The organism is Neisseria shayeganii, from assembly GCF_014054965.1.
Taxonomy (GTDB): Bacteria; Pseudomonadota; Gammaproteobacteria; order Burkholderiales; family Neisseriaceae; genus Eikenella; species Eikenella shayeganii.
Genome location: NZ_CP059567.1, coordinates 626,474 through 854,810, shown reverse-complemented (window position 1 = coordinate 854,810; position 228,337 = coordinate 626,474). Strand labels below are relative to the sequence as shown.

200 protein-coding genes, 14 tRNA genes, 1 other RNA gene, 12 pseudogenes and 1 riboswitch (2 of these 228 cut by a window edge) are annotated in these 228,337 nt (G+C 58.7%); of the genes and pseudogenes, 126 read left to right on the top strand and 101 right to left on the bottom strand.

Features of this window, described 5'->3' with window-relative positions:
- Positions 1-411: the 3' portion of a DUF6973 domain-containing protein gene (locus H3L94_RS04070; protein ID WP_182122760.1), read on the top strand. It extends 243 nt beyond the left edge of the window; only the last 411 of its 654 coding nucleotides appear in the window; its start codon lies beyond the left edge, outside the window; the stop codon is at positions 409-411.
- Positions 412-666: 255 nt separating this feature from the next.
- Positions 667-3,069 carry a DNA topoisomerase (ATP-hydrolyzing) subunit B gene (gene gyrB, locus H3L94_RS04065; RefSeq protein ID WP_182122759.1) on the top strand — a complete coding sequence of 801 codons (2,403 nt, stop codon included), beginning with the start codon at positions 667-669 and terminating at the stop codon, positions 3,067-3,069.
- Between the two features lie 49 nt (positions 3,070-3,118).
- Here gyrB and H3L94_RS12370 read toward each other — a convergent pair.
- Positions 3,119-3,336, bottom strand: a pseudogene (locus H3L94_RS12370) (ATP-dependent exonuclease).
- A gap of 16 nt (positions 3,337-3,352) precedes the next feature.
- On the opposite strand from H3L94_RS12370, the gene thiD reads away from it, so the two are divergent.
- Positions 3,353-4,186, top strand: coding sequence for a bifunctional hydroxymethylpyrimidine kinase/phosphomethylpyrimidine kinase (gene thiD, locus H3L94_RS04060; RefSeq protein WP_182122758.1), 834 nt, complete (start codon positions 3,353-3,355; stop codon positions 4,184-4,186).
- Positions 4,187-4,403: 217 nt separating this feature from the next.
- Here thiD and argJ read toward each other — a convergent pair whose 3' ends face one another.
- The 4 genes from argJ to panB form a co-directional block, all read right to left on the bottom strand.
- On the bottom strand, positions 4,404-5,621 hold the full coding sequence (gene argJ, locus H3L94_RS04055) for a bifunctional glutamate N-acetyltransferase/amino-acid acetyltransferase ArgJ (protein ID WP_182122757.1): 1,218 nt from the start codon (positions 5,619-5,621) through the stop codon (positions 4,404-4,406).
- Between the two features lie 59 nt (positions 5,622-5,680).
- Positions 5,681-7,072 (bottom strand): chloride channel protein, encoded by a 1,392-nt coding sequence (locus H3L94_RS04050; RefSeq protein ID WP_182122756.1) that lies wholly within the window; start codon positions 7,070-7,072, stop codon positions 5,681-5,683.
- 176 nt (positions 7,073-7,248) lie between these two features.
- Entirely contained in the window at positions 7,249-8,160 is a 912-nt protein-coding gene (locus H3L94_RS04045) for a LysO family transporter (protein ID WP_009118495.1), read from the bottom strand.
- Positions 8,161-8,291: 131 nt separating this feature from the next.
- On the bottom strand, positions 8,292-9,086 hold the full coding sequence (gene panB, locus H3L94_RS04040; RefSeq protein ID WP_182122755.1) for a 3-methyl-2-oxobutanoate hydroxymethyltransferase: 795 nt from the start codon (positions 9,084-9,086) through the stop codon (positions 8,292-8,294).
- 170 nt (positions 9,087-9,256) lie between these two features.
- Between panB and H3L94_RS04035 the strand changes: the two genes are divergently transcribed.
- Entirely contained in the window at positions 9,257-9,481 is a 225-nt protein-coding gene (locus tag H3L94_RS04035; protein WP_182122754.1) for a hypothetical protein, read from the top strand.
- A 184-nt stretch (positions 9,482-9,665) separates the two neighbouring features.
- On the opposite strand, the gene argH is transcribed toward H3L94_RS04035, so the two are convergent.
- Entirely contained in the window at positions 9,666-11,054 is a 1,389-nt protein-coding gene (gene argH, locus H3L94_RS04030; RefSeq protein ID WP_182122753.1) for an argininosuccinate lyase, read from the bottom strand.
- 177 nt (positions 11,055-11,231) lie between these two features.
- Between argH and H3L94_RS04025 the strand changes: the two genes are divergently transcribed.
- On the top strand, positions 11,232-12,329 hold the full coding sequence (locus tag H3L94_RS04025) for an anhydro-N-acetylmuramic acid kinase (RefSeq protein WP_182122752.1): 1,098 nt from the start codon (positions 11,232-11,234) through the stop codon (positions 12,327-12,329).
- Between the two features lie 58 nt (positions 12,330-12,387).
- Here H3L94_RS04025 and H3L94_RS04020 read toward each other — a convergent pair whose 3' ends face one another.
- Entirely contained in the window at positions 12,388-13,401 is a 1,014-nt protein-coding gene (locus tag H3L94_RS04020; protein WP_182122751.1) for a L,D-transpeptidase, read from the bottom strand.
- A 182-nt stretch (positions 13,402-13,583) separates the two neighbouring features.
- Between H3L94_RS04020 and pncB the strand changes: the two genes are divergently transcribed.
- The 3 genes from pncB to H3L94_RS04005 all read left to right on the top strand — a co-directional run bounded on the left by pncB (position 13,584) and on the right by H3L94_RS04005 (position 18,220).
- On the top strand, positions 13,584-14,795 hold the full coding sequence (gene pncB / locus H3L94_RS04015; RefSeq protein ID WP_182122750.1) for a nicotinate phosphoribosyltransferase: 1,212 nt from the start codon (positions 13,584-13,586) through the stop codon (positions 14,793-14,795).
- 155 nt (positions 14,796-14,950) lie between these two features.
- Positions 14,951-16,741, top strand: coding sequence for an aminopeptidase P family protein (locus H3L94_RS04010; protein WP_182122749.1), 1,791 nt, complete (start codon positions 14,951-14,953; stop codon positions 16,739-16,741).
- A 333-nt stretch (positions 16,742-17,074) separates the two neighbouring features.
- Positions 17,075-18,220, top strand: a complete 1,146-nt coding sequence (locus H3L94_RS04005; RefSeq protein WP_182122748.1) for a methyltransferase — start codon at positions 17,075-17,077, stop codon at positions 18,218-18,220.
- 109 nt (positions 18,221-18,329) lie between these two features.
- On the opposite strand, the gene H3L94_RS04000 is transcribed toward H3L94_RS04005, so the two are convergent.
- From H3L94_RS04000 to H3L94_RS03990, 3 genes are read right to left on the bottom strand one after another with little or no spacing between them, the layout of a single operon-like run.
- Positions 18,330-19,280, bottom strand: a complete 951-nt coding sequence (locus H3L94_RS04000; RefSeq protein ID WP_182122747.1) for a CobW family GTP-binding protein — start codon at positions 19,278-19,280, stop codon at positions 18,330-18,332.
- Positions 19,268-19,747, bottom strand: a complete 480-nt coding sequence (locus H3L94_RS03995; protein WP_009118506.1) for a Fur family transcriptional regulator — start codon at positions 19,745-19,747, stop codon at positions 19,268-19,270. Before H3L94_RS03995 ends, H3L94_RS04000 begins: the two co-directional genes overlap by 13 nt.
- A gap of 4 nt (positions 19,748-19,751) precedes the next feature.
- Positions 19,752-20,582 (bottom strand): SDR family oxidoreductase, encoded by an 831-nt coding sequence (locus H3L94_RS03990; protein ID WP_182122746.1) that lies wholly within the window; start codon positions 20,580-20,582, stop codon positions 19,752-19,754.
- Between the two features lie 243 nt (positions 20,583-20,825).
- Between H3L94_RS03990 and H3L94_RS03985 the strand changes: the two genes are divergently transcribed.
- A complete protein-coding gene (locus H3L94_RS03985) occupies positions 20,826-21,287 on the top strand; it encodes a c-type cytochrome (protein ID WP_182122745.1) in 462 nt (153 codons plus the stop codon).
- A gap of 256 nt (positions 21,288-21,543) precedes the next feature.
- The gene (gene folE2, locus H3L94_RS03980) at positions 21,544-22,326 is read left to right on the top strand and encodes a GTP cyclohydrolase FolE2 (protein WP_009118511.1); all 783 of its coding nucleotides are present in this window, start codon (positions 21,544-21,546) and stop codon (positions 22,324-22,326) included.
- Positions 22,327-22,510: 184 nt separating this feature from the next.
- Here folE2 and H3L94_RS03975 read toward each other — a convergent pair whose 3' ends face one another.
- From H3L94_RS03975 to queA, 5 genes are all read right to left on the bottom strand, one after another.
- Positions 22,511-23,374, bottom strand: coding sequence for a basic amino acid ABC transporter substrate-binding protein (locus tag H3L94_RS03975; RefSeq protein ID WP_182122744.1), 864 nt, complete (start codon positions 23,372-23,374; stop codon positions 22,511-22,513).
- A gap of 120 nt (positions 23,375-23,494) precedes the next feature.
- The gene (locus tag H3L94_RS03970; protein WP_182122743.1) at positions 23,495-24,061 is read right to left on the bottom strand and encodes a hypothetical protein; all 567 of its coding nucleotides are present in this window, start codon (positions 24,059-24,061) and stop codon (positions 23,495-23,497) included.
- Between the two features lie 105 nt (positions 24,062-24,166).
- On the bottom strand, positions 24,167-25,372 hold the full coding sequence (trpB, locus tag H3L94_RS03965) for a tryptophan synthase subunit beta (RefSeq protein ID WP_009118514.1): 1,206 nt from the start codon (positions 25,370-25,372) through the stop codon (positions 24,167-24,169).
- Complete coding sequence (locus H3L94_RS03960; protein ID WP_182122742.1) at positions 25,369-25,986, bottom strand: mechanosensitive ion channel family protein; 618 nt, start codon at positions 25,984-25,986, stop codon at positions 25,369-25,371. The genes trpB and H3L94_RS03960 overlap by 4 nt, the downstream gene beginning before the upstream one ends.
- Positions 25,983-27,056, bottom strand: coding sequence for a tRNA preQ1(34) S-adenosylmethionine ribosyltransferase-isomerase QueA (queA, locus tag H3L94_RS03955; protein ID WP_182123096.1), 1,074 nt, complete (start codon positions 27,054-27,056; stop codon positions 25,983-25,985). Before queA ends, H3L94_RS03960 begins: the two co-directional genes overlap by 4 nt.
- 214 nt (positions 27,057-27,270) lie before the next feature.
- Here queA and H3L94_RS03950 point away from each other — a divergent pair, with 214 nt between their 5' ends.
- On the top strand, positions 27,271-30,417 hold the full coding sequence (locus H3L94_RS03950; RefSeq protein ID WP_182122741.1) for a DNA translocase FtsK: 3,147 nt from the start codon (positions 27,271-27,273) through the stop codon (positions 30,415-30,417).
- 126 nt (positions 30,418-30,543) lie between these two features.
- Complete coding sequence (locus H3L94_RS03945) at positions 30,544-31,602, top strand: DUF1176 domain-containing protein (protein ID WP_182122740.1); 1,059 nt, start codon at positions 30,544-30,546, stop codon at positions 31,600-31,602.
- A gap of 67 nt (positions 31,603-31,669) precedes the next feature.
- On the opposite strand, the pseudogene H3L94_RS12975 reads toward H3L94_RS03945, so the two are convergent.
- Positions 31,670-31,819 (bottom strand): annotated as a pseudogene (locus H3L94_RS12975) (lipoprotein signal peptidase); the annotation flags it as partial.
- 71 nt (positions 31,820-31,890) lie between these two features.
- On the opposite strand from H3L94_RS12975, the gene H3L94_RS03940 reads away from it, so the two are divergent.
- Positions 31,891-33,489: an AMP-binding protein gene (locus tag H3L94_RS03940; RefSeq protein ID WP_182122739.1), complete on the top strand. Its 1,599-nt coding sequence runs from the start codon at positions 31,891-31,893 to the stop codon at positions 33,487-33,489.
- A gap of 273 nt (positions 33,490-33,762) precedes the next feature.
- Entirely contained in the window at positions 33,763-34,731 is a 969-nt protein-coding gene (locus H3L94_RS03935; RefSeq protein WP_182122738.1) for a YheT family hydrolase, read from the top strand.
- A 228-nt stretch (positions 34,732-34,959) separates the two neighbouring features.
- Here the strand turns inward: H3L94_RS03935 and H3L94_RS03930 are convergent, their stop codons facing one another.
- Entirely contained in the window at positions 34,960-35,967 is a 1,008-nt protein-coding gene (locus tag H3L94_RS03930) for an IS5 family transposase (protein ID WP_182122256.1), read from the bottom strand.
- 99 nt (positions 35,968-36,066) lie between these two features.
- The gene (gene aroA, locus H3L94_RS03925; protein ID WP_182122737.1) at positions 36,067-37,359 is read right to left on the bottom strand and encodes a 3-phosphoshikimate 1-carboxyvinyltransferase; all 1,293 of its coding nucleotides are present in this window, start codon (positions 37,357-37,359) and stop codon (positions 36,067-36,069) included.
- Positions 37,360-37,570: 211 nt separating this feature from the next.
- Between aroA and H3L94_RS03920 the strand changes: the two genes are divergently transcribed.
- The 5 genes from H3L94_RS03920 to H3L94_RS03900 all read left to right on the top strand — a co-directional run bounded on the left by H3L94_RS03920 (position 37,571) and on the right by H3L94_RS03900 (position 42,327).
- Positions 37,571-38,536 carry a histone deacetylase family protein gene (locus tag H3L94_RS03920; RefSeq protein ID WP_182122736.1) on the top strand — a complete coding sequence of 322 codons (966 nt, stop codon included), beginning with the start codon at positions 37,571-37,573 and terminating at the stop codon, positions 38,534-38,536.
- An 82-nt stretch (positions 38,537-38,618) separates the two neighbouring features.
- Positions 38,619-39,257 (top strand): SgcJ/EcaC family oxidoreductase, encoded by a 639-nt coding sequence (locus H3L94_RS03915; protein ID WP_182122735.1) that lies wholly within the window; start codon positions 38,619-38,621, stop codon positions 39,255-39,257.
- Entirely contained in the window at positions 39,257-40,321 is a 1,065-nt protein-coding gene (locus H3L94_RS03910; protein WP_244958836.1) for a Rieske 2Fe-2S domain-containing protein, read from the top strand. The genes H3L94_RS03915 and H3L94_RS03910 overlap by 1 nt, the downstream gene beginning before the upstream one ends.
- Positions 40,322-40,427: 106 nt before the next feature.
- Entirely contained in the window at positions 40,428-41,345 is a 918-nt protein-coding gene (locus H3L94_RS03905) for a fatty acid desaturase (protein WP_182122734.1), read from the top strand.
- A 328-nt stretch (positions 41,346-41,673) separates the two neighbouring features.
- On the top strand, positions 41,674-42,327 hold the full coding sequence (locus H3L94_RS03900; protein ID WP_182122733.1) for an IS1595 family transposase: 654 nt from the start codon (positions 41,674-41,676) through the stop codon (positions 42,325-42,327).
- Between the two features lie 18 nt (positions 42,328-42,345).
- Here the strand turns inward: H3L94_RS03900 and H3L94_RS03895 are convergent.
- From H3L94_RS03895 to groES, 3 genes are all read right to left on the bottom strand, one after another.
- A protein-coding gene (locus H3L94_RS03895; RefSeq protein ID WP_182122732.1) for an IS630 family transposase occupies positions 42,346-43,285 on the bottom strand; the annotation gives its coding sequence in 2 pieces (ribosomal slippage) (positions 42,346-42,951 and positions 42,953-43,285; 939 coding nt in all).
- 317 nt (positions 43,286-43,602) lie between these two features.
- Positions 43,603-45,246: a chaperonin GroEL gene (gene groL, locus H3L94_RS03890; protein WP_009117732.1), complete on the bottom strand. Its 1,644-nt coding sequence runs from the start codon at positions 45,244-45,246 to the stop codon at positions 43,603-43,605.
- 71 nt (positions 45,247-45,317) lie between these two features.
- Positions 45,318-45,605 (bottom strand): co-chaperone GroES, encoded by a 288-nt coding sequence (gene groES / locus H3L94_RS03885; RefSeq protein WP_009117731.1) that lies wholly within the window; start codon positions 45,603-45,605, stop codon positions 45,318-45,320.
- A gap of 346 nt (positions 45,606-45,951) precedes the next feature.
- On the opposite strand from groES, the gene H3L94_RS03880 reads away from it, so the two are divergent.
- Positions 45,952-46,398 carry an acyl-CoA thioesterase gene (locus H3L94_RS03880; protein WP_182122731.1) on the top strand — a complete coding sequence of 149 codons (447 nt, stop codon included), beginning with the start codon at positions 45,952-45,954 and terminating at the stop codon, positions 46,396-46,398.
- A gap of 118 nt (positions 46,399-46,516) precedes the next feature.
- Here the strand turns inward: H3L94_RS03880 and H3L94_RS03875 are convergent, their stop codons facing one another.
- The 3 genes from H3L94_RS03875 to pcnB are packed head-to-tail and all read right to left on the bottom strand — an operon-like array spanning position 46,517 to position 49,057.
- Positions 46,517-47,176, bottom strand: a complete 660-nt coding sequence (locus H3L94_RS03875; RefSeq protein ID WP_182122730.1) for a deoxynucleoside kinase — start codon at positions 47,174-47,176, stop codon at positions 46,517-46,519.
- Between the two features lie 19 nt (positions 47,177-47,195).
- Positions 47,196-47,693, bottom strand: a complete 498-nt coding sequence (gene folK / locus H3L94_RS03870) for a 2-amino-4-hydroxy-6-hydroxymethyldihydropteridine diphosphokinase (RefSeq protein WP_182122729.1) — start codon at positions 47,691-47,693, stop codon at positions 47,196-47,198.
- Positions 47,690-49,057, bottom strand: a complete 1,368-nt coding sequence (gene pcnB / locus H3L94_RS03865) for a polynucleotide adenylyltransferase PcnB (protein WP_182123094.1) — start codon at positions 49,055-49,057, stop codon at positions 47,690-47,692. The genes folK and pcnB overlap by 4 nt, the downstream gene beginning before the upstream one ends.
- Before the next feature lie 235 nt (positions 49,058-49,292).
- Between pcnB and H3L94_RS12365 the strand changes: the two genes are divergently transcribed.
- A complete protein-coding gene (locus tag H3L94_RS12365; RefSeq protein ID WP_244958869.1) occupies positions 49,293-49,448 on the top strand; it encodes a lipoprotein signal peptidase in 156 nt (51 codons plus the stop codon).
- A 9-nt stretch (positions 49,449-49,457) separates the two neighbouring features.
- Here the strand turns inward: H3L94_RS12365 and tkt are convergent, their stop codons facing one another.
- Both tkt and metG read right to left on the bottom strand, forming a co-directional pair.
- Positions 49,458-51,437, bottom strand: coding sequence for a transketolase (gene tkt, locus H3L94_RS03860; RefSeq protein ID WP_182122728.1), 1,980 nt, complete (start codon positions 51,435-51,437; stop codon positions 49,458-49,460).
- Positions 51,438-51,653: 216 nt separating this feature from the next.
- Entirely contained in the window at positions 51,654-53,759 is a 2,106-nt protein-coding gene (metG, locus tag H3L94_RS03855) for a methionine--tRNA ligase (protein ID WP_182122727.1), read from the bottom strand.
- 105 nt (positions 53,760-53,864) lie between these two features.
- Between metG and acpS the strand changes: the two genes are divergently transcribed.
- The gene (gene acpS / locus H3L94_RS03850) at positions 53,865-54,248 is read left to right on the top strand and encodes a holo-ACP synthase (protein WP_182122726.1); all 384 of its coding nucleotides are present in this window, start codon (positions 53,865-53,867) and stop codon (positions 54,246-54,248) included.
- Between the two features lie 48 nt (positions 54,249-54,296).
- Positions 54,297-55,640 carry an aldehyde dehydrogenase family protein gene (locus tag H3L94_RS03845; protein WP_182122725.1) on the top strand — a complete coding sequence of 448 codons (1,344 nt, stop codon included), beginning with the start codon at positions 54,297-54,299 and terminating at the stop codon, positions 55,638-55,640.
- Between the two features lie 38 nt (positions 55,641-55,678).
- On the opposite strand, the gene H3L94_RS12360 is transcribed toward H3L94_RS03845, so the two are convergent.
- Positions 55,679-55,825 carry a lipoprotein signal peptidase gene (locus H3L94_RS12360; protein ID WP_425325929.1) on the bottom strand — a complete coding sequence of 49 codons (147 nt, stop codon included), beginning with the start codon at positions 55,823-55,825 and terminating at the stop codon, positions 55,679-55,681.
- A gap of 43 nt (positions 55,826-55,868) precedes the next feature.
- Between H3L94_RS12360 and H3L94_RS03840 the strand changes: the two genes are divergently transcribed.
- Positions 55,869-56,984 carry an aminotransferase class I/II-fold pyridoxal phosphate-dependent enzyme gene (locus tag H3L94_RS03840; RefSeq protein WP_182122724.1) on the top strand — a complete coding sequence of 372 codons (1,116 nt, stop codon included), beginning with the start codon at positions 55,869-55,871 and terminating at the stop codon, positions 56,982-56,984.
- A 79-nt stretch (positions 56,985-57,063) separates the two neighbouring features.
- On the opposite strand, the gene H3L94_RS12355 is transcribed toward H3L94_RS03840, so the two are convergent.
- From H3L94_RS12355 to secA, 3 genes are all read right to left on the bottom strand, one after another.
- Positions 57,064-57,210 (bottom strand): hypothetical protein, encoded by a 147-nt coding sequence (locus tag H3L94_RS12355; RefSeq protein ID WP_009117714.1) that lies wholly within the window; start codon positions 57,208-57,210, stop codon positions 57,064-57,066.
- Positions 57,211-57,277: 67 nt separating this feature from the next.
- On the bottom strand, positions 57,278-58,786 hold the full coding sequence (locus H3L94_RS03835) for a cryptochrome/photolyase family protein (RefSeq protein ID WP_342355422.1): 1,509 nt from the start codon (positions 58,784-58,786) through the stop codon (positions 57,278-57,280).
- A gap of 41 nt (positions 58,787-58,827) precedes the next feature.
- Positions 58,828-61,578: a preprotein translocase subunit SecA gene (secA, locus tag H3L94_RS03830; protein ID WP_182122723.1), complete on the bottom strand. Its 2,751-nt coding sequence runs from the start codon at positions 61,576-61,578 to the stop codon at positions 58,828-58,830.
- Between the two features lie 201 nt (positions 61,579-61,779).
- Here secA and H3L94_RS03825 point away from each other — a divergent pair, with 201 nt between their 5' ends.
- On the top strand, positions 61,780-62,226 hold the full coding sequence (locus tag H3L94_RS03825) for a DciA family protein (protein WP_182122722.1): 447 nt from the start codon (positions 61,780-61,782) through the stop codon (positions 62,224-62,226).
- 112 nt (positions 62,227-62,338) lie between these two features.
- Positions 62,339-64,360, top strand: coding sequence for an oxidoreductase (locus tag H3L94_RS03820; protein WP_182122721.1), 2,022 nt, complete (start codon positions 62,339-62,341; stop codon positions 64,358-64,360).
- Positions 64,361-64,553: 193 nt separating this feature from the next.
- Here H3L94_RS03820 and H3L94_RS12970 read toward each other — a convergent pair.
- Positions 64,554-65,493 (bottom strand): IS630 family transposase gene (locus tag H3L94_RS12970; RefSeq protein WP_425325918.1). Its coding sequence is split into 2 segments (ribosomal slippage): positions 64,554-65,159 and positions 65,161-65,493, totalling 939 coding nucleotides; the frame shifts between segments, so codons are not numbered across the junction.
- Between the two features lie 29 nt (positions 65,494-65,522).
- A pseudogene (locus H3L94_RS12965) lies at positions 65,523-65,804 on the bottom strand (ATP-dependent exonuclease).
- Positions 65,805-65,927: 123 nt separating this feature from the next.
- Between H3L94_RS12965 and zapE the strand changes: the two are divergent.
- Genes zapE through H3L94_RS03800 form a run of 3 tightly spaced genes read left to right on the top strand, consistent with a single transcriptional unit; the run spans position 65,928 to position 68,409 of the window.
- On the top strand, positions 65,928-67,079 hold the full coding sequence (gene zapE, locus H3L94_RS03810) for a cell division protein ZapE (protein ID WP_182122720.1): 1,152 nt from the start codon (positions 65,928-65,930) through the stop codon (positions 67,077-67,079).
- Between the two features lie 8 nt (positions 67,080-67,087).
- Complete coding sequence (gene era, locus H3L94_RS03805) at positions 67,088-68,002, top strand: GTPase Era (protein WP_182122719.1); 915 nt, start codon at positions 67,088-67,090, stop codon at positions 68,000-68,002.
- Between the two features lie 53 nt (positions 68,003-68,055).
- On the top strand, positions 68,056-68,409 hold the full coding sequence (locus H3L94_RS03800; RefSeq protein WP_182122718.1) for a DUF4298 domain-containing protein: 354 nt from the start codon (positions 68,056-68,058) through the stop codon (positions 68,407-68,409).
- 141 nt (positions 68,410-68,550) lie between these two features.
- Here the strand turns inward: H3L94_RS03800 and carA are convergent, their stop codons facing one another.
- A complete protein-coding gene (carA, locus tag H3L94_RS03795; protein WP_182122717.1) occupies positions 68,551-69,684 on the bottom strand; it encodes a glutamine-hydrolyzing carbamoyl-phosphate synthase small subunit in 1,134 nt (377 codons plus the stop codon).
- Between the two features lie 338 nt (positions 69,685-70,022).
- On the opposite strand from carA, the gene H3L94_RS03790 reads away from it, so the two are divergent.
- The 4 genes from H3L94_RS03790 (at position 70,023) to metW (ending at position 72,917) form a co-directional block, all read left to right on the top strand.
- Positions 70,023-70,997 carry a polyprenyl synthetase family protein gene (locus H3L94_RS03790; protein WP_182122716.1) on the top strand — a complete coding sequence of 325 codons (975 nt, stop codon included), beginning with the start codon at positions 70,023-70,025 and terminating at the stop codon, positions 70,995-70,997.
- Between the two features lie 14 nt (positions 70,998-71,011).
- Positions 71,012-71,086 (top strand) — tRNA-Arg (locus tag H3L94_RS03785).
- A 113-nt stretch (positions 71,087-71,199) separates the two neighbouring features.
- A complete protein-coding gene (gene metX, locus H3L94_RS03780; RefSeq protein ID WP_182123092.1) occupies positions 71,200-72,339 on the top strand; it encodes a homoserine O-succinyltransferase MetX in 1,140 nt (379 codons plus the stop codon).
- Positions 72,336-72,917 (top strand): methionine biosynthesis protein MetW, encoded by a 582-nt coding sequence (metW, locus tag H3L94_RS03775; protein ID WP_182122715.1) that lies wholly within the window; start codon positions 72,336-72,338, stop codon positions 72,915-72,917. The genes metX and metW overlap by 4 nt, the downstream gene beginning before the upstream one ends.
- Before the next feature lie 174 nt (positions 72,918-73,091).
- Here metW and H3L94_RS03770 read toward each other — a convergent pair whose 3' ends face one another.
- Positions 73,092-73,982 (bottom strand): NAD(+)/NADH kinase, encoded by an 891-nt coding sequence (locus H3L94_RS03770; protein ID WP_040660765.1) that lies wholly within the window; start codon positions 73,980-73,982, stop codon positions 73,092-73,094.
- 177 nt (positions 73,983-74,159) lie between these two features.
- Between H3L94_RS03770 and miaA the strand changes: the two genes are divergently transcribed.
- The 4 genes from miaA (at position 74,160) to H3L94_RS03750 (ending at position 77,823) form a co-directional block, all read left to right on the top strand.
- A complete protein-coding gene (gene miaA, locus H3L94_RS03765) occupies positions 74,160-75,107 on the top strand; it encodes a tRNA (adenosine(37)-N6)-dimethylallyltransferase MiaA (protein WP_182122714.1) in 948 nt (315 codons plus the stop codon).
- Positions 75,104-75,601, top strand: coding sequence for an RDD family protein (locus tag H3L94_RS03760; protein ID WP_182122713.1), 498 nt, complete (start codon positions 75,104-75,106; stop codon positions 75,599-75,601). Before miaA ends, H3L94_RS03760 begins: the two co-directional genes overlap by 4 nt.
- 188 nt (positions 75,602-75,789) lie before the next feature.
- Positions 75,790-76,479, top strand: coding sequence for a M15 family metallopeptidase (locus tag H3L94_RS03755; RefSeq protein ID WP_182122712.1), 690 nt, complete (start codon positions 75,790-75,792; stop codon positions 76,477-76,479).
- Positions 76,480-76,617: 138 nt separating this feature from the next.
- Complete coding sequence (locus H3L94_RS03750) at positions 76,618-77,823, top strand: DUF819 family protein (protein WP_182122711.1); 1,206 nt, start codon at positions 76,618-76,620, stop codon at positions 77,821-77,823.
- 108 nt (positions 77,824-77,931) lie between these two features.
- Here the strand turns inward: H3L94_RS03750 and H3L94_RS03745 are convergent, their stop codons facing one another.
- The 6 genes and pseudogenes from H3L94_RS03745 to H3L94_RS03720 all read right to left on the bottom strand — a co-directional run.
- Complete coding sequence (locus H3L94_RS03745; protein ID WP_182123091.1) at positions 77,932-78,426, bottom strand: REP-associated tyrosine transposase; 495 nt, start codon at positions 78,424-78,426, stop codon at positions 77,932-77,934.
- A 135-nt stretch (positions 78,427-78,561) separates the two neighbouring features.
- A pseudogene (locus H3L94_RS03740) lies at positions 78,562-79,334 on the bottom strand (IS5 family transposase).
- Positions 79,335-79,383: 49 nt separating this feature from the next.
- Positions 79,384-80,323, bottom strand: a protein-coding gene (locus H3L94_RS12960) for an IS630 family transposase (protein ID WP_182121696.1) whose coding sequence is annotated in 2 segments (ribosomal slippage) — positions 79,384-79,989 and positions 79,991-80,323 — 939 coding nt in all. Because the reading frame shifts where the segments join, the coding sequence is not laid out codon by codon here.
- Between the two features lie 99 nt (positions 80,324-80,422).
- Positions 80,423-81,313, bottom strand: a pseudogene (locus H3L94_RS03730) (IS256 family transposase, variant Zn-binding type); the annotation flags it as partial.
- Between the two features lie 170 nt (positions 81,314-81,483).
- Positions 81,484-81,801, bottom strand: a complete 318-nt coding sequence (locus H3L94_RS03725) for a hypothetical protein (protein ID WP_182122710.1) — start codon at positions 81,799-81,801, stop codon at positions 81,484-81,486.
- A 171-nt stretch (positions 81,802-81,972) separates the two neighbouring features.
- Positions 81,973-82,083, bottom strand: a pseudogene (locus H3L94_RS03720) (REP-associated tyrosine transposase); the annotation flags it as partial.
- 432 nt (positions 82,084-82,515) lie between these two features.
- Here H3L94_RS03720 and H3L94_RS03715 point away from each other — a divergent pair.
- Both H3L94_RS03715 and H3L94_RS03710 read left to right on the top strand, forming a co-directional pair.
- Positions 82,516-82,788: a helix-turn-helix transcriptional regulator gene (locus H3L94_RS03715; RefSeq protein ID WP_182122709.1), complete on the top strand. Its 273-nt coding sequence runs from the start codon at positions 82,516-82,518 to the stop codon at positions 82,786-82,788.
- The gene (locus tag H3L94_RS03710) at positions 82,785-82,988 is read left to right on the top strand and encodes a hypothetical protein (protein WP_182122708.1); all 204 of its coding nucleotides are present in this window, start codon (positions 82,785-82,787) and stop codon (positions 82,986-82,988) included. The genes H3L94_RS03715 and H3L94_RS03710 overlap by 4 nt, the downstream gene beginning before the upstream one ends.
- Before the next feature lie 39 nt (positions 82,989-83,027).
- On the opposite strand, the gene uvrB is transcribed toward H3L94_RS03710, so the two are convergent.
- The gene (gene uvrB, locus H3L94_RS03705) at positions 83,028-85,058 is read right to left on the bottom strand and encodes an excinuclease ABC subunit UvrB (RefSeq protein ID WP_182122707.1); all 2,031 of its coding nucleotides are present in this window, start codon (positions 85,056-85,058) and stop codon (positions 83,028-83,030) included.
- A gap of 181 nt (positions 85,059-85,239) precedes the next feature.
- Between uvrB and H3L94_RS03700 the strand changes: the two genes are divergently transcribed.
- Positions 85,240-85,551: a hypothetical protein gene (locus H3L94_RS03700; protein WP_182122706.1), complete on the top strand. Its 312-nt coding sequence runs from the start codon at positions 85,240-85,242 to the stop codon at positions 85,549-85,551.
- 113 nt (positions 85,552-85,664) lie between these two features.
- Here H3L94_RS03700 and H3L94_RS03695 read toward each other — a convergent pair whose 3' ends face one another.
- Both H3L94_RS03695 and rph read right to left on the bottom strand, forming a co-directional pair.
- On the bottom strand, positions 85,665-86,117 hold the full coding sequence (locus H3L94_RS03695) for a hypothetical protein (RefSeq protein ID WP_182122705.1): 453 nt from the start codon (positions 86,115-86,117) through the stop codon (positions 85,665-85,667).
- A gap of 265 nt (positions 86,118-86,382) precedes the next feature.
- Positions 86,383-87,108: a ribonuclease PH gene (rph, locus tag H3L94_RS03690; RefSeq protein WP_182122704.1), complete on the bottom strand. Its 726-nt coding sequence runs from the start codon at positions 87,106-87,108 to the stop codon at positions 86,383-86,385.
- A gap of 99 nt (positions 87,109-87,207) precedes the next feature.
- Between rph and H3L94_RS03685 the strand changes: the two genes are divergently transcribed.
- From H3L94_RS03685 to H3L94_RS03655, 7 genes are all read left to right on the top strand, one after another.
- Positions 87,208-88,080: a YicC/YloC family endoribonuclease gene (locus H3L94_RS03685; protein ID WP_244958832.1), complete on the top strand. Its 873-nt coding sequence runs from the start codon at positions 87,208-87,210 to the stop codon at positions 88,078-88,080.
- 217 nt (positions 88,081-88,297) lie between these two features.
- Positions 88,298-88,723 carry a nucleoside-diphosphate kinase gene (ndk, locus tag H3L94_RS03680; protein WP_182122703.1) on the top strand — a complete coding sequence of 142 codons (426 nt, stop codon included), beginning with the start codon at positions 88,298-88,300 and terminating at the stop codon, positions 88,721-88,723.
- 124 nt (positions 88,724-88,847) lie between these two features.
- Positions 88,848-89,939, top strand: a complete 1,092-nt coding sequence (gene rlmN / locus H3L94_RS03675; RefSeq protein ID WP_182122702.1) for a dual-specificity RNA methyltransferase RlmN — start codon at positions 88,848-88,850, stop codon at positions 89,937-89,939.
- A 3-nt stretch (positions 89,940-89,942) separates the two neighbouring features.
- Complete coding sequence (gene pilW, locus H3L94_RS03670) at positions 89,943-90,716, top strand: type IV pilus biogenesis/stability protein PilW (RefSeq protein WP_009118632.1); 774 nt, start codon at positions 89,943-89,945, stop codon at positions 90,714-90,716.
- Positions 90,713-91,615, top strand: coding sequence for a helix-turn-helix domain-containing protein (locus tag H3L94_RS03665; protein ID WP_182122701.1), 903 nt, complete (start codon positions 90,713-90,715; stop codon positions 91,613-91,615). The genes pilW and H3L94_RS03665 overlap by 4 nt, the downstream gene beginning before the upstream one ends.
- Before the next feature lie 15 nt (positions 91,616-91,630).
- Positions 91,631-92,899 (top strand): flavodoxin-dependent (E)-4-hydroxy-3-methylbut-2-enyl-diphosphate synthase, encoded by a 1,269-nt coding sequence (gene ispG, locus H3L94_RS03660; protein ID WP_182122700.1) that lies wholly within the window; start codon positions 91,631-91,633, stop codon positions 92,897-92,899.
- Positions 92,900-93,048: 149 nt separating this feature from the next.
- The gene (locus H3L94_RS03655) at positions 93,049-93,615 is read left to right on the top strand and encodes a nitroreductase family protein (protein WP_009118635.1); all 567 of its coding nucleotides are present in this window, start codon (positions 93,049-93,051) and stop codon (positions 93,613-93,615) included.
- A 210-nt stretch (positions 93,616-93,825) separates the two neighbouring features.
- Here H3L94_RS03655 and ssrA read toward each other — a convergent pair.
- Positions 93,826-94,187, bottom strand: a transfer-messenger RNA (tmRNA) gene (gene ssrA / locus H3L94_RS03650).
- 118 nt (positions 94,188-94,305) lie between these two features.
- Here ssrA and H3L94_RS03645 point away from each other — a divergent pair.
- From H3L94_RS03645 to rpsU, 8 genes are all read left to right on the top strand, one after another.
- A complete protein-coding gene (locus tag H3L94_RS03645; RefSeq protein WP_009118643.1) occupies positions 94,306-95,088 on the top strand; it encodes a polyamine aminopropyltransferase in 783 nt (260 codons plus the stop codon).
- A gap of 58 nt (positions 95,089-95,146) precedes the next feature.
- Positions 95,147-96,175 (top strand): tyrosine-type recombinase/integrase, encoded by a 1,029-nt coding sequence (locus H3L94_RS03640; RefSeq protein WP_182122699.1) that lies wholly within the window; start codon positions 95,147-95,149, stop codon positions 96,173-96,175.
- Positions 96,176-96,430: 255 nt separating this feature from the next.
- The gene (locus H3L94_RS03635) at positions 96,431-97,114 is read left to right on the top strand and encodes a tetratricopeptide repeat protein (RefSeq protein ID WP_182122698.1); all 684 of its coding nucleotides are present in this window, start codon (positions 96,431-96,433) and stop codon (positions 97,112-97,114) included.
- 28 nt (positions 97,115-97,142) lie between these two features.
- On the top strand, positions 97,143-97,574 hold the full coding sequence (locus H3L94_RS03630) for a hypothetical protein (protein ID WP_182122697.1): 432 nt from the start codon (positions 97,143-97,145) through the stop codon (positions 97,572-97,574).
- A 175-nt stretch (positions 97,575-97,749) separates the two neighbouring features.
- The gene (locus H3L94_RS03625; RefSeq protein ID WP_425325936.1) at positions 97,750-98,946 is read left to right on the top strand and encodes a PilT/PilU family type 4a pilus ATPase; all 1,197 of its coding nucleotides are present in this window, start codon (positions 97,750-97,752) and stop codon (positions 98,944-98,946) included.
- A 134-nt stretch (positions 98,947-99,080) separates the two neighbouring features.
- A complete protein-coding gene (locus H3L94_RS03620) occupies positions 99,081-99,947 on the top strand; it encodes an ATP-binding protein (RefSeq protein ID WP_182122695.1) in 867 nt (288 codons plus the stop codon).
- A gap of 78 nt (positions 99,948-100,025) precedes the next feature.
- Positions 100,026-101,072, top strand: a complete 1,047-nt coding sequence (locus tag H3L94_RS03615; RefSeq protein WP_182122694.1) for an NAD(P)H-dependent flavin oxidoreductase — start codon at positions 100,026-100,028, stop codon at positions 101,070-101,072.
- Between the two features lie 265 nt (positions 101,073-101,337).
- On the top strand, positions 101,338-101,550 hold the full coding sequence (gene rpsU / locus H3L94_RS03610; RefSeq protein ID WP_009118650.1) for a 30S ribosomal protein S21: 213 nt from the start codon (positions 101,338-101,340) through the stop codon (positions 101,548-101,550).
- Positions 101,551-101,632: 82 nt separating this feature from the next.
- Here rpsU and H3L94_RS03605 read toward each other — a convergent pair whose 3' ends face one another.
- The gene (locus tag H3L94_RS03605; RefSeq protein ID WP_182122693.1) at positions 101,633-101,881 is read right to left on the bottom strand and encodes a hypothetical protein; all 249 of its coding nucleotides are present in this window, start codon (positions 101,879-101,881) and stop codon (positions 101,633-101,635) included.
- Positions 101,882-102,174: 293 nt separating this feature from the next.
- Here H3L94_RS03605 and H3L94_RS12350 point away from each other — a divergent pair.
- A pseudogene (locus H3L94_RS12350) lies at positions 102,175-102,362 on the top strand (ATP-dependent exonuclease).
- A gap of 8 nt (positions 102,363-102,370) precedes the next feature.
- On the opposite strand, the gene glnE reads toward H3L94_RS12350, so the two are convergent.
- From glnE to gpmI, 3 genes are all read right to left on the bottom strand, one after another.
- Entirely contained in the window at positions 102,371-105,052 is a 2,682-nt protein-coding gene (gene glnE / locus H3L94_RS03600) for a bifunctional [glutamate--ammonia ligase]-adenylyl-L-tyrosine phosphorylase/[glutamate--ammonia-ligase] adenylyltransferase (RefSeq protein ID WP_182122692.1), read from the bottom strand.
- A 118-nt stretch (positions 105,053-105,170) separates the two neighbouring features.
- The gene (locus H3L94_RS03595) at positions 105,171-106,472 is read right to left on the bottom strand and encodes a murein hydrolase activator EnvC family protein (RefSeq protein ID WP_182122691.1); all 1,302 of its coding nucleotides are present in this window, start codon (positions 106,470-106,472) and stop codon (positions 105,171-105,173) included.
- An 89-nt stretch (positions 106,473-106,561) separates the two neighbouring features.
- Complete coding sequence (gpmI, locus tag H3L94_RS03590) at positions 106,562-108,082, bottom strand: 2,3-bisphosphoglycerate-independent phosphoglycerate mutase (protein ID WP_182123089.1); 1,521 nt, start codon at positions 108,080-108,082, stop codon at positions 106,562-106,564.
- A 255-nt stretch (positions 108,083-108,337) separates the two neighbouring features.
- On the opposite strand from gpmI, the gene H3L94_RS03585 reads away from it, so the two are divergent.
- The 3 genes from H3L94_RS03585 to H3L94_RS03575 all read left to right on the top strand — a co-directional run bounded on the left by H3L94_RS03585 (position 108,338) and on the right by H3L94_RS03575 (position 111,029).
- The gene (locus H3L94_RS03585; protein ID WP_182122690.1) at positions 108,338-109,423 is read left to right on the top strand and encodes a conjugal transfer protein; all 1,086 of its coding nucleotides are present in this window, start codon (positions 108,338-108,340) and stop codon (positions 109,421-109,423) included.
- A gap of 385 nt (positions 109,424-109,808) precedes the next feature.
- A complete protein-coding gene (locus H3L94_RS03580) occupies positions 109,809-110,231 on the top strand; it encodes a hypothetical protein (protein WP_182122689.1) in 423 nt (140 codons plus the stop codon).
- A gap of 240 nt (positions 110,232-110,471) precedes the next feature.
- Positions 110,472-111,029, top strand: a complete 558-nt coding sequence (locus H3L94_RS03575) for a hypothetical protein (RefSeq protein WP_182122688.1) — start codon at positions 110,472-110,474, stop codon at positions 111,027-111,029.
- A 410-nt stretch (positions 111,030-111,439) separates the two neighbouring features.
- On the opposite strand, the gene H3L94_RS03570 is transcribed toward H3L94_RS03575, so the two are convergent.
- Positions 111,440-112,216, bottom strand: coding sequence for a BUD32 family EKC/KEOPS complex subunit (locus H3L94_RS03570; RefSeq protein WP_425325928.1), 777 nt, complete (start codon positions 112,214-112,216; stop codon positions 111,440-111,442).
- 229 nt (positions 112,217-112,445) lie between these two features.
- Between H3L94_RS03570 and H3L94_RS03565 the strand changes: the two genes are divergently transcribed.
- The 6 genes from H3L94_RS03565 to wrbA all read left to right on the top strand — a co-directional run bounded on the left by H3L94_RS03565 (position 112,446) and on the right by wrbA (position 115,875).
- The gene (locus H3L94_RS03565; RefSeq protein WP_182122686.1) at positions 112,446-112,886 is read left to right on the top strand and encodes a peroxiredoxin; all 441 of its coding nucleotides are present in this window, start codon (positions 112,446-112,448) and stop codon (positions 112,884-112,886) included.
- Between the two features lies 1 nt (position 112,887).
- On the top strand, positions 112,888-113,346 hold the full coding sequence (locus H3L94_RS03560; protein ID WP_182122685.1) for a methylated-DNA--[protein]-cysteine S-methyltransferase: 459 nt from the start codon (positions 112,888-112,890) through the stop codon (positions 113,344-113,346).
- 134 nt (positions 113,347-113,480) lie between these two features.
- Positions 113,481-113,807 carry a hypothetical protein gene (locus H3L94_RS03555; protein ID WP_182122684.1) on the top strand — a complete coding sequence of 109 codons (327 nt, stop codon included), beginning with the start codon at positions 113,481-113,483 and terminating at the stop codon, positions 113,805-113,807.
- Complete coding sequence (locus tag H3L94_RS03550) at positions 113,797-114,582, top strand: SPFH domain-containing protein (protein WP_182122683.1); 786 nt, start codon at positions 113,797-113,799, stop codon at positions 114,580-114,582. Before H3L94_RS03555 ends, H3L94_RS03550 begins: the two co-directional genes overlap by 11 nt.
- Positions 114,583-114,796: 214 nt before the next feature.
- Positions 114,797-114,988, top strand: a complete 192-nt coding sequence (locus H3L94_RS03545) for a hypothetical protein (protein WP_182122682.1) — start codon at positions 114,797-114,799, stop codon at positions 114,986-114,988.
- A gap of 272 nt (positions 114,989-115,260) precedes the next feature.
- Entirely contained in the window at positions 115,261-115,875 is a 615-nt protein-coding gene (gene wrbA, locus H3L94_RS03540; protein WP_182122681.1) for an NAD(P)H:quinone oxidoreductase, read from the top strand.
- 108 nt (positions 115,876-115,983) lie between these two features.
- Here the strand turns inward: wrbA and H3L94_RS03535 are convergent, their stop codons facing one another.
- The 10 genes and pseudogenes from H3L94_RS03535 to H3L94_RS03500 all read right to left on the bottom strand — a co-directional run bounded on the left by H3L94_RS03535 (position 115,984) and on the right by H3L94_RS03500 (position 124,154).
- Entirely contained in the window at positions 115,984-116,388 is a 405-nt protein-coding gene (locus H3L94_RS03535) for a hypothetical protein (protein ID WP_182122680.1), read from the bottom strand.
- Between the two features lie 106 nt (positions 116,389-116,494).
- A tRNA-Glu gene (locus H3L94_RS03530) sits at positions 116,495-116,569 on the bottom strand.
- Between the two features lie 10 nt (positions 116,570-116,579).
- Positions 116,580-116,656 (bottom strand) — tRNA-Arg (locus H3L94_RS03525).
- A 23-nt stretch (positions 116,657-116,679) separates the two neighbouring features.
- On the bottom strand, positions 116,680-117,423 hold the full coding sequence (locus H3L94_RS03520; RefSeq protein ID WP_182122679.1) for a hypothetical protein: 744 nt from the start codon (positions 117,421-117,423) through the stop codon (positions 116,680-116,682).
- Between the two features lie 1,435 nt (positions 117,424-118,858).
- Entirely contained in the window at positions 118,859-119,518 is a 660-nt protein-coding gene (locus tag H3L94_RS03515; RefSeq protein WP_182122678.1) for a hypothetical protein, read from the bottom strand.
- On the bottom strand, positions 119,515-120,900 hold the full coding sequence (locus H3L94_RS03510) for an AAA family ATPase (protein ID WP_182122677.1): 1,386 nt from the start codon (positions 120,898-120,900) through the stop codon (positions 119,515-119,517). The genes H3L94_RS03515 and H3L94_RS03510 overlap by 4 nt, the downstream gene beginning before the upstream one ends.
- 795 nt (positions 120,901-121,695) lie before the next feature.
- Positions 121,696-121,870 (bottom strand): annotated as a pseudogene (locus H3L94_RS12340) (lipoprotein signal peptidase).
- Complete coding sequence (der, locus tag H3L94_RS03505) at positions 121,867-123,330, bottom strand: ribosome biogenesis GTPase Der (protein WP_182122676.1); 1,464 nt, start codon at positions 123,328-123,330, stop codon at positions 121,867-121,869. The pseudogene H3L94_RS12340 and the gene der overlap by 4 nt, the downstream one beginning before the upstream one ends.
- A 58-nt stretch (positions 123,331-123,388) precedes the next feature.
- Positions 123,389-123,532: pseudogene (locus tag H3L94_RS12840) on the bottom strand (signal peptidase); the annotation flags it as partial.
- A gap of 184 nt (positions 123,533-123,716) precedes the next feature.
- A complete protein-coding gene (locus tag H3L94_RS03500; protein WP_182122675.1) occupies positions 123,717-124,154 on the bottom strand; it encodes a hypothetical protein in 438 nt (145 codons plus the stop codon).
- A gap of 290 nt (positions 124,155-124,444) precedes the next feature.
- Here H3L94_RS03500 and uvrA point away from each other — a divergent pair, with 290 nt between their 5' ends.
- Together uvrA and H3L94_RS03490 are read left to right on the top strand one after the other, a co-directional pair.
- Positions 124,445-127,276 (top strand): excinuclease ABC subunit UvrA, encoded by a 2,832-nt coding sequence (gene uvrA, locus H3L94_RS03495; RefSeq protein WP_182122674.1) that lies wholly within the window; start codon positions 124,445-124,447, stop codon positions 127,274-127,276.
- A gap of 24 nt (positions 127,277-127,300) precedes the next feature.
- Positions 127,301-128,695, top strand: coding sequence for an NACHT domain-containing protein (locus H3L94_RS03490; RefSeq protein ID WP_182122673.1), 1,395 nt, complete (start codon positions 127,301-127,303; stop codon positions 128,693-128,695).
- 2 nt (positions 128,696-128,697) lie between these two features.
- Here the strand turns inward: H3L94_RS03490 and H3L94_RS03485 are convergent, their stop codons facing one another.
- The gene (locus H3L94_RS03485) at positions 128,698-129,351 is read right to left on the bottom strand and encodes an IS1595 family transposase (RefSeq protein WP_182122672.1); all 654 of its coding nucleotides are present in this window, start codon (positions 129,349-129,351) and stop codon (positions 128,698-128,700) included.
- 13 nt (positions 129,352-129,364) lie between these two features.
- Between H3L94_RS03485 and H3L94_RS03480 the strand changes: the two genes are divergently transcribed.
- The 6 genes from H3L94_RS03480 (at position 129,365) to H3L94_RS03455 (ending at position 135,263) form a co-directional block, all read left to right on the top strand.
- The gene (locus H3L94_RS03480; protein WP_182122671.1) at positions 129,365-130,306 is read left to right on the top strand and encodes a hypothetical protein; all 942 of its coding nucleotides are present in this window, start codon (positions 129,365-129,367) and stop codon (positions 130,304-130,306) included.
- Positions 130,307-130,581: 275 nt separating this feature from the next.
- The gene (locus H3L94_RS03475; protein WP_182122670.1) at positions 130,582-131,934 is read left to right on the top strand and encodes a deoxyguanosinetriphosphate triphosphohydrolase; all 1,353 of its coding nucleotides are present in this window, start codon (positions 130,582-130,584) and stop codon (positions 131,932-131,934) included.
- Positions 131,935-132,115: 181 nt separating this feature from the next.
- Positions 132,116-132,192, top strand: a tRNA-Arg gene (locus H3L94_RS03470).
- A gap of 10 nt (positions 132,193-132,202) precedes the next feature.
- A tRNA-Glu gene (locus tag H3L94_RS03465) sits at positions 132,203-132,277 on the top strand.
- 182 nt (positions 132,278-132,459) lie between these two features.
- Positions 132,460-133,399 (top strand): IS630 family transposase gene (locus H3L94_RS12955; protein ID WP_425325927.1). Its coding sequence is split into 2 segments (ribosomal slippage): positions 132,460-132,792 and positions 132,794-133,399, totalling 939 coding nucleotides; the frame shifts between segments, so codons are not numbered across the junction.
- 406 nt (positions 133,400-133,805) lie between these two features.
- Positions 133,806-135,263 (top strand): phosphatase PAP2 family protein, encoded by a 1,458-nt coding sequence (locus H3L94_RS03455; protein WP_182122668.1) that lies wholly within the window; start codon positions 133,806-133,808, stop codon positions 135,261-135,263.
- Positions 135,264-135,388: 125 nt separating this feature from the next.
- Here the strand turns inward: H3L94_RS03455 and H3L94_RS12335 are convergent, their stop codons facing one another.
- The 3 genes from H3L94_RS12335 to ettA form a co-directional block, all read right to left on the bottom strand.
- Positions 135,389-135,580, bottom strand: coding sequence for an ATP-dependent exonuclease (locus H3L94_RS12335; protein ID WP_244958830.1), 192 nt, complete (start codon positions 135,578-135,580; stop codon positions 135,389-135,391).
- Between the two features lie 80 nt (positions 135,581-135,660).
- The gene (locus H3L94_RS03450; protein WP_182122667.1) at positions 135,661-136,611 is read right to left on the bottom strand and encodes a tRNA dihydrouridine synthase; all 951 of its coding nucleotides are present in this window, start codon (positions 136,609-136,611) and stop codon (positions 135,661-135,663) included.
- Positions 136,612-136,688: 77 nt separating this feature from the next.
- Entirely contained in the window at positions 136,689-138,362 is a 1,674-nt protein-coding gene (ettA, locus tag H3L94_RS03445; RefSeq protein ID WP_182122666.1) for an energy-dependent translational throttle protein EttA, read from the bottom strand.
- Between the two features lie 184 nt (positions 138,363-138,546).
- Here ettA and H3L94_RS03440 point away from each other — a divergent pair, with 184 nt between their 5' ends.
- From H3L94_RS03440 to H3L94_RS03425, 4 genes are all read left to right on the top strand, one after another.
- Positions 138,547-139,188, top strand: coding sequence for a DedA family protein (locus H3L94_RS03440; RefSeq protein ID WP_182122665.1), 642 nt, complete (start codon positions 138,547-138,549; stop codon positions 139,186-139,188).
- A gap of 17 nt (positions 139,189-139,205) precedes the next feature.
- Entirely contained in the window at positions 139,206-140,204 is a 999-nt protein-coding gene (gene holB, locus H3L94_RS03435) for a DNA polymerase III subunit delta' (protein WP_182122664.1), read from the top strand.
- Positions 140,201-140,557, top strand: coding sequence for a PilZ domain-containing protein (locus tag H3L94_RS03430; protein WP_182122663.1), 357 nt, complete (start codon positions 140,201-140,203; stop codon positions 140,555-140,557). Before holB ends, H3L94_RS03430 begins: the two co-directional genes overlap by 4 nt.
- Before the next feature lie 80 nt (positions 140,558-140,637).
- A complete protein-coding gene (locus tag H3L94_RS03425) occupies positions 140,638-141,405 on the top strand; it encodes a TatD family hydrolase (protein WP_182123088.1) in 768 nt (255 codons plus the stop codon).
- A 43-nt stretch (positions 141,406-141,448) separates the two neighbouring features.
- On the opposite strand, the gene H3L94_RS12330 is transcribed toward H3L94_RS03425, so the two are convergent.
- The gene (locus H3L94_RS12330) at positions 141,449-141,652 is read right to left on the bottom strand and encodes an ATP-dependent exonuclease (protein WP_244958867.1); all 204 of its coding nucleotides are present in this window, start codon (positions 141,650-141,652) and stop codon (positions 141,449-141,451) included.
- A 78-nt stretch (positions 141,653-141,730) separates the two neighbouring features.
- Between H3L94_RS12330 and hslV the strand changes: the two genes are divergently transcribed.
- Together hslV and H3L94_RS12950 are read left to right on the top strand one after the other, a co-directional pair.
- Positions 141,731-142,264 (top strand): ATP-dependent protease subunit HslV, encoded by a 534-nt coding sequence (hslV, locus tag H3L94_RS03420; RefSeq protein WP_040660350.1) that lies wholly within the window; start codon positions 141,731-141,733, stop codon positions 142,262-142,264.
- Positions 142,265-142,409: 145 nt separating this feature from the next.
- A protein-coding gene (locus tag H3L94_RS12950; protein WP_425325926.1) for an IS630 family transposase occupies positions 142,410-143,349 on the top strand; the annotation gives its coding sequence in 2 pieces (ribosomal slippage) (positions 142,410-142,742 and positions 142,744-143,349; 939 coding nt in all).
- A 12-nt stretch (positions 143,350-143,361) separates the two neighbouring features.
- Here the strand turns inward: H3L94_RS12950 and adh are convergent.
- Positions 143,362-144,882 carry an aldehyde dehydrogenase gene (gene adh / locus H3L94_RS03410; RefSeq protein WP_182122661.1) on the bottom strand — a complete coding sequence of 507 codons (1,521 nt, stop codon included), beginning with the start codon at positions 144,880-144,882 and terminating at the stop codon, positions 143,362-143,364.
- A 373-nt stretch (positions 144,883-145,255) separates the two neighbouring features.
- Between adh and ubiB the strand changes: the two genes are divergently transcribed.
- The 8 genes from ubiB to H3L94_RS03370 all read left to right on the top strand — a co-directional run bounded on the left by ubiB (position 145,256) and on the right by H3L94_RS03370 (position 151,756).
- A complete protein-coding gene (gene ubiB, locus H3L94_RS03405) occupies positions 145,256-146,755 on the top strand; it encodes a ubiquinone biosynthesis regulatory protein kinase UbiB (RefSeq protein ID WP_009119417.1) in 1,500 nt (499 codons plus the stop codon).
- Between the two features lie 149 nt (positions 146,756-146,904).
- Positions 146,905-147,510 carry a glutathione S-transferase N-terminal domain-containing protein gene (locus H3L94_RS03400; RefSeq protein ID WP_182122660.1) on the top strand — a complete coding sequence of 202 codons (606 nt, stop codon included), beginning with the start codon at positions 146,905-146,907 and terminating at the stop codon, positions 147,508-147,510.
- Positions 147,511-147,574: 64 nt separating this feature from the next.
- The gene (locus H3L94_RS03395; RefSeq protein WP_182122659.1) at positions 147,575-147,991 is read left to right on the top strand and encodes a ClpXP protease specificity-enhancing factor; all 417 of its coding nucleotides are present in this window, start codon (positions 147,575-147,577) and stop codon (positions 147,989-147,991) included.
- A gap of 18 nt (positions 147,992-148,009) precedes the next feature.
- Positions 148,010-148,459: a membrane protein insertion efficiency factor YidD gene (yidD, locus tag H3L94_RS03390; RefSeq protein WP_182122658.1), complete on the top strand. Its 450-nt coding sequence runs from the start codon at positions 148,010-148,012 to the stop codon at positions 148,457-148,459.
- 127 nt (positions 148,460-148,586) lie between these two features.
- On the top strand, positions 148,587-149,153 hold the full coding sequence (locus H3L94_RS03385) for a DUF1287 domain-containing protein (protein ID WP_009119481.1): 567 nt from the start codon (positions 148,587-148,589) through the stop codon (positions 149,151-149,153).
- Between the two features lie 115 nt (positions 149,154-149,268).
- Positions 149,269-150,282 carry an ornithine carbamoyltransferase gene (gene argF / locus H3L94_RS03380; RefSeq protein WP_009119482.1) on the top strand — a complete coding sequence of 338 codons (1,014 nt, stop codon included), beginning with the start codon at positions 149,269-149,271 and terminating at the stop codon, positions 150,280-150,282.
- Positions 150,283-150,414: 132 nt separating this feature from the next.
- Entirely contained in the window at positions 150,415-151,113 is a 699-nt protein-coding gene (locus H3L94_RS03375) for a CoA transferase subunit A (RefSeq protein ID WP_009119483.1), read from the top strand.
- A gap of 13 nt (positions 151,114-151,126) precedes the next feature.
- Positions 151,127-151,756 (top strand): 3-oxoacid CoA-transferase subunit B, encoded by a 630-nt coding sequence (locus H3L94_RS03370; RefSeq protein ID WP_009119484.1) that lies wholly within the window; start codon positions 151,127-151,129, stop codon positions 151,754-151,756.
- Positions 151,757-151,894: 138 nt separating this feature from the next.
- Here H3L94_RS03370 and H3L94_RS03365 read toward each other — a convergent pair whose 3' ends face one another.
- The 12 genes and pseudogenes from H3L94_RS03365 to ppsA all read right to left on the bottom strand — a co-directional run bounded on the left by H3L94_RS03365 (position 151,895) and on the right by ppsA (position 162,499).
- Positions 151,895-152,392, bottom strand: a complete 498-nt coding sequence (locus H3L94_RS03365) for a hypothetical protein (protein WP_182122657.1) — start codon at positions 152,390-152,392, stop codon at positions 151,895-151,897.
- Between the two features lie 172 nt (positions 152,393-152,564).
- Positions 152,565-153,407 (bottom strand): DUF1853 family protein, encoded by an 843-nt coding sequence (locus H3L94_RS03360; protein ID WP_182122656.1) that lies wholly within the window; start codon positions 153,405-153,407, stop codon positions 152,565-152,567.
- A gap of 263 nt (positions 153,408-153,670) precedes the next feature.
- Positions 153,671-154,462: pseudogene (locus H3L94_RS03355) on the bottom strand (RNA methyltransferase); the annotation flags it as partial.
- Between the two features lie 33 nt (positions 154,463-154,495).
- Positions 154,496-155,098, bottom strand: a complete 603-nt coding sequence (locus tag H3L94_RS03350; protein ID WP_182122654.1) for a lysophospholipid acyltransferase family protein — start codon at positions 155,096-155,098, stop codon at positions 154,496-154,498.
- Complete coding sequence (locus tag H3L94_RS03345) at positions 155,098-155,715, bottom strand: riboflavin synthase subunit alpha (protein ID WP_182122653.1); 618 nt, start codon at positions 155,713-155,715, stop codon at positions 155,098-155,100. The genes H3L94_RS03350 and H3L94_RS03345 overlap by 1 nt, the downstream gene beginning before the upstream one ends.
- A gap of 100 nt (positions 155,716-155,815) precedes the next feature.
- Positions 155,816-156,886 carry an LPS export ABC transporter permease LptG gene (gene lptG, locus H3L94_RS03340; protein ID WP_182122652.1) on the bottom strand — a complete coding sequence of 357 codons (1,071 nt, stop codon included), beginning with the start codon at positions 156,884-156,886 and terminating at the stop codon, positions 155,816-155,818.
- On the bottom strand, positions 156,883-157,995 hold the full coding sequence (gene lptF, locus H3L94_RS03335) for an LPS export ABC transporter permease LptF (RefSeq protein ID WP_182122651.1): 1,113 nt from the start codon (positions 157,993-157,995) through the stop codon (positions 156,883-156,885). Before lptF ends, lptG begins: the two co-directional genes overlap by 4 nt.
- 263 nt (positions 157,996-158,258) lie before the next feature.
- The gene (locus H3L94_RS03330) at positions 158,259-158,768 is read right to left on the bottom strand and encodes a hypothetical protein (RefSeq protein WP_182122650.1); all 510 of its coding nucleotides are present in this window, start codon (positions 158,766-158,768) and stop codon (positions 158,259-158,261) included.
- Positions 158,769-158,819: 51 nt separating this feature from the next.
- A complete protein-coding gene (locus H3L94_RS03325) occupies positions 158,820-159,260 on the bottom strand; it encodes a hypothetical protein (RefSeq protein WP_244958827.1) in 441 nt (146 codons plus the stop codon).
- Positions 159,261-159,493: 233 nt separating this feature from the next.
- Positions 159,494-159,570 (bottom strand) — tRNA-Asp (locus H3L94_RS03320).
- Between the two features lie 12 nt (positions 159,571-159,582).
- Positions 159,583-159,658: transfer RNA gene (locus tag H3L94_RS03315), tRNA-Val, on the bottom strand.
- Between the two features lie 453 nt (positions 159,659-160,111).
- Positions 160,112-162,499 carry a phosphoenolpyruvate synthase gene (ppsA, locus tag H3L94_RS03310; RefSeq protein ID WP_182122648.1) on the bottom strand — a complete coding sequence of 796 codons (2,388 nt, stop codon included), beginning with the start codon at positions 162,497-162,499 and terminating at the stop codon, positions 160,112-160,114.
- Positions 162,500-162,862: 363 nt separating this feature from the next.
- On the opposite strand from ppsA, the gene ppsR reads away from it, so the two are divergent.
- Positions 162,863-163,684, top strand: a complete 822-nt coding sequence (gene ppsR / locus H3L94_RS03305; protein WP_182122647.1) for a posphoenolpyruvate synthetase regulatory kinase/phosphorylase PpsR — start codon at positions 162,863-162,865, stop codon at positions 163,682-163,684.
- Between the two features lie 104 nt (positions 163,685-163,788).
- On the opposite strand, the gene prmB is transcribed toward ppsR, so the two are convergent.
- A complete protein-coding gene (gene prmB / locus H3L94_RS03300) occupies positions 163,789-164,691 on the bottom strand; it encodes a 50S ribosomal protein L3 N(5)-glutamine methyltransferase (RefSeq protein ID WP_182122646.1) in 903 nt (300 codons plus the stop codon).
- Between the two features lie 87 nt (positions 164,692-164,778).
- On the bottom strand, positions 164,779-166,224 hold the full coding sequence (locus H3L94_RS03295) for an aminoacyl-histidine dipeptidase (RefSeq protein WP_182122645.1): 1,446 nt from the start codon (positions 166,222-166,224) through the stop codon (positions 164,779-164,781).
- 231 nt (positions 166,225-166,455) lie between these two features.
- Between H3L94_RS03295 and H3L94_RS03290 the strand changes: the two genes are divergently transcribed.
- On the top strand, positions 166,456-167,637 hold the full coding sequence (locus H3L94_RS03290) for a phosphoglycerate kinase (RefSeq protein ID WP_182122644.1): 1,182 nt from the start codon (positions 166,456-166,458) through the stop codon (positions 167,635-167,637).
- A 104-nt stretch (positions 167,638-167,741) separates the two neighbouring features.
- Here the strand turns inward: H3L94_RS03290 and aroG are convergent, their stop codons facing one another.
- Positions 167,742-168,797 (bottom strand): 3-deoxy-7-phosphoheptulonate synthase AroG, encoded by a 1,056-nt coding sequence (gene aroG, locus H3L94_RS03285; protein ID WP_009119503.1) that lies wholly within the window; start codon positions 168,795-168,797, stop codon positions 167,742-167,744.
- Between the two features lie 237 nt (positions 168,798-169,034).
- Positions 169,035-169,079, top strand: a riboswitch (PreQ1 riboswitch).
- A 1-nt stretch (position 169,080) separates the two neighbouring features.
- Here aroG and queF point away from each other — a divergent pair.
- From queF to H3L94_RS03270, 3 genes are all read left to right on the top strand, one after another.
- Entirely contained in the window at positions 169,081-169,551 is a 471-nt protein-coding gene (queF, locus tag H3L94_RS03280) for a preQ(1) synthase (protein ID WP_182122643.1), read from the top strand.
- A 103-nt stretch (positions 169,552-169,654) separates the two neighbouring features.
- Entirely contained in the window at positions 169,655-170,227 is a 573-nt protein-coding gene (locus H3L94_RS03275; protein ID WP_182122642.1) for an SMI1/KNR4 family protein, read from the top strand.
- A 38-nt stretch (positions 170,228-170,265) separates the two neighbouring features.
- The gene (locus tag H3L94_RS03270; RefSeq protein ID WP_182122641.1) at positions 170,266-170,973 is read left to right on the top strand and encodes a 7-cyano-7-deazaguanine/7-aminomethyl-7-deazaguanine transporter; all 708 of its coding nucleotides are present in this window, start codon (positions 170,266-170,268) and stop codon (positions 170,971-170,973) included.
- 399 nt (positions 170,974-171,372) lie between these two features.
- Here the strand turns inward: H3L94_RS03270 and H3L94_RS03265 are convergent, their stop codons facing one another.
- Positions 171,373-172,605 (bottom strand): D-alanyl-D-alanine carboxypeptidase family protein, encoded by a 1,233-nt coding sequence (locus H3L94_RS03265; RefSeq protein WP_182122640.1) that lies wholly within the window; start codon positions 172,603-172,605, stop codon positions 171,373-171,375.
- Positions 172,606-172,971: 366 nt separating this feature from the next.
- On the opposite strand from H3L94_RS03265, the gene ilvA reads away from it, so the two are divergent.
- The gene (gene ilvA, locus H3L94_RS03260) at positions 172,972-174,516 is read left to right on the top strand and encodes a threonine ammonia-lyase, biosynthetic (protein WP_182122639.1); all 1,545 of its coding nucleotides are present in this window, start codon (positions 172,972-172,974) and stop codon (positions 174,514-174,516) included.
- 18 nt (positions 174,517-174,534) lie between these two features.
- Positions 174,535-174,936 carry a hypothetical protein gene (locus H3L94_RS03255; protein WP_182122638.1) on the top strand — a complete coding sequence of 134 codons (402 nt, stop codon included), beginning with the start codon at positions 174,535-174,537 and terminating at the stop codon, positions 174,934-174,936.
- A 12-nt stretch (positions 174,937-174,948) separates the two neighbouring features.
- Here H3L94_RS03255 and H3L94_RS12325 read toward each other — a convergent pair.
- Positions 174,949-175,097 (bottom strand): annotated as a pseudogene (locus H3L94_RS12325) (lipoprotein signal peptidase); the annotation flags it as partial.
- A gap of 68 nt (positions 175,098-175,165) precedes the next feature.
- On the opposite strand from H3L94_RS12325, the gene H3L94_RS03250 reads away from it, so the two are divergent.
- Complete coding sequence (locus tag H3L94_RS03250; protein WP_182122637.1) at positions 175,166-175,972, top strand: carbon-nitrogen hydrolase family protein; 807 nt, start codon at positions 175,166-175,168, stop codon at positions 175,970-175,972.
- 410 nt (positions 175,973-176,382) lie between these two features.
- Here the strand turns inward: H3L94_RS03250 and H3L94_RS03245 are convergent.
- Together H3L94_RS03245 and clpB are read right to left on the bottom strand one after the other, a co-directional pair.
- A pseudogene (locus tag H3L94_RS03245) lies at positions 176,383-177,155 on the bottom strand (IS5 family transposase).
- A 33-nt stretch (positions 177,156-177,188) separates the two neighbouring features.
- Positions 177,189-179,759: an ATP-dependent chaperone ClpB gene (gene clpB, locus H3L94_RS03240; protein ID WP_182122636.1), complete on the bottom strand. Its 2,571-nt coding sequence runs from the start codon at positions 179,757-179,759 to the stop codon at positions 177,189-177,191.
- 346 nt (positions 179,760-180,105) lie between these two features.
- On the opposite strand from clpB, the gene yaaA reads away from it, so the two are divergent.
- The 11 genes from yaaA to H3L94_RS03185 all read left to right on the top strand — a co-directional run bounded on the left by yaaA (position 180,106) and on the right by H3L94_RS03185 (position 187,608).
- On the top strand, positions 180,106-180,885 hold the full coding sequence (gene yaaA / locus H3L94_RS03235; protein WP_182122635.1) for a peroxide stress protein YaaA: 780 nt from the start codon (positions 180,106-180,108) through the stop codon (positions 180,883-180,885).
- Positions 180,886-180,921: 36 nt separating this feature from the next.
- Positions 180,922-181,533: a 4'-phosphopantetheinyl transferase family protein gene (locus H3L94_RS03230; RefSeq protein ID WP_182122634.1), complete on the top strand. Its 612-nt coding sequence runs from the start codon at positions 180,922-180,924 to the stop codon at positions 181,531-181,533.
- Positions 181,534-181,694: 161 nt separating this feature from the next.
- A complete protein-coding gene (locus H3L94_RS03225) occupies positions 181,695-182,444 on the top strand; it encodes a beta-ketoacyl synthase chain length factor (RefSeq protein WP_182122633.1) in 750 nt (249 codons plus the stop codon).
- Positions 182,441-183,214 (top strand): lysophospholipid acyltransferase family protein, encoded by a 774-nt coding sequence (locus tag H3L94_RS03220; RefSeq protein ID WP_182122632.1) that lies wholly within the window; start codon positions 182,441-182,443, stop codon positions 183,212-183,214. The genes H3L94_RS03225 and H3L94_RS03220 overlap by 4 nt, the downstream gene beginning before the upstream one ends.
- Positions 183,198-183,458 (top strand): phosphopantetheine-binding protein, encoded by a 261-nt coding sequence (locus H3L94_RS03215; protein WP_009119513.1) that lies wholly within the window; start codon positions 183,198-183,200, stop codon positions 183,456-183,458. Before H3L94_RS03220 ends, H3L94_RS03215 begins: the two co-directional genes overlap by 17 nt.
- A gap of 249 nt (positions 183,459-183,707) precedes the next feature.
- Positions 183,708-183,959: an acyl carrier protein gene (locus H3L94_RS03210; RefSeq protein WP_009119514.1), complete on the top strand. Its 252-nt coding sequence runs from the start codon at positions 183,708-183,710 to the stop codon at positions 183,957-183,959.
- Positions 183,956-184,495, top strand: coding sequence for a COG4648 family protein (locus tag H3L94_RS03205; protein WP_182122631.1), 540 nt, complete (start codon positions 183,956-183,958; stop codon positions 184,493-184,495). Before H3L94_RS03210 ends, H3L94_RS03205 begins: the two co-directional genes overlap by 4 nt.
- Before the next feature lie 144 nt (positions 184,496-184,639).
- Positions 184,640-185,353, top strand: a complete 714-nt coding sequence (locus H3L94_RS03200; RefSeq protein WP_182122630.1) for a glycosyltransferase family 2 protein — start codon at positions 184,640-184,642, stop codon at positions 185,351-185,353.
- On the top strand, positions 185,350-186,285 hold the full coding sequence (locus H3L94_RS03195; RefSeq protein WP_182122629.1) for a lysophospholipid acyltransferase family protein: 936 nt from the start codon (positions 185,350-185,352) through the stop codon (positions 186,283-186,285). Before H3L94_RS03200 ends, H3L94_RS03195 begins: the two co-directional genes overlap by 4 nt.
- Complete coding sequence (locus H3L94_RS03190) at positions 186,278-186,718, top strand: acyl-CoA thioesterase (protein WP_182122628.1); 441 nt, start codon at positions 186,278-186,280, stop codon at positions 186,716-186,718. The genes H3L94_RS03195 and H3L94_RS03190 overlap by 8 nt, the downstream gene beginning before the upstream one ends.
- Before the next feature lie 137 nt (positions 186,719-186,855).
- Entirely contained in the window at positions 186,856-187,608 is a 753-nt protein-coding gene (locus tag H3L94_RS03185) for a pseudouridine synthase (RefSeq protein WP_182122627.1), read from the top strand.
- 277 nt (positions 187,609-187,885) lie between these two features.
- Here H3L94_RS03185 and H3L94_RS03180 read toward each other — a convergent pair whose 3' ends face one another.
- The 6 genes from H3L94_RS03180 to H3L94_RS03155 form a co-directional block, all read right to left on the bottom strand.
- Positions 187,886-189,214, bottom strand: coding sequence for a DUF445 domain-containing protein (locus H3L94_RS03180; protein WP_182122626.1), 1,329 nt, complete (start codon positions 189,212-189,214; stop codon positions 187,886-187,888).
- Between the two features lie 168 nt (positions 189,215-189,382).
- Positions 189,383-190,318 carry a ribosome biogenesis GTPase YlqF gene (gene ylqF, locus H3L94_RS03175; protein WP_182122625.1) on the bottom strand — a complete coding sequence of 312 codons (936 nt, stop codon included), beginning with the start codon at positions 190,316-190,318 and terminating at the stop codon, positions 189,383-189,385.
- A gap of 72 nt (positions 190,319-190,390) precedes the next feature.
- A complete protein-coding gene (gene rapZ / locus H3L94_RS03170; protein ID WP_182122624.1) occupies positions 190,391-191,239 on the bottom strand; it encodes an RNase adapter RapZ in 849 nt (282 codons plus the stop codon).
- On the bottom strand, positions 191,220-192,182 hold the full coding sequence (gene hprK / locus H3L94_RS03165; RefSeq protein ID WP_009118591.1) for an HPr(Ser) kinase/phosphatase: 963 nt from the start codon (positions 192,180-192,182) through the stop codon (positions 191,220-191,222). The genes rapZ and hprK overlap by 20 nt, the downstream gene beginning before the upstream one ends.
- Before the next feature lie 3 nt (positions 192,183-192,185).
- The gene (ptsN, locus tag H3L94_RS03160) at positions 192,186-192,635 is read right to left on the bottom strand and encodes a PTS IIA-like nitrogen regulatory protein PtsN (RefSeq protein WP_009118590.1); all 450 of its coding nucleotides are present in this window, start codon (positions 192,633-192,635) and stop codon (positions 192,186-192,188) included.
- A gap of 59 nt (positions 192,636-192,694) precedes the next feature.
- Positions 192,695-192,937, bottom strand: coding sequence for a hypothetical protein (locus tag H3L94_RS03155; protein ID WP_182122623.1), 243 nt, complete (start codon positions 192,935-192,937; stop codon positions 192,695-192,697).
- A gap of 41 nt (positions 192,938-192,978) precedes the next feature.
- Here H3L94_RS03155 and H3L94_RS03150 point away from each other — a divergent pair, with 41 nt between their 5' ends.
- On the top strand, positions 192,979-193,569 hold the full coding sequence (locus H3L94_RS03150) for an outer membrane lipoprotein carrier protein LolA (protein ID WP_182122622.1): 591 nt from the start codon (positions 192,979-192,981) through the stop codon (positions 193,567-193,569).
- Positions 193,570-193,610: 41 nt separating this feature from the next.
- On the top strand, positions 193,611-194,501 hold the full coding sequence (locus H3L94_RS03145; RefSeq protein WP_244958825.1) for an endonuclease/exonuclease/phosphatase family protein: 891 nt from the start codon (positions 193,611-193,613) through the stop codon (positions 194,499-194,501).
- 134 nt (positions 194,502-194,635) lie between these two features.
- Here the strand turns inward: H3L94_RS03145 and H3L94_RS03140 are convergent, their stop codons facing one another.
- Positions 194,636-196,411 carry an ABC transporter ATP-binding protein/permease gene (locus tag H3L94_RS03140; protein ID WP_182122620.1) on the bottom strand — a complete coding sequence of 592 codons (1,776 nt, stop codon included), beginning with the start codon at positions 196,409-196,411 and terminating at the stop codon, positions 194,636-194,638.
- A 121-nt stretch (positions 196,412-196,532) separates the two neighbouring features.
- Entirely contained in the window at positions 196,533-198,629 is a 2,097-nt protein-coding gene (locus H3L94_RS03135) for a TonB-dependent siderophore receptor (RefSeq protein ID WP_244958824.1), read from the bottom strand.
- Between the two features lie 447 nt (positions 198,630-199,076).
- Here H3L94_RS03135 and hslU point away from each other — a divergent pair, with 447 nt between their 5' ends.
- Positions 199,077-200,417, top strand: a complete 1,341-nt coding sequence (gene hslU, locus H3L94_RS03130) for an ATP-dependent protease ATPase subunit HslU (RefSeq protein WP_425325925.1) — start codon at positions 199,077-199,079, stop codon at positions 200,415-200,417.
- Positions 200,418-200,558: 141 nt separating this feature from the next.
- Here hslU and H3L94_RS03125 read toward each other — a convergent pair whose 3' ends face one another.
- Together H3L94_RS03125 and gap are read right to left on the bottom strand one after the other, a co-directional pair.
- Positions 200,559-201,161: an RICIN domain-containing protein gene (locus tag H3L94_RS03125; protein ID WP_182122618.1), complete on the bottom strand. Its 603-nt coding sequence runs from the start codon at positions 201,159-201,161 to the stop codon at positions 200,559-200,561.
- 225 nt (positions 201,162-201,386) lie between these two features.
- Positions 201,387-202,415, bottom strand: a complete 1,029-nt coding sequence (gap, locus tag H3L94_RS03120; protein WP_182122617.1) for a type I glyceraldehyde-3-phosphate dehydrogenase — start codon at positions 202,413-202,415, stop codon at positions 201,387-201,389.
- Between the two features lie 279 nt (positions 202,416-202,694).
- Here gap and H3L94_RS03115 point away from each other — a divergent pair.
- From H3L94_RS03115 to carB, 10 genes are all read left to right on the top strand, one after another.
- A tRNA-Gly gene (locus H3L94_RS03115) sits at positions 202,695-202,770 on the top strand.
- A gap of 33 nt (positions 202,771-202,803) precedes the next feature.
- Positions 202,804-202,879: transfer RNA gene (locus H3L94_RS03110), tRNA-Gly, on the top strand.
- Positions 202,880-202,928: 49 nt separating this feature from the next.
- Positions 202,929-203,004, top strand: a tRNA-Gly gene (locus H3L94_RS03105).
- A gap of 37 nt (positions 203,005-203,041) precedes the next feature.
- A tRNA-Cys gene (locus tag H3L94_RS03100) sits at positions 203,042-203,115 on the top strand.
- Positions 203,116-203,240: 125 nt separating this feature from the next.
- Positions 203,241-203,330: transfer RNA gene (locus H3L94_RS03095), tRNA-Leu, on the top strand.
- Between the two features lie 88 nt (positions 203,331-203,418).
- Positions 203,419-204,069, top strand: a complete 651-nt coding sequence (gene leuE / locus H3L94_RS03090; protein ID WP_182122616.1) for a leucine efflux protein LeuE — start codon at positions 203,419-203,421, stop codon at positions 204,067-204,069.
- A gap of 24 nt (positions 204,070-204,093) precedes the next feature.
- Positions 204,094-204,597 carry an isoprenylcysteine carboxyl methyltransferase family protein gene (locus H3L94_RS03085; RefSeq protein ID WP_182122615.1) on the top strand — a complete coding sequence of 168 codons (504 nt, stop codon included), beginning with the start codon at positions 204,094-204,096 and terminating at the stop codon, positions 204,595-204,597.
- A gap of 425 nt (positions 204,598-205,022) precedes the next feature.
- Positions 205,023-205,550 carry an REP-associated tyrosine transposase gene (locus H3L94_RS03080; protein ID WP_182122614.1) on the top strand — a complete coding sequence of 176 codons (528 nt, stop codon included), beginning with the start codon at positions 205,023-205,025 and terminating at the stop codon, positions 205,548-205,550.
- A 366-nt stretch (positions 205,551-205,916) separates the two neighbouring features.
- Complete coding sequence (locus H3L94_RS03075; protein WP_182122613.1) at positions 205,917-206,810, top strand: hypothetical protein; 894 nt, start codon at positions 205,917-205,919, stop codon at positions 206,808-206,810.
- A 40-nt stretch (positions 206,811-206,850) separates the two neighbouring features.
- The gene (gene carB / locus H3L94_RS03070; RefSeq protein WP_182122612.1) at positions 206,851-210,084 is read left to right on the top strand and encodes a carbamoyl-phosphate synthase large subunit; all 3,234 of its coding nucleotides are present in this window, start codon (positions 206,851-206,853) and stop codon (positions 210,082-210,084) included.
- A 136-nt stretch (positions 210,085-210,220) separates the two neighbouring features.
- Here carB and H3L94_RS03065 read toward each other — a convergent pair whose 3' ends face one another.
- Together H3L94_RS03065 and hemA are read right to left on the bottom strand one after the other, a co-directional pair.
- Positions 210,221-211,267: a ChuX/HutX family heme-like substrate-binding protein gene (locus H3L94_RS03065; protein WP_182122611.1), complete on the bottom strand. Its 1,047-nt coding sequence runs from the start codon at positions 211,265-211,267 to the stop codon at positions 210,221-210,223.
- Between the two features lie 169 nt (positions 211,268-211,436).
- Positions 211,437-212,684: a glutamyl-tRNA reductase gene (hemA, locus tag H3L94_RS03060; RefSeq protein ID WP_182122610.1), complete on the bottom strand. Its 1,248-nt coding sequence runs from the start codon at positions 212,682-212,684 to the stop codon at positions 211,437-211,439.
- Between the two features lie 134 nt (positions 212,685-212,818).
- Between hemA and pdxH the strand changes: the two genes are divergently transcribed.
- Positions 212,819-213,451 carry a pyridoxamine 5'-phosphate oxidase gene (pdxH, locus tag H3L94_RS03055; RefSeq protein ID WP_009119398.1) on the top strand — a complete coding sequence of 211 codons (633 nt, stop codon included), beginning with the start codon at positions 212,819-212,821 and terminating at the stop codon, positions 213,449-213,451.
- A 157-nt stretch (positions 213,452-213,608) separates the two neighbouring features.
- On the opposite strand, the gene H3L94_RS03050 is transcribed toward pdxH, so the two are convergent.
- From H3L94_RS03050 to H3L94_RS03040, 3 genes are all read right to left on the bottom strand, one after another.
- On the bottom strand, positions 213,609-214,205 hold the full coding sequence (locus H3L94_RS03050; protein ID WP_182122609.1) for a biliverdin-producing heme oxygenase: 597 nt from the start codon (positions 214,203-214,205) through the stop codon (positions 213,609-213,611).
- 83 nt (positions 214,206-214,288) lie between these two features.
- Positions 214,289-216,685, bottom strand: a complete 2,397-nt coding sequence (locus tag H3L94_RS03045) for a TonB-dependent hemoglobin/transferrin/lactoferrin family receptor (RefSeq protein WP_182122608.1) — start codon at positions 216,683-216,685, stop codon at positions 214,289-214,291.
- Positions 216,686-216,805: 120 nt separating this feature from the next.
- Positions 216,806-217,771 carry a Slam-dependent surface lipoprotein gene (locus H3L94_RS03040; RefSeq protein WP_182122607.1) on the bottom strand — a complete coding sequence of 322 codons (966 nt, stop codon included), beginning with the start codon at positions 217,769-217,771 and terminating at the stop codon, positions 216,806-216,808.
- Positions 217,772-217,911: 140 nt separating this feature from the next.
- Between H3L94_RS03040 and H3L94_RS03035 the strand changes: the two genes are divergently transcribed.
- Positions 217,912-219,462, top strand: coding sequence for a surface lipoprotein assembly modifier (locus tag H3L94_RS03035; RefSeq protein WP_182122606.1), 1,551 nt, complete (start codon positions 217,912-217,914; stop codon positions 219,460-219,462).
- A 76-nt stretch (positions 219,463-219,538) separates the two neighbouring features.
- Here H3L94_RS03035 and rlmH read toward each other — a convergent pair whose 3' ends face one another.
- Positions 219,539-220,009 carry a 23S rRNA (pseudouridine(1915)-N(3))-methyltransferase RlmH gene (gene rlmH / locus H3L94_RS03030; RefSeq protein WP_182122605.1) on the bottom strand — a complete coding sequence of 157 codons (471 nt, stop codon included), beginning with the start codon at positions 220,007-220,009 and terminating at the stop codon, positions 219,539-219,541.
- A gap of 12 nt (positions 220,010-220,021) precedes the next feature.
- Complete coding sequence (rnr, locus tag H3L94_RS03025; protein WP_182122604.1) at positions 220,022-222,349, bottom strand: ribonuclease R; 2,328 nt, start codon at positions 222,347-222,349, stop codon at positions 220,022-220,024.
- A gap of 98 nt (positions 222,350-222,447) precedes the next feature.
- Between rnr and H3L94_RS03020 the strand changes: the two genes are divergently transcribed.
- From H3L94_RS03020 to H3L94_RS03000, 5 genes are all read left to right on the top strand, one after another.
- Positions 222,448-222,534: transfer RNA gene (locus H3L94_RS03020), tRNA-Leu, on the top strand.
- Positions 222,535-222,594: 60 nt separating this feature from the next.
- Positions 222,595-222,681, top strand: a tRNA-Leu gene (locus tag H3L94_RS03015).
- Between the two features lie 295 nt (positions 222,682-222,976).
- Positions 222,977-224,446 carry a phospholipase D-like domain-containing protein gene (locus tag H3L94_RS03010; RefSeq protein WP_182122603.1) on the top strand — a complete coding sequence of 490 codons (1,470 nt, stop codon included), beginning with the start codon at positions 222,977-222,979 and terminating at the stop codon, positions 224,444-224,446.
- Positions 224,447-224,624: 178 nt separating this feature from the next.
- Complete coding sequence (locus H3L94_RS03005) at positions 224,625-226,133, top strand: catalase (protein WP_182122602.1); 1,509 nt, start codon at positions 224,625-224,627, stop codon at positions 226,131-226,133.
- Between the two features lie 448 nt (positions 226,134-226,581).
- Positions 226,582-228,337, top strand: partial view of a TonB-dependent hemoglobin/transferrin/lactoferrin family receptor gene (locus H3L94_RS03000; RefSeq protein ID WP_182122601.1) — the 5' portion only. Its footprint extends 422 nt past the window's final position; 1,756 of the gene's 2,178 nt are visible here — the first part of the coding sequence; it begins with the start codon at positions 226,582-226,584; its stop codon lies beyond the right edge, outside the window.

The window sequence follows — 228,337 nt, the reverse complement described above, 5'->3', positions numbered from 1 at the left end:
CGCCACTCGCTGTGGCAGGCCGCCATCAGCGCCCGTTTCGGCGCCGACATTGCCGAACAAGTGGGCAACGCCTACGAGCGCGACAGCACCCTGCGCCCGCAAAGCGATTACCCCAACCGCTACCGCGCCGACGAAGCCGCAGACCTGCGCAACAACGCCATCGGCCGGCGCATCGGCCAAGCCCACCGCGGCCGCAATATGAACGAACTGGCCGCCCTGCTGCTGGCCGAATACCGCGAACACGGCCTGTGGACGGCTTCGGCCGTCACCCGCGAAGGCCAAACCGTGTGGCGCATCGCCCAAACCCGCCTCAGCGAAGCCCGCTATCGCCAAGCCCTGCAAAAACTGGCCGCCCTAGACCGCAACGGCATGACCGAAGCCGAACGCCGCCGACTGCGCACCCACCAATAATGCCTTCCTTTTCCCAACGCCTTTTCAGGTAGCCTGCCGCCGCACCGTAACAGCACAACAGGCTACCTGAAAAAGCCTTCTTTATATCGCCGGCCGCCCAAACACACCCCGCTGCGGCAGGCTGAACATCAGCGCCGAATCGGGTATAATGCGCGGGTTTTGCAGCACACCGGCCGGGCTTTTCCCAAATGGGGTTTTCCCCCTTTCAGGTAGCCTCCGCATAGCCGCTGCCCCATCTCCCATCAGAAAAAAATCATGAGTGAACAAACAACCCCGCAAGCCGAATACGGTGCCGAGAGCATTCAGGTACTCGAAGGTCTGGACGCAGTGCGCAAGCGCCCCGGCATGTATATCGGCGACACACAGGACGGCTCCGGCCTGCACCACATGGTATTCGAAGTGTTGGACAATGCCATCGACGAAGCCCTGGCCGGTCACTGCGACAAAATCACCGTCGCCATCAATTCCGACAACTCCATCACCATCGAAGACAACGGCCGCGGCATTCCCACCGGCATCCACCCCAAAGAAGGCCGCTCCGCCGCCGAAGTGATCATGACCGTGCTGCATGCGGGCGGCAAGTTCGACAACAACAGCTACAAAATCTCCGGCGGCCTGCACGGCGTGGGCGTATCGGTGGTGAACGCACTCTCCGACTGGCTGCGCCTCACCATCTGGCGCGACGACAAAGAACATTTCGTCGAATTCCGGCGCGGCGACGCGGTGGCCCCGCTGAAAGTGGTGGGCGACGCGCCCGGCAAACACGGCACCCGCGTGCAGTTTCTCGCCAGCGAAGAAACCTTCGGCAATGTGGAATACCATTTCGACATCCTCGCCAAGCGCATCCGCGAGCTTTCTTTCCTCAATAACGGCGTGGGCATCGAACTGTTCGACAAGCGCGACGGCAAACACGAAAACTTCGCCTTCTCCGGCGGCGTGGCCGGCTTCGTGCAATACATGAACCGCAAGAAAACCCCGCTGCACGAAAAAGTGTTTTACGCCTTCGGTGAAAAAGACGGCATGAGCGTGGAATGCGCCATGCAGTGGAACGACAGCTATCAGGAAAACGTGCAGTGTTTCACCAATAACATCCCGCAGCGCGACGGCGGCACCCACCTCACCGCCCTGCGCCAGGTGATGACGCGCACCATCAACCACTACATCGAAGCCAACGAAATTGCCAAAAAAGCCAAAGTGGAAACCGGCGGCGACGATATGCGCGAAGGCCTCACCTGCATTTTGTCGGTAAAGCTGCCCGACCCCAAATTCTCCTCGCAAACCAAAGACAAACTGGTTTCCAGCGAAATCGGCCCGGTGGTGAACGAAGTGCTCAGCCAGGCACTGCACGAATTTTTGGAAGAAAACCCCAGCGATGCCAAAATCATCACCGGCAAAATCATCGATGCCGCCCGCGCCCGCGAAGCGGCACGCAAAGCCCGCGAAATCACCCGCCGCAAAGGCGTGATGGACGGCTTGGGCCTGCCCGGCAAACTGGCCGACTGTCAGGAAAAAGACCCCGCACTCTCCGAGCTGTATCTGGTGGAGGGCGATTCGGCCGGCGGCTCGGCCAAGCAAGGCCGCGACCGCAAATTCCAAGCCATTTTGCCTTTGAAAGGCAAAATCCTGAACGTGGAAAAAGCCCGCTTCGAGAAAATGCTGGCCAGCCAAGAAGTGGCCACCCTGATCACCGCCTTGGGCACCAGCATCGGCAAAGAAGAATTCAATCTGGAAAAACTGCGCTACCACCGCATCATCATCATGACCGATGCCGACGTGGACGGCGCCCACATCCGCACCCTGCTGCTCACCTTCTTCTACCGCCAAATGCCCGAACTCATCGAGCGCGGCTATGTGTACATCGCCCAGCCGCCGCTCTACAAAGCCAAGCACGGCAAGCAGGAACGCTACCTGAAAGATGAAACGGAAAAAGACGAATTCCTGCTCGGCTTGGCGGTGGACAAAGCCAAAATTGTTTCCGAAGGCCGCACGCTGGAAGGCAGCGAGCTCTACCGCTTAGCCAAACAGTTCCTGCTCGCCCGCAACACCGTTGCCCAAGAAAGCCGCGTCATCGACGCCTTGGTATTGCGCACCCTGATCGACATAGACGACATCCGGCTGGACAGCGCAGATGCCGCCGATGCCGCCGTAGCCGCCCTCAATCAGGCCTTGCAAAACGAAGAAATCGCCCTTGAACGGGTGGACGGCCACGAAGGCGGCCACTTCATCAAAATCACCCGCCGCCTGCACGGCAACGTGGCGGTCAGCTATCTGGACCAGAAATTTATCGACAGCAAAGCCTACCAAACCCTCAGCCGCACCGCCGCCCAAATCAAAGGCTGGGTGGCGCCCGGTGCGCTGCTGTACAAAGGTGATGCCGAGCCGCAGGCGGTGGACAGCTTGGAGGCCGCCATCGATATTCTGCTGGCCGGCGCACAAAAAGGCATGAGCATTCAGCGCTACAAAGGCTTGGGCGAAATGAACCCCGAGCAGCTGTGGGAAACCACCATGGATCCCGAAGTGCGCCGCCTGCTCAAAGTGCGTATTGAAGACGCCATCGCCGCCGACGAAGTATTCGTCACCCTGATGGGCGACGAAGTCGAACCGCGCCGCGCCTTTATCGAAAACAACGCCTTGGTGGCGCAAAACATCGACGCCTAAACCCAGCTTGCCCCCCATCCAGGCTACCTGAAACCACCCTTGCCGCCTTTCAGGTAGCCTGAGACCTTTGCAAAACCCCCAGATGTGGATGCAGTTTAAGGCGTAGCAGCGCAGCGAGCGTGAACGCCAGGAATCCCCGTGGGACAGACCTATCATCTACAAGGCTAAGCGAGCGAGCAGTACCCATAGAGCATAAACGCACAACGCAGAAATACGCCGCAGATGGGGGTTTGCAAAGGTCTCAGCCTGTTTGCCTATCCCACCCATTTCAAGAAAGCCGCCCATGTCCCTACCCGCCCCCTTCCCCCGCGTCCTCACCATCGCCGGCTCCGATTCGGGCGGCGGCGCCGGCATTCAGGCCGACCTCAAAACCTTCGGCGCCCTCGGCACCTACGGCGCCAGCGTCATCACCGCCGTTACCGTGCAAAACACCCAAGGCGTGCAGGGCGTGCACGTGCTGCCGCCCGACATCATCGAAGCGCAGGCCGACTCCGTACTGGGCGACATCCGCATCGACGCCGTCAAAATCGGCATTCTGCCCGATGCCGCCTGCATCCGCGCCGCCGCCGCCGTATTGCGCCGCCATCCCGTGCCCTTTGTGGTGCTCGACCCCGTATTGGTGGCCACTTCCGGCGACAGCCTGGCAGTGGAAGACACCGTCTCCCTGATGCTCACCGAGCTGATGCCGCTGGCCGACCTCATCACCCCCAACCTCAGCGAACTGGCCCGCTTAAGCGGCCAGCCCCAAGCGGCAGACGAAGACGAGATGCTGGCGCAAGGCCGTCTGCTGCTGGCGCAAGGCGCCCGCGCCGTGCTGCTCAAAGGCGGCCATTGGGAGGACAGCAGCCAAGCGCGCGACTGGTTGCTCACCGCCGACGGCCAAACACACCCCTTCAGCAGCCCGCGCATCGACACCCCGCACACCCACGGCACCGGCTGCACCCTCTCTTCCGCCATCGCCGCCCTGCGCCCGCAGCACGACAGCCTGCCCGCAGCCGTGGCCGAAGCCAAACGTTATCTGCACGGGGCGCTGGAAACCGGCAGCCGCTGGCAACTCGGCCGCGGCCGCGGCCCCCTTGCCCATTTCTGGCGCCAACCGCACGGGCAGGAACACTGAACCGCACCGTTTTCAGGTAGCCGGCTGCCGATGAAACCAACCCTCCCGACAATCATGTCGGGAGGGTTGGTTTCATGAGATCAGCCGCTCGTTTGCCCTTTGTTTGCCCGCTCGATAATACATGGCGGCCAAAACCTTTACACCGCCTAGAGCGTGCCGTCAGAGGGTGCAACGGCGGCGTGACATCCGCCGCCGAGCCAGCAAGCCTGTGAGTGCCTCAACTGCGGTAATCCGCATTGATGGCCACATACTCTTTCGACAAATCGCAGGTGTAGATTTTACTGTTTACCTGGCCGCGCTGTAGGTCGATGGTGATGGTGATGTCGCTCTCGTTCATCACCGCCTGTCCGTCTTCCTCGCGATAGCTGGCCGCGCGGCCGCCGTGTTCGGCCACCAATACCTCGCCCAGATACACGCGGATGCGGTCGGTATCCAAATCGGCTATGCCGGCGTAGCCGATGGCGGCCAGGATGCGGCCGAGGTTGGGGTCGGAGGCGTAAAAGGCGGTTTTCACCAGCGGCGACTTGGCCACCGCATAGCCGACGGCACGCGCTTCTTCGCGGCTGCCGGCATTTTGCACATCCACGGTAATGAATTTGTTGGCCCCCTCGCCGTCGCGCACAATCGCCTGCGCCAACTCCAAAGCCACTTCCTTGAGCGCGGTTTGCAGGGCTTGGGCGGCCGGGCTGGCGGCATCGGTGATTTCGGGCAGGCTGCTGCGGCCGGTGGCGGCCACAATAAAGCTGTCGTTGGTACTGGTGTCGCCGTCCACCGTGATGGCGTTGAAGCTGTCGTCGCAGGCGCGTGCAGTCATCGCTTGCAGCAGACCGGCTTCCACCGCGGCATCGGTAAACACAAAGCCGAGCATAGTGGCCATATTGGGATGAATCATGCCCGAGCCTTTGGCGATGCCGGTGACGCTTACCGTGTGGCCGTCCACGCTGAATTGGCGGCTGGCGGCCTTGGGCACGGTATCAGTGGTCATGATGGCGCCGGCGGCACGCGACCAAGCCGCGGGGGCGAGCTCGGGCAGCGCCGCCAAAATTTTATCGGTGGGCAGCGGCTCCAAAATCACGCCGGTGGAAAACGGCAGCACCTGTTCGGTTTGGCAGCCGTTTTGCGCCGCCACGGCACGGCACACCGCCTGCGCGGCATCGCGGCCGCCTTGGCCGGTACCCGCGTTGGCATTGCCGGTGTTCACCACCAAGGCGCGGATTTCGCTGCCCGAAGCCAGATGGCTGCGGGCTACCTGAACCGGCGCGGCACAAAAGCGATTGCGGGTGAACACGGCGCCGATGCGGCAGCCGGGTGCCAGCAGCATCAGGGTCAGATCGTCGCGGCCCGGCTTTTTGATGCCGGCCTGGGCAACAGACAGCTGCACGCCGTCAATCGGGTGCAGATTGCCCTCATCAGGCGGGGTAAGGTTGACAGCCATCGGGAAACTCCTGAATCAAAAAATAAAAACCAAACAGCAAGCTTTCAGGTAGCCTGAGGCTACCTGAAACCGGATTCGGCTTTGCCGGCCTGTACTTCTTCGCGCACTCGCTGGCGGAAACGGGCGGCGGCAAAATGATAAAACGGTTGCGGGCAAAACTGGCGCGAAATCACCGAAGCGGCAATCGAGGCAATCAGCATCCAAAACAATAAAGACTGGCTGCCGGTCATCTCCATCACCACCACGCTGGCGGTGAGCGGCGACTGGGTGGCCGCCGCCAAAAAAGCCGCCATGCACAGCAAAGCCAACACCCCGGCCGGCGCAGCCAAACCGCTTAGCTGCGACACATGCACGCCGATCAGCGCGCCGATGGTGAGCGAGGGCGTGAAAATGCCGCCGGGAATGCCGGCCCAATAAGAAAGCACCGTGGCCGCCCATTTGCTACCGGCCGCGCCCAAAGTGGCATCGGTATTGCCGCGCAACGCCGCCGCCGCGGCTTCGTAGCCGGTGCCGTAGGTTTCGCCCTGCGTCAGCAAACCCAAGGCCGCCAGCAGCAAACCGAACACCCCGGCCAGCCACACCGGATGCCGGCGCATCCAGCTGCGCCAGCCGCGCGGCGCCAGCCAATCCGCCCCTTTGCTCAAAAAGCGGGCAAACAAACCGCCGGCCACCCCGCACACCGCCGCACACACCAACACCCATTCCAGCATATTACTGGCCAGCTCGCGGCCGTGGAAACCTTTGAAATAAGTGTTGTTGCCCTCAATCGCCACCAAAATAAAACCGGCCGCCAGCACACCGATAAAAATCTGCCGCTCCCAGCGCAAAGCCACCGCACGGCCCAGCTCCTCAATGGCAAACACCACCCCGGCCAGCGGCGCATTAAAGGCTGCCGCCAAACCGCCTGCCGCGCCGGCGGCCAGCAAATCGTTTTCGCGCAGGTTTTTAAACGCCAAATCGTGTTTGCGGCACCAGCCGCCCCACGCCGCCATCACCGCCGCACCCACCTGTACCGACGGCCCTTCCCGGCCGATGGACGCGCCGGCCAGCATGCCGAGAAAGGTGAGCGGAATTTTCAACAGCGTCTGCCCAAGCGCCACCAAGTGGTTTTTCTCCGCGCCGTGCGGCAGCGACAAGGCCGCCAACACCTGCGGAATGCCGCTGCCCGCGGTATAGGGCGCATAGCGGTGGGTAAACCACACCAGCAGCATCATCGCCGCCGGCAGCACCACCACGGCCGCCCAAGGGTAGGCCCGCGTCCACTCCTGGTTCAGCTCCAGCGCATAATCGGCCAAACGGGCAAAACCCAACGATACCAAAGCCACCAGCGCCGCTCCCGCCAGCAACAGGGCGAAAGCCGCCGTTTTGCGCGACAGGCGTTTGGTTTGTTTGATTTTGCGGGACAGGGTTTTGCCGATGCGGCTGCTGATCCTGCCGGCCTGCCGGTACATGGCATTCCTTTCTAAGCGTGAGCGGACGGGGCGGAAACAGATGAAGAAGGGCGTGATTGTAAATAAGAAAACGACCGCTGGGTAGGGCAGGCCGGCACAGAAACGGCAAAGCAGCGTGCCAGAGAGCCTGATACACTGCTTTGCCGTTAGCCAAGCTCGGCAACGGCCTCAGCCGCTTAAAAATGCCAAGCCGAAAACACCACCATCAGCACAGGCGGCAACACATTGGCGATAAAACCGAAGCTGATCGCCATCGGCACCACCTCCAAGCCGCCGGACGAACGAATCACCGGCAAGGTAAAATCCAAGCTGGTGGCGCCGCCGCTGCCCACCGCCGCCCCCGGGAAACGCGGCATGATCATCGGAATAAACACCAGCGCAAAAAACTCGCGCGACAAATCGTTGATCAGCGCCACGCTGCCCCACACCGGGCCGTAAGCCTCCGTCATCATGATGCCGGACAGCGAATACCAGCCGAAGCCCGAGGCCAGCGCCAAACCTTTGCTCCACGACACCTCCGGCATCAGGGCGGCAAACAGCAGCCCGCCGGCCAAGCAAGACGCGGTAAACCACAGGGCTACCTGAACGCCGCGCTTATTGAGCAGAATCTGTCGCAAGGTAATGCCGCTGCCGCGCAACTGCAAACCCACCAAAAACACCAGCAGCATCAAGGCATACGTGCCGGTCGATTCCGGCGGCAGCCAAGCGGGCGGCAGCAGCCAGCCCAAAGCGAAACCCGCCGCCACACAGGCAATCTGCTTGATGCTGCCGCCGATGCTGATGCGCTGTTTTTTCTCCTCCGCCGCCAAAGAGCGCTGCCACGGGCGGAAATGGTCGAACGCACACAGCACCAACAGATTCAGGCCCATGGTGCAGGCAAACAGCAGCAGCACCGACACCGCAATGCCGCCCAGCTGCTGCCCCAAATTGCCCACCTGCGACAGCGAAATGCCGATCAGCAACAAAATCAGATACACCAATACCGCCAAAATCCGGTCCACCGCCCGCAACCACGGCTTGGGCAAGCGGATAAAAAAACCGACAAACAGCGGCGTCAAAATGGCCAGCAGCGTCAACAGGCTTTGCATAAAACGTCCTTATCGTCCGGCAGACAATCAATTTGAGCGCACCGCCCGGCATCGGCGGCACGCCCAAAAACAGTTGAATCAACAAGCAGCGAAACCGCGGCTTGGCGCGGCATTCAGGCTTTCAGGTAGCCTCAGCCGGCAAAAGTATGCTCGGCAGCCGGGAAACTTTTGTCTTTTACCGCCGCCACATAAGCCGCCACAGCCGCCTGAATGCTGCTCTGCCCCTGCATAAAATTGCGCACGAATTTGGCGGTTTTGCCCGGGAAAACGCCCAGCATATCGTGCATCACCAGCACCTGCCCGTCGCAATCCACTCCCGCGCCGATGCCGATGGTGGGGCAAGACAGGCGTTCCGTGACCCGTTTGCCCAAAGACGCCGGCACGCACTCCATCAGCACCACATCCGCACCCGCTTCCTCATGCGCCTTGGCATCGGCCAACAGCGCCTCGGCCGCCGCATCGCCTTTACCCTGCACCCGATAACCGCCAAACGCATTCACCGACTGCGGCGTCAGCCCGATGTGGGCGCACACCGGAATCCCGCGTTGTTGCAGAAAGCGCGTGGTTTCGGCCATAAACGCCCCGCCCTCCAGCTTCACCATATGCGCGCCGGCCGCCATCAGTTCGGCGGAAGCGGCAAACGCCTGCTCCTTGCTCTGCTGATACGCGCCAAACGGCAAATCGGCCACAATCATGGCCTCACGGTTGCCGCGCGACACCGCCGCCGTGTGGTAACACATATCGGCCAGCGACACCGGCAGCGTGGAGGCCTGCCCCTGCACGGCCATGCCCAGCGAATCGCCCACCAACAGCATGTCCACGCCCGCTTCGTTCATCAAAGCGGCAAAACTGGCCTCGTAGCAAGTGAGCATCGCGATTTTTTCGCCCTCGGCCTTCATCCGACGCAAGGTATTGACGGTAATCAAGGTTTTTCCTTTTCCAATCCGTAAACAATCAAAAAATGCAAAAAGCGGCACAAGGCTACCTGAAAAGCGGTTTAGATGCAAAGCTTGGCCGGCGGCAAAGCCGGGCTTGATCGCCGGAGCCAATCGGTATAATGCCGTACATGGTCAGCCACACTTCACCCAAGATTATGATGTTGAAATCATTTTGCTCGCGTCTGCGTGCCTGGATAAACCGTGACGACGGACGGCTGTTTCAGGTAGGCAATGAAACCGTGCCGAAGCGCACCGTATTCGGCGTGTTGTCCATGGTAACGGCGGCCGTTCTTGCTTTGTTGTGGCAGCGTGCGGGTTGGCACGGCGCATGGAGCGGGCTGTTTGCCTTACTCGGACTCTACTGTTTGCGGCCGAAAAAATGATGGCTTGACCTGACTGAATCGATGTATCGCGGCATCCACGCCGCTTTCTGCTGGCAGCCCGCAACACTTGGCCGCGCCGACTGCCGTTTATGGAAACCCTTTATTTGAAACAGATCAGCCATACGGTTTTCAGGTAGCCCGAGCAAAACGCAGGGGCTACCTGAAAACCGTGTGGGCTATTGAATCAATCCGCCGCCTGCAAGGCTTTCCGCCAACGCGCCGCTTGGGCGCGCACCTGCTCGGGCGCGGTGCCGCCGAGGTGGTTGCGGGCGTTCAGGCTGCCTTCGGGGGTCAGCACTTGGTACACGTCTTCGCCGATTAAGCCGCTAAAGCCTTGCAAGACGGCCAACGGCAAATCGCTCAAATCCACGCCCTGGCCGTCGGCATGGCGAACCGCCAGCGCCACCACTTCGTGGCTGTCGCGGAAGGGCAGGCCTTTTTTCACCAAGTAGTCGGCCAAATCGGTGGCGGTGGCAAAGCCCTGCAAGACAGCGGCGCGCATATTGTCGGGCTTCACGGTGACGCCGCGCATCATGTCGGCATAGATGCGCAGGGTGTCCACCAAGGTGTCGACGGTATCGAACAGCGGCTCTTTGTCTTCCTGATTGTCTTTGTTGTAGGCCAGGGGCTGCGATTTCATCAGGGTGATCAGGCCCATCAAATGGCCGATCACGCGGCCGGACTTGCCGCGCACCAGTTCGGGCACGTCGGGGTTTTTCTTTTGCGGCATGATGCTGGAGCCGGTGCAGAAGCGGTCGGCAATGTCGATAAAGCCGAAACGCGGGCTCATCCACAGAATCAGCTCTTCGGAGAGGCGGCTCAAGTGGATCATCAGCAGGCTGGCGGCGGCGGTGAATTCGATGGCGAAATCGCGGTCGGACACGGCATCGAGCGAGTTTTGGCAGATGCCTTCGAAGCCGAGCAGGCGGGCGGTGGTTTCTCGCCGAATCGGGAAGGTGGTGCCGGCCAGGGCGGCGGCGCCCAAGGGCATGCGGTTGACGCGGCCTCGACAATCGGCCATGCGTTCGTCGTCGCGGCCCAGCATTTCCACATAGGCGAGCATGTGGTGGCCGAAGCTCACCGGTTGGGCGACCTGAAGATGGGTAAAGCCGGGCATCACCACCTCGGCGTGCGCCTCGGCCAAGTCCAGCAGCGCGCTTTGCAGGGCTTGAATCAGGCTGCGGATGCGGCTGATTTCGTCGCGCAGCCACAGGCGGATATCGGTGGCCACCTGGTCGTTGCGGCTGCGGCCGGTGTGCAGGCGCTTGCCGGCATCGCCGATTTTGTCGGTGAGCCGCCGCTCGATGTTCATGTGTACGTCTTCCAAGTCCAGCGACCATTCGAGACGGCCGGCTTCGATGTCGGCCAGAATCTCGGCCATGCCCTGGCGGATGGCGGCCAAATCGTCGGCAGAGAGCACGCCGGCTTCGCACAGCATCTGCGCGTGCGCCAGCGAGCCTTGAATATCCCACGGCGCCAGGCGGCAGTCGAAATCAATCGAGCCGGTGTATTGTTTCACCAGCTCGGCCACGGGCTCGTTAAAGCGGCCCGACCAGGTTTCTGCTTGAGTCATCAATCTTCCTTCAATTTGTCTTATTTCTTTCTCCGCAAGCCCGTTTTCAGGTAGCCTGCGGCGGCGCGGCATCGTCAGGCCGCATTATAGCGGCGGCACCTTCTTTGCAGAATACGGCAAGCCGAAAATAAGTGCTTCCGCTATAATCGCCCCTCCTCCACACCGCTTCCCCCAGCCATGAGCCAACGCTATATCGGCCTGATGTCGGGCACCAGCATGGACGGCATCGACGCCGTTTTGGCCGACATCGACGGCACCCGCTGGCAGGCCGCCCGCGCCCATTTCTTCGTGCCCTACCCTGATCCGCTCCGCCAACAGCTGCTGGCCCTGCAGGACAGCGGCGGCGACGAACTGCACCGCGCCGCCCTGCTCGCCCAAACCGTCGCCCGTCTGTATGCCCAAGCGGTCAACGGCCTGCTGGCACAGGAAGGGTTGGCCGCCGCCGACATCACCGCACTCGGCGCCCACGGCCAAACCGTGCGCCACGCGCCCGAACACGGCTACACCGTCCAACTCATCGACCTGCCGCTTCTGGCCGAGCTGACCGGCATCGACTGCATCGGAGACTTCCGCAGCCGCGACCTGGCCGGCGGCGGCCAAGGCGCTCCCCTCGTGCCCGCCTTCCATCAAGCCGTGTTCGGCCATCCGCAGCACGAGCGCGTGCTGCTCAACATCGGCGGCATCGCCAACATCAGCATTCTGCCGCCCGACGGCCGCCCCGCCGGCGGCTTCGACACCGGCCCCGGCAATATGCTGGCCGACGCCTATATGCAGCACTACCGCCAACAGCCTTACGACCGCGACGGCGCACTGGCCGCCGGCGGCCGCATCATCGAGCCCTTGCTGGCCGCATGGTTGGCCCACCCCTATTTCCAACGCCCCGCGCCCAAGAGCACCGGCCGCGAGCTGTTTTCTTTTTCTTGGCTGCAAGGCTACCTGAAAGCCGAATACCGGCCGGCCGACATCATGCGCACCCTGAATGCTTTTACCGCCCGCAGCATTGCCCAAGCCGTGCGCCGACACGCGCCGGCGGCACGCGAAATGTTTGTCTGCGGCGGCGGCACCTGCAATCCGGTTGTGATGGCCGAGTTGCGGCAGCAACTTGCCGGCGTTCAGGTGGCCACCACCGACGATCTGCACCTCGCCCCGCAATGGGTGGAAGCCGCCGCCTTCGCCTGGCTGGCGGCCTGCCGCATCCACCGCCGGGCCGCCGGCCCTCACCGCGCCACCGGCGCCGCACGGCCTTATGTGTTGGGCGCTTGGCATTGCGCCTGAAACACAAAATACCGCTGCCCTCGGGCAGCGGTATGTTTTTTGGACGGCGGAGACCGGCCTACATCAGCGCATCGGTCAGCGCCGTTTCGGTTTCTACCGGCGTGGGCGCCAAGGGTTTTTCCTGCGGCAGCAAGGGCGTAATCAGGCGGTTGGTGAGGCCGGTAATCGCCTCCACTTGGCGCACGGTGGCTTCGTCCATTTCAGCCATGGCCTCCACCGCGCTGCCCTCCGGCAACACTTGGTCCGGCTGCGGCGCGGCTTCTTCTTCAAACACCGCACGCGGACGGCTCAAATCGGCCGAACCGCTCTGCCAGGCCACAGACGACAGCTTGCCCTGCACGCGGGCATTGGCTTGGGCGCAGGTAATGCAGACCAAGCGGCCGTTGCGGTTGCGCAAAGTGGTGGTGACGCGGTTGCTCTGCACATTCAAACCCTTAACATCGGCCCAGGCGCGGATGCTTTGGTTCAAGGCATCGGTGTCCAGATTGCGCTGGTTATAAGGGTCTTTGTAGGCCGCCAGCCAAAGGTTGCCCGCTTCGTCGGCATTCAGCGAAGCCATTTGGTAAATCACCGCCGCATCGGCGCCGGTTTGCACCGAACGGGCGAAGCGCAGCGCATCGGGGCTTTGCATGCGCACGCAGCCGTGGCTGCGCACACCGGGCACGCTGGAAGGCACATTGGTGCCGTGGATGCCCAAACCCAAACGCGGATCGCCGAAGCGCACAAACACCGGCCCCAAAGGATTGTTCGGCCCCGGCGGCACGCTGGTCAGCGCGGGTTTGCCGGCCGCGGCCCGTTCGCGGCGGATGCTGGCCGGAATCGTCCACGTCGGGTTGTAGGCTTTGGCGCCGATTTGGTAGTCGCCCAAAGGCGTGCGCGTGCGGGCACGGCCCACCGCCACCGGATAAGAGGCTTTCAGCTCGCCGTTTTCATATAAAAACAGCCGCAGCTGCGGAATATTGATCACCACATGCTGGCCGCTGGCCACCGGCGAATAATCGGGCAGCGGCGTATTGGCGGCAGACATCCCCGCCCAAGCCAGCAGGCCGCAAGCAAACAGAATCTTTTTCATGGCTCTATTTCTCAAATGAAAAACAAACGGCGGCCATCATAACCCCAAAGCGGAAAATCTGTCAGCACAAACCTGATTTGGCTGGCTTTCTGCCCAGTACGCTGTTGCATTCAGGCTACCTGAAAGGGCGAAAACGTGCTTTAATGCCCGCCTTATTCCCCAGCCGTTGCCGAAAGCCCCGCATGCGTTCTCCGATTATCTCCTCCCTGCTCGACACCGACCTGTATAAATTCACCATGCTGCAGGTGGTGCTACACCAATTCCCCCAAGCGCACGGCGTCTATGAATTCCGCTGCCGCAACAACGACGCCACCGCCTATCCGCTGGCCGACATCAAAGACGCGCTCGAACAAGAGCTCGACGCCCTGTGCCAACTCAAACTCAGCCAGGAAGAATTGGACTACCTGCGCCAGATGCGCTTCATCAAAAGCGATTTCGTCGATTATCTGGAGCTGTTCCAACTCAAACGCCGCTTCATCACCGTCTCCACCGACGAGCAAAACCGGCTCAACATCCGCGTTGAAGGCCCCATCATCCAGGCCATGTTCTTCGAGATTTTCGTGCTGGCCATCGTCAACGAACTCTACTTCCGCCGCCTCGAAACCTCCGAGGTGCTGGCCGAAGGCGAACGCCGCCTGCAGGCCAAAGCCACGCTGCTGCGCGATTATGCCGCGCAACAACAGCCGCACGAGCCGCCGTTTCTGATTTCCGATTTCGGCACCCGCCGCCGCTACAACCTGGCCTGGCAGGAGCACGTAGTGCGCACCCTGCACGCCGCCGCCCCCGAATGCCTGCGCGGCACCAGCAATGTTTATCTGGCCAAGAAACTCGGCCTCACCCCCATCGGCACCATGGCCCACGAATTCCTGCAAGCCTTCCAAGCGCTCGACGTGCGCCTGCGCGACTTCCAAAAAGCCGCGCTCGAGGCCTGGGTGCACGAATACCGCGGCGACTTGGGCATCGCGCTCACCGACGTAGTGGGCATGGACGCCTTCCTGCGCGATTTCGACCTCTACTTCGCCAAACTCTTCGACGGCCTGCGCCACGACAGCGGCGACCCCTTCGTTTGGGGCGACAAAGCCTACGCCCACTACCAAAAGCTCAAAATCGACAGCCGCACCAAAATGCTCACCTTCTCCGACGGCCTCAATCTGGAAAAAGCCTGGGAGCTGCACCAATACTTCAAAGACCGCTTCAAAACCAGCTTCGGCATCGGCACCAACCTCACCAACGACATGGGCCACACCCCGCTCAACATCGTCTTGAAACTGGTGGAATGCAACGGCCAGTCGGTGGCCAAGATTTCAGACAGCCCCGGCAAAACCATGACCGACAACAACACCTTCCTCGCCTACCTGCGCCAAGTATTCGACATCCGCGAACAGGCTACCTGAAACCTGCCAGCCGCCGCCCGGGCGGCTTTTTGCCGCCCCGCCCGCACCGCGATTTGCTACAATCCGCCGCGCCCGCGCCAGCCGCCGGGCAAAACCCTTTCAGATAGCCTGAGGCCGCCAACCCTCTCATTATTATCTCCATCAGAAAGTCCGCCATGAACACCGCCGCCCAACGCCTGGCCGCCCTGCGCCAAACCATGCAGCAACAGCAATTCGAGGCCTGGCTGATTCCCTCCGCCGACCCCCATTTGTCCGAATACCTGCCCGAGCACTGGCAGGGCCGCAGCTGGCTTTCCGGCTTCGACGGCTCGGTCGGCACCCTGCTGATTACCGCCGAGCGCGCCGAACTGTGGGCCGACAGCCGCTATTGGGAGCAGGCCGAACGCCAGCTGGCCGGCAGCGGCATCGTGCTGCAAAAACTCGGCTTGGGCCGCAGCCACCTCGATTCCGTGGCCGAACTGCCCGCCGGCGCACTGCTCGGCGTGGCGCCCGATATGCTCTCGCTGGCCGCCAAACGCCAGCTCGAAAGCGCCGGCGCGGCCAAACAGATCCGCCTGCGCCACGACCTCGACCTGCTCGACACCGTCTGGCCCGACCGCCCCGACCTGCCCGCCGCCCCGGTGTACCGCCACGGCGAAGCCTTCGCCGCCGAATCCGCCGCCGCCAAACTCATCCGCGTGCGCCGCTTCATGCAAGAGCAACAGGCCCAACACCACCTGATTTCCAGCCTCGACGACATCGCCTGGCTCACCAATCTGCGCGGCAGCGACGTCTCCTACAACCCCGTCTTCCTCGCCTACTTGCTCATCAGCGCCGAGCAAGCCGTGCTGTTTGCCGACCCCGCCAAATTCGACGGCGACGCCCGCCAAGCCCTTGCCGAAGCCGGCATCACCCTGGCCGATTACGATAGCGTGGCCGATGCCGTGGCCGCGCTTAGCGGCAGCCTGCTCATCGACCCCGCCAAAACCGCCGTCAGCACCCTAAACAGGCTACCTGAAAGCGTGGTGCTGCGCGAAAGCATCAACCCCAGCACCCTATTCAAATCCTGCAAATCCGCCGCCGAAATCGAGCACACCCGCGAAGCCATGAAACAGGACGGCATCGCCCTGTGCGGCTTCTTCGCCGAATTCGAGCAGGCGCTGGCCGAGGGTCGCACGCTCACCGAGCTCGACATCGACCGCATGCTGCTCGAACACCGCCGCCGCCGGCCGCACTTCATCTCCCCCAGCTTCGGCACCATCGCCGGCTTCAACGCCAACGGCGCCCTGCCCCATTACAGCGCCACCCCCGAAGCGCACAGCACCCTCAGCGGCGACGGCCTGCTCCTCATCGACTCCGGCGGCCAATACCGCAACGGCACCACCGACATCACCCGCGTCGTGCCCGTCGGCACGCCCAGTGCCGAACACAAACGCGACTTCACCCTCGTGCTCAAAGCCCACATCGCCCTGGCCGAAACCGAATTTCCCGAAAACATCGCCGCCCCCATGCTCGATGCCGTTTGCCGCAAACCCATGTGGCAAGCGCAATGCGACTACGGCCACGGCACCGGCCACGGCGTAGGATACTTCCTCAACGTGCACGAAGGCCCGCAGGTCTTGTCCTACCACGCCCCCGTTACCCCCCACAGCGCCATGAAAGCCGGCATGATCACCTCCATCGAACCCGGCCTCTACCGCCCCGGCCGCTGGGGCATCCGCATCGAAAACCTGGTGGTCAACCTGCCCGTGACTCAACCAGCCGAAACCCAATTCGGCCGCTTCCTGCGTTTCGACACCCTCACCCTCTGCCCCATCGACACCCGCCTGATGGACACCGCCCTGATGAGCCGCAGCGAAATCGACTGGGTCAATCGCTACCACGCCCAAGTGCGCGAACAGCTCGCCCCGCATACCGAAGGCGCAGCCAAAGCCTGGCTGGAACAACGCACCCGCCCCCTGGCCTAAGCCCCGGCCGCCACCCCTGCTTCAGGCTACCTGAACACCCTTTCAGGTAGCCTGAGACCTTTGCAAAGCCCTCAGCCGTAGCTTGGGTTGAAGCGAAGCGCAAACCCAACACAAGCAAACCGGACACAATTGTTGACATGATTGTTGGGTTACGGCCTACGGCCTAACCCAACCTACGCGCCGTAGGTCGGATACCCGTATCCGACACCTTGCCGAAACCGATTGTCGGATTCAAGCATCCGACCTACCGCTGCCCGACGTTCCAAACCGCAGTCTGCCGCCCGCCGAGTTTGCGCTACAATGCGCGCTTTCCACCGCTTCGGTTTGATCCTTATGCCCACCTTGTCTTGGACGGAAAACGGCCACCCCCGTCAGGCCGAATGGCGCCACCCTTCCCCCGCACAAAAACCGCCCGCCGAACTGGCCGTGGCCGATGCCGGCCTGTCTGCCGCCGCCGCCCTCAAACAGTTCCACCAAGGCCGCGCCTTATTGTGGCGGGGCGACTACCACCAAGCCGTGCAGCTGCTTTCCGCCGTTAAAAAACGGCTGCCGCCGCCCAAAAGCGGTGACTTCCACACCCACCGCATGCAGCAGGCCCAACGCAGCCGCCTGCTCAATCTTTTATTGGTGGAAATCGACGGCGGCTACCGCCTCGGCCTGCGCCGTGCGCCCGATGTAGCCGACGCCCTGGCCGATGCCTTCGGCCCTGCCGACGCCACACCCTTCCTGCTGCCGCTTCAGCTCTTGCTCGGCCTGATCGGCGCCCGCCAATGGCATGAAAAAGGCGTGCCGCTGGCGGTATTGGGCGGAGAAAAAATCCATGTGCCTTTCGGCGTGTTTTCCCCCGTGCGCGGCGAATACCTCGAACTCTTGGCCGCCGAACCGCTGCCGCCGCAGGCACGCAGCGCCTTCGACATCGGCACCGGCAGCGGCGTGATTGCGGTGCTGCTGGCCAAACGCGGCCTCCCCCGCATCACCGCCACCGACAACAACCCGCGCGCGCTGGCCTGCGCCGCAGCCAACTGCCGCCGCCTGGGCGTGGCCGAGGCGGTCAGCGTGTTGGCGGCCGATCTGTTCCCGCCCGGCCGCGCGGATCTGATTGTATGCAATCCGCCCTGGCTGCCGGCCAAGCCGAGCGCCGACATCGAAACCGCGCTGTACGACCCCGATTCGGCCATGTTGCGCGCCTTTCTACAGCGGGCGGCCGACCACCTGAATCCGCAGGGCGAGGTGTGGCTGGTGATGTCTGACCTGGCCGAACACCTCGGCCTGCGCCGGCCGGGGGAGTTGGCCGGCCATATTGCCGCCGCCGGCTGGCAGGTGGTGCGCCGCCGCCACATCCGCCCGCAACACGCCAAAAGCCGCGATGCGCACAATCCGCTGGCATCTGCCCGCAGGCAGGAAACCACCACGCTGTATGTGCTGCAACCTGCCGCCGCAGCGGCGGAAACGGCTGCCGGGGCGCAACAGGCTACCTGAAAAGCTATACGGCTTTCTGCGCGGCTTTATTCAAAAAGGTATCAGCCGCAAACGCCCGTAAAAAAAACGCCGCAAAACGCGGCGGTTTTTTTGCGGGCGCGGCACGCCATCACGGCTGCACCGCCTCGGCTTCCGTCTCCAAAGCTTCCTGCAAGCGGCGCTCGATCGCATCAGCATCAAACGATTTGGCAATCAGCTCGAAACGGCTGTCGCGCCGCCAAGACACTTGGTTCGCGCCCCAATGGCCGTCGCTCCAATTGAGCCACACCCAGGTGCCCAACACCTGAAACACGCCCTTGGCGCGCACCAAGCCTTCGCACAGGGTGGGTAGGTCGTCAAAAAATTGGGTCAGCCGCTCGCCGTCGAAATTCTGCCCGGCGGGGAAAGTATAGCCCTGCGACTGCAAACCCATGCTGTTGTCGGGCAGCGCCTTGATGCGGTAGCGGCTTTTTTCGGTGACCGGCGTTTCCAGCAGCGCAATGTCGAGTGCCGAATTTTGGGTTTCGACCACCGCCGCTTTGGGCGGAAACAGCTTGGCCGAGCGCTCGCGGAATGCAGCCAGCACCGGCGGCGGGCAGACATCCATCTTATTGGCCACCAACACGTCGGCCACGCTGATCTGATCTTTGTATAAAGGCTGCAGGGCGTAATCGTCGTCCACAAACTGGCGCGGATCCACCAAGGTAAAGACGGCGGCAATCTCGAGCATTTCGTTAAAGGGCGGGCTGCGCAATTCGTCGATCACGCTGGCGGCGTGGGCCAGCCCGCTGGCTTCGATGATGATGCGGTCGGGTTTGTTGCCGCTGATCATGCGGTTGATGGTGTTGCCCATTTGGGTGCCGGCCACGCAGCACAGACAGCCGCCGGCAATTTCGGCCACCGGAATGCCGTTGTCGCTCAACACCGCGCCGTCAATGCCGATTTCGCCGAATTCGTTCACGATGATGACCCACTTTTCGGCCGGGTCTTTTTGCGCCATCAAGTGACGCAGGGCGGTGGTTTTGCCGGTGCCGAGAAAACCGGAAAACAGATGGACTTTGGCTTTTTTTATGGCTGACATTTCTGGCAGATTCCTGTTAAAACAACGTGTTCTTCTTTTAGTTTAAAACCGCTGGCCGCCACGCCGGCGCGCAAAGCGGCCCATTCGCGGCTGAGGGTTTGCTCGTCCACCGAGCCGCATTCGGTGCACACCAAAATAAACGCGCTGGCGTGGTGGGCGGTTTCGTCGTGGCTGTGGCAGGCGGCCACGCAGTCGTGGCGGGCGTGGCTGCACAATACATAGCCGTTGACCGCCGCTACTTTGTGCAGCACGCCGTATTCGGCCCAAAAATCCAAGGCGCGGTAGGCCGTGGGCGGGGCCACCACGCCGCTGCTGTTTTGCTGCATATGCGCCAGCACGGTATAGGCTTTGATCACGCCTTCCTGCTGTAGCACGATGTCGAGCACCTGCTCGCGCAAAGCGGTTACCTGGCCGCCCTGCGCTTGGGTTTGGGCTATGATTTTGGCTTTGTTGGCCTGAAAACCCATGGCATTATCCTTTCAGGTAGCCGGTGAGGCGGGCGAGCCAGTTTTTCGGCGGCGCGGCGTCGGGCTGCTCTTGGACAACGGCGGGCGCGGCCTTGCGCTTTACCGGCAGGGCGCCGAAGCTTTGCGCCACCGGCATGATTTCGATGCTGTTCACATTCATGTGCGGCGGGCACTGGTACAACCACAACACGGTATCCGCAATGTCTTCCGCCCGGATGTAGTCCACGTTGTCATACAGGGCGGCGGCCCGCTCATCGTCGCCTTTGAAGCGCACATTGGAAAATTCGGTGCCGCCGCACAAACCGGGTTCGATATTGCTCACCCGCACCCCGGTGCCGGCCAAGTCGGCGCGCAGATTGAGGCTGAACTGGCGCACATAGGCCTTGGTGGCGCCGTACACATTGCCGCCCGGATAGGGATAGGTGCCGGCGATCGAGCCGATGTTGATCACATAGCCGCTTTGGCGCGCCACCATGGCGGGCAGCAGCCGGCGGGTGAGGTAAGTGAGGCCGATGATATTGGTTTGGATCATGGTCTGCCAGTCGGCAAACTCGGCCTGGTGCGCCGGCTCCAAGCCTAAAGCCAGGCCGGCGTTGTTCACCAAACAGTCGATCTCGGCAAAACCTTCCGGCAGCGAAGCCAAGGCGGCGTCGATGGCAGCGGTGTCGGCCATGTCCATCACCAGCGGCAAAAACAGGCCGCCCAACTCCTCGCGCAGGGCTTCCAGTTTGTCGCCGCGCCGCGCCGCCCCCACCACCGGATAACCCGCCCGCACCAAGGCCGCACAAATCGCGCGGCCGAAACCGGCCGAAGCGCCGGTCACCAAAATCGCCATGATGTCCTCCGATCTGAAAAAACAATGCCTGAAACGGGGTGCAGTATATCATCCGTACGCCGCAGCCCGCATCGGCAAAGCCGCTTTCCAAGCGTGCGCGCCAATCCCTTTTCCCGGCCTTTTGCCCACAAAGCGTCCGAATCGTGATAGATTCCCTCCCGTTTGCAGCCCGCCGCTTTCGGGCTACCTGAAAGCGGCGGCGCAAACACACCACCACTAACCATTAAGATAAAGGGATACCCCATGAAAAAAACCACAGCCATGATGCTGCTCTCCGCCCTCGCCCTGGGCTTGGCGGCCTGCGGCGGCCAAAGCGGTTCTGCCGCCAAAGGCCAATATTCGCAAGAGCGCAGCACCGCCTTCAAAACCATGATGCCCAACTTCTCCGCCATGGGCAAAGTAGTGAAAGGCGAAGAGCCCTACCAGCCCGATGCCTTCAAAACCATGGCCGAAACCTTTGTAACCGAAAGCCAGGAACCCTTCAAACACTTCGCCCAAGACCCTGACGGCCAAACCGGCGACGCCCTGCCCAATATATGGAGCGATGCCGCCGGCTTCAAAACCGCCGAAGAAAGCTTCCACGCCGCCGTGGCCAAGCTGAATACCGCCGCCCAAGGCGGCAATTTGGAAGAAATCAAAGCCGCCTACGGCGAAGTGGGCGCCAGCTGCAAATCCTGCCACGACACCTTCCGCAAACCCAAATAATACCGCCGCCGCTGCCCGGCGGCGCCATCAGGCTACCTGAAAGCATCCGCGCCCCGCGGCCGCGCTTTCAGGTAGCTTTTTATTTTGCCAATCCGCCCCAATAAGGTGCCGGCAAGCGGGGACGAAAGGATTTGTTTCCTTTATGCGGCCGATATTTGCCCGCAAACCGGGCTGGCGTTATACTGCCGCCCTTTGCGCCGCAAGCCCCTTGCCGCCTACCAAAACACCACACACATTCACAAGGAAAACCCCAGCAATGAACGCCATTGCCGACGTGCAGAGCAGCCCCGATTCACGCAATATGCCCATCAACCAAGTGGGCATCAAAGACCTGCGTCTGCCCTTGCGCATCCGCAGCCAAGACGGCGAGCAAAACACCGTCGCCCGCCTCACCATGACGGTGGCCCTCCCCGCTTCGCAAAAAGGCACCCATATGTCCCGCTTCGTGGCCTTGATGGAGGAGCAGGCCGGCGTGCTGGATTTCGTGCGCTTACGCGAACTGACGGCCGACATGCTCGCCTTGCTCGACGCCCAAGCCGGCCGCATCAGCATAACCTTTCCGTTTTTCCGCCAAAAAAGTGCCCCCGTCTCCGGCATCACCTCGCTCTTGGATTACGACGTAACCCTGACCGGCGAATCGGAAAACGGCATCTACACCCACACCTTGAAAGTATTGGTGCCGGTTACCAGCCTCTGCCCCTGCTCCAAGGAAATTTCCCAATACGGCGCGCACAACCAGCGCTCCCACGTAACTGTTACCCTGCGCTGCCGCGAGCAGGCGGTGGAAGCGGAAGAAGTGATCGACTTGGTGGAAAACCAAGCTTCCTGCCAGCTTTACGGCCTGCTCAAACGCCCCGATGAAAAATACGTGACCGAACGGGCTTACGAAAACCCGAAATTTGTCGAAGACATGGTGCGCGATATCGCCGTGGCCCTGAAAAACGATCCGCGCATCCTCAGTTTCACGGTAGAAAGCGAAAACTTCGAAAGCATCCACAATCATTCGGCTTATGCCCTGATTCAATCGGACACGCTCTAAACCGGCCTGTTTGCCGCCGCTGAATTCGGCAGCCGACGGCCGGCAGCACCGCAACAACCGCCCGCATGCTTATCTGACGGGCGGTTTGCTTTTGCGAAATTGTCTGTCCATTCCCTGTTGCGCCGCCGCCAAACAAAAACCGCTTCCCGAAACGGGAAGCGGTTTTGAGCAAAATCGGCAATATTTACTGGGCGGAAGCGGCAGAAGCCGGAGCCGCTTCGGCGGGCGCAGGCGCAGCTTCGGCGGCGGCCGGTGCGGTGTTGAACCACTTGGCGTAAATTTGGTCGTAAGTGCCGTTGGCTTTGATGGCGGCCAAACCGGCGTTCAACTTGGCCATCAAATCGTCGTCACGGCCTTTGCGCAAAGCGAAGCCGTAGTATTCTTTTTCGAAGCCGTTATCGACCAAGGTACGCAGCTTGGCATCGGGATTGTTGTTGACGAAGTTCTGTACCACGCCGTTGTCGCCCACTGCGGCTTCCACACCGCCGTTGAGCAACTCTTTCATCGCCAGCGGCATGGTTTCGAAGCGCTTGATCATGGCGCTCTGCTCGCCTTGCAGTTTCTGCATCACCAAATCGCCGGTGGTGCCACTTTGCACGGATACGGTGCGCGATTTCAGGTCGTTAAACGATTGGATGGCGGCCCCTTTTTCGCCGGTCACAATCATTTGGGTGGCCTCAAAATAGGGGTCGGTGAAGTCCATCACGTTTTTGCGCTCATCGGTAATGGTGACGCTGGAGGAAATGATGTCGCGGTCGCCCTTGTCCAGGGTGCCGAAAATGCCTTCCCAAGGCGTATTCACCAATTTCAGGTTCAGGCCCTGATTCTCGGCAATGGCTTTGAGCACATCGGCGGAAAAGCCCACCACTTGGCCGTTTTCTTCATATTCGAACGGGGCGTAAGTGGCATCCAGGCCGACAATGTATTCCTTGCCGCCGGCCGGTGCGCTGTCGGAAGACGCAGCAGAACCGCCGCTGCCGCCGCAGGCGCCCAAAAACATGACCGCAGCCAAAGCCAGCGCCGAAAAGGTATTTTTTTTGTTCAACATCGTGATTTCTCCTAAGTTTGTGATGTGGAGGAGCCGACCGTGTCCGAAAACGGCCGGCCCGCGCAAGGCGCATCATACACATCATTTAATTTCATGCAAATTAATTTTTACATTGAACAATCAACGCGGAGGCAATGTGTCGAGAAAACCCCGGCCGAAGCCTTTCAAAATGCTGTATTCGGCATCGATGCGCACCGCTCTCACGTTCGTCCAACCCAAGTAAGCCGCCGTCAGCAGCCAAGCCAACACCAGCAGGCCCAATGCCCCCAGCCCCCAGCGGGCGTCGCTGCCAAAGAAAACGGCGCCAATCGCCAGCAAAGTCAGCAACACCCAAGCCCACACCAGCGCCATCTGCCGCCGCGGAATGCGGGCGTGTTGCGCACACCAAGACACCGTCACTTCCGTACGCTTGCGCAGCAGGGCGGCCAGCACGCCGAAAGCGATGAGCGCAAACATACCGATGAAAAAAGCGGTCAGCAAAATCAAGGCCAGCGCAGGCGGATACCAATGCAGCTTAACACTTTTTTCACGCACCACCTCAGCCGAACCGCAGCGCACGCAACGGCAAGGCAGATCGCTGTCGGCGGGCAGCCACACCTTATTGCCTTGCCGGAAACAGGCTTCCTCGCGGCCACGGCCGGCCGGAGTGGCCGGCGCTTGGTAGGGACGAAAACCGTCTTTTTCCATGACACCTCCATCAATGACTTAGCGAACACGGCATCAGGCTACCTGAAAGCCCAATCGGCGGCTGTTCAGGTAGCCTGATGCCGGCAATCAGCCGGAAAAACGGCTTCAGATATCCAGTTTTTGCAAAATAAAGTCGATGTCTTTGTCGCCGCGGCCGGAGAGGTTGACCAGCAGACGTTTGCCGCTGTCGAGCAAGGGCGCCCGGCGCAGGGCGTAGGCCAAGGCATGGGCGCTTTCCAGCGCGGGGATGATGCCTTCTTCGCGCGACAGGGTGAGGAAGGCGTCCAAACATTCGGCATCGGTGGCGGTTTCGTAACGGCCGCGGCCGATGTCTTTCAGGTAGCAATGCTGCGGGCCGATGCCGGGGTAATCCAAACCGGAGGCAATCGAATGCACCGCGGCCGGGGTGCCGTCTTCTTCTTGCAGATAATAGCAGTTGAAGCCCTGAATATTGCCGAACTTGCCCAAGGTCAGGGTGGCGGCGTGGCGGCCGGGGCGGTCCAAACCTTCGCCGGCCGGCTCCACGCCCACCAGCGCTACTTCTTCATCGTCGATAAAGGCATTAAACAAACCCATGGAATTGGAGCCGCCGCCCATGCAGGCGATGACTTCGTCAGGCAGGCCGCCGTATTCGTTTTGGAACTGTTCGCGCGCCTCTAAGCCGATGATGCTTTGGAAATAGGCCACCATTTCGGGATACGGCGCCGGGCCCACCACCGAACCGATGGCGAACATGCTGTTTTCCAAGTCTTGCATATAAGCGGCAAAGGCGCTGTCCACCGCTTCTTTCAGCGTGCCCGCACCGGCGGACACCGGCACCAGCTTGGCGCCGAGGATTTTCATGCGCGATACATTGGGGTGCTCTTTGGCGATGTCCACCACGCCCATATGGATTTCGCACTCCAAGCCCAGCAGTGCGGCGGCGGTGGCCAAGGCCACGCCGTGCTGGCCGGCACCGGTTTCGGCCACCACTTTTTTCTTGCCCATTTTCTTCGCCAACAGCACTTCGCCCAAGCAGTGGTTGATTTTGTGGGCGCCGGTGTGGTTGAGGTCTTCGCGCTTCAAATAGATTTGCGCTCCGCGGCGCGACAGGCTGCGGGCGTGGTAAATCGGGCTCGGGCGGCCGACATAAGTGGCCTGCAGGCGTTTCATTTCCGCTTTGAATTCGGCGTCTTCAATAATATTGCGGAAGCCTGCTTCCAATTGGTCCAGGGCTTTGGCCAGTTCGGGATGGTCGATTTTGCCGCCGTGACGGCCGAAATTGCCGTCGGCATCGGGGCGGACCAAGCGGTTTAATTGCTCTTGAATCATAGGGTTTCCTCGGAATGGGAGTCGGTTGTTTGGGAAGCCGACGGCTGTGGCGGCCGGCCGGTGTGTACGGTAATCGGCGCGGTAAACAGCTGGGCGTTGGGAATGACAATCCGGCTGCCGTCTTCGCCGCGCAGGGTGGTGGCCCGAATCTGTACGTCTTCCACCACGCCGGTGAAGCCGTTGGAGGTGATGTTGTCGCCGATGCGGAACGGTTCGTTCACCAGCAGCAGAATGCCGGAGAGCAGGTTTTGCAGAATGTCTTTAAAGGCAAAGCCGACCGCCACCGAGCCGATGCCCAAAGTGCTGATCAGCTGCCCCGGCGTGAAGCCGGGCACGGCCACCACCAAGGCGCACAAAAAACCGATCAGCAAAATGCCGGTGCCGCCGATGCGCTTGAGCAGCAACAGCACATTAGGCCGGGCCGCCAAGCGCTTACCGAGCAGACGGCCGACAAACCATTTGAACAATTGGGCCAGCAGCCAGAAAGCGAAAAACAGCAGCAAGGCCATCATCAGATAAGGCGTGTGCGCCCAAAAGCCGCGCATCAATTCGTTGGCGGCAGACACCATCTGGCCGTAGTGGCCCAGAGAAACGAAAGAACTGCTCAACATCATAAAGGGCTACCTGAAAAGGAAAGCGGTGTTTGGCCGCTGTCTTCATTGCGCTGCAACAGCATGGCGTCGCCGTAGCTGAAAAAGCGGTATTGCTGTTCGATGGCGTGGCGGTAGGTGCGGCGGATGTGCTCCATGCCGGAAAACGCGCTCACCAGCATCAGCAAAGTGGACTTGGGCAAGTGGAAATTGGTGATCAAGCCGTCCACCACGCGGAAGCGGTAGCCCGGCGTAATGAAAATATCGGTGTCGCCTTCGCCCGCCCGCAGGCTGCCTGAAGCGGCGGCCGATTCCAAACAGCGCAAAGAAGTGGTGCCCACCGCCCACACGCGGTTGCCGCGCGCTTGGGCCGCCGCCACCGCCTGCACGGTGTCTTCGCTAATGTGGTACCACTCGCTGTGCATGGTGTGTTCGGCAATGTTTTCCACCCGCACCGGCTGGAAGGTGCCGGCACCCACGTGCAGGGTCACTTCCGCCGTTTCAATGCCGCGCTCGGCCAAACGCGCCAGCAACGCTTCGGTGAAATGCAGGCCGGCGGTCGGCGCAGCCACCGCGCCCTGATGCTTGGCATACACGGTTTGGTAACGCTCGTCGTCATCCGCTCCGGCCGCTCGCTCGATATAGGGCGGCAAAGGCAGATGGCCGTGCCGCTCCAGTATGTCGTACACCGTTTGGCTACCTGAAAGCACAAAACGCAGGCAAAACAACTCCCCCGCACGTTCCTGCATCACCGCCCGCACCCCGCCTTCAAAATGCAACTCTGCGCCCGGCTTGGGCGACTTGGACGAGCGCACGTGCGCCAGCACGGTTTCCGCGTCCACCACCCGTTCCACCAAAGCCTCGATGCGACCGCCACTGGCCTTTTGACCGAACAGGCGCGCCTTCATCACCTTGGTATTGTTGAACACCAGCACATCGCCCGGCGAGAGCCAGTCCGGCAAGTCCGCAAAACGGCTGTCTTTCGGCGGCTGCCCGGGCAGGGCCGCGAGCAGACGGCTGCCGCCGCGTTCGGCGGGCGGATGCTGGGCAATCAGGTGTTCGGGCAAATCAAAATCGAAATCGGCAAGCTGCATGCGGGAAACCGGCAGAAAAAAGGACGCCATTATAGGCTTCCGCGGCCCGTCAGGCTACCTGAAAGACCGTTTTTTGCGCCAACAAGGCGCGCACCATCTGCTGCCTGTTCCATAGGCTCCGCCCGCCGCCCGAACCGGTCTGCCTTCGGTTTGATTCCGCCCCAAAACGCGCTAAAATGCGGCATTTTTTGGGCGAACCGGAGCTGCCTTTTTTATGTTTCTCATCTTGATTTTGATTCTGCTGCTGGCCGGCATCGCCTTCTTATTGTGGTGGCGCGGCAAAGAAGAACGCGAATGGCTGATGGAGCTGGCCTACCTGAGCCGCCACGAAGGCCGCGAAACGCCGGCTGCCCACGGCGCCGACGCCCCCAAGCAGCAGCCCGCCCGCCCGAATGTGCAAGACCAGCGCAGCCAGCAGCAAATCAAGCGGCACTACCAGAAAATCCAAGACGATCTGCGCCGCAAAATCGAGCAGCTCGGCCCCAAACCCAACAAGAAAAAGCCCCGCCGCCGCAAGTCCGACAACCAAGAAGAGCTGCCCATCTTCCAAGACGAAGCCGCCGACGCCTCCGCCGCCGTTGGGTTTCAAACCGGCAAACCCCATTCCGAACAGCCTCTGCCGCCCGACTGGCAGGCGCCCGCCGCAGAAACGACAGACGAGAAGCCAATCGGGCCGAACATCCCCGCCGCAGAGGCAGCGCCCGATTTGTCACATCCCGCGCCCGAGTTATCGGTGATTTCTCTCGAAGAAGCCACCCGCCGCCTGTGGCAGGCCGAGCCGGCCGCAGAAGAAACCGATGCCGCCCCGGCCGAGCCGGAAGAAATTTCGCTGGACGAAGCCACCCGCCTGCTCGCCAAAACCGCGCCCCCACCCGAACCGGTACGGGAAACCGTGGTGCTCAACCTGCCGCCCAAACACGAACCGGCGCCGGCGCACGATTTAGAAGAAATCACGCCTGACGACCCCGCCCTGCGCTATGTGCGCGAAAAAATGCAGCGCGGCTGGGCACAAAGCAACCGCACCACCGTGGTCAGCCCCCAGCTGCCGCCGCGGCAGCCTAACGGCTTTCAGGTAGCCTCTGCCGAACCCGCAGCACCTCTGGCACCGCCGGCCGAGCCGCCCCACACCATCAGCCACGACGACATCCGCAGCAACCTGTTGCGCCAGCGCTTGGCCAGCCGCCGCGCCCAACAGCAGGCTGCCCAAGCGGCCGCCGAAGCCGCCCAGCCGATGCCCGATTTGGCCGTGATCGGCGAAGACGAAGTGTTGGCCAACCTGGCCAAAACCGATTCGCCGGTCAACCGCGAACGCAACCGCTTCAAACGCCTCACCGTGCGCGAAAGCGTGATTCCCGCTGCCGCCCGCCTCGGCCAAAGCTACAGCCTGAAAGTGCCGGCCGAGCAGCCGGCAGCCGCCCCGATTTCCACCCGCTTCACCCCCTTCGAGCAGCGCCCCGAAACTTACAGCCACCTGCCGCAGGAAACCCTGGCCGCCGCAGAAACCGAAGCGCCGGCCTTCACCGATGCGCCGGCTGTGGCCGATGCCCAAGTGCACATCAGCGACAATCCGCCGTGGACGATTACCGACCGTCTGCTCAGCGAATCGCCCGCCGCACCCGAAGAGCAAGTGCACGCGCCCTCTTCCGGCCTGTCTTTCCGCCCCGACCCCTCTCTCGGCGAACTGGCCCCCTCAGCCCAGCCTGCCATCGAATTGGGCGACGACAGCGAGTGGCAGCAGGCGCTGGCCGAAGGTGTGCCGCAACCTGACTGGCCGGCAGCCGCCGAAACCGCCCCGGCTGCGGCTTGGTCGGTATCGGCGCCGGCACCCGCCTACACGCCCAAAACCTCGTTTACCGACTTTGCCGAATACGCCCTGCCGGTAAAAGATTTGCTGCTGCCGCCGCAATACAACAGCCATGCGGCCGTAACAGAAGAACAGTTGATCGAAAACGGCATCACCATCGAAGAAAAACTGGCCGAATTTAGAGTGAAAGTGAAGGTGGTGGATGCCTATGCCGGCCCGGTCATCACCCGCTACGAAATCGAGCCCGATGTGGGCGTGCGCGGCAATTCGGTGATCAACCTCGAAAAAGACCTCGCCCGCTCGCTGGGCGTGGCCGCCATCCGCGTGGTGGAAACCATTCCCGGCAAAACCTGCATGGGCTTGGAATTGCCCAATCCGAAGCGGCAGATGATCCGCCTGAGCGAAGTGTTCGATTCGCCCGCCTTCCAAAACAGCCCTTCCAAGCTCACCCTGGCTTTGGGCCAGGACATCACCGGCCAGCCGGTGGTGACCGACCTGGCCAAAGCGCCACACCTCTTGGTAGCCGGCACCACCGGCTCGGGCAAATCGGTGGGCGTGAACAGCATGATTCTCTCCATGCTGTTCAAAGCCACGCCCGACGAGGTGCGCCTGATCATGATCGACCCCAAAATGCTGGAACTCTCGATCTACGAAGGCATTCCGCACCTGCTGGCACCGGTGGTAACCGACATGAAACTGGCCGCCAACGCGCTCACTTGGTGCGTGAACGAAATGGAAAAACGCTACCGCCTGATGAGCCATGTCGGCGTGCGCAACCTGGCCGGCTACAACCAGAAAATCAAAGAAGCCGCCGAGCAGGACGAAACCCTTGCCAACCCCTTCAGCTTAACGCCCGAGCAGCCCGAGCCGCTGGAGAAACTGCCCTTCATCGTGGTGGTGGTGGACGAATTCGCCGATTTGATGATGACCGCCGGCAAAAAAATCGAAGAGCTGATTGCCCGCCTCGCGCAAAAAGCCCGCGCCGCCGGCATCCACCTGATTCTGGCCACCCAGCGCCCCAGCGTGGACGTGATCACCGGCCTGATCAAAGCCAATATCCCCACCCGCATCGCGTTTCAGGTATCCAGCAAAGTGGACAGCCGCACCATTCTCGACCAAATGGGCGCGGAAAACCTGCTTGGCCAGGGCGACATGTTGTTCCTGCCGCCGGGCACCGGCTATCCGCAGCGCGTGCACGGCGCCTTTGTGGCCGATGAAGAAGTGCACGGCGTAGTGGAATACCTCAAAGGCTTCGGCGAGCCGGACTATGTGGAAGACATCCTCACCGCCGGCGTGGGCAGCGACGATTTGTTCAGCAATGCCAACGGCGGCTACGGCGGCGGCGAAAAAGACCCGCTGTTCGACGAGGCGGTGGCCATCGTGCTGCGCACCCAGAAAGCCACCATTTCCTCCATTCAGCGCCATTTGCGCATCGGCTACAACAAAGCCGCCACTCTGGTGGACCAAATGGAAGCCGAAGGCATCGTGTCCGCCGCCGACACCAACGGCAAGCGCACCATTTTGGCGCGGCAGGACCAACTCGATGGCGACGCTTAACACGTTTGCCCACAGGCTACCTGAAAGCCGTTGCCACACCCGCCGCACGCTTTTCAGGTAGCCTCAATTCTGCTGTAATGTTCTCCCTCAGCCTGCTCCACGGCACCACCAAAAGGAAACCCAGCCATGCGTTGCTTACTGCTGTCCGCCCTGCTTTTCGTTACCCTGCCTGCCGCCGCAAAAACCATCGTCGTGAGCACAGCCGACGCCCAGTGCAGCAGCCCCGCCGACTGCACACACGGCCTACGCTTCGCCCGCGGCGACTGGCTGTTGGTGTGCAGCAATACAGGCGACTGCACCGCCGTCGGCTATCATGCCGGCATCACCGGCCAAACCGAGCGCCTGCCCGTTTCCGTCTTGATTCGCCGCAAAGCGGGCGCCACTAGCCCGGCCACCACCTTGGTGACCGTTGACCCGCCGGTGCGCGAAAACCTGCTGCTCAACGGCCAACCGCTGCAAACCGGCGCGCTGCTCTCGCTGCTGCGCGCCGATCCGCCCCGCCCCATCGTGTACCAACACGGCGACAAACAATGGACGCTCTCCACCCGCGGCGCTGCCGAAGTGCTGGCCAAGATGGATGCCTACCAAGGCCGCAGCGGCACGCCCGGCGCCCTGCTGAATCCCGGCAACGCCGCCTATCAGGGCACGGCCGTGTCCAAACCGGTCATCACCGCCCGGCTACCCGCTTGGCCGTCCCGTACTTCTGAAAGCGAAAGTCTGCGCACCCTGCTGCGCGGTCCCGTCGCTGCCTCCGGCCTGGCGCCAAACGGCTGCCAGCGCTTGGATCACGGCAATCATCCCGGTCAGGAAGTGCCCCTTTTCACCCTGTATCCGTTGGACAAAGACACCGTATTGGCCGAAACCGCCTGCGATTACGGCAATGCCAAACGCCTGTTTGCCTTGGTCAGCCGCGACCTGACGCGCCTGATCGGCTTTGTGCCCGTACCCAATACCGCATTCGCCCGCTACCACAGCAACGGTGCCATCGAAGCACACCAACCGGACGGCAACTTCGGCGAGTGCTACCAACAGTCGATATACATTTGGGACGGCAATCGTTTCGTCTTAAGCCGCCTGAGCACCAGCGGCCTGTGCGGCAAAGGCAGCATGAGCTATGTGTGGGGCGCGCTGCCGCTGTTTGAAACCGATGTACAGCTCGACCTGCCTCCTCAGCCCGGCTACTGATGAACCCGATTTGTTTGGCCGCCACAGCGTACCGCCGCTTGGCTCGCACGGCTTTGAGACTGACAGCGCGCCTTAGAGGCTGAGACCTTTGCAAAACCCTCAGATGTGGATGCAGTTCAAGGCGTAGCAGCGCAGCGAGCGCAGACATATCATCTAGATAGGCAAGTGAGCGAGCAGCGCACAACGCAGAAATGCGCCGCAGATGAGGGTTTTGCAAAGGTCTCAGGCTGTTTACCCGTCACCTTACCCACTTGAGATCATGTGTTCACAACCAGGAAGGAATACCCGATGAATATCTCCGCTTCACAGCGCCCATGGCACACGGCTTATGAAAAATTCAATATCCCCATGACGGTAAGCACACCCGACGGCGTGGGTACGCTGATCGATTACTTTGAATATCTGATTGCCAAGCAGCCCGATGCCATCGCCTTTACTTGCCTGGGACAGTCTTTGGATTATCGCGCGCTCGATGCACACAGCAAACGGCTGGCCGCTTATCTGCAGACGCTGGGGCTCCAGCGTGGCGACAAAATCGCCGTCATGATGCCCAATCTTTTGCATTATCCCGTGGCCATGATGGCGGTGATCCGTGCTGGATTCGTGCTGGTGAACATCAATCCGCTTTACACGCCGCGCGAGCTCGCGCACCAGCTCAACGATTCTGACGCCAAAGTTTTAATCGTCGCCAAAAACTTCCTCGATACCGTAGCCCAAGCCCGGGCAGAGACTGCTCTTCAACACCTCATCACCACCGACATGCAGACATTGGGGTTCGTGTCGCCGGAGGGAAAAGCGATTGATGCGGAAGCCGCCGCTTACCAAAAACCCGATTATGTGATGCCCGATGACGTGGTCTTGCTGCAATATACGGGCGGCACAACGGGCGTAGCCAAAGGAGCCATGCTGACCCACCGCGGCCTGATACACAATGTCTATCAGCTCAATGCCGTGGTCGGACATACGCTCAGCGGCCACAGCGGCTATATCTTAACGGCCCTGCCCCTTTACCACATTTTCGCCTTTAGTGTGTGCGTACTCTTCGGCATGCAGGCAGGACTGGCCAACCTCTTGATCCCCAATCCGAGAGATTTGCCCGGTTTGATTGACGCCATCCAAACATACAAGCCGATACTGATTCCCGCCGTGAATACGCTCTTCAACGCCATGCTGGCCAGCGAAGCGTTTTGCAATATGGATCACGGACATGTGAAATTGTGCGTGGGCGGCGGCATGGCAATACTGTCAGACACCGCCAAGCGCTGGCAGGAAGTGGTGGGACAACCCATTATCGAAGGCTGCGGCCTGTCGGAAACCGGAACGGTCATCAGCGTGAATCCGCCTGCAGCCGGCTTTACCGCCAGCATCGGCATCCCCTTGCCCATGACCGATATCAAACTGTTGGACGATGAAGGCAATATATGCGGCATCGGCCAAGCGGGCATGATATGTGTGCAGGGTGTGCAGATCATGAAGGGCTATTACAAACGCGAGCATTTGCGCCACGAATACATGACGCCTGACGGATACTTTAAAACCGGCGATATCGGCATCATGGATGCCGACGGGTTTATCAAAATCATCGACCGCAAAAAAGACGTGGTCAATGTGTCCGGCTTCAATGTCTATCCCAGCGAAATCGAGAATGTCTATGCCAGCCATCCCGATGTGCTTGAGTGCTGTGCCGTCGGCGTACCCGATCCGCACAGCCACGAGGCCGTGAAACTGTTTGTGGTGAAACGGCGGGAGAATGTGTCCGCCGATGACCTGCGCGAATGGGGACGCGCCTACCTAACCGGCTATAAATTACCCAAACACATTGAGTTTATTGATGAGATTCCGAAATCCACGGTAGGTAAACTGCTGAGAAAGAATCTGCGCTCATAAGCCCACAACAGGCTTGGCCGATACCGCTCTGCCCCACCCTTAGGGCGTGGCGTCATCATGTTTGAGCAGCGGTTTTTTGGCTACGCCAGCCGAACCAGCCGGTGCAGCCAGATGGAACATCTTACGAGCCTGTTTAACGCCGCAGATAGGGGCAAAGGTCGCAGCCCCGCTCATCTGCCCCAGCCCGCCCGAGGCCTTTGCCCCCCAATATGGATGCCGCAGATGGGGCGGTTGCCACGGTCTCAGGCTACCTGAAACCCAACCCTAGCCACCATGCCCAACGACATCCTCCGCCAACTGCCCACCTACCGCGCCCCCTTCTGGCTGCGCGGCGGCCATGCGCAAAGCATCTGGCCCAAACTGATCCAGCCGCCGCTGCCGGCCTACCGCCGCGAACTGCTGCCCGACAGCACCGGCGAAACCGAAGTGGCTTACGACTTCATCGACGGCCGCGAGGCCGACGCCCCACTGGTAATGCTGTTTCACGGTCTGGAGGGCGACAGCGGCAGCCACTACGCCCGCGCCCTGATGCACGCTGTTCGGCAGCGCGGTTGGCATGGCGTGGTGGCGCATTTCCGCGGCTGCGGCGGCGTGCCCAACCGCGCCCGCATCTACTACCACTCCGGCGACAGCCGCGAAATCGGCCATATGCTCGGCCTGATGGCGGCCCGCTACCCGCGCATCTATGCCGCCGGCGTCTCCCTAGGCGGCAATGCCTTGGCCAAATATCTAGGCGAACAGCAAGACCGCGCCCTGCCGCAGGCCGCCGCCGTCATCAGCGCCCCGCTCGATTTGGCCGCCGCCAGCGTTTGCCTCGAACACGGCCTGAGCAAAGCCCTGTATGCGCCCTACTTCCTGCGCTCCCTGCTGCCCAAAACCGCCGCCACCCACCGGCGTTTCCCGCAGGCCGACCACCAAGCGGTGCAGGCTGCCCGCAGCCTGACCGATTTCGACAACGCCTTTACCGCGCCAGTGCACGGCTTTGCCGATGCCGCCGCCTACTACCGGCTCTCCAGCGCCAAACCCCTGCTCCGGCACATCCGCGTGCCCACCCTGATTCTCAACGCCCGCAACGACCCCTTTATGCCGCCCGCTTCCCTGCCGCAGGCACACGAAGTGTCCGACTCGGTTACCCTGCTGCAACCCGAGCACGGCGGCCACGCCGGCTTCCCGCAAGCCCGCCATCTCAACTGGCTGCCGCATACCCTGCTGCGTTATTTCGAGCTCAGCCCGCCGCGCTAAAGCGCCGCAAAAGACCGGCGCGCCTATCCAGAAAGGATGGCGCGCCGGTTTGTCGATGATGGCGTATATGCGGAAAATCTTTTCAGGTAGCCTGAGACCTTTGCAAAATTTGGCCTCACCCAGCATCCGAAACCGTAGCCTATGGTTTCGGATATTTTCATCGCTTTTTGGCCAAACTTCCCTGTTCTCCTCTACGGATTGCCTGTTTTTTAGACAATCCGCTGCCCTTTAGGCAGCGACAGGCACACTGAGCCTGTTGGCTGCTTTCAACAGGTTCACACATATCGCTTTCAGGTGGCTTTGTGCACTCACTTTGCGCAGACCAAAATAGGCTGCCCGGGCATGGCGGAATTTGCGGTGCAACGTACCGAAGCTTTGTTCCACCACATAGCGCACTTTCGCCAGCCGGCCGTTGCGGATTTTCTGCTCTTGGCTTAACGGTCGGCCACGGTGTGCTTTTTGCATGATGCCGTCCCGCAGCTGATGTTTTTCCAAATGTTGCCGGTTTTCCATGCTGTCGTAGCCTTTATCGGCATAAACCGTCGTCTCTTGGGCCAAGCCTGCCAACAAAGGCAGCAGGTGTTTGCACTCATGGGCGTTGGCCGGGGTGATGTGCAGTTTCTCGATATAGCCGTCCGCATCGGTGCGGGTGTGTTGTTTGTAGCCCAGATGGAAGCGGCCGTCTTTTTTGATCCAACGGGCATCCGGGTCTTTGCTGGGGGTGGTTTCGCCACAGACAACGCCTTCGTCATCCACTTCGATGGCCTGACGCTGTTTGCCGCCGGCCGTCTGAATAATGGTGGCGTCAACGATGGCGGCGGATGCTTTTTCTACTTTTAAGCCCTGGTCAGTCAGTTGGCGGTTAATCAGATCCAGTAGTTCGGCCAAGGTGTTGTCTTGTGCCAGCCAGTTGCGGAAACGGCAAAGGGTGCTGTGGTCGGGAATGCAAAAGTCGTCGAAGCGACAGAAGAGTTGGAAATCGATGCGGGTGATGAGGCTGTATTCGAGTTCGGGGTCGGAAAGGCTGTGCCATTGGCCGAGCAGGATGGCTTTGAACATGGAGAGCACAGGATAGGCGGGACGGCCACCATTGTCGCGCACGTAGCGGGTTTTGCGGCCGGTAAGGTATTGTTCGATGTGTGTCCAGTCGAGTATGCGGTCGAGCTTGATAAGCGGGAAGCGGTCGAGATGTTTTTCGATGTGGTGGAGGGCGTCGGTGTGTAAAAAGCTGCTCATGAAGCAAATCCTCTGCATTCCTTGGGCCGGATGGGTGGGGAATGTAGAGGATTTGGGGGTGTTTTGCAAAGGTCTCAGCCTGAGCGCTTACGCCCGTCTTTACGCCCTCAAGCCGGCAAACAGCGAAAAATACTCGGGAAAGGTTTTGTTCACACATTGCGGATCGTTGATCACCACCGGCACGCCCAGCAGCGACACCAAAGAAAAACACATTGCCATGCGGTGGTCGTCATAGGTGTCGATGCGGGCGTCGGGAGTCAGCCGCGCCGGCGGCACAATATGCAGCGCCTCCGCTTCTTCCGTTACCTCCGCGCCCAGTTTGCGCAACTCAGTGGCCATCGCGCTGATGCGGTCGGTTTCCTTCACCCGCCAAGAACCGATGTTGCGCAAGGTGCAGGGCGCACCGCTGGCCAGCGCCACCACCGCCAGCGTCATCGCCGCATCGGGAATGTGGTTGGCGTCCAGATCAAACGGCTGCACGGCTTGGCCGGGGCGGCGGCTGACTTCGATAAAATGCTCGCCCCACACCACATCGGCACCGATTTTTTCCAACTCGCGGGCAAAAGCCACATCGCCTTGGATGCTGTTCGCATCAATGCCGCTTACCCGCACCGGCGTGCCCGCCAGAAAACCGGCCGCCAAGAAGTAGGACGCGCTGGAGGCGTCGCCTTCCACCTGCACCACCGCCGGCGCCCGATAGCGCGCGTTTTCAGGTAGCCTGAACAGCCGGTAATCCTCATGGGCTACCTGAACGCCGAAACGCGCCATCAGGTTCAGCGTGATGTCGATATAGGGCTTGGAAATCAGCTCGCCCACCACTTCAATTTCGGCCGCCCCGGCGCCCAGCGGCAAAGCCATCAGCAGCGCGGTGAGAAACTGGCTGGACACATTGCCCTTAATCGGAATGCGGCGGCTGCCGTCGGCGCGGCGCGGGCCGATGTGCAGCGGCGGATAGCCGGCTGTGCCGAGGTAGTCGATCTGCGCGCCGGCTGCCCGCAAAGCGTCCACCAAATCGCCGATCGGGCGCTCGTGCATGCGCGGCACACCGTGCAGGCGGTAATCGCCGCCCTGCAGGGCCAGTGCCGCCGTCAGCGGGCGGAAGGCGGTGCCGGCATTGCCGAGAAACAAATCCGCCTGAGCGGCCGGGAAGCGGCCGCCGCAGCCGTGTACGGTGACGCAGGTGTCGCTGTGCCGCTCCAGGCGCACGCCGAGCGCGTCCAGCGCATTCAGCATATGGCGGGTGTCGTCGGACTGCAGCAACGACTCGATGCGGCAGCTGTTGTCCGACAAAGCGGCCAACAGCAAGGTGCGGTTGCTGATGCTTTTCGAGCCGGGCAGCGGCACGGTGGAAGGTTTCAATTCGGCGGCGGGCAGGCGGATGGAGTCGGTCATGGCACAAAAAAGCAGAATGGGAAAAGGCCGCATTATAAAGGCGGAACAGGCTACCTGAAACGCTTTCCTGCCGTTTGCCGGAGCCGTTTGACAAAAGACGGCTTTTTGCGCCGCCGCCCTTGCCCGCACAGCGGTACAGGCTTATGATGCGGGCGGAAGCCGCCCTTGGCAGGCGGCCTGCCGAACAAAAACAACAACAGGAGAACGCGCCATGTTCGAATGGTTGAGCCACTTTTCCAGCAGCATGGGCATGACGGCCTACATCACCCACCCGGCCTGCTTCGGTCACAATATGGGCGAAGGCCACCCCGAAGCACCCGCCCGCCTGTCTGCCATCCGCGACCGCCTGATGAGCGCGCAGCTGTTCGATTTTCTGCAGGAAGTGGAAGCGCCCTTGGTGAGCGACATCCAGCTGGCGCGGGTGCACCCCACGCGCTATCTCAACTATCTGGAATCGGTGCAGCCCGACACCGGCACCTACCGCGTGGACACCGACACCGCCATGAACAGCGGCACCCTCAAAGCCGCCCGTTATGCCGCCGGCGCGGTGGTGAAGGCGGTGGACATGGTGATGAACGAAGAAGTGCCCAACGCCTTCTGCGCCGTGCGCCCGCCCGGCCACCACGCCGAAACCGAAAAAGCCATGGGCTTCTGTTTTTTCAACAACGTCGCCGTTGGTGCCATGCACGCGATTGCCGAATACCGTCTGGAGCGCATCGCCATCATCGATTTCGACGTCCACCACGGCAACGGCACCGAAGAAATCTTCAAAGACGAAGACCGCGTGATGCTGCTCTCCTGCTTCCAGCATCCCTTCTTCCCCTATTGCGGCGACAAACCCATCGGCAGCAACCCCAACATCATCAACACACCGATGAAATCGGGCACCCGCGGCGCCGAATTCCGCGACATGGTGAGCGAAGTCTGGCTGCCCAAGCTGCACGCCTTCGAGCCGCAGCTGGTGTTTATCTGCGCCGGCTTCGACGCCCACTTGGAAGACGAAATGGGTAATTTCGGCCTGGTGGAGGCCGACTACAAATGGGTCACCCAGCAAATCATGCTGATCGCCCAGCTCTATTGCAACGGCAAAATCGTCTCCTCACTCGAAGGCGGCTACACCCTGTCGCCGCTGGCCCGCAGCGTGGCCGAGCATGTGAAAGTATTGGCCGGCGTTTAACGGCCTGTTCGTGTGTTCAGATAGCCTGATTGGGTGCCAACAGGCTACCTGAACACTACCGACCCATAGAAAGGTATGCACCATGAACCGTTTATCCGCCCGCTGGCTGGCCGGCCTCTTATTGTGCGCCCCACTGCTGCAGCTGTCCGCCACCGCCCTGGCCGAAACCGCCGCTTCCGCACCTGCCGCCGCCATAACAGCGGCCGCCGACGAACAGCTACACAACGAACTGCGCGCCCTGCGCGACACCATGCAAGACGCGCTTAACGCCCGCCGGCTCGATACCCTGCTCAATAACGTCACCGACAATGTGGTGTTTTCCACCATGAACGGCGACCGCATCATCGGCAAAGACGGCATCCATCAATACTTCCAACACATGATGGAAGGAGACCGTGCAGTGGTGAAAAACGTCACCGCCGAATTTGAAGTGGAAGCCCTCTCCCACCTCTACGGCGGCGACACCGCCGTTGCCTTCGGCCGCAGCCGCGACCGCTACGAGCTGAACAACGGCGAAACGTGGACGGTCACCCCGCAATGGAGCGCCACCATGGTGCGCCAAGACGGTCGCTGGTTGATTGCCAATTTCCATTATTCGGTGAATATGTTCGACAATCCGGTGCTCACCGCCCAACGCAACTGGCTGCTGGGCGGCGGTATCGGCGCAGCCTTGCTGCTGGGCGGGCTGGGCTTCTGGCTGGGCCGCCGCCCACGCCGCTGATGCTGGCCAACGCTGCCTCACCACCCTCAAGGCTACCTGAAACCGACTGTTTGATGACTGCCCCTCTCTCCGCCCCGCCCGACCCCGCCGAACAATGGAAACACTGGCCGCACTGCTGGTATGTGGTGGCCGGCTCCAACCACATCCGCTGCGGCGGCGTCATCAACGGCCACTTAGGCGGCCGGCCATGGGTGCTCTACCGCGGCGAAGACGGCGTATTGCGCGCCACCGATGCTTTCTGCCCGCACATGGGCGCACACCTGCAGCACAGCCGCGTGGCCGGCAACGACTTGCTCTGCGGTCTGCATGCCTGCCGCATCACGCCCGAGGCAGAACCCACACCGGCTAATACTTCCATTCAAGCCGGCTGCCGGCTGGCCGCCCGCTCTTGGCCCTGCCGCGAATACTGCGGCCTGGTGTGGCTGCATCCGCCCGCCGAACAGCCGCCGCCCCCGCCATTTGCCGAGGCCGAAGCCGCCCACCATTGGCAAACCGCCGGCCCCGAGCGCATTGCGGCCGACTGGCGCGCCATGATCTGCAACGGCTACGACCTCGGCCACATGGTGGCCGTGCACCAACGCGAAGTGGTGGGCGAGCCAGTGTTCGACACCCTGCCCGACCACACTTTGAAGATGACTTACCGCACCCGCGTGCTGCCGCGCGGCGGGCTGTCCAGCTGGCTGATGCAGAAGCTCTCCGGCGGCTGTATCGACCTCATCCACACCTGCGCGGGCACCGCCATCAGAGTGGAAAGCCGCGTCGGGCCTTTCCGCACCACAGGTATTTTCGCCCTGTATCCGCAAGACCTGCCCGACACCCCGCCCGAGGCGCGCCAAACGCTGGCCTTTGCCGCGGTCGGCATCCCGCGCGGCGCGCGCTTCGGCCGCATGCAGCTGTGGCTGGCGCGCAGCCTGTATCTGGCGTTTCTGAAAAAAGATTTTGTGGTGGTGGAACGCATGCGCCTGAAACTGGCCGGCATCACCGACCCCGGCGTCTGCGCCATCAGCGCCTATCAGGCCACGCTGGCCGCCATGGAAACCGAAACCGAGCCACCGCCGAGCTGATGCGGCCGCCCGATCCACCCAACCATCCACAAACGGCCCGCCCTGCCGCTTTTTTGCTTTCAGGTAGCCTGTTCTCTGCCTCAGGCTACCTGAAACCCATCCGACTATGACCCCACCCCACCCCATTCCCGCCCAACGCAATCTGCTGATTCTCACCGCCGCCAGCCTGCTCAACTTTGCCCTGCTGGCGCTGGCCGCCTACGCCCCGTGGCCGGTGGCCGTGCCGGCGGCGCTGCTGTTCGGCCTCAGTAACAACACTGTTTTCGCCCTGCTGCACGAGTGCGTGCACGGCGTTTTCTCGCCCCATCCCACCGTCAACCGCTGGGCCGGCCGTTGGGCGGCGCTGTGGTTTCCCACCGGCTTTTCCGTGCAGCGCGCCTTCCACCTGCTCCACCACCGCCACAACCGTTCGCCGGCCGAGCAGTTCGACACCCTGCATCCCGAAGACATCCGCTGGCTCAAATACGCGCAATGGTATGCCATTTTTAGCGGACTCTATTGGCCGGTCAGCGTGCTCGGCGTACTGCTCTACGCCTTCACGCCGCCCTTTCTGCGCCGCCTGCTGAACCGGGCATTCGGACGGCAGGGCAGCGCACAAACCAGTGCCGAGCACTACATCGGCATCCTCGATTCGCTGCCCTTCTCCGCCCGCCTCGAAGTGTGGGCCGCCCTGCTGTTTCAGCTTCTGCTGCTGTGGGGCTTGGGCGGAGCCTGGGGCGCGTGGCTGGCCTGCTATGCCGCCTTTGGCTTTTTGTGGAGCTCGCTGCAATACACCGACCACGCTTTTTCCCCCTTCGACAACCGCAACGGCGCGTGGAATCTGCGCGTACCCGCCTGGCTGCGTGCCGTCTTTCTCAATTACCACCTGCACTTGGCCCACCACCAGCACCCCGATGTGCCGTGGATTCACCTGCCCCGTTACGCCACACCCGGCCCGCGCTTTATCGATGTCTGGCTCGCCTGCTGGCGCGGCCCGCAAACACCGGAACGCTTTCCGACATTCAAACAGTATCCGCCGCTGTAAACGCTTTCAGGTAGCCTGAAACCAGAAAAACGGCAATCCAAATCTGATCAGGTGTGGATGCCGTGCAAGGCCTGGCAACGCAACAAACTTGAAGACCAAAGTGTTCTATAGGCCAGTCCGATCAAACACCAAACTGAACGCGTGAGCCGCCTCCTAGGTCTTGAAGGCACAAAAAAGAAATGTACCGCAGATAGGAGGAGGCCTTTGCAAAACCTCCAGATGCGGATGCAGTTCAAGGCGTAGCAGCGCAGCGAGCGTGAACGCCAGGAATCCCTGTGGGAAAGACATAGGGGCTGAAGTAGATTAGAAGTCATGCTAGGCTACTAAAATGAAGATAACCCACTGTAAATTAAAAAAGACGACACAAAGAAAGCTGCTCGAATATTTTGTGCTGGAAGTAACCGCCCGTTCCGCTGCCGATATCTTGGGTATCCAACCTAACACCGCCATACTGTTTTACCGCAAAATCCGCCAAGTGATCTGCCATCATCTGGCTTTGGAGGCAGATCAGGTTTTTGAGAGCTCCGTAGAGTTGGACGAGAGCTACTTCGGCGGTAAGCGCAAAGGGAAACGCGGCAGAGGAGCCGCAGGCAAAGTGGTGGTTTTCGGCATCCTCAAACGCGGCGGCAAGGTTTATACCGTCGTGGTGGACAATGCTAAGAGGGAAAGTTTATTTCCTGTTATTACAAAGAAAATTCTGCCGGATAGCGTGGTTTATACAGACAGCTTGAGTAGTTACGATGTACTGGATGTCAGCGGTTTTCACCACCACAGAATTAACCACAGTAAGGCATTTGCCGAGAGGCAAAACCACATCAACGGCATTGAGAATTTCTGGAATCAGGCCAAGCGTGTCTTGCGCAAATATAATGGCATTGACCGAAAGTCTTTTCCTCTATTCTTGAAAGAATGCGAATTTCGTTTTAATTTTGGGACGCCAAAGCAGCAGCTAAAAATTCTGCGGACTTGGTGCGAAGTTTAGGACTAGAGCAATTTCGATTTAATTCATTACATACCCAGCTGATTTGAAGTAATTGGCACACTCTTGAGCCGAGAACAAATCAACCAGCTGCCCCATGCGCTGCCACAGCGCACCCACCGTGCGCTCGCCCGCCCTGCGCAGCAGCGCCTTGAACTTGGCAAACAGCTTCTCGATGGGGTTCAAATCCGGCGAGTACGGCGGCAGATAGCGAATGCTGGCGCCCACGCCTTCGATGGCTTCTCGCACGCCCGCCACTTTGTGGCTGGAGAGGTTGTCGGCAATGACGATGTCGCCAGGGCGAAGTGTCGGGCACCGAAAGGTTTTGACCCACGCCAGAAACACGGCGCCATTGATGGGGCCATCGGTCACCATGGGGGCCGTCAGTGCATCACAGCGCAAGGCGGCAATGAAGGTGCTGGTCTTCCAGTGCCCATGCGGGGCGCTGGCCACGCAGCGTTGACCGCGCGGGGCGCGCCCGCGCAGCGGCGTCATGCAGGTGCTGCTCCAGGTCTCGTCCAGAAATACCAGGCGCCTGGCATCGAGCCGGGCCTGCTGCTGTATCCAGCTCGCCCGTGCCTGCTGCACGTCTTTACGTTCCTGCTCGCTGGCGTGCAGCGTTTTTTTTGAAGCTCAGCCGCCATTTGTTGAGCTGGTGCCACAAGGCCGAGGGTTTGATGCTGATGCCATGCCCGGCCAAGCGCTCGCACATTTGCACCAAGGTCAGATCGGGCTCTGCCTTGATCCAGTCGCGAATCATGCCTTCCACCGGCGCCAGCCGGGAAATGCGCTTGCCGCCTTGCTGCCGGCTGCTGCGCTCGCCTTCTTTCTCGAAGCGGTCACGTACGTGATATACCCACATGCGGCTGACTTCGTAACGACGGGCAATGGCTCTGGGGCGCTCTCCACGCTCCAGCGCTCCCAACACTCGGTCTCGCAGGTCTTGCGAATAGGCTCGCATCTCATGCTCCGGCTGCCAGAAAAAACCTATTATGTAACGTTTTTAGTCGAAGTTGCTCTAATCTACTTCAGCCCCAAGACATATCACACGATAGGCAAGCGAGCGAGCAGTACCCATAAGGCATAAACGCACAACGCAGAAATGCGCCGCAGATGGAGGTTTTGCAAAGGTCTCAGAAGATTATTGACTGGATGGCAATCGTGCACCACCCCGCCAAATCGCGGTACCGTTCAGCGGCCGACCCAGCCGAAAACGGCAGACAGAAAAAACCCCGCGTGAAACGCGGGGTTGGTTGGCTTCAAGCAGTCGGGCGGGGATTACATCATGCCCATGCCGCCCATACCACCCATGCCGCCCATATCGGGCGCTGCAGGTTTGTCTTCCGGGATTTCGGCAATCATGCAGTCGGTGGTCAGCATCAGACCGGCGATGGAGGCGGCGTGTTGCAGGGCGGAGCGGGTCACTTTGGCCGGATCCAATACGCCCATTTCAATCATGTCGCCGTAGCTGTCGGTGCCGGCGTTGTAGCCGAAGTTGCCTTGGCCTTCCAACACTTTGTTCACCACCACGCTGGGTTCGCCGCCGGCATTGGCCACAATCTGACGCAGCGGAGATTCCACCGCACGCAGCACGATTTGTACGCCGGCTTCTTGGTCGGCATTGGCGGTTTCCACTTTGCTCAAAGCAGCACGGGCACGCAGCAGGGCCACGCCGCCGCCGGCCACCACGCCTTCTTCCACCGCCGCACGGGTGGCGTGCAGGGCGTCGTCCACGCGGTCTTTCTTCTCTTTCATTTCCACTTCGGTGGCGGCTCCCACTTTGATCACGGCCACGCCGCCGGCCAGTTTGGCCACGCGCTCTTGCAGCTTCTCTTTATCGTAATCGCTGGTGGCGGTTTCGATTTGGGTGCGGATTTCTTTTACGCGGGCCTCAACGGCAGCTTTGTCGCCCAAACCGTCGATGATGGTGGTGTTCTCTTTGCCCACCTCGATGCGTTTGGCTTGACCCAAATCTTCCAAAGTGGCTTTTTCCAAAGACAGGCCCACTTCTTCGGCAATCACGGTACCGCCGGTGAGGATGGCGATGTCTTGCAGCATGGCTTTGCGGCGGTCGCCGAAGCCCGGCGCTTTCACGGCCACGGTTTTCAGAATGCCGCGGATGTTGTTCACCACCAAAGTGGCCAAGGCTTCGCCTTCTACGTCTTCGGCGATGATCAGCAGCGGACGGCTGGTTTTGGCCACTTGCTCCAATACCGGCAGCAGATCGCGGATGTTGCTGATTTTCTTGTCGAACAGCAAAACAAACGGGCTGTCCAAACCGGCAATCTGTTTTTCCATATCGGTAACGAAGTAGGGAGACAGGTAGCCGCGGTCAAACTGCATGCCTTTCACCACTTCCACTTCGTTTTCCAGCGACTTGCCGTCTTCCACGGTGATCACGCCTTCTTTGCCCACTTCGTTCATGGCTTGGGCGATGATGTCGCCGATGGATTCGTCGGAGTTGGCGGAAATCGAAGCCACTTGGGCGATTTCTTTAGATTTCTCCGGCACCGGCTTGGCGATGTTTTTCAACTCGTCCACCAAAGCGGTCACCGCTTTGTCGATGCCGCGTTTCAGGTCGGTCGGGTTCATGCCGGCGGCCACGTATTTCATGCCTTCGGCCACGATGGCTTGCGCCAATACGGTGGCAGTGGTGGTGCCGTCGCCGGCCACGTCGGACGTTTTGGACGCCACTTCTTTCACCATTTGCGCGCCCATGTTTTCAAACTTGTCTTTCAGTTCGATTTCTTTGGCCACAGACACGCCGTCTTTGGTGATGTGCGGGCCGCCGAAGGCGCGGTCGAGCACCACATTGCGGCCTTTCGGGCCCAGGGTCACTTTTACTGCGTTGGCCAACACGTTTACGCCGTTGACCATTTTCTGACGAACGTCATTGCCGAATTGTACGTCTTTAGCTGCCATAATTATTTACTCCAAAATCAATGATTTAAGTTTTCGGGTAGCCCTTGCGAAACCTTAGGCTACCTGAAGGATTATTCTACGATACCGAAAATGTCTTCTTCGCGCATTACCAGCAATTCGTCGCCGTCCACTTTCACAGACTGGCCGCTGTATTTGCCGAAAATCACCTTGTCGCCCACTTTCACATCCAGCGGACGGCGCTCGCCGTTTTTGTTCAGCTTGCCTTCGCCAACGGCAACCACTTCACCCATATCGGGTTTTTCTGCCGCAGCGCCCGGCAACACAATGCCGGAAGCGGTTTTTTCTTCCGCTTCCAAACGCTTCACTACTACACGGTCGTGCAAAGGACGGATGGCCATAATTTTCTCTCCGATATTCAATTGTTTGAAAAATTTCCGGCCCGATGGGCCCGTTAAGAAAGCGCCCGCTCCAAACGGCGGCGCGCCAAGTGTGCAGGCAAAATAAGGCTGGGCGGCACGAATTCAAGTGCCCTGCGGCAAAATTTCTGCCGCTGACGCACCTCACAAACCTATCTGCTTTGCCTGCTTGAAAAAATTCCTTCTCGTCTATTCCATTTATCTGCCGGGAGGCTACCTGAAAAGCGCCCCACAGCCTTTTTGATGCCCGTGCCACGCGGTTTGCCAACGGCTTGTCAATTCTGCACAATACGGCGGCCAATCAGCCAACCACACAAAGGAGAAACGCATGAGCGCCCTGCAACGCATCCAAGTGCCGATGCCCGACACCGTGGCGTTTGAAACCGAGCTTACCGTCTGCATCGGCGACATCAATTACGGCAACCACCTCGCCAACGATGCGGTGTTGCGGCTGGCCCACGAAGCACGCATCCGCTTTCTGGCGGCCCACGGCTGCAGCGAGCTGGATGTTTTCGGCGCCGGCCTGATCATGGCTGATGCGGCGGTGCAATACTGTGCCCAAGCGTTTCACGGCGATGTGCTGCAGGTTCAGGTAGCCGTCGGCCACATCGGTAGCGCGGGCTTTGCGCTTTACACCCGCTTTTGCCGCCGCAGCGACGGCGTGGAAATCGCCCGTGTCAAAAACGGCTTGGTGTTTTTCGATTATGCCGATCAGCGCGTGGCGAAAACCCCGCCGGCCTTCCGCGAGCGGTTTGGAGCAGCCGCCGCAGAATAAACTCAGGCAGCCTGAAGTTTCTTTAAGGGAATCCGCTTTGCCGCAGGCTACCTGAACACACCTACACCAGCCGGCTTGGGCTTCAGGCTACCTGAAAGCCATCAAACCCTATTGCGGTTTATTCATGCAGATTGAGGTAGAAACGGCTGCCTTGCATATTCTCCACCGCCTGCAGCAAGAGGGCGAAATGCTCGTCGTTGCCGCACAAATCCAACTCGTCGGCATTGGCAATCAACAAGGGCGCGCGGTCGTAGAGGTAGAAATAGCGGTGGTATTCTTCGTGTATCTGGCGCAAATAGCCGGGCGGGAACAGATTGACCGCCGCCTCGCCGCGTTTTCGCAGGCGGCGCTCGTCGGTTTCCGCCGAAGTTTGCAGGTAAATCACCAAATCGGGCACCGGAAATTCGGGCATGATTTTCTGCTTGATTTCCCAATACAGCGTCTGCTCGGCCTCATTCAAAATCGCCGGCACGTAAATCTGGTCTTTTTCCAGCAGAAAATCGCTCACTACCCGCTGCTGCATGCCGGCATGCGCATCGTGGATTTCGTCCACCGCCGCGATGATGCCGAGCATTTCGGCGCGGCGCAGCAGAAAGTGCAACTCGGCGGCCAGGCCGTGGTTGGCGGCATTGAGGTAAAACTGCTCCAGAAACGGATTCTGCGCCGCCGCCTCGCTCAGCAAGGGGCAGCCGTAATGCTCGGCCAAACGACGGCTGAGGGCGGACTTGCCGCTGCCGATGGCACCTTCGACAACAATATAGCGGTTTTTGTTTTGCATAAAAGCCGTCCCTTCCGGGCTACCTGAAAAGCGTTGTATCCAGTTTGACCACCCCTTGGCCGGCCAAGGCCGCGGCCAACTCGGCGGCGGTCTGCTGCCGGCCGGGCAGGCGGTGCTGCGGCGCGATTTCGGCCAGCGGCACCATCACAAAACCGCGCTCGGCGGCACGGGGATGGGGCAGCTGCAAATCCGGCGTGTCCCACACTTGGCCGTGGTAATCGATGATGTCCAAATCCAGCGTACGCGGGGCGTTGCGGAAGCTGCGCACCCGGCCGGCCGCTTCTTCGGCGGCCTGCAAGACGCGCAGCAGCTCGGGCGGCGGCAGATCGGTTTGCAGCAGGGCCACCGCATTGATGAAATCGGGCTGCTCATCATAGCCCACCGGTGCGGTGCGGTAAAAAGACGAACAGGCGGCTACCTGAATCGAGGGATGGGCGGCCAAAGCAACCAAGGCGGATTGGAGCTGGCGAACGGGCTGTGCCAGATTGCTGCCCAAAGCGATGTAAACCGGATTCATGCCGACGTTTCCTCACGCTTGGCCGCCGGTTTTTTGCGACGGCGGCGGCGTTTTTTCGGCGCAGCCGGTTCGTCGTCCAAGCGGCAGGGCTGCTGTGCCTGCACCATGGCCACCCGTTGCGCTTCGTCCGCCTCTTGGAAAGAGGCCCACCAATCGGCGGTTTCCTGCTCGGCTTCGCCGGTTTGTGCGCGCAAGAGCAGAAAATCGTAAGCGGCGCGGAAACGCTGCTGCGCCAACAGGCGGAACGGACGGGCGCCGCGGCGGTGGTCGAAACGCGGCTGTAAAATCCAAATCTCGCGCATGGTGGCCGCATAGCGCTGCGGCACACCCCAGCCCTTTTCCATTTGTTCGCGCATCTGCGCAATCGCGGCCGACAAAGCCGCATCGTCTTTTTTGCCCTGCCGGCGCTGTTGCTGCCAATAACGCTGCACCTGCGGCCACAACACCGCCGCCAGCACAAACCCCACCGACACCGATTGGTCTGCCTTCAGGCGGCGGTCGGTATTGGCCAGCGCCAATGAGACCATATTATGCTCCCCCGCCGGCGGCAGGCCGTGCAGGGCGGCATCCAGCAGGGGATGCAGCGGGCGGGCATCCATCTGCAGCTGTTTGAGCTGGCGCAGGCAGTCTTCGGCCGAACCGGAAAACAAGATTTTCATCACCTCGTCAAACAGGCGCGCCAAGGGCTCTTTCGGCAACAGATGCAGTTGCGCCGCAATCGGCTCAGCAGTGTCTTCGGCTACCTGAAAACCCAGTTTGCCCGACAAACGCGCTGCCCGCAGCATACGCACCGGGTCTTCCTGATAGCGTTCGCGGGCATCGCCGATCATCACCAGCCGTTTGGCGCGGATGTCGTCCACACCGTAGTGAAAATCGGTGATTTCTTGGCGTTGCGGGTTGTAGTAGAGCGCATTGCAAGTGAAGTCGCGCCGTTCCGCATCTTGGGCCAGAGTGCCGTAACTGTTGTCCTGCATGATGCGGCCGTGTTCGTTTTGGCGGGCGGGCCGGCCGCCGCCGCGAAAAGTGGTCACCTCGATGGTTTCCGGCCCCACCATCACATGCACAATCTGAAAGCGCCGCCCGATGATGCGGCTGCGGCGGAAAATTTTGCGCACCTCTTCCGGCCGCGCATTGGTGGCCACATCGAAATCCTTGGGCTCGATGCCGAGCAGTAAATCGCGCACCGCACCGCCCACCACATAGGCTTCAAAACCGGCCTGATGCAGGCGGGACACCACTTTCTCGGCCGCGAAACTGATGCTGCCCGCTTCGATGCCGTGCTCGGCAAAAGGCAACACGGTTTTCCGAGGACGCACGGCCGCAGATTTGGCGGGAAATACTTTATGTAGCCACTTTTTCAACATATTGCGTTCAAAATCATCCAGCATGCCGGCGGCGCAAGGGCGCCGCCAAAAAGTGCGCAGTATAACCGAATTTGCTCCGCCTGCCCGAATCCGGCTGTGCATACAAGAGAAAAGCGGGCATTTTTCCGCGCAGGCAACCATCCGAATGATTTCTTTGCCGGCGGAGTCGGACCCGAGCAAACACATCGCGCCGGCCACACCAGCATAAAAAGGCTGCCCGTTCAGGGCAGCCTGTCTGAGACCTTTGCAAAACCCCCATCTGCGGCGCATTTCTGCGTTGTGCGCTGCTCGCTCACTTGCCTATCTGTATGATATGTCTGCGTTCGCTGCGCTGCTACGCCTTGAACTGCATCCACATCTGGGGGGTTTGCAAAGGTCTCTGTCTGTTTGAGGCAATGTTTTACAGCACCGCTTTCACCGCGGCCACCACCTTGTCCACCGTGAAACCGAATTCGGCAAACAGCTGCTCGGCCGGGGCGGATTCGCCGAAGCGGTCCAGGCCCACCACTTTGCCGTCCAGGCCCACGTATTTATACCAGCCGTCGCTGACGCCGGCTTCCACCGCCACTTTGGGCAATTGCGGCGGCAGCACGCTGTGGCGGTAGGCGGCATCTTGACGGTCGAACACATTGGTGGACGGCATCGATACCACGTTCACCGCCACGCCTTGTTCGGCCAAAGCCTGTTGCGCTTGCAACGCCAGCTCCACTTCGGAGCCGGTGGCGATAATCACCGCTTGGGCGCTGTCGGCCTCGCTCAACACATAGGCCCCGCGGCGGATGTCGGCCAACTGCGCGGCGCTGCGCGGCACAAAGGGCAGATTTTGGCGGCTGAACACCAGGCAGCTGGGGTGGTCGGCAGCTTTGGCGGCTTCGGCCCAGGCCACCAGGCTTTCGGCGCTGTCGCAGGGGCGCCAAACCGTCATGTTTGGAATCAGGCGCAAGGTGGCGGTTTGCTCCACCGGCTGGTGGGTGGGGCCGTCTTCGCCCAAGCCGATGGAATCGTGGGTGAACACAAACACCGGGTTGATTTTCATCAGCGCCGCCATGCGCAAGGCGTTGCGGGCGTATTCGCTGAACATCAAGAAGGTGGCGCCAAAGGGTTTCACGCCGCCGTGCAGCGCCATGCCGTTCATGATGGCGGCCATGCCGAATTCGCGCACGCCGTAGTGCAGATAATTGCCGCCTGCTTCGGCGCTCACCGCGCGGCTGTTCGACCAGTCGGTGAGGTTGGACGGGGTGAGGTCGGCCGAGCCGCCCACCAATTCGGGCAACACCTGCGCCAACACTTCGATGCTGTTTTGGCTGGCTTTTCGGGTGGCGATTTTTTCGCCTTTGTCGCACACCGCCGCCAGCGCGGTGTCAATATGGGCGTCGAAGTTTTCAGGTAGCCTGCCTTCGCTGCGGCGCAAAAATTCGGCGGCCTTGGCCGGGAAACGGCTTTGGTATTCGGCAAATAAACGCTGCCATTCGGCTTCCAGCGCCGCGCCTTTGTCTTTGGCATTCCAAGCGTCGTACACCGCCTGCGGCACTTCAAACGGGCCTTGCGCCCAACCCAAATTCGCGCGGGTGGCCGCGATTTCGTCGGCGCCCAAGGGCGCGCCGTGGGTTTTGTGGCTGCCTTCCTTATTGGCCGCGCCTTTGCCGATCAGGGTTTTGCAGCAGATGATGGAGGGCTTGGCGGTTTCGGCCTTGGCCGCAGCAATCGCCGCGCGCACCGCTTCGGGGTTATGGCCGTCCACATTCGGCACCACATGCCAGCCGTAGCTCTCGAAGCGCTGCGGAATGTTTTCGGTAAACCAGCCGTCCACCTTGCCGTCGATGGAAATATTGTTGTCGTCGTAGAGCACCACCAGCTTGCCCAGGCCCAAGGTGCCGGCCAGCGAGCAGGCCTCGTGCGACACGCCTTCCATCAAACAGCCGTCGCCCAAGAACACATAAGTGTGGTGATCGACAATATTCAGGCCGTCTTGGTTGAACTCTTCGGCAAGGATTTTTTCTGCCAGCGCCATGCCCACCGCATTGGCAATGCCCTGGCCCAAGGGGCCGGTGGTGGTTTCCACGCCGTCGGTGTAGCCGTATTCGGGGTGGCCGGGAGTTTTGCTGTGCAGCTGACGGAAGTTTTTCAAGTCGTCGATGGAAACATCGTAACCGCTCAGGTGCAGCAGGCTGTAGAGCAGCATGGAGGCGTGGCCGTTGGAGAGCACAAAGCGGTCGCGGTTAACAAAACGCGGGTTGGCCGGGTTGTGCCTGAGAAATTCGCGCCACAGCACATCGGCCATCTCGGCCATGCCCATCGGCGCGCCGGGGTGGCCGGAATTGGCTTGCTGGACGGCGTCCATGGAGAGGAAACGGATGGCATTGGCGGTGGGTGTCGGCATGGTGTTGAAGCCTTTTTCAGTGTGTGGAAAAACGGCGCGGATTATCGCATTATTTGCCCGCTTCGGACAATCCGCCGCCCCGGCCAAACGGCAGAAAACAGCAGCATGAGGCTACCTGAAAACACTCCGGGCATACGAAACGGCAAGCCGAAAAAAGCGGCCACAACGGCATGGTAACCGTTGCGGCCGCTTTTCAATGGGCTTGCGGCAAAACCATCAACCCACCTTATCCCCCGGCTGCGCGCCGGCATCCACGTCCAGCAGCTTCAGTTTGCCGTCTGCCGTGGCGGCGGAAAGGATCATGCCTTCGGATACGCCGAATTTAGCCATTTTGCGCGGGGCAAAATTGGCAACGGCGATCACCATGCGGCCGTTGAGTTCGGCGGGGTTGGGGTAGCTGGCGGCGATGCCTGAGAAGATGATGCGTTGTTCAAAGCCGAAGTCGAGGTCGAATTTGAGCAGTTTCGTGCTGCCTTCGACGGCTTCGCAGTTCAGCACTTTGGCGACGCGCATGTCGATTTTCATGAAGTCGTCGAAGCTGGCTTGTTCGGCGACGGGCGTGTATTGGTTGGTTTCGGCGGGGGCGGCTTCGGCTGAGGCCGTACCACTGGCAGGCTGCGCACTCTGAATGCTTTGTTTGTTGGCTTCGATTAAATCGTCCACTTGTTTTTGCTCCACTCGTTGCATTAAATGTTCGTATTTGTTGATGGTGTGGCCTTCGGGCAGTACGGTTGCGGCATCGGCCCAGCGCAGGCCGTCGAGATTGAGGAAGGCGGCTGTACGTTCGGCGACTTTGGGCAGCACGGGCGCGAGGTAGATGGTGAGGATTTTGAAGGCGTTGATCAGCTCGCTGCATACTTCGTGCAGGCGCGCGTCTTGGTCTTCTTGTTTGGCCAACTCCCACGGTTTGTTGGCATCGACGTATTCGTTTACTGCGTCGGCCAGCGCCATGATTTCGCGCAGGGCTTTGGCGTATTCGCGGTGTTCGAAATCAGCAGCGATGCTGTCGCACTCGGCGGCGAGTTTTTGCAGCAAAAGGCTACCTGAAACGTCTTTCAGACGGCCTTCAAAGCGTTTGGCGATAAAGCCTGAGGCACGGGCGGCGATGTTGACGTATTTGCCGACCAAATCGCTGTTGACGCGGGCGATGAAGTCGTTCAGGTTCAAGTCGATGTCTTCGATTTTGCTGTTGAGTTTGGCGGCGATGTAGTAGCGCATCCATTCGGGGTTGAGGCCGCCGTCGAGGTAGGATTTGGCGGTGATGAAGGTGCCGCGCGATTTGGACATTTTTTGGCCGTCGACGGTTAAAAAGCCGTGGGCGAACACGCCGGTGGGGGCGCGGTGGCCGCTGAATTTGAGCATGGCGGGCCAAAACAGGGCGTGGAAGTAGAGTATGTCTTTGCCGATGAAGTGGTACATTTCGGTTTGGCTGCCTGCTTGGAAATATTCGTCGTAATTCAGGCCGGTGCGGTCGCACAGGTTTTTGAACGAGGCCATGTAGCCGACGGGTGCGTCGAGCCAAACGTAGAAATATTTGCCGGGTGCGCCGGGGATTTCAAAGCCGAAATAAGGTGCGTCGCGGCTGATGTCCCAATCGGAAAGGGTGGTTTCGCCGTTTTCTCCACCGCCCAGCCATTCGTTCATTTTGTTGAGGGCTTCGGCTTGCAGGTGCGGCTGGATGCGGCCGTCTGAAAGCGTGGTACTGCCGGAAGTCCATTCTTTCAGGTAGTCGGCGCACTCGCCGAGCTTGAAGAAGAAGTGTTCGGATTCTTTCAGCACGGGGGTGGCACCGGATACGGCGGAATAGGGGTTGATCAGCTCGGTAGGCGAGTAGGTGGTGCCGCACGATTCGCAGTTGTCGCCGTATTGGTCTTTGGCGTGGCATTTGGGGCATTCGCCTTTCACGAAGCGGTCGGGCAGGAACATGTTTTTTTCGGGGTCGAACAGCTGCTCGATAACGCGGCTTTCGATTTTGCCGTTGGCTTTGAGGGCAAGGTAGATTTGTTCGGAAAGCTGTTTGTTTTCAGGCGAATGGGTGCTGTAATAGTTGTCGTAGCCGATGTGGAAGCCGGTAAAGTCGGCCAAATGTTCTTCGCGCACTTTGGCAATCATGTCTTCGGGCTTCATGCCTTGTTTTTGGGCGGCCAGCATCACGGGCGTACCGTGGGTGTCGTCGGCGCAGCAGTAATGGCATTCGTGGCCGCGCATTTTTTGGAAGCGCACCCAGATGTCGGTTTGGATGTGCTCGACCATGTGGCCTAAGTGGATGCTGCCGTTGGCATACGGCAGAGCGGAGGTAACGAGGATTTTGCGTTGGGTCATGGTGGGGTGTGCCACAGAATATCAAAAGGCCGGATTATAGCCTAAATCCCCCGCCGTTCGGGTACAATGCCCGCTTCGGTTTCACGCAAGAGAAAGGCTGCGGCCATGATTTACGGTATCGGCACAGACATGCTCGACAGCACGCGCATCGAGCGGATGCACGCCAAATTCGGCCAGGCGCTGGCGGAAAAAATCCTCAGCCGCATCGAGTTGCTGGAACTGCCCTCGGCAGGCGATCCGGTGAACTACCTGGCCAAGCGCTTCGCCGCCAAAGAAGCGTTTGCCAAAGCGGTGCACACCGGCCTGCGCTCTCCGGTCACCCTCCACCACATTTCGGTCGGCCACGACTCGCTCGGCCGGCCGGAGTTTATTGTGGAGCCGCTGCTGCAGGCATGGCTGGACGAACGCGGCATCCGCAAAGTCCACCTCAGCCTGAGCGACGAAGGCAAGCTAATCATGGCGTTTGCCGTGGCCGAAAAGGCTGCCTGAACGCGCCCAAAAGGCTACCTGAAAACCGCCACCAAAAGAAAAAGCACCATGTTTTACAGCCGCCACGTTGCCTCCGGCCGCCTGCTCGAACAGCGCCCGCCCGAAGAAACCCCTGTTTGGATCGCCGCACTGGATGCCGTCCGTGCCCGCCAGCCCGATTGGGCGACCGCCGGCGTGCAGGCGCGGATTGCCGCCCTGCTCCGTTTTGCCGAACGCCTTGCCGATACCAAACACGAACTGGCACGTATGGTGTGCGAAGAAGTGGGCCGCTGCCTGCGCGAATGCGAAGCCGAACTCGACAAATCGGTGGAACTGGTGCGCTACTACGCCCGTTTGGCTCCGCAGCTCTTGCAACACCAAACCATCGCCACCCAAGCCAGCCTCAGCCAAGTGCGCTTCGAGCCTTTGGGCGTGGTGTTGGCCGTGATGCCGTGGAACTACCCCGTGTGGCAGATCATCCGTTTCGCCGTACCAGCACTTTGCTCCGGCAACGCCTGCGTGGTCAAACCCGCGCCCAGCGTGCTGCGGGTCACGCAGGCGCTGTTCGACCTGGCCGGCAGCGAGCTGCCTTTCCGCCCGCTGTGGCTGGCCGAAGCCGATGTGGCCGAGGCCATCGCCCGTTGCGACGCCATGGCTTTCACCGGCTCCACCGACACCGGCGCCAAACTGGCCGCCCTGGCCGGCGCCAGCCTGAAAAAATCGGTGCTCGAACTGGGCGGCAGCAACGCCTTCATCGTGCTCGACGACGCCGACCTGACCCAAGCCGCCGCCGACGCCTGCTATTCGCGCTTCCGCGACGCCGGCCAATCCTGCAACGCCGCCAAACGCATCATCGTGACCGAAAACGCAGCCGACGAGTTCACCCGCCTGTTTCTGCACGAATGTGGCTACCTGAAACGCGGCGACCCCATGCACGCCGACACCACCCTCGCCCCGCTGCACCGCCGCGACCTCCAGCTCAAGGTCCACGCCCAAGTGCAGGATGCCGTGGCCCACGGCGCCGAACTCTTGCTCGGCGGCAAACTGCCCGACGACGGCAGCACCTTCTATCCCGCCACCGTGCTCAGCGGCATCACGCCCGCCTGCCGCATGTACCGTGAAGAAGTGTTCGGCCCCGCGGTGGGCATTTTCCGTGCCCGCGATGCCGCCGATGCCGTGCGCATTGCCAACGACAACCGCTTCGGCCTCGGCGCCAGCATCTACTCCGCCGACCACGAACAGGCCTGGGCGCTGGCGCAGCAAATCGAAGCCGGCAGCGTGTTCATCAACCGCCACACCAGCAGCGATTTGCGTCTGCCCTTCGGCGGCGTGAAAGACTCCGGCTACGGCCGCGAACTCTCCGAATTCGGCCTCTACGAATTTGTGAACGTAAAAAGCTACTGGCAGAAATAAATCCCCAATTCAGGCTACCTGAAAAGCCTCGCCGCCTTTCAGGTAGCCTGAGACCTTTGCAAAACCCTCAGATGTGGATGCAGTTCAAGGCGTAGCAGCGCAGCGAGCGAAGACATATCATCTAGATAGGCAAGCGAGCGAGCAGCGCACAACGCAGAAATGCGCCGCAGATGGGGATTTTGCAAAGGTCTCAGCCTTCAATATGATTACCCCGTCCGAAAGCCCCCTATGCGCGACCAAAAAATGAACGCTTTTATCGTGATGGACATCGTGCGCGAAGCCGCCCGTTATCCCCACGCCGTCCACTTCGAAATCGGCCAGCCCGACCTGCCACCCGCCCCCGCCATCAAAGCCGCCCTGCAGCAGGCCGTGGCCGACAACCGCTTCAGCTACACCGAAAGCCTCGGCCTGCCCGAGCTGCGCGAAAAAATCAGCGCCCACTACCAAAACGAATACGGCGTACATGTTGCCCCCGAGCGCATCCTACTCACCCCCGGCACCAGCGGCGCCTTCCTCATCGCCTACGCCCTCACCCTGCCGCCCGGCAGCCGCCTCGGCCTCACCGACCCCTCCTACCCCTGCTACCAAAACTTCGCCCACCTGCTCGACGTGACACCCGAGTTTTTCCCCGTCGGCGCCGAAGACCACTACCAACTCCATCCCGACCAACTGCACGGCCGCCGACTGGCCGCCCTGCAGATTTCCTCGCCCGCCAACCCCACCGGCAACCTCTACACCCCCGAACGGCTGCAGGCCCTAAACGAACACTGCCGCACGCACGGCACCGCCTTTATTTCCGACGAGCTCTACCACGGCCTGGTGTACGACGGCCAAGCCGCCACCGCCCTGCAGTTCAACCCCGACGCCTACGTCATCAACGGCTTTTCCAAATACTTCTGTATGCCCGGCGCCCGCTTGGGCTGGGTCATCGTGCCCGAACACAAAGTACGCGCCGCCGAAGTCGTGGCGCAAAACCTGTTTATCTGCGCGCCCACCCTCAGCCAATACGGCGCCCTAGCCGCCTTCGATGAAGGCTACCTGAACGGCATCCGCGAGCAGTTCAAAGCCCGCCGCGACTTCCTCTATCAGGCGCTCAACCCCCTGTTTCCCATTGACGCCAAACCGCAGGGCGCGTTTTACCTGTGGGCCGACGTTTCCCGCTACACCGACGACAGCTACGCCTTCGCCAAACAGATGCTGGCCGATATTCAGGTAGCCTGCACCCCTGGCATCGACTTCGGCCGCCACCGCACCGGCCACTACCTGCGCTTTGCCTACACCCGCGAAACCGCCCATATGCAGGAAGGCGTGGAACGCATCCGCCGCTGGCTGGCCGAACGCTGAGCCCGCCGGCCAACAAAAAAAGCAGGTTGCCCAACCTGCTTTTTTTCTTGGTTTGCGAAACGGCCCTCGGCTTTTTGTTTCAGGTAGCCTGAGACCTTTGCAAAACCCCCAGATGTGGATGCAGTTCAAGGCGTAGCAGCGCAGCGAGCGAAGACATATCATATAGATAGGCAAGCGAGCGAGCAGCGCACAACGCAGAAATGCGCCGCAGATGGGGGTTTTGCAAAGGTCTCAGCCTGCCGCCGTACCCGCCTCTGTTTTGCCGGTTGCCAAACGGCCTTCCTACCGGCGCCTCAATCTTTTCCCGCCCCTTTTTTCCATTCTTCCTGCGCGCGGGCATACAGCGCTAAAGCCCGTTCGCGCTGGCGGGCATGTTGCACAATCGGCGGCGGATAGCCGTGGGTGTCGATGTTGTCGGCCCACAGCCAAGGGGCGTGGATGCTGCGGGCGTCGAGATGGGCCAATTCGGGCACATGGCGGCGGATAAACTGGCCTTCGGGGTCGAATTTCTGCGATTGGGTGAGCGGGTTGAAATGGCGGAAATACGGCTGGGCGTCGCAACCGGTGCCGGCCGCCCACTGCCAGCCGCCGTTGTTGGCCGCGAGGTCGAAATCCAGCAGCTGGCGGGCAAACCAGGCTTCGCCGATGCGCCAGTCGCACAGCAGGTCTTTGCAGAAAAACGAAGCGCACACCATGCGCAGGCGGTTGTGCATCTGCCCGCTGCGCCGCAGATGACGCATGGCGGCATCAATCAGCGGATAGCCGGTTTGGCCGGCCTGCCAGGCTTCGATGTCATCGGCACGGTTTTCCCAAGCCAGTGCGCGGTATTCCGGCCGGAAACCCTGCTCCGCCGCTTCGGGGTGGTGATACAGAAACTGCTGGAAAAATTCGCGCCAAATCAATTCGCTCAACCAAACCGATGCCCCTTCGCTGCCGTCTGCATACGCAGCCGCCGCCAGCCGCCGCACGGAAAGCGTACCGAAACGCAGATGCGGCGACAGCCCGGAGGTGCCCTTGCGCGCGGGGAAATCGCGCAACACCGCATAATCGCCCAAACGCGGCAAAAATCGCTGCCAAGCGGCTTGGGCGGCCCGTTCGCCGCCCGCTTGAATCAGCACGCTGTCGGCAAAACCCAAATCGGCCGGCCTCAGGGGCGCGGCGGCTTGGCGCAGGTGTTCAGGTAGCCCGCGCTGCAGGGCGGCCACATCAGCGCGGATATCGACGGGCTGCCAGCCGGCATAAATATCGGCATACAGCGCCAGCCAGGCTTTTTTATACGGCGTGAACACGGTATAGGGGCGGCCCTGTTTGTTCATCACCGTGCTCTTGGGCAGCAACACTTGGTCGCACACGCTGAGCAGGCGGCAGTTTTGCGCCATCAGACGGGCGCCGACGCGGTTGTCGCGGTCGATCGCCGCCGGCTCGTAATCTTCGGCACACACCACTTCCGCCGCTCCGCAGCGGGCGGCCAACTCGGGCAGCACTTCCTCCGGCAGGCCGTGCACGGTGTGCAGCGGCATGCCCAGCTCGGCCAGCTGCGCGGCCAAATCGTCGAGGCACTGGCAGATAAAGGTGAGGCGGCGGTCGTCAGGCGGCAGCGGGTCGAGAATGTGGCGGTCGAACACAAACACGCCCACCAGCGGGCGGCCGGCACGCATGGCGGCCATCAGCGCGCTGTGATCATCCAAGCGCAAATCGCGACGGAACCAAACTAAGGTGGTGGCGGTCATCGGGCTACCTGAAAACAAAACAGAGCTGGCATTGTAGGGCGAATCGGCCGGCAAAGAAATACGCCGGCGCATTTGCACCGGCGTATGGCAGGCAGGTCAGGCTAGCTGAAAGCTCAGGCCAGCTTGCCGTGGCATTGTTTGTATTTCAAACCGCTGCCGCACGGGCAGGGATCGTTGCGGTGGATGGCGATGCCGCGGGCGGCCAAGGCATCGGGGCTGAGGTCTTCCGGGCTCATGGCCGCCAATGCGGCGCTCTGGCTGGAGCCTTGCGCCAAGTCCGCCATCGCGGGCGCGGGGGAATGGCTTTCGCGGTATTGGCTCAGAGGCGCGGCCTCGGTTTCTTCGGCCACCGGCTCGTTGAGCTGGAATTGAATACGCGACAAGAGCTTGGCGGTCTCGGTGCGGATGTTCTGCCACAGATGTTGGAACATTTCGAACGACTCGCGCTTGTATTCCTGCTTCGGGTTTTTCTGCGCATAGCCGCGCAGGTGGATGCCTTGGCGCAGATAATCCATGGCGGCCAAGTGTTCGCGCCATTGGTTGTCCATCATTTGCAGGAAGATGTTGCGCTCGAACTGGGTCATGGTCTCGCGGCCGACCAAATCGGTTTTGGCGGCATAATCGGTTTCGGCCAGCGCCCACACGCGCTCTTTGACATCGGCGTTGTCCAACTGAGCGTCGGCTTTCAGCCATTCGGACACCGGCGCGTGGATGCCGTAATCGGACAAGAGCTGCATTTCCATTGCCGGCAGGTCCCATTGCTCTTCCAAGCTGTCTGCCGGCATATAGAGGTCAATCACGCCGTCGATGGCTTCCTGGCGGATTTCGCGCATCATCTCGCCGGTATCCTGACTTTCCAGCACGTCGTTGCGGTGTTGGTAGATGACTTTGCGCTGGTCGTTGGCCACGTCGTCGTATTCCAATACCTGTTTGCGCATATCGAAGTTGCGGCCTTCCACTTTGCGCTGCGCACCTTCGATTTGACGGGTGAGCAGGCCGGCCTCAATCGGGATACCGCGCTCGGGCGCCAGTTTGTCGAGCAGTGCAGCATGGCGGTCAAGGGCGAACAAGCGCAACAGCGGGTCTTCGAACGACAGATAAAAACGGCTGGAGCCGGCATCGCCCTGACGACCGGCACGGCCGCGCAGCTGGTTGTCGATGCGGCGGCTTTCGTGGCGCTCGGTGCCCACAATGTGCAGGCCGCCGGCAGCCAGCACTTTTTCGTGTTCGGCCGGCCATTCGGCTTCCAAAGCAGCGATGCGGCGGGCTTTTTCGGCTTCGTCCAAGGAAGGATCGGCCTGGATGATTTGGCTTTGGTGCTTCACGTTGCCGCCCAGCACGATGTCGGTGCCGCGGCCGGCCATATTGGTGGCCACGGTAATCATGCCCGGCTTGCCCGCCTGCGCGACAATATCGGCCTCGCGGGCATGCTCTTTGGCATTGAGCACGCTGTGGCGCAAGCCGGCGCGGTTAAGCAGTTCGGACACCAATTCGGAGTTTTCGATGCTGGTGGTGCCCACCAAAATCGGCTGGCCTTTTTCGTGACGCGCACGGATATCGGCTACCACGGCTTCGTATTTTTCTTCGGCGGTGCGGAACACTTGGTCGTTGTGGTCTTTGCGCACCATCGGGCGGTTGGTGGGGATGATCACGGTTTCCAAGCCGTAAATGCTTTGGAACTCGTAAGCCTCGGTGTCGGCGGTGCCGGTCATGCCGGACAGCTTGTGGTAGAGGCGGAAATAGTTTTGGAAGGTAATGGAAGCCAGGGTTTGGTTTTCGCGGCGGATTTCCACGCCTTCTTTGGCTTCCACCGCCTGATGCAGGCCGTCCGACCAACGGCGGCCCGACATCAAGCGGCCGGTGAATTCGTCCACAATCACAATTTCTCCACCCTGCACCACATAATGCTGGTCGAGGTGGAACAGGCTGTGGGCGCGCAAAGCGGCCATCAAGTGGTGCATAAGGGTGATGTTGCCCACCGAATAGAGCGAATCGCCTTCCTGCAACAGGCCCATGCCGGTGAGGATTTCTTCGGCGTGTTCGTGGCCGGCTTCGCTGAGCAGCACGGTGTTGTTTTTCTCGTCCACCCAGTAATCGCCTTCGCCCTCTTCTTCCTGCTGGCGCACCAGCTGGCCGGGCACTTTGTTCATCACCAGATAAAGATCGGTGTTGTCGTCGGCCTGGCCGGAAATAATCAGCGGCGTACGCGCTTCGTCGATCAGAATGGAGTCGACTTCGTCCACCACGGCGAAGTTCAGCTCGCGCTGCACGCGCTCTTGCACATGGTGCACCATATTGTCGCGCAGGTAGTCGAAACCGAATTCGTTGTTGGTGCCGTAGGTGATGTCGGCCTGATAGGCGGCCTGTTTGGCAGCATGATCCATATCGGCCACCACCACGCCCACGCTCAAGCCAAGGAAGTTGTAAAGCGGCTCCATAATGGCCGCGTCGCGGGCGGCCAGATAATCGTTGACGGTGACCACGTGCACGCCTTTACCGGCCAGGGCATTGAGGTACACCGCCAAGGTAGCCACCAAGGTTTTGCCTTCGCCGGTGCGCATTTCGGCGATTTTGCCCTGATGCAGCACCATGCCGCCGATGAGCTGCACATCGAAATGGCGCATATTCAATACGCGGCGCGAAGCTTCGCGGCAGACGGCAAACGCTTCTTCAAGAATGTGGTCGAGCGAGGCGCCTTCGGCCAATTTTTGTTTGAATTCGACGGTTTTGGCTTGCAGTTCGGCATCACTGAGCGCCTGCAGGGTGGGCTCCATGTCGCCGATGCGTTTCACCGCTTTGCGGTATTGTTTCAACAGGCGGTCGTTGCGGCTGCCGAATACTTTCTTGGCCAGTGCAGTAATCATAGAAAAATCCAATCTTGGGGAGCGGCCGCCGCCTGTGCTGCGTGGCGGCGGCAGTCAAAAAATCAACGCGCGATTTTAGCATAGAAGCGCCGTTTCGCGGGTACAATGCGCGCCAATATGGTGCCATAGGCCGGCTTTTCAAGCCGCTGCTTTCAGGTAGCCCCAAGCCGTTTTCCCCACCTGCCCTTTTCAGGTAGCCCCATGACCGACCTCGACCGCCTCAGTCGCGAAAACCACCTGCTCAACAACCTGATTGACCAAGCCCGCCGCTGGCAGCGCATCGAACCGCGCCTGCTGGCCGTCTTGCCGCCCAATCTGCAGCAGCGCTGCCGCGCCGTGCGCATCCGCGACGACGGCACCCTGGTGCTGCACGCGGCCGACAATCTGGCGGCCTCCCGCCTGCGCATGATTGCCCCGGCATTGGTGCCGAAGCTCCAAAGTATTGATTCCGCTATCCAAAGCGTTCACGTTAAAATCCGCCCCCCGGAAACGGTGGCGGAGAAAACCAAACAGGCCCGCCTGAGCCCCGCCGCCGCCGGACATTGCCTGGCCGCCGCCGAACGCCTGTCGCAGCAGCATCCCGACTTGGCCGAAGCTCTGCGGACTCTGGCAGCCAAAGCAGACCATAACAGGCCACCTGAACACTAAACCCTGATTGAAGAGCCGGCATCAAACGGCCTGGGTTGTGTCGCCATTGAGCCGGCCGCACGGCCAAGGGTTTCAGGTAGCCCGATCCCACCCCTACCAAAGGAGCACCCACATGAGCCCACGCCCTCTCGCCACCCCGCTGCGCATCAACGCCCACCACACCCTGCGCAACCGCGTCATCATGGGTTCCATGCACACCGGTTTTGAAGAACACGCCGAAGGCGCCGAACACTTGGCCGCCTTTTATGCCGAACGCGCCAAAGGCGGCGCCGCCCTCATCATCACCGGCGGCATCGGCCCGAATGCCGAAGGTGCGGTATTCGAAGGAGGCGCCAAACTCAGCGACGAGAGCGAAGTGGCCTGGCACCGCACGGTTACCAATGCCGTCCACCGCCACGGCGCCAAAATCTGCATGCAGATTCTGCACACCGGCCGTTACGCCGTCAGCCGCCAGCCCGTTGCTCCCAGCGCCCTGCCCACCCCCATCAACCCGGCCAAGCCGCGCGCCCTGAGCACCGAAGAAGTGCGTCAAACCGTGCGCGACTACATCCGCTGCGCCGAGCTGGCCAAGCAGGCCGGTTACGACGGTGTGGAAGTGATGGGCAGCGAAGGCTACCTGATCAATCAATTCATCGCCCCCGCCACCAACCAGCGCAGCGACGAATACGGCGGCAGTCTCGACAACCGCCACCGCTTCGCCGTAGAAATCGTCGAAGGCATCCGCCGGGCCTGCGGCGAAGACTTCCTGATCATCTTCCGCCTCTCCCTGCTCGATTTGGTGCGCGACGGCAGCACTTGGGAAGAAAACCAAGTCTTGGCCGCCAAACTGGAAACCGCCGGCGCCGACCTTTTCAACACCGGCATCGGCTGGCACGAAGCGCGCATTCCCACCATCGCCACCTGCGTGCCCCGCGCCGCCTTCGCCGAATTCACCGGCAAACTGAAAGCCGTGGCCAACATCCCCGTGATCGCCACCAACCGCATCAATATGCCGCAAACCGCCGAAGAGATTCTGGGCCAAGAGCTGGCCGATGCCGTCTGCCTCGCCCGCCCCTTCCTCGCCGATGCCGAGTGGGTGAACAAAGCCGCCGCCGGCCAAGACGAAGCCATCAACACCTGCATCGCCTGCAACCAAGCCTGCCTCGACCACATCTTCGCCGGCAAGCTCACCTCCTGCTTGGTCAACCCCTTTGCCTGCCACGAATTGCAGATGCCGCTCACCCCCGCCGGGCAGCCGAAAAACATCGCCGTCATCGGTGCCGGTCCCGCCGGCATGGCGTTTGCCGAAACCGCGGCCAAGCGCGGCCACCGCGTGACCCTGTTCGACCGCCAAGACAGCATCGGCGGCCAGCTCAACATCGCCAAAACCATTCCCGGCAAACCGGAGTTCCACGAAACCATCCGCTACTTCCGCCACGCCCTCAAGCGTGACGGCATCACCCTGCGCCTGAACACCGAAGTACAGGCGTCAGACCTGGCCGGCTTCGACGAAATCGTGCTCGCCAGCGGCATCGTGCCGCGCCGCCCGCCGATTGAAGGCATCGACCACCCCAAAGTGTTGGGCTACCTGAACGTATTGCGCGACCGCCTGCCGGTGGGCAAAAAAGTGGCCATCATCGGCGCCGGCGGCATCGGTTTCGACACCGCCGAATTCCTTGCCCACAGCGGCGAAGACAGCGCCCTTCACACCGTGCAGTTCCACCGCGACTGGCAAATCGACACCAGCCTCGAGCAACGCGGCGCCCTGCTCTCGTCCCGCCCCGCCCTGCCCCAAGCCGCCCGCGAAATCTGGCTGCTGCAACGCAAAGACGGCACCCCGGGCAAAAACCTCGGCAAAACCACCGGCTGGATCCACCGCCTCAGCCTCGCCAGCCAAGGCGTGCATTTGTGGGGCGGCGTGCAATACCGCAAAATCGACGACGAAGGCCTGCACATCACGCGCGACGGCGAAGACAGCGTGCTGCCTGTGGACCATGTGGTGATCTGCGCCGGCCAAGAACCGCAACGCGAACTGGAACAATCCCTGCGCGCCTTGGGCAAACCGCTGCACATCATCGGCGGCGCCGACCGCGCCGGCGAGCTGGACGCCAAACGCGCCATCCGCGCCGGCACCGAACTGGCTTTGGAGATTTAAGCCCCAACCACAACCGGGTGCGGCAGCCTTAAGCCACCCAATCTGTAAACTTTCTTTCTATCCAATAGCTATTTAATTCATCAGCCAAAAACCGAACCGCACCTGATTGAGTTGGACACTCCGCCCAACCGAATCAGGTGCGGTTTTCTGATGCAAAATATTGAAATAACCACCAGCTTAGAGCAATTTCGATTTAATTCATTACATACCCAGCTGATTTGAAGTAATTGGCACACTCTTGAGCCGAGAACAAATCAACCAGCTGCCCCATGCGCTGCCACAGCGCACCCACCGTGCGCTCGCCCGCCCTGCGCAGCAGCGCCTTGAACTTGGCAAACAGCTTCTCGATGGGGTTCAAATCCGGCGAGTACGGCGGCAGATAGCGAATGCTGGCGCCCACGCCTTCGATGGCTTCTCGCACGCCCGCCACTTTGTGGCTGGAGAGGTTGTCGGCAATGACGATGTCGCCAGGGCGAAGTGTCGGGCACCGAAAGGTTTTGACCCACGCCAGAAACACGGCGCCATTGATGGGGCCATCGGTCACCATGGGGGCCGTCAGTGCATCACAGCGCAAGGCGGCAATGAAGGTGCTGGTCTTCCAGTGCCCATGCGGGGCGCTGGCCACGCAGCGTTGACCGCGCGGGGCGCGCCCGCGCAGCGGCGTCATGCAGGTGCTGCTCCAGGTCTCGTCCAGAAATACCAGGCGCCTGGCATCGAGCCGGGCCTGCTGCTGTATCCAGCTCGCCCGTGCCTGCTGCACGTCTTCACGTTCCTGCTCGCTGGCGTGCAGCGTTTTTTTTGAAGCTCAGCCGCCATTTGTTGAGCTGGTGCCACAAGGCCGAGGGTTTGATGCTGATGCCATGCCCGGCCAAACGCTCGCACATTTGCACCAAGGTCAGATCGGGATCGGCCTTGATCCAGTCGCGGATCATGCCCTCTACTGGCGCCAGCCGGGAGATGCGCTTGCCGCCTTGCTGCCTGCTGCTGCGCTCGCCTTCTTTTTCGAAGCGAGCACGCACGCGATATACCCACATGCGGCTGACTTCATAACGACGGGCAATGGCGCTGGGTCGCTCTCCGCGCTCCAGCGCTCTCAGTACTCGATCTCGCAGGTCTTGCGAATAGGCGCGCATCTCATGCTCCGGCTGCCAGAAAAAACCTATTATGTAACGTTTTTAGTCGAAGTTGCTCTAAGCTCATCCGGCATGATGGCCGGACACGCCAAAAAACAAACAGCCGGAGACCTTTGCAAAACCCCCAGATGTGGATGCAGTTCAAGGCGTAGCGGCGCAGCGAGCGTGAGCGCTAGGAATTCCCGTGGGAAAGACATATCACCTAGATAGGCAAGTTAGCGAGCAGTACCCATAGGGCATAAACACACAACGAAGAAATGCACCGCAGATGGAGGGGTTTGCAAAGGTCTCAGCCGGCAACTTTTACCCACCTGCGACACACCCTGCCTTGTGCGTTCATGCCCCAAGAGAACAGCCCCGCTTACTGAAAGCGAAGTTCTTGCGCCCGCGGGTTCGGCTGGTAAAATACGTCTCTTTTTTCGCCACCGTTCACCATGACCTCTTCCGCCTTCACCCCGCCCGATTTTGCCGGCCACAGCCCCTTAAGCTGGTATCAGGCCGCTGCCAGCCAGCCGGGTTTCATCCGCGATCCGGCTCAGGAGCGCGCCATCCGCCTGTTGGACGACTTGTGGGGCGAACTGATGATGTTCAAACGCAAGCGCAACCGCTTTCTCGGCCGCAGCCTGCGCTCGCCCCGCGCACCTAGAGGACTGTATTTTTACGGCGGCGTCGGCCGTGGCAAAAGTTTCCTGATGGACGCCTTCTACGGCTGCCTGCCCTACCGCCGCAAAAAACGGGTGCATTTCCACGCCTTTATGGCCGACGTCCACCGCCGCATGGGCGAACTGAAAAGCGAAGCCAACCCGCTGCGCTCGGTGGCACGCGAAATCGCCATGGACGTGCGGGTACTGTGTTTCGACGAATTCCACGTCAGCGACATTGCCGATGCCATGATTCTCGGCCGCCTGCTGGAAGGCCTGTTTGCCGAAGGCGTGGTGTTGGTGGCCACCTCGAATTACGCACCGGCCGATCTCTATCCTCAAGGCCAGAACCGCAGCAGCTTCCTGCCCACCATCGCCCTGATCGAACGCGAGTTGAGCGTGCTGAATGTGGACGGCGGCCACGACTACCGCCAGCGCACGCTGACCCCGGCCGATATTTTCTACATCCCCGCCGGCGCCGAACAGGAAGCCCGTTTGGGCGAACTGTTCGCCCGCATGAACGGCGCCCCCGCCCGAGCCGGCAGCATCACCCTGCACGGCCGCGAACTGCGCACCTTGGGGCAGAGCGACACCGCGATCTGGTTTCATTTCGACGAATTGTGCCGCGGCCCGCGCGCGCAAACCGACTACCTGACCTTAGCCGAGCAATACCGCACCGTATTCGTGTCGCACATTCCCAAGCTCGATGCCGCCCAACGGGCCGAAGCCCGCCGGCTGACCTGGCTGATTGATGTCTTGTACGACTACCGCGTCAAACTCTGCGCCACCTTGGAAGCCCAGCCGGACGAGCTTTACACCAGCGGCGACTTCGCCCACGAATTCGTGCGCAGCGCCAGCCGGCTCACCGAAATGCAGTCGGAAACCTACCTCGCCCTGCCGCATCTGACTTTAGATACGGCACCCCCTGCCGCAACCGCCCCCTGAAAGCCCTTATGTACGACACCCCTCTGCCCGATGTACCACCCGGCTACCGCTGCGGCTTTATCGCCATAGTCGGCCGCCCCAATGTGGGCAAATCCACGCTGATGAACCACCTGATCGGCCAAAAAATCAGCATCACCAGCAAAAAAGCGCAAACCACGCGCCATAAGGTAACCGGCATCTACACCGACGACACCGCCCAACTGGTGTTTGTGGACACCCCCGGTTTCCAAACCGACCACCGCAACGCCCTCAATGACCGCTTAAACCAAAACGTTACCGAGGCGATGAGCGGGGTGGACGTGGTGGCTTTCGTGATCGAAGCCATGCGTTTCACCGAAGCCGACCGCACCGTGCTCAAGCAGCTGCCGCGGCACACGCCGGTGCTGCTGGTGGTGAACAAAATCGACAAAGACAAGGCCAAAGACCGCCTGGCGCTGGAACACTTTATCGCCGGCGTGCGCGCCGAATTCGATTTTGCCGGCGTGGAAGTGGTGAGCGCCAAACACGGCCTGCGCATTGCCAATCTGCTCTCGGCCCTCAAGCCGTTTTTGCCGGAAGGCATCCCGCTGTACCCCGAAGACATGGTCACCGACAAATCCAGCCGCTTTCTGGCCATGGAAATCGTGCGCGAAAAACTGTTCCGCTATCTGGGCGAGGAGCTGCCCTATGCAATGAATGTGGAAGTGGAGCAGTTCAAAGAGGAAGACGGCCTCTACCACATCTACATCGCCGTGCTGGTGGACAAAGAAAATCAGAAGCCGATTGTGATCGGCAAAAACGGCGAAAAGCTGAAAAAAATCTCCACCGAAGCCCGCCTCGATATGGAAAAGCTGTTCGACACCAAAGTGTTTCTGCGCGTGTGGGTGAAAGTGAAATCCGGCTGGGCCGACGACGTACGCTTCCTCAACGAATTGGGCTTGTAAACGCCTCTGCTTTCCCGTTCAGGCTACCTGAAACCCTTTTATGGCCTCATCCCATGAACACACCTAGCGCCGAACAGGCCCAAACCCGCATCAACGAAATCCAGGCGCTGTACCGCGAGTGGCTGCGCCTCAAACCCAAGCTGGAAGCCGCCCAAGAAGAATGGCGGCAGGCCGCCGAAGTGATGCGCAAGCTGTCCGCCTTTTACGACCGTGAGTACCTCGAACTGCACCAAGCCATCGAAAACGGCCTGCCGGTTTGCCTGCACACCGAAGGCGAATACAGCGTGATGAGCGAAGACGCCCTATGGGAGGCTTTCGGCGAACAATACGAATTGGCCTGGGGCTGGATGCGCGCGGCGATGAAAGTACTCGACCGCCACGGCGAACACAGCCAAAACGACGGTTAGGATTTTCCGCAACCGAGCGACGGCTTTTTCAGGTAGCCTGAGCCCTGGTCGCCGACGCCCCATAAAAAACGCCGCCATCCCGAACCCAATCAGGATGGCGGCGTTTTGTGATGCTTCCCCTCAGTCGGAGAAGCAAACGGCTTAAGCGGCTTTGGCAGCCCGGATGCTGTCGATGAATTTGTCGAACAGATAAGACACGTCGTGCGGACCCGGGCTGGCTTCGGGGTGGCCTTGGAAACTGAAGGCGGCACGGTCGGTCAATTCAATGCCTTGCAGCGAACCGTCAAACAGGGAGCGGTGGGTCACTTTCACATGGGCGGGCAGTGTGTCGGCGTCCACTTCGAAACCGTGGTTTTGGCTGGTGATCACCACCTTGCCGCTGTCCAAATCCTGCACCGGATGGTTGCCGCCGTGGTGGCCGAAGGTCATTTTGCGGGTTTTGCCGCCCAGGGCCAAACCGAGCAGCTGGTGGCCCAAGCAAATGCCGAACAGTGGTTTTTTGCTCTCCAGCAATTCTTTGACCGCCGCAATCGCGTAGTCGCAAGGCTCGGGGTCGCCGGGGCCGTTGGAAAGGAACACGCCGTCGGGATTCAGCGCCAGCACGTCTTTGGCCGGGGTTTGTGCGGGCACCACGGTGAGGCGGCAGCCGCGGGCGGCCAACATACGCAGGATATTGGTTTTCACGCCGAAGTCGTAGGCCACCACATGATAGGGCTGCGCATCCGGGGTCACAAAACCGTGGCCCAATTGCCATTCGCCTTCCGTCCATTGGTAGGCTTCTTTCACGGTGACTTCTTTGGCCAAATCCTTGCCCACCATGCTGCCGAACTCGGCAATCAGTTCGCGGGCTTTTTCTTCGGTGGCCTCGCTGCCGGTCAGAATCGCGCCGGCCTGCGCGCCTTTGTCGCGCAGGATGCGGGTGAGGCGGCGGGTGTCGATGTCGGCAATCGCCACCGTGCGGTGGCGCACCAGATAGTCCTGCAGGCTTTCGCTGCTGCGGAAATTGCTGTGCAACAGCGGCAAGTCGCGCACAATCAGACCGGCGGCATGCACCGCGCCGCTTTCCTCATCTTCGCCGTTGGTGCCGGTGTTGCCGATGTGCGGATAAGTGAGGGTGACGATTTGCTTGCGATAGGAAGGGTCGGTCAGGATTTCCTGATAGCCGGTCATCGACGTATTGAACACCACTTCGCCGGAAGTGGCGCCTTCGTAGCCGATGGACGTGCCGCGGAAGACGCTGCCGTCGGCAAGCACTAAAATTGCAGGGGAAGTCATGATGGATTCCTGTTCGTTGTCGGAAAAGGTCGGGCCGGCCGGATGGTTTTGATGGGCGAGCAGCCGTCACGGCGGCTAAAAAAAACACGCCCGACAGCAAAAACGGCTGCGTAACGTGCTTTTCTGGGCAGAAGCCCGCCCTACCCGAAGAAGCACGGCATTTTACTGAAAACCGCCTACCGCAGCAAGGCGCTTTCAGGTAGCCTGCCGCTTTGGGGCGCGGCAGATGCCGTGCAGAAACGCCCGCCTGCTGTTATAATGCCGCGCCTTTTTGCCAATACGGCCCCGGCCGGATTTCCGCAAACCCGATCCCATGCGCGCCCACTATATTGCACACCATGCTTGAAAACCTCCCTTATTTCCAAAAAAACCTGACGGCCGATTTGGGCCGCGTGAATACGGTGATCAACCGCGCCGTCCAATCGGAAGTGGCGCTGATCTCGCAAATCGGCACCTACATCATCGGCGCGGGCGGCAAGCGGCTGCGCCCGGTGATCACCATTCTGGCCGGCAAGGCTTTGGGTTACGACAGCGAACGGCTGTACGAATTGGCCGCCATGGTGGAGTTCATCCACACCTCCACCCTGCTGCACGACGACGTGGTGGACGAAAGCGAGTTGCGCCGCGGCCGCCAAACGGCCAACAATCTGTTCGGCAATGCCGCCGCCGTGCTGGTGGGCGACTTCCTTTATACGCGCGCCTTCCAGCTGATGGTGGGGGCCGACAGCATGAAAATCCTGCAGGTGATGGCCGATGCCACCAACATCATCGCCGAAGGCGAAGTGATGCAGCTGATGAACATCGGCAACATCGACATCACCGAGGCCGAATACGTCCAGGTCATCCAATACAAAACCGCCAAGCTGTTTGAAGCCGCCGCCCAAGTGGGCGCCATTCTGGCCGGCGCCTCTGCCGAGCAGGAGCAGGCCCTGAAAGATTACGGCATGTATGTGGGCACCGCCTTCCAAATCATCGACGACGTGCTCGACTACTCCGGCAGCCCCGAACAAATCGGCAAAAATGTCGGCGACGACCTGGCCGAAGGCAAACCCACCCTGCCGCTGATTTACCTGATGCGCCAAGGCAGCCCCGAAGCCGCCGCCGACGTGCGCCACGCCCTGCAAAACGCCGACCGCGGCTATTTCGACAAAATCTACGCCCACGTGCGCGCCTCCGATGCGCTCGACTACGCCGCCGCCCAAGCCCACGCCGCGGTGGAAAAAGCCCTCCTCTGCCTCGAGGCCCTGCCCGAAAGCGAAGTGCGCCAAGCCATGCGCCAGTTGGCCGAAGAATCGGTGGCGCGCGTGTCTTGAATCTTTAAATCTCCCTCGCCGTAGTTCAACGGATAGAACGTATGCCTCCTAAGCGTAAAATACAGGTTCGATTCCTGTCGGCGGGGCCACACAACAGGCTACCTGAAAGCTTTCAGGTAGCCTGATTTCTTGCCGCCCGGCCTGATGGGCGCACGTTTCTCCGCTATAATAAGCGCCTTTGCCGATTTCCGACGCATCCGCCATGCACCCTGCCGCCTCCGTGGGCATTATTGTCCCGCAAACCATTGTGTTCGAGCAGCCGTTTACCCTGCAAAACGGCCGCACCCTGCCGCGTTTCGAGCTGATTACCGAAACCTACGGCACGCTCAATGCCGACAAATCCAACGCCGTCTTGATCTGCCACGCCCTCTCCGGCACCCACCATGTAGCCGGCCGCCACCATGCCGACGACAAATACCCCGGCTGGTGGGACAGCATGGTCGGCCCCGGCAAACCGGTGGACACCAACCGCTTTTTCGTGGTCGGCCTCAACAACTTGGGCGGCTGCGCCGGCAGCAGCGGCCCCTTGAGCACCAACCCCGAAACCGGCCGCGCCTACGGCGCCGATTTTCCCGTGGTCACGGTGAAAGACTGGGTGCGCACCCAAGCCATGCTGGCCGACCACTTCGGCATCGACACCTGGGCGGCGGTAATGGGCGGCAGCCTCGGCGGCATGCAGGCGCTGCAATGGGCCATCGACTACCCCGCCCGTCTGCGTCACGCCCTGGTCATCGCCTCGGCGCCCAAGCTCTCCACCCAAAACATCGCCTTCAACGACGTCGCCCGCCAAGCCATCATCACCGACCCCGATTTCCATCAGGGCCACTACGCCGAGCACGGCACCATTCCGCGCCGCGGCCTGCGCATCGCCCGCATGATGGGCCACATCACCTATCTGGCCGAAAGCGGCTTGGGCGAAAAATTCGGCCGCCAGCTGCGCAGCGACGGCTTCCAATTCGGCTACGGCGTCGAATTCGAAGTGGAAAGCTATCTGCGCTATCAGGGCGACAAATTTGCCGAACGCTTCGATGCCAACACCTACCTGCTGATGACCAAAGCACTGGATTATTTCGACCCCGCCGCCGACTACCAGCACGACCTCGAAGCGGCCTTACGGCAGGCGCAGGCCAAGTTTTTTGTCGCCAGCTTCAGCACCGACTGGCGCTTTTCCCCCGAACGTTCGCACGAGCTGGTGCGCGCCTTGGTGGCGGCCGACAAAGACGTGCAATACGTGGAAGTGGTGTCCGACCACGGCCACGATGCCTTCTTGATGGAGGACGAACCCTATCTGAAAGCCGTCGCCGCCTATATGGACAACATCGACAAGGAGCTTTGCCCATGATTCTGCGCGACGACCTGCAGCTGATTTACGACTGGATTCCCGCCGGCAGCCGCGTACTCGACTTGGGCTGCGGCAGCGGCGAACTGCTCTCCGCGCTGGTGCGGCAGAAACACTGCCGCGGCTACGGCGTGGAAATCGACACCGCCAGCGTGCTGGCCGCCGTCGCCCGCGGCGTGAACGTGATTCAGGCCGACCTCGAACAGGGCCTGCGCGACTTCAAAGACCAAAGCTTCGATGTGATCGTGCTCAGCCAAACCATCCAAGCCATGCAGAACACCGAAAACATCCTGCACGAGCTGACGCGGGTGGCCGGCGAAGCCATCGTTTCCTTCCCCAACTTCGGCTACTGGCGCAACCGCCTGCAAATCGCGCTGGGCGGCCACATGCCGGTGAGCGAGCGCATGCCTTACGATTGGTATGACACGCCCAACATCCACTGGTGCACCCTGCACGACTTCGAGCGCCTGTGCGCCAAAAACGGCATCCGCATCCTCGAACGCGCCGTGATGGCCGGCGGCAAACGGGTGCAGACCCTGCCCAATCTGCTCGGCAGCCTGGCGTTTTACCGCGTGGGCTGAGCTGAGGCTGGCGGGAAATGCCGCTCCTGCCGTTGCGGGTCATGTCGTCTAACACAGTGCATCTAACATTTCAGGCTACCTGAAACCCTTCAGGTAGCCTGAAATTTTGCCTTCATTGCAAGAGCTGAGACCTTTGCAAAACCCAAATCGAACATGATTTGTTCTGTCTCCCTCTCACACCAGCTGTTCGCCCCAATGCAGCTTCTGGCGCAGGGTTTTGTAATACTGGTAATCGGTGGGGTGCAGCACGCGCAGGGTGTTGCGGTAGCGGCGGATAACGATGCGGTCCATCGAATGAATGTCCACATACGACTGGCCGTCGAAATGGGCGCGGGCGTCGCCGGCCTTGGTGATGAGGATTTCGATTTCGCAGGTGTCCGACACCGCAATCGGCCGGTTGGTCATGGATTGCGGGCAAATCGGCACCAGCGTCAGCGCGCGCAGGGTGGATTGCAAAATCGGGCCGCCGGCGGCCAGCGCATAAGCGGTCGAGCCGGTGGGCGTGGCCACAATCAGGCCGTCGGAACGCTGGGTATACACAAATTCCTGATTGATAAACACTTCAAATTCAATCATCTGTCCCATGCCGCCGCGACTGACTACCGCATCGTTGAGCGCCAGCGAGGTTTTCAGCTCCTCGTGCCCGCGCCACACGCTGCATTCGAGCAGAATCCGCTCCTCAGGCAGGTATTTGCCGCTGAGCATGCCGCCGATGCTGTTGAGCATGTCGCCGCGCGGCACATGGGTGAGAAAGCCCAAATGCCCCTGATGCACGCCCATCATGGGCACGCGGTAGGGCGCCAGCTTGCGCGCCACGGAAAGAAAAGTGCCGTCGCCGCCGAGCACCACCACCAAATCGCAATGCGCGCCCATCTCGTTTTTCGACACCACGCCGCAGCGTGCCGCCAATTCCGCCGGCAGCAGCCCTTCCGCCACGCAAGCCTCGTCGAGAAACACCTCAATCCGCTGTTCGAGCAAAAACGCCGCCAGTTCACGCAGGCTCTCTGCGATGTGCGGCGTTTGCGGGCGGGTAACGATGCCGATGCGGGAAAACTGGCTGTGGATCATGGCGGCGACATGCAAAAATCGGTAAAGCCCGAACTGTACCCGATTTTCAGGCTACCTGAAAGCCGGGCCTCGGCGGCAATTCAGTTTATCGGCCGGACAAGGTAGAATGGGCCGCTTTTCAGCTAGCCTTCTCTGCCGATACTTCCCCTGCAGATCCGCCCCATTGTTCCGCCCATGTCCGACACCCCACACGCCCTTGCCCTGCTCGGCCCCACCGCCGCCGGCAAAACCGCGCTGGCCCTTTCGCTGGCCGAACGCCTGCCGCTGGAAATCATCAGCCTCGATTCCGCCCTGGTTTACCGCGGCATGGACATCGGCACCGCCAAACCCAGCGCCGCCGAACAAGCCGCCGTGCCGCACCATCTGATCGACATCATTCCGCCCACCGAAAGTTACAGCGCCGCCGATTTCGTGGCCGACTGCCTGCGCCTGTGCGCCGACATCCGCCGCCGCGGCCGCCTGCCGCTGATTGTGGGCGGCACCATGATGTATTACCACGCCCTCACCCACGGCCTCAACCGCCTGCCCGAAGCCGACCCCGCCGTGCGCGCCGAGCTGCAGCAGCAGAAACAGCAGCACGGCCTGGCCGCCCTCTACGCCCGCCTGCAGGCGGCCGACCCCGACACCGCCGCCCGCCTCGAGCCGGCCGACAGCCAACGCATCGAACGCGCTTTGGAAGTGTTCCTCATCACCGGCAAACCGCTGAGCCGGCACTTTGCCGAACAGGCCGCCGCCCCTGAGCCGCTGCCGCTGCGCACCGTCACCCTGATTCCCGCCGACCGCGCCCTACTGCACCAAAACATCGAGCGCCGCTTCCTCGCCATGCTCGAACAGGGCCTGCTCGACGAAGTCCGCCGCCTGCAGCAAGACTGGCCCGAACTCACCGCCGAGCATCCCGCCATGCGTTGCGTCGGCTACCGCCAAGCCTGGTCGCACCTGGCCGGCGACACCGACCCGGCCACCTTCACCGCGCAAGGCATCGCCGCCACCCGCCAGCTGGCCAAACGGCAGCTCACCTGGCTGCGCAAACTGCCCGCCGATTTCAGCATCGATCCCTTTTCAGGTAGCCTGCCCGAACACACCGACACCCTTCTCGCCTTTTATCGGAAGCATTTCGCATGAATCCCACTCCCGCCTCCTTCAAACGCCGCCTCGCCGCCCTCTGTTACGAGAGCCTGCTGGTGGCCGCCGTCAGCTGCGTGGCCCTGATTCCCGCCGCCGCCGCCAACAGCCTGCTGCACACCTTTCCCTCCGCCGCCCGCGTGGCGGTGAGCCTGATTTTTCTCGCCGCTTGGTGGCTGTATTTCAGCCTCAGCTGGCGCCGCCGCGGCCGCACCCTGCCGATGCAGGTATGGGGGTTGCAACTGCAAACTGCCGCCGGCGGCCGCCCTTCCGCACGCCAGCTGCGCTCACGCTTTATCTGGGGCGTGATCTGCGTGGTGCTGCTGCCCATGCTGGCCTATTGGGGCCTGCGCAGCCTCAACGGCCTGCCGCCCAAAACCGCCGCCGGCCTCGCCTGCCTGTGGTGGATTCTGCCTTGGGGTTTCGCCCTGGTGCACCCTTCCCGCCAGTTTCTGTACGACTTCCTCGCCGGCACCCGTTTGGTTAAAGAATAAGCCCCGCCCGCCACCAGCAAACAGGCTACCTGAAACCTTTCAGGTAGCCTGTTTTCCGCCTAGCAAAACCATCCGCCGCTGAAAACCCGCCTGCCGTCTGCCAAACCCGCCGCGCCCCTTGCGGAATAGCGCATTTTGGTTTAACTTACTTAACAATAATTAATGCCAATAAGCCCAACACACACATCATGCTGTACCCTCCGCTTACTGCCTCTGCAGATTTCCATTGGCCGCACATCGCGGCCGTTCCTGTTGCCGAATGCGGCGCACCGCTGCAAACTCTGCCCGCCCATCCCCGCCTGCGTTCGCGCCCGGTGTATTTCGAGCAGGGCATTACCGGCGCCGGCGCCGAGATTTTCCTGCGCGCGCCGGTAATCGAACGTCTGCTGGCCGCACTCAACGCCCTGCCCGAAGCCTACGGCTTCGAGGTTCTCGACGGCTGGCGCTCGCTTGCCGTACAAGGCGCCCTGCGCGAAAGCTTCCGCAGCCAGATTGTGGCGCGCCATCCCGAATACGACGAAGCGCAAATCCAAACCGCGCTCGACCAATTCGTCGCCAATCCCCACCGCCCGGGCATGACCCCGCCGCACCTCACCGGCGGCTCGGTGGACCTCACTCTGTTCGACACCGCCAGCGGCCAAACGCTCGACATGGGCACCGCCTTCGACGAACCCAGCCACCGCTCCCACAGCAGCGCCCTGGAACACGAAGCGCCCGCCCCTGCCCGTCAACACCGCCGCATCCTCATCCACACCATGCTGGCCGCCGGCTTCACCAACCTGCCCACCGAATGGTGGCATTTCGATTACGGCAACCAAAACTGGGCCTATTTCAGCGGTGCCGGCCAAGCCCTATTCGGCGCCGCCCACCTGCCCTGAGCCGCAACGGCAAGCATTTACGCCGCCCGACTGCCGCCTTACACCACGGCCACCGCGCCCGATCAGGCTACCTGAAAGCCGGCCAACCGCCCGATTTCCCACACACTTGATTACCCTCAAACATTAAGGAGAACCACCATGCAGCCTTTAATTGCTGCCGACAACACCCTGCTGTTGTGGACTTTTCTGATGCTGGCCGCCGCCGCCGCCATCGTGATCGAACAAAAAGCGCGCTGGGCGGTGAAAATCCCCGGCGCCGTCATCGCCCTGCTGATTGCACTGGCCGCCTCCAACCTCGGATTGGTGCCGGTGGACGCGCCGGTTTACGACGCTGTCTGGGGCTACATCGTGCCGCTGGCTATTCCGCTGCTGCTGTTCCAGCTCGATCTGCACGCCGTCTTCAAAGAAAGCCGCCGCCTGCTGTTTCTCTTTCTGCTCAGCTCCGCCGGCACCGTGGTCGGCACCCTGCTCGCCTTCCTCATGCTGCGCCACCACATCCCCGAACTCGATAAAATCGCTGGCATGATTTCCGCTTCTTACAGCGGCGGCGGCGTCAACTTCGCCGCCATGGCCGCCAAACTGCAACCCTCCGACAGCATGAAAGCCGCCACCATCGTGGCCGACAACCTGATGATGGCCTGCTACTTCCTGATTCTGATCGGTCTGGCCGCCTCCCCGCTGGTGCGCCGCGTTTGGGGCCAGCGCCACAGCGACACCTCCTCCGTTGCGGCCGAAGGCGAAAACCAAGCCGCCGCCTTCTGGCGCGCCAAAGACATCTCGCTGCAAAACATCGCCCTTTCGCTGGGCGCCGCCATGCTGCTGGTGGCCGTGTCCTTCACCCTCTCCAAATACCTCAAAGGCATTTTGGGCAGCGGCGAAAACATCCTCACCGACATGCTGATCGGCCTGGTGACCGACAAATACCTGCTGCTCACCACCCTTACCTTCGCCGCCATCGCCCTCTTCCCGCGCGGCATGGCCAAGCTCAACGGCAGCCAGGAGCTGGGCACCTACGGCATCTACCTTTTCTTCGTGGTGATCGGCATCCCCGCCTCCATCCCGCTGATCCTGCAAAACGCCCCGCTGCTGTTTATCTTCACCCTCACCGTGGCCGTGGTAAACCTGCTGGTTACCCTCATCGCCGGCAAACTCTTCAAATACAGCATTGAAGAAATCACCCTCGCCTGCAACGCCAACATCGGCGGCCCCACCACCGCCGCCGCCCTGGCCATCGGCCAAGGCTGGCGCTCGCTGGTGGGCCCGATTCTGGTAATCGGCACCGTGGGCTACATCATCGGCAACTACATCGGCTCCATGGTCTATACCGTGGTCAGCAATCTGTAACCGCCTGCTTGAGATAAAACCAAGGCTACCTGAAACGGCTTTCAGGTAGCCTTTAATGCGATGTAGCTTGAGTGGCAGATATAGCTTGGATGCTCGAACCCAACACCTTCATTCATCATACGCCACCACAAAATCCGATCCATTCCCGCCCCAATTTAGCGGATAAGTGCCTTGTTTTACATAGCGATGAAAGGTAGAAAACGGCCAATCAGATACCTTTGACACATGGCCGTGTTTCACCGGATTGAAATGCACATAATCGAAATGACGGGTAAAATCCGCTTCATCACAAATAGCATGCTCCCAAAACCGTTTTTGCCATAAACGCGTGTCGGCACCGATTAAATATTGGCTGTGCCGTTTGATTTGCCGCCAGCGTTCGGAAAAATCCGCATCGTTTTCAGGCAGATGCCAAATGGTATGCAGATGATCGGGCATCAACACCCATGCCGCGATTTCAAACGGGTATTTTTCCCGTACCGCCAACACGGCCTCACGCAAGGCCGAACGCACCGCATCACCGGTTAGAATCCGTTGGCGCTTATGCGCCACCAACGTAAAGAAATACGTCCCGCCCGCACGGTAATATCGGCGATACCGCATGGTTTTCCCCTTGTTATATAAATTGATCCATGCAAATGATACAAGATGTAGGTCGGATTCTTGAATCCGACATTTAGGCTTAATGGACATTTGGGTTGGTTTTTAGAGAACTTAGCTTCTAGGCCGAATCGACATTCAACCCACCCACAAGGTAATTGATGCGAGATAGAGGAAAGCCAGGAAGTGAGAGGGCTTGCGGTCAAAACGAGTGGCGATGCGGCGGAACTGCTTGAGCCTGGCAAAGCAACGCTCGATGCGATTGCGTAGCCGGTAGCGTGCTTTGTCGTAGGCACGCGGCTGCTGGCAGCTGCGAGGCGGGATCACCGCCTGGGCGCCGAGCGAGTGGATCAGCGCCACCAGTTGCCGGCTGTCATAGCCTTTGTCGGCCAAGACGTACTTGGGCTTGAACCCGGCCAGCAGCGCTGGGGCTTGCGTGATGTCGTTACGCTGGCCGCCAGTGAGGATGAATCGCACCGGTCGGCCCTGGCCATCTGTCGCCATGTGGATCTTCGTGCTCAGACCTCCTCGGCAACGCCCCAGAGCCGGGTGTGCCGCCCCCCTTTTCCGGTCGCCGCCTGTGCGTGCGCCCGGACAATGCTGCTGTCGATCATCAGATACTCGTTGCTTCGATCCTGAATCAGGGACTGGAACACCAGCTCCCAGATACCCTTGGCCGCCCAGCGGGTGAAGCGCTTGTGCACGCTCTTGTAGGCTCCGTAGCGCGTGGGCAGATCGCTCCAGCGCGCCCCGGAGCGCAACACCCACAGCACGCCATTGACGAAGCTGCGGTTGTCCGCTGCCGTACGCCCGGGGTCACCGGCCTTGCCTGGGAGCAGATCTTCGATCCGCTCCCATTGGGTTTGGGTTAATTCGTAGCGGCGGGGCCGCGGATGCTTGGTCTTGGTCATCCGCCAAAGATACCAGATGAATGTCGATTCGGCCTAGAGCAATTTCGATTTAATTCATTACATACCCAGCTGATTTGAAGTAATTGGCACACTCTTGAGCCGAGAACAAATCAACCAGCTGCCCCATGCGCTGCCACAGCGCACCCACCGTGCGCTCGCCCGCCCTGCGCAGCAGCGCCTTGAACTTGGCAAACAGCTTCTCGATGGGGTTCAAATCCGGCGAGTACGGCGGCAGATAGCGAATGCTGGCGCCCACGCCTTCGATGGCTTCTCGCACGCCCGCCACTTTGTGGCTGGAGAGGTTGTCGGCAATGACGATGTCGCCAGGGCGAAGTGTCGGGCACCGAAAGGTTTTGACCCACGCCAGAAACACGGCGCCATTGATGGGGCCATCGGTCACCATGGGGGCCGTCAGTGCATCACAGCGCAAGGCGGCAATGAAGGTGCTGGTCTTCCAGTGCCCATGCGGGGCGCTGGCCACGCAGCGTTGACCGCGCGGGGCGCGCCCGCGCAGCGGCGTCATGCAGGTGCTGCTCCAGGTCTCGTCCAGAAATACCAGGCGCCTGGCATCGAGCCGGGCCTGCTGCTGTATCCAGCTCGCCCGTGCCTGCTGCACGTCTTCACGTTCCTGCTCGCTGGCGTGCAGCGTTTTTTTTGAAGCTCAGCCGCCATTTGTTGAGCTGGTGCCACAAGGCCGAGGGTTTGATGCTGATGCCATGCCCGGCCAAACGCTCGCACATTTGCACCAAGGTCAGATCGGGATCGGCCTTGATCCAGTCGCGGATCATGCCCTCTACTGGCGCCAGCCGGGAGATGCGCTTGCCGCCTTGCTGCCTGCTGCTGCGCTCGCCTTCTTTTTCGAAGCGATCACGCACCCGATATACCCACATGCGGCTGACTTCATAACGACGGGCAATGGCGCTGGGTCGCTCTCCGCGCTCCAGCGCTCCCAGTACTCGATCTCGCAGGTCTTGCGAATAGGCTCGCATCTCATGCTCCGGCTGCCAGAAAAAACCTATTATGTAACGTTTTTAGTCGAAGTTGCTCTAATGGACATTTAGGTTGGTTTTTGAGCTCTTTTTTGCTTCCTAAACTCCAAAGAAATTATCTATAAACAGTCTTTTAGATTCCATACTCATCCCGGCATGGCAGCGTATTTTGGTCTTCAATTCGCCAAATTTCCCTTCTAAGCGGTTGGTGGTGTTCGGTATCATCAGTTTTTGATTTTGTTGATACGTGAATAAATAGCTCAGGTTGCGCCTCAGACTGTGGTAAGCACTTCTCAATCTTTTGTGGGTGTACCACTTTTGGTGTCCGTCTATGCTGTAGCTGAGTTCGTTCAAATAGTCGCGATGTCTTGCATGCCATAAAAACAGCTCACTCTCAAAGTCGGCTTTGCTGTAGCCAAACAAACTGTCAGCCAACTCTTTCGGCTCTCTGCCTGCGTCCGACTTTGGACGGCGGGTCAGATAGCGGCGGACGGTTTGCTGTTGGTGAAATTGACAGAGTTGGAAAGGAATGTCGGGATACAGTGTGCTCAATCCTTTGAAGCCGTCGGCAGTGATGCTTTGAATGGCAATGCCTTTATTGAGAATAGCCTTTAACCCTTGTTCATAGAGTACGGTACTTTCTTTTGCCACATACTGCTTGTGCAGCACTTGGCCGTTGAGGCTGTTCATAAACACCATGACGCCGAAAGCTCTGCCGAAGTAGGTTGTGTCCATGATGATGTTGGCAACCGGATGGGGCGGCGGCGGCCGATGCAGGCTGGCTTGTTTGAGGCGGCGCTGTATGGTTTTTAAGCTGCAACGGTGCCGATGGGCCAGTTGGGCATAAGTTTGTTTGAGGTGGATGTACTCATACAAAAGACAGTCATTGTCGAGTGTCTTTGAGACCGGGAGAAATTTGTTGCAGGCAGAACATTTATATCTTTGCCTACCGTTTTTTCTTCCGTATTTGATAAGGGTGTTTTGATGGCAAAACGGGCATTTTTAACAAACATTGGCAAAAAACCGCTGAAAGCCTTGTATGCTAAGGATTACAGCGGTTTTTACCAACCCAAATGTCCATTAAGCCGACATTTATGTACCATCACAATGATTACACGTTTCGGCAATATCAACCATTTTGTCGGATACAAGTATCCGACCTACGCTTGCTCGGCTTCCCCACAAGCAGTTTCAGGCGTGATACATAAATCAAATCCTCCATTAAACCAATCGCTTAATTCATACTCAACCCCGTTAGCCAATGCGTGTAGAATCGCATCAGCAATACTGATATCGTCAATCTCACAGTCAAAACCCTGTATGCCGCTAAAAAGCGTGCTGTCCGGCTTTTCTTGTTGGTTACCGCGCCAAACGATCACATCGTAATAAAACTCTTCCGTTTCCGTATCTTCCACATAATGATAAGCAACAGGCCTGATTTCCAAGCTATTGCCTTTCCCTGTGTTTAACTTAGCCATGATTGATTTTCCCTAACCCTGCTTTCATCATTAAGGCCATCTGAATTTTCAGACGGCCTTATTGTTTATTTGCAGGTAGTGTGTGTGGCGTAGGCCACGCACACAGTTTCAAAGATTCCGACAACGCGTGCGTGCCGATGGCACACACCCTACGCACGCAGGCTACGCTTGCTCGCGTAAAGCAGAGCGCACAACATCATCAGTTAGAATCGGTTGGCGCTTATGTGCCACCACCGTAAAGAAATACGTTCCGCCCGTACGGTAATACCGACGATACCGTATGGTTTCCCTTGTTATACGAATTAACCAATACAAATGATACAAGATATAGGTCGGATTCTCGAATCCGACATTTATAAATCATCGAAATAATTAAACATTTCTGTAATAACAACCATTGTGTCGGATACAAGTATCCGACCTACGCTTGCTGAATTTTCAGGCGGCCTCGTTGTTTATTTGCGGGTAGGATGTGCAATACACGCATACGGTTTCAAAGATTTCAGCAACGCGTGCGTGTCGGTGGCACACAGGCTACGCTTGCTAAAAACATTTCAAGTAGCCTTTTATGCAATGTGTAGGTTGAGTTGTCAAACCCAACGCTTAGGCAGTTTAACAGTTTTGTTGGGTCTACGACCCAACCTACGCTTGCTGCTTGACAGATGCGTCATGAAGCATCATAATGCGTCAAGTTGTTTTTTTAAGGAAAAGTAAATGACCTTTGATTTTGCATCAAATGACGTTTTGCTGGGGATTGATGATATTTGCCAAAAGCTTAGTATTTCACGCTCAACATTTGAAAGATTGAGACGCAATAAACAATCTTCAGCTAATTCAAATCTCCGTTCTGATGAATTTGCAGGGCTATCTACTTTTCCTGAACCAACAATTTTGTTAGGGCGAAGTCCAAGATGGAGCGCAACCGTACTCAATGAATGGCTTCGTAAAAATTCACGCAAATCCTCTTATTTGGAGAATATGCCATGAAAGACAAATGGTGTCAGAAAATAACATTATCAGATGGACGAACTGTTTCTGGTGCAGCTGCACGAAATGTTCTCATTTCTAAATACGGTGGAATGGATAAAATATTACATGACGTCGCTATCAACGCTGCAACAGAAGCTTTAAATAAAGCGGGTGAGATATTAAATCCACCTTCTACAAAGCTTCGTTTGGTTAAATAAAAAGAGATGCTGCCCATATTTTTGGGCAGCATCTCTACTTCACTCCGCCCCAAACAACAACCCTTCCTTAATCCCCCGTATCTTATCCCTTAACACCGCCGCCTCTTCAAACTGCAAATCCCTTGCCGCCTGCTGCATGGCTTTTTCGAGTTTGGCGATTTCTTTAATCGCGTCTTCTTCGGTGTGGATTTCGCCCACTTTCACTTTGTTTTTCAGACGGCCTTTGCCTTTGGGGCTGCCTGAATCGTCGTGGTACACGCCGTCAATGATGTCTTTCACTTTTTTGTTGATCTGCTGCGGTACGATGCCGTGTTCTTCGTTGAATTTCATCTGTTTTTCGCGGCGGCGTTCGGTTTCGTCGATGGCGGCCTTCATGGAATCGGTGATTTTGTCGGCATACAGAATCGCCACGCCGTTTACGTTGCGTGCGGCGCGGCCGATGGTTTGGATGAGGCTGCGGTGGCTGCGCAAAAAGCCTTCTTTGTCGGCATCGAGAATGGCGACCAGCGATACTTCGGGGATGTCCAAGCCTTCGCGCAAGAGGTTGATGCCGACGAGCACGTCGAACAGACCGAGACGCAAATCCCGAATGATTTCAACGCGTTCTACGGTATCGATGTCGCTGTGCAGGTAGCGCACTTTGATGCCGAGTTCGCTGTAATAATCGGTGAGCTGTTCGGCCATGCGTTTGGTGAGGGTGGTCACGAGTACGCGCTCGCCTTTGGCGATGCGGTCGTTGATTTCGCTGAGTAAGTCGTCCACTTGGGTGGCGACGGGGCGGATTTCGATTTGCGGGTCAACCAGGCCGGTGGGGCGCACGACTTGTTCGACCACTTGGCCGGCGTGTTCTTCTTCGTATTTGGCGGGTGTGGCGGAAACGAAGATGGTTTGCGGCATGATTTTTTCAAATTCGTGGAATTTGAGCGGGCGGTTGTCGCGGGCGGAAGGCAGGCGGAAGCCGTAGTCGACGAGGTTTTGTTTGCGGCTGGCGTCGCCTTTGTACATGCCGCCGATTTGGGTAACGGTAACGTGGCTTTCGTCGATAAACATGATGGCGTTGCTTGGCAGGTAATCCATCAGCGTGGGCGGCGGTTCGCCTTCTTTTTTGCCGGAAAAGTGGCGCGAGTAGTTTTCGATGCCTTTGCAGAATCCCATTTCGTAGAGCATTTCGAGGTCGAAGCGGGTACGCTGTTCGATGCGCTGGGTTTCGACGGGGCGGTTTTCTTGGGTAAAGAAATCAATGCGTTCGCGCAATTCTTCTTTGATGCTTTCGCAGGCGCGCAGCACGGTGTCGCGCGGGGTAACGTAGTGGCTGGAGGGGAACACGGTGTAGCGGCCGACGCGCTGGATGTTGCCGCCGGTGAGCGGGTCGAAGAGGTCGAGGCGGTCGATTTCGTCGTCGAACAGGCTGATGCGCAAGGCGTTGTCGGAGCTTTCTGCGGGGTACACGTCGATTACGTCGCCGCGCACGCGGAAGGAGCCGCGTTTGAAATCCATTTCGCCGCGCTCGTATTGCATGGAAACGAGGGTGGAGATGATGTCGCGCTGGGCTATGGTGTCGCCTTCTTTTACGGAAAGCACCATTTGTTGATACTCGGTAGGGTCGCCGATACCGTAGATGGCGGACACGGTGGCGACGATAATCACGTCGTTGCGCGTCATCAGGTTTTTGGTGGCGGAAAGGCGCATCTGCTCGATGTGTTCGTTAATCGCGGAATCTTTTTCGATAAATAAATCGCGCGACGGCACATAGGCTTCGGGCTGGTAGTAGTCGTAATAGGAAACGAAGTATTCCACCGCGTTTTCGGGGAAAAACTCGCGCATCTCGGCATAAAGCTGCGCCGCCAGCGTTTTGTTGTGTGCCATGATGATGGCGGGGCGGCCGCTTCGGGCAATCACGTTGGCCATGGTGTAGGTTTTGCCCGAGCCGGTTACGCCGAGCAGGGTTTGGTAAGCCAGGCCGTCTGAAAGTCCTTCGAGCAGGCCGGCAATGGCGGAGGGCTGGTCGCCGGCGGGCGGGAAAGGCTGGTGGAGTTTGAAGGGGGAGTTTTCGTATTGGATGACTTGCATTTCAGGTAGCCCGGGCAATTGAATAACGGCGGATTATAGCGTATAAGGCTGTTCAGACAGTCTGGGCTGTCCGTTTCATCCACTTGATGACAGAAAGGGAAACTCATGCACAAATATACAGCTGCTTTGATTGCTGCCGCCTGCCTGAGCGCTTGCACAGATGCGGGGGGGGGCGAGCAAATTGCCCCAAAGCTGTGAAAAAGTCTTCCGTGACTATGCTGCCTTAAGCGAAGAGGCCAAAGGAAAGCTAAAACCCGACAAATATACGAGTTTCGGCGGTGACTTTAATTCACTCAGCAGCGGCGGTTTTGATGCCATGCTGGAAAAAGCCGGCGGCGATGTTGATACCGCCCTGACTACGTGGCGCAAGCGAAACGATGCAGATTATGCTGATACCGTCAATATGCAGAGCAAGGAACGGGCGGAACTGAAAATGGAAGGCCGCGCCCAAACCTGCAGCGAATGGCAAGCCAAACTCGACGCCGTGAAATAAACAGCACGCACAGCGTCAACAGTAAAGCAGGCTACCTGAAAGTTTTCAGATAGCCTGCTTTACTATCGAACGGAACCGCTGTTTAACGGAAAAACCTTGTACGCGGTCTCTATTTAAGCAAACTGGCGCAGCATGGCGTCGGCCAGGCCGGCAAACTGGCGGTATTTTTCCGAACGGTCGATGCGTTCGTTGTCGAGGCCGATTTCAATCAGCACGCCCACCTTATTGCCGTAAATCACCGTGTTCTCGATTTCATAGCTGCCGTCTTTGGCATGGGTGGCGGTGGGCACGATAAAGGCCTGAATCATTTCGCCCGCCGGCATGTTTTGCAGAATCAGGCTTTTTTTCACTTCCGGCCCCAATTCGCCGCTCACATATTGGAAAGGATTGCTGCTTTCGTGGGTAACGCCTTTGTAGGTGTAGATAAACACTTGGTGTTTCAGCTGGGGGTTGTTTTTGAGATAGAGCGTGAGCAGCAGCTGGCGCAGGTCTTGGCCCTCATGATGTTCTGCAGCAGCCTCCGGCTGGGCGGCAGCAGTTTTGGCTTTTCCTTTGGCACTGGTCATGGCTTTTCCCGTTTTACTTGCTAAACAGAGTTAAATTGTATATTTAAATGTTAAAACAGGCTACCTGAAAACTTCAGGTAGCCTGTTTCTGTGGCTTTTTCTAAAGAATATTGAGGCGCGTTGCCATCATGTTTGCGAAGTGGTTTGATACGTTGCGCCAGTCAAACCGGCCGGCGCAGCCAGATGGGGCAGCTTGCCGGCATGTTCCACACCGCAGATGCGGCTTTTGACCCAACATACCGCCGCAACGCTTGGGGGCGAAACCCTAAGCCTGCCGCAACGCGGCTTGCTGATGTACCGCCAGTTCGGCAATGCCTTTTTGCCCCAAGGCCAGCAGTTGCAGCAATTCTGCGTGGCTGAAGGGCGCGCCTTCGGCCGTGCCTTGGATTTCGATGATTTTGCCCGATGCGGTCATCACCAGATTCACGTCGCTGTCGCAGCCGGAGTCTTCGGGGTAGTCCAAATCCAACAGCGGCACGCCGCCCACCACGCCGGCCGATACCGCCGCCACCTGTTCGCGGATCGGGTTGGACAGCAGCATGCCGGCCTTCAGCAGCTTCTGCACAGCCAGGCTCATCGCCACAAAAGCGCCGGTAATGCTGGCGGTGCGGGTGCCGCCGTCGGCCTGAATCACGTCGCAGTCGATCAAAATCTGACGCTCGCCCAAACGCTGCAAATCCACCGCCGCCCGCAGCGAACGGCCGATCAGGCGTTGGATTTCCTGCGTGCGCCCGCTTTGTTTGCCCGCCGCCGCTTCCCGGCGCATGCGCGAAGCGGTGGAGGCCGGCAGCATGCCGTATTCGGCCGTTACCCAGCCTTGGTCTTTGCCGCGCAAAAACGGCGGCAGGCTTTCTTCCACCGTGGCGGTACAGATGATTTTGGTGTGGCCGCAGGCAATCAACACCGAGCCGTCGGCATGAGGCAGGAAGTGGGGGGTGATGCTGACGGGGCGGAGTTCGTCGGCGGCGCGGCCGGCGCGGGCGTAAGTCATGGCGGTTCTCTTTGCAAAGGCGGAAACGGCGCGGATTATAGCACGCGCTTTATGCTATATTCGGCCTGCTTTTCTCACCCGATAATGTAGGAGCAAAACATGATTCACAGTATGACCGGCTTTGCCAACGGCAGCGCCGAATGCGGCAGCAAACGCCTGTACATGGAGCTGCGGGCGGTGAACCACCGCTATTTGGACATCCAGTTCAAAATGCCCGAAGAGTTGCGCCATTTGGAAGGCAGCCTGCGCGAAACCATTTCCGCCGCCGTGGCGCGCGGCAAACTGGAATGCCGCATCCAGCTACAAAACACCGGCCGCCGCACGGCGCAAACCTTGGAAGTGGACAAAAAACTGGTGGCCCAACTGGCCGATCTCAACCAGAAAATCCGCAAACAGCACCCCGGCATCGCCAAGCTGGGCGTGGCCGACATTCTGGCCTTCCCCGGCGTACTGGCCGCGCCTGCCGAAGACGGCGGCGACCTCAACGAAAGCGTGGCCGAACTGCTGGGCGAAGTGCTGGACGAATTCAACCGCGCCCGCCGCCGCGAAGGCGAGCAGCTGCAACAACACCTGCTCAAACGCCTGCAAAACATGGACGACATCGTCGAAATCCTCTCCCAGTTGTTCCCGCAGCTGTTGCAGCAGCACATGGACAAAGCCGAGCAGCGCCTGCGCGATGCGGTACACAATATGAACACCGAGCGCCTGCAGCAGGAGTTCGCCATCTTCATGCAGAAAGCCGATGTGGACGAAGAATTCAGCCGCCTGCGCACCCACATCGCCGAAGTGCGCCGCATCGTCACCGGCAGCAAAGGCAGTGTCGGCAAACGGCTCGACTTTCTGATGCAGGAGCTCAACCGCGAAGCCAACACCCTGGGCAGCAAATCCATCGCCACCGAATGCACCCAAGCTTCGGTGGAATTGAAAGTGTTGATCGAGCAGATGCGCGAACAGGTGCAGAACATCGAATAAGCCCCGGCCGCCCCACTCCTTCGCAGGCTACCTGAAACCCGTTTTTCAGGTAGCCTGTTTTCTTTACCCACGGCCCTGAAAAACACCGCCGCCGCATCGCGCTTTACAGATGAAAATTTCCGTCTCCCCGCAAGCCAAAGCCGGAAAAACTTGCTAGAATGCCGCCCGCATTGATTTTTCCGCCCGATTAACCGACTAAATTTAAGGAGTCCGCCTCATGGCAATCGAACGCACCATTTCCATCATCAAACCCGATGCCGTCGCCAAAAACGTCATCGGCCAAATCTACAGCCGCTTCGAAAACAACGGCCTGAAAATCGTGGCCGCCAAAATGAAACACCTGAGCCAAGCCGAAGCCGAAGGCTTTTACGCCGTGCACAAAGAGCGTCCCTTCTTCGGCGAGTTGGTAAAATTCATGACCAGCGGCCCGGTAATGATCCAAGTATTGGAAGGCGAAAACGCCGTGGCCAAAAACCGTGAGCTGATGGGCGCCACCAATCCTAAAGAAGCCGCCGCCGGCACCATCCGCGCCGACTTTGCCGAATCCATCGACGCCAACGCCGTTCACGGCTCCGACAGCCTGGAAAACGCGGCCATCGAAATCACTTTCTTCTTCCCCGAAGGCGAAATCTGCCCCCGCTAAATCCGATTACCCCCACAGGCTACCTGAAAACCCTTCAGGTAGCCTTTCGGGTTTTCTTTGTATAGGGACTTGCACCGAAAACAGATTCCATATACAAAGACATACCCTCGCCGTTTCCCCGCGTATGAAAACCAATCTGCTGAATTACGACCTCCAAGGCCTGACCGACCATTTCGCGCAAATGGGCGAAAAGCCCTTCCGCGCCCGCCAAGTGATGCGCTGGATGCATCTGGGCGGCGCCGCCGATTTCGACGACATGACCGATCTGGCCAAATCGCTGCGCGCCAAACTGAAAGACCGCGCCGAAGTGGGCGTGCCCGATCTGATGACCGCGCAGGAATCGCGCGACGGCACCCGCAAATGGCTGCTCGACGTCGGCACCGGCAACGGCGTGGAAACCGTTTTCATCCCCGAAGCCGAACGCGGCACGCTGTGCATTTCCTCGCAAGTCGGCTGCGCTTTGGAATGTACCTTCTGCTCCACCGGCCGCCAGGGTTTCAACCGCAACCTCTCCGCCGCCGAAATCATCGGCCAATTATGGTGGGCCAATAAAGCGCTGGGCGTCACCCCGAAAAACGAGCGCGTCATCTCCAACGTGGTGATGATGGGCATGGGCGAGCCGCTGGCCAACTACGACAATGTGGTCACCGCCCTTTCCATCATGCTCGACGACCACGGCTACGGCCTCTCCCGCCGTCGCGTTACCGTGTCCACCTCCGGCATGGTGCCGCAGATGGATCGCCTCAAAGAAGACATGCCGGTGGCGCTGGCCGTTTCCCTGCACGCCTCCAACGATGCGGTGCGCAACGAAATTGTGCCTCTGAACAAAAAATACCCGCTGGCCGAATTGATGGCCGCCTGCCGCCGCTACCTGGCCAAGGCCCCGCGCGACTTCGTGACCTTCGAATACGTGATGCTCGACGGCGTCAACGACCGCCCCGAGCACGCACGCGAACTCTTAACCCTGGTGCGCGACGTGCCGTGCAAATTCAACCTGATTCCGTTCAATCCCTTCCCGCATTCGGGTTACCAACGTTCCAGCAACGAAAACATCCGCATCTTCCGCGACATCCTGCAACAGGCCGGCTTGGTGGTGACCGTACGCAAAACGCGCGGCGACGACATCGATGCCGCCTGCGGGCAGCTCGCCGGCCAAGTGCGCGACAAAACCCGCCGTCAGGCCAAATGGCAACAGTTACACCTTGAGAAAGGCTGAGTCATGAAAAAGCTTCTGGGCGCCGCCCTGATCACCGCTTCCCTGCTCTCCGGCTGCGCCGGCATCACCATCCACACCGGCCAGAAAGAAGAGCGCAACCGCCCGGAGGAAGTGGCGGCCATTAAAATCCAGCTCGCCATCGAATACATGAATGCCGGCTCCTACCGCGATGCGGTGGCCGCCATCGAAGAGGCCCTCACCTTGCAGCCGCGCAACGAAAACGCCTGGTTGGTGCGCGCCGCCATCTACCAGTTCCTCAAAGTGCCGGACAAAACCCAGGAAAGCTTCCAACGCGCCTTGTCATTGAAACCGGACAGCGCGGAAATCAACAACAACTACGGCTGGTTTCTCTGCAACGGCGGCAACCGCCCCAACGAAGCCATGGCCTATTTCGACCGTGCTCTGGCCGACCCCACTTACCCCAGCCCGCACATTGCCTACATGAACAAAGGCATCTGCAGCGCCCGTTTGGGCCAATACAATCTGGCCACCTCTTATCTGCAACGCGCCCTCTCCACCGCTCCGGACTTCGTGCCGGCCCAAAAAGAGCTGGCCCGCGTGGCCTTGTTGGAAGGCAAAACCGGCGAGGCCGACCGCCAATTCCGCCAATACCAAAGCAAAGTAAACGTATTGGGCCCCGACGACCTGCTGCTGGGCTGGAAAATCGCCCGCGCCATGGGCCAAACCCAAGCGGCCTACGAATACGAAGCGCAACTGCGCACCCACCATCCCTATTCTCCTGAGCTGCAGGAGATCACCACAGGAAAAGTCCAATGAGTGATGTCCCCCACACAGACACTGCCAGCGCTGCCGAACAGCTCGGCCGCCTGCTGCGCCAAACCCGTGAGCAAAACCTGCTCTCCATCGGCGACGTATCCGAACACCTCAAACTGCCCGCCCGTCAGGTAGAAGCTTTAGAAAACGCCGATTTCGGCAAACTGCCCGAGCCGGTTTTCGTGCGTGGCTTTCTGCGCAGCTACGGACGCTACCTGAATCTCGACGAAAGCGTACTCAACGATTACCTGGAGCAAATTGCCTTCCAAACCCAGGGCATCGCCCCGGCCGCGAAAAAAAGCGCTGCCGACAACCCCGCCCCTATGACCTACCATCAGGCGCCGATCCGGAAACCCTTTCCGAAATGGATCATCGGCGTGGCCGCCTTGGCCCTGATTGTGGGCGGCGTGTATCTGTGGCAAAGCAAATCACACAGCGACAACCAACGCCAAGAAGCGCAAAACGAACAGGCCGCTCCGGCCGTGCTGCCGCCGAACCTGGAAGGCGGCAATGTGCAGATTCTGCCCATGCAGCAGGCTTCCGATGCCGCCGCTTCTGCGCCTGTGCCGGCCGATACGGCCGAACCGGCCTCGGCACCGGCCACATCCGGGCAAGCCGATACCGCTACCGGCCTGAGCACCGCCCCCGGCGAATTGGCCATCAAACTGCGCTTCCGCTCCTTCCTCACCGTTACCGATAAAGACGGCAATATGCTGATCAGCAAAATCGTGCCGGCCAACAGCGAACACCGCTATTCCGGCAACGGCCCCTACCATGTGCGCATCGGCTTCGCCCGCGGCAGCAGCGTGAGCTACGGCGGCCGCGACATCAACGTCAGCGAGCACATGCGCGACAACAAAACCGCCGCCTTCAACACCGACGGCCCGGCCGCCAACCCCTAAGCCATCCGACCTAGCATGAACACTCCCATCACACGCCGCACCACCCACCAAGTGCAGATCGACCATCTCATCGTCGGTTCCGACGCCCCGGTGGTGGTGCAGTCGATGACCAATACCGACACCGCCGATGCCGAAGCCACCGCCCGCCAGGTAAAAGAACTGGCCGATGCCGGCTCAGAAATGGTGCGCATCACCGTCAACAGCCCCGAAGCTGCAGCCAAAGTAGCCGAAATCCGCAGCCGTCTCGACGACATGGGCTGCAACACCCCCTTGGTGGGCGACTTCCATTTCAACGGCGAGCGCCTGCTGGCCGAGTTTCCCGAGTGCGGCAAAGCCTTGTCGAAATACCGCATCAACCCCGGCAATGTGGGCAAAGGCGCCAAGGGCGACGAAAAATTCGCCTACATGATCCGCACCGCCGCCGAAAACGGCAAAGCCGTGCGCATCGGCGTCAACTGGGGCTCGCTCGACCAAAGCCTGGCCAAACGGATGATGGATGCCAACTTGGCCACCGCCCAGCCCAAAGCGCCCGAAGCAGTGATGAAGGAAGCGCTGATTGTTTCCGCTTTGGAATCGGCACAAAAAGCGGTGGACTTAGGGCTACCTGAAAACAAAATCATCCTGTCGTGCAAAGTGAGCGCCGTTCAAGACCTGATTCAGGTGTACCGCGAGCTCGGCAGCCGCTGCGCCTACCCGCTGCACTTGGGCCTGACCGAAGCCGGCATGGGCAGCAAAGGCATCGTCGCCTCCACCGCCGCACTGGCCGTTTTGTTGCAGGAAGGCATCGGCGACACCATCCGTATTTCGCTGACGCCCGAACCCGGCAGCCCGCGCACGCAGGAAGTGGTGGTGGCTCAGGAAATCCTGCAAACCATGGGCCTGCGCTCCTTCACCCCGATGGTAACCGCCTGCCCCGGCTGCGGCCGCACCACCAGCACCGTGTTCCAAGAGCTGGCGCGCGACATCCAACACTACCTGCGCAACCAAATGGCCGTTTGGCGCCTGCAATACCCGGGCGTGGAAAGCCTCAACGTGGCGGTGATGGGCTGCGTGGTCAACGGCCCCGGCGAGAGCAAACTGGCCGACATCGGCATCAGCCTGCCCGGCACCGGCGAAACCCCCGTGGCCCCGGTTTATGTGGACGGCGAACGCAAAGTTACCCTCAAAGGTGACAATATGGCCGCCGAATTCCTCGCCATCGTGCAGGAATACGTGGAAACCCATTACGGCGAAGGCGGCAAGAAGCGGCGCACCGCAAAAGTCATCCCCATCCGCTCGGCCTAATTGTTCCGCCAAACGCCTGCGCAGGCGGACAAACAATCGGCTACCGTCCGCACTCCGATTGCTTTTAACAGTTGATCACTCCGAGCAGGCTACCTGAAACCGTTTCAGGTAGCCTTATTCTCCCCAATCTCTGCCAACGGAAAGGCTGCATGCGCATGAACCCTACCCTGCAACTCCTCACCACCCGCCGCTCCACCAAACAGCTCGGCCTGCCCGCGCCCGATGCCGCACAGCTCGAACACATCCTGCAAGCCGCCACCCAAGTGCCCGACCACGGCCACCTGACCCCGTGGCGTTTCGTGGTCATCCAAGGCGAGGCCGCCCTGCAGAAATTCCGCACCCTGCTCGCCGACACCGTTACCCAACTCAACTTCGGCGAAGATTCCATGCGCAAAGCCGAGCGGGTCGGCCACATGGCGCCCTTGGTCATCGCCGTCATCTCGCAACCCAATTTCACAGCGCCCAAACCCAAGCCGGAGTGGGAGCAGCTGCTCAGCGCCGCTTGCGCCGCCTATGCCGCCCAGCTGGCTGCCAAAGCCCAAGGCTTCGACAGCGTGTGGATCACCGGCCTGTGGAGCAACAGCCCCCTGTTGCGCGCCGCCTGCCACTGCGGCGAAAAAGACAAAATCATCGGCCTGCTGATGATCGGCACCGCCAAAGACGAAGTGGCCAAACCCAAAAACACCGATCTGACCCCGTTTGTGACTTATTGGTAAATCGGCCAAACTTAGAACCGCTTTCCCCGCCGCAAGCATTACAACAGACGCAAAAAACGGGCTGCCCGATAGGTCATCGGGCAGCCCATTGTGTTTGAACCCTCTGCCGTTCACACCGGCAAATTGAGCACTTTCTTAATCAAAAATGTTCCCAAAGTGTGCCAAAATCAGAGAGGAAAATATCAGTCATTTGATATTTCTATTAAATTCTGGTGGAGGCGGGGGGAATTGAACCCCCGTCCGAAAGTCCTCTACAAAGCGTTCTACATACTTAGTCTTGCCTACTTAACATCTCGCCCCCATTCCGCCGACAGACAGGCTGTTTGGGAGCCAGTTACCTTAAATCTTATTTCCTGCCAAGTAACCCGACAGAAAACCAGTCAATGTAAGATGACGTTGCGGTAGCTTGCGCTACACAGCCCATTGACCAACTGCTGCAACGGCAGGCCTTAGGCGGCCAGTGCGTAAGTTTCGTCGTTTGCGACTATTTTGATTCAGTGTTTTACGGGAATCTGAGACCCCGGTATGCCCGCATCTGCTTCGCAACCCCCGTCGAAACCAAGATCGCCCCCAGATAGGAAAGCGCGATTATACGCGTCTTTCCCCCCAAAGGCTACCTGAAAGCCGCTTCAAGCGCCGCCCAGCCCCGCCTGTGCTAAAATCACGCCACTTTTTCCACGGCTGCCGATTATGTCCCGACACCCCTACCGCCGTCTGCGTCCGGCCCGCTTTGCCCTGCCCGAAGTGGGCATTTCGGAAAGCGGCAACATCCGCTCCCTGCATTTGGGCAGCGACACCATCCAAAGCTCGATGAATCTGGACGCCCCCGCCGAACTGGTGCTCTCTTACAGCCGCGCCATGATGGCCTGGCTGCTGTTTGCCGACACCCCGGCGCACATTACCCAAATCGGCTTGGGCGGCGGTTCTTTCGCCCGCTGGATCGACGCCTACCTGCCCGACACCCGCCAAACCGCGGTGGAAATCAACCCGCAAGTGATCAACGTTGCGCGCAGCCTGTTCGAGCTGCCGTTTGAAGGGCCTCAATTCGACATCGTGGAAGCCGACGGCGCCGAGTACGTCAAAATCCTGCGCGGCAGCACCGACGTACTGCTGGTGGACGGCTTCGATGGCGAACAGATCATCGACGCGCTGGTGGGCGAACCCTTTTTTGCCGACTGCCGCACCGCCCTGAGCGAACACGGTGTGTTCGTTACCAACTGGTGGCAAGGCGACAAACGCTACCCCGTCTTTTTGGAGCGCCTGTGCCGCGTGTTTGACGGACGGGTATTGTGCGTGCCGGCCGAAACACACGGTAACGTGGCCGTATTGGCCTTCCAACACCTGCCGCTGCAATCGCGCGATGCGCTGAAAAAACGCGCTGGCAAACTGGCCGAACGCTACGGCTTGGATTTTCCCGCCATGCTCAAAGCCGCCGCCACCGCCCCCGGCAGCGATTGGCAATGGTGCCGCTAAACAACCGGCCGATTCAGGCTACCTGAAACCCTGTTCCGATACCATGCCCGCAAACCCGATGTCCCATCCGCCCCTCAACCCCACGCCCGCGCACCACGGCCTGCCCGATGAAGACATCCAAGCCGTGATGCAGTGGCTGTACGCCCGCGGCCGCCGCTCCCCGCACACCTTCGCCGCCTACAAACGCGAAGCCGAAAAACTGCTCAACTGGGCCGCCGGCGAAGGCAAAACCCTGCGCGATCTCAGCATCCAAGACATCGGCCGCTATCTGCACCACCTCGAACACGACAAAGCCGCCAAGCCCAGCACCGTCATGTACAGCCGGCGCGTGCTCAACCAGATGTACCAATACCTGTGCGACTTGGGCTATCTCGCCCGCAATGCGGTCAAACTCACCCCCCTGCCCGCCGTGCCGCAGGAAGAAGTGCCCACCAAATTTCTCGATTTGGACGCCTGGATCTGGCTGTGGAAATGGCTGACCGCCCGCCCCGCCGCCAACCGCCGGCAAACCGCCGTCAAAGTGCGCGACCGCTGGCTGTTCGCCCTCGTCTATCACACCGGCATGCGCCGCGAAGAAGTGGCCAAAGCCTCCATGAACGACCTGCAATACCGCAACGGCCGCTGGACGCTGCGCGTACTGGGCAAACGCAACAAAGTGCGCCACGTCAGCATCCACAGCGTCTTGCTGCAGGAACTCAAACAATACCGCACCGCGCTGGGGCTACCTGAACTGCCCGACAGCCAGGAAAACTTCGGCCTGATCATTCCGCTCAAAGGCGACAAAAGCCGCCGCCTCACCCCCCGCGCCATCGGCCTGATGGTACACGAATGCCGCGAAGCCGCCCTCGCCGACTGCGATGACGACCCCATCCGCATCCAGCTCATCAATATGAGCACCCACTGGCTGCGCCACACCAACACCACCCACCGCTACATGGCCGGTGCCTCCACCGAAACCATCCAAGACGAACAAGGCCACGCCGACCCCAAAACCACCCGCATCTACCTGAAAACCCTGCCCGGCCAGCGCCAGCAAGACGCCGAAAAACTGGCCGAGCTGCACGCCAATGCCGTGAAAGACAGCTAAGCGCCTATGGCAGATTTTCAGGTAGCCTGCACCGTCCTGCAGGCTACCTGAAAAGCATGGTGCGGAATATTCACGCCCCGCCGTTATCCAACTGGCAGCACCGTATTTTCGGCCAAGCCCGGCTCCATCCCGCCGCAGGAAAAAATACTTGCCAGCTATCCGGACTTACCGTATTTTCGCCTTGCCGGCGCAGCTTTATGTTACAAAACCGCTGCGCCCAAAGGCCCGAACCCACTGATGAGCCGAAGAGAAAACATGAGCACTCTCCCCAGAAAAACCGCCCTTGTCCTTACCGCCCTCATGCTCTTGGGCGGTTGTGCCGTCGTTTCCGGCACCCACCCGAGCGATGCCGCCAGCCGAAATGCCGGCCAATACCGCAGCACGCCGCAAGACGAAGCGGCTTTCCGCCGCGCCGATTCGCTGTTCGGGCAGGGCCGCTACCGCGATGCGCTGGCGCTCTACCAAACGCTGGCGCAAAAAGGCAACTCCGATGCCATGTACAATACCGGCATCGTTTACCGCCGCTTAGGGCGGGACGGAGAGGCCATCAAATGGTTGGAGCAGGCCGTGGACGCCGGCGATCACGACGCCCATTGCGTGCTCGGCAACATCCAAGACAAAATCAGCAATTACCGCACCGCCCGCCGCCATTACGAACAAGCCGCCAATGCCGGCCTGGCCTGCGGTCAAGCCGCCCTCTCGTCCTACTACATCGACGGCTTGGACGTGCGCCGCGATTTCCGCAAATCCTTCGACCTGGCCTCAAGCGCCGCCCGGCAAAACGACGCCCACGGCCAATACCTGCTGGCCCTGCATTATCTGAACAGCTGGTCGGTGGCCTACAACCCCAACCAAGCCGCCAACCTGTTGCGCCAGGCCGCCGCCCAAGGCCACCAAAAAGCACGCGAAATGCTGAATAACGGCTTGAGAAGCCGGTAACTGCCCATTCCCACAGGAGCTGATGAAAATGAAAAAATGGCTTTATTCTCTCCTTTTGGTATTGACCCTGAGCAGCTGCGCCACCTTAGACGATGTGATGAACCTCGGACAATACCGCTTCCCCTATCTGCGCCAGCTGGTCGGCCACCACATCAGCGAAGTAACCGACCGACTGAACGGCATTACCGTACAAGACGCCCCCGCCCTGATGATCGGCGCCAACAAGCAGTATTACCTGTTCCGCACCCGGGAATATTCGCACACCGTCAACACCTACAACGGCTACGGCACCCTGATCAACCAGCAGCACAAGTACAACAGCGGCCACATCATGCTGGTAACCGATTCCAAAGGCTACATCACCCGCTACATCGAATCCGGCTACATTCCGGTAGAAGGCAGCGATTTCGACCGCACCATGCGCAGTGCGCTGCGGGATATTCTGGTGTTCAACAAATAAAACCAGCCGATACGATGCAGGTGGCACACCAGCCGCAGCCAACCCAGTACAGCAAGATTTCTCTCTTGCTGTACTTTTCATCATCCTGCCGCCGGCAAACCGCCCGGCGTACGCTTTTTTCTATCCAAATTCCACGAAAGAAACGTTTATGACCATCCCCGCCTACAACGAAGAGATGAAAAAATTCATCCACAGCCTGCTCCACCACCTTGTGCAGCGCAAAGGCTCCGACCTCTTCATCACCGCCGGCTTCCCGCCCGCCATGAAGCTGGACGGCAAACTCACCCCGATTACCGACAAGCCGCTCACCGCCGAGCATACCGCCCTCATCGCCCGCGCCCTGATGGACGACAAACAGGCGCAGGAATTCGACGACACCAAAGAATGCAACTTCGCCATCAGCCTGGCCGGCGTCTCCCGCTTCCGCATCAATGCCATGGTGCAACGCGGCGCCGTCGCCTTAGTGTGCCGCGTCATCACCAGCGACATCCCCGCCTTCGAAGGCCTCAACCTGCCGCCGGTGTTAAAAAACGTGGTGATGGAAAAACGCGGCCTGGTGATTTTTGTCGGCGGCACCGGCTCCGGCAAATCCACCTCGCTGGCCGCCCTCATCGACTACCGCAACCGCCACAGCCACGGCCACATCATCACCATCGAAGACCCCATCGAATTCGTGCATCCGCACAAAAACTGCATCATCACCCAACGCGAAGTGGGCGTGGACACCGACAACTGGTTTGCCGCCCTCAAAAACACCCTGCGCCAAGCGCCCGACGTCATCCTGATCGGCGAAATCCGCGACCGCGAAACCATGGATTACGCCCTGGCTTTTGCCGAAACCGGCCATTTGTGCATGGCCACCCTGCACGCCAACAGCGCCAACCAAGCGCTCGACCGCATCATCAACTTCTTTCCCGAAGAGCGCCGCACCCAACTCTTAAACGACCTTTCCCTCAACCTGAAAGGCTTTATTTCCCAGCGTCTGGTGCCGAAAAAAGACGGCAAAGGTCGCGTGGCCGCGGTGGAAGTGCTGCTCAATTCCCCGCTGATTGCCGAACTCATCCTCAGCGGCGACATCCACGCCGTCAAAGAAATCATGGCCCGCTCGCGCGACATCGGCATGCAAACCTTCGACCAATCCCTGTTCGAGCTTTACGAAGCCGGTCTCATTTCCTACGACGACGCCCTGAAAAACGCCGACTCCGTCAACGATTTGCGCCTGAACATCCAGCTCAACAGCAAACAAAGCGGCGGCAGCGCCGCCAATCTCGATGCCCTTGCCATTGTGGAAGACGAACCGGAGGAGGAAGCCGCAACCACGCTACCTGAAAACGGCGCTTCCGGCAGCAATTTGATTTGCAGAACATTCTGAATTCCTTATTTATGATGGCCTTCAGTCTCGCTAAACATTCGACAGCGGCCCAACGCTGAGGCACGAAACACCCTGTCGAACAGCGAGCCTCCCCACCCCACGCAGGCTACCTGAAACCCGCCGGAGACCCCGCGATGAAACCCAAAGCCTTTCTCAAACAAGCCGCCTCCGTTTTGCGCCGCCTCGACCAAATCCTGCCGCCGGAAAACCTCGAGCCCGATTGGCAAGCCCTCGCCTTCCGCTGGCAGCGCTACGGTAACGGCGGCCTGCTCACCGCCCTGCCCCGTCCGCACACCTTCCCTCTCAAACGGCTCAGCGCCATCGATACGCAAATGCAGCGTCTGGTGCGCAATACCGAGCAGTTCCTCGACAGCCGGCCGGCCAACAACGCCCTGCTCACCGGCTCGCGCGGCACCGGCAAATCCTCCCTCATCAAAGCCCTGCTTCACGAATACGCCGGCCGCGGCCTGCGCCTGATCGAAGTGGACAAGCACGACCTCGCCACCCTGCCCGCCCTGCTCGCCCTGTTGGAAAAACGCCCCGAAAAATTCATTGTCTTCTGCGACGATCTCTCCTTCGAAGACGGCGAAGACGGCTACAAAGCCCTCAAAACCGCGCTCGACGGCGGCCTCTCCTGCCGCGCAGACAACGTCTTGGTCTATGCCACCTCCAACCGCCGCCACCTGATGCCCGAATACATGGCCGACAACACCGCCTACACCGGCGAGCGCGGCGAAGTGCACCCCAAAGAAGCCGTAGAAGAAAAAGTTTCCCTGTCCGACCGCTTCGGCCTGTGGCTCAGCTTCTACCCCTTCGACCAAAACGACTACCTTGCCGCCGTGGCCAACTGGCTCGAAGCCGAAGGCATCGTGTTTGACGACACCGCCCGCCAAGCCGCCCTCAATTGGTCTTTAGTGCGCGGCAACCGCTCAGGCCGCACCGCCTGGCAGTTTGTCTGCGATTGGGCCGGCCGCAAACCGCACGAACGCATAGCCGACTAAACCGCCGCACCGCAGGCTACCTGAAAGCTCATTGCGCCCGCTTAAAGCAGACACCCCCGCACACAGCAGGAACCCCTTATGCGCACCCTACTCGCCTCCCTGCGCCACCCCATCATCCAAGCCCCGATGGCCGGCGTACAAAATGCCGAACTTGCCATTGCCGCCTGCCGGGCCGGCATCATGGGTTCCTTGCCCGCCGCCATGCTCACGCCCGAACAGCTGCAAACCGAGCTGGACAGCATCCGCTCGGCCGTCGGCCAAGCCGTTTACAACGTCAACTTCTTCGCCCACCGCCCCGCCGCTCCTTCGGCCGAACAGCACCATGCCTGGCTGGCCCTGCTGAAACCCTATTTCGACGCCTTCGGTCTCAGCGCGGACAATCTGCCGGCCGGCAGCGGCCGCCGCCCGTTTGACGAAACCGCCCTCCAAATCATCGAAGCCTTCCGCCCGCCGGTGGTCAGCTTCCATTTCGGCCTGCCCGAACCGAAGCTGCTCGCCGCCGTCAAAGCCACCGGCGCCAAAATCCTCTCCAGCGCCACCACCGTTGCCGAAGCCCGCTGGCTGGCCGCACACGGCGCCGACGCCGTCATCGCCCAAGGCTGGGAAGCCGGCGGCCACCGCGGCATGTTCCTGCAACGCGACATCCACAACCAAAGCGGCACCTTCTCCCTGCTGCCCAATATCCGCCGCGCCATCGATTTGCCCGTTATCGCCGCCGGCGGCATCAGCGATGCCGACACCGTCCGCGCCGCCTTCGCCTTAGGCGCCCACGCCGTCCAAGCCGGCACCGCCTTCCTCTTGGCAGATGAAGCCGCCACCTCGCCCGCCCACCGCCAGGCCCTGATCAGCCGTGCCGGCGCCGACGCCACCGTGGTCACCAACCTCATCAGCGGCGGTTTCGCCCGCGGCCTGCCCAACCGCCTCACCCTCGAACTCGGCCCCATCCACCCGGCCGCCCTGCCCTTTCCGCTGGCCGGCACCGCCTGCGCCCTACTGAAAAACGCAGCCGAACAGCAAGGCAGCACAGAGTTCTCCGCCTTCTGGTGCGGTCAAAATGCCGCGCTGGCAGAAACAGGCAGCACCGCCGACATCGTCGCCCGCCTGGCCGCCGGTTTGGCTACCTGAAAACAAGCCGCTGCTTTTTCTTGACAAATCGGCCGCACTCCGCAGATAATTTCGCCCTTTCGCATAGGCGGCCGAATCAGGCCGCCGCACCACGATTTTTCAGCCCTGCCCAAATGGCACGGCTCCGGTTAGGAGGTGATGTTCCTCAAGGCGCAGCGTACCGCCGGGCAAACCGCCCACCCGTACCTACCCATCCAATATTTTCGGCTGCCGCCCGTACCCAACCGCGCCGGCCTGTAAACCCATTTTATTTAAGGAAAACAAAATGCCTTCTATCCGTGTAAAAGAAAACGAACCTTTTGAAGTTGCCATGCGCCGTTTCAAACGCGCCATCGAAAAAACCGGCCTGCTGACCGAGCTGCGCGCCCGCGAAGCCTACGAAAAACCGACCACCGAGCGCAAACGCAAAAAAGCAGCCGCCGTCAAACGCTTGCAAAAGCGCCTGCGCAGCCAACAATTGCCCCCGAAAATGTACTGATCGGCTGCCTGCCGTTCAGAAAATAAAAACACCGCCCAGGCGGTGTTTTTTGTGGCAATTCTACTATTCAAGCCAACAGTAGCTAACGGGGTCTACCATGAAAAACATAGCGATACTGTTGTTCCAGCCGCCCGTGGGCGACTGACCTGCAACAGGCCGACAAGCTGCACGCCGCCTTGGTTTCAACACACAGCCGCCCGTGGGCGGCTGCAGAATCGGTTAATTCCACTTCCTCTTTCCAGCTTAGCCGCATCATCGGCTCCAATTCAAAACAGCCCGCCAGCCACAGCGTGGCGGCCAGGCAGAGTCCGTACCGGCGAAATATCAACATGATGGCTCCTTGGGCGTGCCCATTGTGAACGGTCTTTCAGGTAGCCCGAAGGCTACCTGAAAAAGCAACAAGATGGAATAGGCTGTCCACTCTGATGATTTAGCTTATTATTTGAAGAAAAAGGAAAAAGTGAAGCTGATAGCTGAGGAGGTAGGCTGAAGCCTTGGCAGAAGCCGCTTTGCGTGGAATGGTGTGCTGGGGTGCGAAGCCAAGCTTGGCGAAGTTGCACATCCAAGTTACGGGCTTTCAGGTAGCCTGTTGCCCCGATGACAAGCGGCAACAGGCTGAGACCTTTGCAAAACCCCCATGTGCGGCGCATTTCTGCGTTGTGCGTTTATGCCCTATGGGTACTGCTCGCTCTCTTAGCCTTGTAGATGATATGTCTGTTCAACAGGGATTCCTGGCGTTCACGCTTGCTGCGCTGCTACGCCTTGAACTGCATCCACATCTGGAGGTTTTGCCAAGGTCTCAGGCTACCTGAACGCGTTTTCAGCCCGCTTGCGGCGCTTCGCCAAACACGGCCTGCCACAGCGATTGCACGGCGGCGTAGTGGGCGCGCAGGCTGTCGTCCACTTCCAGCCGTTCGGTGTCGCGCAGTTTTTTGTTGTGTTGGATTTGACGGTAGTGGCGGTAGGCGCGGCGGCAGGCTTCGGCCAGATCGGCGTCGATTAAGCCACGTTCGGCGGCCATGCTCAAGAGGGCGATGTTGCCGTAGTTTTCCAGCAGCTCCGGGCAGCGGCGGCTTTGTGCGAGCACCAGATACTGCACGATGAACTCCACGTCCACCACGCCGCCGCGCGCGTATTTGACGTCGCCTTCCTGCGGCGGGTGGGTGGGGAACATTTTTTCGCGCATGGCGATGATGTCGCGGCGCAGGACGGCTTCGTCGCGCTCGGCGGTGAGGATGCGGCGGCGGATGGCTTCAAAGGCGTGGCCGATGGTTTCGTCGCCGCAGACAAAGCGGGCGCGGGTGAGCGCTTGGTGTTCCCAAGTCCAGGCCTGCTGTTGCTGGTATTTGTCGAAGGCGGCGAGGGTGTGCACCAGAAAGCCGCTGTCGCCGTTGGGGCGCAGGCGCAAATCGGTGTCGTAGAGGGTGCCGGCGCCGGTGCTGCCGGACAGCCAGGTGGTGAGGCGGCGCGCCAGTTTGGCGTAGATTTCGGCGGCGTCGGGGTGGGGGTCGTCGTAGAGATAAACCAGATCAAGGTCGGAGGCGTAACCCAGCTCTTTGCCGCCGAGCTTGCCGTAGCCGATGACGGCAAAGCGCGGGTGTTCGGCATGGGTTTTGGGCATGTCGCGCCAGGCGTGGTGCAGGGTGTGGCGCAGAATCAGGTCGGCCAAGCGCGAGAGTTCGTCGCTCAGGGCTTCTACCGTCCAGCGGCCGGCCAAGTCCTGCACGGCCAAACGGAAGGTTTGCGCGTGCTGGAAGCGGCGCAGCACGTCCATTTTGCTTTCGGTGTCGTCGCAGGCATCCAGGCTACCTGAAAGCTCGGCGTCGAGGGCCGGCCAGTCTAAAGGCGCCATCAGTTGCGCCGACAGCAATTCGTCGAGCAGCACCGGATGGCGTTGCAGATAGTCGGCCAGCCAGGCGCTCTGGCTCATCAGTTCGGCCATGCGCCGCACTTCGGCGGGGTATTGCTGCAAAAAGGCCAAATAAGAGGAGCGGCGGCTGATGGTGTCGAGAAAGTCGAGCAGGCGAAACAGGGTGTCGTCGGGGTACGGGCAGGCGGCGGCGGCTTCGATCAGCGCCGGCACCACGGCGTCGAAACGCGGCTGGGCGGTGGCGGAAAGGTGGCGGTAGCGGCTGCCGTGGCGGATGTGTGCCAGGCGGGCGGCCACCGCTGCGGCATCGAAACCCAGCGCCTGCAATTGCGCCTGCTGTTCGGCGCTGTCGCCGCCGTCGCGCCACAGCGGCGCGAGCGGGTGTTCGTCGGCGCTGCGTGCATCGGGTTCGCTCAGAATATGGGCAAACAGGCTGTTGACGCGGCTGCGGTGCTGCTGCAGGCTACCTGAAAAGGCGGCGTAATCGGCAAAGCCCATGCTTTCGGCCAGCAATTGCTGTTGTTCGGAGGCGGCGGGCAGGGTTTGCGTTTGCTGGTCGTCCCAATATTGCAGCCGGTGTTCCACATCGCGCAAAAAGCGGTAGGCGGCGAGCAAGTCGGCCACCGCCTGCGAGGGCAGCAAGCCGATTTCGCCGAGTTTGAGCAGGGTTTCCTGCGTGCCTTTGAGCTGCAGGCTGCGGTTTTGGCCGCCGCGGATCATCTGGAAAATCTGGGCTATAAACTCCACTTCGCGGATGCCGCCGGCGCCGAGCTTGATGTTGTCGGCCAGCCCTTTGTTGCTCACTTCCTGGCGGATTTGCCGGTGCAGGCCGCGCATGGCTTCATAGGCTTGGTAATCGAGGTATTTGCGGAACACAAACGGGCGCACCAGGGCTTTGAGATCGTTGGCATACGGCGTCACCACCCGCCCTTTGCACCAGGCATAGCGCTCCCATTCGCGCCCCTGTTGCACCAAATACTGCTCCAGCGCCGATTCGCTCAACACCAAGGGGCCGCTGTCGCCGTCGGGGCGCAAACGCATGTCGATGCGGAACACTTGGCCTTCGTCGCCGATGTCGTGCAACAGCGCAATCAGCTTCTGCCCCACCTTGGTAAAAAATTCCTGATTGCTTCGCTCACGTTTGCCGTCGGTGTGGCCGTTTTCGGGGAAGATGAAAATCAGGTCGAGGTCGGAGGAGACATTGAGCTCGAAGCCGCCGGCCTTGCCCATGGCCACCACGCTCAAATGCTGCGCCGCGCCGCTGTAGCGCCCGTGCGGGGTGCCGTAGAGGCCGACATAATGGGCATGGGCAAATTCGAGGGCGGTGTTGACGGTGAAATCGGCAAACAGGGTGATGCTGCGGGTGACTTCGGCCAAATCGGCCCGCCGCGCCAAATCGCGCGCCATAATCTGCGCCACCACATGCCGGCGCAGGCGGCGCAGTTCGCGCGCCAAGCCGGCTTCGTCGCCCGAGGCTTGCATCTGGGCCCATGGGGCGAAAGCGGCGAAGTCGGTGTCGTCCAAGGGTCGCTCCAGCCAGGGCAGCAGTATCTCGGTTTGCAGGCGCTGGTGGTCGAGCTGGCGGCCAAGCCAGGGCGAAAAACGGCGGGCGGCGGCAAGGGCGGGGTGCATGGCGGCAATCCTGAGTGAAGGGAAGCGGGCATTATAGTCAAAGCCTGCTTGGGGGGCGAATACGCATACAGGCTACCTGAAAGGCTTTCAGGTAGCCTGTATCGGTTTGAACAGGCGCTTAATTCACCCAAGACAGGGGGTTCATGGCCTGGTTGCGGTAGCGGATTTCGAAGTAGAGGCCGCTTTCGCCGTCGGGCAGGCTGCCGCTGCGGCCGATGGGTTGGCGGGCGGACACTTGGCTGCCGTTGCCGGCGCTGATTTGCGAGAGGCCGGTGTAGATGCTCAGGTAGCCGTCGCCGTGGTCGATGATGACGGTGTTGCCGTAGCCCTGCAAAGGCGCGGCATAGGCCACTTCGCCGGCGGCGATGCTGTGGACGGCGGCCGGCGCGGTGCGGATGAACACGCCTTTCCAAGTGCCGCCGCCGGGGCGGCTTTGGCCGAATTGGCCGGCGATGTTGCCGCTCACCGGGCGGCGCAGGCTGCCTTGCAGGCGGCTGAAGCTGTGGCGCGGGGCGGCGGTTTCGGCGGCCGGTGCGGCGAGATTGAGGTCTTCGGCGGTGAGGTTGCCTTGCGGGGTCGGCGGTTCATCAGGCGTATTTGGGCCGGGTGCGGCGGCTTGGGCGCGGCGGCGTGCTTCTGCCTGACGGCGCTGTTCGGCTTGGCGTTGCCGCTGGGCTTGGGCGGCGCGTTGGCGGGTGGCTTCTTCGGCCCGGCGCTGGGTGGCGCGGCGGGTGATGGCGGCCACCACGCCGTTGAGACGGCGCTCGTTGCTGCGCAGCTGGTTGAGGCGGGCGGTTTCGCGGTTGATGTTTTGTTCCAGCTCGCGGTTTTGCTGCTGCTGTGCCTGCTGTTCGCGGCCGAGGCGAGCGGTGGCGGCCTGCTGGCGGCGTTTGAGTTCGTCCAATTCGCGCAGTTGGCGGTTGACGGCTTCCTGCTGTTGGCGGGCTTGCTGCTGGCTTTGGCGCAGTTCGCTGAGGGCGCGGTCGTTGGCTTGGTTGAGGTAGCGCATGTATTCGAGGTAGCGGCCTTTCTGTTGCGGATCGGCGTTTTGCAGAAACAGGGTGACGGCGTTGGGCTGGCGGTTGCGGTAGCGGCTGTCGAGCAGGCGGGCCACTTGGGCCTGGGTGCCGCTGATGCGGGTTTGCAGGGTTTCCAGCGTGTTTTGCAGGGCCTGCACTTCGCGCCAGACGCTTTGGCGGCGGCGGGTGAGTTCGTCTAGCTCGCGGTGGGCGGCGTCGAGTTGGGTTTGGGTGTGGCGCAGTTCGTTTTGCAGGCGGCGTTGTTGCTGCTGTTGCTGTTGCAGGCGGTTTTGGCTTTCGCCGATGGCGCGCTGCACATTGCGCAGATCGTCGGCCGGCGCGGCGTGGGCCAGTGCGGTGCAGGCAAGCAGGAGCAGGGGAAGGAAACGGAGGGCGGACATGGGCTACCTGAAATCGGAAACGGAGTGGACGGAGGCGTGAATGAAGCATCGGGCTACCTGAAGACTGGTTTTCAGGTAGCCCGACGGCCTTAGGCAAACTCAATCAGGCTGTGTCCGGTCATTTCGGCCGGCTGCGGCAGGCCGAGCATGGCCAGCAGGGTGGGGGCGATGTCTTTCAGCGCGCCGCCGGACAGGATGCGGGCGGGGCGGCCGACGTAGAGGAAGGGCACGGGGTTGGTGGTGTGCTGGGTGTGTTGCTGGCCGTTGCCGGTGTCGAACATCTGCTCGCAGTTGCCGTGGTCGGCGGTGATCAGCACTTCGCCGCCGGCGGTTTGGGCGGCGGTGACGATGCGGCCGATGCAGTCGTCCAGCGTTTCCACGGCTTTAATGGCGGCGGCCAGCACGCCGGTGTGGCCGACCATGTCGCCGTTGGCGAAGTTGCACAAAATCACGTCGAAGCGTTGGTTTTCGATGCTTTCCAAAATGTTGCGGCACACTTCGGGCGCGTTCATTTCGGGCTGCAGGTCGTAGGTGGCGACTTTGGGCGAGGGAATCAGAATGCGCTCTTCGCCGGGATAAGGCTCTTCGCGGCCGCCGCTGAGGAAGTAGGTAACATGCGGATATTTCTCGGTTTCGGCAATCCGCAGTTGGGTGAGGCCTTGGGCGGAGAGGTATTCGCCCAAGCCGTTGCGGATGCTTTCGGGCGCGAACAGCACGGGGTGGGCGTATTGTTTGCCGTAGGAGGTGAGGGAGGCGAAGTAGCCGGGGCGGACGCGGTGTTGGCGGGCGAAGCCGTCGAAATCATCGAAAGTGAGGGCTTGGGTCAGCTCGCGGGCGCGGTCGGCGCGGAAGTTCATAAACAGAATGGCATCGCCGTCTTGCAGGCGGCCTTCGGGGCGGATGACGGTGGCTTGCACGAATTCGTCGTTTTCGCCGCGCGCGTAGGCGTCGGCCAGGGCCTGCAGTGGGGTGGCGGCGGCAAACGGGGCTTGGCCGAACAGGGCGTTATAGGCTTGTTCCACGCGCTCCCAGCGGTTGTCGCGGTCCATGGCGTAGAAGCGGCCGATCAAGCTGCCGACGATGACTTGCGGGTGTTGAGCGCAATAGTCTTCCAGGCGTTTCAGGTAGCCTTCCGCGCTTTGCGGAGGGGTGTCGCGGCCGTCGAGGAAGGGGTGGACGACGATTTTTTGCATGCCGGCAGCCAGCGCGGCTTCGATAACGGCGAAGAAGTGGTCGATGTGGCTGTGCACGCCGCCGTCGGAGAAGCAGCCGAGCAGGTGCACGGTTTGGTTCGGGTTTTGCCAGGCGGCGGTGAGGGCGGGGTTGGCGGCCAGCGAGCCGTCTTCGGCGGCCATGTCGATGCGGGTGATGTCTTGCGGCACCACACGGCCGGCGCCGATGTTGAGGTGGCCGACTTCGGAGTTGCCGAACTGGCCGGTGGGCAGGCCGACCATGCGCTCGGAGGCATCGATGGTGCCGTAGGCGTATTCGGCTTTGAGGCGGTCGAAATTCGGCGTGCGGGCCAGCAGCACGGCGTTGTCTTCGCCTTCCAAGCGGTGGCCGAAGCCGTCGAGAATCAGGAGAACAATGGGTTTGGTCAGTTGGGGCATGATGCGGGATCCGGAGTCGTTAATCTGGAACAGCGGCGCGGGGCCGGCAATGAGAACAGAGCGCATTATAGCCGAAGACGGCGGGCAAGCGGGCGGCGGATAGCGGCTTTCAGGTAGCCTCGGATGGGGCGGATAGCCGCAGTCAATCAAGCGATTACCGGCCATCGGCAGGCGGCGGCGGGCAAACGGGTCTAACGTGCCGGCGGCGAAGTTTGCTACAATCCGGCCGTTTTGGATTTCTGACGACTTTGCCCGATGACTGCTCGTTTCCTGCCCGATACCCGCCCTTATCCCACCGATGCGGTGAAAAACGAACTGCTGCTGCATGCGACGGCGGTGGCGGCCAATGCTTCCAAAGCGCAAGTGACGCTGGCCGCCGAGAGTTTGGAGGCGGCGATTTATCAAATGCTGCAACAAAACCATTTTCTCGGCCTTTCGGTGGCCTTATCGATGGCGCCGGATTCGGCGGCCTACCGCGTGTTGTGGCGGGCGATGGACAGCGTGTTGAAACCGAAAACCGAAACGGAAACCGCCTGGGTGGCGGTGCCGCTGGTGATTGTGGTCGGCAGCCGCGAAGAGGCGGTGTTGCGCAGCGAGATAGACGTTGCCGGCTGGCGCGCGCAGCTGGCTGCTTTCCCGCAAACGCAGGCATTGGCCGAACTGGAATGGTTGCCGCAGGTGGTGGCGGCCGAGCAGATGGCGGCGGTGAACATTGCCCGATGGTTTGCCGGCAAGCAAAACCGCGCCGCCGCAGAGCAGCTGGCCGCATCGTTTGCGCCGCCTGTGCTGCAGGTGCCGGCAGGGCAGAGCGTGCACATTGTTTATGTGTTGGGCTACGGGGCGTTGCGGGAATATCCGGCCTTGGGCGATGCGGCCCTGCCGATGATGCAGTATTGGCAGCAGCATTTCGCTTCGCCCGAACTGACCCTGTTTACCAACCCGCTCAACCCGGCCACGCCGCTGTCGGCCATCAGCGAGGGCAGCCACATGCGACAAAGAATGGCGCTGGACGTGTTTGCCGCCAACGCCATCCGCGCCATCCGCCTGCAAAGCCCCCGCGTGGGCGTGGTGGCCGCAGCCGAAGCCGGCGGCCGCATCGCTTTCGGTTTCAACGCCGCAGAAAGCGCCTACGGCCTGGTGCCGCAAGTGTTCCACTGGCAGCTTTCACCCACCGATTATGTGGATACCGTGGTGCAAAACTTTCTCGACCTGATGGCCGAATGCCGGGTGGAACACATCCGCCTCCTGCACGACACGCTACCTGAAGGCACCGCCTTGCCCGATTACGGCCAGGCTTTGGCGCTGCCGGGATACAACCCGCTGTTCGCACAGGCGCATTGATTGTTGCCGGCTTTTAGGTAGCCTGCGGCAGAGTGGCGGGGACGGCGGCAGCCGATAGCCGGCCAATCGCTAAAGTGTGGTGCTCATGATTTTCCCGGTAAGTTGGCGAAGATTGATTTCTTTAACTATTCAGATAATTGGATAGAAAGCGGATGGTGCTATCATCCGCTTTGTGCCCATTAGGAGGTTTTTAGCGAAAACAGGCGGTTTTTGCCTGGATTGGCAAGGATTTCCAACAGGGCTCAGCCGCCCACGGGCGGCTGCGTGTTGAAACAAGGCAATATTAATCTGCTGCTGCGGCAACACAAACAGCCGCCCACGGGCGGCTGCGTGTTGAAACGCTTTTATCAACGAAACACTGATAAGCGACGGCACGGTGATTTTGGTGGAGCGCAGCTTGGCCGGCAACGGCGGCATTATGCGGGACAGCGATTTTGAAATTAAGGAGAACAACGTCAAGGTGTTGGATGCCAAAGGCTTGCCGCCACCGCCGCCGTGGTCGGACAAATGGAAGCCGATGGTCTTGGATCGGGATAAGGATGGCGTTTGGTTTATGGTGGTGATTCCCAGGCATTGCTATGACTGGAACAGCGGCTTCCTCTATCGTCAATACAAGGCCTATAACGGCATTTGGCAACAAGTGGAATTCGATATGGGCTTGAATCTGCGCCGCCCGAATATCGAGTGGCATATCCGTAAGGAAATGCCGGAAATCCTGCGCTTGCGCGATAAACCGGAATGGGAGAAAGGAGGGGAGGCTGCTCCAGAATATCGAATCATTAATACTTCTTATCGCTCTGGATGTTAATCCAAAAATCAAATAAAAACGGAGAAAACTCATGCTTACTGAAAAAGAATATGCCCAATTGGCCGCCCGTGCTTATGATCGTACTCGGCTAAATAAAATTACCTTACCTATCAATATAGAAGAAATCCACTGGCAAGACGACGACCGGAAAATCGGTCTTTCATCATCATGCCGTCTTTTCAGGTAGCCTTCAGGTTACCTGAAAATGCAATTCACAATGGGCACAACCAAGGAGCCATCATGTTGATATTTCGCCATTACGGACTCTGCCTGGCCGCCACGCTGTGGCTGGCGGGCTGTTTTGAATTGGAGCCGATGATGCGGCTAAGCTGGAAAGAGGAAGTGGAATTAAGCGACGGCACGGTGATTTTGGTGGAGCGCAGTTTGGCCGGCAACGGCGGCATTATGCGGGACAGCGATTTTGAAATTAAGGAAAACAACGTCAAGGTGCTGGATGCCAAGGGTTTACCCCCTCCGCCCGTATGGTCGGACAAATGGAATCCGATGGTCTTGGATCGGGATAAGGACGGGGTTTGGTTTATGGTGGTGATCCCCACTCATTGCCACGACTGGAATAGCGGCTTCCCCTATCGCCAATACAAAGCCTATAACGGGGTCTGGCAACAGGTGGACTTCGATATGGGCTTAAATCTGCGCCGCCCGAATATCGAGTGGCATATCCGCAAGGAAATGCCGGAAATCCTGCGCTTAAGAGACAAACCGGAATGGGAGGGAAATGGAAGAAACGTATTACCTAAGTATCGGATTATTGATACCTCTTATCGGGTAGCTTGCTAAGCTTCAGTCTACCCGACAACTTTTCATTACCAAAAAAACCAAATGAAGAAAAACCATGTTGACTGTTAACGAATATACCCAATTGGCCGCCTGTGTTTATGGCCATACCCAAACATAGCCGTAGGTCGGATTCTCGAATCCGGCCCAGCATTTCCAATTCAAACAGAAATCAGATACCGGTATTCAACCTACGGATACTGTGTCTTTGGATTTTTTAGGTTTTCAAAACCCAAGCTACGCTTGCTGATGTTCGGCCAAAACACCGGCATTGCAGCATCCGGCACCCGTGGTTTTGTCCCGCCAAACCGCTTCACAACACGACTCTGAACAGGGTCTGAAAATGATTCAGGTAGCCCCTTACCCCCATAACAAACGGCAACAGGCTACCTGAAAGCATCTGCCTCAATCAATTATTCCCTGCCCGCGGCCGCCCTGCCCAACTCGGCCAAGGCCGCCAAGCGCAAGGTGTCGCGTCCCCAGCGCGGATGGCGCAGGCCGCGCATCCAGCCAATCGGCCGCAAGCCCTGCGCAATATGCCGCCGTACCTCTTCCGGCATCGCCGCCCAATACTGCCGCCACACCGGCACCGCCTGCCCGAGCAGGCCGTGTTCGCGCAACACCAAGGCGGTGGAATGGAGATAACACAGCCAGTCGCGCGCCTGGCATTGCGCCTTCGGCAACACCGCGGCCGGGTTATCTTCAAAATCGATAAACGCAATCGAGCCGTCTGCGGCCACCACCATATTGCGGGCAAACGCCTGGCTGAGAAACTGCCCTTTGGCGTGCACCCCGCCAATCGCCGCCAGCCCGCGCTGCCAGCCGGCCAAGCTGCCCGCCTGCGCTTCCTGCTCGATGTGGTGCAGCAAGGTATTGCCGCCGGCATCGCTCATCAGCAAAGCATCTTCCTGCACCGCCAACAGTTTGGGCGCGGCAATGCCCGCCGCCGCCAATTCGCGCAGGCGGGCCGCCTCGGTGGCGATGCCGGCTTTGCCGCCCACATTCGGCACCGGCGTGAGCACGCTCAGGCGCAGCCATTTGGCCGCCGTGCCGAGCAGGGCATAGCGCCATGCCGCATTGCGTTTGCCCGCCTTGCGCAGCCACACCCGCCTGCCGTCTGCCAACACATAGCCGGCAATGGTTTGCTCCTGCCTAGCGGCCAACTCGGCCAAACGCTTGCTGTCATCCATGATTCGCGGTTTTTCCATTTAAACGGGCGGCATTATATCGCCATCCGGCGCCGGCACGGTCAGGGCGTATTCCATATGGCCGGCGAGACCGTATTGATCGGCCACGACCAAGTTTTCAGATGCCATACCCGCAGCCGCTTTCAGGTAGCCTGCCGCCCGCTGGGAGCCGCCGCCGATTGCGGCTATAATCGGCCGCCTGATTGCCCATTCTTTTGATAAGGAAACGCCCGTGTCTGATGTCTGCCTGTTTACCCTGCCCGACCAAGACGGCCAACTATTTGCCGCCGCCGACCACCTGCCCTTGGTGCTGTATTTTTATCCGAAAGACAACACCCCCGGCTGCACCACCGAAGCCCAAGAATTCAGCGCCCTGCTGCCCGAATTTCAGGCTTTGGGTTTTCAGGTAGCCGGCATCTCGCGCGACAGCGTGAAAAGCCACCAAAACTTCGTCTGCAAATACGGCTTGCAGCTGCCCTTGTTGTCGGACGCCGACGAAACCGTATGCCGCCAGTTCGATGTCATGAAAGAAAAGAATATGTACGGCAAAAAGGTATGGGGCATCGAGCGCAGCACCTTCGTGCTGGGGCAGGACGGCCGAATCCTGCACCAATGGCGCAAAGTGAAAGCCGCCGGCCATGCCCAAGCGGTTTTGGATGAGCTGAAAGGCTGAGATGGAATACTGCTACATCGCCCCCTTCGGCACCCTGCTGTGCCGCCACGACGGCACGCATTTCACCGAAATCGTGTTGGGCACCCAAGCGCAAAACTTCCTGCCGCCGCTGCCCGACAATCTGGCCCGGGATTTCGACCGCTATTTTGCCGGCAACCTGAAAACCTTCCGCCACCCCGTCTCCCCCAAAGGCACGCCCTTCCAACAGCGCGTGTGGGCGGAAATTGCCGCCATTCCGGCCGGTCAAGTGCGTAGCTACCGCGAAATCGCCCAACGCATCGGCAGCCATCCGCGCCCCGTCGGCAGCGCCTGCGGCAAAAACCCGCTTCCCCTGCTGATTCCCTGCCACCGCGTAGTGGCCGCCGACGGCAGCCTCGGCGGCTTCAGCATGGGAGCCGATCCGGAACAGGGATTAAACATCAAACGCTGGCTGCTGGCCCACGAAGGCGTGAACATCTGATTGCTCAAACCGCCCGTGCAGGCTGAGACCTTTGCAAAACCTCCAGATGTGGATGCAGTTCAAGGCGTAGCAGCACAGCAAGCGAAGACATATCATATAGATAGGCAAGCGAGCGAGCAGCGCACAACGCAGAAATGCGCCACAGATGGGGGTTTTGCAAAGGTCTCAGGCTACCTGAAAAACTTGCCGCGTTCGTTTTGTCGCCAAACAAAGGCCAGCCGAATACTGTAAATAAAGACACACAACAGCACATAGACGTGATTAACCATCAACCGTGGAGACGTATGATGAAACCCGATGTTCTGATCCGACAGGCGGCCTTATGCCTTTTATTGTTGTTTTTGGGTGCTTGGTTATTTAACCACTTTCCTTATCCTTTGGCCGGTATCGCCCTTGCCTTGGCTTACCCACTGTTTTTAATTTACCAATATGCAAAGAAAGTAAGAAAAGATGAAAATTAAAACCCTTTTATTGGCCCTTATTGCCGCGGCTTCCTTGGCCGCCTGTTCGCGTGTTGAACCCAATCAGGCCGGTGTGTTAATGGAAAACTATGGCCGCAACGGCAAAGCCGACTTCACCATCGTCACCGGCCGCGTGTGGACCATTGCGCCCGGCACCGAGCTGTATCAAGTGCCGCTGTGGGAACAGCGGGGCAAGTTTGACGAAGCCACTTCCCTGAAAGCGGCAGACAACACCGAATTTTCCGCCACGCCGGTTTATTCGTTCCGCGTGGTCAAAGAACGCGCCGTGGATGTGGTATTCGACAACAAGCAGCTGGGCACCGGCGATTCGTTTATCGGTTCGCTGCAAGACAATATTCTGGAGCCGAAGATATATGACCTGATGAAGGAAGAAAGCCGCAAATTCACTACCGACGAATTGATGGCAAAAGGCGGCAGCCTGAACTTTGAGCAGAAAGTGCAGGCCATCGTCAAGGAAGAGTTCGCCAAACGTGGTTTGGAACTGATGACGTTCAGCTCGCAATTGGAGTTCTCGCGTGCCGTAACCGAACGCATCGACAAGCGCAACGAAGTGAACACCAATTTGTCGGTTTTGGACCAACAAATCGAAGAACAGCGCAAACGCTTGGAATTGGCCCGCCTGCAGGCAGAAACCAATAAGGTGATTTCGGAAGGCATCACGCCGCAGCTGTTGCAACAACAGTTTATTGAAAAATGGGATGGCAAAACACCGCTGTACGGCAATATGCCCGTCACCATTTTTAAGCAACAGTAAGAACAAACCCGCCCATACCAGGGAGGATTTTGTTTTGGAGAAGCCACGGTGACTGATTCTGCCAACAAGGCAGCATGGGATATACCCGCCCGAGAGAAATTTCCAATAAGGACAGAAAACCCTTTGAGCAATGGGCTAACGATTCTGCAACGCCACGGCTTCTGGCCGACGCCCGGCAGTACGACGACACACTGATACGGATTGACTAGCGGGCGTGGTAGCGCAAGCCTATGCGGCCATTGGGCGTAATGCCCTAAAAGACTTCGCCAACGAGATCAGCAGTTTCAAGGCCGAAATCAAAAATTCTGAATATCAAGATGAAGGAGGTGGGCTTGTATCCACCACCATCTACCTTGGGGCGCAGAGGCCGAAAATTCAGGCAGCAATCAACAAAGCGCCAAAATAATTGCAGAGCACATGCTATTATTGCGGAACACCTACATTTCAAAAAAGAAAATTAGTTGATAAATAATAATAGCTTATATAAAAATCAGTTGATAGAGTGGTTTTAACACACGGCCGCCCGAAGGCGGCTGAAATGAAGTTTCATACCCAGATAAAACGATGGATACACTTCAACGCCCTGCCCTTGGCTTCCACTCATCATCACGTCGGCGAATAACTCACATAACACCCGACCACAACCTTACTCCCCATTTCCCCTTCCCAGGAGTCTTTATGACCGCCCGTCTGCCCATTTTGGTTTTATACTACAGCCGCCACGGCGGCACCCTCAAACTCGCCCGCCAAATCGCCCGCGGCATCGACAGCGTTGTAGGCTGCGAGGCCCTACTGCGCACCGTGCCCGCCGTCTCCGCCGACTGCGAAGCCCTCGCCCCCGACATTCCCGACAGCGGCGCCCCCTACGCCACCTTGGAAGAACTGCAAAACTGCCACGGTCTCGCCCTGGGCAGCCCCACCCGTTTCGGCAATATGGCCGCCCCGATGAAATACTTCCTCGACCAAACCAGCGGCTTGTGGCTTTCAGGTAGCCTGATCGGCAAGCCCGCCACCGTCTTTACCAGCACCGCTTCCCTACACGGCGGCCAGGAAAGCACCCTCCTGAGCATGATGATCCCCCTGCTGCACCACGGTATGTTGATCCAAGGCATCCCCTTCAGCGAGGCAGCCCTCAGCCACACCCAAAGCGGCGGCACCCCCTACGGCGCCAGCCACGCCGCTGGCAGCGAAGGCCAAGCCCAACTGAGTAGCGACGAAGCCAACCTGGCCTTCGCACAAGGCAAACGCCTGGCCGAATTGGTTCTTAAGCTGGCTCAGACACAAGCGGCCTAAATCTTTAAGCAAATATCGCTCAAAAACGAATCCTTACTTTCAAAACGAGCTGCTGCCCGAAGGCGGCTGGCTTGAATCAATTGAGCCTATCCGACGTGCTCACGCGTTTCAACACACAGCCGCCCGAAGGCGGCTGACTAGCCCGAGAGGCTGTCGTTCAGACTGTGGCCGGGTTTCAACACACAGCCGCCCGAAGGCGGCTGAACCGTCCGCTTTATGTGGATGGTATTCCTGAGCTGTTTCAACACACAGCCGCCCGTGGGCGGCTGACACGGGCGTATTTTTTTTCACGGCGGCCGAAACGGTTTCAACACAGAACCATCCAAACCCTTTATCTACAAGGCTCCCCGCCAAAATCCGTTCCGCAAAATCCTCGATTTTCTTCGATTTTTCCCTAATAAAATCAATAGTCGAAAACTTTTTGCGGAACGGATTTTGGCGGGGAGCTTTTTTATTTGGCCTCAAGTTTTGGGCCTCACCTACAACCCGGAATATCAAGATGAGGTGGTCCACCTCAGTGAGATTGAGATGGTGGGACGGGTGTTCTGGTCGAGTGATTTGTTTTAGCCGACCAACCTAAGAGGTAAGCCCCAAGACTTCAGTCTTGGGGCTTCAAATTTGGCACGCCTACGGGGAATCGAACCCCGGTTACCACCGTGAAAGGGCGATGTCCTAACCGCTAGACGGTAGGCGCGTAATCTTGATGGCGCACCCGGAGCGATTCGAACGCCCGACCCTCTGGTTCGTAGCCAGATACTCTATCCAACTGAGCTACGGGTGCGCTGTGAAGTTTGGTGTTATGACTTAGGGTTTGGAGGGTGTCAAACGCGGAGAGTATTTAATGGTACGTTTCAACCCGAAGACCGCCGCACGGACTAATTCCGGCATATACCCTCCGGGCAGTCTAGCAGGTTGATCTTTCAATCCAAGTCTAGGGTAAACTTCACCCCCGATGCCGGGAACAACTACCCCGTTAGCCAGCCTAGTCTTATCCACCCGCAGGGTGCAGAAGCGGAACGCCTCATGAATCTTAGAAGAGAACTCGTCCTTTAACTTGGTGTGACTCTTGTCCAGCATAACAGGAGCCGCCACCAGTATATCAGAGAACAGAACTTCACCGGTCTCACGAGTCAAAAGTGCGGCCAAATTAGTGCGCACAACACAACTACCGGAGATAATTGATTTCAGGAGCACCACATGGCGGCACTCCCGATACCCCTCCTGTACATATTCGTGGACAATAGGTGCAACACTATCCTTGGAAGGTAGGGAGTAGTGGTTGTTCCAGAATACTGCTAGCTTATAAGGTAGACAGCTTTCATCCAGCCCACTAAGAAAACCTGTAGTCAGGAAGTCCGCGTCTTCAGCCGTCGACACAACGAGAACAGGGCCATCTAGATGCTTGGACTCCCCCACAAAGTGCCGACAAAGGATCCGCCCAGCATCCCGCATAGCCTGCTGGTACTCAGTGACCGAAGTGTCTGATGTCAATCGGCTCAAAACATTCTCAGTCTCTGCCGTAGAAGGCAAAGTAACGATTTGACTCATGCTCATTGTATGCTCTCTTCCTGCTGCACACCGGAGACCCTCATAACAAGATCAATGACGTCCTCTGGAGTATTCAAGTGAGTAACACCCTCGCGGAAAATTTCGGCTGGAAGATTGTCGGAAAAGCGAAGTTTCATACCTCGATATAGTACATGATTTTCCTCGATGCGAATACCGAATGTCTCGCATTTTGCGGTGAACTCAACAGGTAAAGCTGGAAAGGATAGATACCCAGTACTAGGAAAGGGAGCAAAAATGTCCGGGTGTGCCATACGCCTTACATCCTCCCATATTTCCCACAAATTCTTCCGAACAGATGTATCAGTGGAGAGCTCGGAGCACAAAATGCGTGCGGCAGCGTCTAGGTTGGAGTTTGATGACACGAATTTTGAGAGGAGTGACCTGAATGCCGGATCCCCCGTCACCCTGTCTGTAAGGGATTCAAAATATGGGAAGTACCTGCACTCCCACCGAAGATGGACTCCAAGATCAAGAAGCAGGCACTGATTTCCTTCCACAACTTCTTTATCACTACACACTAGAGTGTGTCTGAAACTAGTACACGGGAGCGCAGAATCTATCGCATCCTGAATAGCAAACCGGCTCTCTAATGGCTTCCCCCACTTACCAGTGTTTGAGGAATTCTTCAACTGATAGTTCAATTTGCGGGTCAGCCCGTCTCCGTCGTTAACCATAACACACCAATCGTCTACCGACCCAAGCATAGAGTTTGTAAGCATTACCCTAGACAAAGGGGTGGGCACACCTGGGCTGCACGTTCTAACCGCACCCTCGGAGTGCTCCAAAATCAGTTGCGCCGCAAAGTGCGTTTCATAGGTTGCACCTTTTCGGTTACTCTCCCCTCCGCAACCCATACGGCACACGAGAGCCTTCTGCTTCTGCGAAAGACTACTATTACCCATAATGTCCTCTAAAGTAATAGTGGGGAAGTTGTCGCTCGAGCTCATATTGAGTATCTGCACCTACAGCTGTAAATCATCACGTAAGCAATAACCATCTGACTCGTAGACGGTGAATGCCACCTTACATATTAGTAACCAATCGGCTGCTCTCCGCGATAACCAACCCAGCCTTTAGACTGTAGACAATACTTGACTACATCGTTCTGGATCATACCCATCTCAACTCCCTGACCGATCGCCGTCAATCCGTACCCTACATACCCGGCAGTAGCTTTAGTGGCCTCCATCTTGCAGTGGGCTACATCCATATTGTAATCGTGCTGCGTAGCTCCGGGCTTGTACCATTTGATGGGTGTGCACCCGACAATTAATATCCCCACGAGCGCACTAAGAGCGTAAGTTCTGAGAAGCATAGCGCCAACCTCGATCATTAAGAAAACGGGCGTGAAATTTACCATTGCTTACATAAATTGTCAAAACTAAAGACCTCAATCTGAGGTCTTTGGTTTTGGTTACCAGTTGACGAGGATGCCTTTGGGATTGACTGTAGGAAGCCCCTTCGGCTGAAGGCTATGAAGACCTCCATACTGTTGTTGATACTGATCCAAAGATAGGCAGTAGAGATGCCGAGGCTCCAAATAACGTAAATTTGCCCGGCTGAGCTCTCCTTTTAGGCGCAGCAACATCGAGTCAAGTAACCTGGCCGTATCTACACCTCCACGCTCATGCCAGACCACCAACACATGCCTGGGTTGGCTCAGGTTCGGAAGGTCAGGGAGCAACTTCCCGTTTACTACCTCCCGCAGAATAAAATCCGTATCACATACTTTGGCGTACAGCTCGGTCTGGAGCTGCCTGTCCACAGCTAACAGGCGTCGAACCCTCTTTTGCTCAGAGGCTTGCAAAGGCACCTTACTAACAGACGCCAACGTCTTCTGCTGTTGCTGCACTTGACGTTCAAAGTCAGAGAACTCAACAAACAGAAGTCCGGCCTCGGACTCTTGCATGTAATCACAACTTTTCGGGACACCTCCGTTGGCGTCCCGAATCCCTAGTGCAGACTTCACACCCTTCTTACCGTCCAACCGATAACCTTTGGCTGACAACGTGATCCCACAGCCCTGCATCTCATGCTGCATGACCTCTAGAAAGTCAGCAAGCCGGTATGTCATGGCAGTCGCTCCCGCATCAAATCTATATACGGTGCGCCGAGCACCTGCTTGGCCTCATAAATATCGGTTAATACGCTTCCGGTAGTCGGCAAGGTCTCACCCTCGGAAGACAGTCTATTCACGCTCACCTTGCTTTGCGCTTCCTCAGGCTCCATCTCGGAGACAATGTGTTCTAGTCGGTGCATCATATCCAAGCTGTGAGTGGCGATCACCACGTTCACCCCTGCCTCGCTCAAATCCAGCAGTATCTGTACCATCACATGCTGCCAAGTAGTATGCAGATTGATTTCCGGCTCGTCGATAAACAGGAAGCTCCCCTCATCCAACACATTACGGCGCAACAACAGAGCCAAAATGCCCAGATTGGCGATGCCGGACGATGCCATATTCAGGGAAACGGGGTTACGCCCATCCTCTTGATACACAATCTCACCTTGAGGGGTCAGGACCAAACGCCCGTTGATGATGTCCTCAATTTTTTCGGCAATGCGGGTAAATTTTTCAGGAGCATCAGGCAGCACAGCGGTAAGTAGATTATCCAAATCGTAAAAATATTTCGGAACCGGATTAACCGCTCCCCGTCGGGCGAGACTGAAGGAGTAAACCCGCAGCTCCTGTAGGGACTGACGCATCTTAAAGTACACGGGGGACTCCAAGTACACGACATTCCTCAAGCGATAGGCAGAATCCAATACCTCAGGTCGAATATGGAAGTCTACTTCTCCGTCGGGCAGCACCTTTACCGAGGTCTCCCCATCCAGTACAAAGTGGTCGAATGAATAGTCGCTGACCAAATGCTTTGCATTATTGGTCTGGAAGTTTCCGCAAAATGCCTTGCGAATCTCATTGGACAGGGTATCCTCATAAACCCCAGGCCAGTCTCTCAGACTGCGGCGAAACTCTTTTAAATCATGCTCTAAGTCCAAAAAAGAATCAGCCACCGCACGATATTTGGTACCCTTCCCAGCCTTCAACTGAATCTTCAGTGCTTGCAAGTGTTGTTCCAGCTGCTCCGCCGAGGGGTCAAAAGTCAACAACAAGTCACGAGACTTCAGTAAGGATAAGAAGTCAAACTGCTGCGCCATCTGGCCTTGCAGGTATGCCGCAGTTCTCTCAAAATCTTCTATAACCGAAATATCACTCTGGGAGAGCCTCGGAATGGCTCCCATCAGGTCGTCCATCCACGAGCGTATAGCTACCAACTTGCTGTTGATATGTCGAAACACCAAGTCCTGGTTCAAGGTATACAAGATGCTGTACAAGCCACGGGTGACGAAACTCTTGCCACTGGAATTGCACCCGGTCAAAACGGTAAAAGGACGTATGGCGACATCAGCGTTGCGTATCTTGCCGAAGTTCTTAATTCTTACGTTAAGTTCCATATAATTCAATCTTTTATAAAATCTAGGTTGGAATTATAACACTTTCCCTGAACTTAAGATACAAGAAAAAGACCTCGGATTGAGGTCTTTTTCTTGAGGTCTAGCTGCCTGCGTCTGAGGTCTTGAATTTGGGCTCTCGAATAAGGCCCCTACCGAAAAGTGCAAAATTTTTCGAGAGGGGCCTCTTGAACAGACGAAGTACAGATTTACACTATAAACTCTTTACCTGGTCTGAAAGTGCTTGCACCCTAGCTTCCAGGTCTTGAGTCCTGGATCTTAACTCTTGAATCGGGAGGTTGGCTAGGTGCCTACCACCGATCCCCAGACTCACGTCGAGAGTCTCCAGGCCCAGCTCGGGCAACTCCCGGTGTCATTCGTGGAAAATGACGACGCAGACGGTTGGCTGGAGGTGTATAGCTCTAGCAGCATCAGTTCATGTATGAGAGGCGTGGACGCAGTCAAGTGTTACGCGGCCGCAGCCTTCGGACTCCCGGATAACGACCTCAGACTGGCGTATTTGGTAATAAGCCTGATAGAAGTTTCAACACACAGCCGCCCGTGGGCGGCTGAGGCCCTGTCGGAAATCCTTGCCAATCCAGGTAAAAACCGCCTGTTTTCGCTAAAAGCCTCCTAATGGGCACAAAGCGGATGATAGCATCATCCGCTATCTATCTAATCTACTGAATTATTGAAGATAACAGTCTTCGCCAACCTACCGGGAAAATCATGAGCACCACAGTTTGGCGATTGGCTAATCGAATGCTTCAGGCTACCTGAACAACGCCGACACCGCTTTCAGGTAGCCCGAGACCTTTGCAAAACCCGCCAGATGTGGATGCAGTTCAAGGCGTAGCAGCGCAGCGAGTGCAGACATATCATCTAGATAGGCAAGCGAGCGAGCAGCACACAACGCAGAAATGCGCCGCAAATGGGGGTTTTGCAAAGGTCTCAACCCGATTCGGCCGTTTATTTTGCCTGCTGCTTTTTCACGCTCACTTGGCGTTTTTTCGGCTTGCGGATGCGGTCTTTTTCGGCTTTTTGGTTTTCCCGTTTGGCGATGCGGTTGCTGAGGGACACGCGGCGCAGGGGTTTGTTTTTCACTTTGTCCGCACTCTCCTCATACGGGTTGTCCGACACATTGTATTGAATGCGCAAGGGTGTGCCTTGCAGATTGAAGGCTTTGCGGAAAGTTTGGGTGAGGTAGCGGGTGTAGCTGTCGGAAATATGCTGCAGGGCATTGCCGTGCACCACAATCACCGGCGGGTTCATGCCGCCTTGATGGGCGTAACGCATCTTGGGGCGCACCAAACCGGCGCGCGGCGGGGCTTGGCGCTCGATGGCCGATTGCAGCACGCGGGTGATTTTCGGCGTCGGCATTTTGATCATCGCCGCGTCGTAGGCGGCTTGGATGCTGTCAAACAGGCCGTCGATGCCTTTCTCTTTGAGGGCGGAAATGTAGTGGAAACGAGCGAAATCGAGAAAGTACAGCTTGCGGGCGATGTCGCGCTTGATTTGTTCGCGCCGCTCCTCGTCGATGCCGTCCCATTTGTTGACCGCCACCACCAGCGCCCGCCCGGCCTCCAGCGCAAAACCTGCAATGGTGGCGTCTTGGTCGGCAATGTCCTGCTGCGCGTCCAACACCAGCACCGCCACATTGGCCGCTTCAATCGCCTGCATGGCTTTGATCACGGAAAACTTTTCCACTGCTTCGTCCACTTTGCCGCGACGGCGCACGCCGGCGGTGTCGATGATGGTAAACGGCTGGCCGTGGCGCTCGAAATCAATGTGGATGCTGTCGCGGGTGGTGCCGGCCATATCGAAGGCGATCACCCGCTCCTCGCCCAAAATGGCGTTCACCAGTGTGGATTTGCCCACATTGGGGCGGCCGATGACCGCAAACACCGGGTGCTTGGCGGTTTCGCCCTCTTCTTCGGCATCGGGGAAACGGCCGAGAATGTCTTCCATCAGGTAATACACGCCGTCGCCGTGGGCGCCGGAAATCACATACGGCTCGCCCAGCGCCAGCTCGTAAAACTCGGCCGCCAGCACCGCCTGATTGCCGCCCTCGCCTTTATTCACCGCCAAAAACACCGGCCGCGGGCTTTGGCGCAAGCGGTCGGCAATGATTTTGTCCTGCGGCGTGAGGCCGGTGCGCGCGTCCACCAGAAACACCACCGCATCGGCTTCATCCACCGCCTGCAAGGTTTGCTTGGCCATTTCGTGCAAGATGCCGCTGTCCACCACCGGCTCGAAACCGCCGGTGTCCACCACCAGATAAGGCTTGCTGCCCACGCGGCCGTGGCCGTAGTGGCGGTCGCGGGTAAGGCCGGGCAAATCGTGCACCAGCGCGTCTTTGGTGCGGGTGAGGCGGTTGAACAGGGTGGATTTGCCCACATTGGGGCGGCCGACGAGGGCGATGGTGGGTTTCATACAATTCTTTCTGTTTCAGGCTACCTGAAAAGCCGGCGGCGGCAGGTATTTGGAAAAATGTAGGTTGAGACCTTTGCAAAACCCTTAGATGTGGATGCAGTTCAAGGCGTAGCAGCGCAGCGAACGCAGACATATCATATAGATAGGCAAGTGAGCGAGCAGCACACAACGCAGAAATGCGCCGCAGATGGGGGTTTTGCAAAGGTCTCAGGTTGTGCTTCGATTTGATTGGGTAAAGCAGTAAACACTTGAAGGTTTTCAGGCAGCCATAAGCTGCCTGAAAACCTTGTGACAAACGGCAATCCGCATCCTAGGGCGTGTGGCCGCCAAGCGTTGCGGCGGTATTTTTGGTCAAAACCGCTGCCCAAGCATAACGACGACACGCCCTAACGCGGGCAACGGAAAAATACCATGGGATTGTCATACCAAGCCGAGCTGTCAATCAAAAGACCTCTACGGTCGATGAACCATTCCCACTGCTGGTTGTTTTTGCGCACTACCGTTTCGTCTTCCGAATCGATACGGATGGAAGCCCGTCCTTCCAGCTCAGTGCTGTTGGCACGGCTGATTCTGATGTTCAGGCTGTCGATGCCGCCGTCGTATTCGAAAATTCGAAAACCGCGCGGATTCACCCGCATAAAAAACACTTCCTGATCCGCATACTTATCCGGACGCTGACAATACTGGCGCATTTGCGCCCGCGTGGGTTGGGTGGCTTGATAAAACCCGGCCCACTTGCCTTGGAATTCGGCAGGAATGGTCTGAGCCAGCGCCGGAGTGGCCGATGCGCCCAACAGGGCGGCCAATAGCAAGAGTTTCCGCATGATCATTCTCCTTGTATTTATTGTTTGATATCTTTTTGTAAAGACTGAAACCTTTTCATTATCCAGTCAATCACATAGCGGCCAAATGATGTCTATCCCAGCGCCGGCGCCATTGAAAAGAAAAACCGCTTTCAGGTAGCCTGAACACAGCATAACAGGCTACCTGAAAAGATTCCTTCAAACGGATGGCGATTTTATCACGAGAATCATCCGCCGGCATTCCGGCTACCTGAAAAAGCGCGCGGAAGGTGTTAAAATCGCGCGTTTATTTTCCGCTTCGGCAGCCTTCTATGAGCAAGCACGACAACGACACCATCCGCATCCGCGGCGCACGCACCCATAATCTGAAAAACGTCGATCTCGACATCCCCCGCCACAAGCTCGTGGTGGTAACGGGTTTGTCGGGCAGCGGCAAATCCTCGCTCGCGTTCGACACGCTTTATGCCGAAGGCCAGCGCCGTTATGTGGAAAGCCTTTCCGCCTATGCACGCCAGTTTTTGCAGATGATGGATAAGCCCGATGTCGATTTGATCGAAGGCTTGTCGCCCGCCATTTCAATCGAACAAAAATCCACCAGCCACAACCCGCGCTCCACCGTCGGCACCGTAACCGAAATCCACGACTATTTGCGCCTTCTGTATGCCCGCGTCGGCACGCCGCATTGCCCCGAACACGATTTGCCCTTGAGCAGCCAAACCGTGTCGCAAATGGTGGATGCCGTCTTAAAACTGCCTGAAGACACCCGCGTGATGATTCTCGCCCCCGCCGTGCGCGAACGCAAAGGCGAGTTTGTCGATTTCTTTGCCGACTTGCAGGCGCAAGGCTTTGCCCGCGTGCGCGTGGACGGCGAAGTCTATCAGCTCGACGAAGTGCCCAAGCTCGAAAAAAACATCAAACACAATATCGACGTAGTCATCGACCGTGTAAAAGTGAAAGCCGACATCAAACAGCGGCTGGCCGAAAGTTTTGAAACCGCCCTGCGCCACGGCGGCGAACGTGCGCTGGCGCTGGAAATGGACAGCGGCGAAGAGCATTGGTTTTCCGCCCGATTCGCCTGCCCCGTGTGTTCATACAGCCTGCCCGAACTCGAACCACGCCTGTTTTCCTTCAACAACCCCGTCGGTGCCTGCCCCACCTGCGACGGTTTGGGCAATATGAATTTCTTCGACCCAGAACGCGTGGTCATGCACCCCGAGCTTTCCTTGGCCGCCGGTGCGATTAAAGGCTGGGACAAACGCAACCAGTTTTACTTTCAAATGATTCAATCGCTGGCCGCACATTACGGCTTCGATGTCGACACCCCCTTTGAAGGGCTGCCTGAAAAAGTAAAAAAAGTGATTTTGCACGGCTCCGGCAAAGACGTTATCGACTTCCGCTACCTTTCCGAAAAAGGCACCACCTTCAACCGCAGCCACGCTTTTGAAGGCATCATCCCCAATCTCGAACGCCGTTTCCGCGAAACCGATTCCAACACCGTGCGCGAAGAATTGTTGCAATATCAAAGCCATAAATCCTGCCCGAGCTGCGGCGGCGCACGTTTGCGCAAAGAAGCGCGTTATGTTTATGTGGGCAAACAGCCGCTGCACGAAATCTCCGCATGGCCGCTCACCCAAACGCACCGGTTCTTTGAAACCCTTGATTTGGAAGGCAACAAAAAGCAGATTGCCGAAAAAATTCTCAAAGAAATCACCGAGCGTTTGGGCTTTCTGATTAACGTCGGCCTCGATTATCTGAACCTCAGCCGCAGCGCCGAAACCCTTTCCGGCGGAGAAGCCCAGCGCATCCGCCTCGCCAGCCAAATCGGCAGCGGCTTAACCGGCGTGATGTACGTTTTGGACGAACCATCCATCGGCCTGCACCAGCGCGACAACGACCGCCTGCTCGCCACCCTCAAACGCCTGCGCGACCTCGGTAACAGCGTGATCGTAGTCGAACACGACGAAGATGCCATCCGCGAAGCCGATTTCGTGATCGACATGGGCCCCGGCGCGGGCGAACACGGCGGCAACGTTATCATCGCCGATACCCCCGACAAAGTCGCCGCCTGCACAAACTCCGTTACCGGCCAATACCTCAGCGGCAAAAAAGCCATCGCCGTGCCCTCAGTTAGAACGCCCGTCAACCCCGAAAGAATGCTGGTGCTCAAAGGCGCACGCGGCAATAATCTCAAAAACGTTACCCTCGAGCTGCCTTTAGGTTTGATTACCTGCATCACCGGCGTATCCGGCAGCGGCAAATCCACCCTGATTAACGACACCCTCGCCAAAATCACCGCCCGCGAACTCAACCGCGCTCACGAAGAACCCGCGCCCTACGACGACATCACCGGCCTCGAACACCTCGACAAAGTCATCAACGTCGACCAATCCCCTATCGGCCGCACGCCCCGCTCCAACCCCGCCACCTACACCGGCCTCTTCACCCCCATCCGCGAACTCTTCGCCGGCGTACCGCTTGCCCGCGAACGCGGCTACAACGTCGGCCGCTTCTCGTTCAACGTCAAAGGCGGCCGCTGCGAAGCCTGCCAAGGCGACGGCGTGATTAAAGTCGAAATGCACTTCCTGCCCGACGTTTACGTGCCCTGCGAAGTGTGCCACGGCAAACGCTACAACCGCGAAACCCTCGAAGTACAATACAAAGGCAAAAACATCAGCCAAGTGCTCGACATGACCGTAGAAGAAGCCCGCGAATTCTTCGACGCCGTGCCCACCGTATCCCGCAAACTGCAAACCCTGATGGACGTAGGCCTAGGCTACATCCGCCTCGGCCAATCCGCCACCACCCTCTCCGGCGGTGAAGCCCAACGCGTCAAACTCGCCCTCGAACTCTCCAAACGCGACACCGGCCGCACCCTCTACATCCTAGACGAACCCACCACCGGCCTGCACTTCGCCGACATCGCTTTATTGCTGGAAGTAATCGGCCGTCTGAAAGGCAAAGGCAACTCGATTGTGATTATTGAACATAATCTGGACGTGATTAAAACGGCGGATTATATTGTGGACTTGGGGCCGGAAGGCGGCGATGGCGGGGGGCGGATTATTGCTTCAGGTAGCCCGGAGGAAGTGGTGAAGGTTGAGGGGAGTTATACGGGGAGGTATTTGAAAGAAATTTTGAGATAATCATTAAAACAAGGAGAATTAATTATGAAAAGTGACAAAGATTGGCAAAAATTAGAAAATAATATTCGCATTTTCTCTTCTATTCTATATAGCATCCCAGCTGAGCAAGAGAAGGTTGAAGGAATTAACTTTGATGCAGTAATTCATTTACCACAAAATCAGCTAGTGCTAATTGAAGTAACTAAAAACTTTAAATTAGATAAAATTCGTGGTGATATTAATAGGCTATCCCTTGCAAGGAGTAATTTATTTAACAAAGGAAAACTAGCGCAATGCTTTCTCGTTATAAATAAAGAACCAACAACAGATATGATAACTAGTGCCAGCGGAGCGAATATTCAAATTATATCATATGAAAATTTCATAAATCAAGTCATTGATTTTGAAAAATACATAGCATTAAGACGTAATAAAGTATTTGGTAGTGCAATAAATCCTTCAACTGGAGAATCAGATAATCAAGAATACATACCTGCAACCTATCTAAGCGAAAACGGAAGAAAAAATTATTCAATAGAAGAATTATGTGAAATTTTATTACAAAATAATAAAATAATATTGCTTGGCGAATATGGAACAGGTAAAAGCAGATGCACAAAAGAAATTTTCTCTCACATCACCAAAAATGGAAAATATTCGGATAAATTTATTTTATCTATTAACCTTCGTGAACACTGGGGAGCTGGCACAGCTGAAGAAATTATTGTTGGCCATTTAAAACGAGTTGGCTTTGAAGCGAAACTAGAAAGAATACTTTCATTATTAGAACTAGGAAAGTTTATTCTTGTGTTAGATGGTTTCGATGAAGTCGGTTCACAAACATTTGGAAATGATCCAGAAAAAAGATTATCCATCAGAAAAAAGGCATTACAAGGAGTGAGTGAATTAATCAGGTTGAATAAAGGAGGAATTTTAATTACTGGCCGCCCTCATTATTTCAACAGTCATGAAGAAATGCTTGATTGCCTTGGTTTATCAACTAAAGATACAGGCCTGAAATTAATTAAATGTGCTGAAGAATTTAATGATACCCAAACATCCCTATATCTAAAGAAAATAGGAGTAAACACTAAATGTCCTATTTGGCTACCCAAAAAACCTTTAATTTTCCACATTCTTTCATCAATTCAAATTAATGAAAGAATTAAGATTTTAGAAAATGAAAATGGAGAATTAGCTTTTTGGGGACAATTTTTAGATTCAGTTTGTGAGCGTGAAGCAAGAATTCATAGCTCCATCAACGCAAAATCAGTGCGTAATGTACTAATGGAGTTAGCCAAAATTACCAGATTCAGCGATTTTAATCTAGGTAGACTAACGCCTAAAGATTTTAATGAGTCTTATGAAAATGCAACAGGAACCTCCCCTGACGAAGCGGGGCACTTGATGCTGAATAGATTAGGGGCTGAAGTAGATTAGTCCTAAACTTCGCACCAAGTCCGCAGAATTTTTAGCTGCTGCTTTGGCGTCCCAAAATTAAAACGAAATTCGCATTCTTTCAAGAATAGAGGAAAAGACTTTCGGTCAATGCCATTATATTTGCGCAAGACACGCTTGGCCTGATTCCAGAAATTCTCAATGCCGTTGATGTGGTTTTGCCTCTCGGCAAATGCCTTACTGTGGTTAATTCTGTGGTGGTGAAAACCGCTGACATCCAGTACATCGTAACTACTCAAGCTGTCTGTATAAACCACGCTATCCGGCAGAATTTTCTTTGTAATAACAGGAAATAAACTTTCCCTCTTAGCATTGTCCACCACGACGGTATAAACCTTGCCGCCGCGTTTGAGGATGCCGAAAACCACCACTTTGCCTGCGGCTCCTCTGCCGCGTTTCCCTTTGCGCTTACCGCCGAAGTAGCTCTCGTCCAACTCTACGGAGCCCTCAAAAACCTGATCTGCCTCCAAAGCCAGATGATGGCAGATCACTTGGCGGATTTTGCGGTAAAACAGTATGGCGGTGTTAGGTTGGATACCCAAGATATCGGCAGCGGAACGGGCGGTTACTTCCAGCACAAAATATTCGAGCAGCTTTCCTTGTGTCGTCTTTTTTAATTTACAGTGGGTTATCTTCATTTAGTAGCCTAGCATGACTGCTAATCTACTTCAGCCCCATAGATTATGTATGATTGGTAGAATTGAACCTGAATCACCAGATCGTCAATTCATAGATAAATATGTTCTACAATTACTATTTGCTGAAAATTTATTTAATGATATTTCATACAAAAATGAACATATCTTACAACAGAAATGGAAGCAACAATTAGATGAGTTTGGAGTTTCTGTTCTGGCATCGTGGATACAACTTTATGATATGCTTTCAGAATCTTTATCATTAATTTTCAGGGTAAATGAAAATGGCAATACACAAGCAGTTATAGAGTTATTATCCGCCTTAAGCTTATTAGAGTTAGAACCTATTGATTTATCTGGAATACAAATTAAATTTGCTCATTGTCCAATTTTTTCACTAGGAAACACTCCATTTAGAAATATTAAATTTCATCAATGCACTTTTGATAAATTAACTTTTGAAAACTGCTTAATAGATGATTCTGCATATGTAATATTTGATAATTGTATGATTGATAAAATAACAGGCTTTGCTGCTGAACACTCTCTACCTAACTGGATAATTAATTGCTCTATTTATAATAAACAAAATACTTCAAACTCTTCTCGAATTAAAGATAGCAATTTACCAACATCCCAAAAATTATTACTCTCGATCATACAAAAAATATTCTTTCAATCTGGCGGAGGAAGACAAGAGGACGCACTATATAAAGGTGGGTATCAAGCAGATTTTGATAAAGAATTAATTGATTCTATTCTAAAATATTTAGTCCAAGAAGGTTATGTAGATAAAAGTAAAGATGGATCAAAATCTATCTACAATCCCAATCGTTATTACACTGAAAGAATGAGAGCTATCAAAGATCAATTATCTCTTAGTAAAGATCCTATTTGGCTTGATGTTTTAGAATTCCAAAGTAAAGCGGAGAAAAAACGCAAGATACAAAAGTAGTAAGCAAGCCATAGCAAGCGTAGGTCTGGTTAGGCCGTAGGCTGCAACCCAACAATCATGAAAACAACCAAATTAAGCAATATTGGGTTTACGCTCTGCTCCAACTCAATCTACGGATTTCTTGGCTTCAATCCCCGCCTTCAAAGCCGTCTGAAACTTCCCTTTCAGACGGCTTTATTTTCCCCATCAGGCTACCTGAAACCCCGCCCCATCTGCCCACCACCCCGCAAATCCCCTACAATACCGCCCTTTCCCCTCTTTTCAGGTAGCCTCCGATGACTGTTCCGATGAACTGGGCGCAACTGCTCAGCACCAAACGTTTCAAAGCCCACAACGGCGAATGGGTGGCCACGGTCACGCCGTCAAGCCAGGAGGGCGCGGATGCGCTGCGCACGGATTTCCATATCGATTACGACCGCGTGGTGTTTTCCGGTGCCTTCCGCCGTTTGGGGCGCAAAACGCAGGTACACCCGTTTGCCGAGCACGACCACACCCACAACCGCCTTACCCACAGCGTGGAGGTGGCCAGCGTGGGGCGCAGCTTGGGCAACCGGGTGGGCGTGATGATGGCGAAGGGCGGTTTTCTGCCGCCGGGCAACACGCCTTCCGACATCGGCGCGGTGGTTCAGGTAGCCTGTTTGGCGCACGATATGGGCAATCCGCCTTTCGGCCACACCGGCGAAGACGCTTTGCGCGAATGGTTCCGCGATCCCGCCCATGCAGGCTACCTGAAAGGCCTGAGCGAGGCCGAGCGGCGCGATGTGCAAACCTATGAGGGCAACGCACACAGCCTGCGCCTGCTGGCGAGCCTGGAAATGTACCGCAACCGCGGCGGCATGCGGCTCACCGCCGCTTCCATCGGTGCGCTGATGAAATACCCGTGGACCACCTCCGACCCCAAAGGATTGAAAAAATTCAATATCTACCAAACCGAACTGCCCTTTATCGAGCAGGTGGCGCAGGAATTGGGGCTACCTGAAACCGCGCCCCACCATTGGCTGCGCCACCCGCTCTCTTATCTGATGGAGGCCGCCGACGACATCTGCTACGCCCTATTGGATTTGGAAGACGCGGTGGAGCTGGAACTGCTGCACGAATTGGAAGTGGAAAACATTCTGCAGGGCATCGCCCATGTAGACACCGTGTGGCAGGAACAATCCCCGCGCCAGCGCTGTGCCATGCTGCGCGGCATCGCCATCGGCCGTGCCATCGACGACATGGCGCAAACCTTTATCATGCACCAGTCTGATCTGCTCAACGGCCAATTCCGCGGCAAAGACCTGCTGGCGCTGTGCAGCCCCGAGGTGCAGGACACTTTGGAAAAAGCCAAAGAACTGGCGCGCACCCGTGTGTTCCGCCACCAAAGCAAGCTGATGACCGAAATTGCCGCCTTCCCCTGCATCGGCTCGATCCTCAACCTCTTGGTGCCGGCCGCTTTCGCCTACATCACCGAAAAACGCGTCAGCCCGCGCCAGTCGCTGGCTTTGGAGCTGCTGCGCGATGAGCCGATCAGCGAACACGATTCGCTGTATCTTGCCTATATGAAGATTCTCGATTTTGTCGGCGGCATGACCGACAACGCCGCCGCCCGCCTGGCCCGCGAAGTATCCGGCATCGGCATGCTGTAAGGCTTGCCCCGTAACACTTCACAAATTTCCCGTTTAAATGGGAAATTTGTGAAGTTTTTTCTTTTTCAAAACATCATCTTCAAAAAACACCGCCAAACAACCCTTGCCCAAACCTACAAACCTCACTATTATTCGCGCTTCTTGATTTTCAGCACTCAGAGCAGCGCTGATTCAACACAGCGCACCCGTAGCTCAGTTGGATAGAGTATCTGGCTACGAACCAGAGGGTCGGGCGTTCGAATCGCTCCGGGTGCGCCATCAAGATTACGCGCCTATCGTCTAGCGGTTAGGACATCGCCCTTTCACGGCGGTAACCGGGGTTCGATTCCCCGTAGGCGTGCCACATTCAAAAAAATCCCCTGCAAAATTTTGCAGGGGATTTTTGCTTTGCTGCCTTCCCTCCAATCTCCCCTCGCCGTCTTGAAAAGACGAACAGCCTGCGGCGCAATGCTGCGCGCCGTCCATTAGAGCAACTTCGACTAAAAACGTTATATAATAGGTTTTTTCTGGCAGCCGGAGCATGAGATGCGCGCCTATTCGCAAGACCTGCGAGATCGAGTACTGAGAGCGCTGGAGCGCGGAGAGCGACCCAGCGCCATTGCCCGTCGTTATGAAGTCAGCCGCATGTGGGTATATCGCGTGCGTGCTCGCTTCGAAAAAGAAGGCGAGCGCAGCAGCAGGCAGCAAGGCGGCAAGCGCATCTCCCGACTGGCGCCAGTAGAGGGCATGATCCGCGACTGGACCAAGGCCGATCCCGATCTGACCTTGGTGCAAATGTGCGAGCGTTTGGGCGAGCATGGCATCAGCATCAAACCCTCGGCCTTGTGGCACCAGCTCAACAAATGGCGGCTGAGCTTCAAAAAAAACGCTGCACGCCAGCGAGCAGGAACGTGAAGACGTGCAGCAGGCACGGGCGAGCTGGATACAGCAGCAGGCCCGGCTCGATGCCAGGCGCCTGGTATTTCTGGACGAGACCTGGAGCAGCACCTGCATGACGCCGCTGCGCGGGCGCGCCCCGCGCGGTCAACGCTGCGTGGCCAGCGCCCCGCATGGGCACTGGAAGACCAGCACCTTCATTGCCGCCTTGCGCTGTGATGCACTGACGGCCCCCATGGTGACCGATGGCCCCATCAATGGCGCCGTGTTTCTGGCGTGGGTCAAAACCTTTCGGTGCCCGACACTTCGCCCTGGCGACATCGTCATTGCCGACAACCTCTCCAGCCACAAAGTGGCGGGCGTGCGAGAAGCCATCGAAGGCGTGGGCGCCAGCATTCGCTATCTGCCGCCGTACTCGCCGGATTTGAACCCCATCGAGAAGCTGTTTGCCAAGTTCAAGGCGCTGCTGCGCAGGGCGGGCGAGCGCACGGTGGGTGCGCTGTGGCAGCGCATGGGGCAGCTGGTTGATTTGTTCTCGGCTCAAGAGTGTGCCAATTACTTCAAATCAGCTGGGTATGTAATGAATTAAATCGAAATTGCTCTAATGTTTTATTTGCTTTGCCCCTGATGGCTCACGCCTTCAGGCTACCTGAAAGCCCCTGTATCCAGACGGACACCTAAACCCATCTTTACCGTCAAACAAGCTGAGACTTTGCAAACCCCCCATCTGCGGCGCATTTCTGCGTTGTGCGTTTATGCCCTATGGGTACTGCTCGCTCACTTGCCTATCCGCATGATATGTCTGTCCCACAGGGATTCCTAGCGTTCACGTTCGCTGCGCTGCTACGCCTTGAACTGCATCCACATCTGGGGGGTTTGCAAAGGTCTCAAGCTGCCAACCGAAGCTTTACCCCCAAATATAGATGCAGTTCAAAAAAGCATAGCAGCGCCCGGTAAACCCGCTTTCAGCTAGCCTCAAACTTCTTTCCACATCTATGCCGCCCCTGCCCCATTCCCGCGCCTTTGGTTTTGCCCTTGCCGTCTTATTCGCCGGTCTGTTCGCATGGTTTTACGGCGCCGCCAATCTGCTCAGCGCCTACACGCCGTGGCAGATCCGTCCCGCGCTGCCGTTTGAAGCCGCCATTCCCCTTCTGCCGGCGTGGTCGGCGGTGTATCTGTCGATGCCGCTGATGCTGCTTTGGGGCGCATGGCGGCTGGAATGGACGGCGCAATGGCGGCTGTTTGCCGTGTTGCTGGCCGAACTGCTCGCCGCCTGCCTGTGTTTCGTGCTGCTGCCGGTTGACACCGCCTTTCCGCCGGCCGAAGCATCCGGCCCTTGGCAGCCGCTCCACCAATTTGCCGCGACCTTGGCACTCGAGCGTAACCACCTGCCCTCCCTGCACATGGCCTTTGCGCTCACCGCTGCCCTCGCCCTACAGGCCGCCTTGCCGCCAGCCGGGCGTCTGTTGGTTTGGTGCTGGGCGGCGCTGGTCGGCCTCAGCACCCTGTTTACCCACCAACACCACCTGCTCGATTTGGCCGCCGGCATGGCGCTGGCGCTGGCCGCCTGGCGGATGGTGCCGCCCTATGCCTGCCGACCGCGCTGTTTGCGGCGGGTTCGGCTGGGTTGGCTGTTGTGTGTAAACCAACAGGCGTTTGCGCGCCGCCATCTGCGCTACGGCTGGATCAGCCTGCTGCTGGCCGCGCAGCGCCTGATCCGTCCCCGCCGCGGTCGGCTGCTGATGCGCGGTTTTGTGTTTCTGCAAGCCGTGGACGATGTGATGGACGGCGACCGCCAAACCAAGGAAGCGCCCGCCGAGCTGGCCGAACGGCTGATCGCGGCATGGCAGAAAGGCCGTTTCGATGAAACAGACGATTGGCAACTATTGGCCGCCGCCTTTTACAACAGTCTGCGCCACACCGCCGCCCCCGATACCGCCCGCCGCGAAGTGGCCGAACTGCTCGGCGTAATGCGTGACGACCGCTTGCGGGCAGAGCAGGCCGCCGTCTGGTCTGCCGCCGCCATCCAAGCCCAACACCGCCGCACTTTCACACTCTCGCTCAACCTGCTGCTGGCCGCGCTGGGCTCGCCCCTGCGTGCGCAAGAAGTTCCCGAGTTGGTTGACGTCCTCGGCTGGTGCTCCACCGTGCGCGATCTGTGCGAAGACCTCGCCGCCGGCATCATCAATCTTCCCGCCGACATCTGGCGGCAACTGCCCACCAACCCGCGCCAAGACCCTTCCGCGCTGCAACATCCCGCCCTCAGCCAATGGCTGCGGCAAGAACGGCAACACGCCCTGCACCTGCTCGACCGCCTGGAACAACGGCAGCCCGAATGGGCACGCGACCCCGCCGGCGCCCGTATCGTGCGCCTGTTTGCCCGCTCCGTGCGCCGCTTTGCCGGCCGCCGTTTCCGGCGCCTCTACCCGTGGTTGGCAGCCGAAACCGAATAAGCAGCAACGGCGCCCGTTTGGCTCTGCCGCGCCCGCAGGCTACCTGAAACCCGCCCCGAACCATTTCGTACCGCACCAGGCCGATAACGGCCGCCGCAATCGAGGTGGAAACCCAAACCCTGTTTTCAGGTAGCCTGAGACCTTTGCAAAACCCCCAGATGTGGATGCAGTTCAAGGCGTAGCAGCACAGCGAGCGTGAACGCTAGGAATCCCCGTGGGACAGACATATCATCTAGATAGGCAAACGAGCGAGCAGCGCACAACGCAGAAATGCGCCGCAGATGGACGTTTTGCAAAGGTCTCAGGCTGAACCCCAAACAACACCGTCAATCCATTCCGCCAGCAATAAAAAAGCAGGAGCTGTCTCCTGCCGCCATCCTGCTGCGCTGCCCGCGCTTCACACCTCTTCGGCCAACAAGCGCGCCACGTCGTCCGCCTCCCGAACGGTGCGGATGCGTTCAAACCATTCGCCGGCCTGCGGGCGCACTTTTTTCATCATGCCCAGCCACTGTTTCAGGCGAGCCACCGCATATTTTCCGTTTTCCTCTTTACTGCGGCACAAATCGAAAAACTGGCGTATCCACACCCGCTCCTCGGCAAAATCCGCCGCTACCGGCGGCAGGCCGCGGTTATGGCGGGCAATCTGGCGCGCCAAATCGGGCACCATCACCGCGCCGCGCCCCAACATCACATCGTCGCAACCGCTTTCGCGGCGGATGGTGAGATAATCTTCCAGGCTGAACACATCGCCGTTGGCCACCACCGGCAGCGACACCGCCTCGCGGATGCGCGCCACCCAATGCCAGTGCGCCGGCGGCTCGTACCCTTCCACCTTGGTGCGCGCATGCACGGTGAGCAGCGCCGCGCCGCCCGATTCAATCGCCTGCGCACACGCCACGGCGAGCGTTTTGTCTTCATAACCCAAGCGCATTTTCGCCGTCAGCGGAATCTCTGGCGGCAGGGCTTGGCGCAGCGTCTGCACGATGCGGTAAATCCGCTCCGGCTCGCGCAACAGTACCGCCCCGCCCTGATGTTTGTTCACCGTGGGCGCGGGGCAGCCGAAATTGAGGTCGATTTTATCCGCCCCGAAACGCACGGCCTCCAAGGCATTCACCGCCATATTTTCCGCATCGCTACCCAATAGCTGCAAGGTGCACGGCGTGCCCGCCGGCGTGCGGCAGCCGTGCTCGATTTCCGGCATATAGCGCCGCCAGGTCGAACGCGAATGCACGGTGTGCGTAATGCGCACAAACTCGGTCACGCATTCGTCAAAACCGCCGATGCGGGTGAGCAAATCGCGCATCGGGGCATCCACCAGGCCTTGCATCGGTGCCAAAATCAGTCTCATAAAATTCTCTGCAATACATTCAGGCTACCTGAAAGCAGCAACACCGCTTTCAGGTAGCCTGTTTCTTCCTATCCGTCTCAACGGCTTACCGGTTTATAGCGGATCCGTTTCGGCTTCGCACCTTCCTCACCCAAACGTCGTTTTTTATCGGCTTCGTATTCCTGATAGTTGCCGTCAAAGAACACCCATTTCGAATCGCCTTCCGCGGCCAAAATATGGGTGGCGATGCGGTCGAGGAACCAGCGGTCGTGCGAAATCACCATCACGCTGCCGGCGAACTCCAGCAAAGCATCTTCCAGCGCACGCAGGGTTTCTACGTCTAAGTCGTTCGACGGTTCGTCCAACAGCAGCACATTGCCGCCCGACAGCAAAGTTTTCGCCAAATGCAAACGGCCCCGTTCGCCGCCGGAAAGGTTGCCGGCAATCTTGCTTTGGTCGCTGCCTTTAAAGTTGAAACGCCCCAAATAGGCGCGGGCGGGGATTTCAAACTGCCCCACTTGCAGAATATCGCGGCCTTCGGCGATGTTGTCGAACACGGTTTTGTCGTTTTGCAAACCTTCGCGGCTTTGATCGATCAGCGACATTTTCACGGTTTGTCCGATTTTCACTTCGCCGCTGTCGGGCTGCTCTTTACCGGCAATCATTTTAAACAGGGTCGATTTACCCGCACCGTTGGGGCCGATGATGCCGACAATCGCACCGGGCGGCACTTTGAAGCTCAAATCGTCGATTAAGAGTTTGTCGCCGAACGACTTGCTCACGTTCACAAACTCGATCACTTCATTGCCCAAACGCTCGGCCACGGGAATAAAGATTTCCTGCGTTTCATTGCGTTTTTGATATTCGTAGTTGGACATTTCTTCAAAGCGGGCCAAACGCGCTTTGGATTTGGCTTGGCGGCCTTTGGCGTTTTGGCGCACCCATTCCAACTCCTGCTTCATGGCTTTCAGGCGGGCGGCTTCGGTTTTGGCTTCGTTTTCCAAGCGTTTTTCTTTCTGCTCCAGCCAAGAAGAGTAATTGCCCTTCCACGGAATACCGTGGCCGCGGTCAAGCTCGAGAATCCACTCGGCGGCGTTGTCCAAGAAATAACGGTCGTGGGTCACGGCCACGACCGTACCGGGGAAGCGCACCAAAAACTGCTCCAGCCATTCTACCGATTCGGCATCCAAGTGGTTGGTCGGCTCGTCCAAAAGCAGCATATCCGGCTTGCTCAACAACAGCTTGCACAAGGCCACGCGGCGTTTTTCACCACCGGAAAGATGGCCGATTTTGGCATCCCATTCGGGCAGGCGCAGCGCATCGGCAGCAATTTCCAATTCATGCTCCATACCGCCGCCGCTTGAAGAACCTGCGGCGATAATCGCTTCCAAGCGGCCTTGTTCTTCCGCCAACGCATCAAAATCGGCATCGGGGTCGGCATAGGCGGCATAAACTTCTTCCAAACGCTTCTGCGCGGCCGCTACTTCGCCCAAACCGCTTTCCACTTCTTCGCGCACGGTTTTTTCGGGGTCGAGTTCCGGCTCTTGCGGCAGATAGCCGATTTTGATGCCGCTCATCGGCACGGCTTCGCCTTCAAACTCTTTATCCACGCCCGCCATAATGCGCAACACGGTGGATTTGCCCGCGCCGTTCAAACCGAGCAGGCCGATTTTCGCGCCCGGAAAAAACGATAGGGAAATATCTTTAATGATGGTCTTTTGCGGCGGCACCACTTTGCTCACGCGCAGCATGGAAAATACATATTGGCTCATGGGGTATGTCTTTCTGAAGAAATTCCGATGAAGCGGAACCGTATCAAGCATACGGCTCCTGCGGCGGCAAACGCGCTGCGTTGCCGCACAAACGACCGCATTTTAAACGATTTCCTGCTTTCAGGTAGCCTCAAAACGCCGCAATCTGGGGTAGAATGCCGCCTTTTCCTGCCCGGCTGCCGCCATGATTGCTTCCCTGATCGACTTCATCCTGCACATCGACCAACACCTGGCCGTCTTGTCCGCCGATTACGGCGCGTGGATCTACGCCATTCTGTTTCTGATTGTCTTTTGCGAAACCGGGCTGGTGGTCACGCCCTTTCTGCCCGGCGATTCGCTGCTGTTTGCCGCCGGCGCCATTGCGGCGCTGGGCGGCATGAACATCCACCTGATGGTGCTGTTGCTGCTGGCCGCAGCCATCCTCGGCGACGCGGTCAATTTCGCCATAGGCAAATACTTCGGCAGAAAACTGTTTGCCAACCCCGATTCCAAAGTCTTCAAGCGCAGCTATCTGGAAAAAACCCACGCCTTTTACGAAAAATACGGCGGCAAAACCATCATCCTCGCCCGCTTCGTGCCGATTGTGCGCACCTTCGCCCCCTTCGTGGCCGGTATGGGCAATATGCACTACGGCCGCTTTATCCGCTACAACATCATCGGCGCCGTGCTGTGGGTGTGCCTCTTATCGTATGCCGGCTATTACTTCGGCACCCTGCCGCTGGTGAAAGACAATTTCGGCCTGGTGGTGGTGGCCATCATCGTGGTGTCGGTGCTGCCGATGGTGTTTGAAATCGCCAAAGCCAAATTCGGCAAAGCCGCCGGCTGATGTTCAGGTAGCCCGCAATGATTTACCCCTGGCACCAAGACGCTTGGCATCAGCTGGCCGAACATTGGGCGCAACGCCCCAACGCCTGGCTCCTCACCGGCAAACGCGACACCGGCAAAACCGCCTTTGCCCGCCATCTGGCGCAAGCCCTGTTGTGCGAAACACCGCAGCCCGGCCAACAGCCTTGCGGCCAATGCCCCTCCTGCCACCTGTTCGCCCAAGGCAGCCATCCCGACTATTACGAACTCCGCCCCGAGTTGCCCGAAGAAGGCGAGTCCGGCCGCAAGCTCTTGCAAATCAAAATCGACGCCGTGCGCGCCGTAATGGAGCCCCTGCTGCAAAGTTCGCTGCGCGGCGGCTTGCGCGTGGTACTGATCCACCCTGCCGAGAGCATGAACCTGCAGGCCGCCAACGCCCTGCTCAAAATGCTGGAAGAGCCGCCCGCAGCGGTGGTGTTCCTGTTGGTGTCGCACAATAAAGACCGCCTGCTGCCCACCATCAAAAGCCGCTGCCGCCAGCTCCTGCTGCCCCCGCCCACTCCCGAAACCGCTTTGGGCTACCTGAAAACCGCCCACCCCGAAGCGGCCGACCAAGCCGAAGCCCTGCTGGCCTTCCACAGCGGCGCGCCCCTGTTTGCGCACGACGCTAGGCAGGAACAGATGCGCGACGCCCTGTGCCGCCTGCTAGCCGCCCCGCGCCTGCTCGCCATCCTCGACTACGCCGCCGAATTCGACAAACAAAAATGGCCGCTGGCGCTGTTTCTCGACTGGCTGCACAAATGGCTGGCCGACACCGCCCTGGCCCAACAAAACCTGCCGCCGCTGTATTATCCGCAACACGCCGACGCCCTGCGCCAAACCGCCGCACGCACCCGCCCCGATCGGCTGTTCCGCCTCACCGCCGCGCTCAACCGTCTCAGCCCTTACGGGCGGCATACCTTAAGTGTTAAAATGCAGCTCGAATTTCTGCTCACCGAATACTTGGCCTTCTGGCAAAACAAAGCGAACACACCATGAACCTCCCCGACGACGCCCCCGGCAGAATGCTCATCATCAGCCTGAAAGACAAACCCAGCGCCTACTACAGCTATATGCCCTTTTTCGAATACGGCGGCTTTTTCGTGCCCACCGCCGATGCGTTTGAAATGGGCGAAGAAGTGCTGCTGGTGATGGAGCTGCTCGATTACCCTGAAAAATTCTTCCTGCGCACCCGCGTCGGCTGGCTCAACCCCAGCCGCACCAGCAACGGCCAGCCGCAAGGCATCGGCCTCGTGCTGGGCGACGACGAAAGCGCCGTTGCCTGCCGCCAATACATCGAAGAACAACTTCCCGGCCTGCTGCATTCCGATCGCGCCACCTACACCATGTAGGCCGACCCTCCGCCCGATCAGGCTACCTGAAAGCCGCCCCGCTTTTCAGGTAGCCTGAAATGCCTTCCCTATCTTGCCCTATGCTGATCGATTCCCACTGCCACCTCAATTTTTCCGGCCTGGCCGAACGCCTCCCCGAAGTGCTCGACAATATGGCCGCCGCCGGCGTCAGCAAAGCGCTGGCCATCAGCGTCAGCCGCCGAAGTTTCGACGAAATCCACACCATCGCCCAAGCCCACGACCGCATTTACGCCACCGTGGGCATCCACCCCGACGACCCCGACACCCCCGAATTCAGCCTGGCCGAATTGCTTGAACGCGCCTCCCTGCCCAAAGTGGTGGGCATCGGCGAAACCGGGCTCGACTACCATTGGTGCAAAGGCGATCTGGCCTGGCAGCACCGCCGCTTTATCTGCCACATCCAAGCCGCCAACCAAAGCGGCCTGCCGCTGATCGTGCACACCCGCGACGCCGCCGACGACACCATGCGCCTGTTGCGCGAAGAAAACGCCCACGCCGGCGTCATCCACTGTTTCACCGAAGATGTGCGCGTGGCCAAGCTGGCGCTGGATTTGGGCTTTTACATTTCCTTCTCCGGCATCGTCACCTTCAAAAACGCCGCCGCCATTCAGGAAGCCGCCCGCTATGTGCCGCTCGACCGCCTGCTGGTGGAAACCGACGCCCCCTTCCTCGCTCCCGTGCCCAAACGCGGCAAACCGAACGAGCCGGCCTATGTGCGCCACACCGCCGAATTCATCGCCCAACTGCGCGGCGAGCCTTTCGAGCAGATTGCCCAAGCCAGCACCGACAATTTCTACCGCCTATTTGCCAAGGTGCCGCGCCATTAAAATAAAAGCCGTTCCATAGGCAGCATGGGCGCGGCCGCCGGTTTCAGGTAGCCTGAGACCTTTGCAAAACTCCCAGATGTGGATGCAGTTCAAGGCGTAGCAGCGCAGCGAGCGTGAACGCCAGGAATCCCCGTGGGACAGACATATCATATAGATAGGCAAGCGAGCGAGCAGCGCACAACGCAGAAATGCGCCGCAGATGGGGGTATTGCAAAGGTCTCAGCCTGAACCCTTTGCCAGCCTCCATCTCCGGCAGGCAAATTGAAATCCGCCGCCCCGCCCCGATATGGCGCCCATCCCTGTTTCCGATTTCAGAAAGCACACCATGCAACAATTCGACGGCACCACCATTGTTTCCGTCCGCCGCGGCCAACAGGTTGCCATCGGCGGCGACGGCCAGGTCAGCCTGGGCAACACCATTGTCAAAGCCACCGCGCGCAAAGTGCGCAAACTGCACCACAACACCGTTTTGGCCGGTTTTGCCGGCGGCACCGCCGATGCCTTCACCCTGATCGAGCTGTTTGAAGCCAAACTGCAGAAACACCAAGGCCGGCTTACCGTGGCCGCCATCGAGCTGGCCAAAGAATGGCGCACCGACCGCGCCCTACGCCGCTTGGAAGCCATGTTGATTGTGGCCGACAAAAACAGCACCCTCATCATCACCGGCAACGGCGATGTGCTGGAGCCGGAAGGCGGCATCGCCGCCATCGGCAGCGGCGGCTCTTTCGCCCAAGCCGCCGCCCGCGCCCTGATGGAAAACACCGAGCTGCCGCCGGAAACCGTGGTGAAAAAAGCGCTGGAAATCGCCGGCGACATCTGCGTGTACACCAACGACCGCCACACCATCGAAACCCTGTAAACCGCCGTACCGAACCGAAACAGGCTACCTGAAAGTTTCAGGTAGCCTGTTTGGCTTTATGCGATTAACGGTTGAGATTTAGATTTAGAGCAACTTCGACTAAAAACATTACATAATAGGTTTTTTCTGGCAGCCGGAGTATGAGATGCGCGCCTATTCGCAAGACCTTCGAGACCGAGTGCTGGCAGCGCTGGAGCGCGGAGAGCGCCTCAGCGCCATTGCCCGTCGTTATGAAGTCAGCCGCATGTGGGTATATCGCGTGCGTGCTGGCTTCGAAAAAGAAGGCGAGCGCAGCAGCAGGCAGCAAGGCGGCAAGCGCATCTCCCGGCTGGCGCCTGTGCAGGGCATGATTGGCGACTGGATCAAGGCCGAGCCCGACCTGACACTGGTGCAAATGTGCGAGCGTTTGGGCGAGCATGGCATCAGCATCAAACCCTCGGCGTTGTGGCACCAGCTCAACAAATGGCGGCTGAGCTTCAAAAAAAACGCTGCACGCCAGCGAGCAGGAGCGTGAAGACGTGCAGCAGGCACGGGCGAGCTGGATACAGCAGCAGGCCCGGCTCGATGCCAGGCGCCTGGTATTTCTGGACGAGACCTGGAGCAGCACCTGCATGACGCCGCTGCGCGGGCGGGCCCCACGCGGGCAGCGTTGCGTGGCCAGTGCTCCGCATGGACACTGGAAAACCAGCACCTTCATTGCCGCCTTGCGCTGTGATGCGCTGACGGCCCCGATGGTGACCGATGGCCCCATCAATGGCGCCTTGTTTCTGGAGTGGGTCAAAACCTTTCTGTGCCCGACACTTCGCCCTGGCGACATCGTCATTGCCGACAACCTCTCCAGCCACAAAGTGGCGGGCGTGCGAGAAGCCATCGAAGGCGTGGGCGCCAGCATTCGCTATCTGCCGCCGTACTCGCCGGATCTGAACCCCATTGAGAAGCTTTTTGCCAAGTTCAAGGCCCTGCTGCGCAGGGCCGGGGAGCGCACGGTGGGTGCGCTGTGGCGGCGCATGGGGCAGCTGGTTGATCTGTTCTCGGCTCAAGAGTGTGCCAATTACTTCAAATCAGCTGGGTATGTAATGAATTAAATCGAAATTTCTCTAGAAGAAACCCAGCTTACCGGGCGAATAGCTCACCAGCATACACTTGGTTTGCTGGTAATGCGCCAGCATCATTTTGTGGTTTTCGCGGCCGATGCCCGATTTTTTGTAACCGCCAAACGCCGCGTGCGCCGGGTAGAGGTGGTAGCAGTTGGTCCACACCCGGCCGGCCTGGATGCCGCGGCCCATGCGGTAGCAGGTGTTCATGTCGCGACTCCATACGGCGGCGCCGAGACCGAAGATGGTGTCGTTGGCAATCGCCAGCGCCTCTTCAGCGTCTTTGAAGGTGGTCACCGCCACCACCGGGCCGAAGATTTCCTCCTGGAAAATGCGCATATCGTTGCGGCCTTTGAACACGGTGGGTTCGATGTAGAAACCGCCCGACAAATCGCCGCCTTCCTGCCGCGCCGCGCCGCCGGTGAGCACTTCGGCGCCTTCTTCGCGGCCCAGTTTCAGGTAGCCCGAAATCTTGTCGAACTGCTCCCGGCTGGCTTGGGCGCCCACCATGGTGTCGGTGTCCAGCGGGTCGCCCACTTTGATGGCTTTCACCCGCGCGATGGCGCGCTCGATAAAGCGCTCGTAAATCGACTCCTGAATCAGCACCCGCGACGGGCAGGTGCACACTTCACCTTGGTTGAGAGCGAACATGGCAAAGCCTTCCAGGCATTTGTCGAAAAAGTCGTCGTCGGCATCCATCACGTCTTCAAAGAAAATGCTCGGGCTTTTGCCGCCCAATTCCAGCGTAACCGGAATGATGTTTTCGGTGGCATAACCCATGATCAGCTTGCCGGTGCCGGTTTCGCCGGTAAACGCCACTTTGGCGATGCGCGGGTTTTGCGCCAAGGGCTTGCCGCATTCCACGCCGAAACCGTTGACCACGTTCACCACCCCCGGCGGCAGCAAGTCGCCGATGAGCTCCATCAGATACATAATCGTTACCGGCGTCTGCTCGGCGGGCTTGAGCACGATGCAGTTGCCTGCGGCCAAGGCCGGCGCCAACTTCCAGGTGGCCATCAGCAGCGGGAAGTTCCACGGAATAATCTGCCCCACCACGCCCAAAGGCTCGTTGAAATGGTAGGCCACGGTGTTGTCGTCGATTTCGGAAATACCGCCTTCCTGCGCGCGGATGACGCCGGCGAAATAGCGGAAATGGTCCACCGCCAGCGGAATGTCGGCAGCCAGGGTTTCGCGCACCGGCTTGCCGTTTTCCCAAGTTTCGGCCACGGCGATTTTTTCCAGATTCTGCTCGATGCGGTCGGCGATTTTCAGCAAAATATGGCTGCGCTCGGCCACGCTGGTTTTGCCCCAGGCCGCCTTGGCCGCGTGGGCGGCGTCCAGCGCTTTTTCGACATCGGCCGCTTGCGAGCGCGCCACCTTGGCAAACGGCTTGCCGTTCACCGGGCTGATGTCGTCGAAATATTCGCCGCCCACCGGCGGCACCCACTGGCCGCCGATGTAGTTATCATATTTCTCCTTGAACTGAACAATGCTGCCTGCGGTATTGGGTGCTGCGTATTTCATCGCTGTTCTCCTCTGGTTGTGCGGCCCGCGGCCGGAAACGGTACCGGCCTGGAAACCCGCTCCCAAACCGGCGATGAAACGCAACATAAGGGATTTTGCCGGTCAAGGCCATCTGCACCGCAACATAAGGCAAACAGGCTACCTGAAGCGTTCAGGTAGCCTGAAACCTTTGCAAAGCACCCAGATGCGGATACAGCCCAAAGCGCAACAGCGCAGCGAACGTGAACGCTGGGGCATAAAGGCACAACGCAGAAATGCGCCACCTTCCGCGCCCCGGCACATCACCAACCGCCCCCTCAGGCTAGCTGAAACGCGCTGTTCAGGTAGCCTTTGCCTTATAATCACGCCTTTTCGACATTCGGGATGCTTCCAGATGAAATGGCTTTCGCGCTTTACCGTTATCGGCAAAACCGTTTACCGCTACGGCCTTACCGACCTCTTGGCCGGCCAGCCCAAAGCGGCCTGGCTGCGACGCCTGCCCTGCGCCGCAGAAGCACGGGAAACGCCGCTGCCGGTGCGCCTGCGGCTGGCGTTGGAAAGCCTGGGGCCGATTTTCGTCAAACTCGGCCAGGTGCTCTCCACCCGCCCCGACCTGCTGCCGCCCGAATACGCCTTGGAATTGGCCAAGCTGCAAGACAAAGTGCCGCCGTTTGATGCCGACCTCTCGCGCCGCCAGATCGAGCAGTCTTTGGGCAAACCGGTGCACGAATTGTTTGCCGCATTCGAAACCGAACCGGTGGCCAGCGCTTCAATCGCCCAAGTCCACCGCGCCCGCCTGCACAGCGGCGAAGCGGTGGCAGTGAAGGTGCTGCGTCCGAATCTGACGCCGGTGATCGAACAGGATTTGGCCTTGATGCGGGTGGGCGCCTGGCTGCTGGAGCGCCTGCTGCCCGACGGCAAACGCCTCAAGCCGCGCGCAGTGGTGGCCGAATTCGACAAATACCTGCACGACGAGTTGGATCTGCTGCGCGAAGCGGCTAACGCCAGCCAGCTCGGCCGCAATTTCCAAAACAGCGACATGCTGATTGTGCCCAAAGTGTTTTACGACTACTGCAGCCGCGACGTGCTGACCATGGAATGGATGGACGGCACGCCGATTGCCGACATCGACACCCTGCGCGCCAAAGGCATCGACCTGCCCACGCTGGCAGTGTACGGCGTGGAAATCTTCTTCACCCAAGTATTCCGGCAAGGTTTTTTCCACGCCGATATGCACCCGGGCAATATTCTGGTGGCCGACGACGGCCGCTACATCGCCCTGGATTTCGGCATCGTCGGCAGCCTCACCGACTACGACAAACGCTATCTGGCCATCAACTTTCTCGCCTTTTTCAACCGCGACTACCACCGCGTGGCCACCGCCCACATCGAAAGCGGCTGGGTGCCGCCCGATACGCGGGCGGAGGAATTGGAATCCGCCGTGCGCGCGGTGTGCGAGCCGTTTTTCAACAAGCCGCTGGCCGAAATCTCCTTCGGCCTGGTGCTGATGCGCCTGTTTGAAACCAGCCGCCGCTTCAATGTGGAAATCCAACCGCAGCTGGTGCTGCTGCAAAAAACCCTGCTCAATATCGAAGGGCTGGGCCGCCAGCTCGACCCCAATCTCGACTTGTGGGCCACCGCCAAACCGTTTCTGATGAAGTGGATGGACGAACAGGTCGGCCCCAAAGCCCTGTGGCGCAACCTGAAACAGGAAGCGCCCGATTGGGCCGAAATCCTGCCCTCGCTGCCGCGCAAACTCAATATGCTGGTGGACGAAACCCGCCAACAGGAAATGCGCGATGCCTACATCCATTTGGTGAAAACCCAGCAGCGGCAAAACCTGTGGCTGGGCGTGATTGCCTTGGCACTGGTGCTGATTGTGCTGTTCAAATAAGCCCGAGCACCGTTTAGCAGAAATACCAACTTTATCTATAAAAATCATTGAATTAAATACATTTCCTAGCCATTCTGCCGAGCAAAAGCTATAATGCGCCCGTCCGCTATTGAAGCGTTATCCGAAAAATAACAAGGGAATACTGCATCATGATGACTTTATATTCGGGCATCACCTGCCCCTTCAGCCACCGCTGCCGCTTTGTGCTGTATGAAAAAGGCATGGACTTCGAAATCAAAGATGTCGATGTGTTCAACAAGCCCGAAGACTTGGCGGTGATGAACCCCTACAACCAAGTGCCGGTATTGGTGGAGCGCGATTTGGTGCTGCACGAATCGAACATCATCAACGAATACATCGACGAACGCTTCCCCCACCCGCAGCTGATGCCCGGCGACCCCGTGATGCGCGGCCGCGGCCGCTTGGTGCTGTTCCGCATGGAAAAAGAGCTGTTCAGCCACGCACAAGTGCTGGAAAGCCCCGAATCCAGCGCCAAAGAGCAGGCCAAAGCCCGCGAGGCCATCAGCCAGGGCCTGACCCTGCTGGCACCGGCGTTTGCCAAAAACAAATACGTGCTGGGCGACGACTTCTCCATGATCGACGTGGCGCTCTCCCCGCTGCTATGGCGTTTGGACCATTACGACATCAAGCTGGGCAAATCTGCCGCCCCGATTCTGAAATACGCCGAACGCATTTTCCAACGCGAATCCTTTATCTCCGCGCTCACCGCTGCCGAAAAAGCCATGCGCCGTTAATCTCTGCACTTTCGCAGGCTACCTGAAACGCTTTCAGGTAGCCTGAACTGTTTAGGAGCCCCCCATGAGCACCTCCACCAAACCCTATTTCCTGCGCGCGCTGTATGAATGGTGCGTGGACAACGGCCACACGCCCTATGTGATGGTGTGGGTAAACGAGCACACCAAAGTGCCGATGCAGTTTGTGCAGGAGCAGCAGATTGTGCTCAATATCGGCCCCGCCGCCAGCCACAATCTGCACATCGACAACGACTGGATACACTTCTCCGCCCGCTTCGGCGGCGTGGCGCAAGACATCTGGATTCCCGTCGGCCACGTCATCAGCCTGTATGCGCGCGAAACCGGCGAAGGCATGGGTTTTGAAGTCGAGCCTTACACGCCCGGCTCCGCCAGCGGGCAAGCCGCCGAAGAAGCCGCCGAAACCAACGATTCGGCAGACGAACCGGCCAAAAAAACCAAAGGCCTGAAGCTGGTGAAATAAACCGCCCGCCTGCGAACCATGCCGATGCCCAAGCCATTTACCGCCGCCGCGCTGGCCGCCATCCGCGCCTATCAGCGGCATCTGTCGCCGCGCAAAGGCTACGGCTGCCCGCACCGCCTGCTCCACGGCGGCAGCGGCTGCTCGGGTGTCGGCTACCGCCTGATCCGCCGTTACGGCCTGCTGCACAGCTGGCTGCCGTTGCGCCGCCGCTTCGCCCGCTGCCGTGCGGCACGCAACGAACTCTGCCGCCGCACCGGCCCCGCTTACCATCAGCGCGGCGATTGCGACTGCGTGCCGGATGCCGATATCGACTTCCACGCCTGCAGACACACCGACTGCGGCGGCCGCTTCGCCAAATGGCTCTCCTGCTGCGAATGCCTGCAGTGTTGCGACGCTTGTGATTGGGAACGGAAAGAGAAAAAGCGCAAACAGAATCAGGGTTTTCCCGCCGACATTCTGATTGATTGAACCGCAGGCTTTCAGGTAGCCCGATGTGCGGTTAGAATACCGATTCGGCTGACCGCGGCCCCATCACCACCCACTCCGCCTCTGCTTTGTGCAGAGGTAGTTTTCTTTATTCCGACCGGAAGCTTTTATGACTTTTCTCCTGCGCTTTGTTGGTGTTCTCGCCTGCCTGCTTGCGCTGCCGGCCGCTTGGGCGGTGGAGCCCTTGCGGCTGGTGCAGGATGCGCGCTGGCAGATCGGCCGCACCACCGCCTACGACCCCGCCTACAGCCGCCTGACTTATCCGATGGGCGACGTGCCCTTGTCACGCGGCGTCTGCACCGATGTCGTCATCCGCGCCCTGCGCCACCAAGGCTGGGATTTGCAGCAACTGATACACGAAGACATGCGCCGCCATTTTTCCGCCTATCCGCGTCACTGGGGCCTCAGCCGCCCCGACCGCAATATCGACCACCGCCGCGTGCCCAATATCGCCACCTATTTCCAACGCAAAGGCTACCAAGTGTCCCAAACACCCTACCGCCCCGGCGACATCGTTACCTGGGATTTGGGACGCGGCTTAAGCCACATCGGCATTGTGTCCGACAGAAAAATCCAAGGGCGGCCGCTGATCATCCACAACATCGGCCGCGGCACGCAGGAAGAGGACATCCTGTTCCGCTTCCGCATTACCGGCCATTACCGCCTGCCGCACTGACGGCAAGCGCTTGAACCGGGGCTGCCGTTTCAGGTAGCCTCATGCGCCGCGGCAAGCTCTGTTTTCCTGATTGCTTGATTTTTTGTTGTTCAGGCTACCTGAAAGGCTTCATATCATGAATACCTGCTTGAAAAACCGTCACTTTCTCAAACTAATGGACTTCAGCCCAGACGAAATCGGCCTGTTGCTCGACTTGGCCGCCAAACTGAAAGCCGATAAAAAAGCCGGGCAGGAACACACTTGGCTGCGCGGCAAAAACATCGCCCTGATTTTCGAAAAAACCAGCACCCGAACCCGCTGCGCCTTCGAAGTGGCCGCCTACGACCAAGGCGCAAACGTAACCTATCTCGAACCGGCCGGCAGCCAGATCGGCCACAAAGAAAGCATCAAAGACACCGCCCGCGTATTGGGCCGCATGTACGACGGCATCGAATACCGCGGCTACGGCCAAACCATTGTGGAAGAGCTGGCCCGCTATGCCGGCGTGCCCGTATTCAACGGCCTCACCGACGAATTCCACCCCACCCAAATGCTGGCCGACCTGCTCACCATGCGTGAGCACTGCAACAAGCCGGTGCAGGACATCGCCTACGCCTATGTGGGCGACGCCCGCTACAATATGGGCAACTCCCTGCTGCTGATCGGCGCCCTGATGGGCATGGACGTGCGCATCGGCGCACCGAAAAGCCTGTGGCCGGCACCCGAAGTCATCGAACGGGCGCACGCCGCGGCCGAGCGCACCGGCGCCAGGGTTTTGCTGACCGACAAGCCGCAGGAAGCCGTGGCCGGCGTGGATTACATCCACACCGATGTTTGGGTGAGCATGGGCGAACCCGAAGCGGCCTGGCGCGAACGCATCGGGCTGCTGCGCCCGTATCAGGTCAATGCCGAACTGATGGCGGCCAGCGGCAATCCGCAAGTGAAATTCATGCACTGCCTGCCCGCCTTCCACAACCGCGAAACCAAGGTGGGCGAATGGATTTTCCAAACCTTCGGCCTCGACGGCGTGGAAGTGACCGAAGCGGTGTTCGAGAGCCCGGCCAGCATCGTGTTCGACCAGGCCGAAAACCGCATGCACACCATCAAAGCCGTGCTGGTGGCCACGCTGGCCGGCATCCCGCCGCGGTAAAACGCACAACCCGCATGCCGCCCGCATTTTTCGAATAAGAGTAAAAATTCTGATTGCACCGCTTTTCGCTTTTATGGTGTAATCCGCCTGCTTTTTGACATTTACACAACCTTACCTTACAGGAGTGGTTTCATGAACAAAGTTTTTCCCGATGCTGCCAGCGCACTGGCGGGCGTTGTGGCAGACGGCCAAACCCTGGCCATCGGCGGTTTCGGCCTGTGCGGCATTCCCGAACAACTGATTCTGGCTTTGCGCGACAGCGGGGTGAAAGACCTGACCTGTATCAGCAACAATGCCGGCGTGGACGACTTCGGCCTCGGCCTTTTGCTGAAAACCCGTCAAATCAAAAAAATGATTGCTTCTTACGTGGGTGAAAACAAAGAATTCGAACGCCAGTTCCTCTCCGGCGAGCTGGAAGTGGAGCTGACTCCGCAAGGCACTTTGGCCGAAAAACTGCGCGCCGGCGGCGCCGGCATCCCCGCCTTCTTCACCCGCACCGGCGTGGGCACCCAAGTGGCCGAAGGCAAAGAAACCCGCGAATTCGACGGTTTGGAATATGTATTGGAGCGTTCGCTGACCGCCGACGTGGCCTTGGTGAAGGCTTGGAAAGCCGACCCATCCGGCAATCTGGTGTTCCGCAAAACCGCCCGCAACTTCAATCCCGATGCCGCCACCGCCGGCAAAACCACCATTGTGGAAGTGGAAGAAGTGGTGGAAAACGGCGCGCTGGATCCCGACCAAATCCATCTGCCCGGCATTTACGTACACCGCATCATTGTGAATGCCACCCCCGAAAAACGCATCGAACAACGCACCGTGCGCACGGCTTAAGGAGAACACACAGATGGCTTGGAACCGCGAACAAATGGCGCAACGCGCCGCCCAAGAACTGCAAGACGGCTTTTACGTCAACCTCGGCATCGGCCTGCCCACCCTGGTGGCCAACTACATTCCCGAGGGCATCGACGTGATGCTGCAATCGGAAAACGGCCTGCTCGGCATCGGCGCCTTCCCCACCGAAGCCGAAATCGATGCCGACCTCATCAATGCCGGCAAACAAACCGTGACCGCCGCCACCGGCGCCAGCTTTTTCTCCAGCTCGCAATCGTTCGCCATGATCCGCGGCGGCAAAGTGAACCTGGCGATTTTGGGCGCGATGGAAGTATCCGAACACGGCGATCTGGCCAACTGGATGATTCCGGGCAAAATGGTCAAAGGCATGGGCGGCGCCATGGATTTGGTGGCCGGCGTGCAGCGCGTGATCGTGCTGATGGAACACAATGCCAAAGACGGCTCCTTCAAAATCAAACCGCAATGCGACCTGCCGCTGACCGGCAAAAAAGTGGTGAACCGCATCATCACCGACCTGGCCGTGCTCGACGTGACCGACAGCGGCCTGAAATTGGTGGAGCTGGCCGACGGCGTAAGCTTTGAAGAACTGCAAAGCAAAACCGGCGTCACCATCCAACGCTGATTAAGCTATTTGCCCGAAAAGGCTACCTGAAAACCGGCAACGCTTATCTGCGAAGCCAAGGAGTTCAGGTAGCCTTGTTTTATACCGTAACCCTGACGACCATACCCATTCGGCCGTCACTATTCGTATCAATACCAATCAATCTTGGTAGGGCTTGACTGCAAAAACATAATAAAAATGCAGTCCTATAAAAAAGGTAAAAAAAGCACCGATCCCAAGCATTAGGTAGTTCATCAGAAAAAGCCAATATTGATTGACCTCATCCAATGACATTAAACAGAACATAAACCAAAAAAACCATAATACATAAATCACTGCAGTTTGGTGTTTTTTGAGAAAGAAAATTTGAAAGTCTGAATCTACACTTAACGGAAAGATTTCATCAAAAAAATCATGCCTATCAATCTTCCTTTCTTTTAATACTGAAAGTAGCTTAAAGAAGCCATCTACGCCTGACAACATACTGATTAAAAGGGTTATACGAGCAATACTAAAATCTAAAAATTCAAAATACAATACAGTGCATAGGGCAGTGCTGATTGCAAATAAAACTTTCAAATGATTCTTTATATATGGAAATAGGATATCGTCAATTTCATACTCAATCATCAAATCCTTCAGCTCATCAATTTCCATAATCACTTAACCCTTAGAATCACCGTTTGATAAGCAGTTTATCTCAAAATTGACCTAACAAAGAAAAGCTATCTTCAGACGGTAAGACTCAGGCTACCTGAAAACGATTCAGGTAGCCTGTTGCCATCATGGAGCAGTAAACAACAGCGGGCCAACATCTGTCCAGCAGTCATCAGCAACGGCACATCACCCGCTGTTCTTCATGCCACATGCCGTCGGGTCGGCGCACCACAACGGCCGCCAAACCGCTACCCTGCTCGGCCATGGCTTTGGGCGTCAATACCTCTGTTTCAGCCACCCGGGCCGGCGCCAGATAGGCCAGGCGCGGCAGCGGATAAAAACGCTGATGCGGCGCCAAGGCTACCGCACGCCAATCGTCCACCAGGCGGCCGCTCCAGCCGTAGGAATTCAGCGGTTTGCCGCTCAAAGCGCCCTCTTCACTGAAACCGATGCCGCGCACTACGCTGCCGCTGCGCCAGGCTTGGCCGGCATACTGCGGATAAGCGGCTTGAAAGGCCGGCTGTTGCAATAGGCGCATCTGCTGTTGCAGCTTGCGGGCTTTCTCACTCAGGCGGTCGTCCGCATTCAGGCCGCAAAAATCGGCCGCCGCACGGCCGCCGTAATATTTGCAGCACAACTCAATATGCCACGCTTCGCCGTTGAGGCGGCAGAGAAAATCGGCCTCGCCCAAGGTGCGCCCGTCCGCATCCGCCAAGGGCAGATGACGCGCCACCAATTCGCTGTGCGGCGCGTGCGCCAACCAAAACGCCAGCAGGCTTTCGGCATAACGGCCCAAACGGCGGGTAAACGGTGCTTCCTGCGCCAAATGGCGGTACAGCAGCCAGGGGTCATTGTCCAAGGCCAATAAAAAGCGGAAACCCTGCCCGCCCAGCAAAACCGCCACCGGCACTTCGCGGCCACTGTGCCACAGCGGCGGTGCGGTGAGCACGGCGGCCAAATCGCGCACGGCAGGGTCTTGCAGGCGCCACCACAGGGCATCCAGCGCGTAATTCATCTGCGGCGGCCTGCTCAGTGGTCTTCCGGTTTGGGTTTGATGTCGGAAAGATGCAGCCGTTCGGCTTCGATTTCGGCATCGCTTATCGGGCCGTCGGCATATTCGATCAAATCGGCCACGGAGTCGTCGATGATCAATTCGCGCTCTTCCGCCTCCATCTCAGCAGCGGGGGTTACATCGCAAGTGTGGTTTTTGTCTTCTTGGGTCATGGTTGGTCCTTTCGAGGAGTGGGAGGGCTGTGTCGCAAGGGCCGCCTGGCCGGCGCGTTTGGACACGGTGCGGAAAAAGCCGCGCAAGAGGTCGATGTCTTCGCTGCTGGGTTCGGCGCGGGCAAACAGGCTGTGCAGGCGGCGGATCATGCGCTCGCCGTTGCGGCGGCGGAAGAAGTCCAATTCCTGCATCACGCTTTCCAAATGCGCCACCATGCCCGCCACTTGGGCATGGGTAGCCGGTGCGGCTTCGGCCTGCAGTTGCGTCATGCGCACACCGGTTTGGCTGAAAATTTCATAACACACCACCTGCACCGCCTGCGCCAGATTGAGCGAGAAATAAGCGGGATTGCCGCTGATGGTGAGCAAACGGTTGCAGCGCTGCACTTCGTCTATGCTCAGGCCGAAGGTTTCATTGCCGAACACCAAGGCTACCTGAAAACCGTTTTGCGCGGCCTGCAGCAGTTCGGGCGTCAGTTCGCGCGGCGTCTGCAAAGGCGCGCTCAATTCGCGGCGGCGGCTGGTCAGCGCGCAGCTGATCACGGTGTCGGCCAAGGCTTCGTCCAAATCGGCCACAATGCGGGCGTTGTCCAAAACATCGGCCGCGCCGGAGGCCAGAATAAAGCTTTCTTCGGGCAATGCGAAGTCGGCCGCGACTTCGGGGCGGAACACCGGCGGCTGCGGCGTCATCGGCGTGGCCATCAGATTGGGCGACACCAGCGTGAGCCGGCTCAAGCCCATGGTTTTCATGGCGCGGGCGGCGGCGCCGATGTTGGCCGGATGGCTGGTGCGGCTCAACACAATGTGGATGCGGTCTAGATAATCGGGAACAAGGGGGGCGGACATGGGTTTCAGGTAGCCTTTGGAAATCGGTAATCCTTATTCGCCGCGCAAAGGCAGCGACAAACGGTGCGGATGTTTGGGCCGCACGCCGCGGTAGAGCGCGATCAGGGCCGCCTGGTCGGCGGCAAAGTCGTCAGTGGGGTAAAACAGCGGCAGAAAGCGGATTTCTTTGCGCCCGTAATCCAAGACCGCCGGCAGGATCGGCACCTCTGCACCGCGCGCAATGCGCCAATAGCCGCTTTTCCACTGTTTGGCCGCCTGGCGCGTGCCTTCCGGCGCGATGCCGAGAAACAGCCGCTCGCTCTGGCGCAGCGTCTCGATGCTGGCCGCCACCACCCCGCCGGCATTGCTGCGGTCGAGCGGCACCACGCCCAGCCAACGCATCAGCCCGGCCAATACGGGTATGGCAAACAGGCTCTGTTTGCCCAAGATGCTGATTTTCAAATCCATCGCCAGCAAAGCGGGCAAGGCGTACAGGCCGTCGAAATTCGAGGTGTGCGGCGCGCCGATGACCACGCATTTGGGCACATCGGGAATCGCGCCGCCGACTTTCCAACCCAGCAGGCGAAACAAGATGGCGGCAATGCGGCGGCTGAGGCGGCCGTTGCGGCGGGGCGCCTGGGGCGGCAACGGCAACATCAGCCCGCCTCCCGCGACGCCAAAACACGGACTACGGTATCCACCACCGCCTGCGTGTGCGGGTCCACTTCCACATTGATCTTGTCGCCCGCCTGCCGGCGGCCGAACAGGGTGCGCGACAGGGTTTCCGGAATCAGGTGGACATTGAATTCATCACGGCGCACTTCGCCGATGGTGAGGCTGCAACCGTCTAAGCCGACGAAACCTTTGCTCAGCACATAGGGTGCCAAGGCTTCCGGCAGGCGCAACCACACAGTGTGGTTGGGGCCGTTTTGCTCGATGCGGGTAATCTCGGTTACCGCCATGATGTGGCCGCTCATCACATGGCCGCCGATTTCGTCGCCAAAACGGGCCGCGCGTTCGATATTCACCGCATCCCCCACCTCTAACTCACCCAGATTGGTTTTGGCCAGCGTTTCGCCCATCAGGTCGAAATCGGCCTCGTTGCCGTTGATGCGGGTAACGGTGAGGCAGCAGCCGTTGTGCGCCACGGAAGCGCCGATCTGCAAATGGTCGGCCGCGCCCTCGGGCAGACGCACGGTATGGCTGCGGAAATCGGGAGCGGTCTGGCGGACGGCGGTCAGCTCGCCCAAGCCTTGTACGATGCCGGTAAACATATTTGATGGGTCCTTGTGTATGTGGTCGATGGCCGATGCCCATGCTTTCAGGTAGCCTGATGCGGCATCGGGCTACCTGAAAACCGCTTGTCATGCTGGTTTAGCGCAACTCCTGCCGCCGGATCAGCCACCCTGCCAGCACACCGAAAACAGCGGTCGGCAGCAAGGCGGCCAAAAAGGGCGGCAAGGCGGCCAGCTGCGCGATATAACCCGACAGCAGGCCGCCGAAATGGAAAGCCAGTCCCAGGCAGACGCCGATAAACAGGCGCACGCCCATATTGCCCTGGCGGGGATTGCGCGGCGTGAAGGCCAGCGCCACCAAAGCCATCACCAAACAGGCGGCGGGGTAAAACAACTTGCGCCAGAAAGCGGTGCGGTAAGCCGCCGTCTGCTGGCCGTTGCCGGCCAAATGGCGGATATAAGCATGCAGGCCTTGGGCAGACATTTGGTCGGCATCAATCAAGAGCACATTCAGCAGCTTGGCGTCCACGCTGCTCGTCCACTCGCTTTGCTCGGCAGTGGATATGCGGCTTCGTTCGGCCGCCAAATCGGTGCGCGCCACCTGCTTGAGCGTCCACGTGCCGTTGTCGTTCACCTGCCCTTCCGCCGCCTGCCAGGCGGAAACCAGGCTACCTGAAACATCGTAGCGGTAAATGCGGATACCGAGCAGGCGGCCGTCGGGCAGCATTTCCCGCACATTGATGTTGTCCTGCCCCTGGCGGAACCACAGGCCGCTGCCGCCCAAGCTGACGGTTTTCTGTATCGCGTTCAGGCGCAGGCGCTCGGCGCGCTGCTCCATATACGGCGCCACCCATTCGCCCAAAGCAAAACCGGCCGTGCCGGCCAGCAGGCCGACTGCGGCAATGGTGGCCGCAATGCGCCGCAAAGAAGCGCCGCTGGTGCGGATAACCGTGAGCTCGCTGGAGGCGGCCAGCTGGCTCAAAGCGGCCAAACAACCCACCAACACCGCCAGCGGCAGCAGGGTATACATATGGCCGAACAGACGCATGCCCACATACAGCAGCAGGGTGCCGGCGGTATAGCTGCCCCTGCCAACGTCTTCCACCGCGTTCACCACTTCAAAGAACGAAAACAAAGCCAATAAAGCCAGCAAGGCATACACCGTGCCGCTGTTCAGCCGGCGCATCAAATAACGGGTGAGCAGTTTCATGCGCGCCTCACTTTCACGGCCTGTTTCACAGCCTGCCAAAAGGGCTGCGCCGGCTGGCTTCGGATGCGCAGCAGCAAAACACTCAGGCCGATCATCAATATATGCGGCACGCTGAGGCCGAACCACAAGGGCAGACGCCCATCGCTGATGCCGTCCCGCACCAAAGTCAGGCCGTTTTGATAAAGCAGAAACAGGCCGATGGCAATCAGCAAGCTGTAGCTGCGGCCGCTGCGGTTGTTCATATAAGACAGCGGCAGCGCCAGAAAAGCCAACACCAACACGCTCAAGGGCATGGTGAAGCGCCACATCAATTCGCCCCGCAACTCGGGTTGGTCGGTGCCGAACAATTGGCTGGTCGGCACCGTACGGCGGTGCACGTCGCGCTGCACCAACTTGGGCGCGGTGCCCACAATCAGATGCAGCCGCTCAAAAGACACCTCGTCATAATCGGCCTGTCCGGGCACACCGCTGTAACGGCGGCCGTTAAACAGCTCCAGCGTGCGTTTGTTTTCCTGCTCGGCAAAACGGCCGCGCACGGCGGTAATCAAAACATCCCGCCCGTCTTCGCCCTGCTCGCGGATAAACAGGTTCACCGCCTCGCCGCTGTCGGCATCGAATTTTTCCACAAAATACACCCGCGGCGAGCGGCCGCCGAATTCCTGAAACACGCCCGGCCGCACCATGGAAGTATCCTGCCTCCGCTTCAGCACTTCCGCAAACTCGCGGCTGCGGGCATCCGCCCACGGCATCACCAGCATCGACACCACCGCCGTCAACACGGCAAACGGCACCGCAAACGCCATCAAAGGTTTGATCCAGCCGTACAACGACAAACCGGAAGACAGCCATACCGCCATTTCGCTGTCGCGCCAATAGCGCGACAAAACCGTGAGCGCACTGATGAAGGCGGTCAGAATCAACACCAGCGGCATGAGCGCCACCGTCCAAAACGCCACCAGCGTGGCCACCGCATCGGCCGCCACATTGCCGCCGGCGGCATTGCCCAACAGCTTGACGGCCTGTACCGCAACCAAGGTGGCCAACAGCAGCACAAACACACCGATGGCGGTTTGCGACACTTCTTTGATGAATTTTCTTTGATAAACCATTGCTGCCGTTCTTTAAAACGCGGAATGGACGGACACGGAGATGGTGAACAGGTACCGAAACATACCGCCCCGCGCCGACCAATCAAAACAGGGCGAGATTGTACGGCAGAACACGTTTTTGCGCCGCAACTTTTATCCGCTCCCTACGCCGGAGCGCACCGTAGCTTCAGACGTGGCTCCGCCGGTTTGGTGACACGGTTTGGGGCGGCAAAAAATCAGGCCACCTGAAACGTTTTCAGGTAGCCTTCGGCATCGGCCTGCCGTCAGAATACGTCTTGACTGCCCTCAAATACTTGGGAACTGAAACGGCATTCTTTGGTGTCGCAATCGGTCATCACCACATCCACCGTCAATTGGCCGGCGGATTTCGCGCGGACGCCGAACATCGGCGAATCGTCCGACTCAAAATCTTTTTCCAAGGTATTGCCCGCCGCATCCTTCACTTCCAAGTCGATGTTGCTGCAATCGTAATCGCAATCGGCAAAAAACGTGTAGTAGCTGCCGTCTTTCACATCCACCTGATAACTGTAGCGGGCCGCCGGCGGCAAGCCGCCGCTTTTCACCACCAGCTCTTTCGCCGCATCGTCCTGCATGCCCACAATGGTGCGGCTGATTTCTTGCGCCTCGGCCAGCCAACCGTCGTCTGCTTTGTCAGAGACACCCGAATGGGCCGTTCCTGCCGGCTGCTGCGCCGCTGCCGGCGTTCCCGCTTTTTCGCCGCCGCAAGCGGCCAGTACCAACAATACAAGGGTAGCCAAAGTGATGCGTTTCATGATTCTTCCTCCAAAATCAAAAAAAGCAGGCCGAAACCGGCCTGCCCAACATTAAAACACGTCTTTGGTGCCTTGGAACACCTGGCCGCTGTATGCACAACGGTTGGCTTCGCAAGTGGCCATGCCCACGGTCAGGGTGTAAGTGCCGGTACGGTCGGCACGCCAGCCGAACATCGGGGAATCATCCGGCTCTTCATCTATGGCAATCACTTCACCGTTGGTACGGGACAGTTTCAAATCAATGTCGGAACATTTCAAATCGCAATCCGCAAAGAAAGAATAGTATTTGCCGGCCTGCAGCTGCACTTGGTGGGTAGCCAAACGCTCCTGACCCAAATGACCGTTCACCATCTTCACTTGGCGTGCATTGCGGTCTTCTTTAGCCACGATTTCACGGTTCATCTGCTGGGCTTGCGGCAACCAATCGTCACGCGCAAAAGCAGCCGGGGCAGCCATCAAAAGCATCAAACCGAAAACGGTCGTTTTTTTCATCATATTTTCCTTTTTAGAATGGAGATGCTGCCGAATCGCAGCGCTTTCATTATAGTCAATCCGCCTGCCGCCTGCCAACCGCGCCAAGGCAGAAAATCACCCGACCCGGCTACCTGAAAGCCCTACTCCAAATCCGGCTTTCAGGTAGCCTGAGGCCTTGGCAAAGCCTCCATCCGCAATCACAAGTACCATGCAAAAAACCTCTGCATATGTGCAGAGGTTTTTTATTTTTTTGGCGCGGTGGACGGGGCTCGAACCCGCGACCACCGGCGTGACAGGCCGGTACTCTAACCAACTGAGCTACCACCGCGCACTGGAAACTTGGTGGGTGATGACGGAGTCGAACCGCCGACATTCTGCTTGTAAGGCAGACGCTCTACCAACTGAGCTAATCACCCTTTGAAAACTGTTTCCGCATCGCTGCGAAGCGCGTATTAAAACAAAATCCGACTGCCGATGCAAGCCTTTTCTACAGCACAAACCCACCAAATCGGCAAACAACTGAAAACAATCGACTTAAAATTTTCTTCAAATCCGTTATCCCGCCGGAGCGACTCTCCCACGCATATCGTCAATGAACCTTATGGCAGTATTTAGGGGCAAAACCCTCCTATCTGCGGCGGCGGATATGCTCGTAAGATCTCTAATCTTGCTGTGCTGGCTGATTTGACTCGCGCAGCGTGTCAAACCGCCCTCTTCGAGCGAGCTTGGCATGCCTGGTTTTGCCACCGAAAACGGCTTCGCAAGAAGACTTTGAACCGGCTCTCCGGCTCTCCGGCTCTCAAATCTACACAAAACCGCCTCATAAAAACAGGCCGCTGTACACTACAGCGGCCTGCAAAATACCCGGTTTACTGTTTCAGCTCTTTGGCCAGATACAGCCAGGTTTCAATGACGGTATCGGGATTGAGGGAAATGGTTTCAATGCCCTCTTCTACCAACCATTTGGCGAAATCCGGATGATCGGACGGGCCTTGACCGCAAATACCCACGTATTTATTCAGCTTGCGGCAGGCTTGAATCGCCAAATGCAGCATCACTTTGACTGCCGGGTCGCGCTCGTCGAATGTGCCGGCAATTGGGCCGCCGCTGTCGCGATCCACGCCCAAGGTCAGCTGGGTCATGTCGTTGGAGCCGATGGAGAAGCCGTCGAAATATTTCAGGAACTGCTCGGCCAACACGGCATTGGTGGGCAGTTCGCACATCATGATCAGGCGCAAACCGTTTTGGCCGCGCTCCAAGCCGTTTTCCTTCAAGGCTTTGATCACCGCTTCCGCTTCATGCAGGGTACGCACAAACGGAATCATGATTTCCACATTGGTGAGGCCCATTTCATCACGCACGCGCTTCAGCGCACGGCACTCCAAGGCGAAACAGTCTTTAAACTCTTCAGACACATAGCGGGCGGCACCGCGGAAGCCCAACATCGGATTTTCTTCATGCGGCTCGTACAGATTGCCGCCGATCAGGTTGGCGTATTCGTTGGATTTGAAGTCGGACATCCGCACGATGACTTTTTTCGGATAAACCGAAGCGGCCAAAGTGGACACGCCTTCGGCAATTTTATCGACGTAGAAATCCACCGGAGAAGCGTAACCGGCAATGCGGTCGGTGATCACGGCTTTCAACTCATTGTCTTGACGGTCGAATTCCAGCAAGGCTTTGGGGTGGATGCCGATCTGGCGGTTGATGATGAACTCCATGCGGGCTAGGCCAATGCCTTCGCTGGGCAGACTGGCGAAACCGAAAGCGAGTTCTGGGTTGCCCACGTTCATCATGATTTTAGCGGGCGCTTCGGGCATATTGTCCAAAGCCAGATCAATCACGTCCACTTTCAGCAGACCGTCGTAAATCAGGCCGGTGTCGCCTTCCGCACAAGACACGGTCACTTCCTGGCCGTCTTTCAACACCTCGGTGGCATTGCCACAACCGACCACGGCCGGAATGCCCAGCTCGCGGGCGATGATGGCGGCGTGACAGGTACGGCCGCCGCGGTTGGTCACGATGGCGGAAGCACGCTTCATCACCGGTTCCCAATCGGGGTCGGTCATGTCGGTTACCAGCACATCGCCGGCCTGCACCTGATCCATTTCGGAAGCATCTTTAATCAGGCGCACTTTGCCTTGGCCAACTTTCTGGCCGATGGCGCGGCCTTCGCACAACACTTCGGATTTGTTTTCAATGCGGTAACGGCGCAGGGTGCTGTTGCGGTCTTCCTGAGATTTCACGGTTTCCGGGCGCGCCTGCAAGATATACAGTTTGCCGTCCACGCCGTCGCGGCCCCACTCCACATCCATCGGGCGGCCGTAGTGTTCTTCAATGATCAGCGCATATTTGGCCAATTCGGTGATTTCTTCGTCGCTAATCGAGAAGCGCTTGCGCTCGGCTTCGTCCACATCCACCACCTGAACCGACTTGCCGGCCTCGGCGGTGTCGGTGAACGTCATTTTGATCAGTTTGGAACCCATGGTTTTGCGCAAAATGGCCGGGCGGCCGGCGCGCAAAGTGGGCTTGTGCACATAAAATTCGTCGGGATTCACCGCGCCCTGCACCACGGTTTCGCCCAAGCCGTAAGAAGCGGTCACGAAAACCACTTGGTCGAAACCGGATTCAGTGTCCATGGTAAACATCACGCCGGCCGCGCCGCTGTCAGAGCGCACCATGCGCTGCACGCCGGCAGACAAGGCCACCACGTCGTGGGCGAAGCCTTTGTGTACGCGATAGGAAATGGCGCGGTCGTTATACAGCGAAGCGAACACATGCTTCATGGCCGCTTTCACGTTTTCCAGTCCGTTGATATTGAGGAAAGTTTCCTGCTGGCCGGCGAAAGAAGCATCGGGCAGGTCTTCAGCGGTGGCGGAAGAGCGGACCGCCACGGAGATTTGGTCGGTGCCGGCATCGGCCACCATTTTTTCCCAGGCTACCTGAATATCGGCATCCAAATCGGCGGGGAACGGGGTATCCAAAATCCATTGGCGGATTTCTTTGCCCACACGGGCCAACTCGGTGACGTCTTCTACATCCAATGCGGCCAGCACGGCAGAAATGCGCTCGCCCAAGCCCTCGTGGGCCAAAAATTTGCGGTAGGCATCGGCGGTGGTGGCAAAGCCGCCCGGCACGCGCACCCCTTTTTCGGTGAGCTGACTGATCATTTCGCCCAAAGAGGCATTTTTGCCGCCAACGCTTTCCACGTCGGTCATGCGCAGGTTTTCAAACCAAATTACATTATTACCGGCCATTGCTTGTGTTCCGTTTGTTTAGGATGCCGGTTCGGCGGCATCCGCAGGTTGAAAAGGGAAAATCCAAGTAAAGAAAAGCGGCGTTATTCTAACGGTTGGGATACTTTCTGTCATGCCCTTTTCAACGCCGATTCGCCCAAGCGAATATTCAAGCATCCACTCTATCACCATGATTCCCAAAACAATTTATAGAGAGCACCAACTAAACACCGCAACTTAAGCAAAGAAAACAGACACTTCTTGCACTCCCTTTTGTTGCACAGCAACAAAAGCCGGCTCCGGGCAAAAAACCGGCAAGGGCAAGCCGGCGCGCACAATGCTAAAATGCCCGCTTTCCATCGGGCTACCTGAAAGGAACACACCATGCCCAACTGCCGCCACGCCATCTTCATTTCCGACCGCACCGGCCTCACCGCCGAAGGCATGGGCGACGCCCTGCTTAACCAATTCGACGGCATCGAATTCAAACGCCTCACCTACCGCTTCATCGACAGCTCCGAAAAAGCCGAAAAAGCAGTGGAAGAGATCAACCGCATCGCTGCCGAATGCAATCTGCGCCCCATTATTTTCACCAGCATTGTGGACGAAAACATCCGCAACATCGTCAAAGAAAGCGCCGGTCTGCATCTGAGCTTTTACGACGCCTTCATCAACCAGCTGGAAATCGAACTCAATGTGGCCGCCAACCACCAAGTCGGCCGCACCCACGGCATTCAAGACACCGAGCGCTACGATGCGCGCATGGAAGCGGTTAATTTCTCGCTCAACCACGACGACGGCGTGTCCGCCAAAGACCTCGCCCATGCCGACGTGATTCTGATGGGCGTCTCCCGCAGCGGCAAAACCCCCACCTGCCTTTATCTGGCTCTGCAATACGGCATCCGCGCCGCCAACTACCCACTCACGCCCGACGATTTGGCGGTCACCGATCTGCCCAAAATGCTCAAGCCGTTTAAAAACAAAATCTACGGCCTCACCATCGACCCCGCCCGCCTGCACCACATCCGTACCGAGCGGCGTCCCGATTCCAAATACGCCAGCGTGGAAAACTGCCGCAGCGAAGTAAACGAAGCCGAATCCATGTTCCGCCAGCACGGCATTCCGTTTACCAGCACCACCCACAAATCGGTGGAAGAGCTGGCCGCCAGCATCATGCTGGCCTGCAAACTGCAACGCCGCTTTTAATTGACCGCACCATCCGCAAACGATAAAGGCTACCTGAAACGCTTTCAGGTAGCCTGAGACCTTTGGTTTGCTTGTGTCGTGTTTAAGAAATCAGCACAACCCCATCAAGGCTTTTCGCCCAGCAATTCTTCTCGCGTCAGCAAAAACACAAAACCGTCGCCGCCGGAGGTGTCCAGCCAAGTGAAGGGCAGCTCGGGATAAGCGGCCTCCAACACCTCGCGGTTGTGGCCGATTTCCACCAGCAGCACGCCGCGCGGATTGAGGTATTTGGCTGCGCACAGCAGAATTTGGCGGGTGGCGTCCAAGCCGTCCTCGCCACTGCCCAACGACAGCTCCGGCTCGTGCAGGTATTCCTCGGGCAAGGCCGCCACGCTGTCGGCATCCACATAAGGCGGATTGGACACAATCAGGTCGTAAGTGCCTTCCAAACCCTCGAACAAATCGGTGTGGATCAGCTGGATGCGCTCTGCCAAACCGTAGTTTTCCACATTGACGGCGGCCACTTCCAAGGCATCCAGGCTGATGTCCACCGCGTCGATTTCGGCATCGGGATAATGGTGCGCCATCTGCACTGCCAGACAGCCGCTGCCGGTGCACAAGTCCAGCGCGCTGTGCACCAACTCCTCATGCTCGATCCACGGCCGCAGCGGCTCGCCGAGCAGCTCGTAAATAAAGGAGCGCGGCACAATCACCCGTTCGTCCACATAAAAATCGAAATCGCCCTGCCAAGCCTGATGGGTCAGGTAGGCCACCGGCACGCGTTCTTCCACCCGCCGCTGCGCCAAAGCCAGCACGGCATCGATCTCCTCCGGCAACAGCACGGCATCGAGATAAGGATCGAGTTCGTCCAAAGGCAGGCAGAGGGTGTGCAGAATCAGATAGGCGGCTTCGTCGTGCGCATTGTCGCTGCCGTGGCCGAACACCAACCCGGCTTCGTTGAAACGGCTGACGCAGAAGCGCAGCAGATCGCGCACGGTTTTGAGGTAGGAAGAAGCGGAAGCAAACATCGGTGTGGTTCTTTCAATCGAGATGAGGGGCGGCCAAACGGCAAAAGGATACGGCAGCGGGCTGCTTTCAGGTAGCCTGAAATGTGGTTAGGGCGTCTGTTTCAGCAAAGCCAACAAAATCTGCCAGCAGTCGGCCACGCTGTCGATATGCAGCCGCTCGCGCGGGGTGTGCGCGTCTTCAATGGTGGGGCCGAAGGAAACCATTTCCACCTGCGGCAGACGCTCGCTCATCAGCCCGCACTCCAAGCCGGCATGAATCACTTCCACTTTCGGCTCACAGCCGAAATGCGCGCGGAACACTTCCTGAGTGGCGGCAAACAAGCGGGATGTGGCGTCCGGCGTCCATGCCGGATAATCTTCCGCCAACACCAGCTTGGCGCCGGCCAAATCGGCCACCGAAGCCAAACGGCGGCTGAGCGCATCTTTCGGGCTTTCCAAGAGCGAGCGCATCAGCAGGCAGAGATGCAGCTGCCCGGCATCGCTCTGCGCCACGCTGAAGCAGAGCGACGTTTCCACGATGCCGGGGAAATCGTCGCTCCAACGCAGCACGCCGTCGGGCAGCGCACACAGCAAGGCCACCGCACGGCGGCTGTCTTCGGCGCAGAACGCCCGGCCGTCATGCGCCACCGCTTCGGCGCGGATAAACAACTGCGCGGCATGGCCGCCCAACTCGTCACGGGCGGCGTTTTCCGCCTCCTGCAACAGCGCCGCCAAAGCCGCACTCTGTCCGGCGGGCAACACGATTTCCGCCACCGCTTCGCGCGGAATCACATTGCGCAGCCGCCCGCCCTGAAATGCCGCCAAATGCCAACCCGGGCTACCTGAAAGCCGGTGCAGCGTATCGGCCAGCAAAGTGATGGCATTGCCGCGCCCGCGGTGGATGTCGATGCCGGAATGGCCGCCGCGCAAACCGCCCACGGTGATGCGCCAGCGCTCGCCCGCCACCGCTTCCTGCCGCAGCGGCAGCGTGATTTCCGCATCGCGCCCGCCGGCACAGCCCAGATAAATGCTGCCGTTTTCTTCGGTGTCCAGATTGAGCAGATAACGGCCGTTGAGCCAATCGCCGCGTACACCGCGCACGCCGCCCATGCCGATTTCCTCTTCCACCGTGAGCAACACTTCCAGCGGCGGATGCTCGATGTCGTCGGCAAACAGCACCGCCAAAGCCATGGCGGCGCCGATGCCGTTGTCTGCGCCCAAAGTGGTGTGGTCGGCATACACCCAACCGTCACGAATTTGCGGACGGATGGGGTCGCGCACAAAATCGTGCGCCGATTCGGGCGTTTTCTGCGCCACCATATCGATGTGCGCCTGCAGAATCACGCCGGCTTTCTCCGCCATGCCCGCACCGTGGGCCGGCTTGGACACATACAGATTGCCGGTTTCGTCTTGGCGCACCGACAAGCCTTTTTCCTGTGCACGCCGGCTAATAAACGCCGCCAACTCGGCTTCGTGGTAAGTGGGGTGCGGAATGGCGCAGATGTCGGCAAACCAGTGCCAAACGGATGTCGGATTCAGGGCGCGGATGGGCATACGGTGTTCCTTCGGCGGAAATACGGGAAAGCCGCGCAGTATAGTCGGACGCCGCCGCCGCTGTCGATAGCCCGCCCCGCCACCAACTTGCCCCAGGCTACCTGAAAACGAAAGACAGACGCGCCCGCGCGAGCAATACTTTCAGGTAGCCTGCCGCCCCGTTTGCCCGGAAACTTTGTTTATAAGATAATGCGCGCCGTTTCAAACCACTCCGACAAAAAGAGCAAGCAAATGGCCTTTCTGAAACTGACCGAACAAGACGTGCGCGGCAAAACCGTGCTCATCCGCGCCGACCTCAACGTGCCGCTGAAAGACGGCAAAATCGGCGACGACACCCGCATCCGCGCCTCCATGGCTTCCGTGCGCTATTGCCTGGAAAACGGCGCCGCCGTGATTCTGATGAGCCACCTGGGCCGCCCCACCGAAGGCGAATGCAAAGCCGAAGACGATCTAGCGCCGGTGGCCGCGCGCGTGGGCGAACTGCTGGGCCAAACTGTAAACGTGATCAACGATTGGCGCGCGAACCCGCCCAAACCGCAGGCCGGCGAAGTGGTGATGCTGCAAAACGTGCGCGTGAACGTGGGCGAGAAGAAAAACCAGGCCGAGCTCGGCCAAGCCTACGCCACCCTGTGCGATATTTATGTGAACGATGCCTTCGGCACCGCCCACCGCGCCGAAGCCTCGCTGGTGGCCGTGGCCGAAGCCGCCCCGCTGGCCTGCGCCGGCGTGCTCTTGGCCGCCGAACTCGACGCGCTGGGCAAAGCGCTGAAAGAGCCCGCCCGCCCGATGGTGGCCATCGTGGCCGGCAGCAAAGTCTCCACCAAACTCACCATTCTCGACAGCCTGGCCGACAAAGTGGACCAGCTGATTGTGGGCGGCGGCATTGCCAACACCTTCCTGCAGGCCGCCGGCCACCCCATCGGCCGCTCGCTGGCCGAGACCGATCTGGTGGACGAAGCGCGCAAAATCACCGCCAAAATGGCGGCCAAAGGCGGCGTGGTGCCGCTGCCGACCGATGTGGTGTGCGCCAAGGAGTTTGCCGAAACCGCCACCGGCGAAATCAAAGCCATCGACGAGGTGGCCCACGACGACATGATTCTGGACATCGGCCCGCAATCGGCCGCCGCGCTGGCCGACATGCTGAAACAGGCCGGCACCATCGTGTGGAACGGCCCGGTAGGCGTGTTTGAATTTGCCCAATTCGCCGAGGGCACCCGCGTGATGGCCGAAGCGATTGCCGAAAGCCCCGCGTTTTCCATCGCCGGCGGCGGCGACACCTTGGCCGCCATCGCCAAATTCGGCATCACCGACCGCATCGGCTACATTTCCACCGGCGGCGGCGCTTTCCTGGAATTTTTGGAAGGCAAACCACTGCCCGGCGTGGCGGTGTTGGAACAACACGCCCAAGGCTGATATTGATTTAGTCTTCATAAAGCAAAACAGCAAAACAGGCTACCTGAAAGCGTTTCAGGTAGCCTGTTTGGGTTTTCGCCGGCCGCCTCAACGGCCGCACCGAATCAAGCGCCCACCCGTTGGCGGTTGGCCTCGGCCATCAGCGCCAGCAGCTCTTCGGTGGCGTCCCAGCCGATGCAGGCGTCGGTAATGCTTTGGCCGTAGTTTTCCGGTTTGTCTTGACGGCCTTCCACCAAATGGCTTTCCACCATGATGCCCATGATGTTGTCTTCGCCGTTTTTCAGCTGCGCGGCCACATCGGCGGCCACTTCCATCTGCCGTTTGTAGTCTTTGCGGCTGTTGGCGTGGCTGAAATCCACCATCAGTTTGGGGGTGACGCCGGCTTTGGTGAGCTCGGCGGCGGCGGCTTTCACGTGTTCGCTGCTGTAATTCGGTTCCTTGCCGCCGCGCAGAATCACATGGCAATCCGGGTTGCCGGCGGTGTGCACAATCGCCGAATGGCCGGCCTTGGTGACCGATAGGAAATGGTGCGGATGGCTGGCGGCGCCGATGGCGTCGATGGCGATTTTCAGGTTGCCGTCGGTGCCGTTTTTAAAGCCCACCGGGCAAGACAAGCCGCTGGCCAGCTCGCGGTGCACCTGGCTTTCGGTGGTGCGCGCGCCGATGGCGCCCCAGGAAATCAGGTCGGCATAATATTGCGGCGTGATCATGTCGAGAAATTCGGTGGAGGCCGGCATGCCCAAGTTGTTCAGCTCCAACAGCAGGCGGCGCGCCTGGCGCAGGCCGTAATTGATGTCGAAGGTGCCGTCGATGTGCGGGTCGTTGATCATGCCTTTCCAACCCACGGTGGTGCGTGGTTTTTCAAAATATACGCGCATCACAATCAGCAGCTCTTGTTCATACTGTTTTTTCAAGGGCAACAGACGGGCAGCGTATTCCAGCGCTGCTTTGGGGTCGTGAATCGAACAGGGGCCGATGATCACCAACAGGCGTTTGTCTTCGCCGTGCACCAGCTTGGCAATTTGGGCGCGGGTGTCGGCCACCAGATTTTCCGCCTCACGATTGATGGGCAACTCATACAAATGGGCAATCGGCGGCAACAGCTCGTGAATATCGTTGATGCGCACGTCATCGGTGCGGGTTTTGTAGTGGCTCGTCATGGTTGTGGTCGCAATCGTTGTCAAAGGCGGCTATTGTGGCCTGTTTGACCGACACCCGCAAGCCTTACAGGCAATAAGTAGCACAATATGGCTTTCACTGGCCATGAATCTGCATTCGCAAGTATTTCATGTTTAAAAAAACGGGTTTTTAAGAATTTTGTTTTCGATAATAGCAAAAATAAATCAAATATTTGACGAGAAATCCAAAAGCCGTATAATAGCCGCCCTTTCAATTTATCTACCGTGGTTCGCAAACCTCCCACGTAAAAAAACTAGGACACCCATGAGAACTTCAAACGAGCTCGACGGCCTGACGCTGTTGGGCAAACAACAAACGGTTTACCGCTCCGATTACGCGCCCGAAGTGCTGGAAGCATTCGACAACAAACACCCCGGCAACGACTACTTCGTCAAATTCATCTGCCCCGAATTCACCAGCCTGTGCCCGATGACCGGCCAGCCCGACTTCGCCACCATCATCATCCGCTACATCCCCGATGTGAAAATGGTGGAAAGCAAATCGCTCAAACTCTATCTGTTCAGCTTCCGCAACCACGGCGACTTTCACGAAGACTGCGTCAACATCATCATGAAAGACCTCATCGCCCTGATGGACCCGAAATACATCGAAGTCTTCGGCGATTTCACGCCCCGCGGCGGCATTGCCATCCACCCCTTCGCCAACTACGGCCGCCCCGGCACCCCTTTTGCCGACATGGCGCGCGAACGCCTGTTGCGTCACGATATGCAATAAGCCGCCCGCCAACGGCGCAGCAGCTTCTTTAATCAATAGAAAACCTCTACTTCCCTCCCTTCACCATACCAATAAGTCCGGCCATACCGGACCCCTACCCTTTATGACAAATTTTATTCAGGAACTCAGCAAATGCCGTGCCTACGGCACCCAAATCCCCTTCCGCCCCGAAGCCGTACGCGGCTATACCGAGCAGGAAATCGAACGCATCAGCCGCCGCTACAACCTCAACATCCACGGCCAATTCCGCCAACTGCTGTTGCAGATGGGCCGCTGCTCGGGCGGCCTGGTGTGGAGTGACGAAATCACCCTCTACGACGCCCGCTGGCAACCGCGCCTGTTCAAACAATACCAAACCGCCGAATCGCAAGCCATGCTGGAAGATGCCGCCATTCACACCGGCTACCTGAAATCCGGCATCCATCCGATTATCCACAAACTCTTTCCCTGGCGCTTCAACAACGACCGCACCGCCGCCTACTGCTTGGTCACCGAAGAACCGGACGACTACATTTGGCACCAATACGACGACGGTTTTACCATCAAGAAAACCGCCTTCACCCTGCTGGAAGATCTGCGCCGCAGCGTCGAAACCGTTACCAAACGCGCCTTGGGTTTGAGTTTCGATTACACCGAAGAAGACTTCGCCCTGTTCACCACCGGCCGGCTGTTGTAAGCCCGCCAGATCCGCCCCACTTTTTCAGGTAGCCTGCCATGCACTACACCTTCAGCCCGCAACAACAAAGAAAAGCCCTGTGGTGGCTGGCCTTCTTCCACATCGCCATCATCGCCGTGAGCAACTACCTGGTGCAGTTCCCCTTCAGCTTGACCCTGCCCGGCGGCCACACTGTCCACTCCACCTGGGGCGCCATCAGCTTTCCCTTTATCTTTCTCGCCACCGACCTGACCGTGCGCATCTTCGGCCGCCGGCTGGCGCGACGGATTATTTTTTTCGTCATGCTGCCCGCCTTGGTGCTGTCCTATCTGGTGTCGGTGCTGTTTTATCAAGGCAACTGGCAGGGCTTGGGCGCCTTGGCCGCTTTCAACGGGCTGGTTTGGCGGATTGCCGCCGCCAGTTTCGCCGCCTATGTGCTCGGCCAACTGCTCGACATCACCGTTTTCAGCCGCCTGCGCCGCCTGCGGGCTTGGTGGATCGCCCCCTCGGCTTCTACCGTGGCCGGCAATGCCGCCGACACCCTGCTGTTTTTCGCCATTGCGTTTTACGCCAGCAGCAACGCCTTTATGGCCGCCAACTGGCCGCACATCGCTTGGGTGGACTACCTGTTCAAACTCACCATTTGCACCCTGTTCTTCCTGCCCGCCTACGGCGTGCTGCTCAACCTGCTTACCCGAAAACTCACCGCCCTCAAACGGCACGAAGCAGCCGCTTTAGAAACACAAACCGCCGCACAGGAAATCTGAAAACTGCCAAACCATAGCAGGCTGCATGAAAACGGGCCACAAAACCGCTTCAGGTAGCCTGAGACCCTTGCAAAACCCCCAGATGTGAATGCCGTTCAAGGCGTAGCGGCGCAGCGAGTGTGAACGCAAAGAACCCCCGTGAGAAAGATATCTCAGACAGATAGGCACGCAAGCAGGGGCTTCCCTGGAGCATAAACATACCATGCAGAAATGCGCCGCAGATAGGGGTTTTGCAAAGGTCTCAGCCTGTTTTCATTTGCCGCCATCCGCCCAAACCGTTTCCCCCAACATCCGCCTCCTCCCCCCGGTACCAAACAAACAAAGGCTACCTGAAAGCCTTTCCGCTTTCAGGTAGCCTGCCGTACAAACCCAAAACTGCTTGGGCTGAAACAGCCCGAATCAGCCTTCGCCGCCGCCGAACAAACCTTTAAACCACAGCACGATGCTGTCCCAGGCGCGGCCGAAGAAGCCGGCTTCGGGCACATCGCTGAGCGCCACCACGTCTTTCTGCGCCACCACCTGCTGGTTGGCGTCCACAAATTTGATGGTGCCCAACACCTGGCCTTTGGTAATCGGCGCCAATACGGGCTGGACGGTTTCCAACAGCGGGGTCAGGCGTTTGCCTTCGCCGTGCGGCACGGTGATGTAGGCCGCTTCGGTAAAGCCCACGTTCACGGTATTGCTGTCGCCCTTATACACTTTCACCTGCGAAATCGCCTGATCGGCATCGTACAGCTTGGGCGTGTCGAAAGACTGCAGCGCCCAGTTGAGCAGCTTGCTGCTCTCGGTGGCCCGCGCCTGCATGCTTTCCGTGCCCATCACCACCGAAATCACGCGGCGGCCGTTGCGCTTGCTGGAGGCCACCAAGTTGTAGCCCGCGCTGGCGGTATGGCCGGTTTTCATGCCGTCCACATTCGGATCGCGGTAGAGCAGCAGATTGCGGTTGGGCTGGTTGATGTTGTTGTAGCTAAACGATTGGATGGAGTAAATCGGGTAGTGCTGCGGGTAATCGCGGATGATGGCGGTGGAGAGCGTAATCAGGTCTTTCACCGAGGTGTAATGCTCGGGGCCGGGCAGGCCGGTGCTGTTTTCAAAACGGGTTTCCGTCATGCCCAAACGCTGCGCTTCGGCATTCATCAAACGCACGAATTCGGCTTCGCTGCCGGCCACCGCTTCGGCCAAGGTCACCGCTGCGTCGTTGCCCGATTGCACTATCAAACCTTTGAGCAAATCGTCCACCGAAGCTGGCTTTTTCGGGTCGAGGAACATGCGCGAGCCTTCGGTTTTCCAGCCCTGCTCCGACACGGTAAAGCTATCTTCCGGCTTCAAACGGCCTTCTTCCAAGGCTTTGAACACCAAATAAGCCGTCATCAGTTTGGTGAGCGAAGCGGGCTCCACCCGCTCGTTGAGGTTTTTCTGCGCCAGCACCTGGCCGCTCTGCACATCGTACACCGCATAGGCGGCCGCGGCGATTTCCGGCACTTGCGGCATGGCCGCCGCAGGGTTGGGCGCCGCCGCTTGCGTAACGGTTGCGGGTGCGGAGGCCGGAGCGGCCGCAGGCGGGTTTTGCGCTTGAACGCCGGCTGCAACCAATAAAAAGGCAATGCTGCCGACAGCAAATATCTTCTTCATACACAACTCTCGATTGGGGAAACCGCCGGCAGCCACGCAGCGGCCGTTTCCGTGATGGTTCTTCCGTTCGGGCTACCTGAAAACAGGCGGGCCGCAAACCTTGGTGCTGATGCTCGCCGACTGCCGCATCCGGCAGGCTGTTTGCTGCGCCACAGCATCGGCAAAACGCGCGGATTATAACGGCTAACGCCCGCCTAAGCAGACGTTTAACATGTTTTTTCCGCCTCCGGGTCTAGCGCCCGGCCGTCCCGGCCCGCGCCCCACTGCCGCCAAGCTGCCGGCCGGCGCTTTTCAGGTAGCCTGCCCCTTGCCAGCCCGGCCGCTAAGCGTTATCTTGCCCGCTTTGTTCCCACACCACACGCCGTCATGAAGCACGCCTATACCGACTACCTCACCCGCATCCTCACCGCCTCTGTTTATGATGTGGCGCACGAAACCCCGCTCGACCCCGCCCGCAACCTCTCTGCCCGTTTGAACAACCAGATTTTCCTCAAGCGCGAAGACCTGCAGCAGGTGTTTTCTTTCAAAATCCGCGGCGCCTACAACAAAATGGCCAAGCTGCCGCCCGAAGCATTGGCCAAAGGCGTGATCACCGCCAGTGCCGGCAACCATGCCCAAGGCGTGGCCCTATCAGCGCAACAGCTCGGCTGCCAAGCCACCATCGTGATGCCGGAAACCACCCCGCAGATCAAAGTGGATGCCGTACGGGCGCGCGGCGGCAAAGTGGTGCTCAAAGGCACGTCTTATAACGACGCCTACGACCACGCCGTCGAACTCACCGCCGCCAGCGGCCTCACCTACATTCCGCCTTTCGACGACCCCGATGTGATCGCCGGCCAAGGCACCATCGGCCTCGAAATCATCCGCCAACACCCCAAACCGATTGATGCCGTGTTCGTACCCATCGGCGGCGGCGGCCTGGCCGCCGGCGTGGCCGTGTTCATCAAACAGGTGCGGCCGGAAATCAAGGTCATCGGCGTGCAAACCGACGATTCCTGCGCCATGAAAACCTCGGTCGATGTCGGCCGGCGGGTCGAACTCAAAGACGTGGGCCTGTTTGCCGACGGCACCGCGGTCAAATTGGTGGGCGAAGAAACCTTCCGCCTGTGCCGCGACCTGCTCGACGACATCATCACGGTGGACACCGACGCCGTTTGCGGCGCACTGAAAGACATTTTCGACGACACCCGCAGCATATGCGAGCCTTCCGGCGCCCTTGCCCTGGCCGGCCTGAAAGCCTACATCGCCCGCGAAGGAGCCGAAGGGCAAACGCTGGTGGCGATTGCCAGCGGCGCCAATATGAACTTCCACCGCCTGCGCCACGTGTCCGAGCGCAGCGAGCTGGGCGAAGGCAACGAAGGCATTTTTGCGGTCAGCATTCCCGAGCGCCCCGGCAGCTTCCTAAAATTTATCAATATCTTGGGCAACCGCAACATCACCGAATTCAACTACCGCTACGGCGATGAGCGCACCGCGCATATTTTTGTCGGCATCCAGAGCGCCGGGGCCCAAGACTTGGCCAACATCAGCGCCGAATTGAGCGCCGCCGGACTCGAGAATACCGACCTCACCCACGACGAAATGGCCAAAATCCACATCCGCTACATGGTGGGCGGCCGCACCGACAAAGTGGCGCACGAACGCCTGGTGAGCTTCGAATTCCCCGAGCGCCCCGGCGCGCTGGCCCGGTTTCTCGGCCAGATGCAGACCGACTGGAACATCACCCTGTTCCACTACCGCAACCACGGCGCCGACTACGGCCGCGTCTTGGTGGGCATCGACGTGCCGCCCAAAGACGATGCCGCCTTCTCCGCCTTTTTGGAAGAGCTGGGCTATGCCTACGCCGAACAAACCGACAACGCCGCCTACCGGCTGTTTTTGGGCAAACAAACCGCCGCCGGCATTCGTTAGGAAAGCAAGGGAAGACGTATGCAGCCAGCCTATACCCGCCTCCGCCGTTTTTCCGCCCGAACACTGGGCCTGATGTTTGCCGGCCAAACCGCCACTTTTTGGCTCAGTCCCCACTTCGGACTGCCTAAAAGCCTGCTCACCGCAGGCTGGGTGATGCTGCCCCTGCTGCCCGCCCTGCCTTTTCTGTTGGCCGGCAACCCCTTGCGCACCCTCGGCGCCTGCACCGCCTACCTGCCGCTACTGGTTTTCTGCTATTACGCCGAGTTTCTCGCGCCCGTAGCAGCCGGCAGCGGCGCCCCCATGGCCTATGTGGCGGCGTTTCTCTACGGCGTGCCGCTCATCTTGCTGGCGCTGTGGCTGTCGCCCTATGTGTTCCGATGCTTCGGCATCACCGCGGTAAACGACAAAACGGCGGAATAAGCCCAATACCATAGGCTGAGACCTTTGCAAAACCCCCAGATGTGGATGCAGTTCAAGGCGTAGCAGCGCAGCGAGCGCAGACATATCACACGATAGGCAAGCAAGCGAGCAGCGCACAACGCAGAAATGCGCCGCAGATGGGGGTTTTGCAAGGGTCTCAGGCTACCTGAAAGCCTGCCTACACCTTTTCAGGTAGCCTCCCATTCTCCCAACCCACGGAAAGATTCGCATGCACACCCTCCGCGCCGCCTCCGTCCAACTGGTTTCCCATACCGATCCCGCCGTCAACCGCGAAAGCGTCAAACGCCTGGTAGCTGAAGCCGCCGCAGCCGGCGCCGACTGGGTGCTGCTGCCGGAATACTGGCCGATTATGGGACAGCGCGACACCGACAAACTGGCCTTGGCCGAACCGTTCGGCAACGGCCCGCTGCAAGAGATGATGGCCGCCCTGGCCGCCGAACACGGCATTGTGCTGTTCGGCGGCAGCATTCCGCTGGCCGGCGCCACGCCCGACAAAATCCTCAACAGCCTGCTGGTTTACGGCCGCGACGGCCGCTGCCTGAGCCGTTACGACAAAACCCATCTGTTCGGCTTCACCGGCCTAGGCGAAAGCTACCGCGAAGCCGACACCATCGAAGCCGGCAACCGCATTCCGCCTGCCGGCGAAGCCGACGGCTGGCGTTACGCCCAAGGCATCTGCTACGACCTGCGTTTCCCCGAATTTTTCCGCGCCCAACAGCCGTTTGACGTACTGTTGCTGCCCGCCGCTTTCACCTACACCACCGGGCTGGCGCATTGGCAGATGTTGCTGCAGGCGCGGGCGGTGGAAAACCAATGCTACGTGATTGCATCCGGCCAAGGCGGCACCCATGCCAACGGCCGCCGCACTTTCGGCCACAGCATGATCATCGACCCCTGGGGCGAGATCTTGGCCTGCCTGCCGGAAGGCGAAGGCGTGGTAACCGCCGAACTCAAACCGGAACGCCTACGCACCGTGCGCAGCAAACTGCCTGCCCTGCAACACCGCCTGTTCTGACCCCGCCTCCCGCCGAATCATGGTTCCGACTCCCTTATGAAATTCGCGCCGGGCATCGTATTATGACTTAAGGTTTTGATATTATTTAATATAACCATTCTAACGATATAACTACTAGGCAAAGCAATAGGCTACCTGAAAACGAGCTGCGCAAGTTTCTGCGTCGCCAAAGTTTTCAGGTAGCCTATTGCTTGACCGCGTCTTCACCCCGCGGGAATCTGTTCATCTCATCATCTGCTTGCGCAGCGATTACCCGGGGCAAAAAACGCAAATGCCAAGCGGAGGCGTGGGCAAGATGGCATATTTTGCCCACACCTCCGCCATCTGTTTAGGATGATGCGGCAGACGCGGTCGATGACCGAACGCCGCCGCAATGCTTGGAGACGACACGCCCTAGGCTGAATCGACATTCAACCCACCCACAAGGTAATTGATGCGAGGTAGAGGAAAGCCAGGAAGTGAGAGGGCTTGCGGTCAAAACGAGTGGCGATGCGGCGGAACTGCTTGAGCCTGGCAAAGCAACGCTCGATGCGATTGCGTAGCCGGTAGCGTGCTTTGTCGTAGGCACGCGGCTGCTGGCAGCTGCGAGGCGGGATCACCGCCTGGGCGCCGAGCGACTGGATCAGCGCCACCAGTTGCCGGCTGTCATAGCCTTTGTCGGCCAAGACGTACTTGGGCTTGAACCCGGCCAGCAGCGCTGGGGCTTGCGTGATGTCGTTACGCTGGCCGCCAGTGAGGATGAATCGCACCGGTCGGCCCTGGCCATCTGTCGCCATGTGGATCTTCGTGCTCAGACCTCCTCGGCAACGCCCCAGAGCCGGGTGTGCCGCCCCCCTTTTCCGGTCGCCGCCTGTGCGTGCGCCCGGACAATGCTGCTGTCGATCATCAGATACTCGTTGCTTCGATCCTGAATCAGGGACTGGAACACCAGCTCCCAGATACCCTTGGCCGCCCAGCGGGTGAAGCGCTTGTGCACGCTCTTGTAGGCTCCGTAGCGCGTGGGCAGATCGCTCCAGCGCGCCCCGGAGCGCAACACCCACAGCACGCCATTGACGAAGCTGCGGTTGTCCGCTGCCGTACGCCCGGGGTCACCGGCCTTGCCTGGGAGCAGATCTTCGATCCGCTCCCATTGGGTTTGGGTTAATTCGTAGCGGCGGGGCCGCAGATGCTTGGTCTTGGTCATCCGCCAAAGATACCAGATGAATGTCGATTCGGCCTAGGCAAACGCCAGCCGGCCGTTTTCCGCTTCCACTTGAATCCGGCTGCCGGCGGCATAATCACCGGCCAGAATGCGTTTGGCCAAGGGGTTTTCGATTTCGGCCTGAATCGCGCGCTTGAGCGGACGGGCGCCGTAAATCGGGTCGAAACCGGCCTGCGCCAACACGTCCAGCGCCGCATCGGACACCTCCAAATGCAGTTCCTGCGCCGCCAGACGTCGGGTAAGCCCCTGCAGCTGAATCTTGGCGATACTTCGGATGTGCTGCTGGTCGAGGCCGTGGAACACCACCACTTCGTCGATGCGGTTGATCAGTTCGGGGCGGAAATGCTGTTTCACGTCTTCCATCACCACTGCCTTGAGCGCATCGTAATCGGCGGTGCCCATCTGCTGGATGTGCTGGCTGCCGATATTGGACGTCATCACGATCACGGTGTTTTTGAAATCCACCGTGCGGCCTTGGCCGTCGGTGAGGCGGCCGTCGTCCAACACTTGCAGCAGAATGTTGAACACATCGGGGTGGGCTTTTTCCACTTCGTCGAGCAACACCACGCTGTAAGGCTTGCGGCGCACCTGTTCGGTCAGGTAGCCGCCTTCTTCGTAGCCCACATAGCCCGGAGGCGCGCCGATCAGGCGGGCGATGCTGTGTTTCTCCATGTATTCCGACATATCGATGCGGATCAGGTGCTCTTCGCTGTCAAACAGGAAGCCGGCCAAGGTTTTGCACAGCTCGGTTTTGCCCACGCCGGTGGGGCCGAGGAAGAGGAAGCTGCCGTAAGGCTTGTTGGGATCGGACAGGCCGGAGCGGCTGCGGCGGATGGCATCGGCCACGGCACGCACGGCTTCGTCTTGGCCCACCACGCGGCGGTGCAGCACGTCTTCCATTTTCAGCAGTTTCTCGCGCTCGCCTTCCATCATTTTGCTCACCGGAATGCCGGTCATGCGCGACACGATTTCGGCCACTTCGTCCGCCCCCACTTTGGTGCGGAACAGGCGGTTGCTCTGGGTGCCGCCGCTGTTTTCGGCCGCTTTCAGCTGGGCCTCCATTTGCGGCAGGTCGCCGTATTGCATGCGGGCGGCCGCCTCCAGATTGCCTTGACGTTTGAACTGCTCGATTTTGATTTTGATTTCATCGATCCGCTTTTTGATGTCGGCGCTACCGGAGGTGGCGGCTTTCTCGGCTTTCCAGATTTCGTCCAAATCGGCGTATTCTTTTTGCAGCGCGGCGATTTCCTCGTCGATCAACAGCAGGCGTTTTTTGCTCGCCTCGTCGCTTTCTTTTTCCACGTGCATTTTTTCCATGCGCAACTGGATGATGCGGCGGTCGAGTTTGTCCATCTGCTCGGGTTTGCTGTCCAGCTCCATTTTGATGCGGCTGGCGGCTTCGTCGATCAGGTCGATGGCCTTATCGGGCAGGAAGCGGTCGGTGATGTAGCGGTTGCTCAACTCGGCCGCGGCCACAATGGCGGGGTCGGTGATGTCGATGCCGTGGTGGATTTCGTAACGTTCCTGCAAGCCGCGCAGAATGGCGATGGTGTCTTCCACGCTGGGCTCGGACACCAGCACTTTCTGGAAGCGGCGCTCCAGCGCGGCGTCTTTTTCGATGTATTGGCGGTATTCGTCTAAGGTAGTGGCGCCAATGCAGTGCAGTTCGCCGCGCGCCAGCGCGGGTTTGAGCATATTGCCTGCGTCCATGGCGCCGTCGGTTTTGCCCGCGCCCACCAAAGTGTGGATTTCATCGATGAAAATCAGCGTATTGCCGTCGTCTTTGGCCAAGTCGTTGAGCACGGCTTTCAGGCGCTCTTCAAATTCGCCGCGGTATTTGGCACCGGCAATCAGGGCGGCCAAATCCAATACCAGCAAGCGTTTGTTGCGCAGCGATTCGGGCACTTCGCCGTCCACGATGCGCTGGGCCAAACCTTCTACAATCGCGGTTTTGCCCACGCCCGGCTCGCCGATCAGCACGGGGTTGTTTTTGGTGCGGCGCTGCAATACCTGCACCGCGCGGCGGATTTCGTCGTCGCGGCCGATCACCGGGTCGAGCTTGCCTTCGCGGGCGCGCTCGGTTAAATCCAAGGTGTATTTTTTCAATGCTTCGCGTTGGTCTTCGGCATTCGGGTTGTCCACGCTCTCGCCTCCTCTCACTTCGTCAATCGCCCGGTTCAAACCGGCCTCGTTCACGCCGGCGTCTTTCAGAATGCGGCCGGCGGCACCGTTTTCCTGCACCAGCGCCAGCAAAAACAGCTCGCTGGCAATATAGGCGTCGCCGCGTTTGGCCGCGGCTTTGTCCATCAGGTTGAGCACGTTTTGCAGCTCGCGGCTGGGCATCATCTCGCCGCCCTGGCCGGATACCTGCGGCAGGCTGTCAAGCTGCTGCTGTACCGCGCGCTTGATCTGCATCACATTGCCGCCGGCTTTCACCAACAGGGCAGACATGCCGCTGTCGGTATCGTCCAGCAGCGCTTTGAGCACATGCGCCGCTTCCAAATAGCCGTTGTCTTTCGCCAAAGCCAAGCTCTGCGCTTCTTGCAGCGCCTGTTGGAACTTGGCGGTGAGCTTGTCGTATCGCATATTGTTTTTCCTCATAGAATGGTTGACTAGCGGCTATATGGGCATGGCGTTTTCTTTGTCAAGCGGCCGCAGGAAAAATTTTGCTATCGCGCTGTTTCCCCGGGCGTGTCGTCACCATGCTTGCGAAGCGGTTTTTTGAGGCAAAATTTGCAGCTGCCAGGCAAAAAGCGCAGCAAGATTGGACATCTTGCGAGCATTTTTAACGCCGCAGATGCGGGTTTTGACCAAAAATACCGCCGCAACGCTTGGTGACGACACGCCCTACGCCGCAGGCTACCTGAAAGCCCGCCCCGCCTTGCTCGTAAATCCGCTAAAATGCCCGCTTTTCCGTTTCAGGTAGCCTGCCATGTTTTTCGTGCTCTCCCCCGCCAAAAACCTCAACGAAACCGATGCCGCGCCGATTACCGAGCATACCCAGCCCGCCCTGCTCGATCAGGCCGAACAGCTGCTGCCGGTGTTGCGCGCCCTTGCGCCGCAGGACATCGCCGAATTGATGTCGGTGTCCGACAAAATCGCCCGCCTCAACGCCGAACGCTTCGCCGCCTGGCACACGCCCTTCACGCCCGACAACGCCAAGCAGGCGGTATTTATGTTCAACGGCGACGTGTACGAAGGCTTGAATGCCGCCGGCCTGACGGCCGAACAACTCCGCTGGCTGCAACAGCACGCCGGCCTGCTCTCCGGCCTCTACGGCCTCTTGCGCCCGCTCGACCTGATGCAGCCCTACCGCCTGGAAATGGGCACCAAGCTCGCCAATCCGCGCGGCAAAGACCTCTACGCCTTCTGGGGCGATCGGATCACCGAAGCCCTCAACCAACGGCTGGCCGAAACCGGCACCGATGTTTTGATCAACCTGGCCTCGCAGGAATACTTCAAATCCGTGCGCCCGCAGGCGCTCAAGGCGTGCATCATCACACCGGTTTTCCAAGACGAAAAAAACGGCCGCTACAAAGTGATCAGCTTTTACGCCAAACGCGCCCGCGGCCTGATGCTGCGCTATGCCGCCGAACACGCCCTCAGCCAACCCGAAGCCCTGCAGGATTTCGACAGCGAAGGCTACGCCTTCTGCCCGGCCGCTTCGTCTAAACACGAATGGGTGTTCCGCCGCGCCGAAAACCCCGCCTAAGCAGCTGCCCCGCCGCCGTTCAGGCTACCTGAAACCATGTCCGCTCCCCGCCTGCTCACCGTCTGCCTGGCCGCCGAAGACTGCGCCGCCGGCTACCGCGCCGAGCATTTGTGCGCCGCCGACCGCCGCCGTCTCGCCGAACACCCGCAGCTGGCCGGCCAAACCGGCTGGCAAAGCGCACGCTTTCTGCGCCGGCAGATGCAGGACGACGGCAGCGGCTGCCTGAGCCACAGCGGCGGTTGTGCGGCCTGGTCACCCGCCGGCAGCGGCATCGATTTGGAAACCCTGCGCGCCCACCGCTTCGAAGCCTGGCCAAAGCTGGTCTGCACCGCCGACGAACAAATCTGGCTGCGGCAACACGGCAACACGGCCGAGGCGCATTATCTGTTGTGGACGCTGAAAGAAGCCTTGCTCAAAGCCGCCGGCCTCGCTTGGGCCGACCTGCCCCGCGTCGGCCTGCGCCGCCGGGCGGCGGAGTGGGTTCTGGTCGGCGGCGGCCGTCCAAACTGGTGCGGCGAAGCCGTCCGCATCAACCGCAGCCACCTGGCCGCCTGCGTGTGGCCGCCCGAACTGGCCGACGGCGTGCACTGGCAGGCTTTCGGCGCCTGGCAGCAGGCCGATATTCAAGTATTGGCGGCTTTCAGGTAGCCTACTCCGCCTGCCCCGAGTAAAAACAGCATCAGAAACCTTAAACCGCTTGTTATCACAGCAAACCACCGCTGCCAGGCTACCTGAAAGCCAGATTGTGCAATCGGCCGCGCTGTGCTTTAATTCAGCCCGCTTTCTCCATCCCGAGCGCACCGCCACGCATGAATACGCCTGCCTGTTGTTTCCGTCTCGCCGCCTGGCACGCCGTTTCCACCCGTCTGCATTCGGCAGAAGACTGGGCGGCGTGGGCACAAGACCGGCTTTGCGCCGACCAACTGCCCGACACCAAGCCCGAAGTGGCCTTTCTGCCCGCCATGCAGCGGCGGCGTTTGGGCTTGTCGGCCAGGCTGCTGTTTCAGGCCGCACATGCCGTATTGGGCGAACACGGCCCCTGCCCTTTGGTGCTGGCCTCGCACGACGGCGAAATCAACCGCAGCTTCGATTTGTGGCAACAGCTGTTGCGCGAAGGCAGCGTGTCGCCCACCTCATTCGGTCTGTCGGTGCACAACGCCACCGCCGGCCAGTGGTCGATGCTGCGCCAAGACATGAGTGAATGCACTGCGCTGGCGGTGCAGCAGGACGGCTTGGAAACCGCCGTTTTGGAAGCCGCCGCCCTGTTGGCCGAAGGGGCGCCCAGAGTGCTGGCGGTGCTGACCGACGAACCCTTGTCGGCCGACTACCCCGCCCAACCGGCCTTGCGTGCGCCCTTTCCCTACGCGCTGACCCTGTTGCTGGAGCCGGGCGACGATTGGTCGCTGACGCCGGTGCCAAAAGATGCGGAAGAAACGGCGGATAGCGCCGCCGGCTATTGGGGCGCACTCGCCTGGCTGCGCCGCCATTACCGCGGCGAGCGCGAATGGCGGCAGCAATACGCCGGCGGCCGTGCCTGGCATTGGCGGCGGCAGGCATGAAGCGGCGCCTCAACCGGCTGTGGCGGCTGCTCGCCACCGCGCTCGGTTTCGTGATGTTCGGCGTGTTCGGCGTGCTGTTTCAAATCGTGCTGCTGCCTTATCTGCGCCACCCCGAACGCGACACCTTGGCCCGGCAGAAAAAAGCGCGCCGCCTGGTCACCCGCAGCTGGCTGTGGTTTACCCGCTATCTGACGGGCAGCGGCATTGTGGCGGCGCATTTCGAAGGCTTCGAGCGCCTGGGCCGCCCCGGCCAGCTGATTGTGGCCAACCATCCGTCGCTGCTCGATGTGGTGTTTCTGCTCAGCCGCGTGCCCGAGGCCAACTGCATCGTGAAAGCCGATTTGCAGCACAATCCGGCCATGAAGGGCCAAATTGCCGCCTGCGGCTACCTGCCCAACGAAGAAAGCCTGGAGTTTGTGGACACCGTGCACGACATCCTGCAGCGCGAATGCCTGCTGGTTTTTCCCGAAGGCACGCGCACCGGCTGGGACGGCGAAGTGCGTTTCCACCGCGGCGTGGTGTCGATGGGCTTGCGCAGCGCGCAGGTGATCACGCCGGTGGTGGTGCGCATGCGGCCCCTAAACTTCAAAAAAGGGCAGCCGTGGTACCGCATTCCCTTGGAAAAGCCGGTATACCGTTTTACCGTGGGCGAAGACATCGACCCGCAAACCTGGCTGGCCGAAAAGCCGCTGCCGATTGCCGCGCGGCGGCTGAACGACCATCTGCAACACTATTTCAACGAGAGGACCCGCCATGAACCCACTGCATGAAGAAATCAAACAGTTGATTATCGACAGCCTCGGCCTCGAAGACCTGACCGCCGCCGACATCGACAGCCACGCCCCGCTGTTCGGCGACGACGGCCTGGGCTTGGATTCGGTGGACGCGCTCGAACTGGGCCTGGCCGTACAAAAACACTTCGGCTTCAAGCTGGACGGCGAAAACGAAGAACTGCGCCAAAGCTTCGCCAGCGTGGCCACCTTGGCCGACTTCGTGACCCAACAGCGTGCCTAATGCCCGCCCAATCAGGCTGAGACCTTTGCAAAACCCCCAGGTGTGGATGCAGTTCAAGGCGTAGCAGCGCAACGAATGCAGACATATCATACAGATAGGCAAGTGAGTGAGCAGCGCACAACGCAGAAATGCGCCGCAGATGGGGGTTTTGCAAAGGTCTCAGGCTACCTGAAAGCCATAAACGCTTTCAGGTAGCCTACCGTTTGCACCATACCTTCGATACTCCATAACAACACCGCAATCCACGCCATGAACGAAAACGACATCCGCCAAATGTTGATGGACGCATTGGAAAACCTGTTCGAAATCGACACCGCCAATGTGACCGGCAGCAGCCATCTTTATGAAGACCTGGAAATCGACAGCATCGACGCCATCGACTTGCTCGACCACATCAAACGCCAAACCGGCCACAAACTGCAAACCGAAGACTTCCGCAGCGTGCGCACGGTGGACGACGTGGTGCAGGCCGTGATGAAACTGGTGCGGGCCGCCGAATGAAGACCGCCGCGCGGGTGTGCCTGATTCTGCTGAGTCTGGCCTACCCCGCCCTGTGGTATTACGGCCGCGAACACGGCTGGTTTTTCTGGCTGGCCGGCCTGATGGCGCTGCTGTGGGGCCTGCGCGCTCTCACGCAGCAAGAGCGCGGCCAACGCACCGTATCCGCCTTGGTGGCCGCCTTTTTTCTGGTGGTGCTGCTGTGGCAGCGGCAGGAAAGCATGTATTGGTATCCCGTGTGGGTGAACGCCTTGATGATGCTGCTGTTCGGCGGCAGCCTGCTGCACGGCCGGCCGGTAGTAGAACGCCTGGCCCGCCTGCAAACGCCCGATCTGCCGCCGCAGGCCGTGGCCTATACCCGCCGTGTTACCCAAATCTGGTGCGTTTTCTTCCTGCTCAACGGCGGCACCGCCGCCGCACTGGCCCTGACGGAGCAGCACAGCTGGTGGGCGATCTACACCGGCATCGTGAGCTACCTGCTGATGAGCCTCCTGATGGGCGGCGAATACGCCTACCGCAAACTGGTTTTGAAAGTTTAGGGTCTGTTGTCGATCAGCATTCGGCTGTTTTCGGCACCACAAGCGCTTCGCCCCCCATCGGCCACACGCCTCTGCCCTCAGGCTACCTGAAACCCGTTTCCGCTTTTCTTTTTCCTTACCCTCCCCGATTGCCCCAGCGCCGCCATGTCCGTGTTAGCCCTCATCCCCCACTACCGCCACCCCGACACCCTGCCCGCCGTGGTGGCTGCCCTGCGCGCACACGGCCTGCCCGTGTTGGTGGTGGACGACGGCTCCGGCGACGCCTGCCGCCCCGCGCTGCAGGCACTCGAAACAGACGGCGTTCAGGTAGCCTTCAAGCCGGCCAACGGCGGCAAGGGCAGCGCCATGAAATGGGGCTTCAAACTGGCGGCCGAACAAGGCTACAGCCATGTGCTGCAAATCGATGCCGATGCCCAGCATTGTTTCGACGACATCCCCAAACTGCTGGACGCCTCCGCCGCGCAGCCCGAAGCCTTGGTGTGCGGCCGCCCCGTTTACGGCAGCGACGCGCCGAAATCCCGCCTATACGGCCGCAAAATCACCGATTTCTGGAACATGCTGCACACCGCCTCCTGCGACATCAAAGACGGCATGTGCGGCTTCCGCCTCTATCCGGTGCCGCCCGCGCTGGCCGTGATTTGGTCGGAAACCGTGGGCGAGCGCATGGATTTCGACAACGACATCCTGATCCGCCTCTATTGGCGCGGCACCCCGCTCGTGTGGATAGACACCCCCGTGCGCTACACCCCCGGCGGCGTTTCGCACTTCCACGCCTGGCACGACAACCTCTTAATCAGCAAAATGCATGCCCGCCTGTTTTGCCGCATGCTGGCCCGCCGCCTCGGTCTGCGCCCATGAACCTGAAAGCCGAACATTGGGCGGCGCAAAACGAACGCGGCCACCGCGTGTTTCTCCGCCTCACCGAATGGATGGTGCGCCATCTGCCCGTGCCGGTGATGCGCGTCTGCACCGCCTGCGTCTGCCTGTATTTCTACCTCACCGCCCCCGCGCAACGCCGCCACATCCGCCAATACCAAACCCGGCTGCAACGGCATTTCCCGCATGTCAGGCTACCTGAAAGCCTGCCGGTGTACCGCCAGTTTGCCGCCTTCGGCGAAGCGCTGACCGACCGTTTCGCCGTCTGGCAGCGGCGCATCCGCTACGCCGACCTGGTGGTGGACGACCCCGACAATCTTTATGCCGATATGGACAACCCCGCCCTGCGCGGCCAGATACTCATCTGCTCGCATCTGGGCAACGCCGAAATCTGCCGCGCCCTGGCCGACAGCGGCCACCACCCGAATTTCAAACTCAACGTGCTGGTGCACAGCCGCCATGCCCAAGCCTTCAACCAAGCCCTGAAAAACGCCGGCGCCAGCGAGCTCAACCTGATTCAGGTAGCCGAGCTCGACGCCGCCGCCATGCTGGCCTTGGCCGAACGGCTGGACCAAGGCGAATGGCTGGCCGTGGCGGCCGACCGTGTGCCCCTGCGCGGCGAAAAAACCGTAACGGTGGATTTTCTCGGCCACCCCGCCCGCCTGCCGCAAGGCGCCTGGCTGCTGGCCGGCCTCTTGAAAGCGCGCACCAACACCCTGTTTGTGCTCAAGCAAAACGGCCGCTATCATCTCAAACTGCGCCGCTTCGCCGACGTGCCGGCTTGGACGCGCGGCCGCCGCGAAGCCGAAACCGCCGCCGTCGCCCAACGCTATGCCGACCGCCTGGCCGAACACGCCGCCCAAGCCCCGCTGCAATGGTTCAACTTCTACGATTTCTGGAACAGCGATGCCTAAACACGTTTACTGCCGCCACCGCAGCGACATTCTGGTGCCCTTTTTCGACGTGGACGCCATGCACATCGTCTGGCACGGCCATTATGTGAAATACCTCGAAGTGGCCCGCTGCGCCTTTCTCGACGCCTTGGGCTACAACTACGACACCATGCGCGAACACGGCCATGCTTGGCCGGTGGTGAAAATAGACCTGAAATACATCCGCCCCGCCCGCTTCAACCAAATACTGCACGTTGATTTGGCGCTGGTGGAATACGAAAGCTGCCTGCGCCTCGACTACACCCTCAGCGACGCCGCCAGCGGCGAAAAACTCACCCGCGCCAGCACCACCCAAGTACCCGTATCGCTGGCCGACGGCGAAATGCAATACCAAACCCCCGACAGCTGGCGGCAGGCCGTGCGCCGCTTTGCCGGCTACCGCCCCCACCCTTAATACACAGCAGGCTGAAACCTTTGTCAAACCCCAGATGCAGATGCCGTTCAAAGTGCGGCAGCGCACAACGCAGAAAGGCGCCGCAGATGGAGGTTTTGCCAAGGTATCAGGCTACCTGAAAGCCGAAAGACCCCCTTATGCCGTCCCCCACTCCCGCCGCCGAACCCACCGTCCGCCTGTCCAAACGCATGGCCGAACTCGGCCTGTGCTCCCGCCGCGAAGCCGACAGCTACATCGAACAGGGCTGGGTAACAGTAAACGGCCAAACCGCCGTACTCGGCCAAAAAGTCGGCCTGCGCGACCGCATCGACCTCAACAAACAGGCCCACGAACAGCAAGCCGCCCGCGTCACCATTCTGCTCAACAAACCCGTGGGCTACGTCAGCGCGCAGGCCGAAAAAGGCTATGCCAGCGCCGCCGAACTGATCACCGCCGACAACCACTGGTCGGGCGACACCAGCCGCATCGCCTTCCAAGAAGCCCACCGCCGCGGCCTCGCCCCGGCCGGCCGGCTCGATATCGACTCTGTGGGCCTGTTGGTGCTTACCCAAGACGGCCGCATCGCCAAACAGCTGATCGGCGAGAACAGCGGCATCGAAAAAGAATACCTGGTGCGCGTGCGCGGCCGCCTGAGCGAAGACGGACTGCGCCTGCTCAACCACGGCCTCTCGCTCGACGGCGAAGCCCTGCGCCCGGCCAAAGTGAGCTGGCAAAACCAAGACCAACTGCGCTTTGTGCTCAAACAGGGCAAAAAACGCCAAATCCGCCGCATGTGCGAATTGGTCGGCCTGCGCGTGGTCGGCCTCAAACGCATCCGCATGGGCAAGGTCAAACTCGGCGCCCTGCCGCCCGGCCAATGGCGCTATCTGGCGCCGAACGAACGCTTTTAGCGGTCGGGTACTCAGCAATAACCGCCGCACCTGACTTATTCGGCTGTTCAGGTAGCCTGAAGCTTGGTTTTACCCATCCCAATTCAGGCTACCTGAAAACAGAAAAAAGCCCAGTCAGAGGCTACCTGAAAACAGCACAACCGCCCCGCCGTCAGCCAAAACAAAATGGCCGCGATATGCGGCCGTTTTTGCATCATGATCCCTATCCACAGTCAAACAATCTGGAAAGCCCTCCCGCTTCGTCGGCCAGCACCGTGCTCTGCCCGCCAAACAGCCTCTACCACTGCGGCAGCCAACGGGAAACCGTGTAAATCAGCAAACCCACCAGGCCGCCGACCAAGGTGCCGTTGATGCGGATAAACTGCAAATCGCGGCCCACGCTCAATTCCAGCTTGTCCGTCATCTGGCGGCTGTCCCAGCTTTTCACTTTTTCCGCCACAAACTGCGCCCCGCGGTGTTTGTAGCGTTCCACCGCATCGCGCACCAACAGGGCGATGCGGGCGTCGATGCGGCGCATAAACTGCGGATAGGCATCGGCCTGATGCTGCATATGGTGCAGCAGGCGCGTCAGCTGGGCCACGGTGAGCGAATCGGCGCGGCGCACGTCGCGCTCGCTCCAGCGGATCAGCCCCTGCCACAGCAGTGCGCACTGGCGGTAGAGCGCAGGCGAAGCGGCCAGCTGCTGTTTGCCGCTTTCCAAACGGCGGTGCCACTCCGGCGATTCGCTCAAACTCTGCATCAGCGCCACATATTGCTCCTCGAAGCCGGTACGCAGGGGGTGTTGCTCGTCGGCCAGCGCCGCGGCGGCATAGCTGTCGGCCCAATCCAATGCTTTCTGCGCCACCCAGCCATCTACTTGGCCGACCAAAGTGCCTTTGAGCTGCGCCTTCAAACGCGCCCAGGTATCGGGCTTGTCGCTCTCGATTTTCTGCGCCCACTCCAGCAGATTCGCTTCCAGCAGAGCGCGGGTTTCCGGCTGCCGCAGCCAGCGGCGCAGCTGGGCCAACCCCGCTGTCAACAGCACTTGGTGCAGCCCTTGGCTGCGCAACAGGCCCAGCATCTCGGCCGAGGCTTTGCCGATTTTGTCGCCGCTGTATTGTTCGGCCAACAGCTGGGTGGCAAAGCGCGCCACGTGCTCGGGCTTGGCGATGCGCAGCAGCACCGGCAGTTTGGCCGCCAGCGCCGGCAGCCAAACGCGCAGGCTTTCTTTCTGCGTAAACCACGCCAGCAGGCGGTCGGACGGATGCATGCGGTACACGCGCAGTGCAATCGGCCGGCCGAGCAGGAAGTTGTTTTCGATAAAACGCCCCAGCTCCTCGGCAATCCGCGTTTGGCTGCGCGGCAGGATGGCGGTGTGCGGTATTTTCAGGCCGAGCGGATGGCGGAACAGCGCAGTGACCGCAAACCAATCCGCCAGCGCACCCACCATGGCGGCCTCGGCAAAGGCTTTCAGGTAGCCCAAAGCGGGATAACGGCCCAGCAGCACGGAAGAAAGCACAAACAGCGCCGCCGCCAGCAACAGCAGGCCCAAGGCCCACGCGCGGGCGCGGCGCAGGCGGGCGCGGGCATCGGCTTCGCGGCTGTGTTCGGTTAGGATACGGCTCATGGCGTTGGCTTAAATGGGGGCAGGAAAACAGCGGGAGTGGTGCCAGGCGGCGGCCAGTCAGCCATCGGGCTACCTGAAAGCCGCCGTATCCGGCTGGCCGTGAGTACGGCTTGGGCATCAGACAGGCTGACCGCGGCGGCCGATACCGCCGGTGCGGCAGCAGCCGATTCAATCGGCCACTTTGCCGCTGCGCTCGGCTTTGCGCGCTTCGCGTTCGGCCTTTAGCTCGGCTTCGCGCTGGCGGGCCTTTTTCAGCCAGCCTTCCCATTGCTGCGGGGTTTCCAGCGTGATGCGGCCGATTTGGCCGTCGCGGAAATCGGTGAGGGTGATTTCGGCGGCTTTCTGATAATTGGTGCGGCCGCCGCCCAAGACGGCGCCGCGTTTTTTGGCAATCCAATCCAGCCAGGCAGTGTCGTCCCAATGGCTGGAAGGGTCTTTGTCGGCCTGATAGCGCGCCTGCAGGAGCGGCAGATAATGGCGGCGAAGATAGTCCAGCAGCTCCAGCGCCACTTCTTCTTCGTCCAGGGCATTGCGGCCGACCGCGCCGCCGGCGGCCAGATGGTAGCCGCCTTCGGGCACGATGATTTTCGGCCACAGCATGCCGGGGGTGTCGTAGAGCCAGAAATCGTCGGCCAGAAACAGGCGCTGCTCGGCCTTGGTGATGCCGGGCTCGTTGCCGGTTTTGGCCGATTTTTTGCCGAGCATGCCGTTGATGAGGGTGGACTTGCCCACGTTGGGAATGCCGCAAATCAATACCCGCAAAGGTTTTTCGATACCGCCGCGCTGGGGCAGCATGGCGCGGCAGGCCGCCGCCAGTTTCTGCGCCGCCTGCCGGTCGCCGGCATCGAGGGCGATGGCACGGGTGTCGCTTTGGCCGTTGTAGTGCGCCAGCCAGACGGCGGTGCGTTCGGGGTCGGCCAAGTCTTGTTTGTTGAGGATTTTCAGCTTGGGTTTGCCGCGCGAGAGCTGGGCCAACAGGGGGTTTTCGCTGGAGGCAGGCATGCGGGCATCCAGCATTTCTATCACCATGTCCACGCTTTTGAGCCGCTCGGCAATCGCCTTTTTGGCTTTGTGCATGTGTCCGGGAAACCATTGGATGGCCATAGCTGTCTTTCTGCAAAGGGTTTCAGGTAGCCTTTACACCCGGAGACACACGGCAACAGGCTACCTGAAAGATTATTCGGGGGTGTTGAGCTGGCGGTGGCGCACCAGCACGGGGTAATCGCGCAGACGTTCGGCCACGGCCTCGGCCACGAATACCGAGCGGTGCTGGCCGCCGGTACAGCCGATGCCCACCGTGACCACATGAATCCGCGTTTGGCGCGCCAGCTCGGGCAGCCAGCGGTTCAGGTAGCCGCTGATGTCGGCCACCATCTGCTGCACGATGCGGAATTGGGCGAAATAGGCGCGGATGGGTTCGTCCTGTCCGGTAAACGGGCGCAGGGCTTCGTCGTAATGCGGATTGGGCAGCGCGCGCACGTCGAACACGAAATCCAGATTCAGCGGCGCGCCGTATTTGAAGCCAAACGATTCCACCACCACCTGCACGCCGGCATGTTCCAAAGCCAGCCATTCCTGAATGCGGAATGCCAATTCTTCCCGGCTGGCTTCCTGATTGTCCAAGCGGTAGGCCATGTCGCGCCACGGTGCCATCATTTCGCGCTCGGCGGCGATGCTCTCGGCCAGGGTGAGGTTGCCGGCAGACAGCGGATGGTGGCGGCGCGATTTGGCGAAGCGGCGCATCAACACTTCGTTGGACGCTTCCAGAAACAGCATGCTCACCCGGTGGCCCTGATGGCGCAATTCGCCGATGTAGCTATGGATGTTCTCCGGCGAGCAGCCGACACGGATGTCCAGGCTGATGGCCAATTTATACACGCCGCTGTCGGCGGCATACTGCTCCACCAACTGCGGCAACAGGGCCGGCGGCAGATTATCGACACACAAAAAGCCGAGCTTTTCCAACAACGCCAAGGCGAGCGACTTGCCGGTACCGGACAAACCGCTAATCAGCACGATCCTCATGGCGGCGTTCATCCTCCTTCAGCATGGCGGTGTGGCGCTCCAAAAATTCTTTGGTGCTGTCCTTGCCGCGGGTTTGCAGGATGTAGTTGCGCACGGCGGCCTCTACCAATACCGAGAGGTTGCGGCCCACGGCCACCGGCAGGGTAACCGAGCGTACGGCAACGTTTAAGATGGTTTGCGTTTCGCTTTGAATGCTCAGCCGCTCCAAACCCTGCATATAGTGGTCGTCGGCCAGCACGAGATTGATGATGAGCTTAAGGGGTTTGGAAGGGCGCACGGCGGTTTCGCCGAAGATGGTGCGGATATTGAGCACGCCCAAACCGCGCACTTCCAGAAAATCGCGCAAGGTGGCCGGGCAGCGGCCTTCCAGCAATTCAGGCGCCGTACGGTGCAGCTCCACCGCATCGTCGGCCACCAAGCCGTGGCCGCGCGAGATCAGCTCCAGCGCCAATTCGCTTTTGCCCAAACCGGATTGGCCGGTAATCAGCACGCCGATTTCGAATACGTCGAGAAACACGCCGTGTTTCACGGTGGACACCGCCAGCGCCCGCTGCAGGTAAATCCGCAGCACGTCCATCAGAAACGGGCTTTCTATTTTGGAAGTGAGCAGCGGCACCTGATGGGTATGGCAGTAGTCGCGCAGCATATAAGGCACGGGCAGATCGTTGGCCACAATCACCAGCGCCATGGTGAGGTCAAAGAGCTCGTCGAAGCTGGCTTTGATGTCGCCGGCTTCCATTTTATTGAGGTATTCCACCTCCGATACGCCCAACACCTGCACCTGATTGGGGTGGATAAAATTTAAATGGCCGACCAGCGCCAAAACGGGCTTGTCGGCATCTACGCTGATGCGGTTGTCCGCACCGGCCGTTCCGGCCGCCCAAGCCAGCTGCAGCTTGGTTTGGTTGTCTTGGTAGAGCTTGCGGACGGAAATACTCGGCATGGTTTATTCTGATGTGAGGATTTGGCGGGCGGCTTCCGGCGTCTCGCAGGCCATCAGCTGCTCGCGCACCGCCTTCACGGAAAACTTGTCGGCCAGCGCGGCCAACACTTCCAAGTGGCTGCCGGCGCTGTTTTCCGGCACCAAGAGCACAAACACCAACGACACCGGCTTGCCGTCGGGCGCGTCAAACGCCAGCGGCTCTTTCAGACGCACAAAAGCGCCGGTGATCTGCTGCACCGCGGCATCACGGCCGTGCGGAATCGCCACCCCGTGCCCCAGCGCGGTGGTACCGAGCTTCTCGCGGGCAAACAGGCAGTCGAACACTTCCGCCCGCCCGAGGCCGGCTTCGTTTTCCAGCAGCAATCCCACCTGCTCGAACAGCCGCTTTTTACTGCCCACTTCCAAATCCAGCACAATGTGGCTCAGCGGCAGAATGGTTTCAATCAAACTCATGTCATTTGTCTAAAAGGTAAAACGGAGCGGATTGTACCCGCCATGCAGGGGAAGGACAATCATCCCGCCGCCGCCACCGCCGTCGCCCGATAGAAAAAATAAATAAACACATGAATCGTAAACACCTTATTCACTGCAGCGGCTACCTGAAAAGCCCGCCGCCGCCTTCTGCCCGCCCTGTTTTCAGGTAGCCTGCCGACAGGGCGGGTTTGCGCTTTTTTGCACGCCGCCTGCCGCTCAATTGCGGCTTTGCCGCTACAATGCGCAGCATCGTAATCGGCCGCCCAGCCATTATCGCCCACATTCTAAACACCCGCTCAGGCTACCTGAAAAGGATACCCTCATGCTGAAACGCTTCTTTGCCCTCCTGCTCTGCCTCACCCTCCTGCCCGCCTGGGCCTTCGACACCGCCCAGCTGACCGCCCAGCTGCAACAACCCGCCACCGTGCAGGGCAGCTTCACCCAACAGCGCTTCCTGCGCGCCCTCAGCCAGCCCATGCAGACCTCAGGCCGCTTCGCCCTGAGAAACCGCCACGGCCTCTATTGGCAGATCGACCAGCCTTTCGACCTGCGTCTGCGCGTGCGCCCGGACGGCATCGCCCAATGGAGCGGCGGCCAATGGCGCAGCACCCGCCAAAGCGGCCAGGCCGCCCAAGTCAAACTCTTTATGGCCGTGCTCGGCGGCGACATGCGCGAGCTGCAGCGCCAGTTCGACACCCGCCTTACCGGCCACGCCCGCCAATGGCGGCTGCAGCTGACGCCCAAAACCGCCGTCATGCGGCAGGTGTTCGACAGCATCACCGTGGAAGGCGGCCAACTGGTGCAACGCATTGAGCTGAACGAAAAACAGGGCGACCGCACCGTGATGCAGTTCCACCAACTGCAGGCCGGCCAAGCCCTCAGCGGCCCCGCCGCCCAAGCCTTGGCACCGTAACTTTTTTCGATAAAACATTTCCATAAAATATGCCGCCCTCCATGTCCACCCTCCGCCGCTATCTGTCGCACCGCCTGCACTGGCTTTCCGTCATGGCGCTGGCCGCCTTTTTGCTCAGCCAAACCCTCGGCGCCGTTTTTTGGCCGGCCGAATTATTCAGCCATTTCCTGCCCCACTACACCGCACTCTTTGCCGCCGCCGCGGCCTTCACCCAAGGCAGACGACGCCGGATTTGGCTGGGCACCACCCTCACCGCAGCCGTTTTAATGTGGCAACCTTTCTCTTCAGACGCCCCGCTGCCCGCCCCTGCCGCGCCCGCTTGGCGGATGGTGTGGTACAACGTCCGCCTCGACAATCCCGACCCCGCAACCGAAACCGCCGCCCTGTTGGCACAATCACCCGATGTCTTGGCACTGGCCGAAATCCAGGCCGACGACCCCCGTTGGGCCGAACTGCGCCGCCACCATCCCCACGGCTGTACCCACCAAGAACACAGCCCATTTGCTCTGGCCGTCTGGTCGCGCCACCCCTTGGCCGCCTGCGACATCCGGCAGCATCAGGAATTCGCCTATATCCGCGCCGAGCTGCCCGATGGTACGGCTGTTTACGCTTTACACCCGCCGCCTCCGATCAACAGCCTGCTGGCCGCCGCGCGCAGCGCCTATCTGGCGCACACCGCCGCCGAAATCAGCCGCGAACCAGGCAAAGTCGTCGTGGTGGGCGACTTCAACAGCAGCCCGTTTTCCCCGCTGTTCCGCCGTTTTACGAGGCACACCGGCACACCCCCCTACACCCCGATGATGCAGCCCACTTGGCGCCCGCTGTTCATCAACATCGACCACGCGCTCGCCAACTTCCCCCTGCACACCGCCGCCCTGCCTTGGCAGCATTCCGACCACCGGGCGCTGCTCTTGTCTTGGCCGCGGCCTTGACGGCGAGCAGACTGCAGCAGCGTACCTACAGAAAAACCGACACCGTGCCGGCCTCGGCGGCAACCGTGTCGGTTTTTCTGTAGGTACGCTGCTGCCGCTTTTTGCCACCGGTCTTTGAGGCCGCCTGAAAGCCGTCAGGCGCAGGCCGCCTCGCCGATGCGCACCACTTTGTTGTGAAAGGCGTTCAGGCTGCTGCGGTGACCGATGCTCACAATCATGCTGCCGGCCAATTCCGTGCGGATCAACCGGTAAAGGGCGGCTTCGGTTTCTTCGTCCAAAGCCGAAGTGGCTTCGTCCAGCAGCACCAGTTGCGGCCTGCCCAATACGATGCGCACAAAGGCCGCCCGCTGCAATTCGCCGGGCGAGAGCTTGTGCTGCCAGTCGTCTTCGCGATCCAAACAGCTTTTCAGGTAGCCTAAGCGGCAGCCGTCCATCGCCCGGTACAGGGCGGCATCATCCGGCCGCAAATCGGGATAACACAGCGCCTGCCGCAATGTGCCTTGCGGCATATAGGGGTGCTGCGGCACAAACAGCGTCTGGCCGTGCGCCGGGCTACGGATGCGGCCGCTGCTGCCGAAGGGCCACAAACCGGCCAGCGCCCGCAGCAGGGAGGTTTTACCGCAGCCGGAAGGCCCTTGGATCAGCAGTGCATCGCCGTCGGCTACCTGAAAACCGATGTTGGCCAGTAAAATGCCGCCGTCGCTGCGGTACAGCGTCAACCCTTCGGCCGACAATACGCCGCGGGCGGTTTCGGTTTGGGGCAAGCGCACAGGGGCCGAATGGGCAGTGTGGCTCAAAAAGCCGGCTAAACGCTCCACCCGCGCTTGGTAGGCGGTAAAAGCTTCGTAGGTGTTGCGGAAAAACGAGAGGGCGCGTTGCAGGCGGTTGAACGCCTGCACGGTTTGGTGCATATCGCCGATTTTCACTTCGCCAGCAAAAAAGCGCGGCGCCTGCAGCATCAGCGGCAGCAGGTTGGAAATTTGGGTGATGCCGGTATTGAAACCGTTCAGGCCCAGACTGCGGTAGACAATCCGCCAGCGGTTGCGAATGATGCGGGCAAAATGGCGGCGCAGATTGTCCCGTTCGGCCGCCTCGCCGCCGTAAAAGGCGATGCTCTCGGCATGGGCGCGCACGCGGACCAAGGCATAGCGGTAATCGCCGTTCAAGCGCTCGTTTTGAAAGTTCAGGCCCACCAGCGGCCGGCCGATCCACACCGACGCCAGCGTGGCGCCCAAAATAAACAGGTAGATAAACATCACCATCCCACGCGGAATGTCCACCCCCAACAGCGTAAACACGCCCGAGAGCCCCCACAGAATCACGGTGAATTCCACCACCGACACCACCGCATTGATGAGGCCGCGTACCATCTCCACTGTAGTTACGATAAAATCCTGCGCATCCTGCTGGATGCGCTGGTCGATGTTGTCGGGCGCATGGCGCCGCATGTGCAGGCGGTAATAGTTTTTGTGCGCCAGCCAATTGTCGATCAGCACCCGGTTGAGTCGCTCCAGCCATCGGATCACAAACACCTGCTCCAAAAAATCGTTGAGTACGGTGTGCAGGATTTTCACCGCCATCAACGCCGCATTGATGAGGGCGAAAAACCAAAACGCCTCCACCGCCTTATCTTGCAGCGAACTGTACAGACCGTTGTAAAAAAAGGTGTTCAGCACGCTGATGCGCACTTCCACCAACACCATCAGCAAGAGCAGCAGCAACAGCGCCGCCGTTTTGGCCGCGGCCGATCTCTGCAGGCAGGGGCGCACGATACGGACAAACTGCCTGCCGAAGCCGGTGCGGCCGAGCAGCAGGGCCGCCAGCAGACAAAACAGCAGCACGCCGGCAAAGCTTTCCAGCAGCCACCATGGTGTACTTTCCAGCTCGATTTTCCATTTTTCCTGATTCATTTTTCCACCCGTGCGGGCAAATGGCGGTCTGCCTATAGCGGCAGGCAAAACCGTAAAAGGCTACCTGAAAGCCCGCACGGTCATGCCGGCGGCTTTCAGGTAGCCCTGATCTTGATTGAACTTAAAACTCCAGTTTGGCAGACAGGCTGATTTCACGCGGATTACCGATGGCAATCATGGGGAAATGCGCCGAGGAACCGACGGTAGAGGTGTAGTACAGTCGGTTGGTCAGATTTTTGCCGTTGAGGCGCAGGTTCAACCGGCTGCCACCCAATTGGGTATCGTAAGAAAGGAAAGCGTCTGCGGTAGCTGCCGACGGAATTTTCCACAAACCGCCCTGCGTATTGCCAATGTACCAGCTACCGTTAAACTTGCCGCCCAAACCACCGCGCAGATTGCCACCGGCCAAGCGGCCGAAATCGTAAGTGAGATACAGGCCGAACTGGTTGCGCGGGGTATTGTTCAACGGCAAGCCCTCCACACCAGGCTCCGCTTCCAATGCCCGGGTATGCGTGTAGGCGTAATTGGCGTTTACCCCAAGGCGGTCGGTAATCTGGCCGCCGATTTCGGCTTCCAAACCGTAGGAACGGGCTTTGCCCGCGAAACGGACTTCGGTTTCTCCGCCCACAGTGGTGGTATAACGCACGTTTTCTTTCAGAATATGGAAAGCCGCCACAGCTGCCGACAAACCGTCTCCCGCATATTTGGCGCCCACCTCAAACGCGCGGCCGCGCTCAGGTTTTGCATCTCCAGGAATTTCGGAGCCTATCGACACTTGCGGACGGAAAGAAGTTGCATAGCTGGCATAAGTCGACCATTGCGGGCTGATGCGGTATACCGCGCCGATTTGCGGCGACAGATTCCAACCGTGGTTGTCGGTATTGGCTTTAAACACGCCGGCACGGTTGGCACGGCCGGCATACTGGTCGTAATAATCCAAACGCAGGCCGCCCGATACAATCCATTTCTCTCCGAAATAAGCCGCATCATTTACATACAGTGAAGCTGTTTTCAATTCCTCGGTTTGACGGGTGTTGTTGCCCTGCCCGTCTATGGTGTTCACGCCCGGCTGCGGTGTGATGCTGCCGTATACCGGATCATACATATTGATGGGGCGGTTGTTGCCTGCAGCATTACCTTGGTAAATCTGCCCCAGCAAACGGTCGTTGTGCATAGCTTCGATGCCGAAAGACAACTTATGGCGCACACTGCCCCACTGCACATTGCCGTTCAAGCCCAAAGAAAGATTGTGCACGCGCAAACGGGCGTCCTGCGTGCCATCGATACGGCGCAATACACGCCCAGTTACGGTATTGATACCGGCAGCGGTATTGGCAATGCGAGCCTTCCAATCATCATAAGTATGGTAGGTCAAACCGTAGTTGAAACGCATTTTCCAGTTGTCGTTGAAATAATGGTCAGCGGTAAACTGAAACAGATGATTTTTGCCCTGCTGCTCGCTGAAAGGTTCGTCTAAACGGCGCTCGGCCGGGATATTCAGCGGCTTGCCATAGTTGGCACTGCCGGGCGTGCTGTCAATAAACGTGCCGCGATCAAACGGAACGGTGTAATCCAGATATTCGTAAGAAGCGCTTAAGGTGGTGCCGTCGCCCACCCATTTCAGCGAAGGTGCCAGCGTGGTTTGCCTTTTTTCGCCGAAATTGCGCCAATAATCACTTTGGCGGTAGTCAGCAATCAGGCGGTAAGCCAAACCGGTGTCCCCGATGGGACCGGTTACATCCAAACCGAATTGGCGGCTGGTGTGGTTGCCAATCTCAGTGCTGAATGCATACGCAGGTTTGAACTGCGGCTGTTTGGTCACCACATTCACCACCCCGCCCGGATCCTGCACTCCGTACAAAACGGAAGCCGGCCCTTTCAACACCTCCACCCGCTCTGCAGTAGGTGAAAACAGATGGGTTTGCGACATCTGCATACCGTTGCGCAAAATCGAATTATCACGGTTGTCGCCAAAGCCGCGCTTCACTACCGCGTCCAGCGTACCCGCCAGCGTATTGGCCTGCCGCACACCGCTGACAGTTTGCAACGCCTCGTCCAAAGAGCCGGGGCGGCGGTCTTCCAATACCGCCGCCGTTACCACGTTTACGCTGCGCGGAATGTCGCTTAAAGGAATATTGCCGCTGCCCACTACATCGGCGGCCACCGGCTGATAGCCGTTGGCATAGCGGTATTTGGCCGTAACTTCTATATTATCCAACTCAGTAGCGGCAGTTTCTGCCTCAGTGCTTTGCGCAAAAACAAAGCCCGGGCTACCGACGGCTGCCAAGGCGAACGCTAACAATTTAGCTTCAAAACGGATAGTGCGTGTCATATTTTAAAGGGTCCGAAAATAAATCAGTAAAACACCAAGCAATTTAAAAATAAAATTTATTATTAATCTTATTCAATTAAAAATTGTACGCAAAATTTTTCTTACCACCAAGCCGTTCTTACAGATAACCCTTCATAAAAAAACAGAACATTGTTTTTAAATGATAAATAAAATCATACAGCAACCGACCAGCCTTCCATTTGTGATCCGCTTCTGAAAAGAAAGCAAAGGCTACCTGAAAGCCCGCCTCCCGCTTTCAGGTAGCCCTCCGCCCTTGATTTTCCCCTGCCCGCCGCCATTTGCCGATTCATTGTCAGCCCAAAGGATTCCCCCATGAGCAGCACCGCCATGATGACCCCGCAAGAAATCGTTCACGAACTCGACAAACACATTATCGGCCAAAACCAAGCCAAAAAAGCCGTGGCCGTGGCCCTGCGCAACCGCTACCGCCGCTCCCAAGTGGCCGAGCCGCTGCGCAGCGAAATCGTGCCGAAAAACATTCTGATGATCGGCCCCACCGGCGTGGGCAAAACCGAGATTGCCCGCCGCCTCGCCCGCTTGGCCAACGCACCGTTTATCAAAATCGAAGCCACCAAATTCACCGAAGTGGGCTATGTGGGCCGCGACGTGGACAGCATCGTGCGCGACCTGATGGAAATCGCCCTCAAAAACCTGCGCGAACAGGCGGTGCAGAAAAACCGCGACCGCGCGCAAGACGCCGCCGAGAACCGCGTTCTCGACGCTCTGCTGCCGCCGCCGCGCCAAACCGGTTTTGCCGGTGAAACCTCCGAGCCGCAGCCGGAAAGCAACACCCGCAAGAAATTCCGCGACATGCTGCGCCGCGGCGAATTGGACGACAAGGAAATCGACATCGACCTCGCCCACACCCCCGCCGGCGGCATGCAGGTGATGGGGCCGCCCGGCATGGAAGAATTCAGCAGCCAGCTGCAGGAAATGTTCAGCAAAATGCAGCAGGGCCGCACCAAAAAGCAGAAAATGAAAGTGGCCGCCGCCATGAAACTGCTCTTGGACGAAGAGGCGGCCAAGCTGGTGAACGAAGAAGATTTGCGCGAACAGGCCGTGCGCGCGGTAGAACAGCACGGCATCGTTTTCCTCGACGAAATCGACAAAATCGCCACCGACAGCAGCCGCCACGGCGGCGACGTGTCGCGCCAGGGCGTGCAGCGCGACCTGCTGCCGCTGGTGGAAGGCACCACCGTGCAAACCAAATACGGCATGGTGAAAACCGACCACATCCTGTTCATCGCCTCCGGTGCTTTCCACCTGAGCAAACCCAGCGACCTGATTCCCGAGCTGCAGGGCCGTTTCCCCATCCGCGTAGAGTTAGAAAGCCTCACCGTAGATGACTTCAAAGCCATCCTCACCCGCACCGACGCCTGCCTCACCAAGCAATACCAAGCGCTGCTGGCCACCGACGGCGTGGATTTGCTGTTTGCCGACGACGGCATTACCCGCTTGGCGGAAATCGCCTTCCACGTGAACGAAAAAACCGAAAACATTGGCGCCCGCCGCCTGCACACGGTGTTGGAAAAACTGCTGGAAGACGTGTCGTTCCAAACCCCGGCCGGCCAAACCTTAGTGGACACCGCTTATGTAAACGAACGTCTGGAAGAAGTGGCCGAACAGGAAGACTTGGCCCGCTACGTGCTGTAATGCAATAGGTACTGCCACACGATACCGGCAAAAAAGCCTCCCGCTGCAACACAGCGGGAGGCTTTTTTGCTGACCGGCCGATTGGGCGTTCTCGCTGCGGCCGTATCGCCAGCAAACCGTGACGGTACGCCCCGGGCCACACTACTCTTTGACTTCGTGAAAATACCACTGCGACTGAGCCAAAGGGGCGGTTTCGCACGCTTGCATAGACAGGGTGCGCCAGCGGTGCGTGGCGTCAAACGTGGCCGCCGAATCCGCTCCCGCCGTCAGGCACAATCCGGAACCGGCCAGCTCAATGCGCCCGTCATCGCGATAGCGGAAATGCTGCAAATATTGGCTTTCCAAAAACGGACTGCGCTCATCACACGCCCTGGGCATTACCGCCGCCCCGGCCAACACGCTTTGATTGACCCCGGCGGCAGTGGCACAAGCGTTGTAGGCAGGAAAGCGGATTTTCCCGTCTGCCTGCCACTCCACCGCTTCGTCCGCATACAGGCCTGGTTTGCAATTATGCACCGTCATCGGCATATCGAAACGGATGTATTCCCCCGATCCTAAAATATCCAGGCAATAGCCGTCCTCACGGTCGAGGTTGTCCGCCAGACGCAGCTGCCCCGCTTTGTTAAGCGGCGGCGGCGCAAACTGGGCAGCCGGTGCGCTGGCCGACTGTTGGGCACAGGCCACCAACGGCAAGGCAAGCGGTAATACGCACGACAGCAATACAGAACAAGATAAAACTTTCATGCCCTTCACCCATTTCGGTTTTGAAAAGTGCCGATTGTAACAGCTTTGATTTTAAGATGACGCCGATACCGCATCGGCATCTGATGTTTTCAGGTAGCCTGAGAACACATTCGGCGTCTCGTCATCATGAAATACCACTGCAACGCTTGCTGACGACACGGCCTAGGCTACCTGAAAAGCAAAAAGCCGCACCCATCGGCGCGGCTTTCCATTCTCATCAACGGTTTACACCAGCGGACGCACGTCCATGCCGAACATGGCGCGGGCGGTGTTCAGCATCTGGCAGCTGAAGCCCCATTCATTGTCGTACCAAGCCAGCACTTTCACCATATTGCCGTTGGAAACCTTGGTCAGCGTGCTGTCGAAGGTAGAGGCTTCGGTGCTGTGGTTGAAGTCGGAAGACACCAAAGGCAGGGTATTGTAGCCCAAGATGTTTTTCATCGCGCCTTCGCTGGCGGCTTTCACAATGGCGTTCACTTCTTCCACGCTGGTTTCGCGCGCGGCTTCAAAAGTGAGGTCCACCAGCGACACATTGATGGTGGGCACGCGCACGGCAAAACCGTCGAGCTTGCCTTTCAACTCGGGCAACACCAAGCCCACGGCTTTGGCGGCGCCGGTTTTGGTGGGGATCATATTGTCCACCGCACTGCGGGCGCGGCGCAGGTCTTTGTGGCGCACATCGGTGAGCACTTGGTCGTTGGTGAAGGCATGGATGGTGGTCATCAGGCCTTTGACCACGCCCAAGCCGTCGTGCAGCGCTTTGGCCACCGGCGCCAAGCAGTTGGTGGTGCAGGAAGCGTTGGAGACCACAGTCATGTCGGCAGTGAGCACATCGTGGTTGACGCCGTACACCACGGTAGCGTCCACATCGTCGCCGCCGGGCGCGGAAATCAGCACTTTTTTGGCGCCGGCATCCAAGTGGGCCTGGCATTTTTCTTTGCTGGTGAATGCGCCGGTGCATTCCATGACCAAATCCACACCCAAATCGCGCCACGGCAGTTCGGCCGGATTGCGGGTGGAGAAGAAGGGAATGCGGTCGCCGTTCACAATCAAATGGGTGTCGTCGTGGCGCACATCGGCGGCAAAGCGGCCGTGCACGGTGTCGAATTTGGTCAGGTGGGCATTGGTTTCCAGGCCGCCGCTGGCGTTCACCGCCACGATTTCGAATTGGTCGCGCAGATTGTATTCGTAAATGGCGCGCAAAACTTGGCGGCCGATGCGGCCGTAACCGTTGATGGCGATTTTCAGGCTCATGTATTTCACCTTTCTGATGGGAAAATTTGGGATGGGGAAGGAACAAATGCCGCATTATAGCGGCACTAAAGTAGAAATTACAGACAAACGCCGGCCACAGGCCGCCATCAGGCTACCTGAAACCCGGCTTGCACCACCGCAACAGCTCGCCGCAAACAAGAAAATTCCAATAAATAACAGACACCAAAAAAATTTCCCCGGCCCGCAGCTTGACTGCGCCGCCAATCGCCCTATAATGGCGTCCTTTCGTGAGTACGGCCACGCCGGAAAACACCCGATGCGGGAATAGCTCAGTTGGTAGAGCGCAACCTTGCCAAGGTTGAGGTCGCGAGTTCGAGACTCGTTTCCCGCTCCAGTTTATCGTTTTGTCTGCTTCAGTTTCCGGTATGCGGGAATAGCTCAGTTGGTAGAGCGCAACCTTGCCAAGGTTGAGGTCGCGAGTTCGAGACTCGTTTCCCGCTCCACCCGCCTTCACAAGCGGCAGCCTTGCCGGAATGCAGATAAATCCACCCTGCGGGAATAGCTCAGTTGGTAGAGCGCAACCTTGCCAAGGTTGAGGTCGCGAGTTCGAGACTCGTTTCCCGCTCCAAGTTTCAGCCGTTTTTCCTTTCTAAAACGCACCCTTTGGCGGAATGGCAGAGTGGTTATGCAGCGGCCTGCAAAGCCGTGTACGCCGGTTCGATTCCGACTTCCGCCTCCAATCTCTCCAGCTTCACGGCGGGGTGGCAGAGTGTTTATGCTGCGGGGGGTGCAACCTCCGCATAGGCCGGTTAAAATCCGCGCCCCCGCCTCCAGTTCCCTGTGTACCGGCTCATTCGGTACATGGCCCGAGTGGTGAAATTGGTAGACACAACGGACTTAAAATCCGTCGCCCCTAATACGGGCGTACCGGTTCGATTCCGGTCTCGGGCACCACAACCACCCACACACCGCCTTGCAGCGGTTATTTTTTTGCCTGCCGCCCGCAGCCCATCCGCCGCAGGCTACCTGAAAGCAAGCCCCCATGTTCGGCACCGTCCACCTCACCACCTACATCATCGGCACCGTCGCCGTCATCATCCTGCCCGGCCCCAACTCCCTGTTCTGCCTCTCCATCGCCGCCCAGCACGGCGTGAAAGCCGCTTACCGCGCCATCGCCGGCATCATCTTCGGCGACACCCTGCTGACGCTGGCCACCATTCTCGGCGCCGGCACCCTGCTCAAGCTCTATCCTGCCCTGTTTGACGGCCTCAAACTGGTGGGCGGCCTCTATCTGGCCTATATCGGCTTCAATTTATTGCGCGGCGCTGTCAGAAAATGGCGGCTCGCCCCGTCTAGTGTGCAGGCCGCTGAAAACAGCCCTGTCCAGCCGGCCCGCCACATTTTCAAACGCGCCCTGCTCTTGAGCCTCACCAACCCCAAGGCCATATTGTTTTTTCTGTCGTTTTTCGTCCAATTTGTCGATCCCGCCTATCCACACCCCGCTCTCTCCTTCCTGGTGCTGGCGGTGATTTTGCAGACCACCAGCTTCCTCTATCTCAATCTGCTGGTGTTTACCGGACACAAAATGACACGGCTGTTCCTCCGCTACCAGCGGCTTTCCGCCTGCGCCATGGGCATGGTCGGGCTGATGTTTGCCGGTTTCGCCGTGAAGATGTGGTTGGCCACCGTTTAACCCCTTCACCGAAACCCAGCCAGCATGATTACCACCCTGTTTTTCCTCTTTTTCGCCATCCGCCTCGTCTCCCTCTCCATTTCCATCCGCAACGAAAAGCGCCTGATTGCCGAAGGCGCCAAGCAGTTTGGTGAAAAAAATTCCAAGCTGTTGGCCGCCGCCCACATTGCCTACTACTTCGCCGCCCTGGCCGAATCCCATCTCCGCGGCACATCCTTTGATGCCGTCTCCACCGCCGGCGCCGCCCTGACCACCTTCGCCCTCGCCATGCTGTTTTACGTGATCCACGCGCTCGGCAAGATCTGGACGCTGAAAATCTACATCCACCCCCAACACACCCTCAACCGCTCCTGGCTCTTCCGCCATGTGCGCCACCCCAATTATTTCCTCAACGTCATCCCCGAGCTCATCGGCATCGGCCTGCTCTGCCACGCCTGGACCACCATGGCCATCGGCCTGCCCGTTTATTTGGTGATTCTCGCCGTCCGCATCCGCCAAGAGCAAGAAGCCATGCGTCATCTGTGGTAAGTTACAGGCTACCTGAACGGCCTGTTTTCAAGCCGCCCGCCGTCTTTCAGGTAGCCCAACCCCGCATTTCCCCGCCGCAGAGCGCCTGAAATACCGTATAATCCCGCCCGGCCGGCAAACACATTCAGGCAGGGAAAGCGACACAGAAAAAGGCTGTCTGACAATCAGACGGCCTTTTTGTAAAAATAAGCCCTTACCTCCGCAGCCAATAGCTTGAGTTAGGCCAAAGACCATAACCCAACATAAGTCAAAATAATCAAGCATGGCCATATTGGGTTTACGCTGCGCTTCAACCCAAGCTACATTTACTACAACCTGCTTTCAGGTAGCCTGAACAGCCGGTAGGTTGGGTTAGGCCGCAGGCCGTAACCCAACATTTAGGCTACGTTTGCCTACGCAACGCTTACCACAACAGGGAGGCAGCCATGCAATATCGCCGCAGCTTCACACCGGGTGGGTGCTATTTTTTCACCCTCGTCCTACAAGACCGCCAGCAAGATTGGCTGGTGCGGCATATCAACAAGCTGCGGCAGGCCGTAAAAGTGGTAAAGCAAAAGCACCCGTTTGAAATGATTGCCGTGTGCGTCTTGCCCGAGCATCTGCATTTATTAATCAGGCTACCTGAAAACAACAGCGATTACCCCATGCGCCTGCGCATGATTAAAGCCGGATTTTCCCGAGCCTTGCCCAAAACGGAAGCCATATCCGCCGCCCGCAGACGCAAAAACGAACGCGGGATTTGGCAACGGCGTTATTGGGAACACCAAATCCGCGACGAGCGGGATTTGAATGCCCATATTGATTACATTCATTTCAACCCGGTGAAGCACGGATATGTAACGCGGGTAGCCGATTGGCCGTATTCATCGTTTCACCGTTATGTGCAAAGAGGCATTTTGCCCGCGGATTGGGTGGGGAGCGGCATAGAAGCAGAGGGTGATTTCGGAGAGTGATTGGATTTGATGTAGGTTCGGTTGATAAACCCGACAAAAACCGTTGGATAAAAATACCGTAGGTTGGGTTAGGCCGCAGGCCGTAACCCAACATTTTTGGAAACATTCGGGCGGTGTTCATGTTGGGTTTGCGCTTCGCTCCAACCCAACCTACGATTGCTAAAGCCCAGCCTACGTTTGTTACGCTTGTTTGTGTTGGTATGGTTTCGGAAACAGCGGCAAAGTTTTTCAGACGGCCTTGCAGGGTGTGTGCCAACGGCACGCACGCGGCGGTTGGGGCTTTGCAGAAGAAATAACAACGCGTGCGTGGCTTGCGCCACACACCCTACACGCAGGCTACGCTTGCTATGCCGAAAAGGAATTTAAATGTTATTAACAATATTTTATATTTTATGTTCCACTATTTGGGCATTTATACAATATAAGTTTGGAGATAAAGACGATAAAGAATTCTCAAAACATATAGAAGCTATAGTTACGAATTGGCTAAGTAATTTATTTTTTGTAACAGTTTTTTTAAATTTTCCAGCTATTGCAATTTGGCAATACATGAGAAAAAATAATTTTTTAGCCCCGGAAGTGTTGGAGTATGACTACCTTTATAATTATATTGGGTTGGATTTTTTAATCATAAATATAGTTGTGACTTTCGTGCTACCAATCGTTTTGGCTTCTGCTAAAGAAAAGCTAATAAAAATAGCTGGATATCTTTTTATAATAATTTATTTGATTATCATCATTTGGGAAATATGTAAAAATACAAGTTTAGTCCTACCTACTATCCTTTTTATATTATCAGCTATCTTTTATGGTTGGGGAACATTTTTGAAAGTAAAGAAAGTAAAGGAAGTTTTAGAGGAGTTTAAAAAAAATAGAAGGCTTCCTAAGCAAAAAATACAAAAGCTATCTTTCATATCTGCAGTCATTTTAATATTACTAATTCTGATGCCAAGCCTTAAACTGGATAAATTTACTGAACATACTTTGCAGCGAATGAAATTAGGTGGATTTGATGTAACAGTTAGAACAGATGACAAGCGAGTGCTTGAAGGTTTTCTTTTATTAAAAACAAAAGAATTTTATTATGTTTATCCGATGTGTAACGGAAAAAAATTTGCTGAAAATGTGGTAATAATTAATACCCAGAATACAACCCTTATTTATAAAGCTGAATCAAAAAATTCAGAAATAAAGCAAGAAATTCAGGAGTCAACTCAAAAGAGTTCAGGAGCAGACTCAATAAATTTAGAAACAAAGTAATTTTCCTAATGCTTTTTTAATATTTTAAAGAGTAAACACCATGCCCAAACGTACCGACCTAAAATCCATTTTAATCATCGGCGCCGGCCCCATTGTTATCGGCCAGGCCTGCGAGTTCGACTATTCCGGCGCGCAAGCGTGTAAGGCGCTGCGCGAGGAAGGTTATAAAGTGATTCTGGTGAATTCCAACCCGGCCACGATTATGACCGACCCGGATATGGCCGATGTTACCTATATCGAGCCGATTATGTGGCAGACCGTTGAGAAGATTATCGCCAAGGAGCGACCCGATGCGGTGTTGCCGACCATGGGCGGCCAAACGGCGCTGAACTGTGCGCTGGATTTGGCGCGCAACGGGGTGTTGGCGAAGTATAACGTTGAGTTAATCGGCGCAACGGAAGACGCGATCGATAAGGCGGAAGACCGCGGCCGCTTTAAAGAGGCGATGGAAAAAATCGGCCTCTCTTGCCCGAAATCTTTTGTGTGCCACACCATGAACGAGGCGCTGGCGGCGCAAGAGCAGGTGGGCTTTCCTACGCTGATCCGCCCGTCGTTTACCATGGGCGGTTCGGGCGGCGGCATTGCCTACAATAAAGACGAGTTTTTGGCGATTTGCGAACGCGGTTTCGATGCCTCGCCCACACATGAATTGCTGATTGAGCAATCGGTGCTGGGCTGGAAAGAGTATGAAATGGAGGTGGTGCGCGATAAAAACGACAACTGCATCATCATCTGTTCGATTGAAAACTTCGACCCGATGGGCGTGCATACCGGCGACTCGATTACGGTTGCGCCCGCGCAAACGCTCACCGACAAAGAATACCAAATCATGCGCAATGCTTCGCTGGCGGTGCTGCGCGAAATCGGCGTGGACACGGGCGGCTCGAACGTTCAGTTTGCCATCAACCCTGAAAACGGCGAGATGATTGTGATTGAGATGAACCCGCGCGTGAGCCGTTCTTCGGCGCTGGCTTCCAAAGCTACCGGCTTCCCGATTGCGAAAGTGGCGGCGAAACTGGCGGTGGGCTTCACTTTGGACGAACTACGCAACGACATCACCGGCGGCCGCACGCCTGCGTCTTTCGAGCCTTCGATTGACTATGTGGTAACGAAAATCCCGCGTTTTGCGTTTGAGAAATTCCCGGCTGCCGACGACCGCCTGACCACGCAAATGAAATCGGTGGGCGAAGTGATGGCGATGGGCCGCACGATTCAGGAATCGATGCAGAAAGCCCTGCGCGGTTTGGAAACCGGTTTGTGCGGCTTCAACCCGAAAACTACCGACAAGGCGGAAATCCGCCGCGAGCTGGCCAACCCCGGCCCCGAGCGCATTCTGTATGTGGCCGATGCGTTCCGCGCCGGTTTCAGCAAGGAAGAAATCCACGAAATTTGCGCGATTGATCCGTGGTTCTTGGCGCAGATTGAAGACATTGTTCAAGAAGAGGCTGCCGTGGCTTCAGGTAGCCTCAGCGATTTGGACTACGCCACTCTGCGCCGTTTGAAACGCAAAGGCTTTTCCGACAAACGCTTGGCGCAATTGTTGAGCTTGGGCGCGCCCGCAGGAAGTCCCGTAGGGGAAAAAGAAGTGCGCGAACACCGCTACGGCTTGAAGCTGCACCCCGTGTACAAGCGCGTGGACACTTGCGCGGCGGAGTTCCAATCCGACACGGCTTATCTCTATTCCACTTACGAAGAGGAATGCGAAGCAAGGCCGTCTGAAAACAAAAAAGTGATGATTCTCGGCGGCGGCCCCAACCGCATCGGCCAAGGTATCGAGTTCGACTATTGCTGCGTACACGCTGCGCTGGCGCTGCGCGAATCGGGCTTTGAAACCATTATGGTGAACTGCAACCCCGAAACCGTTTCCACCGACTTCGACACTTCCGACCGCCTCTACTTCGAGCCGCTCACGCTGGAAGACGTGTTGGAAATCGTGCGCACCGAAAACCCGTGGGGCGTGATTGTCCATTACGGCGGCCAAACTCCGCTGAAACTGGCCAATGCTTTGGTGGAAAACGGCGTGAACATCATCGGCACGTCTGCCGATTCGATTGACGCCGCCGAAGACCGCGAACGCTTCCAAAAAGTGCTCAACGACCTCGGCCTGCGCCAACCACCCAACCGCACCGCGCGCAACGAAGAAGAAGCGCTGGTGCTGGCCGAAGAAATCGGCTATCCGCTGGTGGTGCGCCCGTCTTATGTGTTGGGCGGCCGCGCCATGCAGGTGGTGCATTCTGCCGAACAGTTGCAGAAATACATGCGCGAAGCCGTGCAGGTTTCCGAAGACAGCCCCGTGCTGCTCGATTTCTTCTTAAACAACGCCATCGAAGTAGACGTAGATTGCGTTTCAGACGGCAAAGATGTGGTGATCGGCGGCATCATGCAGCACGTTGAGCAGGCCGGTATCCACTCGGGCGATTCGGGCTGCTCGCTGCCGCCATACTCGCTTTCCGAAGAGATTCAAGACGAAATCCGCCGCCAAACCAAAGCGATGGCTTATGCGCTGAACGTGGTCGGCCTGATGAACGTGCAATTTGCCGTGCAAGACGGCGTGGTGTTCGTGCTGGAAGTGAACCCGCGCGCTTCGCGTACCGTGCCGTTTGTTTCCAAAGCCACTTCCGTGCCGCTGGCCAAAGTGGGCGCGCGCGCGATGGCTCTCATCAGCCTGAAAGAGCAAGGCGTAGAAAAAGAAGTGGTTCCCGATTTCTATGCCGTGAAAGAAGCCGTGTTCCCGTTCATTAAATTCCCCGGTGTGGATACCATTCTCGGCCCCGAAATGCGTTCCACCGGCGAAGTGATGGGCGTGGGCGCAACCTTCGGCGAAGCCTACCTGAAAGCCCAACTCGGCGCGGGCGAACGTATGCCTGCCACCGGAAAAGTGTTTATCGCCGTGCGCGACGAAGACAAACCGTTAATCGTGAAAACCGCCAAAAACTTCCAAGCTCTGGGCTACGGCGTATGCGCCACCCGCGGCACCGCCGCTTATCTGCAAGAGCAAGGCGTAACCGTGCAAGTGGTGAACAAAGTGCCGGAAGGCCGCCCGCATATTGTGGATGCGATTAAAAACGGCGAAATCGCCTTAGTGGTCAACACCGTAGGCAGCGACGTGCAGTCTGTGGCCGACAGCCACAGCATCCGCCGCACTTCGCTCACCCAGCGCGTGCCGCAATACACCACCGTGGCCGGCGGCGAAGCCATGAGCGAAGGCGTGAAAAGCATGAACGCCCTCGGTGTGTACAGCGTGCAGGAATTGCACGGAAGGTTGAAGAAGTAAGTATCCGCAATAAAACCGCCTGTCCGGAATCATCATCAGACAGGCGGTTTTTTATGCTGCTATCGCGATCCAGGTTTCAGGTAGCCTGAGGCCAAGGAACTTGCCGTAACCAATTTTCCATCTTGCGGCTTAGGGCTTACTGCTCCAATCGGAAACGCTGCATCAAACCGTCGGTGATTTCCTGCCAAACCGTCGATTCGACTTGGCCCTCCTGGCGCAGGCTGAAAATCTGAATCACGGTTTTGCGGTGCTCGTCGAAACCTTCAATGCAGGTCAGCAAACCGTCGCGGATACAGCGGCGGACCACCCAAGTTTCGGCCAGGGCATCGTCTTGCAGGTGAAGGTTGAAGCCCTCTTCCTTGCTGTCCAAGATATTCAGGTAGCCTCGGGCACGCACCACATGATGTATCTTACCGCTCTGAATTTGCACCAATCCTCGGTTGCCGACAAAAATCATCACCGGCAGCCCCGCCTCTCGGATGCGGTTCAACGCCTCTTCCCAAACCGCGGTTTTTACCTGCACCGCCATGCCCTCCGGGGCTTGTTGGTAAGCGGATGGGCGGTCTAAGCCGAAGCTTTCCAAAATGCCGCCGAAATGGTGGACATCTTTCAAATCCATCCAGCGTTGGTGAAAAGCAGCCAATTGCTCTTCAGACAAAGGCTCGGGCACCGAAACCGGAGTGTGTTGCGCCACCTTAAACTCCGGCTTGCCAGGCGTCGCGAATCGCGCTAAAAGCGCCTGCCACGCTTCGGTTTGATGATCGTCGCGCATAAATACTTTTTGCATGGGCATGCCATATTCGTCGTAAAACTGAACGGAACGTGAAGGAGGCGTACGGGTGTCATCTTCAACCGCCAAAGCATGGTGCCAATGCTTGGCGAAAATGCGCAAATCGATGCCGCCCATATTGAGCGCGATGCCGGACTGCCCGTTGAGGCTGACATTTTCATAAACGCCCTGCTTTTCATGCACCGCCGCGCTGTTGCGCAAAATGCATTCCACCTGCCCCAAGCGGTGCAACTGCAGAATGATGTCGCGGATGTTGCTGCCCAAATAAGTGGCGCTCGGTGCATCGGCCATCAATTCGCCCTCGCTGATACCCAAATCTTCTGCGCCCTCACGCGGAAAATACATACGGTTTTTTTCTGCTTTTGCGGTTTGGTATTGCTGCCAATAAGACATGATTACCTTTCTTCACTTTATAAAAAAGAATAATTACTATTATAAATATAAGCCTAAAAATTTGGAAGCCGGCCTCATCCCTACCATGAAACCGACTTCCAAACCAATCTTTCCACTGATTGCTGGCTGCGATGGCCAGCAGCCCTGATAACGACCAAACAGCCGCCCTTTACTTTGGCAAACCGTATATCTCCACCACCGCGTCCACCAAATGGCGGTGGGTATTGTCGGCCCGGGCGAGCGTATGCGTGGGCGGGTGCATCAGCTTATTGGTAAGCTGCACCGACAAACGCTCCAACACATCTTCGGGCGGCATACCTTTGGCCAATTGTTTTTTGGCATTCTCCAGCACATATTGGCGCGCTCTCTCCCCCTCATCCCTTAAAGAGCGGATTAAAGGCACGGTTTGGCGGCTGCGCTGCCAAGCCATGAATTCGCTGACCTTGCCATCCACCATCCGCTCCGCTTCGGCGGCGGCTTCACGGCGCGCCTGCTGCCCGCTCTGCACGATGTTCATCATATCGTCCACCGTGTAGAGGTAGGCATCGCCCAAATCCGCCACTTCGGCTTCGATGTCGCGCGGCACCGCCAAATCGAGTAGGAATACCGGCATATGACGGCGCTGCTTCAGCGCACGCTCCATCATGCCTTTGCCCACAATCGGCAGCTGGCTGGCAGTGGAAGACACAATCACATCATAGCGGTGCAGAATCTCCGGCAGATCACTCAGCAAACAGGAATCGGCCGGCACCAACAGTTTGGCGCACAGCTCTTGCGCCCGCGGCAAAGTGCGGTTGGCCACCGTGATTTGTTTCGGCTGCTTGGCGGCAAAATAAGTGGCCACCAGCTCAATCATCTCTCCTGCCCCGATAAACAGCACATTCAAGTCGGCAATATCCGGGAAAATCTGCTCGGCCATTTTTACGCTGGCCGCCGCCATGCTCACCGAATTTTCCCCAACGGCCGTGCTGGTGCGCACTTCTTTGGCAATGGCAAACGTTTTTTGAAACAGCGCATTCAACAGCGAATCCACCGCCTGCTGCTCTTGCGCCACCCGCACCGCATCTTTGATCTGCCCCAAAATCTGAGGCTCGCCCAAAACCATGCTGTCCAAGCCGCAAGACACACGGAAAGCATGGCGCACTGCCTCCTCGGTTTGATAGCGGTACAAATACGGTTCGATTTGCTCGGTGGGGATGTGGTGGTAACCCGCCAACCAGCGGACAATATCGTCCGACTCACCAACGCAATACAGCTCGGTGCGGTTGCAGGTAGATAAAATCACCGCTTCTTTGGCGGCATGGCTGCCCACTAAGGCTTTCAAAGCATCGGGCAGGGAAGCGGCGGCAAAAGCCAAACGCTCGCGGATACTCAAAGGCGCAGTTTGGTGGTTGAGGCCCACAGCGGTCAGTTGCATGGCATCATTATCTCAAAACCGGAAGATGCGTTATTATAGCAAAATCCGTGGCAGCAGAAACCGTTTTTCTGTTTCCATATCAAGATGATAGCCTTTATCAAATCCTTATGTTGCCGCTTTTATCGAGGAAGCCCATGAATCTGCACGACATCCGCGAAGATTACAGCAAACGCGAACTATCGGAGGCCGATTGCCCCGAGCATCCGCTCACCCAATTCGAACAATGGCTGAACGAAGCCATTACCGCCCAAGTCAACGAACCCACAGCGATGAATATTGCCGCCGTGGATGACGAAGGGCGGCCCAACAGCCGTATGGTGCTGCTCAAAGAAGTCAATGCGCAGGGTTTTGTGTTTTTCACCAACTACCACAGCCGCAAAGGCCGCGCCCTGGCCGCCCACCCTTTTGCCGCCCTCACCTTTTTCTGGCCGGAACTCGAACGCCAGGTGCGGGTGGAAGGCAAAGTGGAAAAACTGGATGCGGCCGCTTCAGACGAATATTTCGAAAGCCGCCCCTACACCAGCCGCATCGGTGCTTGGGCCAGCGAACAAAGCTCGGTCATCAGCGGCAAGTCGGTACTGGTCAGCCGTGCCGCAGCCGTCGGCCTGAAACATCCGCTGCACGTGCCTCGCCCGCCGCATTGGGGCGGCTATGTGGTGATTCCCGACCGGGTGGAATTTTGGCAAGGCCGTCCCAGCCGCCTGCACGACCGCGTGCAATACCGCCTGGAAAACGGCATCTGGATTAAAGAGCGGCTGGCGCCTTAGCCCTCGCAAGCAGCAGGGTTAACAAAACGCGCATTGCGCTTCATCGCGCCTTTCTTTTGATTACCCCTGCCCGATAAGCGATATCCAAAGCGATATCCAAACAGCAAAAGGCTACCTGAAACCGGGTTTCAGGTAGCCTTTTATCCGTTCAAGCCAATTAGGCAGCGGCAGGCAATTCAAAGATTTCGCGCACCAATACTTTGTAGAAAGCAAAAGCATCCAGTGCGCCTTTCAAAGCAGCCTCTTGGTCGGCACCGGTGATGCCCAAGCCGTTCAATTGTTCCACAAACTCGCGCCAGTGTTTGCCGCGACCGTCGGCATGGGGAGCCAAGTGGTGGGCGCCGTGTTCGGCGGTAAAGCCCAGCTTGTTTTGCGCATCTTTAAACAAAAACGCCGCACCCACATTGGAACCTTCGGCGCAATACAACCAGCCCAAAGCCTCCATGCCTTGCGGTTGCGGAATCGGGGTGGCAATCGCTTTTTCGCTGCCGTTGAGGTCTTTCAAATCCAGCATCACGGCATCGTAGCGGGCCAATTCGGCCAAGCCGGGGATTTTCTCGTTCAAGGCCGGGTCTTTATAAATGCCGTCCACGATTTTATGAAACACGGCTTGCAGCTGCAGGAAACGGGTGTAGTTTTCGGGATTGTCGAACGGCTTAACCGACATCACCAACTCGTCCACGCTGTCGTGAGTGGTGCGGCTGTTTTCTTTCAGATATTGGGCAAAGGGAATAACATTCTCTTGCGTACTCATTCGTACTTCCTTCCGGATAATCAAAAATCATGGAAATGTATTCAGGTAGCCTGAGGCAAACACACTCAGGCTACCTGAAAAGCTTAGAACTTGGCTTCCAATACCACGCTGAAATTGCGGCCCGGCGCGCTAAAGCGCTCAATGCCTGCATGGGTTTGGTTGTCCACGCGGTTTACGGTGCCGAATTCGCGGATGCTGCGCAGATTTTCCCAAGTGTAATAACGACGGTTGAATAAATTGAATATGCCGCCGCGCAGGGTAATGTTTTTACCCAATTGGTAATGGCCCGTCAAGTCCACCAGCCAAGTATTGCGGCTGTGCCGCACAAATGGGAACGTCCGGCCCGTATCGTCATAAGAAGCCACCGTATCCTCAGCCTTCTTGCGGGCAAAATAGCTGATGTTGGTACCGAGGCTCCAGCGGTTTTCCGGATGATGGTAACCAAAACCAATTACGCCGTTAAAAGGCTGGATGGCATTGATTGGAACGCTACCGTCCGCCCGGCCTTTCAAGTATGTCGCCGCTAAGCTGGCATAAGTTCCTTGAGGCAGACCGATGCTATCCAAACTCCAGCGCCCCTGTAGCTCCAAGCCTTTGATTTCCGCTTCGGAACGGTTGACGTTTTGGTAAACGTTGGCGTAATCAGTATTGCTTAGCGTCTTGGTATTGTAGTTCCAAGTTTTGACCTCACGGAAACCGCGGTGAACAAAATCGATGAAATCAGAGTAGCGGGTGCGGAAACCCGATAAACGAAGATTGCCCCAGTTTCCGTGTACGTCCACACCCAATTCAAAATTGCGTGCCCGCTCGGCTTTAAGGCTCGGATTGGGTTCAACATAAAACAGGGTATTGGGGAAATAAAACCACATTTCGTCGGTAGTCGGTGCACGGAAACCGGTGCTGTATTTACCTTGCAAGGTTACCGAGGGCGTAATGTTCCAATCGAAAGACGCACTATAGCTGGGAGACTTAAATCTAGCCCGCTGATTCCACAAACCTTTTGCTTCCAGTTGACCTCTGACATCAGGATTAAAACTGTCTGTATCCAAGGTACGCATTTTGGTATGGTCGTAGCGGGCACCTAAATTGAGCTTAAAGCGGTCGCTGAAACGCAAGGTATTGTTCCAATACAGGTTGTAGCTGTCGGAACGGGTGCTGACCAGAAACTCTTTGTCATCCGTACGAGAAGCTTTGATGTGGGGGTAGTAAACATAAGAAAAATAACTCAAATTGCTGTTGGAGTTTTCCCGTTTAGTACCACCGAAACCGTAAGACATATCCCATGTGATGTTGTCGAAGTCGAAGTGCTTGTCGGCTGCCGCGCGGAATTGATCGGTGTTGTAGTTCAAACCCCTACGGATAAAGTAGTTTTGCGCCGCACGCCCTGAGTTCTGCAAACCTTCTGCAGTCGGAATATCCCAAGACATGGTGGTCATTTGGATCTTTTGGCGATCCAAATTTACCGTCAGCTTGTCCCACGGACCGCTGGTCAACAAGTTTTCATACTCCAAACCCATGCGGTCCCGATAGCTTACGTCATTCCGGTAGCGGTAATCCGTGCTGGAGAACGCCCCAAACAAGTTGGAGTGCTCATCAGTTTCCTGATCTTCACGGATTTCTTCGTATATCACGTTCAAATAATTATTGGGATTAAAGTGGTAGCCCAATCGTGCCAAAAATGTATTTTTCTCACTGCTTTGCGGATCGGGCGTGCCGCGTGCTACGCCTCTGTAACGGTTATTACCAAAGTCATAGTTGTCATTAAAACTGAGATTAACATTCTCACCGTTGGCATGGTTTTTCAACTCATGGCGCTGGCGCCTGCTGCCTACGAGCAAAACATCAAAATTACCCAAGCGTGCCGCAGCAGTTATGCTGTTTACCCATTGCTCGGAACGGCTCAAATAACCCGTTTTCAAGCCCACGTGGTAAGGCTTCTCCTCATCGACATAATCACGTGGCGATTTGGTTCGGTACAATACCGCACCGCCTAATGCTCCACTGCCTGCAGTAATCGAGTCGGCACCTTTGCTGATGGTGACATCCCGCATGTGTTCGATTTCCGCTTCATTGCGGTTGGCATTGAAGTTACCGTAGGCACCGAATAACTCTTGGAAAGCGGAAGAAGAGCGGCTCTCACCCTGTTCCAAACCGTCCACCACAATCGCCACACGGTCTTTATCCACACCACGGATGGTAAAGCCGTTGGAACCGGCACGACCGCCTTCCGTTACGCTGATACCAGGGTCGTAACGCACCATATCACGCGCATCTTGCACCATTTGGCGGTCCAACTCCTCACGCTGAATACGGTCTCTGCCTAAAGTCTTCGGCGTACGGCGTCCCTGCACATTGATGGTTTCCAGCTCGGTATCCGCACCGTCCTTGTCCGCTTCATCCGCCCATACAGGAACAGAAAAAGCACCGCAAACCATCAGGAACAGAATACTGTGTTTAAAGTTAATGTTTTGTTTATTCATAAAATAACCGATGTATTCGACAATATTAAAATAAAGGCTGTCAGGCTACCTGAAAATCAAAATCAGCTCACTCTTTGAAGATCGGCAGCTGCCATTTGACCGCGGTTAAAATAACGGATGTTAAGGAAGAGGCACCAAATCGGTAGAGCCATCCTTGGCGTCGCTGCGATAGGAAGAGCCGCCGAAAACGCTATCCAAGCTTCTGTTACCGTCAAAAGTGATTTTGCCGCCGATTTCGGTACCGGAAGGCGTGTAATATCCCTTGCTACCGTAAAATCCGCCTTCTACTTTGCCGGCTTCTCCTCCTGAAGTCGCTGAGCCGCTGAAGGTATTGCCGTTCACACGGACATCAGTGAAATCGATATCGGCACCGAAATCATTGTTACCCAGAATCTTGCCGCCCATTTGCTGGGTATTGAAATTTACTGTCAGACGGGAACGCAATGTCGGGCTGTTATTGTCATGGGAAGACAACACCACATCGCTACCTTTCACCCGCATCGCCAATACTTCGTAAGTGGCTTTTCCCGTAGCCTGCTGGTTCTGCGAATCCTGTACCCCTAACATATGAGCTGGATCGGCCGGTACGCCGCCGACAAACAAATCGGTCTTACCGTCCGCTCCAATCCAAGCACCGTAGCGCATAGCGCGGGTATAGCCCGGTTTAATGGTGGCGCTCACGCCATCACAGCAAACCAAAAGCTGGCCACCATTATCGGTAGGCTGACCTTTTTGACGAGTAGGTGTATTGGTGTCAGGAGCAAACGAACCGGAAAGGAGCAACGGATTGGACATACGTCCAAACTGGTAGAGCTTACCGTCAGACGACCGGTAAAAGAAGCGGTCTTCCGTAGTGGTATACCCCCACGAATAAGTGATCTGAACCTGACCCGCTTCCAGCTTGCCTGCACCCGTATGCATAGCTTGGATCGGCGCCTTAGCCGGCCCAATAATGGTGCTCTCGGGCGAAGTCTTCAGCTGGGGAATTTGAACCGGGCCATCAGGAATCGGAACCGAACTGCCGCCAGCGCAAGCTGCCAGCAAAGCTGAGGAAAAAACAGAAAAACCAAATGCAGAAATTTTCATCTTTATAAACACCAACTGTTGTCCAATCAATAATAATGCTAATATATATCATTTATGAAAAAAATGAAAGAAATCGCAAACCTCGGATTAATCAAAATTAACAAATTAGAAATTAATTCAAATAAAACAAAATTTTAAAAATGATTTTTAAACAAATTTCTTTTCTGATACTCATTCCTACTTTTTTTCCAATAGCAGCCTACGCAGAAACCGGTCTCCCCCGCCAAGAACAAGACCAGCAACGCTTTTTACAATCCGAACAGCGGCAATGGATACGTCGGCTGGAAACCGCCTCTCCGGCAACAGAAAACAAACACGAGCAACAACAGACTGATGTTCCGGTCTTAAGTGCCCAAGATTTGCGCGGACAGCCGGAACTTTTGGCCTTGATGCTGACACAGGTTTTAAATACCCGGCAACCCGAACTCTTGAACGAACTGATCAAACTGTATGCCGCCGAGCCCTCTGCCGATCCGATTTTACTGGGTCGCGCCCAAGGCATGTCCGCCAAATACCGGGGAGATTACAACGAAGCCATCCGCATTTACCGCAGTCTGGTAATCGCAACACCGGATGACGTGAGAATCCGACTGGATTTAGCCGCTATGCTGGCCGAAGACCGGCAGTGGCATGAATCTGAAACCGTGTTCACAGAAATCCGCCGCCAAGAAGATATCCCCTCCAAAGTTGACGACAACATTCAAGGCTACCTGAACGCCATACAGCAGCAGCAGGCATGGCAATGGAGCGGCGGACTTTCGCCCGCTTATGACGACAACATCAACAATGCCGCTGCACCACATTGCAGCGTACTCGGATGTAGCCGCGAATTACCCCAATCTGCATTCGGCTTGGCCTACGGCGTCCAAGTGGAAAAACAACATGCCCTGGCCGGACACCACAGCCTGCAGTTTCAGGCACAATTGGGCGGCACCAATTACTACTTCAGCCGTCATTCCGCTCAAGACAGCGCTTACGGGCGGATAGGAGCCGGCTGGCTGTGGCAGAATGCCACCCAACGTTTTACCCTCCTGCCGTTCTACCAATTCCAGCTCAGCGGTACAGATAATTTCGGCGCTCACAAAGTGCAAAACAACCGCACCCTCCGCCTGCACATGTGGTCGCACGCCTACGGTTTGCGGGCGGAATACAACCGCATACTCTCCCCTCGCTGGCAGTTGAATCTGGCCGCGGAAGGCTATCGCCAGCACTACCGCCTGCCCGAGCAAGCAAAACGCCACGACGGCTGGTACACGGCACAAAACGCTTCTTTGGCTTGGCGGGCCGCACCACTCGACACCGTATATGCCGGCCTGGCACTTCATCAGGCCTTCTCGGAAAACAAACGGCTGCACGGCGAAACCAACAATGCAGCCTACCGCCGCTACGGCCTGCAAGCCGGTTGGATACACGACTGGGCTTGGCTGGGCGGTCTCTCCACCCGCGTTTCCGCCTCTGTCGCCCAACGGCGGTTTAAAGGAGAGTCGCTCAACGTGACCGCGCAAGGCTTTCCTTTGCAGCAGCGGCGCGACCGCGAGTATCAATATGGTCTCGCGGTGTGGCATCGCGCTTGGACAATCTGGGGCATGACGCCGAAGCTGAATCTGTCGCGGCAGGAAATCCGCAGCAGCCACACTTGGGCACAGCGCAAAAACAGCCAAGTCTTTATCGAACTGGAACGGCGGTTTTAATCGGCCAACAAGATAAAAGGCTACCTGAACAGGGTTTCAGGTAGCCTTTTATCTTGTTGGCCGTTAAGTGCGCAGCTTACTCGCGGTGGTAAGGATGGTTGTGCAATATGGACACGGCGCGGTAGAGCTGTTCGGTCAGCAACACGCGCACCATGCCGTGCGGGAGGGTAAGGCTGGAGAGGCGCAGCATCAGGCGGGCTTTCTGTTTGAGGGCATCGGTCATGCCGTCGGCACCACCGATGACAAAACAAATATGCTCGCCGCTTTGCTGCCAGTCTTTCAGGTAGCCGGCCAGCTCCACCGAGGTGGGCGCTTTGCCGCGTTCGTCGAGCACCACCAAATAGGCGCCGTCGGGCAGGGCTTCGAGGATGCGCTTTTCCTCCGCCGCCATGCCTTGGGCGGCATTTACGCCGGCGCCGCGTTTTTCCGGTTTGATTTCTTTTAAGACATAGCGCACGTCGCGGCCGAAACGCTTGGCGTATTCGGCCACGGCTTCATCTACCCAGCGCGGCATTTTGGTGCCGACGGCCAGCACGGTGATGTTCATCTGCCGCCCGCCTTATTTTTTGCGCCGGCTTTTGGCGGCGGCGCGGGCGGTCGGTTTTTTGTCGGCGCTTTTGCCGGATTTGCCGGCTTGGGCGGTGCTGTGTTTCGCTGCCGTTTTGCCGGCGGCTTTGCTTCGCTTGTCGCCGCTTTTGGCGGCAGACCGGCGTTTGCCGGCGCGGCCGATGGTGCCGCCGCTAACCAAGGTAAGGTCGATTTTGCTGGTGTCCAAATCGGCGCGGGCTACCTGAACCACCACTTTGTCGCCCATGTGGAAGCGCAAACCGCTGCGCTCACCTTCGATGCTCATGGTTTCGGGCCGGTAATGGAAATAGTCTTCGCCCAAATCGCTGATGTGCACCAGGCCTTCGATGTGGATGCCGTCTAAGGTGACAAACAGGCCGAAGCCGGCCATGCCGCTGACCGTGCCGCCGAAGACTTCGCCGATTTTGTCCTGCATATAATAGGTTTTCAGCCAGTTTTCCACATCGCGGCTGGCGTCGTCGGCGCGGCGCTCGCAGAAGGAGGTGTGTGCGCCTAAGGTTTGCCAGGAGTCTTTCGGCACATACTGGCTACCTGAAAGCACGGCTTTGATGGCGCGGTGCACGATGAGGTCGGGATAACGGCGGATGGGGGAAGTGAAATGGGTGTAGGCGGAATACGCCAGGCCGAAATGGCCTTCGCTGCCCGGCTCGTACACCGCCTGCTGCATGGAGCGCAGCAGCATCACTTGGATCAGCTCGCGGTCGGGGCGGTTTTCGGTTTGGGCGAATAACTCCGCGTAATCCTTCGGCGAAGGCTGCTCGCCGCCGCCCAGGCTGAGGCCGAGCAGGCCGAGTTGTTCGCGCAAGGTGGCGAGCTTCTCAGGCGTGGGGCCAAGATGGTTGCGGAACAGGGCGGGATGTTTGTTTTTCAACAGGAAATCGGCTGCGCAAACGTTGGCCGCCAGCATGCATTCTTCAATCAGCTTATGGGCATCGTTGCGCACCACCGGCACGATGCATTTGATTTTGCCGTTTTTGTCGAAAATCATCTGGGTTTCGGTGGTTTCAAACTCCATCGCGCCGCGCTGGCTGCGCTTTTTCTGCAATATCTGATAGAGCTTGTAGAGCGTGTCGATCTGCGGCTTGAGCGCATGATCGCTGCCGTTTTCAATCCAATCCCACACTTCGTTGTAAGTGAGGCGGGCGTGCGAACGCATCACGGCCGGATAAAACTGGTAGCTTTTCAGGTTGCCGGCATAGGTAAACACCATGTCGCACACCATACAGAGCCTCTCCACATCGGGATTCAGCGAGCAAATGCCGTTCGACAGGTTTTCCGGCAACATCGGAATCACGCGGCGCGGGAAATACACGCTGGTGGCGCGCTCCAGCGCATCGTCGTCCAACGGGTTGCCGGGCGTCACATAATGGCTCACGTCGGCAATCGCCACCACCAAGCGGTAGTTGCGGCCCTGTTTTTCGGCATACACCGCATCGTCGAAATCGCGGGCGGTTTCGCCGTCGATGGTCACCAAGGGCAAATCGCGCAAATCGGTGCGGCCTTTGAGGTCGGTTTTGCACACTTGGGCGGGCACTTTTTCGGCGGCGCGGGCGCAGGCTTCGGAAAAACGGTGTGGCAGTTGGTGTTTGCGCACCGCAATTTCGATTTCCATGCCGCTGTCGGCATAGTTGCCGAGGATTTCGGTGATTTTGGCCACTGCCGGGCGGTGGGCTTCGGGATAAACGTCGATTTCCGCCACCACCACCTGCCCCGGACGGGCTTCGCCCAAAGAATCGGGTTCCAAAATAATGTTGTCGGTCAGGCGGCTGTCTTCCGGTGCCAACATGGCCACACCGCGCTCCATCACCAAGCGGCCGACTACGTTTTTTTGCGCTCGTTCGATGATGTCCAGCACCTGCCCTTCCCGGCGGCCGCGCCGGTCAATGCCGGCCGGGCGCACGGTGACGATGTCGCCGTGCATCAGGCCGCGCATTTGGCGGGCGTAGAGCACGAAATCGCCCTGCCCGTCGGGCGTGAGCGGCACGGCGAAACCGAAGCCGTCTTTGTGCGCTTCGATGCGGCACTTCACCATAGCCAGCTTTTCGGCCACGCACACCGCACCGCGGCGGTTGATGTGCACTTGGCCGTCTCGCGCCATCGCGCCCAAACGGCGCTCGAAGAAAGGCAGCTCGTCTTCCTGAATGTCCAGCAAGATGGCCAGCGACTCGGTTTTCACCGGCACGCCGCGGTCTTCCAAAATTTCAATCACCCACTCGCGGCTGGGCAAGGGGTGTTCATAACGCTGTTTTTCCCTTTCCAAATAAGGATCTTGCAGACGTAATGAGGTTTTTTTCTTCATATTCTCTTTTCAATAATTGACAACTGCGAAATTGGCGATATAATGCGCGTCTTTCGTTAAAGGCCTGCACTTTAACGCAAAGCGCACATTAAAGCAAAGCCCAGGTGGCGGAATTGGTAGACGCGCCAGCTTCAGGTGCTGGTATCCTCACGGGTGTGGAAGTTCGAGTCTTCTCCTGGGCACCAATCATTTGCTTTAGAGAAGATTTTTCATCCCAAGTGCGCCAACAAAACAAAAAACGAATTGCCCAGGTGGCGGAATTGGTAGACGCGCCAGCTTCAGGTGCTGGTATCCTCACGGGTGTGGAAGTTCGAGTCTTCTCCTGGGCACCAAGTTTCAAAAACCCTGCATTGCTACAATGCAGGGTTTTGTTGTTTTCAGGTAGCCTCAAGCTTATCGGGCTACCTGAAAAGCAGAGGCCGTCAGATATCGCGCTTCAACAACATTCAAAACACTCTTGCCCATTGCTTTGTTTGCCTGCGGGGCAGCAAACGGCCCCACTCAAGCGGCGGAATGGCAGTCGCACCAACTGCCCGCGGCAATTTCTGCTATGCTTGCCGCAGTTTTCAGGCTACCTGAAACACAGTTTTCACCGCTTCCGTCTCCCCACCCGGCAAAGGCAGGCTTATGCACAACGCCCCCGACCTCCATGATTTCAGCCACCCCGTATTGGAACAGATCCGTTTCCGCTCCGGCGGCAGCGACGTATACGGCGGTCATGAAGTGACTCTGTTGAAAGACAGCAGCGAAAACTTTCCTGCCTGGCTCGAAGCAGTGGCATCCGCCCGCGATTATGTGCTGATGGAAATGTATATCTTCGCCGACAACGACTTCGGCCGCCAAATGCGCGACCTATTGGTGGAAAAGGCAAAAGCCGGCGTCAAAGTGGTGCTGATCTACGACTGGCTGGGCTCGTTGTGGCCCTCCTTGCGCGGTTTTTTCAAACCCTTGCGCCAAGCCGGCGCCTTGGTGGTGCCTTACAATCCGATGGGCTTTGCCAGCGGCATCGGTTTGTTGTCGCGCAACCACCGCAAGTCGATTGTGGTGGACGGGCACACCGCTTTTGTCAGCGGGCTGTGCGTGTCGTCGGCTTGGGAAGGCAATCCGGCCAAAGGCATTGCTCCGTGGCGGGACGCCGGGGTTTGCCTGAAAGGGCCGGCGGTGGGCGAGGTGCTGCAGGCCGCGGCCGACAGCCTGCAGTCGCAAGGCCGCGAGCTGCCGGCCGGCATCTATACCGCCTGCGGCGAAGCCGGCACGGTGCGCGCCGGCGTGGTCGCCACCACGCCCAGCAACAACAATATGATGCGACTGGATTTAAACGCCTTGGCTTTGGCCAACCGCAATCTGTGGCTCACCGATGCCTACTTCATGCCCACCCGGCTCTACACCCAGGCGCTGATCAATGCCGCCAATGCCGGAGTGGACGTGCGCTTGCTGGTGCCGCGTACATCGGATATTCCTTGGATCGGCCGCGTTTCCCGTACCCGCTACCGCGCCCTGCTGGAAGCGGGCGTTCGGGTGTTCGAATGGAACGGCCCGATGATTCATGCCAAAAGTGCGATTGCCGACGGCATTTGGGCGCGGATAGGCTCCACCAATCTCAACTTTTCCAGCTGGCACCTCAACCGCGAGCTGGACGTGGTCATCGAAGATGCCGGCGTGGTGCGCCAGTTGGAGCGGCAGTTTTTGGAAGACCTGAATCAAACCACCGAAGTGGTATTAAACGAAGAAGAGCACCAAATCATGCGCCAACGGCGGCGGCAGCATTTTTCGCGCCTGCGCATTTTCAACCGTCAGCAGGCACGCGCGGTTACCCGCCAATTTTTACAGCTGTCCCACGTTTTCGAGGGTAATTTCTACGGCACGCGCACGGTGGACGAAAACGAAGCCAAGGCTTATTTGAGTATGGGCCTGCTGATGCTGGCACTGGTGGCACTGCTGTGGTTTGCCCCCTATCTGCTGGTGGTGCCGGTGATGCTGCTGTTGCTGGCCGGCGGCCTCTCCACTACCGTGCACGCCGTGCGCCAGCTGCGCAAATTCGAGCAGCATAAAAAGCGCCGCCAAGCATCGCCGCCACACCATGATTCAGAAAAATAAAGCTTTTAAATTCAATATAATAAAATCAAAATCCAGTGAATTTAAATAAATTAAATCGAAAAGATAGTTTCAATAGTTAATTTTTTAGACTATAGTGCGCCCCATACCCGCTGCCGCCCAAACACATCCCTGTTTTCAGGTAGCTTTCTCCCCCGACCCGATAAAAAAGGAAACAACCATGTCCAAATGTCCCGTAACCCATCTGACCATGAACAACGGCGCGCCCGTTGTGGATAACCAAAACAGCATGACCGCCGGCCCGCGCGGCCCGCTGCTGGCCCAAGATTTGTGGCTGAACGAAAAACTGGCCAACTTCGTACGCGAAGTGATTCCCGAACGTCGTATGCACGCCAAAGGCTCCGGCGCCTTCGGCACCTTTACCGTGACCCACGACATCACCCAATACACCCGCGCCGCCATTTTCAGCGAAGTGGGCAAAAAAACCGAAATGTTTGCCCGTTTCACCACCGTAGCCGGTGAGCGCGGCGCCGCCGACGCCGAGCGCGACATCCGCGGTTTCGCCCTGAAGTTTTACACCGAAGAGGGCAACTGGGACATGGTGGGCAACAACACCCCCGTATTCTTTATGCGCGACCCGCGTAAATTCCCCGATTTGAACAAAGCAGTAAAACGCGATCCGCGCACCAATATGCGTTCGGCCACCAACAACTGGGACTTCTGGACCCTGCTGCCCGAAGCCTTCCACCAAGTCACCGTGGTGATGAGCGACCGCGGCATCCCCGCCTCTTACCGCCACATGCACGGTTTCGGCAGCCACACCTACAGCTTCATCAATGCCAAAAACGAACGTTTCTGGGTGAAATTCCACTTCCGCACCCAACAAGGCATTAAAAACCTGACCGACGCCGAAGCTGCCGCCATCATCGCCAACGACCGCGAAAGCCATCAGCGCGATTTGTACGAATCCATCGAGAAAGGCGACTTCCCGAAATGGACCATGTACGTACAAATCATGCCCGAAGCCGATGCCGAAAAAGTGCCTTACCACCCGTTTGACTTGACCAAAGTATGGCCGAAAAAAGACTATCCGCTGATCGAAGTGGGCGAGTTTGAGCTGAACCGCAACCCGGAAAACTTCTTTGCCGATGTTGAACAATCTGCCTTCGCACCGAGCAACCTGGTACCCGGCATCAGCGTATCTCCCGACCGCATGCTGCAAGCCCGTCTGTTCAACTATGCCGACGCGCAACGCTACCGCCTGGGCGTGAACCACCACCAAATCCCGGTCAACGCACCCCGTTGCCCCGTACACAGCAACGCCCGCGACGGCCAAGGCCGTGTGGACGGCAACTACGGCAGCAACATCCATTACGAGCCGAACAGCTTCGGCCAATGGCAGGAGCAAGCGCAGTATGCCGAGCCGCCCCTGAAGATCAACGGCGACGCTGCCCACTGGAACTACCGTGAAGACGACGCCGACTACTTCAGCCAACCGCGCGCGCTGTTTAACCTGATGAATGCCGAGCAAAAACAAGCGTTGTTTAACAACACCGCCGCCGCCATGGGCGATGCGCCGGACTTCATCAAATACCGCCACATCCGCAACTGTAACGCCTGCGACCCGGCTTACGGCGAAGGCGTGGCCAAAGCCCTGGGCTTAACCGTGGCCGATGCCGTGGCCGCCCGCGAAAGCGACCCGGCTCTGGGCCAACCCGGTCTGCTGTAATCCCGACAGCAACTTGAATCTCCATCTCCGTCAAGGTCTAGAGATTTGACGGCACCGTAAAGGCTACCTGAACAGCGTTTCAGGTAGCCTTTTTTGATGCCCCGCCTCCATGATCCGAGGCCTTTGCAAAACCCCCGGATATGGATGCCGTTCACGGCGCAGCAGCATAACAAAAGTGACCGCCACGATTCCCGGTGGTGCAGATCAATCAGACAGATAAGCAAACAAGCGGGCAGTACCCCTAAGGGATCAACGTGTCACGCAGAAATGTGCCGCAGATGGGAATTTTGCAAAGGTCTCAGTCTATCAAAACACTTGATTTACAGTCGTTTCCATTCAAACCAGCGACCAAGAGCAGCCGGCATATTTGCTGTTTAAATTTAAGCATTGTAAATTTTTATAATAATCCATATAATAATCATTCCTATTATTAACAAATATGCACATCATGAAGCCTTTATACCTCTCCCAAGTCATTGCCTTGCTGTTTTCCGGGGCCGTTTGTGCCCAAACCCTGCCGGCCGCACCGCCAACCGAGCTGGAAACCATCGAAGTGGTGGGCGAAGGGGAAAGCAAAACCCCCGATACCACCCTATTGAAAGCAGAGGACTTAAAACGGGCAGCCGCACAAAATATTGACGACCTCTTCCTCTACGAACCGGGCGTGGATGTCCGTTCCAACAACCTCCAAGGCGGTCATGAAAGCATCAACATCCGCGGCATGGAAGGCAACCGCATCCTGATGACCATCGACGGCGTCCCTCTGCCCGATATGCATGCCGACATCGGGCCCACCGCCAACGCCGCCAGCGTGACCCGCGACACCATGGAAACCGACACCCTTCGCCAAATCACCGTTTCCAAAGGCGGCGACGCCGCAGCAGACGGCAGCGGCTCCTTAGGCGGCGCCGTGGCCATGACCACCTACCGGCCCGCCGATTTCGTGCGTGCCGACAAACCTTTCTACTTCGGCCTAAAATACGGCTACCGCAGCAGCTACCGCAGCCACGGCGCCACCGCCACCGTGGCCGGCCAAACCGGCCCGGTGTCCGGCCTGCTGATGCTGACCCGCCGCAATCTCCATGAGGCAAAAAACCATGCCGAAAACGACGGCAACGGCGCCAAACGCACCGTCTCCAACCGGCAAGACACCGAAAATTACAATATCTTAGCCAAAGGCGGCATCGGTAACGACACACACCATGTCGAAGCGGTATTCGAACAATTTGTGCGCCAAAGCGACACCAACCGCCAAGAAAAACTCGGCACCGGCCGTTCGCGCAGCGGCAACAGGCTCGACACACCGCTGGCGCTGGCTTACGACGAATACAACCGCCGCCGTTTCGGCCTCACCTACCGCTATACGCCGGCCGGCAGCTGGCTGGACAGCCTGTCCGCCCACGTTTACCGGCAAACATTCGATGTGGACAACGACAGCCACCAGATAACCCACAGCACACCGCCTAACGGCGGCCCGACCCGCACCCAGGAAACCCGGGACCACAACACCTTTACCCAACACCTCACCGGCACTGGCGTAGATCTGAGCGCCCACGCCCATACCGGCAGCATCACCCACCGCATCCGCGCCGGCCTGAGTTACCGCCTGAAAGAGCACGACCGCCTGCTCAGCAAAACCGTTTCGGATACCCGCACAGGCAACAGCGCCGGCGAACAGCGCTTTTTCCCTTCTTACAAACAACATGCCCTCAGCCTCTACGGCGAAGACCGCCTGGTGTTTAACAACGGCGCCGAACTGACGTTCAGCCTGCGCCACGAACGGGAAAAAACCCGCTTCGACATCGACGAGGCCTTCCGCCAAACCAGCAACAATATTCCGCTTGCCGACAGCGTCAGCCACCATGCCTGGCTGCCCGGCGTGCGCTTCAGCATGCCCTTTAGCAAAACCCTCACCGGCTTTGCCGCCTACTCCCGCGGCTACCGTTCGCCGCCGGTGGATCTGATGGCGTCCGGCTACGACAGCTTCCGCGGCTATCGCGTCGTGCCCAACCTCGACCTCAAACCCGAAACTTCGCACAACTTCGAAACCGGCCTTCGCTACCGCAGCCCAACCCTCCGCTTGGACGCCACCGCTTTCTACAACCGCTACAAAGACTTTATTGCCACTGCTGAAAAAGCCTCCCCGGCCCCCGGCTATGTTTCCGAGTTTTATTTCAGCAACCTAGACCGGGCCAAAACTTACG

Bases quoted from the DNA above. Each gene is read 5' to 3' on its own strand.
- gyrB (WP_182122759.1), top strand. From the start codon at position 667: ATGAGTGAACAAACAACCCCGCAAGCCGAATACGGTGCCGAGAGCATT.
- thiD (WP_182122758.1), top strand. From the start codon at position 3,353: ATGTCCCTACCCGCCCCCTTCCCCCGCGTCCTCACCATCGCCGGCTCC.
- argJ (WP_182122757.1), bottom strand. From the start codon at position 5,621: ATGGCTGTCAACCTTACCCCGCCTGATGAGGGCAATCTGCACCCGATT.
- H3L94_RS04050 (WP_182122756.1), bottom strand. From the start codon at position 7,072: ATGTACCGGCAGGCCGGCAGGATCAGCAGCCGCATCGGCAAAACCCTG.
- H3L94_RS04045 (WP_009118495.1), bottom strand. From the start codon at position 8,160: ATGCAAAGCCTGTTGACGCTGCTGGCCATTTTGACGCCGCTGTTTGTC.
- H3L94_RS04035 (WP_182122754.1), top strand. From the start codon at position 9,257: ATGTTGAAATCATTTTGCTCGCGTCTGCGTGCCTGGATAAACCGTGAC.
- argH (WP_182122753.1), bottom strand. From the start codon at position 11,054: ATGACTCAAGCAGAAACCTGGTCGGGCCGCTTTAACGAGCCCGTGGCC.
- H3L94_RS04025 (WP_182122752.1), top strand. From the start codon at position 11,232: ATGAGCCAACGCTATATCGGCCTGATGTCGGGCACCAGCATGGACGGC.
- H3L94_RS04020 (WP_182122751.1), bottom strand. From the start codon at position 13,401: ATGAAAAAGATTCTGTTTGCTTGCGGCCTGCTGGCTTGGGCGGGGATG.
- pncB (WP_182122750.1), top strand. From the start codon at position 13,584: ATGCGTTCTCCGATTATCTCCTCCCTGCTCGACACCGACCTGTATAAA.
- H3L94_RS04010 (WP_182122749.1), top strand. From the start codon at position 14,951: ATGAACACCGCCGCCCAACGCCTGGCCGCCCTGCGCCAAACCATGCAG.
- H3L94_RS04005 (WP_182122748.1), top strand. From the start codon at position 17,075: ATGCCCACCTTGTCTTGGACGGAAAACGGCCACCCCCGTCAGGCCGAA.
- H3L94_RS04000 (WP_182122747.1), bottom strand. From the start codon at position 19,280: ATGTCAGCCATAAAAAAAGCCAAAGTCCATCTGTTTTCCGGTTTTCTC.
- H3L94_RS03995 (WP_009118506.1), bottom strand. From the start codon at position 19,747: ATGGGTTTTCAGGCCAACAAAGCCAAAATCATAGCCCAAACCCAAGCG.
- H3L94_RS03990 (WP_182122746.1), bottom strand. From the start codon at position 20,582: ATGGCGATTTTGGTGACCGGCGCTTCGGCCGGTTTCGGCCGCGCGATT.
- H3L94_RS03985 (WP_182122745.1), top strand. From the start codon at position 20,826: ATGAAAAAAACCACAGCCATGATGCTGCTCTCCGCCCTCGCCCTGGGC.
- folE2 (WP_009118511.1), top strand. From the start codon at position 21,544: ATGAACGCCATTGCCGACGTGCAGAGCAGCCCCGATTCACGCAATATG.
- H3L94_RS03975 (WP_182122744.1), bottom strand. From the start codon at position 23,374: ATGTTGAACAAAAAAAATACCTTTTCGGCGCTGGCTTTGGCTGCGGTC.
- H3L94_RS03970 (WP_182122743.1), bottom strand. From the start codon at position 24,061: ATGGAAAAAGACGGTTTTCGTCCCTACCAAGCGCCGGCCACTCCGGCC.
- trpB (WP_009118514.1), bottom strand. From the start codon at position 25,372: ATGATTCAAGAGCAATTAAACCGCTTGGTCCGCCCCGATGCCGACGGC.
- H3L94_RS03960 (WP_182122742.1), bottom strand. From the start codon at position 25,986: ATGATGTTGAGCAGTTCTTTCGTTTCTCTGGGCCACTACGGCCAGATG.
- queA (WP_182123096.1), bottom strand. From the start codon at position 27,056: ATGCAGCTTGCCGATTTCGATTTTGATTTGCCCGAACACCTGATTGCC.
- H3L94_RS03950 (WP_182122741.1), top strand. From the start codon at position 27,271: ATGTTTCTCATCTTGATTTTGATTCTGCTGCTGGCCGGCATCGCCTTC.
- H3L94_RS03945 (WP_182122740.1), top strand. From the start codon at position 30,544: ATGCGTTGCTTACTGCTGTCCGCCCTGCTTTTCGTTACCCTGCCTGCC.
- H3L94_RS03940 (WP_182122739.1), top strand. From the start codon at position 31,891: ATGAATATCTCCGCTTCACAGCGCCCATGGCACACGGCTTATGAAAAA.
- H3L94_RS03935 (WP_182122738.1), top strand. From the start codon at position 33,763: ATGCCCAACGACATCCTCCGCCAACTGCCCACCTACCGCGCCCCCTTC.
- H3L94_RS03930 (WP_182122256.1), bottom strand. From the start codon at position 35,967: ATGAGCAGCTTTTTACACACCGACGCCCTCCACCACATCGAAAAACAT.
- aroA (WP_182122737.1), bottom strand. From the start codon at position 37,359: ATGACCGACTCCATCCGCCTGCCCGCCGCCGAATTGAAACCTTCCACC.
- H3L94_RS03920 (WP_182122736.1), top strand. From the start codon at position 37,571: ATGTTCGAATGGTTGAGCCACTTTTCCAGCAGCATGGGCATGACGGCC.
- H3L94_RS03915 (WP_182122735.1), top strand. From the start codon at position 38,619: ATGAACCGTTTATCCGCCCGCTGGCTGGCCGGCCTCTTATTGTGCGCC.
- H3L94_RS03910 (WP_244958836.1), top strand. From the start codon at position 39,257: ATGCTGGCCAACGCTGCCTCACCACCCTCAAGGCTACCTGAAACCGAC.
- H3L94_RS03905 (WP_182122734.1), top strand. From the start codon at position 40,428: ATGACCCCACCCCACCCCATTCCCGCCCAACGCAATCTGCTGATTCTC.
- H3L94_RS03900 (WP_182122733.1), top strand. From the start codon at position 41,674: ATGAAGATAACCCACTGTAAATTAAAAAAGACGACACAAAGAAAGCTG.
- groL (WP_009117732.1), bottom strand. From the start codon at position 45,246: ATGGCAGCTAAAGACGTACAATTCGGCAATGACGTTCGTCAGAAAATG.
- groES (WP_009117731.1), bottom strand. From the start codon at position 45,605: ATGGCCATCCGTCCTTTGCACGACCGTGTAGTAGTGAAGCGTTTGGAA.
- H3L94_RS03880 (WP_182122731.1), top strand. From the start codon at position 45,952: ATGAGCGCCCTGCAACGCATCCAAGTGCCGATGCCCGACACCGTGGCG.
- H3L94_RS03875 (WP_182122730.1), bottom strand. From the start codon at position 47,176: ATGCAAAACAAAAACCGCTATATTGTTGTCGAAGGTGCCATCGGCAGC.
- folK (WP_182122729.1), bottom strand. From the start codon at position 47,693: ATGAATCCGGTTTACATCGCTTTGGGCAGCAATCTGGCACAGCCCGTT.
- pcnB (WP_182123094.1), bottom strand. From the start codon at position 49,057: ATGTTGAAAAAGTGGCTACATAAAGTATTTCCCGCCAAATCTGCGGCC.
- tkt (WP_182122728.1), bottom strand. From the start codon at position 51,437: ATGCCGACACCCACCGCCAATGCCATCCGTTTCCTCTCCATGGACGCC.
- metG (WP_182122727.1), bottom strand. From the start codon at position 53,759: ATGACCCAACGCAAAATCCTCGTTACCTCCGCTCTGCCGTATGCCAAC.
- acpS (WP_182122726.1), top strand. From the start codon at position 53,865: ATGATTTACGGTATCGGCACAGACATGCTCGACAGCACGCGCATCGAG.
- H3L94_RS03845 (WP_182122725.1), top strand. From the start codon at position 54,297: ATGTTTTACAGCCGCCACGTTGCCTCCGGCCGCCTGCTCGAACAGCGC.
- H3L94_RS03840 (WP_182122724.1), top strand. From the start codon at position 55,869: ATGCGCGACCAAAAAATGAACGCTTTTATCGTGATGGACATCGTGCGC.
- H3L94_RS03835 (WP_342355422.1), bottom strand. From the start codon at position 58,786: ATGCGCCGGCGTATTTCTTTGCCGGCCGATTCGCCCTACAATGCCAGC.
- secA (WP_182122723.1), bottom strand. From the start codon at position 61,578: ATGATTACTGCACTGGCCAAGAAAGTATTCGGCAGCCGCAACGACCGC.
- H3L94_RS03825 (WP_182122722.1), top strand. From the start codon at position 61,780: ATGACCGACCTCGACCGCCTCAGTCGCGAAAACCACCTGCTCAACAAC.
- H3L94_RS03820 (WP_182122721.1), top strand. From the start codon at position 62,339: ATGAGCCCACGCCCTCTCGCCACCCCGCTGCGCATCAACGCCCACCAC.
- zapE (WP_182122720.1), top strand. From the start codon at position 65,928: ATGACCTCTTCCGCCTTCACCCCGCCCGATTTTGCCGGCCACAGCCCC.
- era (WP_182122719.1), top strand. From the start codon at position 67,088: ATGTACGACACCCCTCTGCCCGATGTACCACCCGGCTACCGCTGCGGC.
- H3L94_RS03800 (WP_182122718.1), top strand. From the start codon at position 68,056: ATGAACACACCTAGCGCCGAACAGGCCCAAACCCGCATCAACGAAATC.
- carA (WP_182122717.1), bottom strand. From the start codon at position 69,684: ATGACTTCCCCTGCAATTTTAGTGCTTGCCGACGGCAGCGTCTTCCGC.
- H3L94_RS03790 (WP_182122716.1), top strand. From the start codon at position 70,023: ATGCTTGAAAACCTCCCTTATTTCCAAAAAAACCTGACGGCCGATTTG.
- metX (WP_182123092.1), top strand. From the start codon at position 71,200: ATGCACCCTGCCGCCTCCGTGGGCATTATTGTCCCGCAAACCATTGTG.
- metW (WP_182122715.1), top strand. From the start codon at position 72,336: ATGATTCTGCGCGACGACCTGCAGCTGATTTACGACTGGATTCCCGCC.
- miaA (WP_182122714.1), top strand. From the start codon at position 74,160: ATGTCCGACACCCCACACGCCCTTGCCCTGCTCGGCCCCACCGCCGCC.
- H3L94_RS03760 (WP_182122713.1), top strand. From the start codon at position 75,104: ATGAATCCCACTCCCGCCTCCTTCAAACGCCGCCTCGCCGCCCTCTGT.
- H3L94_RS03755 (WP_182122712.1), top strand. From the start codon at position 75,790: ATGCTGTACCCTCCGCTTACTGCCTCTGCAGATTTCCATTGGCCGCAC.
- H3L94_RS03750 (WP_182122711.1), top strand. From the start codon at position 76,618: ATGCAGCCTTTAATTGCTGCCGACAACACCCTGCTGTTGTGGACTTTT.
- H3L94_RS03745 (WP_182123091.1), bottom strand. From the start codon at position 78,426: ATGCGGTATCGCCGATATTACCGTGCGGGCGGGACGTATTTCTTTACG.
- H3L94_RS03725 (WP_182122710.1), bottom strand. From the start codon at position 81,801: ATGGCTAAGTTAAACACAGGGAAAGGCAATAGCTTGGAAATCAGGCCT.
- H3L94_RS03715 (WP_182122709.1), top strand. From the start codon at position 82,516: ATGACCTTTGATTTTGCATCAAATGACGTTTTGCTGGGGATTGATGAT.
- H3L94_RS03710 (WP_182122708.1), top strand. From the start codon at position 82,785: ATGAAAGACAAATGGTGTCAGAAAATAACATTATCAGATGGACGAACT.
- uvrB (WP_182122707.1), bottom strand. From the start codon at position 85,058: ATGCAAGTCATCCAATACGAAAACTCCCCCTTCAAACTCCACCAGCCT.
- H3L94_RS03695 (WP_182122705.1), bottom strand. From the start codon at position 86,117: ATGACCAGTGCCAAAGGAAAAGCCAAAACTGCTGCCGCCCAGCCGGAG.
- rph (WP_182122704.1), bottom strand. From the start codon at position 87,108: ATGACTTACGCCCGCGCCGGCCGCGCCGCCGACGAACTCCGCCCCGTC.
- H3L94_RS03685 (WP_244958832.1), top strand. From the start codon at position 87,208: ATGATTCACAGTATGACCGGCTTTGCCAACGGCAGCGCCGAATGCGGC.
- ndk (WP_182122703.1), top strand. From the start codon at position 88,298: ATGGCAATCGAACGCACCATTTCCATCATCAAACCCGATGCCGTCGCC.
- rlmN (WP_182122702.1), top strand. From the start codon at position 88,848: ATGAAAACCAATCTGCTGAATTACGACCTCCAAGGCCTGACCGACCAT.
- pilW (WP_009118632.1), top strand. From the start codon at position 89,943: ATGAAAAAGCTTCTGGGCGCCGCCCTGATCACCGCTTCCCTGCTCTCC.
- H3L94_RS03665 (WP_182122701.1), top strand. From the start codon at position 90,713: ATGAGTGATGTCCCCCACACAGACACTGCCAGCGCTGCCGAACAGCTC.
- ispG (WP_182122700.1), top strand. From the start codon at position 91,631: ATGAACACTCCCATCACACGCCGCACCACCCACCAAGTGCAGATCGAC.
- H3L94_RS03655 (WP_009118635.1), top strand. From the start codon at position 93,049: ATGCGCATGAACCCTACCCTGCAACTCCTCACCACCCGCCGCTCCACC.
- H3L94_RS03645 (WP_009118643.1), top strand. From the start codon at position 94,306: ATGTCCCGACACCCCTACCGCCGTCTGCGTCCGGCCCGCTTTGCCCTG.
- H3L94_RS03640 (WP_182122699.1), top strand. From the start codon at position 95,147: ATGTCCCATCCGCCCCTCAACCCCACGCCCGCGCACCACGGCCTGCCC.
- H3L94_RS03635 (WP_182122698.1), top strand. From the start codon at position 96,431: ATGAGCACTCTCCCCAGAAAAACCGCCCTTGTCCTTACCGCCCTCATG.
- H3L94_RS03630 (WP_182122697.1), top strand. From the start codon at position 97,143: ATGAAAAAATGGCTTTATTCTCTCCTTTTGGTATTGACCCTGAGCAGC.
- H3L94_RS03625 (WP_425325936.1), top strand. From the start codon at position 97,750: ATGAAAAAATTCATCCACAGCCTGCTCCACCACCTTGTGCAGCGCAAA.
- H3L94_RS03620 (WP_182122695.1), top strand. From the start codon at position 99,081: ATGAAACCCAAAGCCTTTCTCAAACAAGCCGCCTCCGTTTTGCGCCGC.
- H3L94_RS03615 (WP_182122694.1), top strand. From the start codon at position 100,026: ATGCGCACCCTACTCGCCTCCCTGCGCCACCCCATCATCCAAGCCCCG.
- rpsU (WP_009118650.1), top strand. From the start codon at position 101,338: ATGCCTTCTATCCGTGTAAAAGAAAACGAACCTTTTGAAGTTGCCATG.
- H3L94_RS03605 (WP_182122693.1), bottom strand. From the start codon at position 101,881: ATGTTGATATTTCGCCGGTACGGACTCTGCCTGGCCGCCACGCTGTGG.
- glnE (WP_182122692.1), bottom strand. From the start codon at position 105,052: ATGCACCCCGCCCTTGCCGCCGCCCGCCGTTTTTCGCCCTGGCTTGGC.
- H3L94_RS03595 (WP_182122691.1), bottom strand. From the start codon at position 106,472: ATGTCCGCCCTCCGTTTCCTTCCCCTGCTCCTGCTTGCCTGCACCGCA.
- gpmI (WP_182123089.1), bottom strand. From the start codon at position 108,082: ATGCCCCAACTGACCAAACCCATTGTTCTCCTGATTCTCGACGGCTTC.
- H3L94_RS03585 (WP_182122690.1), top strand. From the start codon at position 108,338: ATGACTGCTCGTTTCCTGCCCGATACCCGCCCTTATCCCACCGATGCG.
- H3L94_RS03575 (WP_182122688.1), top strand. From the start codon at position 110,472: ATGTTGATATTTCGCCATTACGGACTCTGCCTGGCCGCCACGCTGTGG.
- H3L94_RS03570 (WP_425325928.1), bottom strand. From the start codon at position 112,216: ATGGATGACAGCAAGCGTTTGGCCGAGTTGGCCGCTAGGCAGGAGCAA.
- H3L94_RS03560 (WP_182122685.1), top strand. From the start codon at position 112,888: ATGGAATACTGCTACATCGCCCCCTTCGGCACCCTGCTGTGCCGCCAC.
- H3L94_RS03555 (WP_182122684.1), top strand. From the start codon at position 113,481: ATGCGCCACAGATGGGGGTTTTGCAAAGGTCTCAGGCTACCTGAAAAA.
- H3L94_RS03550 (WP_182122683.1), top strand. From the start codon at position 113,797: ATGAAAATTAAAACCCTTTTATTGGCCCTTATTGCCGCGGCTTCCTTG.
- wrbA (WP_182122681.1), top strand. From the start codon at position 115,261: ATGACCGCCCGTCTGCCCATTTTGGTTTTATACTACAGCCGCCACGGC.
- H3L94_RS03520 (WP_182122679.1), bottom strand. From the start codon at position 117,423: ATGAGTCAAATCGTTACTTTGCCTTCTACGGCAGAGACTGAGAATGTT.
- H3L94_RS03515 (WP_182122678.1), bottom strand. From the start codon at position 119,518: ATGACATACCGGCTTGCTGACTTTCTAGAGGTCATGCAGCATGAGATG.
- H3L94_RS03510 (WP_182122677.1), bottom strand. From the start codon at position 120,900: ATGGAACTTAACGTAAGAATTAAGAACTTCGGCAAGATACGCAACGCT.
- der (WP_182122676.1), bottom strand. From the start codon at position 123,330: ATGAAACCCACCATCGCCCTCGTCGGCCGCCCCAATGTGGGCAAATCC.
- H3L94_RS03500 (WP_182122675.1), bottom strand. From the start codon at position 124,154: ATGCGGAAACTCTTGCTATTGGCCGCCCTGTTGGGCGCATCGGCCACT.
- uvrA (WP_182122674.1), top strand. From the start codon at position 124,445: ATGAGCAAGCACGACAACGACACCATCCGCATCCGCGGCGCACGCACC.
- H3L94_RS03490 (WP_182122673.1), top strand. From the start codon at position 127,301: ATGAAAAGTGACAAAGATTGGCAAAAATTAGAAAATAATATTCGCATT.
- H3L94_RS03485 (WP_182122672.1), bottom strand. From the start codon at position 129,351: ATGAAGATAACCCACTGTAAATTAAAAAAGACGACACAAGGAAAGCTG.
- H3L94_RS03480 (WP_182122671.1), top strand. From the start codon at position 129,365: ATGACTGCTAATCTACTTCAGCCCCATAGATTATGTATGATTGGTAGA.
- H3L94_RS03475 (WP_182122670.1), top strand. From the start codon at position 130,582: ATGACTGTTCCGATGAACTGGGCGCAACTGCTCAGCACCAAACGTTTC.
- H3L94_RS03455 (WP_182122668.1), top strand. From the start codon at position 133,806: ATGCCGCCCCTGCCCCATTCCCGCGCCTTTGGTTTTGCCCTTGCCGTC.
- H3L94_RS03450 (WP_182122667.1), bottom strand. From the start codon at position 136,611: ATGAGACTGATTTTGGCACCGATGCAAGGCCTGGTGGATGCCCCGATG.
- ettA (WP_182122666.1), bottom strand. From the start codon at position 138,362: ATGAGCCAATATGTATTTTCCATGCTGCGCGTGAGCAAAGTGGTGCCG.
- H3L94_RS03440 (WP_182122665.1), top strand. From the start codon at position 138,547: ATGATTGCTTCCCTGATCGACTTCATCCTGCACATCGACCAACACCTG.
- holB (WP_182122664.1), top strand. From the start codon at position 139,206: ATGATTTACCCCTGGCACCAAGACGCTTGGCATCAGCTGGCCGAACAT.
- H3L94_RS03430 (WP_182122663.1), top strand. From the start codon at position 140,201: ATGAACCTCCCCGACGACGCCCCCGGCAGAATGCTCATCATCAGCCTG.
- H3L94_RS03425 (WP_182123088.1), top strand. From the start codon at position 140,638: ATGCTGATCGATTCCCACTGCCACCTCAATTTTTCCGGCCTGGCCGAA.
- H3L94_RS12330 (WP_244958867.1), bottom strand. From the start codon at position 141,652: ATGGAGGCTGGCAAAGGGTTCAGGCTGAGACCTTTGCAATACCCCCAT.
- hslV (WP_040660350.1), top strand. From the start codon at position 141,731: ATGCAACAATTCGACGGCACCACCATTGTTTCCGTCCGCCGCGGCCAA.
- adh (WP_182122661.1), bottom strand. From the start codon at position 144,882: ATGAAATACGCAGCACCCAATACCGCAGGCAGCATTGTTCAGTTCAAG.
- ubiB (WP_009119417.1), top strand. From the start codon at position 145,256: ATGAAATGGCTTTCGCGCTTTACCGTTATCGGCAAAACCGTTTACCGC.
- H3L94_RS03400 (WP_182122660.1), top strand. From the start codon at position 146,905: ATGATGACTTTATATTCGGGCATCACCTGCCCCTTCAGCCACCGCTGC.
- H3L94_RS03395 (WP_182122659.1), top strand. From the start codon at position 147,575: ATGAGCACCTCCACCAAACCCTATTTCCTGCGCGCGCTGTATGAATGG.
- yidD (WP_182122658.1), top strand. From the start codon at position 148,010: ATGCCGATGCCCAAGCCATTTACCGCCGCCGCGCTGGCCGCCATCCGC.
- H3L94_RS03385 (WP_009119481.1), top strand. From the start codon at position 148,587: ATGACTTTTCTCCTGCGCTTTGTTGGTGTTCTCGCCTGCCTGCTTGCG.
- argF (WP_009119482.1), top strand. From the start codon at position 149,269: ATGAATACCTGCTTGAAAAACCGTCACTTTCTCAAACTAATGGACTTC.
- H3L94_RS03375 (WP_009119483.1), top strand. From the start codon at position 150,415: ATGAACAAAGTTTTTCCCGATGCTGCCAGCGCACTGGCGGGCGTTGTG.
- H3L94_RS03370 (WP_009119484.1), top strand. From the start codon at position 151,127: ATGGCTTGGAACCGCGAACAAATGGCGCAACGCGCCGCCCAAGAACTG.
- H3L94_RS03365 (WP_182122657.1), bottom strand. From the start codon at position 152,392: ATGGAAATTGATGAGCTGAAGGATTTGATGATTGAGTATGAAATTGAC.
- H3L94_RS03360 (WP_182122656.1), bottom strand. From the start codon at position 153,407: ATGAATTACGCGCTGGATGCCCTGTGGTGGCGCCTGCAAGACCCTGCC.
- H3L94_RS03350 (WP_182122654.1), bottom strand. From the start codon at position 155,098: ATGTTGCCGTTGCCGCCCCAGGCGCCCCGCCGCAACGGCCGCCTCAGC.
- H3L94_RS03345 (WP_182122653.1), bottom strand. From the start codon at position 155,715: ATGTTTACCGGCATCGTACAAGGCTTGGGCGAGCTGACCGCCGTCCGC.
- lptG (WP_182122652.1), bottom strand. From the start codon at position 156,886: ATGAAACTGCTCACCCGTTATTTGATGCGCCGGCTGAACAGCGGCACG.
- lptF (WP_182122651.1), bottom strand. From the start codon at position 157,995: ATGGTTTATCAAAGAAAATTCATCAAAGAAGTGTCGCAAACCGCCATC.
- H3L94_RS03330 (WP_182122650.1), bottom strand. From the start codon at position 158,768: ATGAAACGCATCACTTTGGCTACCCTTGTATTGTTGGTACTGGCCGCT.
- H3L94_RS03325 (WP_244958827.1), bottom strand. From the start codon at position 159,260: ATGAAAAAAACGACCGTTTTCGGTTTGATGCTTTTGATGGCTGCCCCG.
- ppsA (WP_182122648.1), bottom strand. From the start codon at position 162,499: ATGGCCGGTAATAATGTAATTTGGTTTGAAAACCTGCGCATGACCGAC.
- ppsR (WP_182122647.1), top strand. From the start codon at position 162,863: ATGCCCAACTGCCGCCACGCCATCTTCATTTCCGACCGCACCGGCCTC.
- prmB (WP_182122646.1), bottom strand. From the start codon at position 164,691: ATGTTTGCTTCCGCTTCTTCCTACCTCAAAACCGTGCGCGATCTGCTG.
- H3L94_RS03295 (WP_182122645.1), bottom strand. From the start codon at position 166,224: ATGCCCATCCGCGCCCTGAATCCGACATCCGTTTGGCACTGGTTTGCC.
- H3L94_RS03290 (WP_182122644.1), top strand. From the start codon at position 166,456: ATGGCCTTTCTGAAACTGACCGAACAAGACGTGCGCGGCAAAACCGTG.
- aroG (WP_009119503.1), bottom strand. From the start codon at position 168,797: ATGACGAGCCACTACAAAACCCGCACCGATGACGTGCGCATCAACGAT.
- queF (WP_182122643.1), top strand. From the start codon at position 169,081: ATGAGAACTTCAAACGAGCTCGACGGCCTGACGCTGTTGGGCAAACAA.
- H3L94_RS03275 (WP_182122642.1), top strand. From the start codon at position 169,655: ATGACAAATTTTATTCAGGAACTCAGCAAATGCCGTGCCTACGGCACC.
- H3L94_RS03270 (WP_182122641.1), top strand. From the start codon at position 170,266: ATGCACTACACCTTCAGCCCGCAACAACAAAGAAAAGCCCTGTGGTGG.
- H3L94_RS03265 (WP_182122640.1), bottom strand. From the start codon at position 172,605: ATGAAGAAGATATTTGCTGTCGGCAGCATTGCCTTTTTATTGGTTGCA.
- ilvA (WP_182122639.1), top strand. From the start codon at position 172,972: ATGAAGCACGCCTATACCGACTACCTCACCCGCATCCTCACCGCCTCT.
- H3L94_RS03255 (WP_182122638.1), top strand. From the start codon at position 174,535: ATGCAGCCAGCCTATACCCGCCTCCGCCGTTTTTCCGCCCGAACACTG.
- H3L94_RS03250 (WP_182122637.1), top strand. From the start codon at position 175,166: ATGCACACCCTCCGCGCCGCCTCCGTCCAACTGGTTTCCCATACCGAT.
- clpB (WP_182122636.1), bottom strand. From the start codon at position 179,759: ATGCGATACGACAAGCTCACCGCCAAGTTCCAACAGGCGCTGCAAGAA.
- yaaA (WP_182122635.1), top strand. From the start codon at position 180,106: ATGTTTTTCGTGCTCTCCCCCGCCAAAAACCTCAACGAAACCGATGCC.
- H3L94_RS03230 (WP_182122634.1), top strand. From the start codon at position 180,922: ATGTCCGCTCCCCGCCTGCTCACCGTCTGCCTGGCCGCCGAAGACTGC.
- H3L94_RS03225 (WP_182122633.1), top strand. From the start codon at position 181,695: ATGAATACGCCTGCCTGTTGTTTCCGTCTCGCCGCCTGGCACGCCGTT.
- H3L94_RS03220 (WP_182122632.1), top strand. From the start codon at position 182,441: ATGAAGCGGCGCCTCAACCGGCTGTGGCGGCTGCTCGCCACCGCGCTC.
- H3L94_RS03215 (WP_009119513.1), top strand. From the start codon at position 183,198: ATGAACCCACTGCATGAAGAAATCAAACAGTTGATTATCGACAGCCTC.
- H3L94_RS03210 (WP_009119514.1), top strand. From the start codon at position 183,708: ATGAACGAAAACGACATCCGCCAAATGTTGATGGACGCATTGGAAAAC.
- H3L94_RS03205 (WP_182122631.1), top strand. From the start codon at position 183,956: ATGAAGACCGCCGCGCGGGTGTGCCTGATTCTGCTGAGTCTGGCCTAC.
- H3L94_RS03200 (WP_182122630.1), top strand. From the start codon at position 184,640: ATGTCCGTGTTAGCCCTCATCCCCCACTACCGCCACCCCGACACCCTG.
- H3L94_RS03195 (WP_182122629.1), top strand. From the start codon at position 185,350: ATGAACCTGAAAGCCGAACATTGGGCGGCGCAAAACGAACGCGGCCAC.
- H3L94_RS03190 (WP_182122628.1), top strand. From the start codon at position 186,278: ATGCCTAAACACGTTTACTGCCGCCACCGCAGCGACATTCTGGTGCCC.
- H3L94_RS03185 (WP_182122627.1), top strand. From the start codon at position 186,856: ATGCCGTCCCCCACTCCCGCCGCCGAACCCACCGTCCGCCTGTCCAAA.
- H3L94_RS03180 (WP_182122626.1), bottom strand. From the start codon at position 189,214: ATGAGCCGTATCCTAACCGAACACAGCCGCGAAGCCGATGCCCGCGCC.
- ylqF (WP_182122625.1), bottom strand. From the start codon at position 190,318: ATGGCCATCCAATGGTTTCCCGGACACATGCACAAAGCCAAAAAGGCG.
- rapZ (WP_182122624.1), bottom strand. From the start codon at position 191,239: ATGAGGATCGTGCTGATTAGCGGTTTGTCCGGTACCGGCAAGTCGCTC.
- hprK (WP_009118591.1), bottom strand. From the start codon at position 192,182: ATGCCGAGTATTTCCGTCCGCAAGCTCTACCAAGACAACCAAACCAAG.
- ptsN (WP_009118590.1), bottom strand. From the start codon at position 192,635: ATGAGTTTGATTGAAACCATTCTGCCGCTGAGCCACATTGTGCTGGAT.
- H3L94_RS03150 (WP_182122622.1), top strand. From the start codon at position 192,979: ATGCTGAAACGCTTCTTTGCCCTCCTGCTCTGCCTCACCCTCCTGCCC.
- H3L94_RS03145 (WP_244958825.1), top strand. From the start codon at position 193,611: ATGTCCACCCTCCGCCGCTATCTGTCGCACCGCCTGCACTGGCTTTCC.
- H3L94_RS03140 (WP_182122620.1), bottom strand. From the start codon at position 196,411: ATGAATCAGGAAAAATGGAAAATCGAGCTGGAAAGTACACCATGGTGG.
- hslU (WP_425325925.1), top strand. From the start codon at position 199,077: ATGAGCAGCACCGCCATGATGACCCCGCAAGAAATCGTTCACGAACTC.
- H3L94_RS03125 (WP_182122618.1), bottom strand. From the start codon at position 201,161: ATGAAAGTTTTATCTTGTTCTGTATTGCTGTCGTGCGTATTACCGCTT.
- gap (WP_182122617.1), bottom strand. From the start codon at position 202,415: ATGAGCCTGAAAATCGCCATCAACGGTTACGGCCGCATCGGCCGCCAA.
- leuE (WP_182122616.1), top strand. From the start codon at position 203,419: ATGTTCGGCACCGTCCACCTCACCACCTACATCATCGGCACCGTCGCC.
- H3L94_RS03085 (WP_182122615.1), top strand. From the start codon at position 204,094: ATGATTACCACCCTGTTTTTCCTCTTTTTCGCCATCCGCCTCGTCTCC.
- H3L94_RS03080 (WP_182122614.1), top strand. From the start codon at position 205,023: ATGCAATATCGCCGCAGCTTCACACCGGGTGGGTGCTATTTTTTCACC.
- H3L94_RS03075 (WP_182122613.1), top strand. From the start codon at position 205,917: ATGTTATTAACAATATTTTATATTTTATGTTCCACTATTTGGGCATTT.
- carB (WP_182122612.1), top strand. From the start codon at position 206,851: ATGCCCAAACGTACCGACCTAAAATCCATTTTAATCATCGGCGCCGGC.
- H3L94_RS03065 (WP_182122611.1), bottom strand. From the start codon at position 211,267: ATGTCTTATTGGCAGCAATACCAAACCGCAAAAGCAGAAAAAAACCGT.
- hemA (WP_182122610.1), bottom strand. From the start codon at position 212,684: ATGCAACTGACCGCTGTGGGCCTCAACCACCAAACTGCGCCTTTGAGT.
- pdxH (WP_009119398.1), top strand. From the start codon at position 212,819: ATGAATCTGCACGACATCCGCGAAGATTACAGCAAACGCGAACTATCG.
- H3L94_RS03050 (WP_182122609.1), bottom strand. From the start codon at position 214,205: ATGAGTACGCAAGAGAATGTTATTCCCTTTGCCCAATATCTGAAAGAA.
- H3L94_RS03045 (WP_182122608.1), bottom strand. From the start codon at position 216,685: ATGAATAAACAAAACATTAACTTTAAACACAGTATTCTGTTCCTGATG.
- H3L94_RS03040 (WP_182122607.1), bottom strand. From the start codon at position 217,771: ATGAAAATTTCTGCATTTGGTTTTTCTGTTTTTTCCTCAGCTTTGCTG.
- H3L94_RS03035 (WP_182122606.1), top strand. From the start codon at position 217,912: ATGATTTTTAAACAAATTTCTTTTCTGATACTCATTCCTACTTTTTTT.
- rlmH (WP_182122605.1), bottom strand. From the start codon at position 220,009: ATGAACATCACCGTGCTGGCCGTCGGCACCAAAATGCCGCGCTGGGTA.
- rnr (WP_182122604.1), bottom strand. From the start codon at position 222,349: ATGAAGAAAAAAACCTCATTACGTCTGCAAGATCCTTATTTGGAAAGG.
- H3L94_RS03010 (WP_182122603.1), top strand. From the start codon at position 222,977: ATGCACAACGCCCCCGACCTCCATGATTTCAGCCACCCCGTATTGGAA.
- H3L94_RS03005 (WP_182122602.1), top strand. From the start codon at position 224,625: ATGTCCAAATGTCCCGTAACCCATCTGACCATGAACAACGGCGCGCCC.